Annotated in this window: 153 protein-coding genes, 1 tRNA gene and 3 pseudogenes (1 of these 157 running past the window's edge); 92 read left to right on the top strand and 65 right to left on the bottom strand. The window is 58.8% G+C overall.

Going from position 1 to position 166,276, the window contains the following annotated elements:
* Window positions 1-9 carry the 3' end of a helix-turn-helix domain-containing protein gene (locus tag CPY51_RS20885; protein WP_195909585.1) on the top strand. Its footprint begins 225 nt before the window's first position, so the window shows 9 of its 234 coding nt (coding positions 226-234); its start codon lies beyond the left edge, outside the window; its stop codon occupies window positions 7-9.
* Between the two features lie 8 nt (window positions 10-17).
* On the opposite strand, the gene CPY51_RS20890 is transcribed toward CPY51_RS20885, so the two are convergent.
* Window positions 18-704, bottom strand: a complete 687-nt coding sequence (locus CPY51_RS20890) for an NAD(P)H-binding protein (RefSeq protein WP_111162152.1) — start codon at window positions 702-704, stop codon at window positions 18-20.
* 238 nt (window positions 705-942) lie between these two features.
* Here CPY51_RS20890 and CPY51_RS20895 point away from each other — a divergent pair, with 238 nt between their 5' ends.
* The 4 genes from CPY51_RS20895 to CPY51_RS20910 all read left to right on the top strand — a co-directional run bounded on the left by CPY51_RS20895 (window position 943) and on the right by CPY51_RS20910 (window position 5,577).
* A complete protein-coding gene (locus tag CPY51_RS20895) occupies window positions 943-2,184 on the top strand; it encodes an adenylate/guanylate cyclase domain-containing protein (protein WP_111162299.1) in 1,242 nt (413 codons plus the stop codon).
* A 271-nt stretch (window positions 2,185-2,455) separates the two neighbouring features.
* The gene (locus tag CPY51_RS20900) at window positions 2,456-3,418 is read left to right on the top strand and encodes a S1C family serine protease (RefSeq protein WP_111162153.1); all 963 of its coding nucleotides are present in this window, start codon (window positions 2,456-2,458) and stop codon (window positions 3,416-3,418) included.
* Window positions 3,419-3,436: 18 nt separating this feature from the next.
* Window positions 3,437-4,156 carry a hypothetical protein gene (locus CPY51_RS20905; protein ID WP_146260151.1) on the top strand — a complete coding sequence of 240 codons (720 nt, stop codon included), beginning with the start codon at window positions 3,437-3,439 and terminating at the stop codon, window positions 4,154-4,156.
* A 137-nt stretch (window positions 4,157-4,293) separates the two neighbouring features.
* Window positions 4,294-5,577: a cystathionine gamma-synthase family protein gene (locus CPY51_RS20910; RefSeq protein ID WP_111162155.1), complete on the top strand. Its 1,284-nt coding sequence runs from the start codon at window positions 4,294-4,296 to the stop codon at window positions 5,575-5,577.
* Window positions 5,578-5,604: 27 nt separating this feature from the next.
* On the opposite strand, the gene CPY51_RS32865 is transcribed toward CPY51_RS20910, so the two are convergent.
* Window positions 5,605-5,775, bottom strand: a complete 171-nt coding sequence (locus tag CPY51_RS32865; RefSeq protein WP_195909586.1) for a hypothetical protein — start codon at window positions 5,773-5,775, stop codon at window positions 5,605-5,607.
* 533 nt (window positions 5,776-6,308) lie between these two features.
* On the opposite strand from CPY51_RS32865, the gene CPY51_RS20920 reads away from it, so the two are divergent.
* Window positions 6,309-6,680 carry a VOC family protein gene (locus CPY51_RS20920; RefSeq protein WP_111162156.1) on the top strand — a complete coding sequence of 124 codons (372 nt, stop codon included), beginning with the start codon at window positions 6,309-6,311 and terminating at the stop codon, window positions 6,678-6,680.
* 10 nt (window positions 6,681-6,690) lie between these two features.
* Window positions 6,691-7,044: pseudogene (locus tag CPY51_RS20925) on the top strand (EVE domain-containing protein); the annotation flags it as partial.
* 102 nt (window positions 7,045-7,146) lie between these two features.
* On the opposite strand, the gene CPY51_RS20930 reads toward CPY51_RS20925, so the two are convergent.
* The 8 genes and pseudogenes from CPY51_RS20930 to CPY51_RS20965 form a co-directional block, all read right to left on the bottom strand.
* Complete coding sequence (locus CPY51_RS20930; protein WP_111162301.1) at window positions 7,147-8,058, bottom strand: formylglycine-generating enzyme family protein; 912 nt, start codon at window positions 8,056-8,058, stop codon at window positions 7,147-7,149.
* 217 nt (window positions 8,059-8,275) lie between these two features.
* The gene (locus CPY51_RS20935; RefSeq protein WP_111162157.1) at window positions 8,276-9,610 is read right to left on the bottom strand and encodes a BatD family protein; all 1,335 of its coding nucleotides are present in this window, start codon (window positions 9,608-9,610) and stop codon (window positions 8,276-8,278) included.
* Window positions 9,607-11,173, bottom strand: a pseudogene (locus tag CPY51_RS20940) (vWA domain-containing protein). The gene CPY51_RS20935 and the pseudogene CPY51_RS20940 overlap by 4 nt, the downstream one beginning before the upstream one ends.
* Window positions 11,170-12,159, bottom strand: a complete 990-nt coding sequence (locus tag CPY51_RS20945) for a vWA domain-containing protein (RefSeq protein WP_111162158.1) — start codon at window positions 12,157-12,159, stop codon at window positions 11,170-11,172. Before CPY51_RS20945 ends, CPY51_RS20940 begins: the two are co-directional and overlap by 4 nt.
* On the bottom strand, window positions 12,146-12,661 hold the full coding sequence (locus tag CPY51_RS20950) for a DUF4381 domain-containing protein (RefSeq protein WP_111162159.1): 516 nt from the start codon (window positions 12,659-12,661) through the stop codon (window positions 12,146-12,148). Before CPY51_RS20950 ends, CPY51_RS20945 begins: the two co-directional genes overlap by 14 nt.
* A 9-nt stretch (window positions 12,662-12,670) precedes the next feature.
* Window positions 12,671-13,615 (bottom strand): DUF58 domain-containing protein, encoded by a 945-nt coding sequence (locus tag CPY51_RS20955; protein ID WP_111162160.1) that lies wholly within the window; start codon window positions 13,613-13,615, stop codon window positions 12,671-12,673.
* A 9-nt stretch (window positions 13,616-13,624) separates the two neighbouring features.
* The gene (locus CPY51_RS20960; RefSeq protein ID WP_111162161.1) at window positions 13,625-14,599 is read right to left on the bottom strand and encodes an AAA family ATPase; all 975 of its coding nucleotides are present in this window, start codon (window positions 14,597-14,599) and stop codon (window positions 13,625-13,627) included.
* Window positions 14,600-14,699: 100 nt separating this feature from the next.
* Complete coding sequence (locus CPY51_RS20965; protein WP_111162162.1) at window positions 14,700-16,346, bottom strand: arylsulfatase; 1,647 nt, start codon at window positions 16,344-16,346, stop codon at window positions 14,700-14,702.
* Between the two features lie 41 nt (window positions 16,347-16,387).
* Here CPY51_RS20965 and CPY51_RS20970 point away from each other — a divergent pair, with 41 nt between their 5' ends.
* From CPY51_RS20970 to CPY51_RS20990, 5 genes and pseudogenes are all read left to right on the top strand, one after another.
* Window positions 16,388-16,969, top strand: a complete 582-nt coding sequence (locus CPY51_RS20970; protein ID WP_111162163.1) for a tetratricopeptide repeat protein — start codon at window positions 16,388-16,390, stop codon at window positions 16,967-16,969.
* Window positions 16,970-17,082: 113 nt separating this feature from the next.
* Window positions 17,083-18,474, top strand: coding sequence for a DUF1254 domain-containing protein (locus CPY51_RS20975; RefSeq protein WP_244598739.1), 1,392 nt, complete (start codon window positions 17,083-17,085; stop codon window positions 18,472-18,474).
* A gap of 35 nt (window positions 18,475-18,509) precedes the next feature.
* Window positions 18,510-19,970 (top strand): DUF1254 domain-containing protein, encoded by a 1,461-nt coding sequence (locus CPY51_RS20980; protein ID WP_111162164.1) that lies wholly within the window; start codon window positions 18,510-18,512, stop codon window positions 19,968-19,970.
* Between the two features lie 58 nt (window positions 19,971-20,028).
* On the top strand, window positions 20,029-22,506 hold the full coding sequence (locus CPY51_RS20985; RefSeq protein ID WP_111162165.1) for an SH3 domain-containing protein: 2,478 nt from the start codon (window positions 20,029-20,031) through the stop codon (window positions 22,504-22,506).
* A gap of 50 nt (window positions 22,507-22,556) precedes the next feature.
* Window positions 22,557-23,549: pseudogene (locus CPY51_RS20990) on the top strand (SphA family protein).
* 43 nt (window positions 23,550-23,592) lie between these two features.
* On the opposite strand, the gene CPY51_RS20995 reads toward CPY51_RS20990, so the two are convergent.
* The 6 genes from CPY51_RS20995 to CPY51_RS21020 form a co-directional block, all read right to left on the bottom strand.
* Window positions 23,593-24,774 (bottom strand): hypothetical protein, encoded by a 1,182-nt coding sequence (locus CPY51_RS20995; RefSeq protein WP_146260152.1) that lies wholly within the window; start codon window positions 24,772-24,774, stop codon window positions 23,593-23,595.
* Window positions 24,775-24,784: 10 nt separating this feature from the next.
* Window positions 24,785-26,020 carry an alpha/beta hydrolase gene (locus CPY51_RS21000; RefSeq protein ID WP_111162167.1) on the bottom strand — a complete coding sequence of 412 codons (1,236 nt, stop codon included), beginning with the start codon at window positions 26,018-26,020 and terminating at the stop codon, window positions 24,785-24,787.
* Window positions 26,021-26,283: 263 nt separating this feature from the next.
* The gene (locus CPY51_RS21005) at window positions 26,284-27,057 is read right to left on the bottom strand and encodes an amino acid ABC transporter ATP-binding protein (protein WP_111162168.1); all 774 of its coding nucleotides are present in this window, start codon (window positions 27,055-27,057) and stop codon (window positions 26,284-26,286) included.
* A gap of 18 nt (window positions 27,058-27,075) precedes the next feature.
* A complete protein-coding gene (locus CPY51_RS21010) occupies window positions 27,076-28,230 on the bottom strand; it encodes an amino acid ABC transporter permease (RefSeq protein WP_111162169.1) in 1,155 nt (384 codons plus the stop codon).
* Window position 28,231: 1 nt separating this feature from the next.
* Complete coding sequence (locus CPY51_RS21015; protein WP_111162170.1) at window positions 28,232-29,425, bottom strand: amino acid ABC transporter permease; 1,194 nt, start codon at window positions 29,423-29,425, stop codon at window positions 28,232-28,234.
* A gap of 96 nt (window positions 29,426-29,521) precedes the next feature.
* Window positions 29,522-30,550 carry an amino acid ABC transporter substrate-binding protein gene (locus CPY51_RS21020; protein ID WP_111162171.1) on the bottom strand — a complete coding sequence of 343 codons (1,029 nt, stop codon included), beginning with the start codon at window positions 30,548-30,550 and terminating at the stop codon, window positions 29,522-29,524.
* A 367-nt stretch (window positions 30,551-30,917) separates the two neighbouring features.
* Here CPY51_RS21020 and CPY51_RS21025 point away from each other — a divergent pair, with 367 nt between their 5' ends.
* A complete protein-coding gene (locus tag CPY51_RS21025) occupies window positions 30,918-32,108 on the top strand; it encodes a cystathionine beta-lyase (protein ID WP_111162172.1) in 1,191 nt (396 codons plus the stop codon).
* On the opposite strand, the gene CPY51_RS21030 is transcribed toward CPY51_RS21025, so the two are convergent.
* On the bottom strand, window positions 32,109-33,272 hold the full coding sequence (locus CPY51_RS21030; protein ID WP_111162173.1) for an FAD-dependent monooxygenase: 1,164 nt from the start codon (window positions 33,270-33,272) through the stop codon (window positions 32,109-32,111). It abuts the gene before it with no gap.
* 27 nt (window positions 33,273-33,299) lie between these two features.
* Window positions 33,300-33,545: a zinc-finger domain-containing protein gene (locus CPY51_RS21035; RefSeq protein ID WP_111162174.1), complete on the bottom strand. Its 246-nt coding sequence runs from the start codon at window positions 33,543-33,545 to the stop codon at window positions 33,300-33,302.
* Between the two features lie 160 nt (window positions 33,546-33,705).
* Between CPY51_RS21035 and CPY51_RS21040 the strand changes: the two genes are divergently transcribed.
* The 6 genes from CPY51_RS21040 (at window position 33,706) to clpA (ending at window position 39,679) form a co-directional block, all read left to right on the top strand.
* A complete protein-coding gene (locus CPY51_RS21040; RefSeq protein ID WP_111162175.1) occupies window positions 33,706-34,488 on the top strand; it encodes an alpha/beta fold hydrolase in 783 nt (260 codons plus the stop codon).
* 150 nt (window positions 34,489-34,638) lie between these two features.
* A complete protein-coding gene (gene cysE / locus CPY51_RS21045) occupies window positions 34,639-35,472 on the top strand; it encodes a serine O-acetyltransferase (RefSeq protein ID WP_111162176.1) in 834 nt (277 codons plus the stop codon).
* 135 nt (window positions 35,473-35,607) lie between these two features.
* Window positions 35,608-35,811, top strand: a complete 204-nt coding sequence (locus CPY51_RS21050; protein WP_111162177.1) for a DUF3126 family protein — start codon at window positions 35,608-35,610, stop codon at window positions 35,809-35,811.
* A 345-nt stretch (window positions 35,812-36,156) separates the two neighbouring features.
* Window positions 36,157-36,516: a phasin family protein gene (locus CPY51_RS21055; protein ID WP_111162178.1), complete on the top strand. Its 360-nt coding sequence runs from the start codon at window positions 36,157-36,159 to the stop codon at window positions 36,514-36,516.
* 271 nt (window positions 36,517-36,787) lie between these two features.
* Window positions 36,788-37,141 (top strand): ATP-dependent Clp protease adapter ClpS, encoded by a 354-nt coding sequence (clpS, locus tag CPY51_RS21060; protein ID WP_111162303.1) that lies wholly within the window; start codon window positions 36,788-36,790, stop codon window positions 37,139-37,141.
* Between the two features lie 9 nt (window positions 37,142-37,150).
* A complete protein-coding gene (gene clpA, locus CPY51_RS21065) occupies window positions 37,151-39,679 on the top strand; it encodes an ATP-dependent Clp protease ATP-binding subunit ClpA (protein ID WP_111162179.1) in 2,529 nt (842 codons plus the stop codon).
* 78 nt (window positions 39,680-39,757) lie between these two features.
* On the opposite strand, the gene CPY51_RS21070 is transcribed toward clpA, so the two are convergent.
* The 4 genes from CPY51_RS21070 to CPY51_RS21085 are packed head-to-tail and all read right to left on the bottom strand — an operon-like array spanning window position 39,758 to window position 42,618.
* On the bottom strand, window positions 39,758-40,186 hold the full coding sequence (locus CPY51_RS21070; protein ID WP_111162180.1) for an HIT family protein: 429 nt from the start codon (window positions 40,184-40,186) through the stop codon (window positions 39,758-39,760).
* A 49-nt stretch (window positions 40,187-40,235) separates the two neighbouring features.
* The gene (locus tag CPY51_RS21075) at window positions 40,236-41,423 is read right to left on the bottom strand and encodes a GNAT family N-acetyltransferase (RefSeq protein ID WP_111162181.1); all 1,188 of its coding nucleotides are present in this window, start codon (window positions 41,421-41,423) and stop codon (window positions 40,236-40,238) included.
* Window positions 41,420-42,151: a glycerophosphodiester phosphodiesterase gene (locus CPY51_RS21080; protein WP_111162182.1), complete on the bottom strand. Its 732-nt coding sequence runs from the start codon at window positions 42,149-42,151 to the stop codon at window positions 41,420-41,422. The genes CPY51_RS21075 and CPY51_RS21080 overlap by 4 nt, the downstream gene beginning before the upstream one ends.
* Entirely contained in the window at window positions 42,148-42,618 is a 471-nt protein-coding gene (locus tag CPY51_RS21085; protein ID WP_111162183.1) for a RidA family protein, read from the bottom strand. The genes CPY51_RS21080 and CPY51_RS21085 overlap by 4 nt, the downstream gene beginning before the upstream one ends.
* A 137-nt stretch (window positions 42,619-42,755) precedes the next feature.
* Between CPY51_RS21085 and CPY51_RS21090 the strand changes: the two genes are divergently transcribed.
* From CPY51_RS21090 to lpxB, 14 genes are all read left to right on the top strand, one after another.
* A complete protein-coding gene (locus CPY51_RS21090; protein ID WP_111162184.1) occupies window positions 42,756-43,583 on the top strand; it encodes a cell envelope integrity EipB family protein in 828 nt (275 codons plus the stop codon).
* Between the two features lie 184 nt (window positions 43,584-43,767).
* Window positions 43,768-44,550 carry a 30S ribosomal protein S2 gene (gene rpsB, locus CPY51_RS21095; RefSeq protein ID WP_111162185.1) on the top strand — a complete coding sequence of 261 codons (783 nt, stop codon included), beginning with the start codon at window positions 43,768-43,770 and terminating at the stop codon, window positions 44,548-44,550.
* A gap of 258 nt (window positions 44,551-44,808) precedes the next feature.
* Entirely contained in the window at window positions 44,809-45,735 is a 927-nt protein-coding gene (gene tsf, locus CPY51_RS21100; RefSeq protein WP_111162186.1) for a translation elongation factor Ts, read from the top strand.
* Window positions 45,736-45,830: 95 nt separating this feature from the next.
* The gene (gene pyrH, locus CPY51_RS21105; RefSeq protein WP_111162187.1) at window positions 45,831-46,550 is read left to right on the top strand and encodes a UMP kinase; all 720 of its coding nucleotides are present in this window, start codon (window positions 45,831-45,833) and stop codon (window positions 46,548-46,550) included.
* A gap of 58 nt (window positions 46,551-46,608) precedes the next feature.
* Window positions 46,609-47,169, top strand: coding sequence for a ribosome recycling factor (gene frr / locus CPY51_RS21110; protein WP_111162188.1), 561 nt, complete (start codon window positions 46,609-46,611; stop codon window positions 47,167-47,169).
* 12 nt (window positions 47,170-47,181) lie between these two features.
* Window positions 47,182-47,961 (top strand): isoprenyl transferase, encoded by a 780-nt coding sequence (locus CPY51_RS21115; RefSeq protein ID WP_275540490.1) that lies wholly within the window; start codon window positions 47,182-47,184, stop codon window positions 47,959-47,961.
* Window positions 47,961-48,794 (top strand): phosphatidate cytidylyltransferase, encoded by an 834-nt coding sequence (locus CPY51_RS21120; RefSeq protein ID WP_111162190.1) that lies wholly within the window; start codon window positions 47,961-47,963, stop codon window positions 48,792-48,794. The genes CPY51_RS21115 and CPY51_RS21120 overlap by 1 nt, the downstream gene beginning before the upstream one ends.
* Before the next feature lie 24 nt (window positions 48,795-48,818).
* Window positions 48,819-49,952 carry an RIP metalloprotease RseP gene (rseP, locus tag CPY51_RS21125; RefSeq protein ID WP_111162191.1) on the top strand — a complete coding sequence of 378 codons (1,134 nt, stop codon included), beginning with the start codon at window positions 48,819-48,821 and terminating at the stop codon, window positions 49,950-49,952.
* 198 nt (window positions 49,953-50,150) lie between these two features.
* Window positions 50,151-52,484 carry an outer membrane protein assembly factor BamA gene (gene bamA, locus CPY51_RS21130; protein ID WP_111162192.1) on the top strand — a complete coding sequence of 778 codons (2,334 nt, stop codon included), beginning with the start codon at window positions 50,151-50,153 and terminating at the stop codon, window positions 52,482-52,484.
* 51 nt (window positions 52,485-52,535) lie between these two features.
* Window positions 52,536-53,603 (top strand): UDP-3-O-(3-hydroxymyristoyl)glucosamine N-acyltransferase, encoded by a 1,068-nt coding sequence (lpxD, locus tag CPY51_RS21135; RefSeq protein WP_111162193.1) that lies wholly within the window; start codon window positions 52,536-52,538, stop codon window positions 53,601-53,603.
* On the top strand, window positions 53,596-54,063 hold the full coding sequence (fabZ, locus tag CPY51_RS21140) for a 3-hydroxyacyl-ACP dehydratase FabZ (protein WP_111162194.1): 468 nt from the start codon (window positions 53,596-53,598) through the stop codon (window positions 54,061-54,063). The genes lpxD and fabZ overlap by 8 nt, the downstream gene beginning before the upstream one ends.
* Window positions 54,060-54,878, top strand: coding sequence for an acyl-ACP--UDP-N-acetylglucosamine O-acyltransferase (lpxA, locus tag CPY51_RS21145; protein ID WP_111162195.1), 819 nt, complete (start codon window positions 54,060-54,062; stop codon window positions 54,876-54,878). Before fabZ ends, lpxA begins: the two co-directional genes overlap by 4 nt.
* A 2-nt stretch (window positions 54,879-54,880) precedes the next feature.
* On the top strand, window positions 54,881-55,762 hold the full coding sequence (locus CPY51_RS21150; RefSeq protein WP_111162196.1) for an LpxI family protein: 882 nt from the start codon (window positions 54,881-54,883) through the stop codon (window positions 55,760-55,762).
* Window positions 55,759-56,940 carry a lipid-A-disaccharide synthase gene (gene lpxB, locus CPY51_RS21155; RefSeq protein WP_111162197.1) on the top strand — a complete coding sequence of 394 codons (1,182 nt, stop codon included), beginning with the start codon at window positions 55,759-55,761 and terminating at the stop codon, window positions 56,938-56,940. Before CPY51_RS21150 ends, lpxB begins: the two co-directional genes overlap by 4 nt.
* Window positions 56,941-56,971: 31 nt before the next feature.
* On the opposite strand, the gene gltA is transcribed toward lpxB, so the two are convergent.
* Window positions 56,972-58,261, bottom strand: a complete 1,290-nt coding sequence (gene gltA, locus CPY51_RS21160; RefSeq protein WP_111162198.1) for a citrate synthase — start codon at window positions 58,259-58,261, stop codon at window positions 56,972-56,974.
* Between the two features lie 303 nt (window positions 58,262-58,564).
* Here gltA and CPY51_RS33515 point away from each other — a divergent pair, with 303 nt between their 5' ends.
* Window positions 58,565-58,957, top strand: a complete 393-nt coding sequence (locus tag CPY51_RS33515; RefSeq protein WP_244598740.1) for a hypothetical protein — start codon at window positions 58,565-58,567, stop codon at window positions 58,955-58,957.
* Window positions 58,958-58,968: 11 nt separating this feature from the next.
* The gene (locus CPY51_RS21165) at window positions 58,969-61,047 is read left to right on the top strand and encodes a ComEC/Rec2 family competence protein (RefSeq protein ID WP_244598741.1); all 2,079 of its coding nucleotides are present in this window, start codon (window positions 58,969-58,971) and stop codon (window positions 61,045-61,047) included.
* Here CPY51_RS21165 and lexA read toward each other — a convergent pair.
* The 8 genes from lexA to CPY51_RS21205 all read right to left on the bottom strand — a co-directional run bounded on the left by lexA (window position 61,001) and on the right by CPY51_RS21205 (window position 70,567).
* A complete protein-coding gene (lexA, locus tag CPY51_RS21170) occupies window positions 61,001-61,717 on the bottom strand; it encodes a transcriptional repressor LexA (protein ID WP_111162199.1) in 717 nt (238 codons plus the stop codon). The two genes, CPY51_RS21165 and lexA, sit on opposite strands and share 47 nt — an antisense overlap.
* 207 nt (window positions 61,718-61,924) lie before the next feature.
* Window positions 61,925-64,144: a hypothetical protein gene (locus CPY51_RS21175; RefSeq protein WP_111162200.1), complete on the bottom strand. Its 2,220-nt coding sequence runs from the start codon at window positions 64,142-64,144 to the stop codon at window positions 61,925-61,927.
* Window positions 64,145-64,217: 73 nt separating this feature from the next.
* The gene (locus tag CPY51_RS21180; protein WP_111162201.1) at window positions 64,218-65,288 is read right to left on the bottom strand and encodes an ABC transporter ATP-binding protein; all 1,071 of its coding nucleotides are present in this window, start codon (window positions 65,286-65,288) and stop codon (window positions 64,218-64,220) included.
* Complete coding sequence (locus CPY51_RS21185) at window positions 65,281-67,302, bottom strand: DUF5107 domain-containing protein (RefSeq protein WP_111162202.1); 2,022 nt, start codon at window positions 67,300-67,302, stop codon at window positions 65,281-65,283. Before CPY51_RS21185 ends, CPY51_RS21180 begins: the two co-directional genes overlap by 8 nt.
* A gap of 10 nt (window positions 67,303-67,312) precedes the next feature.
* Window positions 67,313-68,170 (bottom strand): carbohydrate ABC transporter permease, encoded by an 858-nt coding sequence (locus CPY51_RS21190; protein WP_111162203.1) that lies wholly within the window; start codon window positions 68,168-68,170, stop codon window positions 67,313-67,315.
* A 134-nt stretch (window positions 68,171-68,304) separates the two neighbouring features.
* Window positions 68,305-69,174 carry a carbohydrate ABC transporter permease gene (locus CPY51_RS21195; protein ID WP_195909587.1) on the bottom strand — a complete coding sequence of 290 codons (870 nt, stop codon included), beginning with the start codon at window positions 69,172-69,174 and terminating at the stop codon, window positions 68,305-68,307.
* A 113-nt stretch (window positions 69,175-69,287) separates the two neighbouring features.
* Window positions 69,288-69,935, bottom strand: a complete 648-nt coding sequence (locus CPY51_RS21200; protein ID WP_111162205.1) for an extracellular solute-binding protein — start codon at window positions 69,933-69,935, stop codon at window positions 69,288-69,290.
* Between the two features lie 77 nt (window positions 69,936-70,012).
* The gene (locus tag CPY51_RS21205; RefSeq protein ID WP_111162206.1) at window positions 70,013-70,567 is read right to left on the bottom strand and encodes an ABC transporter substrate-binding protein; all 555 of its coding nucleotides are present in this window, start codon (window positions 70,565-70,567) and stop codon (window positions 70,013-70,015) included.
* 165 nt (window positions 70,568-70,732) lie between these two features.
* On the opposite strand from CPY51_RS21205, the gene CPY51_RS21210 reads away from it, so the two are divergent.
* The 15 genes from CPY51_RS21210 to CPY51_RS21280 all read left to right on the top strand — a co-directional run bounded on the left by CPY51_RS21210 (window position 70,733) and on the right by CPY51_RS21280 (window position 84,132).
* Window positions 70,733-71,611, top strand: a complete 879-nt coding sequence (locus CPY51_RS21210; protein ID WP_111162207.1) for a MurR/RpiR family transcriptional regulator — start codon at window positions 70,733-70,735, stop codon at window positions 71,609-71,611.
* Between the two features lie 128 nt (window positions 71,612-71,739).
* Window positions 71,740-72,624 carry a VOC family protein gene (locus tag CPY51_RS21215; RefSeq protein WP_111162208.1) on the top strand — a complete coding sequence of 295 codons (885 nt, stop codon included), beginning with the start codon at window positions 71,740-71,742 and terminating at the stop codon, window positions 72,622-72,624.
* Window positions 72,621-73,466, top strand: a complete 846-nt coding sequence (kdsA, locus tag CPY51_RS21220; RefSeq protein ID WP_111162209.1) for a 3-deoxy-8-phosphooctulonate synthase — start codon at window positions 72,621-72,623, stop codon at window positions 73,464-73,466. Before CPY51_RS21215 ends, kdsA begins: the two co-directional genes overlap by 4 nt.
* A gap of 168 nt (window positions 73,467-73,634) precedes the next feature.
* Entirely contained in the window at window positions 73,635-74,909 is a 1,275-nt protein-coding gene (gene eno / locus CPY51_RS21225) for a phosphopyruvate hydratase (RefSeq protein WP_111162210.1), read from the top strand.
* A 130-nt stretch (window positions 74,910-75,039) separates the two neighbouring features.
* Entirely contained in the window at window positions 75,040-75,351 is a 312-nt protein-coding gene (locus CPY51_RS21230) for an FtsB family cell division protein (protein WP_111162211.1), read from the top strand.
* A 156-nt stretch (window positions 75,352-75,507) separates the two neighbouring features.
* Window positions 75,508-76,554, top strand: a complete 1,047-nt coding sequence (gene pdhA, locus CPY51_RS21235; protein WP_111162212.1) for a pyruvate dehydrogenase (acetyl-transferring) E1 component subunit alpha — start codon at window positions 75,508-75,510, stop codon at window positions 76,552-76,554.
* 18 nt (window positions 76,555-76,572) lie between these two features.
* Complete coding sequence (locus CPY51_RS21240) at window positions 76,573-77,955, top strand: pyruvate dehydrogenase complex E1 component subunit beta (RefSeq protein WP_111162213.1); 1,383 nt, start codon at window positions 76,573-76,575, stop codon at window positions 77,953-77,955.
* A gap of 15 nt (window positions 77,956-77,970) precedes the next feature.
* A complete protein-coding gene (locus CPY51_RS21245; protein ID WP_111162214.1) occupies window positions 77,971-79,311 on the top strand; it encodes a pyruvate dehydrogenase complex dihydrolipoamide acetyltransferase in 1,341 nt (446 codons plus the stop codon).
* A 19-nt stretch (window positions 79,312-79,330) separates the two neighbouring features.
* Window positions 79,331-79,972, top strand: a complete 642-nt coding sequence (locus CPY51_RS21250; RefSeq protein ID WP_111162215.1) for an SGNH/GDSL hydrolase family protein — start codon at window positions 79,331-79,333, stop codon at window positions 79,970-79,972.
* Window positions 79,973-80,029: 57 nt separating this feature from the next.
* Window positions 80,030-81,496, top strand: coding sequence for a dihydrolipoyl dehydrogenase (gene lpdA / locus CPY51_RS21255; RefSeq protein ID WP_111162216.1), 1,467 nt, complete (start codon window positions 80,030-80,032; stop codon window positions 81,494-81,496).
* Between the two features lie 52 nt (window positions 81,497-81,548).
* Complete coding sequence (locus tag CPY51_RS21260; protein WP_111162217.1) at window positions 81,549-81,803, top strand: GlsB/YeaQ/YmgE family stress response membrane protein; 255 nt, start codon at window positions 81,549-81,551, stop codon at window positions 81,801-81,803.
* Between the two features lie 13 nt (window positions 81,804-81,816).
* Window positions 81,817-82,065: a GlsB/YeaQ/YmgE family stress response membrane protein gene (locus CPY51_RS21265; RefSeq protein WP_111162218.1), complete on the top strand. Its 249-nt coding sequence runs from the start codon at window positions 81,817-81,819 to the stop codon at window positions 82,063-82,065.
* A gap of 33 nt (window positions 82,066-82,098) precedes the next feature.
* Complete coding sequence (lipA, locus tag CPY51_RS21270; protein WP_111162219.1) at window positions 82,099-83,070, top strand: lipoyl synthase; 972 nt, start codon at window positions 82,099-82,101, stop codon at window positions 83,068-83,070.
* A gap of 12 nt (window positions 83,071-83,082) precedes the next feature.
* Window positions 83,083-83,676, top strand: a complete 594-nt coding sequence (locus tag CPY51_RS21275; protein WP_195909588.1) for a P-loop NTPase family protein — start codon at window positions 83,083-83,085, stop codon at window positions 83,674-83,676.
* A 9-nt stretch (window positions 83,677-83,685) separates the two neighbouring features.
* On the top strand, window positions 83,686-84,132 hold the full coding sequence (locus tag CPY51_RS21280; protein WP_111162305.1) for a type II toxin-antitoxin system RatA family toxin: 447 nt from the start codon (window positions 83,686-83,688) through the stop codon (window positions 84,130-84,132).
* Here CPY51_RS21280 and CPY51_RS21285 read toward each other — a convergent pair.
* Together CPY51_RS21285 and CPY51_RS21290 are read right to left on the bottom strand one after the other, a co-directional pair.
* Window positions 84,123-84,623 (bottom strand): CinA family protein, encoded by a 501-nt coding sequence (locus tag CPY51_RS21285; protein WP_111162220.1) that lies wholly within the window; start codon window positions 84,621-84,623, stop codon window positions 84,123-84,125. The two genes, CPY51_RS21280 and CPY51_RS21285, sit on opposite strands and share 10 nt — an antisense overlap.
* Window positions 84,620-85,837, bottom strand: coding sequence for a bifunctional 2-C-methyl-D-erythritol 4-phosphate cytidylyltransferase/2-C-methyl-D-erythritol 2,4-cyclodiphosphate synthase (locus tag CPY51_RS21290; protein ID WP_111162221.1), 1,218 nt, complete (start codon window positions 85,835-85,837; stop codon window positions 84,620-84,622). Before CPY51_RS21290 ends, CPY51_RS21285 begins: the two co-directional genes overlap by 4 nt.
* Window positions 85,838-85,980: 143 nt before the next feature.
* Here CPY51_RS21290 and dusB point away from each other — a divergent pair, with 143 nt between their 5' ends.
* The 8 genes from dusB (at window position 85,981) to hflX (ending at window position 96,204) form a co-directional block, all read left to right on the top strand.
* Window positions 85,981-87,006, top strand: coding sequence for a tRNA dihydrouridine synthase DusB (gene dusB, locus CPY51_RS21295; protein ID WP_195909589.1), 1,026 nt, complete (start codon window positions 85,981-85,983; stop codon window positions 87,004-87,006).
* Window positions 87,003-88,160 carry a two-component system sensor histidine kinase NtrB gene (locus CPY51_RS21300; RefSeq protein WP_111162222.1) on the top strand — a complete coding sequence of 386 codons (1,158 nt, stop codon included), beginning with the start codon at window positions 87,003-87,005 and terminating at the stop codon, window positions 88,158-88,160. The genes dusB and CPY51_RS21300 overlap by 4 nt, the downstream gene beginning before the upstream one ends.
* Complete coding sequence (gene ntrC, locus CPY51_RS21305) at window positions 88,157-89,608, top strand: nitrogen regulation protein NR(I) (RefSeq protein ID WP_111162223.1); 1,452 nt, start codon at window positions 88,157-88,159, stop codon at window positions 89,606-89,608. The genes CPY51_RS21300 and ntrC overlap by 4 nt, the downstream gene beginning before the upstream one ends.
* Window positions 89,609-89,905: 297 nt before the next feature.
* Complete coding sequence (locus CPY51_RS21310; protein WP_111162224.1) at window positions 89,906-92,179, top strand: sensor histidine kinase NtrY-like; 2,274 nt, start codon at window positions 89,906-89,908, stop codon at window positions 92,177-92,179.
* Window positions 92,169-93,533, top strand: a complete 1,365-nt coding sequence (gene ntrX, locus CPY51_RS21315; protein ID WP_111162225.1) for a nitrogen assimilation response regulator NtrX — start codon at window positions 92,169-92,171, stop codon at window positions 93,531-93,533. The genes CPY51_RS21310 and ntrX overlap by 11 nt, the downstream gene beginning before the upstream one ends.
* Before the next feature lie 34 nt (window positions 93,534-93,567).
* Window positions 93,568-94,431, top strand: coding sequence for a D-amino-acid transaminase (locus CPY51_RS21320; protein ID WP_111162226.1), 864 nt, complete (start codon window positions 93,568-93,570; stop codon window positions 94,429-94,431).
* 107 nt (window positions 94,432-94,538) lie between these two features.
* Window positions 94,539-94,781, top strand: coding sequence for an RNA chaperone Hfq (gene hfq, locus CPY51_RS21325; protein WP_003539403.1), 243 nt, complete (start codon window positions 94,539-94,541; stop codon window positions 94,779-94,781).
* 88 nt (window positions 94,782-94,869) lie between these two features.
* Window positions 94,870-96,204 (top strand): GTPase HflX, encoded by a 1,335-nt coding sequence (gene hflX / locus CPY51_RS21330; protein ID WP_195909590.1) that lies wholly within the window; start codon window positions 94,870-94,872, stop codon window positions 96,202-96,204.
* A 13-nt stretch (window positions 96,205-96,217) separates the two neighbouring features.
* Here hflX and mazG read toward each other — a convergent pair whose 3' ends face one another.
* On the bottom strand, window positions 96,218-97,051 hold the full coding sequence (gene mazG, locus CPY51_RS21335) for a nucleoside triphosphate pyrophosphohydrolase (RefSeq protein WP_111162227.1): 834 nt from the start codon (window positions 97,049-97,051) through the stop codon (window positions 96,218-96,220).
* Window positions 97,052-97,081: 30 nt separating this feature from the next.
* Window positions 97,082-97,669, bottom strand: coding sequence for a deaminase (locus CPY51_RS21340; RefSeq protein WP_111162228.1), 588 nt, complete (start codon window positions 97,667-97,669; stop codon window positions 97,082-97,084).
* A 248-nt stretch (window positions 97,670-97,917) separates the two neighbouring features.
* Here CPY51_RS21340 and cysG point away from each other — a divergent pair, with 248 nt between their 5' ends.
* From cysG to CPY51_RS21365, 5 genes are all read left to right on the top strand, one after another.
* Window positions 97,918-99,354, top strand: coding sequence for a siroheme synthase CysG (gene cysG, locus CPY51_RS21345; protein ID WP_111162229.1), 1,437 nt, complete (start codon window positions 97,918-97,920; stop codon window positions 99,352-99,354).
* A gap of 1 nt (window position 99,355) precedes the next feature.
* Window positions 99,356-99,670, top strand: a complete 315-nt coding sequence (locus tag CPY51_RS21350) for a DUF2849 domain-containing protein (RefSeq protein WP_111162230.1) — start codon at window positions 99,356-99,358, stop codon at window positions 99,668-99,670.
* Between the two features lie 8 nt (window positions 99,671-99,678).
* Window positions 99,679-101,349: a nitrite/sulfite reductase gene (locus CPY51_RS21355; protein WP_111162231.1), complete on the top strand. Its 1,671-nt coding sequence runs from the start codon at window positions 99,679-99,681 to the stop codon at window positions 101,347-101,349.
* 10 nt (window positions 101,350-101,359) lie between these two features.
* A complete protein-coding gene (locus tag CPY51_RS21360) occupies window positions 101,360-101,872 on the top strand; it encodes a DUF934 domain-containing protein (protein WP_111162308.1) in 513 nt (170 codons plus the stop codon).
* Window positions 101,873-102,087: 215 nt separating this feature from the next.
* Window positions 102,088-102,900: a ferredoxin--NADP reductase gene (locus CPY51_RS21365; protein ID WP_111162232.1), complete on the top strand. Its 813-nt coding sequence runs from the start codon at window positions 102,088-102,090 to the stop codon at window positions 102,898-102,900.
* Between the two features lie 55 nt (window positions 102,901-102,955).
* Here the strand turns inward: CPY51_RS21365 and CPY51_RS21370 are convergent, their stop codons facing one another.
* Window positions 102,956-103,567, bottom strand: coding sequence for a GntR family transcriptional regulator (locus CPY51_RS21370; protein WP_111162233.1), 612 nt, complete (start codon window positions 103,565-103,567; stop codon window positions 102,956-102,958).
* Window positions 103,568-103,664: 97 nt separating this feature from the next.
* Between CPY51_RS21370 and CPY51_RS21375 the strand changes: the two genes are divergently transcribed.
* On the top strand, window positions 103,665-104,558 hold the full coding sequence (locus CPY51_RS21375; protein ID WP_111162234.1) for a dihydrodipicolinate synthase family protein: 894 nt from the start codon (window positions 103,665-103,667) through the stop codon (window positions 104,556-104,558).
* A gap of 81 nt (window positions 104,559-104,639) precedes the next feature.
* Here the strand turns inward: CPY51_RS21375 and CPY51_RS21380 are convergent, their stop codons facing one another.
* The 5 genes from CPY51_RS21380 to CPY51_RS32335 all read right to left on the bottom strand — a co-directional run bounded on the left by CPY51_RS21380 (window position 104,640) and on the right by CPY51_RS32335 (window position 109,581).
* A complete protein-coding gene (locus CPY51_RS21380) occupies window positions 104,640-104,894 on the bottom strand; it encodes a GlsB/YeaQ/YmgE family stress response membrane protein (RefSeq protein WP_111162235.1) in 255 nt (84 codons plus the stop codon).
* Between the two features lie 758 nt (window positions 104,895-105,652).
* Window positions 105,653-106,606: a DMT family transporter gene (locus CPY51_RS21390; RefSeq protein ID WP_111162237.1), complete on the bottom strand. Its 954-nt coding sequence runs from the start codon at window positions 106,604-106,606 to the stop codon at window positions 105,653-105,655.
* Window positions 106,607-106,811: 205 nt separating this feature from the next.
* Window positions 106,812-107,831, bottom strand: a complete 1,020-nt coding sequence (pdxA, locus tag CPY51_RS21395) for a 4-hydroxythreonine-4-phosphate dehydrogenase PdxA (protein ID WP_195909591.1) — start codon at window positions 107,829-107,831, stop codon at window positions 106,812-106,814.
* On the bottom strand, window positions 107,831-108,931 hold the full coding sequence (locus CPY51_RS21400; protein ID WP_111162239.1) for a four-carbon acid sugar kinase family protein: 1,101 nt from the start codon (window positions 108,929-108,931) through the stop codon (window positions 107,831-107,833). Before CPY51_RS21400 ends, pdxA begins: the two co-directional genes overlap by 1 nt.
* 458 nt (window positions 108,932-109,389) lie before the next feature.
* Window positions 109,390-109,581, bottom strand: a complete 192-nt coding sequence (locus tag CPY51_RS32335; RefSeq protein WP_146260153.1) for a hypothetical protein — start codon at window positions 109,579-109,581, stop codon at window positions 109,390-109,392.
* A 119-nt stretch (window positions 109,582-109,700) separates the two neighbouring features.
* Here CPY51_RS32335 and CPY51_RS21405 point away from each other — a divergent pair, with 119 nt between their 5' ends.
* Complete coding sequence (locus tag CPY51_RS21405) at window positions 109,701-110,105, top strand: low affinity iron permease family protein (RefSeq protein WP_111162240.1); 405 nt, start codon at window positions 109,701-109,703, stop codon at window positions 110,103-110,105.
* 172 nt (window positions 110,106-110,277) lie between these two features.
* Complete coding sequence (locus tag CPY51_RS21410) at window positions 110,278-110,481, top strand: hypothetical protein (RefSeq protein WP_111162241.1); 204 nt, start codon at window positions 110,278-110,280, stop codon at window positions 110,479-110,481.
* Window positions 110,482-110,510: 29 nt separating this feature from the next.
* Here CPY51_RS21410 and CPY51_RS32550 read toward each other — a convergent pair whose 3' ends face one another.
* From CPY51_RS32550 to CPY51_RS21425, 4 genes are all read right to left on the bottom strand, one after another.
* Complete coding sequence (locus CPY51_RS32550; RefSeq protein WP_154677738.1) at window positions 110,511-110,651, bottom strand: hypothetical protein; 141 nt, start codon at window positions 110,649-110,651, stop codon at window positions 110,511-110,513.
* Between the two features lie 12 nt (window positions 110,652-110,663).
* Complete coding sequence (locus CPY51_RS21415; RefSeq protein ID WP_111162242.1) at window positions 110,664-110,951, bottom strand: hypothetical protein; 288 nt, start codon at window positions 110,949-110,951, stop codon at window positions 110,664-110,666.
* A gap of 97 nt (window positions 110,952-111,048) precedes the next feature.
* Window positions 111,049-111,915, bottom strand: a complete 867-nt coding sequence (locus CPY51_RS21420; protein WP_244598743.1) for a glycosyltransferase family 25 protein — start codon at window positions 111,913-111,915, stop codon at window positions 111,049-111,051.
* A gap of 233 nt (window positions 111,916-112,148) precedes the next feature.
* Window positions 112,149-112,224: transfer RNA gene (locus CPY51_RS21425), tRNA-Lys, on the bottom strand.
* 193 nt (window positions 112,225-112,417) lie between these two features.
* Here CPY51_RS21425 and CPY51_RS21430 point away from each other — a divergent pair.
* On the top strand, window positions 112,418-113,173 hold the full coding sequence (locus tag CPY51_RS21430; protein ID WP_111162244.1) for a cytochrome c biogenesis CcdA family protein: 756 nt from the start codon (window positions 112,418-112,420) through the stop codon (window positions 113,171-113,173).
* A 14-nt stretch (window positions 113,174-113,187) separates the two neighbouring features.
* On the opposite strand, the gene CPY51_RS21435 is transcribed toward CPY51_RS21430, so the two are convergent.
* On the bottom strand, window positions 113,188-114,390 hold the full coding sequence (locus CPY51_RS21435; protein WP_111162245.1) for a UbiH/UbiF family hydroxylase: 1,203 nt from the start codon (window positions 114,388-114,390) through the stop codon (window positions 113,188-113,190).
* Between the two features lie 214 nt (window positions 114,391-114,604).
* On the opposite strand from CPY51_RS21435, the gene pcsA reads away from it, so the two are divergent.
* From pcsA to CPY51_RS21500, 13 genes are all read left to right on the top strand, one after another.
* Window positions 114,605-115,336: a phosphatidylcholine synthase gene (gene pcsA, locus CPY51_RS21440; protein ID WP_111162246.1), complete on the top strand. Its 732-nt coding sequence runs from the start codon at window positions 114,605-114,607 to the stop codon at window positions 115,334-115,336.
* A gap of 186 nt (window positions 115,337-115,522) precedes the next feature.
* Window positions 115,523-117,097 (top strand): ABC transporter ATP-binding protein, encoded by a 1,575-nt coding sequence (locus tag CPY51_RS21445; protein ID WP_111162247.1) that lies wholly within the window; start codon window positions 115,523-115,525, stop codon window positions 117,095-117,097.
* Window positions 117,087-118,181: an ABC transporter permease gene (locus tag CPY51_RS21450; protein ID WP_111162248.1), complete on the top strand. Its 1,095-nt coding sequence runs from the start codon at window positions 117,087-117,089 to the stop codon at window positions 118,179-118,181. Before CPY51_RS21445 ends, CPY51_RS21450 begins: the two co-directional genes overlap by 11 nt.
* Window positions 118,178-119,098: an ABC transporter permease gene (locus CPY51_RS21455; RefSeq protein ID WP_111162249.1), complete on the top strand. Its 921-nt coding sequence runs from the start codon at window positions 118,178-118,180 to the stop codon at window positions 119,096-119,098. Before CPY51_RS21450 ends, CPY51_RS21455 begins: the two co-directional genes overlap by 4 nt.
* A 51-nt stretch (window positions 119,099-119,149) precedes the next feature.
* Window positions 119,150-120,223 (top strand): BMP family ABC transporter substrate-binding protein, encoded by a 1,074-nt coding sequence (locus CPY51_RS21460; protein WP_111162250.1) that lies wholly within the window; start codon window positions 119,150-119,152, stop codon window positions 120,221-120,223.
* A gap of 148 nt (window positions 120,224-120,371) precedes the next feature.
* Window positions 120,372-121,334, top strand: coding sequence for a galactofuranose ABC transporter, galactofuranose-binding protein YtfQ (gene ytfQ / locus CPY51_RS21465; protein ID WP_111162251.1), 963 nt, complete (start codon window positions 120,372-120,374; stop codon window positions 121,332-121,334).
* 121 nt (window positions 121,335-121,455) lie between these two features.
* On the top strand, window positions 121,456-122,979 hold the full coding sequence (gene ytfR, locus CPY51_RS21470) for a galactofuranose ABC transporter, ATP-binding protein YtfR (protein WP_111162309.1): 1,524 nt from the start codon (window positions 121,456-121,458) through the stop codon (window positions 122,977-122,979).
* Window positions 122,976-124,004: an ABC transporter permease gene (locus CPY51_RS21475; protein ID WP_111162252.1), complete on the top strand. Its 1,029-nt coding sequence runs from the start codon at window positions 122,976-122,978 to the stop codon at window positions 124,002-124,004. The genes ytfR and CPY51_RS21475 overlap by 4 nt, the downstream gene beginning before the upstream one ends.
* Window positions 124,001-124,969 carry a galactofuranose ABC transporter, permease protein YjfF gene (yjfF, locus tag CPY51_RS21480; protein ID WP_111162253.1) on the top strand — a complete coding sequence of 323 codons (969 nt, stop codon included), beginning with the start codon at window positions 124,001-124,003 and terminating at the stop codon, window positions 124,967-124,969. The genes CPY51_RS21475 and yjfF overlap by 4 nt, the downstream gene beginning before the upstream one ends.
* Before the next feature lie 15 nt (window positions 124,970-124,984).
* Window positions 124,985-125,725, top strand: coding sequence for a FadR/GntR family transcriptional regulator (locus tag CPY51_RS21485; RefSeq protein WP_111162254.1), 741 nt, complete (start codon window positions 124,985-124,987; stop codon window positions 125,723-125,725).
* 100 nt (window positions 125,726-125,825) lie between these two features.
* The gene (gene glmU / locus CPY51_RS21490) at window positions 125,826-127,181 is read left to right on the top strand and encodes a bifunctional UDP-N-acetylglucosamine diphosphorylase/glucosamine-1-phosphate N-acetyltransferase GlmU (RefSeq protein ID WP_111162255.1); all 1,356 of its coding nucleotides are present in this window, start codon (window positions 125,826-125,828) and stop codon (window positions 127,179-127,181) included.
* Between the two features lie 123 nt (window positions 127,182-127,304).
* A complete protein-coding gene (gene glmS, locus CPY51_RS21495; protein WP_111162256.1) occupies window positions 127,305-129,131 on the top strand; it encodes a glutamine--fructose-6-phosphate transaminase (isomerizing) in 1,827 nt (608 codons plus the stop codon).
* Window positions 129,132-129,306: 175 nt separating this feature from the next.
* Entirely contained in the window at window positions 129,307-130,056 is a 750-nt protein-coding gene (locus CPY51_RS21500) for a DUF502 domain-containing protein (RefSeq protein ID WP_111162257.1), read from the top strand.
* On the opposite strand, the gene recG is transcribed toward CPY51_RS21500, so the two are convergent.
* On the bottom strand, window positions 130,012-132,114 hold the full coding sequence (gene recG, locus CPY51_RS21505) for an ATP-dependent DNA helicase RecG (protein ID WP_111162258.1): 2,103 nt from the start codon (window positions 132,112-132,114) through the stop codon (window positions 130,012-130,014). The genes CPY51_RS21500 and recG overlap by 45 nt on opposite strands.
* 177 nt (window positions 132,115-132,291) lie before the next feature.
* Here recG and CPY51_RS21510 point away from each other — a divergent pair, with 177 nt between their 5' ends.
* Both CPY51_RS21510 and mfd read left to right on the top strand, forming a co-directional pair.
* Window positions 132,292-132,609 carry an FAD assembly factor SdhE gene (locus tag CPY51_RS21510; protein ID WP_111162259.1) on the top strand — a complete coding sequence of 106 codons (318 nt, stop codon included), beginning with the start codon at window positions 132,292-132,294 and terminating at the stop codon, window positions 132,607-132,609.
* A complete protein-coding gene (mfd, locus tag CPY51_RS21515) occupies window positions 132,606-136,106 on the top strand; it encodes a transcription-repair coupling factor (protein WP_111162260.1) in 3,501 nt (1,166 codons plus the stop codon). The genes CPY51_RS21510 and mfd overlap by 4 nt, the downstream gene beginning before the upstream one ends.
* A 12-nt stretch (window positions 136,107-136,118) precedes the next feature.
* On the opposite strand, the gene CPY51_RS21520 is transcribed toward mfd, so the two are convergent.
* Both CPY51_RS21520 and CPY51_RS21525 read right to left on the bottom strand, forming a co-directional pair.
* On the bottom strand, window positions 136,119-136,790 hold the full coding sequence (locus CPY51_RS21520) for a DsbA family oxidoreductase (RefSeq protein WP_111162261.1): 672 nt from the start codon (window positions 136,788-136,790) through the stop codon (window positions 136,119-136,121).
* An 87-nt stretch (window positions 136,791-136,877) separates the two neighbouring features.
* Window positions 136,878-138,689, bottom strand: a complete 1,812-nt coding sequence (locus CPY51_RS21525) for an extracellular solute-binding protein (protein ID WP_111162262.1) — start codon at window positions 138,687-138,689, stop codon at window positions 136,878-136,880.
* A 266-nt stretch (window positions 138,690-138,955) separates the two neighbouring features.
* Here CPY51_RS21525 and CPY51_RS21530 point away from each other — a divergent pair, with 266 nt between their 5' ends.
* Window positions 138,956-139,624, top strand: coding sequence for an invasion associated locus B family protein (locus tag CPY51_RS21530; protein WP_111162263.1), 669 nt, complete (start codon window positions 138,956-138,958; stop codon window positions 139,622-139,624).
* A 129-nt stretch (window positions 139,625-139,753) separates the two neighbouring features.
* On the opposite strand, the gene hspQ is transcribed toward CPY51_RS21530, so the two are convergent.
* From hspQ to CPY51_RS32340, 4 genes are all read right to left on the bottom strand, one after another.
* The gene (gene hspQ, locus CPY51_RS21535) at window positions 139,754-140,083 is read right to left on the bottom strand and encodes a heat shock protein HspQ (protein WP_111162264.1); all 330 of its coding nucleotides are present in this window, start codon (window positions 140,081-140,083) and stop codon (window positions 139,754-139,756) included.
* A gap of 158 nt (window positions 140,084-140,241) precedes the next feature.
* Window positions 140,242-141,651 (bottom strand): type I glutamate--ammonia ligase, encoded by a 1,410-nt coding sequence (gene glnA, locus CPY51_RS21540; protein ID WP_111162265.1) that lies wholly within the window; start codon window positions 141,649-141,651, stop codon window positions 140,242-140,244.
* Between the two features lie 59 nt (window positions 141,652-141,710).
* Window positions 141,711-142,049 (bottom strand): P-II family nitrogen regulator, encoded by a 339-nt coding sequence (locus CPY51_RS21545; RefSeq protein WP_003579240.1) that lies wholly within the window; start codon window positions 142,047-142,049, stop codon window positions 141,711-141,713.
* 26 nt (window positions 142,050-142,075) lie between these two features.
* Window positions 142,076-142,381 carry a hypothetical protein gene (locus CPY51_RS32340; RefSeq protein ID WP_146260154.1) on the bottom strand — a complete coding sequence of 102 codons (306 nt, stop codon included), beginning with the start codon at window positions 142,379-142,381 and terminating at the stop codon, window positions 142,076-142,078.
* A gap of 15 nt (window positions 142,382-142,396) precedes the next feature.
* Between CPY51_RS32340 and CPY51_RS21550 the strand changes: the two genes are divergently transcribed.
* Window positions 142,397-143,872, top strand: a complete 1,476-nt coding sequence (locus CPY51_RS21550) for an NAD(P)H-hydrate dehydratase (RefSeq protein ID WP_111162310.1) — start codon at window positions 142,397-142,399, stop codon at window positions 143,870-143,872.
* Between the two features lie 14 nt (window positions 143,873-143,886).
* Here the strand turns inward: CPY51_RS21550 and CPY51_RS21555 are convergent, their stop codons facing one another.
* Together CPY51_RS21555 and uvrA are read right to left on the bottom strand one after the other, a co-directional pair.
* On the bottom strand, window positions 143,887-144,693 hold the full coding sequence (locus CPY51_RS21555) for a DUF72 domain-containing protein (RefSeq protein WP_111162266.1): 807 nt from the start codon (window positions 144,691-144,693) through the stop codon (window positions 143,887-143,889).
* 22 nt (window positions 144,694-144,715) lie between these two features.
* Window positions 144,716-147,637, bottom strand: a complete 2,922-nt coding sequence (uvrA, locus tag CPY51_RS21560; protein WP_111162267.1) for an excinuclease ABC subunit UvrA — start codon at window positions 147,635-147,637, stop codon at window positions 144,716-144,718.
* A gap of 244 nt (window positions 147,638-147,881) precedes the next feature.
* Here uvrA and CPY51_RS21565 point away from each other — a divergent pair, with 244 nt between their 5' ends.
* Window positions 147,882-148,430 carry a single-stranded DNA-binding protein gene (locus CPY51_RS21565; RefSeq protein WP_111162268.1) on the top strand — a complete coding sequence of 183 codons (549 nt, stop codon included), beginning with the start codon at window positions 147,882-147,884 and terminating at the stop codon, window positions 148,428-148,430.
* A 60-nt stretch (window positions 148,431-148,490) separates the two neighbouring features.
* On the opposite strand, the gene CPY51_RS21570 is transcribed toward CPY51_RS21565, so the two are convergent.
* Window positions 148,491-149,138 (bottom strand): MarC family protein, encoded by a 648-nt coding sequence (locus tag CPY51_RS21570; RefSeq protein WP_111162269.1) that lies wholly within the window; start codon window positions 149,136-149,138, stop codon window positions 148,491-148,493.
* 225 nt (window positions 149,139-149,363) lie between these two features.
* Between CPY51_RS21570 and gyrA the strand changes: the two genes are divergently transcribed.
* Window positions 149,364-152,171: a DNA gyrase subunit A gene (gene gyrA / locus CPY51_RS21575; protein WP_244598744.1), complete on the top strand. Its 2,808-nt coding sequence runs from the start codon at window positions 149,364-149,366 to the stop codon at window positions 152,169-152,171.
* Window positions 152,172-152,335: 164 nt separating this feature from the next.
* Here the strand turns inward: gyrA and CPY51_RS33840 are convergent, their stop codons facing one another.
* The 3 genes from CPY51_RS33840 to CPY51_RS21580 form a co-directional block, all read right to left on the bottom strand.
* A complete protein-coding gene (locus tag CPY51_RS33840) occupies window positions 152,336-152,470 on the bottom strand; it encodes a hypothetical protein (protein WP_275540488.1) in 135 nt (44 codons plus the stop codon).
* Between the two features lie 37 nt (window positions 152,471-152,507).
* Window positions 152,508-152,663 (bottom strand): hypothetical protein, encoded by a 156-nt coding sequence (locus tag CPY51_RS32870; protein ID WP_195909592.1) that lies wholly within the window; start codon window positions 152,661-152,663, stop codon window positions 152,508-152,510.
* 132 nt (window positions 152,664-152,795) lie between these two features.
* Window positions 152,796-152,978: a hypothetical protein gene (locus tag CPY51_RS21580; protein ID WP_111162270.1), complete on the bottom strand. Its 183-nt coding sequence runs from the start codon at window positions 152,976-152,978 to the stop codon at window positions 152,796-152,798.
* 200 nt (window positions 152,979-153,178) lie between these two features.
* Here CPY51_RS21580 and coaD point away from each other — a divergent pair, with 200 nt between their 5' ends.
* The 5 genes from coaD (at window position 153,179) to tgt (ending at window position 157,173) form a co-directional block, all read left to right on the top strand.
* The gene (gene coaD / locus CPY51_RS21585; protein WP_111162271.1) at window positions 153,179-153,673 is read left to right on the top strand and encodes a pantetheine-phosphate adenylyltransferase; all 495 of its coding nucleotides are present in this window, start codon (window positions 153,179-153,181) and stop codon (window positions 153,671-153,673) included.
* 88 nt (window positions 153,674-153,761) lie between these two features.
* The gene (locus CPY51_RS21590) at window positions 153,762-154,334 is read left to right on the top strand and encodes a peptidylprolyl isomerase (protein WP_111162272.1); all 573 of its coding nucleotides are present in this window, start codon (window positions 153,762-153,764) and stop codon (window positions 154,332-154,334) included.
* 24 nt (window positions 154,335-154,358) lie between these two features.
* A complete protein-coding gene (locus CPY51_RS21595) occupies window positions 154,359-154,868 on the top strand; it encodes a peptidylprolyl isomerase (RefSeq protein WP_111162273.1) in 510 nt (169 codons plus the stop codon).
* A 74-nt stretch (window positions 154,869-154,942) separates the two neighbouring features.
* Window positions 154,943-156,046 (top strand): tRNA preQ1(34) S-adenosylmethionine ribosyltransferase-isomerase QueA, encoded by a 1,104-nt coding sequence (gene queA, locus CPY51_RS21600; protein WP_111162274.1) that lies wholly within the window; start codon window positions 154,943-154,945, stop codon window positions 156,044-156,046.
* Window positions 156,043-157,173, top strand: coding sequence for a tRNA guanosine(34) transglycosylase Tgt (gene tgt / locus CPY51_RS21605; protein ID WP_111162275.1), 1,131 nt, complete (start codon window positions 156,043-156,045; stop codon window positions 157,171-157,173). Before queA ends, tgt begins: the two co-directional genes overlap by 4 nt.
* Before the next feature lie 15 nt (window positions 157,174-157,188).
* On the opposite strand, the gene CPY51_RS21610 is transcribed toward tgt, so the two are convergent.
* From CPY51_RS21610 to CPY51_RS21630, 5 genes are all read right to left on the bottom strand, one after another.
* On the bottom strand, window positions 157,189-157,617 hold the full coding sequence (locus CPY51_RS21610; protein WP_111162276.1) for a DUF4864 domain-containing protein: 429 nt from the start codon (window positions 157,615-157,617) through the stop codon (window positions 157,189-157,191).
* Window positions 157,618-157,684: 67 nt separating this feature from the next.
* Window positions 157,685-158,950, bottom strand: coding sequence for a beta-ketoacyl-ACP synthase II (fabF, locus tag CPY51_RS21615; protein ID WP_111162277.1), 1,266 nt, complete (start codon window positions 158,948-158,950; stop codon window positions 157,685-157,687).
* Window positions 158,951-158,967: 17 nt separating this feature from the next.
* Window positions 158,968-159,474 carry a winged helix-turn-helix transcriptional regulator gene (locus CPY51_RS21620; RefSeq protein ID WP_111162278.1) on the bottom strand — a complete coding sequence of 169 codons (507 nt, stop codon included), beginning with the start codon at window positions 159,472-159,474 and terminating at the stop codon, window positions 158,968-158,970.
* A gap of 165 nt (window positions 159,475-159,639) precedes the next feature.
* Window positions 159,640-161,541: an ABC transporter ATP-binding protein gene (locus CPY51_RS21625; RefSeq protein ID WP_111162279.1), complete on the bottom strand. Its 1,902-nt coding sequence runs from the start codon at window positions 161,539-161,541 to the stop codon at window positions 159,640-159,642.
* Window positions 161,541-163,409, bottom strand: coding sequence for an ABC transporter ATP-binding protein (locus tag CPY51_RS21630; protein WP_111162280.1), 1,869 nt, complete (start codon window positions 163,407-163,409; stop codon window positions 161,541-161,543). Before CPY51_RS21630 ends, CPY51_RS21625 begins: the two co-directional genes overlap by 1 nt.
* A 247-nt stretch (window positions 163,410-163,656) precedes the next feature.
* On the opposite strand from CPY51_RS21630, the gene CPY51_RS21635 reads away from it, so the two are divergent.
* Entirely contained in the window at window positions 163,657-164,355 is a 699-nt protein-coding gene (locus tag CPY51_RS21635) for an acid phosphatase (protein ID WP_111162281.1), read from the top strand.
* Window positions 164,356-164,695: 340 nt separating this feature from the next.
* Here the strand turns inward: CPY51_RS21635 and CPY51_RS21640 are convergent, their stop codons facing one another.
* Window positions 164,696-166,069, bottom strand: a complete 1,374-nt coding sequence (locus CPY51_RS21640; RefSeq protein WP_111162282.1) for an ISNCY family transposase — start codon at window positions 166,067-166,069, stop codon at window positions 164,696-164,698.
* Window positions 166,070-166,276 lie beyond the last annotated feature (207 nt).

Raw genomic sequence — 166,276 nt, forward strand, 5'->3', positions numbered from 1 at the left:
GCGGGATAGTCGGGGCGTTAGTCCCGCGGCTTCCATTGTCCCGAGGCGAGAGCGTTGATATCGGCCGCACCCAGGACATGACGACCCCGCCCGGAACGTGCTGCCGACAGCATCGCTTGCCCGATGACCTCTGTGGTCAGCACGAAATTGGGGAAAAGCCTGCGAAACACCGGCAGCAACGGTTTTGTCAGACCATAAAAAATCCGATAGGCACTGGTTTGCGACTGGATGCCGTGGAGAGGTTGAATCACCCCCGGCCGGAAAACGAAGAGCGCCTTGAATGGCAGCCGCCGAAGCGCGTTCTCGGTCTTGCCCTTCACCCTGGCCCACATCGTTCCGCTTTTCTCGCTGGCATCGGCACCCGCGCCGGAAACGAAGACGAACGTCATGGCGGGATTTAGTCGCGAGAGAGTCTCAGCAGCGGCAAGCGTCAGATCATATGTCACGGGTGTATAGCTGTCTTCAGTCATCCCTGACGAAGACACGCCCAGGCAAAAGAAACAGGCATCAAGACCCGTCAGTTCCATCTCGATGCCTCCGTAGTCAAAGAGATCGGCTTTGACGATTTCCCGCAGTTTCGGATTTCGGACGCTGGTCGCCTTGCGAACGATGCTGACCACGAGGTCGACATCCGTGGCCCTGAAGCATTCCCGCAAGACACCCTGGCCGACCATGCCGGTGGCACCGAATATGATTACATTCACGGCCTGCACTCCCGACGCCTCTGATCGCTCTGCCAGTGTCGGCATCGCGCACCCATGACTACAGCCTGATTATGTGTGTGGAAACAAGCACATGTTTCTGCACATCGTGCGGGAAATTCCGCTCACGCTGCCCAATGCATCAGCGGCGCCTTTAACTCCGCAGCCGCTTCACCATATATCGGTGAAATCGCGCCGCCGTCTGATCGCTTGGCTGGTGCGGCCACGCCGGAGTTACGCAATGTCATCTTTCCTCGCTTCATCCCATCCTCCAGACGTTGCAGGAGATGGCATCTGGCCGACGCGAAGAAGACGGATACTCGACTGGCTTGTAAACGAGACGCGCAATCAGCGATATATCGACAACATACTTGTTGAAATGTGCCAACGCTTGGTAGCCGACGGCTTTCCAGTCGCTCGCTCCAGCTTGCATTTCAGGACCAACCATCCTCAATGGCTGGGCGCTCGGCTTCTGTGGCATGCGGGCATGGAGGAAGCGAAGATCAGCACCTTCGCCTACGGCGTCGAGACCACTCCGCAATTCTTGAATAGCCCGGTGAACGAGATATTCAATGGGGCCAGCGAGGTTCGGCAAAACCTTGAAGGCATCGCGGCCGGTGACGCTAAATACCCCTTCTACGAGGAGCTTTGCCGCGAGGGCCTGACCGACTACGTGGCGTGGCCAGTGGAGTTCACGCTCGACAAGCGGCACATCGTGACTTTCGCGACCGACAAGCCAGGCGGTTTCGAGGATGAGCATATCAGCTTGCTCAAGGACCTGCTCCCAGCTCTGACGCTGGTCACGGAAATCCGGCTGAAGAACATTCTGGCGCGCACGCTCCTCGAAACCTATGTCGGGCCGCATGCCAGCGAACAGATTCTCGCGGGCGCCACGACAAGAGGCAGCGGCGCCACGGTGAGTGCGGCGATCATGATCTGCGATCTTCGCGATTTCACATCGCTTTCGGACTTGTGGCCTCGCGACGACGTCATCGAGCTTCTGAACGGATACTTCGATGCCTTGTCCGAACCGATCGAACGACACGGCGGCGAGATTCTGAAGTTCATGGGTGACGGCCTGCTTGCGATCTTTCCACTCGCCAAGCCCGATGCCTGTGCCAATCTGCTGCTGGCCATCCAGGAAGGGCAGGCGGCCATGGCAAAGCTGAATGCGGATAACATCGAGAAGTCACGCCCGATGCTCGGTTACGGCGTAGGGGTAAACGTTGGCGATGTCATGTACGGAAACATCGGCTCGCGCAAACGGTTGGACTTCACGGTGATCGGCCCCGCGGTCAACGTAGCATCAAGGTTGGAAACGCTGACAAAGGAGGTCAAGCGGCCCGTGCTCCTTTCGAAGGCCTTTGTCGATATGCTCGGAAGCGACGTCGCACTTGACAGTCTCGGCTCCTATCCCCTGCGCGGCCTGGGCGCTCCCGTCGATGTGTTTGCGCTGAGGAATGGCTCTGGAGAAGACCGCTAGGCGGGAGAAGGTCCGGCAAGGGAAATACTGGACGAGTTGGCGACAGCCGTGATGCCGGCACTTGGTGATTAATGAAAATGCGAGGCAGCCATGCGCGCCGGCGGTGGCTGCGAGGCATGAAAGCCGAGGCTGGTGGCTTGAATAGATATCCCGGCATTTCCATTTGATAGTTAAGTTCTGTGGCCGCAACTGAACCTCCGCCTTCGTCCTGACGAAGCTTTTCACGGCTGCATTTTGCGATGGCGCTCTGACGCTGTCGAAGGAGATCAACATGGGATTTATGGACAAGGAGATCCTGCCGGCTACCGACGGGGAACTGCTTGACGCTTACTCGGATTCACTTTCCCGCGCGGTGGACCTCGTTGGACCGGCCGTCAGCCGGATCGAAAGAGTTGGCGGCCAAGGCGGCCATGGCTCGGGCTTTGCCGTTTCCCCCGACGGCTTGATCGTCACCAACAACCACGTTGTGGACGACGCAAAGACCGTTCGCATCAAGACGCCGGATGGCTTCGTAACGGAAGGGCGAGTGCTCGGTCGTGACCCGGATACCGACATCGCCCTTATCAGGGCGAACAATAGCGTCGGCGCCTGGGCTCGCCTTGGCGACTCGAAGCGGCTGAAACGCGGACACATCGCCATCGCCATCGGCAATCCGCTTGGGTTCGAATGGACGGTCACCGCCGGAATAATTTCCGCGCTCGGACGCTCCATGCGTGCCGCGAACGGTCGCTTGATCGACGACGTCATCCAGACGGACGCGGCACTCAACCCTGGCAACTCCGGCGGTCCGTTGGTCTCATCGAACGGCGAGATCGTCGGTGTCAACACGGCCGTCATCCAGGGAGCACAAAGCATAGCGTTCGCGGTGGCCTCCAACACGGCTAACTACGTCATCGCCGAGATATTGCGGTTCGGTCGCGTGCGTCATGCCTATATAGGCGTTGCAGTGGATACCATCGACCTACACCGCCGGGTTGCTCTGCATGCTGGCGTTACGCAGACAACGTCCGTAAGGTTGCGTCGATTGGAACCGGACAGTCCGGCCGATCGCGGCGGGCTGCAGGAAGGCGATGTAATTCTTGCGATCGACGGAAAGCCGGTCGCCGGTGTCGATGATCTGGTCCGTTTGATGGATGGCGACAGGATCGGCCAGGAGACTGCGTTTCTGGTTTTTTCGGTGCAGGGCACGATCGAAACGAAATTCATTACACCAACGAATCGCCCTTCGTTGTAGTGTGGTGACGCGATACGAATGAGGTTTGATTTGTGGCAGTTCTTTGAGACTACGCAGGGCACCATTGTCATCGGCGCATTGATAGGTGCTGTCGGTATAGCGGTTGGACAGCTTCTTCCGAGATTAACAGCCTGGAGCGCGTCTGCACGTTCCAGGGGTTCGGTACGGAAGCAGAATGCGCGGGCCTTGGCGATGCGCGTGGTTCTCGCACTGGACGATCTGGTTGGCGGCTGCCATAGCGCGGCGATCGATGCTCCCGAGTTTAACCCAGGCGATCCGGGCGACTTCGTCCTTCATACCGATAACCCGAAGCTCATTCTGCCCAGGGATGTCGACTGGAGTTGTCTGACGCCCGAACTGATGGAAGACATCCTTTGGATGCCGAACCGCCTTCGCAACATCATCGACGGGCTGGAGTCGCTCGATGTCAGCCCACCCGAGTTCGATGACTTCTTTCTCCACCGGCAGGCGGACTTTTCGCGACTTGGCTTGCGGGCCATGGATCTTATCGACAGAATCTGCCTGGAATACGGGATCGAGCAACCGGAGCGCCCTCCATACTATGAGCCGCGCGACACGTTCGAGGAGGGCGTCGCTTTGGCCGCTGATTTTTCGGATCGCCGCCGCAAGTCTGAACGCAACGCGTCACGCGGTACATCGAATGTTACGCCGTTGTTCGGAATAAGTGCTCGGGAAGAGAGAGGCCCAAAACCTCCGGAGATTGATCCGGGAATCTGAAACCGGGAAGCAACAGCCGTTTACTCCGATGTCGGTGCCGCCTCCGGGCGAACAACCGACGCGAGGTGACCTCGAGAGCTGTTCTTTCTGGGAGCGAAGACGAATTTCTATTCGCTATTGGCATAGGAGGATTGACCATGACCGCTCCCCATCCATCGAAGACGCATATCGGCAATCACAAGCTTCACCCCGAAACGCAGATGCTGAACTACGGCTACGATCCGGAATTGTCGGAAGGGGCCGTGAAGCCGCCGGTGTTCCTGACATCGACCTTTGTCTTCAAATCGGCGGAAGAGGGGCGTGACTTTTTCGATTTTGTTTCCGGCAGGCGAGAACCGCCTGCGGGAACCGGCGCCGGGCTCGTCTATTCGAGGTTCAACCATCCGAACAGCGAGATCGTCGAGGATAGGCTCGCGGTATACGAGGGTACCGAGAGCGGCGTGGTGTTTTCCTCGGGTATGTCGGCAATCGCGACGACCCTGCTCGCTTTCGTCCGTCCCGGTGATGCCATCCTGCATTCGCAGCCTCTCTACGGTGGCACGGAAACGCTGCTGGCGAAGACCTTCCTCAACATGGGTGTCGCCGCAGTTGGCTTTTCCGACGGTGTCAGCGAGGCGTCCGTTAAGGCAGCGGCCGACGAGGCGATGGCGAAGGGTCGCGTTTCGATGATCCTCATCGAAACGCCCGCCAATCCGACCAACAGCCTGGTCGACGTGGCGATGATCCGCCGGATCGCCGACGCGATCGGAAAACAGCAGAACCATGTTCCCATCATTGCATGCGACAACACGCTTCTCGGCCCCGTCTTTCAGCGGCCGATAGAGCACGGCGCCGATATTTCTCTCTATTCGCTGACGAAATATGTCGGGGGACATTCGGACCTCATCGCCGGGGCGGCGCTTGGGTCGAAGGCAGTCATGAAGCAGATAAAGGCGCTACGCGGCGCAATCGGCACCCAGCTCGATCCGTTTTCCTGCTGGATGCTCGGTAGGTCACTCGAAACGCTGAGCATTCGAATGGAGAGGGCAAACAACAACGCCCGGATCGTGGCCGATTTTCTGCGCGATCATCCGAAAGTGCAGGGCATGCACTACCTGCCTTATCACGATCCGGAATCCCCGGTGGGGAGAACCTTCGCCAGGCAATGCACCGGTGCCGGCTCAACCTTTTCGTTCGATATCCGCGGCGGCCAGCCTGCCTCCTTCAAGTTCCTCAACGCGCTCCAGATATTCAAGTTGGCCGTCAGTCTTGGCGGCACGGAATCGCTTGCAAGCCATCCGGCGACCATGACCCATTCCGGCGTCCCCGAGGAATTGCGCCGGCGCATCGGCGTGCTCGACACGACGATTCGGCTGTCGATCGGCATAGAACATCCGGACGATCTCGTCGCCGATTTGACGATCGCACTGGATGCCACCTGAATCGCGGCGAACACCGAGAGTGGCGTGCTAGCCGGGCTTCTTGACGTGGCCAGGAGCGATGGGGTCGCTTCCGGGGAAAGTCTCTTCCAACGCCTCTTCCAGATAGTCGTCCTGCTCTCGCCAGTCCTTTTTCGACTGGTCGGGAACGGCTTGTTTTGGGGCTTCGGAACCTTTTGCAACTTTTCTTTCGGTGGTCATTTGTCCCGCTCCATCGAGGCGTTGCCTTGGCAGATAAATCGTAACGATAGAGCAGTGCCGCCCCTTTGTCGCGTTCTCCGTAGAGGGAATGCTCAAGCGAATTGCCTCTGAGGCCAGGGATCGTACCAAGCATCTAGCATTCCCGCATGTTCATTCCCATCTCTGGCTGATGCGAACACAGAAGACCGCAATAACGGAACAGAACAAGCTGCACGGCGCGCAGGATATCGAGATACTGCCGCCCGTGCGCAGAAATGCGCGCAATGGAGCCGTCAGATGCCTGTGCTGTCAGCAGCCTGTGGATATCGACCAGATGGACACGATGACCTGCGGCATCTGCGATGACTGTATCGCGCGGCCATGAGCGCCGACATTGACCCAAACCGCGAATTCTCTCGCTTTTGACGGCTGACCATTTTGGTGCTTCTCTTCTCCCGAGCTTCGCCCTGCAGTGAAATCGCTTGATCGCTACTGCCATAAATTGACAGCATGTTCGTCTATTGTTGCTTCAGTGTTCAATGGGGAGACAAGTCATGTTCAGCCAGAATTTCATGCTTCTTTATGTCGACAGTCCCAGCGCAAGCGCCACGTTTTACGGCGCACTGCTGGAGCGGGAGCCTGTCGAGACGTCACCGACATTTGCTCTCTTTGCCCTTGATTCTGGCCTGATGCTCGGCCTGTGGTCGCGCCACACCGTGGAGCCGGCCGCCACCGCTGCCGGTGGAGGAGGTGAGGTCGCGTTTACGGTCGAAACCGCGGCTGACGTCGACGACACTCACAGCAGCTGGAAGGCACGTGGCCTTTCGATCCTGCAGGAACCGACGACAATGGATTTTGGCCGGACATTCGTGGCGCTGGATCCCGATGGCCATCGCCTGCGCGTTTTCGCTCCCGAGCAGGAATAGGAGAGTGGCCATGACCGAACATTGGATCGCAGTCGCGTCCGCCGAGCACGTCCGGCGCGGCCGTAAAGAAGGCTTCATGCAGATCTGCCATGGAAAAGTCGGGCCGCTCAAGCGGGTGAAGCCGGGAAGCGGAATAGTCTACTATTCACCGTCGACCACCATGGGTGTCAACGACCGGCTGCAGGCATTCACGGCGCTGGGATATGTGGCTCAGGGCGAGCTCTACATTGTCGAGATGGAGAACGGTTTCCGGGCCTATCGCCGCGACGTCGACTGGCACAACGACAAGGAAGCAGCCATTCGGCCGCTGCTTGATATGCTTGAATTCACCGCGAACAAGTCGAACTGGGGCTACCAGCTTCGCTTCGGTCTTTGTCAGATCAGCGCCCAAGATTTTGGCCTGATCGAAACCGCCATGTCACGCATCTCAGCGCGGAGCGGGGTTGGAAAGCGGCGCTTGCGGACTTCAAGCCCGCTTGACGCAGCGGAAGCCAACATGGCTGGTCGATGTGTCCTCCGGCTCGGCATGGCGTGCGGCGGGCCGATAGCGACGGCAATAATTGGGCGCACAGAGATGCGACCCGCCCTTGAGAACACGCCGGGCAATCCGAATCTGCGGCTGGCGTGGGTCAAAGCTTGCTTCGAGATCGCCGCCGCGCGGATTTTGCGGGATGCAGCATGACTTTGCCGCGGGCTCCGGATGTCGCGTCGACCAGAAGTCGGATGTCCATTCCCAGACATTGCCGATCATGTCGTAGATGCCGTAGCCGTTTGGCGGAAAGCTGCGGATAGGCGTGGTTCTGTCGAGACCCGGCGGCTTGGTGCTGTGCGTGGGAAACGTTCCCTGCCATGTGTTGGCCATCAGCTTGCCATCAGGTGAGAGTTCGTCGCCCCAGGCGAATTCGACGCCCTCAAGGCCGCCGCGCGCAGCCAGTTCCCACTCCGCTTCGGTCGGCAGGTCCTTGCCGACCCACTCCGCATAGGCCTTCGCATCGGCATAGGCGACATGGACAACGGGATGGTCGAGCTTGCCGCGGATATCGCTCCGTCCGCCATACGGATGACGCCAGTTCGCGCCAAACTTGAACGACCACCACTGGCTAATGTCGGGGCTATTGACTGGGCCTTTCGGCGGGCTGAAGACCAGCGATCCGGCTCTCAACATGTTTGGAAGCGCGCCCGGATAATCCTTTGGATCTGGTGCCTTTTCAGCGACTGTGACGTGGCCGGTTGCTTTAACAAAGGCGGCGAACTGGCGATTTGTGACGGGCGCCGCATCGATCCAGAAGCCATCGACTGCGACGGGATGAGCCGGCGCTTCCTCGGGATAGGCTCGGTCCGAGCCCATCTGATACGTGCGACCCGGAATCCATACCATATCGTCGACAACGGATCCGGCCTTCAGCGTTGCCGTCTCTTCGTGACCGGCCTCTTTTCCCGGTTGAAAAGCAACTTCCATCGCGCTTGCACCTTTCTCGTCTTCACTTGCAGAATAGCATCACTGGCGGGACCGGCAATGCCGAACAAAGTGCCGGTCACGTCAGAGACGATCGCCAAGCCTCGAAATGGGCGGAATCGCGCCGCGCCGCTCACGTTCACGGGTTGAGGTCCGGAAGCATTCCGGCTCGGCTGCGGACAACCTGTCGCGACCGTCTCGCCAAGCGTCGGCTGCGTTTGAGGCTGCCTTTCAGCTTTGAGACGTCGACTGCCTCATCCGTAGTTTTCGGTCTGTCGAAGAGCTTGCGCTCCAGCGCGTCCACTTGTGTTTCAAGTTCCGCGTCGACAATCGTAGCGCGCCAATCCGTCAAAATTCTGAAACCGGCCTTTCTCGACCAGGAATCTAGTGCTCGATAGGTCGCGGCAGGATCGTCGTGCTTGAGAGTTGCCAGAAGCGCATTGAAATAGCTGCTCTCGGTTTGGCGTCTGGCATCCAGGATGCGCTCCATTTGATTTCGAAGTCTTGGCAGCAGCAAGCGAAGCACTACGACAGATCCGAGCAACACGGCAGCGAGCAGCCCCGCGATAACCAGATTGCGCTTATTGGCAATCGCCGCTGATTTCGGTGTGCCATCCTCCAGCGTCGGCGCGATCGCGTCCGATGGCGCGGGCGCTGCAGCTACAGTCACGGTCACCGCCGGAGTTGAAGACGTCTGCATGGCATGCGTCTTCGTATCGAACCACTCAAGCGAAACGGCTGGAATCTCCAAAGTGCCGGTCGTGTTGACGACGTAGGTTACGCTCGAGGTTCGGCTGCTTCCGCTCTGGCCGTCTGTGTCCTTGACTCCATCGGCGATAGCGGGCGTCTGCTGGTAAATACTGGCGCCGACAGGTGCAACGAAGGACAGGGCGGGGATCATCATCGCCTGGGTATTCTGCGCGAAAATCGTAACCCTCCGGACGATGGTTTCGCCAACCTTCAACGTTGCAGGGTCACGGTCGAGTGATTGCGAGATCGTGAGGTTCTCCGCGGCGAATGTTGGAGATGTCTGGCGCCCCCCTGGAAGGCCCGAGACTGAAAACGTCGTGGCCGGAAGCGTCACGGAGGCTCTGACGGGTGCTGCATTCTCATCGGCATAGCTGAACGTGATGGCAGCCGGGGGCAGGCTGAAATTTCCCTCCGCCTGCGGAACGATCGCATAGACATGGCGAATGCCGGAATACTGCACGCCGTCAATCGTCTCCACCATGTTCTGCCCCCGCTGCTCGGGCAAGGTCACGACTGCGTTCGGAATGTCGAAGAGTGGAAGTTGCGGTGGCGACGTAAAGAAATTCGGTGCGAAGACATCGACGGCGAGGTTGATCTGCTGGCCTGGAATAATCGGGCCCACCGTCGTCACCGTCGCCCGGGCGAAGGGCTGCGCGGCAGCGTTGCCAGCCGACGTCGCGAACAGAAAGCCGAAAATCGAAAGGACAATCGATAGCAATCTCATTGCTTGCCACCTTTCGCTTCTATGGCAAACTTTCGCGCCATCAGGTCTGCGGGACTAACCTGTATGTTCTTCATCCACATCTCGGAGGTTTGCTCCGCAATGTTCATCTGATCTTCCTTGCCCTTTTTGCCCTTCTCGTCGAACTCGACTTTGTCCGGCGCTTGGTTCGGATCCTGCTGCTTCTCGTCCTCGTTCTGTTTTTTCGCAGCCAGGAGCTTTTCGGCGATGGCCAGGTTGAACTGAGCGTCGGGCCAATCCTTGCGTATTGAGAGCGCTTGCTTGTAGGCGGCAACCGCTTCTTCGAACTTCAGCAGACGCAGAAATGAATTGCCCTGTCCGTAATAGCTTTCAGCGCTGTTCTGAGCCGCGAAGGCATCGATTGCCTCATCAAATTTTCCGGCTCGATAAAGTGCCGTCCCGCGCCAGAGCGGATCGCGGAAATAGGCAGCAGCACTGAGGTAGTCGCCGCGATCGAAGGCAAGCTGTCCTTGCTGGTCGGGGGTTAGCCAGGCATCGGCGAAGTGCCACTCCGCAGCCTGCAGGCGGTCCGCTCCCATCAACAATTGGACGGACAAGAACAGGCAGCCGAGACGGACGACCCAGCCGCGCCGGAAGGACATGGCGAACAGAGCCGCGATCGGTATCGACAGCCACCAGCCCAAATCGCGCCAGCGGTCGCCGCTGTCGGCACGTTTCTGGTCGAAATGGAAGCGTATGTGCTGCGTCACCCAGCGGACGTCCTTGTCATCGGCCGTGATCGTCGCCACATCGGCCCCGGTGTCGGAGTGGAGCTTCTTAAATGCCTCGACGTCGAGGCGGGCGAATGTTCGTGCGCCGTTGGATTGGTTCAGGAAGCCGCCATTCGCCAATTTGACCGGACCGCCTTCCGCAGTGCCGATGCCAAGGACAACGATGCTGTCTTTGGTCTTGCTGCCGAATGCGGGGAATGCGCTTTCCTCGATCCCATCGGTCATGAAGAGGATGGTCCCGGATGTATCTTCGCCTGCCAAGGCGGCCTCCGCGAGCCGCAAGGCAACGGTCGAGTTCTTTCCCGGCACCGGCATGATACGCGTCGACAAGGCATCCACGTAAGTCTGGATAAGGGCGGTGTCGTCGGTGAACGGCAGGACGGAATGGGCGGTTCCGGCATAGGCGATGATCGCCGTTCTGGCACCGTCCCTCGACGCGACAATGTCTTTGATCTTGAGCTTGGCGCGCTCCAGCCGGGACGGCGTGATATCGATGGCGTCCATCGTGGCCGACAGGTCGACGGCGATAGCAAGGGGAGCCGTATTCTCGACAAATGGTGGCAATTCTCGTTGCCACGTCGGGGCCAGCAGCGGCGATCGCCCCAACAAACATGAGCAATCCCATAAGCTGATACGGCCGAAATCGCGTCTTATCAGTGCTCTCCACGATCAGATGAGTGAGCAGATGCGGGGCGATCAAGGTCTTCCAGCGCGAGCGGACGTCGTTGGATCGCGCCGCGAGCCAGATGAAGCCGATAACAGGCAGCAGAGACGCCAGCCACCATGGTCTGAGAAAATGAAAATCTCCGATCATGGCGCGACCTGCTTCCGGGCTGCTCTTCCAAGCCCTCCGAGCAAATGATAGCCAAGCAGGATCGCAACCGCCCCGCCCATCGGATAGTGAAACAATTCAATGCGCGGCTGCCACCTTCGAACATTTTGATCCACAGGCGTAATCCGATCGAGGGTGGCATAGATCGCCTCGAGCTCGCCCTGGTTCTGGCCGAAGAAATACCGGCCACCGGTCTTCTCCGCGATTTTCTGAAGAGTGTCGATGTCAAGTTTATCCTCGCCCGTGGCGTTCGGGTCGCCGATGGCCACGGTGTCGACTACAATGTTGTTCCGGTGGGCGATATCGGCTGCCTTCGCAGGTGGCATTTTGCTTGCGGTGTCGGTGCCATCGGTCAGCACGATCAGCAGTTTTTCGGGAACGCTGCTTTTCTCGAACATCTTGATCGCGAGGCCGATGGCGTCTCCAAGGGATGTTCTGGGGCCGGCGATGCCGGGAAGAGCCTCTTCGATCATCGACTGGACGAGCGCGTGGTCCATGGTGAAGGGCACAAGTGGATAAGGCGCGTCGCCAAAGGCGATGAGGCCTACCCGATCGGTCGTCCGGCGAGCAACGAAGTCGGACGCGACTTTGCGCACGGCGCTGACGCGGCTTGTCAGGTCGCCGTTCGGCGCGTGAAAATCTTTTGTTTCCATCGATTGCGACAGGTCCAGCGCCAGCATCAAATCGCGCTGAGGCTCGACTTTCTGCAGCGGCGGTTCGATGAACTGCGGGCGGGCCAGTGCCGCGACGATCAGCAGCCAGGCGAGGCTTTCGGCCAGGATCTGCAGCCAGGTCCTCCGCGCGATGGCAGAACCCATGCTCGGCGTGATCCCGGCGGCAGCGGCGATCTGGCTGAAAAATGGCAGGCGAACCGACGCCGATGTTTCCCGGTGCGGCGGCAGCAGCCACCAGATCAGCAGCGGCAGAGGCAGAAGAACGAGAAGCCAGGGATATTCAAGTTGATACATGATGGCCCTCGATCCATTTGCGAGCCGCGACAACGACATCGCCTGCCAGGTTCTGGGGCAAGATGTTCGTGTCGGCGTCGCCGTGATATTCGAGATCGTCGAGGATAGTCGCGAGCGCTTCGCCGACGCCGCCGTCCTCGCGGCTGTGCAGGAACTGAACCCAGGCGCCGCCCGAGAGGGAGGCGACATCCGCGCGTGGCCAAGCGGCAAGTGCTACGCGTTTCAAAAGAACGGCCAGGGACTGAAGCGCGTGGCGGCGCGTGGCCAAATCGCGAATCTCACCTTCCAATGCCTCAAGTTCGGCAAGCGCTTCACGGCGGTAACGGTTGGCCCGATAGTCGCGAAACCATCGAAGGAATAGGAAAAGGGCGGCCGCCGCAAGCATCAGTGCCACAACCAACCAGCCCCATGTCTGCGGAAACCAGGATATCGGTGGCGGCGGCACAATGTCCCGGAGCGAGCGAATAGCGGTTTCGGCGAGTTGATCCGATGCGCTTGCCATTTGAGCCAACTAGCGCCTCCTCTGCCGCCAGGCGGACTGATCGAGGAGCCGGCGCAGCTGTGGTGCGGTCTCTTCCGCCGCGGACACTGGCAGCATCGGCAGGCCGAGTTCTTTCTGCCACGCCGCCAGCTCGCGTCCGCGCTGACGCGCAAAATCACCGATGGCCTCGCGCGTGCTGGAATGCCTAAAGGCCAGCTCTGCCTGCAGCGATCCGCCGCTGACGACAAGATTTCCGCTCAATGGTAGATCGAGCAGAAACGGATCGTAGACGAGGATGCATATCACATCGTTTCTGGCTGATAGCCGCAGAAGAATGTCGCGGGTGGTAGCTGTATGACCATCGAAATCGCTGATGACGATAACAAGATGATCGTGGTGAGCGACGTCGGCCACCATAGCCAAGGCCTTGTCGAGTTGCTCCTCTCGGGGCGTGTCCATTGATGCCGCGGTAAGGTTCTGGTTCTGCCGCGCGATCCGGGTTGCGAGCCCGATCACCGCTTCACGGCTACGATGCGGCCGGGCTTCGTCGATGTCGGTGTCGTTGAAGACAACGCCCCCGACGCGGTCGCCGGAGCCGAGCACCCGCCAGCCGCAGAGTGCCGCCGCTTCCGCAGCCGTCACCGATTTCATCTGTCGCCGGCTGCCGAAGAACATGTTGATGCGCTGGTCGACGACAATCAGGGCCGGGCGTTCCTTCTCTTCGTTGTAGACCCTGACCACCGGCTTGTTCGTCCGCGCGGTCACCCGCCAGTCTATCGTGCGGACATCGTCGCCGGGGAGATATTCTCGCAGTTCCTCGAAGCTCAACCCGCGACCGCGCATGCCGGATTGCATTCGGCCTGCAAGCTGCTGCTGGACGGCCCCCTTCTGCAGGAACGACAGGTCGCGCGCCCGCGCTTCGAGAGAGACAAGCTGCTCGACGGACACATAGACGCCTTCGGCCGCCTCGCTCATCTGCCACTCCTATGCGACGGCCACCAGTTCGACGATGCGATCGATGACACGATCCGGGGTGATCCCGGCTGCGTGCGCTTCGTAGGAGAGGATCAGCCGGTGGCGGAAGACGTCGTTGACGATCGCCTTGACATCGTCGGGCGTGACATAGTCTCGGCCCTTGAGCCAGGCGTAGGAACGCGAAACCTTGTCGAGGCCGATGCCGCCGCGGGGGCTGACGCCCACCTGCAGCCACTTCGCCAAATCCTTGTCGAGTTTGGACGGAAAGCGCGTCGCGAACACCAGCGCCACGATGTATTTCTCGATCGGTTCCGAAACATTGACGCTGCCGATCTCTCGGCGCGCATCGAACACGGACTTGGGGCTGAGCTTTTCGTTTGGAGCTGCGCTGGCAGATTTCGCCGCACTCTCCTCGCTTCGCACGAGCCGCATGATCGCCTCTTCCGACGCTTCGTCTGGATAGCCGACATTGACGTGCATCAGGAAACGGTCGAGCTGCGCCTCGGGAAGAGGGTAGGTACCTTCCTGCTCGATCGGGTTTTGCGTCGCCATGACCATGAAAAGCTCGGGAAGGGGATAGCTCTTGCCACCTACGGTGACCTGTCGCTCCTCCATCGCTTCGAGCAGCGCCGATTGCACCTTGGCCGGCGCACGGTTCACTTCGTCCGCAAGGATGAGGCTTGCAAAGATCGGCCCTTGTTGAAACTTGAACGAACCCTTGCCGCCTTCACTGAAATAGATTTCGGACCCGGTGATGTCGGCCGGAAGAAGGTCGGGGGTAAATTGTACACGCGAAAGCTCTGCATCAAGATTCTTGGCCAAGCTCTTGATCGCACGCGTCTTGGCAAGGCCGGGCAGGCCTTCGACAAGCAGATGCCCGTTTGCGAGTAGGCCCAGCAGCAGGCGCTCGACCATCGCATCCTGCCCGATGATCGATTGGCCGATCTTGCTGCCAAGCTTGAGAATGTCGTCGCGTGCGGTCATGCGGAACCCCGGTCGGCGCTTACGAAGGTCGGGACGCACCGACTGGCGGTGCGTCCTTCAATTTTTTCAATGGACGTCCATCACAGAGGGACGCTCACCTCTATTTCTCGATGCCGCGATCCTTGAAGGACTTGTCGATCGCCTTGTCGACTTCCGCACGGACGCCTTCGATGTTGAAGCTGGCGACACGCTGGCTTGGCGGATACTTGACGAAGGTTTCGAGGAACGCCGCTCCCTGCAGCTGGCCCTTGACCAGCAGATAGTCGTTGCGCACGAGCCAGTCGGCATATTGGTCAGAGACCTTGTCTGCCCGCTCGTAAGGGTCCATGCGCAGGTTGAACAGCTTGGGAAGACGCCATGTGATGAAAGGAGTCTGCCAGACTGCGAAGCCGCCCTCTGCCGGTTGTTCTTTGAACACGACTTTCCAGTCGTCGTAGCGGGTGGCGACCAGCCCTCCGTCGTCGTCGAAGTAGTAGAAATCGTGTCTCGCGCTCTTGTTCGACTTGCCTGTCAGGTAGTCGAGCTGGTTGTAGCCGTCGAGGTGATCCTTGAACGTCGTGCTGCTTCCAGTAGGCTGCCATCCGTTGAGAAGACGGTCCTTTACACCGGGGTCACCGGCGGCAGCGAGAAGGGTCGGGAACCAGTCGAGCCCGGAGACGATGCCGTTGACAACCTGTCCCGGCTGTACATGACCCGGCCAGCGGATCATTGCAGGCACGCGGAACGCGCCTTCCCAGTTGGTGTCCTTCTCACTCCGGAACGGAGTCGTTGCCGCATCCGGCCAGGAGAACTGGTTCGGTCCGTTATCCGTGGTGTAGACCACGATCGTGTTTTCCGTCACGCCGAGCTCGTCGAGCGCCTTCAGAAGCTTGCCGACGTCTCCGTCATGCTCGACCATGCCGTCGGCATATTCGTTGCCGGGCATGCCGCTCTGGCCCGCCATCGATGCCCGCACGTGGGTGAACAGATGCATGCGGGTCGTGTTCATCCAGGTGAAGAAGGGCTTCTTCTGCTTGACCTGACGACCCATGAAATCGATGGCGGCCGCCGTCGTCTCGTCGTCGATGGTCTCCATCCGCTTCTTCGTCAGCGGGCCGGTGTCCTCGATCTTTCCGTCAGCCGACGCCTTGATCACGCCACGCGGATTATAGGCCTTGAGGAACTCCGGATCGTCCTTCGGCCAATAGGGAGCTTCAGGCTCTTCCTCGGTATTCAGGTGATAGAGGTTGCCGAAGAATTCATCGAAGCCGTGGTTCGTCGGCAAATATTCATCCTTGTCGCCAAGGTGGTTCTTGCCGAACTGCCCGGTGGCATAGCCGAGAGGCTTCAGCGCCTGGGCGATTGTCATGTCGCCTGCCTGCAGGCCGACTGGCGCGCCCGGCGCGCCGACCTTGCACAAACCTGTGCGCAGGCACACCTGGCCGGTAATGAACGTCGACCGCCCCGCCGTGCAGCTGTTCTCGGCGTAATAGTCGGTGAACATCATTCCCTGCTTGGCGATGCTGTCGATGTTCGGCGTCTTGTAGCCCAACACACCGTTCGAATAGGCGCTGATATTCGTCTGGCCTATGTCGTCGCCGAAGATGACGAGGATGTTTGGCTTGGCTGCTTCCTGAGCCTGGGCCGACTGCGGGGCAGCAAACTGAGAAAACAGTACGGTGGTCGCGACCGCGGCGCTAGCCAAGAGAAAGGCCCGGCCGATGTATTTGCTGACGGTATTTGCCTTTGTGGACGCGCTAGCTGACATCGGTTGCGCCCAACGACGCTGAGATCATCGCGGCTCAGGCGATGCTGCTTTCCAAGGATACGTCGGCACAAGCTCTCGAGTTGGCTAACAAGGCGGTTGCGCTGGCGCCATACTCCGCTTGCGCGAAGATGGTCCAGAGCATGGTGTTGTTCGATAGCGGAAAGATCGATGCCGCAATCACATCGGGTTATCGTGCGATGTCGTTCAATCCGGCAAACAGCGCTATCGTCGCCAAGCTCGGCCTGCTGTTATTCCTCTCGGGACGTTGGGACGATGGCGTCGGACTGGCAATCAAGTCCGGGCTGACAGATACGTTTCCGCAAGCCGACGCGGCGCTGACGCTTGCACTCGATGCTTATCGCACTGGACAATATGATGAATCCGCTATCCGGGCTCGCCAGCTGAACGATAGCGACAACGATATCGCCGGCATCCTGCTCGCGGCCACACTCGGCCAACGCGGCGAAATAGCCGAGGCCGCTGCAGTCCTTGCGACCTTGCGAAAAGATCGACCGGATTTCGATGCCAAATTCCGCGGCGATCTTTCCGAGCAACATTATGCGCCCGAGCTCATCAATTCGCTCCAGGCAGGGCTCGTAAAGGCCGGCGTCGCTCTCAGGTAGCGCGGCATTTCTGTTTCGAATTAACAGTAACGTACTTGCGCCCGTGACCACGATTTTGATGGTGAGGCCATCGTTATCGTTGCGGTTCTTTCCGCATCGGAAAGGAGTGAGCGATGATCGGCCTTCCCTTGTCCCGAATACGGCTTGCCAACGCGACTGCTTATCGGGCCGCGCTGATGATCGCGTTGCTCACGCCATTTGCGGTTCCCGCAGTGCAGTCCGCGACACCCGAGCAGGCGCGTGCGATTGCCAAGGAGGCCTATATCTATTCGTTCGCGCCGATCGCCAGTTATGGAACCTGGAGCAAGCAGGCGACACAGCCGAACGCTCCGGAATATGTTGGAGGCTTCAATGTTTTCCGAAATTACTCCCAGGCGTTCACTCCCGAGAACAAAGATATCGTCACGCCGAACAACGACACGCCCTATTCATGGGCATGGCTTGACCTTCGCGCCGAGCCTATTGTCCTGAGCGTCCCGGCGGTGCCTCGGGACCGCTACTACGTGATGCAGCTCGTCGATCTCTTTACCTACAATTTTGGCTATGTCGGCGTGCGGGCGACGGGGTTCAATGCCGGCAACTATCTGATTGCCGGACCCAACTGGCATGGCAAGAAGCCAAAGGGAGTGACCAAGGTCATTAGCGCCGAGACCGAGATCGTCGGCATTCTGGGACGGACGTCCTTGAATGGGCCGGAGGATGTCAAAAACGTTCAGGCTATCCAGGCCAAATACAAGCTTCAACCACTCAGCGCTTTCCTTGGAGCGCCGGGGCCGCGTCCCCAGCCGCAAATCATCTTTCCTCCCTACGATGCGGCCAAGGCCACCAGCCACGATTTCATCGGCTACATCAATTTTCTGCTGCAGTTCGCCCAGCCAATGGTTCCTTCCGAAAAGAGCCTGATGGCGCGCTTCGCCGAGATAGGCATCGGCCCCGGCAAGCCCTGGAATGCTGAGAAGGTCGACCCGGCGATCCTGAAGGCGATTGACGAGGGAATCGATGACGCGAAGGCCGACATGAAAGCAACGGCAGCAAAAACCTTGAGTTCGAATGGACTGTTCGGCTCGCGCGCATTTATGCACGGCGACTATATGACCCGGGCCATGGGTGCCGAGAAGGGACTGTTCGGCAATTCGATTGAAGAGGCCTGGTACGGCGGGTTCGTCGGCGATGGAGCCAAGCAGATGATGCTTCATTTCCCGGCGGGCCAGTTGCCGCCAGCCAAATTCTTCTGGTCGCTGACGCTCTACACGCTACCCGACCGCCTTCTCTACGCCAACCCGCTCAAGCGCTATTCGATAGGCGATCGAACCAAGGGTCTGGTTTACGGCAAGGACAAGTCCCTGACGATCTATCTCGGCCATGCATCGCCCGGCGTCGAAAAGGAGGCCAATTGGCTGCCGACACCGGAAGGCAAATACAGCCTCGTGGGCCGCGTCTATGGACCCGAGCCGAAAGCGATAAATGGCGAATGGAAGCTGCCGGCGTTGGAGCCATTAAAGTAGTTTTTCCATGCTTTACAAAGGATTGGAACCTTCCGATGAAGCCTTTTCTACGAAAGCTGTGTTTGACGACTGTGATGGTCCTTGCCTCTGTTGGATCAGCGTTTTCACAAGAGAGCACGATAAAGACGCCGATTGGCGATATCTCCACCGCCTTCGGTCTGCCGGCTGACAAGCCGACGATCGCCAAGCTCTATGACGAAATGGACTTTCAGCGTGCGACGCAGGCTTATATCTGGGCACTGCCAATCGTCGGCTTCGCCGAATGGCAGGCCTCGACAAGAGCAGCGCTTGGGGTTGGCGACACCGATCTCGTCATCTATCAGAGCGTCAAGGACAAGCTTGGCATCCTCACTGCCAACGCCACGACGCCTTACATCGGTGGCTTTCCGGATTTGTCGAAGACCGGCCCCCTGGTGATCGACTATCCGAAAGGTGCCACAGCCGGTGGCGTTGGTGACTTCTGGCAGAGGCCGATCACCGACCTGGGCGAGACCGGGCCTGACAAGGGAAAAGGCGGAAAATACCTGATCGTCGGTCCCGGTCAAAAGGCGCCGAAGCCAAGTGGCTTCACCATCATCCAATCGCCTACCAACAACATCTTCTTTGCCTTCCGCGTCCTCGATCCGGATCCAGGCAAGGCAAAGGCGCTGATCGCAAGCGTGAAGATCTATCCATTCACTGAGAGAAAGGATCCGAAGCCCACCAAACTTATCACGCCGAACGGCCGCGCCTGGAGCCAGGTCCCGCCGCGGGGCTGCGCCTATTGGCAGAGGCTTAGCGACATCATCCAGCGCGAACCGGTGATGGAACGCGACCGGGTCATGATGGCATTGCTGCGACCGCTGGGCATTGAAAAAGGCAAGCCCTTTGCGCCTGACGACAGACAGAAGAAGATACTGACCGACGGCGCGGTGGTTGGCGAATTGATGGCGCAGGCCAATTCCTTCGCGACGCGAGAAGAGGGCGCTCGCTACCGTCCGGATTCGAACTGGGACTATGTGATCATGTTCGATCCGTTCCAGGAGGCTGCGAACTACACCCAGATCGACCAACGGGCAAAATATTTCTACGAGGCAGTGACGACCACCAAGGGCATGGTTACCAGGACGCCCGGCCTTGGTCAGGCTTATCTCGGCGCTCACGTGGACGCAGCCGGCAAATGGCTGGATGGCGGCCTCAGCTATGCGCTGCACGTCCCGGCCGAGGTGCCGGCCAAATTGTTCTGGTCGGTAACGGTCTACGACAGCCTGACCCGTGTCCTCATCGACAACCCGCAGCAGGTGGCCGACAAGTCTTCGCGAACGGATATCGTCAAGAACGGCGACGGCTCCTACGATCTGTATTTCGGACCGGAGACGCCGGCGGGTCACGAGAAGAACTGGATTCCGACGATCCCCGGCAAGGCGTGGTTTGCCTATTTCCGCTTTTACGGTCCCCTTCAGCCCTATTTCGACAGGTCCTGGAAATTGCCCGACATCGAAGAGGTGAAGGAGTGAGTTCCACAGCGCGACTACACCAGCGCACGCTAACTATTGGACGATTTGGAGAGTTTCGATGAAAGCAATCATATCGCTCGTGATTTCAATATCGCTTATTGCAAGTGCTGCTTCGGCGGAGCCGGCGGTTACGACTGCCAAGATTAATTTTCGGCAAGGGCCGGGAACACAGTACAAGAGCCTTGGCCAGATAGCTCAGGGCGCCAGCGTCGATCTTGGGCAATGCGATAGCAGCGGCGCCTGGTGCGCAATTTCCTTCAATGGGCAAAAGGGGTTCGCAAACGGCAAGTTCCTGAACGCGTCGGAAGCCGAAAGGCCGAGCTGGCCGCGGGTCTATTCGACCGACGCCGGCGGCCAGATTACGCTCTACCAGCCGCAGGTCACCGACTGGAAGAACTTCACCGAAATTACGGCGCTCATCGCGACGGAATATAAGACGACAAAGGAAGCAAAGCCGGTTTTCGGCATCCTCACCGTCAATGGTCAGACTGTAGCCGATGGCGATACCGACAATGTTATCGTGAGCAATATCAAGGTCACGGACATCAATTTCTCGGCGCTGGACCGGAAGTCGCTTTCCGATCTGTCTCTCGAAGTCGGAAAGGTCATGCCGACCGGCAGCGTCACCTATCCGGAAGAGCGCCTGGCGGCGAGCCTGGCCGACTACAAACGCATGGACGATGTGCAAGGCCTAAAATCGGATCCGCCCGTTATCCTGACCAGCAATGTGGCTTCGATCCTGGTGTTGACGGACGGTGCCGCGGTGTTTGCTCCGGTCAAGGGCGTCGATGGGCTGTCCTTCGTCGCCAATACGAACTGGGATCTCTTCAAGGTCGATGCCGATAACACCTATTATCTCAGGAACGGCAAAAGCTGGCTGACCGCTAGGGATTTGTCCTCCAGCGACTGGAAAGAAGCCACGACACTGCCCGAGCAGTTTTCCAAATTGCCGGACGATGACAACTGGAAAGATGCGCGTGCGGCTCTGCCGCCCACACCTTTACCCGACGGCAAACTTCCAGAGGTATTCTATTCCGACAAACCGGCCGAACTGGTCCAGTTCGATGGCGTGCCTGCACTCGTGAAGGTTCCAGGGACCGCATTGAAATGGGCGTCGAACAGTTCGAGCGACGTCTTCTTCAACGATTCAGACCGGAAGTGGTACATCCTGCTGTCAGGGCGATGGTTTTCAGCGACAGCGCTCGGCGGACCGTGGACGTTCGCGACGCCGAACCTTCCCTCCGACTTCCAGAACATTCCGGACGATGCTCCCTATTACGCCGTTCGGTCTTCTGTCCCCGGAACATCGGAAAATGCCGAGGCCCGCCTGAAGGCCAGCATTCCCCAGACCGCCCGGGTCGCGACTGACGGTTCCGTGGGGGTCGAGGTCGCCTATAGCGGTGATCCGAAGTTCGAACCGATCGACGGCACCTCCCTGACTTATGCAGTGAACACCAACGAGCAGGTTATCAAGGTCGGCGACAAATACTTCGTGCTGAAGGACGGAGTATGGTTTGTCGGGCTCAATCCCACGGGGCCATTCTCGGTCGCGACGGAGGTCCCCGCCGAGATCTACACCATCCCGCCATCGTCGCCCGTCTACAACGCCACCTATGTTCGCATCTACAATACAGAACCCGGCGCGGTCTGGTTTGGCTACACGATGGGGTATCTTGGGGCCTATCTTGCCTGGGACGCCATCGTCTATGGCACGGGTTGGTATTATCACCCGTATTGGGCGGCCGGTTGGGCTGGTGGCGGATATCTTCCCTATTATCCACGCCCGCTGACCTACGGCATTGGCGCATTCTACAACCCGGCGGTCGGGACCTTCGGGCGATATGGCTACGCCTACGGACCCTATCGTGGGATCGCGGGCGGAGCGGCCTATAATCCCCGGACGGGCGCCTATATCCGTGGCGTCGCGATAACGGGTCCGAATGGCGCTGCCGGGTTCATCTCAGCATATAATCCTCGTACAGGAAACGGTGTGGTCGCGCACGGTGGCAGCAACGTGTACGGATCGTGGGGAACCGCGGGCGTCAAGCACGGATCTGAGTTCGCCCGCGTCAATGCGGGAGCGAACGCCAACGGCGCTGCGGCGCAGTGGCGAACGTCTGAGGGCAACCATGGATTCGTGGCGGCTGGCAAGGGCGGAGACGTCTACGCCGGCAGGGATGGCAACGTCTATCGCAAGGACGACGGCCAATGGCAAAAACACACGGACGGCGGCTGGTCCCCCGTCCAGCGTCCAACGACAGACAATCTGAAGAATGCTGGGCAGAACATTGCCAACCGTCCCGGCGCCAACGGCGGCGGTGTCCAGAACCTGGCCAATCGTCCAAGCCGAGCGCAGCCGATCGCGCCGGACAATCTTGGTATCGATCGTGCAGGACGTCAACTTGGCAACCAGCGAGCCCTTCAACACCAGATGTTCCAACGTCCCCCACCCCAGAATTTTGGCGGCTTTCATGGCGGCGGGGGCTTCGGAGGAGGTGGTGGATTTAGAGGCGGTGGCGGATTCCATCGCAGATGAGACGTGATCGCGATACAATCGGTGCGAGTGATTCGGTGGGGAATATCAGTATGCGGACTTCAAGACTGAAACTGGCGGCATTTGCCGCAACCCTCTTCGTCGTAGGGGCCGGTTGCTCCTATGCGGCAGAAGGCGGCGCGGGTTTTTACCTGCTAGGCAGCAAGGGTCCTGCAGCGGGCGTAACGCCTCCGCCCGGCACCTATTTCCAAAACGATCTCTACTTCTACAAGGGCGATCTCGGTGGAAATCGCCAGTTGCCGACGGGCGGCAATGTCATAGCTGGTGTAACGGGCAAGGCGGCGATCGAAATCCCCACTTTCATCTGGGTCACGCCCGCCGAGATCCTTGGTGGTCAGCTGGGCTTCTCCGCTTCGCTTCCGTTCGGATACAAGGATGTGTCTGCTGATCTCGCCATCTCAAGCCCACGCTTTGGAGGCCGCAGCCGTGGAATAGATGACGATGTCTTCACACTCGGCGATCCGCTCGCCTCGAGTTTCATCGGCTGGACCACCGGAGACCTACATATCCAGAGCGGCGTCCTCGTCAACATACCCATCGGTGACTATCAGGACGGGGAACTGGCCAACATTGCCTTCCATCACTGGGGCGCGGATATCTACACGGCCGCATCCTATATCGACCCGACGACCGGCCTGGATTTCTCGGGCACGATCGGGATGACGTTCAACGCCGAAAACCCCGCGACGAACTATCGGACGGGCGACGAATTCCACGCTGAATGGGCGATATCGTAAAGCTTCTCGCCCCAGTTTTCCGCGGGCCTGGTTGGCTACTACTATGACCAGGTAACCGGGGACAGCGGTTCAGGCGCCGTCCTCGGCCCATTCAAGGGCAGGGTAGCCGCAATCGGTGCGACGGTCGGCTATAACTTCGAAGTCGGTGGCACGCCTGTCGCGGCCAGGGTGAAATATTACCACGAATTCGCAGCTGAAAACCGCTCCGAGGGAGACGCGGTCTTCTTGACGGTTTCAGTTCCGCTCGGCTTCAAGAAGCCTGCGAAACAGGTTGCCGACGCTCAATAGAGCAATCGGCCAAGGCTTGCCGGCTAAGTGGCAAGCCTTGGCGTTATAGTACAAGCAGTCGTTTGACGATCGGAAGCAGGTCCTTGAAGGGGAGCTGGGTCAATCCAACGGCAATGAGCGGCAGCAATGCAACGACGGTGACCGGCAGCAGCGTCGATCGGTTCAGGATGAGGGGAGACAGCTTCCCTATGGCCTCGTAAAGTTTTGTCGGATCGGCGATCTCTTGCTCCGGTCGCGAGTGGTCGCCATTCGCGGCAACGTTACTGCCAAGCGTGCTACGCTCTACCGATCGCTGGAATTCGGTTGCCTGACGACTTGCTGCCTGAAGGGTTCTCGTTTTCAACTCCGAAAGCGCGATGGCGAAAGAGGTGAGGGGGACTCCGAAAAATATAAAGACGACGACCAGCCAAAGTCCCATCACCGCCCCGAAGCTCGTGACCGTGAATGTCTCATGCAGAACTTGATGCGCGATCGTCGCTGCCAGCACGCAGCTTGTGGCGACGGTGAATGTTACATAAGCGTTCGGATATCCGCCCACAAAGCCGACGCCCCCATGCTTGTCGGGATGCGTTGCGACCAGCCGCAGGTCCAGCCGGGCAAATCTTGCCAGAAGATTCCCCCAGATGATGTGCCGCCAGACCGCGCGCGTCAGGAGAAACCAGAACATCGTATTGCTGACCAGGATCGACCACCAGCCCGCAGGACTGAGCGACTTGCTTCCTCCGACTATAGTCAACGCCCAGGAAGAATCGGTCTGGCCGTCCATGTTGTGAAGTACCAACGAGGATGTGGCAATGGAGACAAGTAGGCAGACGATCTCCGCACCTGCAGAGTCCCTGCTGCGCTTTGCCTCGGATAGCGCAGTTCTTGCAGACTTCAGCGATCCCGCGGCAAGGACCGGAATATTGAAGAACTGATCGACGCATAGTCTCAGCCGGTCTTCGATCTGGCCTTCAGCTATGATCAACATGCCGATCGCAAGGAATGACCTTGCCCATACGCCGGGATCGAGCAGATATGGGCGAGTATCCAGTTCGCCGAATGCGGTGCCAGCGACAAGTGTCAACAAGAGGGGAATTCCCCAGGTCACGGCGATGAGCACCAAGGCCCTTCGAGCGGGTCTTAATTTGTCGCCGGCCACCAAGCCGATCCGCTTCTGAGCATCGAAAAACGGACCGCCGCGGGCAATCAGAAACGGTTCGCCGTCGTCCTCGTCGTTCCGCATGGCCGTCACCTCAGTTGATCAGCTCCTTCGGCTGGGAACCGCTCTGCAAGATCCCGTCGAGCTGGCCGGCCTTCGCAGGCCGTTTCTGGTTTTCGAGCGCCGCGGCGGGCGCGTTGATCGCAGTGGCTGCGACCTTTCCGACTGTGTTCGCCGTCCCTGCCACGACCGCCGTGACGCCCTGGACAAGTGACACGTCGGAGTCCGTCAATGTTTGCCCCGTCACAAGGCGCTGGCCGATCAGCTGTACGATCTCGGGACTTTCAGCGAACTTGCCGTGGTGCATGCTGTCCTCTGTCTTCAGCTTGGTGAGATCGACCACTGTGATTCCGGCTTTCTCCAGCTTGGACTTATAGGGTTCCACGGCCGGATTGATCGCCCCCAGCCTCAGCACGTCGCCGGAGATGAGGCGGGAAGCCGCCAATGCCCGGTCGTCCTGTGAAACGAAAATCGTGAACTTGGGATGGTCCGGACCCATCTCGGTGAACTGGCGGGCAAAGACGTCGACGTCGATGTCGGGCGAGGCGAGGATCACATTGTTGATCTTCGGGTCAACACGCCCGTCGCGGATCGCCATCTGTCTGAGAGACTCCATCGCCAGCCAAGTCCCCATGGAATGGGCGAGCACGGTAATGTCCTTCTCGTTCGGATCCTGCGCCAGGGTCTTCAGTGTCTGCTCGAATGCTGTTCGGGAATAATTGGTGCTTTCCTTGTCGTATTCGTAGTCGAACAGGTTGGCGCGCGATGGCCAGGTAAAGAGGATCGGGGTGACCTTCGCACCGGAATCATGGACGATCTGGGCAAAACGGAAGACCGAATCCTCATAGGTATTGTTGAAGCCATGGACGAAGACCAGCGCGTGGCCACCGACGATGTGCTGCTGGAACCACGCGCGTCCCTGTTTGATCGTGTCGATCTGCGCGACATGCGTTACCGCAAAATCTGTCGCCGGGTTCGGTGGCAGTTTCTTCGGCCACTCGACGCTCCCCGACTTTCTCATGGAATCCGCAGGGATCGAGATCGTCACGTCTGTCAGGAAGGGCTTGGGGCTACGCTCGCCGGCAAAGAGTGTTGCGGGGTTGCCCGACGGCAGTCGACTTGTCGCGACGAGCATGTCGACCTTGGATGCAGTCGGCGAAAGGGTGGACGCCGCAACAGGCGTCATCACCCCTTTGGGATGCCCGGCGCAGGAGGCCAAAATCAGAGAAACAATCAGCACTATCGGCGCGTGTATCGATATTCTCAGCATCCGGTGCCGCTCCTTTGTAACGCTGCGCACAGTCGATGCCGGCCGCCTGGTTCGTTGGCAGCACCCTTTCCAGAAATTCCCGTTTCATGAAGTACGTTACAGTTACGAACGACGATTTTCATACATCGAAGAGTCTCGGAGGGCCGTCCGACAAGTGACAGAAGATGCTGTCGGATGCCCGGTTCGCGAAAACCAAGCTAAAAAGAAACCCGCCATCTGACAGCAGGTGGCGGGTTCATATTGTTTCGAAGCGGTGGTGCTACTCAGTGCAGGATCTGGCTGAGGAACAGTTTGGTGCGCTCGTGCTGCGGATTGTCGAAGAACTCGGCCGGCGAATTCTGTTCGACGATCTGGCCCTGGTCCATGAAGATCACCCGGTTGGCGACCTGGCGGGCAAAGCCCATTTCGTGGGTGACGCAAAGCATCGTCATGCCTTCTTCGGCAAGGCCCACCATCGTGTCGAGCACTTCCTTGATCATTTCCGGATCGAGAGCCGAGGTCGGCTCATCGAATAGCATGATCTTCGGGTTCATGCAGAGCGAGCGGGCGATCGCCACACGCTGCTGCTGGCCGCCGGAAAGCTGGCCGGGATATTTCAGTGCTTGATCCGGAATCTTGACGCGGGTGAGGAAGTGCATCGCCACCTCCTCGGCCTGCTTCTTGGGCATCTTGCGCACCCAGATCGGCGCGAGCGTGCAGTTTTCAAGTATGGTCAGGTGTGGGAACAGGTTGAAGTGCTGGAACACCATTCCAACTTCGCGACGGACTTCATCGATCTTCTTCAGATCGTTGGTAAGCTCGACTCCGTCGACGACGATACTGCCCTTCTGGTGCTCCTCTAGTCGGTTGATACAGCGGATCATCGTTGACTTGCCGGAGCCAGACGGCCCGGCGATAACGATGCGCTCACCGCGCATGACCTTGAGGTTGATGTCGCGAAGCACGTGGAAGTCGCCGTACCACTTGTTCATGTTGACGATTTCGACCGCGACTTCGGTCTCGGAGACGGTGAGTTTCTTGAGTAGGGGGTCAGCCATGTTTTTTTCCCTCGGGTCTTATCTTTTGTGGCCAGTATCTAGATGGCGTTCCATGAAGCCTGAATAGCGCGACATGCCGAAGCAGAATAGCCAGAAAACGAAGCCTGCGAATATCAGTCCGGTCAGTGGTGTGACCGGGGTCAGCCATCTGGCATCCCCGAAGCTGGCTTTCACGATGCCGAGCAGGTCATACATGTTGATGATCGATACCAGCGAGGTATCCTTGAACATGCCGATAAACGTGTTGACGATGCCAGGAATGACCAGCTTGATTGCCTGCGGCATGATGATGAAGGTCATCTTCTGGAAGTAGTTCAATCCAAGCGAGTCTGCGCCTTCATACTGGCCCTTCGGAATGGCTTGGAGACCGCCGCGAATGACCTCCGCCATGTAAGCCGAAGCGAAGATCGACACGCCGACGAGTGCGCGGAGGAATTTGTCGATGTTGGTCCCGGGCGAGAGAAACAATGGCAGGAGAACACTTGCCATGAAGAGCACCGTGATCAGGGGTACGCCGCGAACCAGTTCGATGAAGCCGATGCAGGCAGCCTTGAGGATCGGCATGTTCGATCGCCGCCCAAGGGCGAGCACGATGCCGAATGGCAACGACACAACAATGCCCACGAAGGATAAGATCAGCGTCACCATCAAGCCACCCCAGCTGGATGTCTCGACATGGGAGAGGCCAAACCAGCCTCCGAGGAGCAGGATGACGGCGAGTATCGGCAACGCCACGAGGAGAAGAAGCGCGTTCAGCCCTTTGCGCGGCGCAGACGGCATCAGGAAGGGAACCAGCAGCCCCACGAACAGTACGGCTATCAGGATCGGCCGCCAGAGCTGGTCACGTGGATAAGAGCCGACCATGAACTGGGTGAACCAGTCCCCGACATAGGCCCAGCAAGCGCCGCTCCAACCATCTGGCTGCGTGCCGCCCTGGTTGATCGTTGCGCATGCGGTCCGATCGTGACCGATCCACACCGCATTGATAAACAGGAAATCAACAACAGACACCAGGAACCAGACGACGACCACCGCCACCACAACGGACAGGATCGAATCCTTGGGGGTGGCGAAAAGATTGTGCCTGGCCCAACCGCGAACGGTCTTGTCACTAAGCGGGGCCTCTTCAGCGGCGATGAGGTTCTGACGAACAAAAGCGATCTGACCGTCCATCTTAGCGCTCCACCAATGCCATACGGGCGTTGAACCAGTTCATGAAAAGCGATGTAACAAGGCTCAGCGACATATAGATCGCCATCCAGATACCAATGATCTCGATCGAGTGGCCCGATTGATTGAGGATCGTTCCGCCGACCGCAACGAGGTCGGCGTATCCGATGGCGACTGCGAGCGAAGAGTTTTTTGTCAGGTTCAGATACTGCGACGTGAGCGGCGGAATAATGATGCGAAGCGCCTGCGGCAGGACAACCAACCGCGTTGCTAAACCAGGGCGGATGCCAAGCGCATGTGCTGCTTCCGATTGTCCCTTCGAAACACCGCGGATGCCGGCGCGGAAGATTTCGGCGATGAACGCGGCGGTGTAGAAGGACAACGCCATATAGAGCGACAGAAATTCCGGGCCGACGACAGTGCCGCCATTCATGTTGAATTTTCCGAGTACCGGAACATCAAACGTAACTGGAAAACCGGCGATGGCAAAGGCAATCAAAGGCAGACCCACGATCAGGCCAAGATTGACCAGGAGCACCGGTGGTCTCTTGCCGGTTGCCAGCTGCTGCTTGTTGGCCCATCGGGTGTAGACAATTGCGCCGACCACGCCTAGCAGGAAGGCGATCGGTACGATCCAGATGCCCGCTCCAAAAACCGGCGCGGGCATGTAAATGCCACGGTTGCTGACATAGACGGATAGGGGCAGGGACAAAGACTTCTTGACGTCCGGCAAAAGCGACAGAACGCCCTTGTACCAGAAGAAGATAACGAGAAGCGGGGGAATGTTACGGAAGACTTCGACGTAAACCGTCGAAAGTTTGGCAATCAGCCAGTTGTGCGAGAGGCGTCCGATGCCGACCAGCATCCCGACGATCGTGGCGGTTATGATCCCGGCAATCGCAACGATCAGGGTATTGATCAAGCCGAGGACGAGGGCGCGGAAATATGTCGAGTCGCTCGAATATTGAATGGGAGTCTGGGCTATATCAAAGCCGGAGCGACCGTTCAGGAAGCTGAGGCTCGTTGTCATGTTGGCCTTGGCCAGGTTTTGCGCCGCATTGGTGCTCGCGTACCAGATGAGCCAGGCGATAAAGATTACAGTCAGCGCCTGATAGACAAACTGGCGCAGTTGTTGATTGTAAAGCAAAGAACGCCACGAACGGCTATCGCCGGTCCCTTCTGCGGCTGCAACGGCCATACATTTTCCCCTGTTTCCACTCGCCCTTTTCGGGCGTTATTTTTTCGACTGCGGGAAAACGCAGAGCGTCTTCCCGCAGTTCAGTCTAGCTGACGATTACCGGATCGGCGGTGAGTATTGCAGGCCGCCCTTGTTCCACAGGGCATTCAAGCCGCGCTTGATCTTGAGCGGGCTGCCTTCGCCGACATTGCGTTCGAAAGCTTCGCCATAGTTGCCTACGAGCTTGACGATGTTATAGGCCCACTTCTCGTCAAGACCGAGATCCTTGCCAATCGTCTCGTCCTTTTCCTGGCCGAGAAAGCGCTTGATATCGGGATTTTCGGACTTGGCCATTTCATCGACGTTCGCCTGGGTGATGCCAAACTCTTCGGCTGTAACCATCGCGTAATGTGCATAAGACACAACGTCGAACCACTTGGAATCATTCTGGCGTACCGCCGGACCGAGCGGCTCCTTGGAAATGATTTCAGGCAGGACGATGTTGTCGTCGGGGTTGGCGAGCGACAGGCGGATCGAATACAGGCCGGATTGGTCGGTTGTGTAGACGTCGCAACGACCCGAGCTATAGGCTGCGTCGACTTCTTCCTGCTTTTCAAAGACGACTGGCTTGTATTCGAGCTTGTTGGCCTTGAAGTAGTCTGCAAGGTTTAGCTCAGTTGTCGTGCCGGACTGGACGCACACAGCTGCTCCGGACAATTCGAGCGCAGACTTCACGCCGATGCTCTTGTGGACCATGAACCCTTGGCCGTCATAATAGTTGATGGCGCGGAAATCGAAGCCGAGCTGGCTGTCGCGGCTTGCGCTCCAGGTCGTATTGCGGGCGAGAACGTCGATTTCGCCCGACTGCAACGCCGGAAACCGGTCCTTTGCCGACAGTGGTGTGTATTTGACTTTGTCAACGTCTCCGAACACAGCCGCCGCAACTGCCTTGCAGAGGTCGACGTCCAGACCCGACCATTTGCCAGCAGAATCCTGCGCACCAAAGCCTGCCAGATTCGAGCCGTTAACACCGCACTGCACGAAGCCCTTCGCTTTGACATCGTCGAGCGTCGAAGCCGAAGCACCTGACACGCCAAATGCCAAGGCTGCTGTGCCAATTATTACGGACAGAAGCGTTTTTGTCATTTTTCCCAACCTTTTTTTACGTGTTTTATAGTTGATTTGTATCGCTGCCCGAAAAGCTCGGAAACGAGCCATCTCCATCACCCTCCCGGCGCGAGTGATCCTATCACAGTCGGAAATCCATTCATGGTCAAGAGAAGGCCTTAATTATTGCGGCTTAATTCGGCATTTTGCCTGAATTTGCTTTGAAAACAGGCGTTTGGGTATCTGTTGGGCAGTCCTTTGCCAAAAATCGATGCTAATTGAGCTATTGCTTTGCGTTTGGTGCAATGCGGTATTCGCTGAGAATGAAAAGTGACCGGGGTTGACCCGGTGCGGCTTGACCCCCACAAATCGCCTTTTAAGTCAGCGCCAAAGGCATGAAACAGAAATGAAAGACAACGACCCCTCGCTCACGAACGCCGGCATCAACACGCGTCTTTCGCATATCGGCAATTCACCCTCCGATTATTACGGCTTCGTCAATCCGCCCGTCGTCCATGCGTCGACGGTATTGTTTCCGAACGCCCGTGCCATGGAAACGCGTGCCCAGAAGTACACCTATGGCACTCGTGGCACACCGACGACGGACGCGCTCTGCGAGGCGACAGACGCGTTGGAGGGTTCGGCTGGCACGGTCCTTGTGCCGTCGGGTCTCGCCGCGATCTCTGTGCCGTTTCTGAGCTTCCTGTCATCTGGCGACCATGCACTTGTCGTTGATTCCGTGTACGGGCCCACCCGGATTTTCTGCGACACGGTCCTGAAGCGTCTCGGTGTCGAAGTCGAATATTACGACCCGATGATCGGCGCCGGCATCGAGCAGCTGATCCGGCCGAATACGACGCTCGTCCACACTGAGGCGCCCGGATCGAACACCTTCGAAATGCAGGATATTCCGGCGATATCGGCCACGGCACACAAACACGGCTGCGTGGTTACAATGGACAATACCTGGGCGACGCCGGTGTTTTTTAAGCCGCTCGACCACGGCGTTGACATCTCCATCCATGCCTCGACGAAGTATCCCGCCGGTCACTCGGACGTATTGATGGGCACGGTGTCCGCGAACGCCGAACATTGGCCCCAGTTGAAGGAAGCCAGCGGCGCCATGGGCATCTGCGGCGCCCCCGACGACGCCTACCAGGTGCTGCGCGGCCTAAGGACCATGGGGGTTCGCCTTGAGCGCCACCAGGAGAGCGCACTGGCAATTGCGCAGTGGCTGGAGGGCCGGGACGATGTTGCGCGTGTATTGCACCCGGCACTACCAAGCTTTCCCGGCCACGACATCTGGAGACGGGACTTCAAAGGGTCGAGCGGCATTTTCTCCTTCGTCCTTGCGGCTGACGGCGTCGACAGGTTCAAACCCAAGGCGCACGCGTTTCTCGATGCGCTGTCGCTTTTCGGCCTCGGATACTCCTGGGGCGGGTTCGAGAGCCTGGCGCTGCACGTCAATCTCAGCGACAGGCGGATTTGCAAGGCACCGTCGGAGGGTCCGGTTCTTCGCCTGCAGATCGGCCTGGAAGATGTTGCCGACGTCAAGGCGGATATCGAGAAGGGTCTGGCGGCAGCGCGTGCCGCCTGATCAGCCTATGGCGTGATAGCCGTAGATCCAGTCGAGGTCCGCCGCGAGGCTTTGGGGCGGACGCAGCGACAGCACCAGATCGCGGCCGAGACGGATGGGCCCGCGGGCGTGATAGGCGAAACGGTTGAACGCTCCGCGCTGACGAAGTCGGGCAATACGCGGCGTGCGACGCTTTTCAAACGAGTCGAGCGCCTCGTCGATCGGCCGCGACGCAACCATCCCTGCAAGTTCGAAACCATCCTCGATCGCCATGGCGGCGCCCTGGGCTGCAAAGGGCATCATCGCATGCGCCGCGTCGCCGATGAGGACCGTATCCCGGTCGTTATGCCAGCGCCCGCTTCCGACTTCGTAGAGCGGCCAGACGGTAGGGTCGTCCTGGCCGTTCAGCATCGTTGAAATCGCCTGGTTCCAGCCGGTGAACTGCTTCCGCAGCTGATTGCGTTGTGTATCGCTGCCCCTGGCACTCCAGTCATGCGACACGCCGCTGCCGGCGCTGATCGCCACGAAGTTGAACATGCGTTTCTCTTTTATCGGATAGCAGACGAGATGGGCGGAGGGGCCCATGAAGGCCGTGACGCTTTCTCCGTCGAGAACGGAGGGCACTGCAACCTCGGGGACGGTAAAGCGCCACGCGATATTGCCTGTAAATTGGGGCAGGGCGCTGCCAGGCACAAGTGCGCGTGTCTTCGACCAGACGCCGTCGGCGCCGATGATCAGTTCCGGGCTTTCGCCTGTGATCGCGCTGAGCGACATGGCGGTCGGTGCGTCGAGTTGCCTGCCGAGGTGCAGGCTGCAAAGCGGATTGGCGGCCACCGCCCCAAGGAGCGCGTTTTGCAGCGTCGCTCGATGCAGGGCACCGTAGGGTGCGCCCCACCGAGCCCTGGCAAATTCACCGCTTGGAATGGAGGCGATCAGGCGGAGCGAAGTTCCGGACACAAGCCGGATTTCCTTTGGCTCCATCCATGCAGACGAAAGCGCGTCCAGCACACCGAGTTCGCCGAGGATTCGGGAAGCATTGGGTGAAATCTGCAGTCCGGCGCCGACCTCAGTCAGCGCTTCGGCCTGCTCGAAGATATCGGCGCGGATGCCGTGACGAGCAAGCGATAGCGCTGCCGTAAGACCTGCGATGCCGGCGCCGATGATGGCCGCATGTTTGATCGGCATCGTGAACGCGGTCCTGATGCTTTCGAACTACGCTGCCCTGACGTGGAATACGCAGCCGGGAGGATTGGTCTGTTCGGCCTTCAGCGCAGGGTTATGGCGAAAGAGGGTCGAGCAATAGGAACAGACCTTCTCGCTCTCGTCGCCCATGTCGATGAAGATATGCGGATGATCGAAAGGAGACGACGCACCGGTGCACATGAATTCCTTCACGCCGATTTCGATAACGCGGTATCCGCCATCGTTCTGGAAGTGGGGAATGTTGTGGCCGGCCATGATGCTCTCCGAATGCTTCTGAATTGTGCGCGGACCTTATAATCCTTCGTTCGGATTGTGTAGTGCGAAAGTCCGGCTAGGCGTACAGATTTTCGCCGAGTGCGGGTTCACCTCGCATATCAGATAAATTATCAAGGGTGACGGCCAGAGGGACGATGCCATGAATTTGAATACGCCTGCCTTTTCCACCTTTGTGCATGATGGTTTGCACCTGGCCTTTTTCGACGAGGGGGATCGGTCCGCTATCCCGGTCCTCCTGATTCACGGCTTCGCCTCGACCGCAAACGTCAACTGGGTCAACCCGGGTTGGCTGAAGACGTTGGGAGAGGCCGGATACCGCGTTATCGCCATCGATAATCGTGGCCATGGAGCGAGCGACAAGCCCCACGATGCGGAAGCCTATAGGCCCTGGATCATGGCTGATGATGCCGTGGCCCTGCTCGACCACCTCGACATATCGGAGGCGAACGTCATGGGCTATTCGATGGGCGCGCGCATCTCAGCCTTCCTGGCGCTGGCGCACCCTGAACGGGTTCGCTCGTTGGTCTTTGGCGGTCTCGGTATCGGCATGACCGACGGTGTCGGTGACTGGGATCCGATAGCTGACGCGCTGTTGGCCCCGTCGCTTGATCAGGTGACGCACCCGCGCGGCCAGATGTTCCGTGCCTTTGCCGAACAGACGAAGAGCGACCGGGTAGCGCTTGCCGCCTGCATCCGCGGCTCCCGCGACCTGATCAGTCGCGAGGACATGGCGACGATTGCAGCGCCGGCATTGATTGGGGTCGGCACAAAGGACGACATCGCCGGTTCTCCGCAGGAACTTGCCGACATCATGCCGAACGCCGTCGCGCTGGATATTCCCAACCGCGATCACATGCTGGCTGTTGGCGACCGTGTCTTCAAGAAAGCGGTGCTCGAATTCTACGAGCGGGTTGCCGGTTAGAGATCTGATTTGGCTTCGGACGGCACCGCACCGGGTTGATCGGTCCACCAGCAAAATCATGCCAAAGACTCATATGGTGGCGACCCATTTATGTTGCGGAACTTTTACTCTATATAACCAATTATCAATCGGGAAATGGAGAAACCGTCAATGGTCGGAGCAACAGACATTCGCCAGCTCGACACGGTGAGCACGTTGAAGACCGTCGATCCCATTTGGGATAGCATGCGCGACGAAGCGCGTGCTGCTGCCGAACGGGATCCGCTTCTTGCCGCCTTTCTGTACTCGACCGTGATCAATCATCGTTCGCTCGAGGAGTGCGTTATCTACCGCATCTGCGAGCGCCTCGACCATCCCGATATGCAGGCGATCCTTCTGCGCCAGACTTTCGATGAGATGCTGAGCGACTGGCCGGAATGGGGCTCGACGCTTCGGGTCGATATCCAGGCCGTCTACGACCGTGATCCGGCATGCCTGCGCTTCATGGAACCTGTGCTCTATTTTAAGGGCTTTCACGCCATCCAGACCCATCGACTGGCCCACTGGCTGTTGAACCGTGGGCGCCGCGATTTTGCGCTTTATTTGCAGAGTCGTGCATCCAGCGTCTTTCAAACCGATATCAATCCTGCCGCTCGTATCGGCAAAGGCATCTTCCTCGATCACGCCACCGGCCTCGTCGTTGGTGAGACCGCGGTGATCGGCGACAATGTCTCCATCCTGCATGGCGTCACCCTCGGCGGCACCGGCAAGGAAGGCAGCGATCGCCACCCGAAGATCGGCAATGGCGTCCTGATCGGCGCCGGCGCGAAGATTCTCGGCAATATTCAGATCGGCCAATGCTCGCGCGTTGCCGCTGGTTCTGTTGTCTTGAAGGAAGTCCCGCCGAAGACCACGGTTGCCGGCGTGCCTGCCAAGGTCGTCGGGACAGCTGGCTGCTCAGAACCATCGCGCATCATGGACCAGGTCATCGGCGCCGACATCTGATGCCCTTGAGCGAATAAATCGGAGGCGGCCGGATGGGCAGGGCTGAAAGCAGTTCGGTGCCACGTTTCCGACTTTACACCCGAGCTTTTCCTATGCAAGAAGCGGCCACCCCGAGAACCGTCACGGAGATGTTTAGTGAAGCCTGATGAAATCAAGAAGCTCGACGCCTACTTCAAACGCACGTTGAACCCGCTTGTGGTGGTCAAGGCGCGTCCGCGCAAGAACGACTCCGCTGAAGTCTATCTGGGCGAGGAGTTTCTGGGTCTCGTCTATGTTGACGACGAAGACGGCGACCGCTCTTACAACTTCTCGATGGCGATCCTCGACGTCGATCTCTAGGAACCGCTTGGTAAGACAAAGGGCCGGATTCGTTGAATTCCGGCCTTTTCCTTGGATATTTGCTCGCATTTCCTGCAAAAGCTCGTCATTTTTCGACAAATTAGCGGAGATTTCTGCCTCGGCAGCGATCTTTCTTCGAAAATCTAAAAATATGCTGTGAAGCCTTGAGTTGTGGCGCCCTGATATATTTTAGTAGAATCAAAACGATGGCCCGGGCCGATCTTTACGGAACGCCATTTTGCGTCCAAGTACAATCTGAGATTGATGATGCGCCGCACAAGACTACTTGACTAATTGTGCGCCGCATTTAGGGTCGTCTCATCATCCACTGGAGGGCGAGGCCACATGTTCAATTTCGATGATGCAAGCAAGAAGAGCAAGGAAGCCATTGATACGGCTTTGAAGGGTTATTCGGACGTTGCCAAGGGTTTCCAGGCAATCGCTACCGAGACCACTGAATACTCGAAGAAGTCGTTTCAGGACGGCGTAACTCACATTGAAGCGCTTGCGGGCGTGAAGAGCATCGAGACGGCAATCGAATTGCAGACCAATTTCGTGAAGTCTTATTATGAGTCATTCGTCTCCGAAGCCACGAAGCTGAGCGAAATGTATGCGGACCTCGCAAAGACTGTGTACAAGCCCTATGAGGCGCCTGTCGCCAAGGCGACCGGTAAGGCTGCTTCGGCTGTCTCTGCAGCCGCATAAGGCCTACCACATAAGTGTTTTCGAACTTGTCAGGTTCGACGGGACCGGCTGCGCTAAGCGCAGCCGGTCTTTTTCGTTGTCTAAGCCGGAGCATCGCGCTGAGGCCGGACTTTTTTGCCGGCGGAGCGCTTTAGCAACGAATTGTGATTGCAGTGTTGAGCAGGGGGCTTAAAATCACAGCAATATGAACTAAGTTAGGGGTTCGGATATTCGGCCGATGATTTGGAAACGATATGTCCCTCTGCCGAATGATTTGAGGAAATGAATGACTATGATCGCCAAGCCGATCCGGATGCAAAACGACGGCGAAAAGAACGGGGACAACGGAAATCGCGGAACCTCGGTAATAACTCGTACCAAGGCCAAGACCAAGAAGCCTAACCTCTATCGCGTACTGCTTTTGAACGACGACTACACGCCCATGGAATTTGTGATCCATATTCTTGAGCGTTTCTTCCAGAAGGATCGTGAGGGTGCTACCCGTATTATGCTATCCGTACACAATCACGGCGTCGGCGAGTGCGGTGTATTTACATATGAAGTAGCCGAAACGAAGGTTAGCCAGGTGATGGATTTTGCCCGGCAACACCAGCATCCGCTGCAATGTGTTATGGAAAAGAAGTGAGGATCGAACGTGCCAACATTTTCGCCTAGTCTCGAGAAGGCGCTGCATCAGGCACTGACCTACGCAAACGAGCGGCATCATGAGTATGCCACGCTCGAGCATCTGCTGTTGGCTCTTGTCGACGACGCTGACGCAGCCGCCGTCATGGGCGCCTGCAATGTCGACCTGGATGCCCTGCGCAAGACGCTGTCTGAATACGTCGACAATGAACTGTCCAACCTGATCACCGGATATGACGAGGATAGCAAGCCGACTTCCGGCTTCCAGCGCGTCATCCAGCGTGCGGTCATCCACGTCCAGTCTTCTGGCCGCGAGGAAGTCACCGGTGCCAATGTTCTCGTCGCGATCTTCGCGGAACGGGAAAGCCATGCTGCCTACTTCCTGCAGGAGCAGGAAATGACCCGCTACGATGCGGTCAACTATATTTCCCACGGTATCGGCAAGCGTCCGGGCGCCTCCCAGGTCCGTTCGCCTCGCGGTGCCGACGAGGGCGAAGCCGAAAGCAAGCCGACCTCCCGCGGCGAGCAGGAAGAAGGCGGCCCGAAGAAGCAGCAGGACGCCCTCAAGGCCTACTGCGTCAACCTCAACGAGAAGGCCAAGACCGGCAAGATCGATCCCTTGATCGGTCGTCACTCGGAAGTGAACCGCACCATCCAGGTCCTGTGCCGCCGCTCGAAGAACAACCCGCTCTATGTCGGTGACCCGGGCGTCGGCAAGACGGCAATTGCCGAAGGTCTGGCCAAGCGCATCGTCGAGGGCAAGGTGCCGGAAGCTTTGGCTGACGCCACGATCTTCTCGCTCGACATGGGCACGCTTCTGGCCGGTACCCGCTACCGCGGTGACTTCGAAGAGCGCCTGAAGCAGGTCGTCAAGGAGCTTGAGGAATATCCCGGCGCTGTCCTGTTCATCGACGAAATCCACACGGTGATCGGCGCAGGCGCTACCTCGGGCGGCGCGATGGACGCGTCGAACCTGCTGAAGCCGGCCCTTTCGTCGGGTGCTATCCGTTGCATCGGCTCGACGACCTATAAGGAATATCGTCAGTTCTTCGAAAAGGATCGGGCACTTGTCCGCCGCTTCCAGAAGATCGACGTCAACGAGCCGAGCATTGAGGATGCCATCGAAATCATGAAGGGCCTGAAGCCTTATTTCGAAGAGTATCATCACCTGCGCTATTCGAACGAAGCCATCAAGTCGGCCGTCGAATTGTCGGCCCGCTACATTTCCGACCGCAAGCTACCGGACAAGGCGATCGACGTCATCGACGAAACCGGTGCGGCACAGATGCTTCTGCCGCCGTCCAAGCGTCGCAAGCTGATCACGGAAAAGGAGATCGAGGCAACGATCGCGACGATGGCCCGTATTCCGCCGAAGACGGTATCCAAGGACGACGAGATGGTTCTCGCCAACCTGGAGATGGAACTGCGCTCGGTCGTCTACGGACAGGATGCAGCGATCGAGGCTCTGTCGACGGCGATCAAGCTTGCTCGTGCAGGCCTGCGCGAACCGAACAAGCCAATCGGCTCCTACGTCTTCTCTGGTCCGACCGGCGTCGGCAAGACGGAAGTCGCCAAGCAGCTTGCGTCGTCGCTCGGCGTCGAACTGTTGCGCTTCGACATGTCGGAATACATGGAACGCCATACGGTCTCGCGACTGCTCGGCGCACCTCCCGGATATGTCGGCTTCGATCAGGGCGGTCTCCTGACCGATGGCGTCGATCAGCATCCGCATTGCGTCGTGCTGCTTGACGAGATCGAGAAGGCGCATCCGGATATCTTTAATATCCTGCTGCAGGTCATGGACCATGGCGCGCTGACGGACCACAACGGCAAGAAGATCGATTTCCGCAACGTCATCCTCATCATGACGACGAATGCGGGCGCATCGGAAATGGCCAAGGCCGCGATCGGCTTCGGTTCTGCCAAGCGCACGGGCGAGGACGAGGAAGCCCTCAACCGGCTCTTCACGCCTGAGTTCCGCAACCGCTTGGATGCGATCATCGCCTTCGCACCGCTGCCGACCAAGGTCATCTACAAGGTCGTTCAGAAGTTCATCATGCAGCTGGAAGCCCAGCTTTCCGAGCGTAACGTTACGTTCGACCTGCATGAGGATGCGATCGCCTGGCTTGCCGAAAATGGCTACGACGAGAAAATGGGCGCACGTCCGCTGTCTCGCGTCATCCAGGAGAATATCAAGAAGCCGCTGGCCAATGAGATTCTCTTTGGCAAGCTGAAGAAGGGCGGCATCGTCAACGTCACCGTTGGTCCGAAGGAGGACGGCAAGCCGGGCATCGTGCTCGAATGCATAGCCGAAACCGCGAAGATCAAGCCTAAGCCCGAAGCCGAGGTCATTGATCCCTCGGTCGAGGAAGAGGATGACGGCGACATCGTGAAGACCAAGGTCCGTCCGACGAAGACCGACGCGCTTGCCGAAGTGAAGCGCTCGGCGAAGAAGGTCGGAGCGAGCGTCGATACCGACGCCGAACCGAAGCTTGCCCGCAAGGGCACGACGGTACCGAAGGTGCCGCGGAAGAAGTAAGCGTCTCAAGACAAGAATGCCGGGTCAAAAGCCCGGCATTTTCTTTTGTCGTCCCTTGCTGTTTCGCCAGCCGGGACCTTATGCCAACGCTGCGATGATCTTCCGGGCATTTTCAGCCAACACGCCACCGTCCTCCATTTTCCCGGCATGCGGCTTCAGCGCTGCGCCTTCGTGGCGAGGGATGACGTGGAAATGCAGGTGGAACACCGTCTGCCCTGCGGATGCCTCGTTGAACTGCGCGATATAGATGCCGTCCGCGTCGAAGGCGTCCTTAACCGCATTGGCCACCTTCTGAACCACAGTGACCAGATGGGATAGCGTCGCCGGGTCGGCGTCGAGCAGATTGCGCGATGGCTGCTTCGGCATGACCAGCGTATGACCGGGGGCCTGCGGCATCACATCCATGAAGGCGACCGCGTGCTCGTCTTCATAGACCCGATAGGACGGAATTTCACCTTTCAGGATTTTGGCGAAGATATTGTTGCCGTCATAGGCCGGGTTGTTCATCTGCGTTTCTCCCCATGCTGAAAACGTGGTGTTGATACCGGTCGAACGTTCAATTGTCCTGCCGCTCGCCCTTGCGGAAGGGGCTGTGCTCGGAAAGGATTTCGCCCATCTGCTCGACCTCCTGCCGCTCGCGCTCGAGATAGTCGCCGACCGCCCGCCGCAGGCCTGGGTGCGCGATGAAGTGCGCCGAGTGCGTCGTGACCGGTAGGTACCCGCGGGCAAGCTTGTGCTCCCCCTGAGCCCCTGCCTCGACGCGGGCGAGACCCTTTGCGAGAGCGAAGTCGATCGCCTGATGGTAGCACACCTCGAAATGCAGAAACGGGTGATCCTCGATGCAGCCCCAATGGCGGCCGTAAAGCGCGTCGCCACCGATGAAGTTAATGGCGCCGGCGACATAGCGGCCTTCGCGCTTGGCCATGACGAGCAGAACGTCGTCGGCCATGCGCTCGCCGATCAGTGAGTAGAACTTGCGGGTAAGGTACGGACGGCCCCATTTGCGGCTGCCGGTGTCCATGTAGAAGGCGAAGAACTGATCCCAGATGTTTTCTGTAAGGTCGCTGCCCGTCAGCCAGTCGATGGTGATGCCGTTATCGAGGGCGGCACGGCGTTCCTTCTTCAGCGTCTTTCGCTTGCGCGAGGCGAGGGTTTCCAGAAACGCATCGTGGTTGGCGTAGCCTTCGTTGATGAAATGGAACTGCTGGTCGGTACGGTGCAGATAACCGTCGGTTTCAAAGACCGAGACCTCGTCCTTCGGCAGGAAGGTGATATGAGCAGACGAGATGCCGAGCTGCCGCGTTACTTCCTTGAGGCTTTCGGCCAACGCCGGCTGTATTGCGGCCCGATTCTGGTCTTCCGCGACCATCAGCCGTGGTCCCGTGGCTGGCGTGAACGGCACGGCACATTGCAGTTTCGGATAGTAGCTGCCGCCGGCCCGCTCGAACGCATCGGCCCAACCGTGGTCGAAGACATATTCGCCCTGGCTATGGTTTTTCAGGTAGCCCGGGATGGCGCCGATCAGGGCGCCGTTTGCCGTCTCGAGCAGCAGATGATTCCCAAGCCATCCGGTCCTGTCCGTGGCGGAACCGGATTCCTCCAGCGCCGACAGATAGGCGTGCGAAACAAAGGGATTGTAAGGCAACAGCTTGCCTGATCTCGAAGCTCCGGCAAGCCCTGACCAGCTTTCCGGAGTTATCGCTTTGAACGAACGTTCGGCTCGGAAGGATAATTCATCTGTCATGAAGCGAGGGCTGGGCTCTCCCTGGGATCGAAACCTTCAAAGGTCATCTGATCGGCATTGGCAAATGATTGCCTCCTGGCCGCCTCGTCACGCACCGTCCAAGTGATCACGGGAATGCCGCGCTTGCGCTGTGCGGTGACGAAGGGGTTCGGCAAATGACCGTAGAAATACGAGACGAAGTCTAGACCAAGTTGCATGGCCTCGTCATGCAGGAAAAATGTGTCGGGATTGTTTCCGTCGGCCGTCAGTCCGATCGGGTAGGGCGGATTGAGCGCCTTCAGCTCCTTCAGTAGCCAGTGATCGAAACTCATCAATGCCACAAGGCCCTTGTAGCCCTCCAGCACTTCGATCACGGTTTCTGCAAAGCCCTCGTCATCGGACTTGCGACCTTTGAGCTCGAGCAACAGCGGCACCTTGCCGTCGCAAAGCTGCAGAAGTTGCTTCAGAGTCGGAATGCGATCCTTCGTGCCACCGACGGAGAGGAGGCCGAGCTCGCCCGAACTCCTGTCGCGCACCTGGCCGGGAAGATTGCAGACCCGCTGCAGATCGTCGTCGTGAAATATTACAGGCACGCCGTTGGCCGCATAGTGCAGATCGCATTCGATTGCGAAGCCTGCTTCGATTGCGCGCGTAAAGGCGGAAAGCGTATTTTCCCAGACGAGCTTGTTCATGTCGTGGTAACCGCGGTGGGCGACCGGCCGTTCGGTAAGCCAGGAAACATCTCTCATTCGGCAATTTCCAGGACGGCGTCGATCTCGACGGCTGCGTTGAGCGGCAGGGCTGCCATGCCGACGGCAGCGCGCGCATGCTTGCCGGCCTCGCCGAGCACGCTTGCGATCAGATTTGAAGCGCCGTTGATGACGAGGTGCTGCTCCGTGAAGTCGGAAGCCGAGGCGACGAAGCCGTTGAGCTTTATCACCCGCTTGATCCGGCCGAGGTCGCCGCCGAGCGCTGCCTTTGCCTGCGCAAGGATATTGATCGCGCAAAGTTCAGCGGCGCGCTGTCCGCCCGCAACATCCACATTGCGGCCGAGATGGCCGGTCACAGCGACCTTGCCGTTCTCGATCGGTAGTTGGCCCGAGAGATAGAGAAGATTTCCGCTGATGACATAAGGCACATAGTTGGCGGCGGGCGAGGCGGCGGGCGGCAGGGTGATGCCGAGTTCCGTCAGGCGGCCCTCGATGGCGTCGGACATTTTCGTCTCCCGTTTTGTTGTAAATTCTTCAAAAATCCGCCATCAAGAAGAAGCTCCCGCGTGGCGAGGACGTTCGGCCTCTATTTGGCCGAAAGCGTTCTTATAACATCATGTGTGAGTCCAACAGGAGATAATGAATGTTCCGCTCGAGTCTTGCTGCTGTTGTTGTATCGGGCGCGAGCTTTGCCTGTCTGCCCGCATCGGTGGTTCTTGCCGCCGGGCCAAGCGGCCTTGTTGCCCACCGCGCCGTCTACGACCTCGAACTCAAGGACGCAACAGACCGCTCCGGGATTGCCGGCATGTACGGTCGCATGGTCTATGAGTTCAATGGCTCCGATTGCACCGGGTTCACCACCAATTTCCGCTTCGTGACGCAGATTGACACCGGCGATTCGACGCGCCTCAGCGATCAGCAGACCACGACGTTCGAGGATTTGACGAAGCGAACCTTCAAGTTCGAGACGAAATCCTTCACCGACGAGCAGTTGGACAAGGACGTCCGAGGGGCCGCGGCAGATGATCAGAAAGGCCTGAAGGTCGAGCTGACGCAGCCGTCTGCCAAGGAAGTCGATATTGCCGAGAGCCGGTTCCCGACCGAACACATGCTCGACATCATAAATAATGCCAAGCTGGGCAAGAACTTCTTCGAAGCTCGTGTCTTCGACGGCTCGGACGACGGCGACAAGTCGCTGGTTGCGACGACCGTGGTCGGCAAGCAGGAAGCTCCGGCCTCCGACGACGCGGATGCCGACAAGGCCGGCCAGTTTGCCAAGGCATCTTTTTGGCCGGTAACGGTCGCCTATTTCAACGAGAAGAGCCGGGGCGATGCGACGCCGGTCTATCGCATGTCCTTCAAGCTTTACGAGAACGGCATTACGCGCGACCTCACCATGGACTACGGCGATTTCGTGCTGACCGGCAAGCTGACGAAGCTTGAACTGCTGGACGCCAAGGCCTGTAAGTAGCCAAAAGGGCACTTTTTCTCGAACTCGGCTTGCTTTCCTTGCGAAGGAAAGGTATGGCCAGCCGCATTCCACACGTAAGGCATGGGATTGTCCGGGAGAAATCCGGACCGTTCCGCCCGGTGGCGTTTTCGAAGAGGACGCTGTTCGCCTTGCGGAGGTTCAACCGGAAAAGGAGTAAACAGGCATGGCATTGCCCGATTTTTCTATGCGTCAGCTTCTGGAAGCTGGCGTTCACTTCGGCCACCAGACGCACCGCTGGAACCCGAAGATGAAGCCATACATCTTTGGCGACCGCAGCAACATCCACATCATCGACCTCGCACAGACGGTTCCTTTGCTGAGCCGCGCCCTGCAGATCGTCAGCGACACGGTTGCCCGTGGCGGCCGCGTTCTGTTCGTCGGCACCAAGCGTCAGGCATCCGAGATCATCGCTGACAGCGCAAAGCGTTCTGCGCAGTACTACGTCAACTCGCGTTGGCTCGGCGGCATGATGACCAACTGGAAGACGATCTCGAATTCTATCCAGCGCCTGCGCAAGCTCGACGAGATCCTCAACGGCGAAGCCCAGGGCTTCACCAAGAAGGAACGCCTCAACCTCGAGCGCGAACGCGAAAAGCTGGACAAGGCTCTCGGCGGTATCCGCGATATGGGCGGCACTCCGGACCTGATGTTCATCATCGACACCAACAAGGAAAAGATCGCGATCGACGAAGCCAAGCGCCTCGGCATCCCGGTCGTCGCCATCATCGACTCGAACTGCGATCCGGATCAGATCGACTATCCGATCCCGGGCAACGACGACGCTTCGCGCGCCATCGCTCTTTACTGCGACCTGATCTCGCGCGCTGCCATCGATGGCATCGCTCGTCAGCAGAGCTCTTCCGGCCGTGACCTCGGCGCTTCCTTCGAAGCTCCCGTCGAGCCGACACTGGAAGAAGAAGTCGTAGCAGAAGCGCCGCAGGCTTGATTGATCGAGCGGCAGGCGGGTCCGTCCCGCCTGACTGCGACTGAAATTCAGGAATAGGCCGTTGGTGACTTGAGCAAGTTTCAGCGGCCTTACCTGTTTTAAAGGAAGGCGCCTTCGAGGCGTTTTCCCGACCGAAAGTTTCCGTGTGGCGCGGGTTTCATACCGCTGTCACGCATATGGGTACATTTCGTCCCTCAAACCGGGTGCCGCGCCGGCCTATGCCGTCAGCGCACCGTATGAACCGACAAGAGGCAAACAATGGCTGAAATTACGGCAGCACTCGTTAAGGAACTGCGCGAAAAGAGCGGCGCAGGCATGATGGACTGCAAGAAGGCGCTGACCGAAACCGCCGGCGACATGGAAGCTGCGATCGACTGGCTGCGCGCCAAGGGCATCTCCAAGGCCGATAAGAAGTCCGGCCGTACGGCTGCCGAAGGCCTGATCGGCATCGCATCCGCTGGCCATAAGGCTGTCATCGTCGAAGTGAACTCCGAGACCGACTTCGTTGCCCGTAACGATGCCTTCCAGGATATCGTTCGCGGCGTTGCTTCCGTTGCCCTGAACACAGACGGCACGGTAGAAGCCATCGGCGCTTCGATCTATCCGGCAACCGGCAAGTCCGTGACAGATACGATCAAGGACGCGATCGGCACGATCGGCGAAAACATGACGCTGCGTCGTTCGGCCTTGCTCCAGGTCGAGCACGGCGTCGTTGCGACCTACGTTCACAACGCTGCCGGCGACGGCATCGGCAAGCTCGGCGTTCTGGTCGCCCTGAAGTCGGTCGGCGACAAGGCCGTCCTGACCTCCATCGGCCGCCAGGTCGCCATGCACATCGCCGCAACCAACCCGCTGGCCATCCGCTCTGAAGAAGTCGATGCCACTGTCGCGGAACGCGAACGCAACGTTTTCATCGAGCAGGCGCGCGAATCCGGCAAGCCAGAAGCCATCATTGAAAAGATGGTCGAGGGCCGCATGCGCAAGTTCTTCGAGGAAGTCGCCCTTCTCTCGCAGGCTTTCGTCATCAACCCCGACCTGACAGTTGCAGCTGCCCTCAAGGAAGCTGAAAAGGAAGCTGGCGCTGCCATCGAAATTACCGGCATGGCGCGCCTGCTGCTCGGCGAAGGCGTCGAAAAGGAAGAGACCGACTTCGCAGCAGAAGTTGCAGCCGTCGCAAAGGGCTGATTGTCGGGAGCTTACCTAGGGAAAACTCAGGGCATCGCGTGACAACGCGGTGCCCTTCGTGTATCCGGCTTTTGACAATTACCCGAGGAGCCACGATGTCCCAGCCTCTCTACAAGCGCGTATTGCTCAAGGCCTCCGGCGAAGCTCTGATGGGCAGCCAGGGCTTCGGCATAGACGTGACCGTCGCTGACAGGATTGCTTCCGATATCGCCGAAGCCCGGGAAATGGGCGTCGAAGTCGGCGTCGTAGTCGGCGGAGGCAACATCTTTCGTGGCGTTGCAGTCGCGTCGAAGGGCGGCGACCGGGTAACCGGCGATCACATGGGCATGCTCGCCACCGTCATCAACGCTCTGGCGCTGGCGACCTCGCTGCGCAAGCTGAACATCGATACCGTGGTGCTGTCGGCAATCGCCATGCCCGAAATCTGCGAGAGCTTCTCCCAGCGCGCGACGCTCTATCATCTTTCCCTCGGCCGCGTGGTCATCTTCGCCGGAGGAACCGGCAATCCCTTCTTCACAACCGATTCTGCTGCCGCCCTGCGAGCCGCCGAGATGGGCGCCGAGGCGATCATGAAGGGTACGCAGGTCGACGGCATCTATTCGGCCGACCCGAAGAAGTTTCCCGATGCGGAGCGTTACGAGCATTTGACCCACAGCCAGGTCCTGGAAAAAGGCCTTGCAGTGATGGACGTGGCAGCGGTCGCGCTTGCACGGGAGAATTCCATTCCGATCATCGTCTTCTCGATCCACGAGAAGGGCGGGTTCGCACAAATCTTGACCGGTGGTGGCCGCAAGACCATCGTGTCTGACAATTGACATATATAAAGGCGACGCAGGGCTTGCCAATTGCCGCCATCGCTACGGGAGTTATGACATGAGTGATGCAACTGACCTGAAGGAACTGAAACGGCGCATGGATGGCGCTATTTCTGCGTTCAAGAGCGATATCTCGTCTTTGCGTACCGGGCGCGCGTCGCCCAATATTCTCGATCCCGTGACCGTGGACGCCTACGGTTCGCGCATGCCGCTCAATCAGGTGGCAAACATAACGGTTCCTGAATCTCGTATGCTTGCTGTCTCGGTCTGGGACAAGTCGATGGTCGGCGCCGTTGAGCGCGCCATCCGTGAATCGAACCTCGGCCTGAACCCGATCATCGATGGCCAGAACCTGCGTATTCCGCTGCCCGAGCTCAACGAAGAGCGCCGCCGCTCGCTGGTGAAGGTCGCCCATGACTATGCCGAGAAGGCAAAGGTTGCCGTCCGCCACGTTCGACGTGACGGCATGGATGGCCTCAAGAAAGCCGAAAAGGACAGCGTGATTGGCCAGGACGAGGGCCGTTCGCTTTCGGAACGCGTGCAGAAGATGACGGACGAGACGATTTCCGACGTCGACCGCTTGCTAGCCGAGAAAGAAAAGGAAATCATGCAGGTTTAATGAAGCTTGCCTATCGTCCCGTCGGCGAACGAAAACCGGACCCATATGTCAGATCTTCTTTTTTCCACCGTGCCTGAGCATGTTGCCATCATCATGGATGGCAACGGCAGATGGGCCAGTGCGCGCGGCCTGCCGCGCACGATGGGGCATCGCAAGGGCGTGGAAGCGGTACGCGAGACTGTGCGCGCCGCTGGTGATGTCGGCATTAAATATCTGACCCTGTTCGCGTTCTCTTCGGAGAATTGGCGCCGTCCGGAAACCGAGGTCACTGACCTGCTCGGGCTTCTGAAAGCGTTCATTCGCCGCGACCTTGCTGAGCTTCACCGTCAGAATGTCCGGATTCGCGTCATTGGCGACCGCAACAATTTGCGCAGCGATATTCTACCTCTCCTGATCGAGGCCGAGGAGACGACGCGGGCAAATACCGCACTGACACTGGTCATTGCTTTCAACTACGGCTCGAGGGACGAGATCGGGCGTGCGGTCATCAGTCTTGCAAAGGACGTGGAGGCAGGTCGCCTCCGCGCTCAGGACATCACCCCCGCGCTTATCGATGCGAGGCTTGATACGGCGGGGATTCCGGATCCGGACCTTATTATCCGGACGAGCGGCGAAGAGCGCCTGTCCAACTTCCTTCTCTGGCAGGCTGCCTATTCCGAATTCATGTTCATGCCGGACTATTGGCCTGACTTTAGCCGCGACCTTTTTCTGTCTGCGCTCGAACGCTATGCCGCGCGCGATCGTCGGTTCGGCGGCCTGTCCGTCAAGCCTGCGGCCGCTGTGGGGTCCTGATGAGCCGAGAACTCAGGCTCCGCATCATTTCCGGCATAGTACTCGCTGCGGTCGTCCTTGCGGCCACCTGGTACGGCGGCGTCGTGTTCGAGCTGCTTGCCTCGGCGATCGCGCTGCTGATCTACTATGAATGGTCTGCTATAACAGGCTTGCATGAACGCGACCCGCAGGGGCACGCGATTGGCTGGCTCGGAATAGTCGTCATTGCTGCGACGACGCTCATGGAGCAGCCCGCCTACTCGGTTGGCGCGTTGCTGCTGTTTGTCGTTATGACGGCGGCACTTGTGGCTATCCGGCGCAAAAGCTGGTGGCTTCCTGCGGGCATCCTCTACGCGGGCCTGATGGGAATAGCACTTGCAGAGATTCGCGATGACGATCTCCTCGGCTTCGTGGTCATGCTCTTCGTTTTCGCGACCGTATGGGCAACAGACATCCTTGCCTATTTCGTTGGGCGTGCCCTGGGCGGCCCGAAACTCGCGCCGCGCATATCGCCCGGCAAGACTTGGTCGGGCGCAATTGGTGGAGCGATAGCTGCAGTCATTGCCGGCACCGCGGTTGTCTGGAGCTTTTTTCCCGGCATCGGCTTGAGGGTTGCCTGCATAGCACTCCTGCTGTCGGTCTGCAGTCAGGCAGGCGACTTGTTCGAGTCGTTCGTCAAGCGTCGTTTTGGCGTCAAGGACTCAAGTCATCTCATTCCCGGCCACGGCGGCGTCATGGACCGGGTCGACGGACTAATTTTTGCTTGTTTTGCGGCGTTCTTGTTGGCTATCGTACTTTCGTTGGCAACTGACGGCGAAACTGTATCACTGGGCGGCGTGCTGCTTGGTGTCTGAAATCAAATCGGACGGGATCGTTCCATGGCTAGCTTGACTGGCATATTCGGCTTCTTGACGGGCTATATCGTGCCATTCGTGCTGGTGCTTTCGCTTCTCGTCTTCGTTCATGAGATGGGGCACTATCTCGTCGGTCGGCTTTCCGGCATCCGCATCCTGGCGTTCTCCATCGGATTTGGACCGGAAATCGCCGGTTTCACCGACGGGCACGGGACCCGCTGGAAACTTTCGTTGATTCCGCTCGGCGGCTATGTCCGTTTCTTTGGCGACGAGGATGCGTCAAGCAAACCCGACGCGGAAAAATTGGCCGAGATGACGGACGAGGAGCGCGAACAATCCTTCGCCGGCGCCAAGTTGTGGAAGCGGGCGGCAACCGTCGCGGCGGGTCCGATCGCGAATTTCATCCTCGCCATCGCCATCTTCGCGGTCCTTTTCTCGATCTACGGCCGCCCGGTCGCCGATCCCGTCGTCGCGGAGGTCAAGCCTGACAGCGTTGCTGCGCAGGCCGGCGTTCTCCCGGGCGACCTGCTGGTGGCAATCGATGGCAGCAAGGTGACGACGTTCGACGACGTGCGCCGCTATGTCAGCATTCGCCCTGGGCATCACATCGTCATCACCGTCGAGCGCGCCGGCGAAAGGCACGACCTCCCGATGGTCCCGCAGTCCACTGTCATGACCGACCAGTTCGGTAACAAGATGGAAATCGGCATCATTGGCATCGTGACCAACCAGGAGGTCGGCCACTTCCGCCAGCAGACCTTCACGCCGTTGCAGGCGCTTGGCGAAGGCGTCAGGCAAACCGGCCATATCGTCACCGGAACCTTTGATTATATCGGCAATCTATTGGGTGGCTACATGAAGGCTGACCAGTTGGGCGGACCGATCCGGGTGGCCCAGGCGTCCGGCCAGATGGCCTCGCTCGGCGTTGCGGCCGTGTTACAGCTCGCCGCCGTTCTGTCCGTTTCCATCGGTTTATTGAATCTTATGCCAGTTCCGGTACTTGATGGCGGCCATCTGATGTTCTATGCGATTGAGGCGGTGAGGGGACGACCGCTCGGTGCGGGCGCTCAGGACATCGCGTTTCGCATCGGACTGGTCATGGTGTTGTCCCTTATGGTTTTTGCAACCTGGAACGATATTAGTGCCCTGATTGGCTGATGACTTGAGAGCAGGGAAATAACGATTTATTTACGATGTTTCAAAGCGGTAGTGGCGAATGGGTCACGTTTCGAAATGAAGTAAACAGAAATTAACTTGCTACCTTGCTTGTATGTCAAAAGCGGGTAAAACGACACACGTAGCCGGAATCGAGTTCTCTCGACCTGGGTGACGACTGAAAAAAGGTAAGAAGTGAAAATGAAGGCTGGTTCAAGGTTTTTGAACGCAGTATCGGCGGTTGCGCTGTCTGCTGGTGTTGTTGCTTCTGGTGCGAGTGTCATGACTCTTGCTTCTGCCTCGGTCGCAGAGGCTGCTGTGATTCAGAAGATCGATGTGCGCGGTGCTTCGCGCACCGGCGCCGACGCAGTCAGGGACAACATCACCATCAAGCCGGGCAAGGCCTTCTCGAGCGGCGATATCGATGCATCCGTGAAGCAGCTTTACGCCACCGGTTACTTTACCGATGTGCATGTGACGGTTTCAGGCGGCACGCTGGTCGTCTCCGTAAAGGAAAATCAGCTGATCAATGCGGTCGTCTTCAACGGCAACCGTAAGATCAAGGACGACAAGCTGCAGGGCATCGTCAAGACCCATGCTGCCGGTCCATATGACGAAGCCCAGGTTCAGGCCGACATCAAGACGATCAAGGACGCCTATGCCGTCATCGGCCGCAACGAAGTCCAGGTGACGACACAGACCGCCGAGGTTGCTCCCGGCCGCATGAATCTTGCATTCGTGATCAACGAAGGCGATCGCACCAAGATCGACAAGATCAACTTCACCGGCAATCAGGCCTATGGTGACGGTCGCCTGTCGGCTGTGATCGCAACCAAGAAGACCAATTTCCTTTCTTTCCTGACCCGCAAGGACGTCTACAGCGCTGAAAAGCAGCATGCGGACGAAGATGCGTTGCGCCAGTTCTACTACAATCACGGTTATGCCGATTTCCGCATCGTGTCCTCGGATGCGACGATGGATGAGCAGACCAACGCATATACGATGAACTTCTCGCTCGAAGAAGGTCCGCGCTACAAGTACGGCGATATCAGCGTCGTTTCGACTGTCGACGGTATCAATGGCGACGAGCTCAAGGGTCTTGTCGTCACGCATCCAGGCGACACCTACAGCGCCAAGGAAATCCAGACTTCGATCGAGAACATTTCCAAGCGTGTCGCGGCGGCAGGTTATCCGTTCGCTCGTGTGACGCCGCGCGGCAATCGCAATTTCTCGAACAACACGATCGGCGTTGAATACCTGGTTGACCAGGGCGAGCGCGCCTATGTCGAGCGTATCGAAATTCGCGGCAACACCCGTACCCGTGACTACGTTATTCGCCGCGAGTTCGACCTGAACGAAGGCGATGCCTTCAACCAGGAAATGATCACGCGCGCCAAGCGTCGTCTCGATGCTCTCGGTTACTTCACGACGGTGAATATCACGACCGCTCCCGGCAGTGCTCCGGACCGCGTCGTCGTCATCGTCAACGTCGAAGACCAGCCAACCGGCTCGTTCGGCATCGGTGCAGGCTATTCGGTCGGCAACAATGGCGGTCTTATTCTTGAAGCTTCGATCGAGGAAAAGAACTTCCTTGGTCGCGGCCAGTACATTCGCCTGGCAGTCGGTGCCGGCACCGAGGGCAACCGCACGTACAACATCTCGTTCACCGAGCCTTACTTCCTCGGCTACCGCCTGGCAGCCGGCTTCGACATCTTCAAGAACCAGACGTCGAGCGACGATTTTTACGACTATAGCGAAGAAGGCATATCGTTGCGCGTGACTGCTCCGATTACGGAGAACCTGGCAACGACGCTTCGCTACAACTACAAGAAGCTTCACTACGACGGTACGAATGATTGGCAGGACAACCTTTCTGCTCCTTACCAGAACCTCGTGGAGAATGGTCCTTGGACGCAGTCGAGCGTTTCGCAGACATTCACATACAACACGCTGGACGATCAGAACCTGCCGCGCGAAGGCTTGATCTGGAAGATCACCCATGAGTTCGCCGGCCTCGGTGGAGACTCTGAATTCTACAAGATCAGCGGCAAGGCTCGGTACTATCAGACGATCAGCGACGAGGCAGATATCATCGGCTCGCTGACGGTCGGCGCCGGCTACGTTATCCCGACAGGCGATCACCTCAACGTATTCGACCAGTTCATGATCGGCGGTCGTGAAATTCGCGGCTTCGAGAATTCCGGTATCGGTCCTCGTTCTTCGAATGGCGATCCGCTCGGTGGCACGACCTATTTCACCGCTTCTGCTGAAGCGACGATGCCAATGCCGGGTGTTCCGCAGGACGTCGGTCTCCGTGCTGCAGTCTTTGCCGATGCCGGCACTTTGTACGGCAACAAGGCTGACTTGTTCGGCGACATCCTTCATAACGACAGCACTATCCGCGCTTCGGTTGGTGCTGGTCTGATCTGGGCATCGCCTTTCGGCGTCATCCGTGTGGACTACGCGGTTCCGGTCATGAAGGAAGACTACGACAAGACTCAGAATTTCCGGTTTGGCATCGCGAACCAGTTCTGATATCGGCAGTCCAGAACTGCGGGATAGAATACCGTTCTGGAGCTGTTGTTGATGGAACCTAATTGTTTTTTCCCGCCCCATGATGGCGTCAGCCTGCGTGCGCTGGCCGATCATCTTGGGGCGGAACTTGCCGACGAGGCGACTGCGGATAGGATTGTCCGGTCGGTTTCACCCGTCTACCGGGCTGTCGACGGCGACGTTTGCTATATCCTTTCCCGTAAGAACAAGGACGAGCTTGAGACCTGTCATGCGTCGGCGATCATTTGCGATCCGACGTTGAAGTCGCTCATTCCTCCTCATATTCCAGTCATCCTTTCGTCGAGCCCGCACGCGGCGTTTGCCATCGCCGGTGCGTTGTTGCATCCGGATGCGATGCGTCCAGCGCAATTGACGTCCGAGGCACAGGCGATTTCACCGTCCGCATTCGTGGATCCCACAGCGAGGCTTGAGCCGAACGTCGTGGTCGAGCCAATGGCGGTCATCGGTGCCAATGCAGAGATCGGCGAGGGCACCCGCATCTGTGCCGGCGCCGTGATTGGTGCTGATGTCAAGATCGGCCGAGACTGCACGATCAGCGCCGGTGCCAGTGTTCTATGCGCACTGGTCGGGAACGGGGTCATAATCCACAACGGCGCACGTATCGGGCAGGATGGCTTTGGCTACGCGCCAGGCCCGCGCGGCATGCTGAAGATCGTCCAGATCGGGCGGGTCATCATCCAGGACAATGTTGAGATCGGCGCCAATACGACGATCGATCGAGGCACGATGGACGACACGGTCATAGGTGAAGGCACCAAGATCGACAATCAGGTTCAGATTGGGCATAACGTCCGCATCGGGCGGCATAGTGCCATCGTCAGCCAGGTGGGCATCGCTGGAAGTGCAAAAATTGGTAACGGTGTCCAGATCGGTGGACAAGCCGGCGTGACTGGTCATATCACCATAGGTGATGGCGTCCAGCTCGCGGCGGGCAGCGGGATCATCACAGATATTCCACCGGGCGGGCGCTATGGCGGTGTGCCTGCGCGTCCGATAAAAGACTTCCTGAGGGAGCTGGCGGAAATCATGGCCAAATCCGGAAACCGCAAGAAAAAAGACGGGGTGAGGCAAGATGACTGAGAACGTTAAGGGCTCGCTCGCAACGGCGGAAATCGTCGAAATCATGAAGCTCCTGCCGCACCGCTATCCCTTTCTCTTGGTCGACAGGATCATCGAGATAGACGGGGACAATTCGGCGATCGGCATCAAGAACGTCACCGTCAACGAGCCGCATTTCACGGGTCACTTTCCGAGCCAGCCGATCATGCCCGGCGTGTTGTTGATTGAAGGCATGGCGCAGACGGCTGGTGCCATTTGCGCCCGCAAGGATGGCGAGACGGGTAACCTCGTCTATTTCATGACGATCGACAATGCGCGTTTCCGCAAGCCCGTGGTGCCGGGAGACCGGGTCGAATTTCATGTCGTGAAGCAGAAGCAGCGCGGCAACATCTGGAAGTTTCATTGCGATGCGAAGGTGGACGGTGCCAAGGTTGCCGAAGCCGATATCGGCGCGATGATCGTACGCAAGGAAGAGGCATGAGCTTGATTGCAAAGGGCGCCCGAATTCACCCGATGGCCGTCGTCGAGGACGGCGCCACGATCGGCGAGGGCGTTACTGTCGGCCCCTTCTGCTACGTCGGTGCGAAAGTCGTACTTCACGATAACGTCGTGCTGTTCACCAATGCCGTCGTCACAGGTCGGACCACGATCGGCCAAGGCACAAAGATTTTTCCGATGGCTGTGGTCGGCGGCGATCCGCAGAGCGTGCATCATGGCGGTGAAGAGACGACCTTGACCGTCGGTGACAACTGCACGATCCGCGAGGGCGTGACGATGAATACCGGGACCGCTGAATTCGGTGGTCAAACGATCGTCGGCAACAACAATCTGTTTCTCGCCAATTCGCATGTCGCCCATGACTGCCGCGTCGGCGACAACGTCATAATGTCGAATAACGTCATGCTTGCCGGCCACGTCGTCATCGAAGACCGGGCCATCCTCGGCGGTGGCTGTGCCGTTCACCAGTTCACGCGCGTCGGTCGCCACGCCTTTATCGGCGGTTTGTCGGCCGTCAGCTACGATGTGATCCCTTATGGAATGCTGAATGGCAATCCTGGTGTTCTGGGCGGCTTGAACGTCGTAGGCATGACGCGTGCAGGGGTCGAACGCGCCGTCATCCACAGGGTGCGCCGTGCCTTCAAAGCCATCTTTGAAGGTGAGGGCTCGATCCGGGACAATGCCGCTTCCATCCGCGGTGAATATGCTGATTGCAAGGAAGCAATGCAGATCCTTGATTTCATCGCCGCCGACAGCGATCGCGCGCTTTCATCTCCAAACCGGGGGCAGAAAGGCTGACGGTGATCGCGGACGGCCAAAACGGCAAGGGCAGGCTGGCGATCATCGCCGGCAGCGGATATCTCCCGACCTATGTTGCCGCGGCTGCTCGCCACGCCGGCGAAAATCCTGTCATCATCGTCTTGAAGAATGAAGCCGATCGCGATTGGACGGCATATGATCACGCCGTGCTCGGCGTTGGCGATTTTGCCGGTTTCCAGACCGTCTTCGACACATATGACGTCCACCGCATCGTCATGTCCGGCAGTGTCCGCCGGAGGCCTGAATGGCGCGAGATCAGGCCGACCTGGCAATCGCTGAGGAAAATGCCGGGCGTCGTTCGTACGCTGTTGTCAGGCGGCGACGATGCTGTTTTGCAGATGGTCATCAAGTTGCTTGAGGGTAAGGGACGCCGGGTGATCGGAGCGCACGAGATTGCTCCCGATCTTCTGGCCGTCACCGGTCCGCTCGGACGGCACTCCCCATCCGATGACGACATGCGGGATATATCGCAAGCCTCGAAGGCGGCCGACGCGCTGGGAACCCTTGATGTGGGGCAGGGCGCGGTAAGCGTTGGTGGCCGCATCGTGGCATTGGAGGGTGTCGAGGGAACCGACCAGATGATCGAGCGCGTGGCAGCGTTGAGAGCCGAAGGCCGGATATCTCCAAGGCGCCGCGGCGTGCTGGTCAAGTTATGCAAGCCGCAGCAGGACGTCCGTGCCGATTTGCCTTCCATAGGCCTCTCGACCATTCTCAATGCCAAGAAGGCAGGCCTTGCCGGCGTTGCCCTCGAAGCTGGCCGCGCGCTTATTCTTGAGCGCGAGGCCGTCATCGCGACTGCGGACGAGGCGGGCATGTTCGTCTATGGCATCGATCGCGGACTGAACGCGGAAGAACTGACGTGACCGGAGCGCCGTTGAAAGTCGCGATCATTGCCGGCGAAGTCTCCGGCGATCTCCTGGGCGCCGATCTGGTCGCGGCGTTGAAGCAGCAGCATGCAGGTCCGCTCGAGCTGATCGGCGTCGGTGGCGATGCACTGGAGGCGCAGGGACTGCGATCGCTCTACGACTTCTCTGAATTATCGCTCATGGGCTTTACGCAGGTGCTCGCCCGCTTGCCAAGGTTGATCGCCCGCATTCGCGAGACGGCTGCCGCCATCGTGGCCGCACAACCCGATGTTCTTGTTATCATCGATAGTCCGGACTTTACCCACCGCGTCGCAAAACGCGTTCGCAAGGCCCTGCCGGACTTGCCGATCATCAACTACGTGTGCCCGAGCGTCTGGGCCTGGAAGGAATATCGGGCGCAGGAGATGCTCTCCTATGTCGATCACGTCCTTGCTATTTTGCCCTTTGAGCCCGACGTGATGCAACGTCTCGGCGGTCCGCCAACCACCTATGTCGGTCACCGGCTGGTGACGGATATTTCGCTGCTCGAGACCCGTCGCCAGCGCGCACTTCGCCCGCTGCCGAACCCCGGGGATGAGAAGACCATCCTGCTTCTGCCGGGGTCGCGCGCTTCGGAAATAACACGCCTTTTGCCGGTGTTTGAAAGCGCAACGACGGAACTTAGCCGGCGAAACAACTCAATCCGTTATCTGTTGCCGACGGTTCCGCGTCGCGAGCAACAGGTGCGCAGTCTGGTTGCGGATTGGCAGAACAAGCCCGAGATCGTCGTTGGCCCAGCCGCAAAATGGCAGGCATTTGCCGAAGCCGATGCGGCGATCGCCGCGTCCGGCACTGTGATCCTGGAATTGGGTCTCGCCGGCGTTCCTGTCGTTTCGACTTATAGCACCGATTGGATCGTCAAGATGCTGCACAAGCGGATCAAGGCCTGGACCGCTGCATTGCCGAACCTGATCGCTGACTACATTCTCGTGCCGGAGCAGATCAACGAGATGTTGCGGCCGGGAGTGCTTGCGCGCTGGCTCGAACGTTTGTCGAGCGACACGCTGCAGCGCAAGGCAATGATAGAAGGCTTCGACCTCGTATGGCAGAGAATGCAGACGGAGCGACCACCGGGCGAAAAGGCCGCATCAGTGGTTCTCGATGTGCTCTCAAGAAAAAAACCCGGCCATTTCTGACCGGGTTTTCGTTTTCTCATGTCTTCGCGCTTCAGCGCTTCGAGACGGGCACGTAGTCGCGCTGCGGCTCGCCGGTGTAGAGCTGGCGTGGACGGCCGATGCGCTGCTCCGGATCCTCGATCATTTCGTTCCACTGCGCGATCCAGCCGACAGTGCGGGCGAGAGCGAACAGCACGGTGAACATGGTCGTGGGGAAGCCGAGGGCCTTGAGCGTGATGCCGGAGTAGAAGTCGATGTTTGGATAAAGCTTCTTCTCGATGAAGTAGCTGTCCGTCAGCGCGATGCGTTCCAGTTCCATTGCAACGTCCAGCAACGGATCGTCCTTGATGCCAAGTTCGGCAAGAACTTCGTGCGTGGTCTTCTGCATGATCTTCGCGCGCGGATCGTAGTTCTTGTAGACGCGGTGGCCAAAGCCCATCAGGCGGAAAGGATCGTTCTTGTCCTTGGCGCGAGCGATATATTCCGGGATACGATCGACCGTGCCGATTTCTGTCAGCATGTTCAGGGCGGCCTCGTTGGCGCCGCCGTGAGCCGGGCCCCAGAGGCAGGCAATGCCGGCCGCGATGCAGGCGAACGGATTGGCACCCGAGGAGCCGGCGAGACGAACCGTCGACGTCGACGCGTTCTGCTCGTGGTCGGCGTGCAGGATGAAGATGCGGTCCATGGCGCGAGCAAGCACCGGGTTGACCACATATTCCTCGCAAGGAACGGCAAAACACATGCGCAGGAAGTTCGACGCGTAATCGAGGTCGTTCTTCGGATAAACGAAGGGCTGGCCGATGTGATACTTGTAAGCCATCGCGGCAAGCGTCGGCATCTTGGCGATCATGCGCAGGCTTGCGACCATACGCTGATGCGGATCGGTAATGTCGGTGGAGTCGTGATAGAAGGCCGACAGCGCGCCAACACAACCGCACATGACGGCCATGGGATGCGCATCGCGGCGGAAGCCGGTGAAGAAGCGCGACATCTGCTCATGCACCATCGTGTGATGCACGACGCGATGGTCGAAGTCTTTCTTCTGTGCTGCCGTCGGTAGTTCGCCGTAAAGCAGCAGGTAGCAGACTTCCAGGAAATCGCCGTTCTCAGCGAGATGTTCGATCGGATAGCCGCGATGAAGCAACACGCCCGCGTCGCCGTCGATATAGGTAATCTTGGACTCGCAGGACGCGGTGGAAGTGAAGCCCGGGTCGTAGGTGAACGATGAGGTGTTCTTATAAAGGGCACCAATATCAAGGACGCTGGGGCCGATGGTGCCGGTCTTGACCGGCAGGTCGACCGTCTTATCACCCCAAGTCAGTTTCGCGCTTTGTTCCGTCATGCTGATCCTCCAAGATTTGGCGGGTTGGCGCCACAAAAAGCGCCAAATGGTTAAGCGTCACACGATTAGCTATATGATCCAGACGCTAATGCCAAGTTACCCTGACGCCTATTTGTGCATTGCGGTATCAACTTTTGAGCATTGGAAAAATCGTGACAATTCGGCATTTGCAGCCCTCGATGGCTCGATAGCGAGGCAGGGTAGCAATTAAGAAAGATTTAATCGATTTTAGTTGAAATTCTCGATTAAAGGTTGCAAATTTCACGGGAAAATGGACTGCTATATGCGGGGCGCAAGACGGAAATGTCGGAATTGGAGGCGCCTGACGTAAAGGTGAGGCAGCGAGATTTCTCGGCCTTTGCAGGGACGCCGCGTGCCTGGCCCGTCGCTCCGATTATCAACGCGACCCAGGCCACCCGGACGCAGGAAAACGTAGCACTTCAGTTCCGACTGAGGCTCGCTGCGCTGTCTTCACGTGCGGCAACCGCTTGCCTTCTTCTTGAGGAAGCCGCCTATGGACGCGCCCTGCTGTTCGCGCCCGTCTATATCGGCAGCGGCGCGATAGCATGGTTTGCCGCAAGCGTCGATCCACCGCTTGCAGCGATTGTCGCCGGTTTTTTGATTTTCTCCGTAAGTCTCCTGATACAACGCCGAGCCGGACCGGCACTGCGTCATCTTCTCTTTGCTGTATGTTAGTTCTTGCCGGAATGCTTCTGGCTCAATGGCAAACCTGGAGCGCCGCGACAATCATGCTGGACTCACCTGTGACGACAACGGTCACGGGCCGCGTCGAGCGACGGGAGATCGATGATCGAGGCCGCTGGCGATATATCATCGACGTCGTCGCAACCGATGCGCCAGCGGTGCACCGTCCGCCCGAGAAGGTCTCCATTCTCGCCCGCGGCCAGGACGTTCCGTTTGATCTGGGTGACCTCGTTCGCGGCAAGGCGCGCCTCACACCGCCGGCGGGACCGGCTTTGCCGGGGATGAACGATTTTGCGTTCAGAGCATATTTTAACGGCATCGGCGCCAACGGCTTCTTTTACGGCCAGCCGGACCTATTGTCCCCGGCCGGTGATGTGAGCGATCGCCCGTTCCTTGCGAAATTCGATCTTTGGCTCGCTGCGTTGCGGGGTAGCATCGGCGACCGCATCCGCGCAATTCTTCCCGGTGACACCGGTGCTTTCGCCGCATCGCTGGTCAATGACGAGCGCCGGGCCATCTCGCAGGAGACGACGGAGGCGTTGCGGGTTTCAGGCCTGGCCCACATCATTGCGATCTCTGGACTGAATATGGCCCTGTCAGCCGGCATCTTCTATGTCGGTATGCGCTATGCGCTCAGCCTGTTTCCGGGCGTCGCTCAGCGATGGCCGACTAAGAAGATCGCAGCTCTCGGCGCGCTGGTAACGGTGACCGCTTATTATTTCATCTCCGGCTTTGGCGTATCGGCCGAGCGCGCATTCGTGATGATGGCGATCATGCTGGTGGCGGTGCTTTTCGATCGGTCGTCTGTCAGCCTTCGCAACGTTGCGCTGTCGGCTATCGCCATTCTCATATTGTCGCCATCGGAGGCGCTCGGGCCAAGCTTTCAGATGTCTTTCGCAGCGACACTGGCGCTTGTTTCAGGCTACTCGCTCTGGACGCGCCGACCGATGCGCGAGCGCCGTTTCCTGGCTCTGCCAGGGTCTAGGCCAATTGCAGTTATTGCCCGCTTCTTCGCTGGCATCGCGTCGACCTCGTTCATCGGCGGGGCATCGACCGCGATCTTCTCCATCGAGCACTTTCATCGATTGGCAACATACGGTCTGGTCGCCAATCTTGCCGCGATGCCGGTCGTTTCCTTTATCGTCATGCCTGTGGGGATGCTGGCTACGCTTCTGATGCCCTTCGGCCTCGACTACTATCCCTGGAAAATAACCGGGTTCGGGCTCGATCTCGTGATCTTTGTCGCCAAGACCGTCGCTGCCTGGGGCGGCAATATCCCTTTTGCGCGGCTGCCAGGGTGGTTTTTCCCGGTCATCATCGCCGGCTTCCTGCTGATGACGATCCTAAGGACTAGGTTGCGCCACGCCGGCGCATTGCTGATTGCACTCTCTATTGCCTCGGTTGCGCTGATGCCCCGGGCGCTGAAGCCGGAATTGCTGATCTCGGAGGATGGCGAACTGGTGGCAATCTTTCATGACGGTCGACTCGAACCCAATCGCGAACGACCGCCGGATTTCACCTTCAAACAATGGCAAAGCGGCCTCGCAGTGTTTGACGAGCAACCACCGAAGATGCTTCCGAAGGACGACACCACGCCCTCAGGCCGACGCAAGCCGGGCTCTCCCCGGCTGACCCTTGACGCCGAACAGCAAAGGACACTGCGACACGCGATCGAAGCAGCCCTCGATCAGGTCCCACCAGGCAGCTTTGCCTGCCACGGCAAGGATTGGTGTGCCGCTATACTGGACAACGGCCAGATACTCGTGACCATCGACGATGCTGGCTATCTTGGCCCGGCCTGCGAGACCGCGGACATCGTCGTCACACCCGCGCGGCTGCGTCTCGACCGATGTCGTTCCGGAGCAAAAATCTTCACCGCTGCCGGCTTAAGAAGAACCGGCTCGGTCGAGATGGACCTATCAGAAGATCCTTCTATTACAGTTGCCTTTCCGAGCGTCGAACGACCTTGGAACCGCCATCGCGCCTATGATTGGCGTACAGGCACGTTTGCTTCATCGACCGGGTCGCCACCAGTCAGTGATAGCGGCGGATCAATCCCACCAGCTTCCCCTGAACCTTGACCCGATCTGGCCCGAAGATTCGTGTTTCATAAGCCGGATTGGCGGCTTCAAGCGCAATCGATGCGCCCTTGCGGCGAAAGCGCTTTAGCGTTGCCTCTTCATCATCGACAAGCGCAACGATGATATCGCCGGGGCTGGCAGTCGTCGTATTGCGGATAATAACCGTGTCGCCGTCGAAGATGCCGGCCTCGATCATAGAATCACCCTTGACCTCAAGTGCATAATGCTCGCCGGCGCCGAGCATATCCGCGGACACGAAGATGTCGTGGGTGTTGTTCTGGATCGCCGAGATTGGAACACCGGCAGCAATCCGGCCCATCATTGGAACCGAAACAGAATTACCATTGTCGTCGTTGGCAGGCTTCGAGGATGCCGGAACAAGCTGAGGCTTTCCGAGGCTGCCTTCGATGACGCTCGGCGAAAAGCCGCGCCGCGGTTGCAGGCTGGAATTATAAGCTTCCGGTAGCTTGATGACCTCGAGCGCACGCGCCCTGTTCGGCAGTCGGCGAATAAAGCCGCGCTCCTCGAGCGCAGTGATCAGCCGATGAATTCCCGATTTGGACGCAAGATCCAATGCATCTTTCATCTCGTCGAAGGAGGGCGGTACGCCGGATTCCTTCATGCGTTCGTGAATGAAAAGAAGCAGTTCCTGCTGTTTGCGCGTCAACATATTGCCGGACCCCAAATATGAAACAAATCCAGAACAGACACTATCTGTTCCATATGTGTTCCGCAAGGGCTTAAATTTTCGTGAAGCTCTTTGGCGCGCGAGAGTTATTTCGAGATATCTGAAGGCCAAGAAACCTTGGCCGTTGAAGGAACGGGGGCCGGTTTTCGCCGCAATAGATGCGAGCTTTACCGCCCCCGTTGCCAAGTCTCAATTGCCAGGAGTAATTCTAAGCAGCTGATTGTTTGCCGGCCAAACGGTTATGGATGCAGGCGAGGTCGCATCCCAGTCTCGGACCGGAGCCATTAAGCCGAAGCCGTAGGAAAAACTGAACGCCAAACCGCTATACCTGTTTATCAGCCGATATAGCGTTTCGTTGCCAACTCCCGACACATGCTCCAAGTACCATTGTTGAGCTAGGCTATTGCGATTGCTATCATCCTGTGAAGCTGTGGCAGTCGCTCCACTGTCGATATTGGTATAGGTGGCACTGTCAGCAAGACTGACCACCGCACCCCATCGGCGTGACGGCCATTTGGAAGCGGCCGTTGCGTTTTCAGGGATGGCGGATGTTTTGGTCGTTGAATCCGCGGCAGGTCCAGGCAGTCCATAGCCGATATCGGAGGCTGATGCCGACGTTAACAATGGCGAGCTACTTGGCAATCCAGTATTGCCAGGTCCGGCCAGCCCGTTGCTAGCATATTTTTCGAATTCCGCCGTTGTCGCGCGATCCGAAATGCTCAGATAACGTTTAGAGTACAAATCCTGGATACGGAAAAAGCCATCATCCGTGGCTTCAAATATCCACTTGTTTCCAGAAAAACCGAGGAGGCCAAAGCCGCCCTGATTTTCCAGTTTGTATGCGGAACCTGAAACTACCGGTTCCTTCCCTGCGCAGGGTATCCCCGCATTGCACGTGATTGTCACGGGAATGTATTCGGCACCGCTATTTTCAGAGCATTCGTGTGAGCAATATGACCGGAAGGTCTTTCCGGTTACCTGGCTTGACGTCTTGCTTTTATCATCCAGCATCCATCGGTACCAGCTCCTTGTCTTATAGTCTGCAAACTCGCCGGCCATGGTCCATCTTTGAGTGGCAAGGTCATCGCTTACATAAAAGGGAAGAGGTTTCTTGCCATCGGGCCCGGCAGCGTCGATCCCGGACCGATCAGGCGTGCCAATATATTTGCCGAGAAAGGCATTCCAGGAAACGTTTATCACCCTGAGATCGGAAGGAACGTAGCCGAGTTGGTTCGGGGTCCCGGCTTTTACAGGATCATATTCCTTGGTGCTGTAACCAAGGGCGTTCTCAGCAGTAATCGGTATCAGATTGCTCTCCTTGCCCCCAACACCGGGCTCCTCCCATTTTCCGTTATACCACTTTTTCCAGGAGTCAGGCCTCATCTTGTCCTTGATCGGCGCGCGGGCAACAAATTCCCATATATGGTCGCTAAATCCGGGCTGTATCCTTGCCGAGTAAAACATGTAGAAATACCCCGATCGGGTGTCGACCACGAGCCGAGGATCACCATCGCCGTAATAGTACGATCCCTTGAGGGATGGGTCGGTCTTGTCTACACCCGTTAGAGTGCTAGTGACACCGTAATAAGGAAAAGGGCTTGTGATGATCGGCGCCAGGATCGTCCACGTCTTCCCATGATCCTGCGACCTTGCATATTCTATCGCGTCCATCCTGGGATATGTTCCAAAATGCTCCTCGTGAACCAGCCCATACCAGTCGGCAGTATCCGGATCCACCCAAAGGCCTGTCAAAGTACAAAAATTGTTATAGTTGTAACCGCTTGCGTATTGTTTGAATTTCACATTCTGGTTCGTCAAATATGTATACAACTGCGCAGAGTTTGTTACCTTTTGATCATTTATTCTGTCGATTAATTTTTTAAAACCCCCGTCAGTTTTTTCGAAGTCGCTGTCGACGGTCGCAATGCCCTTCTTCAAGAGCGCGGCCTTGATTACAGGCGCGTAGGCCTGAAGACTAACATTAAAGGCGCCTATGCCATTCTGCGTAGTAATGTCGAATGTCTTGTCTACTTTTGCGTTGGGATGGCTGATGGAATAGGGGCTAAAATCGCATAGAATTGTCGTATTTTGGACGGTGATATTATCCCGAGCCAAACCTATGTTCGCATTTATACCGTCAAAGTCCTTTCCGGTAAGAAAGCGCCATGTATGATCATGATTATCCTGTTGGTATGGGCTGTATTGAGACAGTGAATCAGTTACATGGAATTTTCCTGTGTCATCAAAGAACACGCTCGCAGGTATGTCGTTAACAATACCGTTAGGAACTGGTTTGCCATGACTGAGCGTGAACGTTGGCGTCAGCTGCGCTTGAGCCGCGGGAGGTGTGGAAGTCTGTCCGGAATACACCATCCATAGTGCCGCTATAAAATTATAAAGAAGCTCCATAGTATTATCCTCTTATAATAGGTTACTGATGAAATAATTCCATTATTTCAGTAATTCCCTCCTCTTTAGTTTGCTAAACTGCCGCTCCTTCGAGATCAAATTGATGGATATGTTTCCCATTGGTTGACAACAATAAGATTTCACCGGATTTGATTGGAGCTTGTCCCTTAAATTTGGCCGTCAACGGCTGACCATCCGAGACGACGCCATAACAAAGTGTCTCGTCCCCGAGATGTTCGACCACTTCCGTTCGAAAGGTGAACCCATCCGTCGAACCGATGACAAAGTCGTCGGGTCTGATTCCCAATGTGATCTTCGAACGAGGAATGGTCGCGGTCATTTGGGGCAAACGGATCGTGCTGCCGTCCTTGAACTCGGCAACGGATCCGTTGACATCGCGTGCTATACTTTCGACCTCGATAAAGTTCATGGGGGGTTGCCCCAGAAAGCTCGCCACGAATTTATTGACGGGTTTGTTGAAGAGATCGAGTGGCCGTCCCTCTTGCTCGATGCGGCCATCGCGCATGACGACGATACGGTCTGCCAGCGTCATGGCTTCAACCTGGTCATGCGTGACATATATCATCGTACTTCCAAGCCGGTGGTGGAGCTTTGCCAGCTCGACCCGCATCTCCGCGCGAAGAGCCGCGTCAAGATTGGACAACGGTTCATCGAACAGAAAGACACGCGGGTTGCGCGCAAGTGCGCGACCGATAGCGACCCGCTGACGCTGCCCGCCCGACAGCGCCTTCGGCTTTCTGTGGAGGAGATGGTCAAGCTTGAGAAGCTTCGAAATGTCGAGCACTTTTTCTGTAATCGCCGGCTTTGGCGTGCCGGCAATTCTCAAGCCAAAGCCTATGTTCTCGGCAACCGTCATATGGGGATAAAGCGCGTAGGATTGGAACACCATGGCCACGCCACGTTCGGAAGGCGTAGCCGCCGTCATGTCCTCTCCATCAATGATCAGCTTGCCGTCGGCTATCTTTTCAAGTCCGGCAATACAACGTAGCAAGGTCGACTTGCCGCAGCCCGAGGGGCCGACCAGAACCACGAACTCACCCTGCGAAATCTCAAGGCTAACATCGCGAATGATCTCCACGGCGCCATAGGATTTTCGAATATTCTGCAGTGTTACATCACCCATGATTGTCGTTTTGATCCTTGTTTGATGATGCTGGTTGTGACGCAGCCAGCATTCGGAAGTCGAGATGCTTTGGTAGTGGGTTTGAGCGGAGTACTGCGGCGGCTTCTTCGCCTGACAATTCGCGTTCGAGCCGCTCCATCGCCAAGCCAATCTGTAAACCCTGCCACAGTTCATCAAGCGTCGTTTCGCCCTCGCGAATGGTTGCGAACTGGCGCTCGAGTATGGTCTGGAGTGTGTCGAAGTCGCTCTGTCGCAACGCCAATATTGCTCGAGCAATTTCAATACGTTCCTGTGTGAGGACGGGTGCCGGCAGGGTTCTGATAAATGCATTGAGCGCATTGAAACGCTCAAGCCGCTGGAGAAATTCAACAATTTCGACGGCAAGCGACGGCGGCGCACCTGGTAGAGCCCACGCTCGTCGATAGTGTTCCTCGGCAATTTGGTCATCTGCCAGCAATGCCAGATTTCGCTCGCCCAACCATGTCGGCTTGATCGCTATCGACTGTGAAAAAAGAGCTCGTGCTTCCTCATATCGATCGTCATCCAATGCGGCGATGCCTAACACCAGGGAATGGAGCCACGTTTGCCCCTGAGATTCTGCACTTTCGCACAGGGCTGCGCACCATCGCGGCGAAACAACGAAATCATCCGGAATAGCCTCAAGAGACTTTTGAGAGGACCCGCTGCCACTTGCGAGTTCGTCCCAGGGCGAGACCGGGGCCTCCACGTCGAAATTCAGCCCCTTTGCGATTGCCTTGCCGGTCAATCGCTCATGTCGCATACCCCAGGCGGATCCGGACTGAAGCCTCTTGCCAGGCGTTGAGGCGACTTTGCGTAGGAATGCATCTACGTCTGCAAAGTCAGCTTCATCAAATCGCCGCTCTACGAGCCTAGCTGTGGCAGCACAGGCGCTTGCATAATCAGCCTGATGCACATCATGGGCGTCCCCAACGAGTGATGCGAAGCATTCCGTAAACTCGACTATCCCCGAAGCGGGAAGCACGAAGCGCTGGTTCTGTGTCGGTGTGATGCCAGACTGAATTTCAAGATAGCGTCCTTCGCCGTCGAGGGAAAGAAAGTCCATCCAGTGCTGGCCCCCGCTTGCTTCCCCGAAATAGAAAAACTTGCGACCGCGCAATTCCCGTGTGGATGTTTGGGCAAGGCCTACGCCGGATGCATCAAGCGCTGCGATCCAGCGCCGGTCAGCTTGCGGCTTACGGAAGAAAACCGACGTCGCATTCTGCCAGTTTTCCGGATACGAGCCATCGAAACCATGGCCATGCGGAAAGTCGAAGCGAGCCAACTCATTGCCCGGCAGGACATGCTCGATCGAGTAGTCGGCTGGACTGAGGACGCGCAGACCAGAGCTCATTGGTACAGCCACGTTGGTCCACCAATAAGCCAGCTTCTCGTGCGAATCCGGGTTTACTATTCGACCGTGGACGTAAACCTGATCCCCGTCGGGTGGTAGAAACAGATCGATCTGCCAAGCCGCTTCTATGACGCGATCGAACTCAAACAAGCGAAGAATCGGCCCGCGTTCAGTTTCAAGTCGCTCAGCAAAAACAGGAGCGCAGCTGAAGGGAGTGTGGCCCGGAATCAGTCCGTTCCATTCGATGCCTCCTGAAAACCAGGCGCCGAGAGCGGCCAGATTCGCTGGTTGAAAAACCGGGTTTCGAAATACAAGATCGCGTTCAAGGCGTTTGTCGTAAAACTCGAACACGCGTCCGCCGTGTTTGGGCAACACGCTCAGCCTCAGGTGATCATTTTCGATCCGGATCGCTTCAAGCGTACCCGGCCGTTGTGAACGGTCATAGTCGTTGAGGACCCTGTAGGGAAGGATTGAGGAATCGCCCCACTGAAAGCCATGCGCGCTCTCTTCGTCGCTTAGCCCACGATTTTCCGGCGTCGAATTGACAGGTATTGGTTGCTGCCAGTGAAATGTGGGAAGTTTGTCCGGCTCACCTAACCTCGAACTTGGTAATTTCAGCGACGCCATCTCAATAACAGTCATGGGATCATCCTCATTTGACGCCGCCTACCGTGAGGCCCCCGATCATGCGCTCTGAAACAACGGCGAATAGAATAATTGTCGGAACCATAACGATGGTCACTCCCGCAAAGAGGGCGGCCCAATCGCCGCCGGAATATTGCATCGACGTGACCAGTGCGTAGATCCCGAGTGAGAGCGTTCGCTTGTCCGGGCTATTCAACAGCACAAGTGAAAGTTGATACTCATTCCACAATCCAACGAAGTTCATGATCGCGACGGTCGCAATTCCCGGCATTGCCAGCGGCAACATAATGTGCCGGAAAGCCTGGAAGTCGGAACATCCATCGATAACGGCAGCGGATTCCAATTCGCTTGGTAGCGATGAAAAAAAACCTGTCAGCACATAGATCGTAAATGGGAGGGAGAGGGCGATATAGACGATGGACAGACCGGTAAGCGTGTCCCCAAGGCGCAAACGCGTCATGATAACGAACAGGGGGACAAAAAGCAGAGGGTAAGGGACACCCATGCCGAAAACAAAGAAGTTCGAGATCGTCTCTCTTCCGCGAAAATGGCCACGGCTGAGGACATAGGCCGCCGGGACGGCAACAAGCAGCAACCCTGCAACGGAGGCGGAAACAACCATTATGCTGTTGAGGAAGTAACTGCCGAAACGGTTCGCAATCCAAACCTTTGCGTAGTTCTCGAATACTGGATCAAGTGGAATACTCCAGGGGCTACGGAATAGGTCACGATTATTCTTGAGGGAGGCAGTGACTATCCAGACCACAAAGAAGGTCGTGAACAACGACCGTCCACCCAGGAAAAAATAAGCAACAAGTCGTTTCCAGCGCTTGATGGAGGCAAATTGCGAAACAATACTAAGCATTTTTCTAAAGCTTTCTCAGACCATATTGGTCGTATTCTTTATCTTGCTTGGTTAGTACAAGGTCGATCGCCCGCGCGTGGAGCTCGATCCTCGTCACTTTACTTGATCTGGTCGTCTCTGTGATTTGAAAGGCGCTAATATTCCAGACGTTCACGGCGAAGCGCGACGCGAAACACGAAGACGGCAAGGATCGTGAATATGAACATCATCACGCCGATCGCCGTTGCGTATCCGAGCGCGTAGACCGGCTGGCGCTGACCAAACCCCATGATCAGAAGATAAATTGAAGGGGTATACAGATTTTGGTCGATGTTCGGACCACCGAATGCATAGGGAAATTCCAGCATTTTGATTGCTTGGATTGCCCAAAGGACCAAAGTTATAACGATCACATCCCAGATCATCGGCACCGTGACGAAGCGGAACATTTGGAAATCCGACGCGCCTTCAAGCCGGGCGGCTTCGTACATTTCAGGCGGAATCTTGTCCGCGCCTGCGAGGATCAATATTGTAAAGAAGCCTGCGGATACCCACACAAGTCCGATCATCATCGACCAGAACATATGTTCCGGCGCGGTCCATGAGATTGAAGCCAGTTGGTTCAATCCGAGCGATTTCAGAAAACTTGTCAGAAGACCGTAACGCGGCATGAAAACAAAGGACCAGAAGGTCGTGATGGCAACCACAGCGATCACGTTGGGCATGAAAATAAGCGCGCGAAAAAACTTCTTTCCCCAAATTCCCGAGTTGATGAGCACGGTGAAGAGAAAGGCAAGACCAAAAACCGAGACGCCGCCGACTATCAGGATTACGAACATATTAAGGTTGGCGGTCCAGAAGACGCTGTCCGTCAACAGTGATTTATAGTTGTTCATTCCAACCCACAGCGGGTCTTGGCCAAAACCCGAAGTGCTGTAAAAGCTGAGGCCAAAGGCACCTGCCGTCGGAAGCACCAGAAACCCGAGAAAAAGAGCTATTGCAGGTGCAAGGAAAGCGATGATCATTCGTCGTCGCATCATGGAAAACATCCTGGCTATGCCGAGTTTGAAATGTCGAACCGAGCTGGCTCTGCGATGCGATCCCGCAATCAAACTAAACTGCGGGATCTTCGACCGAACTAGCCAGGGTTCCTTTCCCAATACTCCTTGGTTTTCGCCGCCAGAATGTCGACGAGCACCTCCGGTGCAATCTGCCCAAGGAACATCTTGTTGTGCTCAGGCTCGGCGACGGTTGCATAGAAAGCCGGATAGGCCACATCCAGGCCACCGCCGACACCTTGCAGGGCAGTTGCTTGAGACGCCGCCTCCTCCGCATCGTGCAGCGCTTCCGGCCACTTCACGCCCTTACGGGTGACACCAACACCACCTATTTCTGCCATGAGCTTTTGCGAATGTTCGCCTAGCGCGAATTTAATAAAATCAATGGCTTCCTTGGGGTGCGGCGAGTTTTTCAACACCATGAACGACAGAAGCGCTACCTCCAGGTCGGTGGCTTTTCCGGACCCGCCTGCTACAGTCGGAAAATTGAACGCACCCCAGCGGAAATCCTTTCCTGCGCTCGACGCCAGTTCCGACGGCAACCATGAGCCGACCAATTCGCCGATCGAATCCCCAAAGGCAATCGTCTGTTGCCCCGCGGGATACTGGAACCCTCGTGCGTCTTCGGCGATGCATTTTGCATCCCAGAGTTTGCGCTCATCTTGAGCAGCTTGGAGAACGGCAGGGTTCTTCCAACCGTCACCGCTTTTGTCCAACATAATATGCATCAGACTTCCCGGACCTAATCGGCGCTCGATCAGGTGTGAGAAGTAGAGCCAATTGTACCCGCCTACGTTGCTTTCGATCACGAGCGCGTTCTTGCCATGCGACGAAACCACGCCGCAGAGCAAAGCAATTCGTCAAAAGTCTGTGGTGCCTCAGACTTTGTCTCTTCCAAAAGCGCCTTGGAGTACCAGAAGTTGACCGTATTATAGATATAGGGCAGTTGAACGTGCCTGCCTGCCTTGGCATAGAGGTCGAAAGTACCAGGAAGAAAGGCTTCGGTGGTTGCCGGATCCAGAATGCCATCGACCTCGTAGCCCAGATCGTCTTTTTGCAAGCCGCCTGCTAGCTCGTTTGCGTCCTGGTCCATAAAATCAATGGGAATTCCTGCCTGAAGGGCTCCGCGAAGCTTTGTCTGGTTTTGCCGGCCGTTCCACGCAACCTCGAAGGTGACATCCGGGTGGCTCTTGGTGTACGCGGCCATGATTTGCGACAGCGCTCGCGCTTGAGGTTCTGGCTCGTTCCACATGGACCAGAAGACAAGCTTGGTATCCGCCAGCGCGTTGTTAGGCACGCTGAGTGACCCGGCGAGAAGCATAGCAATGCCAAATGATTTAGACCGAAGAACGGGCACCATTCAAATCCTCCCTAAAAAACTAATAAACAATCAATAAAACAATGCAGACGAACCTAGCCTAAAAACGTAATTATGCAAACATAATTTTGCGCGCATGACGCTTATAAAGTAGCGCCACTAGCTTTCTCGGCTGCGCCGGGTCTGGAATATTGCTGGAGTGACACCATGGAAATAACGAGCAATCTGATCGAGACAATCAGGGCCGAAATTGAGACATTTAATCGAGCGGAACGACGGGTGGCGGAAGCCATCTTGTCGGATCTCGCAGGTGCGACACGCCTGAGTATTCGGGAACTCGCAAGCCGCGCCGAAGTGAGCGAGCCCACCATAGTTCGTTTCTCGCGCCGCTTGGGTTGCGACGGATTTTCGAGCCTCAAGCTGAAGCTTGCGCAGGATTACGCGTTGGGTAGGCTTTATTTCGATACCTCGCCAGAGGGCAGCGAACCATCGGACGTGGTAGAACAAGTATATCGCTCAGCAAATCGAGCTCTTGCTTCCGCGCGTGATCAGTTTGTGATGGAGACTTACGAACAGGCAGCGCTTTTGATCAACAATGCCAGTCGGGTATTCTGTTTCGGGGTGGGCGGCAGTTCGGCAAATCTTGCAGCTGAAGCGGAGGATCGCCTATTCCGCTTGGATGTTCCCGTCTCTTCCACAGCTGATCCCTATAAGCAGCGCATGATGGCGGCAATTTCCGGGCCCGGCGACGTCTTCCTGATGTTCTCTACCACTGGCAAGCCGCAATCGCTGATCGACAGTGCTGAAGTGGCGCGAAAGCTGAAAGCTGACGTAATCGCTGTCACGAGACCGCAAACACCTCTTGGAACTCTGGCAAATGTCCATTTGAGTTTGTCGATTGCTGACGATGAAGTTTATTACAATTTACCCAACCCGGTTCGCTACGCCCAGCTTCTTGTACTTGATTGCTTGGCCATGATGATTGCTGCGTCACGGTCGGATGTGGCTGCGCGCAAACTGAGGCGTATCCGGATGGCGCTGGTTTCGTTGCATGGCCCAACACAGGCGCAACCAATTGGCGACTAGTTTGAAACGCGCCTATTGCAATTGCTCTGGCCACGTCCCGCCAAGGCCGACTAGCCGCTTCCACGCATTTTCGGCTTGAAACCGACTAAGGAAAGGAGCAAACCGGGCGCCGTTGAGAGGGAACAACGATGCTCGCAATACACCCGGTTGATCACCTCGTGCTGCCGACGGTCAATATCGATTTGGCGCGCGAACGGTTGGGTAAGCTCGGTTTTGCCGTAGCACCGGATGCGCGACATCCGTTCGGCACCGAGAATGCCTGCATCTTCTTTGCGGACGGCACCTATTTGGAGCCGTTGGGTGTTGCGAGCCTCGAAGAATGCGAAAAGACCGCACGCGAGGGAAATGTATTCACCGCCCGCGATCAGGCGTTTCGCTTCCGCGTCGGCGAGGATGGCTTTTCGGCCGTCGTATTTGGGGCGAACGATGCGAAAGCGGATGACGCCCGCTTCCGCCAGAATACGATATCTGCTGGCAAGATGCTGCAATTTGCGCGGCCGATGCGCATGCCCGATGGATCCGAATCGACTGCGGGGTTCAACCTTGCTTTTGCCGCGGATTTGCGGGCGCCGGATTTTTTCGCCTTTTGTTGCGAGCGCACCAATCCTTTGCCTGCTGATCGTGGAGCACTGGAGCATCATGCAAATGGGGTCGTGGGCATGGCTGAAGTAGTCTTGTCGACGTCGCGTCCGGCGGCCTTTCGCAGCTTTTTCGAACTTGTTTCCAATGGCGCCGAGATCGTCGAGGGCTCCTTCGGTATCAACGTCAAGACGCCGAATGTTTGCATCGCGGTCATCAATTCACAGGGCATGCAGGCCTTCTTCGATCTTGATGTATCGAGGGAGGATGCAGGACTGCACGCGAAGGCGATCGTCTTCAAGACAAGCGATCTTTCCGTGACAACGTCACATTTGACTGCTAACGGCGTGACCTACACGCGCAAGAGCAACCGCGTTCTGGTAAAGGCAGCGCCCGGGCAGGGCGCGCTGTTCGCTTTCGAGGAGATATCATGAGCAACCCGACCAATTCCACAGTGACAGCGGGCGAGGGCGCGGCCAAAGTCGCGTTTTCAAATACTGGCCGACTGTCCCTGATTGCTGGCCCCTGCCAGATGGAGAGCCGGGAACACGCCTTCACCATGGCGGGTAAACTCGTCGAGCTTTGCGGCAAGCTAGGGATTGGTCTGGTCTACAAGTCGTCCTTCGACAAGGCTAACAGAACGTCGCTTTCCGCCCAGCGCGGCATCGGCCTGGAAAGTGCCATGGAGATATTCGCCGACCTGAAGAAGGAATTCGGCTTTCCCGTTCTCACCGACATTCATAACGAAGAGCAGTGCGCCATCGTCGCAAAGACCGTCGATATTCTCCAGATTCCGGCCTTCCTGTCTCGCCAGACCGACCTTCTGGTCGCGGCTGCCAAAACAGGTCGAGTGATCAACGTCAAGAAGGGCCAGTTCCTGGCGCCCTGGGACATGAAGAACGTGCTCGCCAAGCTGAATGACAGCGGCAATCCGAATATCCTGCTTTGCGAGCGCGGCGCTTCCTTCGGGTACAATACCCTGGTCTCCGATATGCGTTCGCTGCCAATCATGTCGGCGATGGGCGCGCCTGTCATTTTCGACGCCACCCATTCCGTGCAGCAGCCGGGCGGGCAGGGCTGCTCCTCTGGCGGCCAACGCGAATTCGTGGAAACCCTGGCGCGTGCCGCCGTTGCCGTCGGCGTTGCCGGCGTCTTCGTGGAGACCCATGAGGATCCCGATCACGCGCCCTCCGACGGGCCTAACATGGTTCATCTGAAGGATATGCCGCGGTTGCTGGAAAAGCTGCTGGCCTTCGATGCCATCGCCAAAGCATGAATTCGCCTAAAGCCCGAATTCCGGGGAACATTCAAAAGCCTGACATGATCTTGCTTTACCCGGCTATAGGATGTTCCCTTTGATCGACGCGCGGATCGGCATTGTAATTTCCGCGCCTTCGATTAAGAGATTTCAATCGATTTATAACCTAGCGAGCAGGAAGCTATCATGACCGCAATCACCGACATTATCGCCCGCGAGATCCTCGACAGCCGTGGCAATCCCACCGTTGAAGTCGATGTCTATCTCGAAGATGGCAGCTTGGGCCGCGCTGCGGTCCCATCGGGCGCCTCGACCGGCGCGCATGAGGCCGTCGAATTGCGCGACGGCGGCAAGCGCTATCACGGCAAGGGCGTCGAAAAGGCGGTCGAGGCGGTCGACACCGAAATCTTCGACGCACTCGGCGGTATCGATGCCGAGAACCAGATCCAGATCGACAACATCATGATCGAGCTGGACGGCACGCCGAACAAGTCGCGCCTTGGCGCCAACGCAATTCTGGGCGTGTCGCTCGCCGTTGCCAAGGCAGCAGCGCAGAGCGCCAACCTGCCGCTCTATCGCTACGTTGGCGGCGCGCATGCCCGCCTGCTGCCGGTCCCGATGATGAACATCATCAACGGCGGCGCCCACGCTGACAATCCGATCGACTTCCAGGAGTTCATGATTCTTCCGGTCGGCGCCGAGACGTTCCGCGACGCCGTGCGTATGGGATCTGAAGTCTTCCACGTCTTGAAGAAGGAGCTGTCGGCTCAGGGACATAACACCAATGTCGGCGACGAGGGTGGCTTTGCGCCAGGCCTGTCGAGCGCACCGGCGGCACTCGACTTCATCATGAAGTCGATCGAGAAGGCTGGATACAAGCCGGGCGAAGACATCTACCTCGGCCTTGACTGCGCCTCGACTGAATTCTTCAAGGACGGCAAGTACGTCCTTGAAGGCGAAGGCCGCACGCTCGAGCCGGGCGCCATGGCCGAATACCTCGCCGAACTGGCTGGCAAGTATCCGATCCTTTCGATCGAAGACGGCATGGCTGAAGATGACTGGGACGGCTGGAAGACGCTGACCGACCTTATCGGCAAGAAGACCCAGCTCGTCGGCGACGATCTTTTCGTCACCAACTCCGCGCGCCTTCGCGATGGCATCCGGATGGGCGTCGCTAATTCGATCCTCGTCAAGGTCAATCAGATCGGCACGCTGACCGAAACGCTCGATGCCGTTGAAACGGCGCACAAGGCTGCCTATACCGCTGTCATGTCGCATCGCTCAGGCGAAACGGAGGACTATACGATCGCCGATCTTGCGGTTGCCACCAACTGCGGCCAGATCAAGACCGGCTCCCTGTCGCGCTCCGATCGTCTTGCCAAGTACAATCAGTTGATCCGTATCGAAGAGCAGCTGGGACCTCAGGCGGAATATGCCGGCCGGTCTATGATCCGCGCTTGATATAGAAGCCATTTCCACATCTTAAGCCGCGCCTTCGGGCGCGGTTTTTTGTTTGCCTGCGCATAGTCAACGGTCGGTTAATGAATGGCCCTTAGTGTCTGAGTCCAGGATTTGACGTCGAGTGGCGAGCATGTGGACAAAATATCATAAGAAGAGAAGACTGGGTCGCTTCGTGCTGCCGGCCATGACCGTCGCCTTTCTCTCCTATTTCGGTTATCATTGCGTCCATGGCGATTATGGGCTGCGCGCGACAGAGGTTTTCGAGCAGCAGCGTATCGCGCGCCAGCAGGAACTCGCAGTTCTTGTCGCCAAGCGCGAACACTTCGAAAAAGAGGTGGCGTTGCTGAGCGATGGCTCACTCGACAAGGACATGCTCGACGAAAAAGCCCGCTATCAGCTCAACTATTCCCGCCCGGATGAAATCGTTGTTTTCAACAAGTGAACGCTAATTAACCTATTTCCGGTTAATCGGATATTTTTATTATTTTTCATGGCCTTATGCCGAATACGAGCCATGCATTTATGGCATTGCTGCAGCGGACAATCTTCCCTATGTTACGCGCACCATTGAGCGATGCAATCACATAGGGAGGGTTGAATGGCGCCGCGAAAAAACGCGACCGTTTCCAGCCGCAAGGTCACTGCCAAGCCTGCACGGAAAGAATCGAACGGCGGCGCAATTGCCGAATTCGACCAGAATACTGAGCTCAAGGCTTATCGTGAGATGCTGCTCATCCGCCGCTTCGAAGAGAAGGCCGGACAGCTTTATGGCATGGGCTTCATCGGCGGCTTCTGTCACCTCTATATCGGCCAGGAAGCTGTGGTCGTCGGCATGCAGCTGGCGCTGAAGGATGGCGACCAGGTCATCACCGGTTACCGCGACCACGGCCATATGCTGGCAGCAGGTATGGAAGCCCGCGGTGTCATGGCGGAGCTGACCGGGCGCCGCAGCGGCTATTCCCACGGGAAGGGCGGCTCCATGCACATGTTCTCCAAGGAAAAGAATTTCTATGGCGGCCACGGCATCGTCGGCGGCCAGGTGTCGCTCGGCACGGGCCTTGCGTTTGCCAACCGCTACCGCGGCAATGACAATGTCAGCGTTGCCTATTTCGGCGATGGCGCGGCCAACCAGGGCCAGGTCTACGAAAGCTTCAACATGGCGCAGCTCTGGAAGCTGCCCGTTGTCTACGTGATCGAGAACAATCGCTACGCCATGGGTACTTCAACTGCCCGCTCGACGGCGCAGGCCGATTTCTCCAAGCGTGGCGCTTCCTTTGGCATTCCCGGCATCCAGGTCGATGGCATGGACGTCCGCGCCGTCAAGGCCGCCGCCGACGAGGCGATCGAGCATTGCCGCGCCGGCAAGGGTCCGATGATCCTCGAGATGCTGACCTACCGCTATCGCGGTCACTCGATGTCGGATCCGGCAAAGTACCGTTCAAAGGACGAAGTGCAGAAGATGCGCTCCGAATCGGACCCGATCGAGCAGGTTCGCCAGCGTTTGTTGGAGAAGGGCTGGGCAACCGAAGAGGACCTGAAGGCGTTCGACAAGGACGTTCGCGACATAGTCGCCGACAGCGCCGATTTCGCCCAGGCCGAGCCGGAGCCGGATGCATCCGAACTCTACACCGATATTTTGCTCTGAACGGGGAGGGATAATCCAATGCCTATCGATATTCTTATGCCCGCCCTCTCCCCGACGATGGAAGAAGGCACACTTTCGAAATGGCTGAAGAAGGAAGGTGACAAGGTCACCTCCGGCGACGTCATTGCTGAAATCGAAACCGACAAGGCGACCATGGAAGTGGAAGCCGTTGACGAAGGCACGATCGGCAAGCTGCTGGTCGAGGCCGGGACCGAAGGCGTCAAGGTGAATGCGCGCATCGCGGTGCTTCTCCAGGAGGGCGAGACGGCCTCCGATATGTCGACTGAGAAAGCGCCACCTGCCGCCGAGCCGGTAAAAAGCGAGGCCCCTGCCGCTGCACCTGCGCCCGCACAGGCGCCGGTCGCTGCCGAACCAAAAGCATTCGTGCCGAACGATCCGGAAATTCCCGCCGGCACGAAAATGGTTTCGACAACCGTGCGTGATGCACTGCGCGATGCCATGGCCGAAGAAATGCGCCGCGACGAAAACGTCTTCGTCATGGGCGAGGAAGTGGCGGAGTACCAGGGCGCCTACAAGGTCACCCAGGGGCTGCTGCAAGAATTCGGCGCACGTCGCGTTGTCGATACGCCGATCACCGAACACGGCTTTGCCGGCGTCGGCGTCGGCGCTGCGATGGCCGGTCTGAAGCCGATCGTTGAGTTCATGACCTTCAATTTCGCCATGCAGGCGATCGACCAGATCATCAACTCCGCCGCCAAGACGCTTTATATGTCCGGCGGCCAGATGGGTGCGCCTATCGTATTCCGCGGCCCGAACGGTGCCGCCGCGCGCGTCGGTGCGCAGCACAGCCAGGACTATGCTGCATGGTACAGCCAGATCCCCGGCCTCAAGGTCGTCATGCCTTACACCGCATCCGACGCCAAGGGCCTGCTGAAGGCCGCGATCCGCGATCCGAATCCGGTCATCTTCCTTGAAAACGAAATTCTCTACGGTCAGCATTTCGAGGTGCCCGACGTGGATGATTTCGTTCTGCCGATCGGCAAGGCGCGCATTCATCGGCCAGGCAAGGACGTGACGGTCGTCTCCTTCGGCATCGGCATGAGCTATGCCGTCAAGGCGGTGGCCGAACTCGAGCAGCTCGGCATAGACGTCGAACTGATCGACCTGCGCACCATCCGCCCGATGGACCTGCTGACGGTGATCGAATCGGTCAAAAAGACCGGCCGTCTGGTAACTGTCGAGGAAGGCTATCCGCAGTCCTCAGTCGGTACCGAAATCGCCACTCGCGTGATGCAGCAGGCTTTCGACTACCTCGATGCGCCGATCCTGACGATCGCTGGCAAGGACGTTCCGATGCCGTACGCTGCCAATCTCGAGAAGCTGGCACTTCCGAACGTCGGTGAAGTCGTCGCTGCGGTGAAAGCCGTCTGCTACAAATAAGGGGAGGGTCTTTAGATGCCTATCAACATCACAATGCCTGCCCTTTCTCCGACGATGGAAGAAGGCAACCTTTCCAAATGGCTCGTCAAAGAGGGCGACACCGTAAAATCCGGTGACGTGCTCGCAGAGATCGAGACCGACAAGGCGACGATGGAAGTTGAAGCGATCGACGAGGGCACGGTTGCCAAGATCGTCGTTCCCGCCGGGACCGAAGGCGTCAAGGTCAACGCACTGATTGCGATCCTTGCAGCCGACGGCGAGGACGTAAAGGCCGCGGCAAGCGGTGGAGGGGCCGCAGCTGCCCCAGCAACCGCCTCCAAGATTGCCGAGCCCTCGACTGTCAAGGCCGAGACTGCACAGCCGGCGCAAACCTCCACACCGGTTTCAGCCCCCGCAGCTACATCCGCGCCGAACAGCGGCAACCGCGTGTTCTCGTCACCGCTTGCCCGTCGTCTGGCCAAGGAAGCCGGCGTGGATATCTCGGCAGTGTCCGGCTCCGGGCCGCACGGCCGCGTCGTCAAGAGCGATATCGAAGCAGCGGTCTCCGGCGGTACAGCCAAGGCTGCGCCAAGCGTGGCACCTGCCGCCGCCCCAGCTCCAGTCAGCGCTCCGAAGGGCGCTTCGGAAGAAGCGGTTCTCAAGCTGTTCGAGCCCGGCTCCTACGAACTCGTGCCGCATGACGGCATGCGCAAGACCATTGCCAAGCGCCTGGTCGAATCCAAGCAGACCATCCCGCATTTCTACGTGACCGTCGATTGCGAGCTTGATGCGCTCCTGGCGCTTCGCGCCCAGCTCAACGATGCCGCTCCGCGCAAGGACAGCGCTCCGGCCTACAAGCTCTCGGTCAACGACATGATCATCAAGGCCATGGCGCTGGCGCTGCGCGATGTCCCGGATGCGAACGTCTCCTGGACCGAAAACAACATGGTCAAGCACAAGCATGCCGATGTCGGCGTTGCCGTTTCCATTCCGGGCGGCCTGATCACGCCGATCATCCGCAATGCTGAACTGAAGACCCTGTCGGCCATCTCCAACGAGATGAAGGACCTCGGCAAGCGCGCCAAGGATCGCAAGCTGAAGCCGGAGGAATACCAGGGCGGCACGACCTCGGTCTCCAACATGGGCATGATGGGCGTCAAGGATTTCGCCGCGGTCATCAACCCGCCGCACGCAACGATCCTCGCGGTCGGTGCCGGCGAACAGCGGGTCATCGTCAAAAAGGGCGAGATGGCGATCGCAACCGTCATGAGCGTTACTCTCTCGACGGATCATCGCTGCGTTGACGGCGCGCTCGGAGCAACGCTCCTGGCAGCTTTCAAGGGCTATATCGAAAACCCGATGGGGATGCTCGTCTGAGCATTGAGCGGAGGCCGAAATGGTGAAGACCGTTCTTTGCTATGGCGATTCCCTGACCTGGGGCTATGACGCCGATACGATCGGGCGTCATGCCTTTGAAGATCGGTGGCCGAGCGTGCTGCAGGAGGCGCTCGGCGATCAGGCGCGCGTCATCGCCGAAGGGTTGAACGGACGCACCACGGCTTTTGACGACCACCTTGCCGATTGCGACCGCAATGGCGCCCGTGTGCTGCCGACCATCCTGCAGACCCATGCGCCGCTCGACCTCGTTGTAATCCTGCTCGGCACCAACGATATGAAGCCTATCGTGGCGGGTTCGGCCTTTGCCGCCTGCCAGGGTATCGCCCGGTTGGTGCGCCTTGTTCGCGGCCACGCCTGGCCTTTCGACTATGAGGTGCCGGAAATCCTGATCGTCGCGCCTCCGGTAATCTGTGAAACTGCGAATGCGCCTTTTGCAGCATCATTCCCGGGAGGGGTCGAGGAGTCTTCCAAGCTCGGGACGCTCTATCGCGATCTGGCCGATGAGCTGGCTTGTGGATTTTTCGATGGGGCTTCTGTTGCCGTTACGACACCGCTCGACGGCATCCATCTCGACGCAGAAAACACGCGGGCGCTCGGTCGTGGCCTTGAGCCGATCGTGCGGATGATGCTCGGACTTTGAACGATATGAGGCTGGCCCTGGGCTTTGTCGGGCCGCCAATGAAAAGGCAGGAAACATATGGCTGAGAACTACGACGTCATCATCATTGGGTCCGGCCCCGGCGGCTATGTCGCAGCGGTGCGCGCCGGCCAACTGGGTCTGAAGACGGCGATCGTCGAGCGCGAGCATCTGGGCGGCATCTGCCTGAACTGGGGCTGCATTCCGACCAAGGCGCTGCTGCGCTCGGCCGAAGTGCTGGATCACGCCAATCATTTCAAGGACTACGGACTTGTTCTTGAAGGAACGGTAAAGCCTGACGTCAATGCCGTGGTGGCGCGCTCGCGTGGCGTTTCGGAGCGTCTCAGCGGCGGCGTTGGCTTCCTGATGAAGAAGAACAAGGTCGACGTAATCTGGGGTGAAGCCAAGATCACCAAGGCTGCGAGCGGTAGCCAGCCGAATGAGATCGTCGTCGTCAAATCGGCAAAGCCGATCGTTCAGCCGCAAAATCCGCTGCCGAAGAATATCAAGAGCGCTGAAGGCACCTACACTGCCAAGCATGTCATCATCGCCACGGGCGCTCGTCCGCGCGCGCTGCCCGGGATCGAGCCGGACGGCAAGCTGATCTGGACCTATTTCGAGGCGATGAAGCCTGACTTCCTGCCGAAGACATTGCTTGTCATGGGATCCGGCGCGATCGGCATCGAGTTTGCAAGCTTCTACCGCTCGATGGGCGTCGACGTGACGGTGGCTGAAGTCATGCCAACGGTCATGCCGGTCGAGGACGCCGAGATTTCCGGCATAGCGCGCAAGCAGCTCGAGAAGCGCGGCCTGAAGATCATCACCGACGCGAAGGTCACCAAGGTCGAGAAGGCTGCCAACAGCATCACCGCCCATGTCGAGACCAAGGACGGCAAGGTCCAGCAGATCACCGCCGATCGCATGATCTCCGCTGTCGGCGTTCAGGCCAACATCGAGAATCTCGGCCTGGAAGCGCTCGGCGTGAAGACGGATCGCGGCTGCGTTGTCATCGATGGTTACGGCAACACCAACGTGCCCGGCGTCTACGCCATTGGCGACGTTGCCGGCCCGCCGATGCTCGCACATAAAGCGGAGCACGAAGGTGTCGTTTGCGTCGAGAAGATCGCCGGCTTGCCGAATGTTCACCCGACCGACAAGAGCAAGGTCCCGGGCTGCACCTACTGCCAGCCACAGGTCGCCTCGGTCGGTCTGACGGAAGCCAAGGCAAAGGAACTGGGACGCGATATCCGGGTCGGCCGCTTCCCGTTTTCGGCCAACGGCAAGGCGATTGCACTCGGCGAAGACCAGGGGCTCTGCAAGGTCATCTTCGACAAGAAGACCGGCGAACTGTTGGGCGCGCACATGGTTGGCGCTGAAGTCACCGAGCTGATCCAGGGCTTTGTCATCGCGATGAACCTGGAGACGACGGAAGAGGAGCTGATGCACACGATCTTCCCGCATCCGACGGTCTCGGAAACGATGAAGGAAGCCTCGCTGGATGCATACGGCCGGGCGCTGAACGCTTGATAATTTCCTGATCCGCTCTCTATTCGGGTGGAAGACAGGAAAGGAAATCAACATGTCTATCATATCGCAGCCTTGGGTCATTTTTCTGCTGATCGGCCTGGTGGCGGGCTTTCTCGCCAGCTTGGTCGTCGGAGGCGGCGGTCTGATCAGTTGCCTGTTGAGTGGCATCATCGGAGCTTTCGTTGGCGGGTTCCTCTTTCACGCATTGGGGATTTCGCTCGGCATCGAGAACGTCCTGGTGGTCGAGATCATTCATGCGACGGTCGGGGCGATCGTTGTGGTCATTCTGGCGAGAGCCATAGCTTGAGGGCGAGGGACTGATGGAAGGCGTGGGCTGGATCGGGGCAATCATCATCGGCGGACTTGCCGGCTGGCTGGCCGGCAAGCTGATGGAAGCAAGGTACGGGGTTCTCCTGAACATCGTACTCGGCATTGTCGGTTCGGTGGTCGCGACAGCGATCCTCGGGCAGTTTCATGTCGAAGTGGCCGGCGGGCGCCTCGGCTACTTCGTCACAGGTTTCCTCGGCGCATGCCTTCTGATATTTTTCGCCAGGCTCGTCCGGCGTTAGGTTTGCCGCAAGGCTGCGGCAGAAAGAAAGTTCATGGTCACGATTCTCGACACGATCAATCCCGAAGCCAGGCGGGTTAGGCATCCGGAGAAGGCGCATAAGCCGGACACGGAAGTTCTGCGCAAGCCGGACTGGATTCGCGTGAGAGCGCCGACCTCGAAGGGCTATGCCGAGACCCGCTCCATCGTCAAGGAGCACAAGCTCGTCACTGTCTGCGAGGAGGCCGGCTGCCCCAATATCGGCGAGTGCTGGGACAAGAAGCACGCGACCTTCATGATCATGGGCGAGATCTGTACCCGCGCCTGCGCCTTCTGCAACGTCTCCACCGGCCGCCCGAATGCGCTCGACATGGAAGAGCCTGAAAATGTCGCCAAGGCGGTCAAGCAGATGGGTCTCAGCCACGTTGTCATCACATCAGTCGACCGCGATGATCTCGCTGACGGCGGCGCCGAGCACTTCGAGAAGGTGATCTGGGCGATCCGGGCGGCTTCGCCGCTGACCACGATCGAAATCCTGACGCCTGACTTCCTGAAGAAGCCGGGCGCGCTGGAGCGCGTCGTTGCCGCGAAACCCGACGTTTTCAACCACAACATGGAAACCGTTGCCGGCAACTACCTGACGGTTCGCCCAGGGGCGCGCTACTTCCATTCCATTCGTCTGTTGCAGCGCGTCAAGGAACTCGACCCGACGATGTTCACCAAGTCGGGCATCATGGTCGGCCTCGGCGAGGAGCGCAACGAAGTGCTGCAGCTGATGGATGACCTGCGCACCGCCGACGTCGATTTCCTGACCATCGGCCAGTACCTACAGCCGACCCGCAAACACCACGCCGTCATGAGCTTCGTAACTCCCGATGAGTTCAAGTCCTACGAGACCGTCGCCTACACCAAGGGCTTCCTGATGGTCGCGTCCAGCCCGCTCACCCGCTCATCCCACCACGCCGGCGACGACTTCGCCCGGTTGCGCGCCGCTCGCGAGAAAAAGGTGCTGCTGGCTGCGGAATGAGCGGAGCACGACATGCGGCGGGCGACAGCACATTCGGGATTGAATTCCGAAATCGACGTCGGCGATGCCGCTAGTCTCATAAGGAGCGCCAACCGAATTCTGGTCATCGGGTGCTCAGGTGGCGGCAAGACCACGATGTCGCTGCAAATCTGCAAACGTCTCGCCCTGCCGTTCGTGTCGATGGACCGCGATTTTTTCTGGCTGCCCGGTTGGGTCAATCGACCGAAGACGGAAGAACGCGCCTTGATCGCCGCGAAGGTCGCCGAAGAGCGATGGCTGATGGACGGGACCGGACCATCGACTTTCGATCTCCGTCTACCGCGCGCCGATGTTGTGATCTGGGTCCGAATGCCGCGAATGGTTTGTATGTGGGGCGTCATCAGCCGCGTGGTCAAATGGTATGGACATGAGCGACTGGCGATGGCTCCTGGCTGCCCCGAACGGCTGGATTGGCAATTCCTGCGTTACGTCTGGAACTTCGAGCAGAAAGAAGCGCCGAAGGTTGTGGCCGGCCTCGAGCAACATGGCCCCGATGTCCCGGTTTTCCAGCTGAAAACACGTCGCGACATACGTGCCCTTCTTGATCTTCTCGACGCGTCCGCTTAATTGCCGATCATGCCTCAGTTCGAAACGCATCGCTCCGTCCCCCATTCTCCCGAACAGATGTTCGACCTCGTCGCCGATGTCGAACGATATCCGGAGTTTTTGCCGCTCTGCACCGGGCTCGTCGTGCGCAACCGCAAGGAGCGCGACGGCAAGGTCCTGCTGGTTGCCGACATGACGGTCGGTTACAAGGCGATCCGCGAGACTTTCACGACACAGGTGCTGCTGAACAAGGCCGCGCTTGCAATCGACGTCAAATACATCGATGGACCGTTCAAGTATCTCGACAATCGCTGGCGCTTCATCCCCAACGGCAGCGGTGGCTGCACGATCGATTTCTTTATCGACTACGAGTTCAAGAGCCGTATCCTCGGCGCTCTGATGGGTTCCATGTTCGACCGAGCCTTCAGGATGTTCACCGAGGCGTTCGAGACGCGTGCCGGCAAGATCTACGCTTGAGATAGTTCGAGCAGCATTTCCAACGCCGTCAGAACCGTCGCCAGCCGCACCTGGTCGCGGCCGACATCGCCGTAGCGCATTTCGCGATGGAGATAATTGCCGCTGCGTGATCTGGCGGCGAGGTGGACAAGTCCTACCGGCTTGCCGGCTGACCCACCGCCCGGACCCGCGATCCCTGTGACCGCGACGGCGAGATCAGCATGTGAGCGGAAGAGGGCGCCATGCACCATCTGCAGCGCCGTCTCCCTCGACACCGCGCCGAAGGTCGCAAGGGTCTCTTCCTGGACGCCGAGCATCTCCATTTTCGCCACGTTCGTATAGGTGACGAAGCCGCGGTCGACGACGGCCGAGGACCCTGGAATTTCAGTCACCGCGCCGGCAATCAGTCCACCGGTGCACGATTCGGCAGTGGCGACCATCAGGCCTTTTGCAGCGAATTCGGAAACGATCTGCTGCGCGAGGTCGATAACGCCTCGTGGAAGATTACTCACGACTTGGTCCCCCGGTAGACGACCGTTGCCGTCGCGATAGCCGCTATTCCCTCGCGGCGGCCAACGAAGCCGATCTGTTCATTCGTCGTCGCCTTCACCGAGCACCGTTCCATGTCGATGCCAACAAATTCCGACAGCTTCATGCGCATGGCATTGCGGTGAGGGCCGATCTTCGGCGCTTCGGCAATGAGCGTCACGTCGGCATTCATGATCGTGCCGCCGTTTTCGCGGACGATCTTCGCCGCATGTTCGATGAAAATGCGGGAAGGGGCGCCTCGCCATTGAGGATCGGAAGGGGGGAAGTGATCGCCGATGTCGCCGGCACCGCAGGTGGCAAGCAGCGCATCGGTCAGCGCATGTAGCGCCACATCCGCATCTGAGTGGCCTTTAAGCGTCTGGTCGTGGGGAATGAACACGCCGCACAGCGTCACGCCGTCGCCGGGTTCGAGCTGGTGCACATCATAGCCGTTGCCCGTCCTGACGTCTGGCAGCAAACCCGCGGAAAGTCGCTCATCCGCCATGGCGATGTCCCTCTTCAATGTCAGTTTCACATTATCAGGCGTACCCGCAACCAGCGTCACGGGAATCCCGGCCCATTCGGCGATGGCAGCATCGTCGGTAAAGCTCGTTGCGCCTTCCAGCTCGGCCCTCTCGTGAGCGGAGAGGATAATGTCGAGGTCAAAGGACTGCGGCGTCTGCGCAGCATAGAGATCAGCGCGCGGTACGGTTTCAGTTACGCGCCCGTCGATATCGCCCCGTTTCAGGGTGTCCGAAACTGGTGTCGCCGGCAGGACGGCAGGTGCTCCGTCGGCGAGCGCGGCGGTGACCCGGTCGAGCAGGTCGTGATCGAAGAATGGGCGCACCGCGTCATGGATGAGAACATGGGTGATCTCGGTCCCCCGAAGTGCCCGAAGCCCCGCCAGCACGGATTGCTGTCGCGTCGCCCCGCCGATGACTGTCGTCACCCTGCTATCGTCGACTTGCCCGATGGCCTCCCGCAAGAGCGCCTCGTCGTCACCGTGGATGACGATGACGATGCGCGATGCCTGCGGCCATGTCACGAATCTTTCAAGGGTATGAGCGATAACGGCCCTGCCGCCGATCAGGCGGTACTGTTTCGGTCCGCTCTCGGGCGATCCGGCGCGTTCTCCTCGGCCAGCCGCCACGATAACTATTCCGACCGACATCGGTTGCTTTGGATGCATTAGCGTCATAAACCCCAGGAGGCAGGCATTGCGATTGCAGGGGTCTATCCCCTAGAATGGGTATTTTCCAGCATTTGCCCAAAAAATATCGGCTTTCGCCGAAACCCCTTGGCAAGCTCAGAAATTATGGCTAAAAATAGTGCAAGCGTAAAGTGTGCCTGAAAGATAATCATTTGTCCTTGGTCGACCTAGCAGCACCGTTTTCCATCGGCACGATCCCGATCCGAAATCGCGTCATCCTCGCGCCGATGTCCGGTGTTACCGATTTGCCATTCCGCCAATTGGCCCTGCGCTACGGCGCTGGCCTTGTTGTGACCGAAATGGTGGCCAGTCGCGAACTCGTGCTCGATGCCGGTGAGTCCTGGTCGCGCCTGAAGAGCGCTGGTCTGAAACCCCATATGGTTCAGCTTGCCGGGCGTGAAGCGCACTGGATGGCGGATGCCGCAAAGATTGCAGTCGACAACGGCGCCGATATTATCGACATCAACATGGGCTGCCCGGCGAAGAAGGTCATCGGCGGCTATTCCGGTTCGGCGCTGATGCGCGATCCCGACCATGCGCTCAGCCTGATCGAGGCAACGGTCAAGGCCGTCAATGTTCCCGTGACGCTGAAGATGCGGCTCGGCTGGGACGAGAACTCGATCAACGCGCCCGATATTGCCAGCCGTGCCGAATCTGCCGGTATTCAGATGGTGACGATCCACGGCCGCACCCGCATGCAATTCTACGAGGGCAAGGCCGATTGGGATGCTATCCGTGCGGTGCGCGACGTAGTCTCCATCCCGCTGGTTGCCAATGGCGATGTCGACACCGTCGAGGACGCTCAGGAAATTCTCCGCCGCTCCGGTGCCGACGCAGTGATGCTGGGCCGGGGGTGCCAAGGCCGACCCTGGCATGCGGGCTTCATCGCTGGTCACCTCATGCCCGACAACAATGAGATTGCCGACATCGTCGTAGAGCACTACGCCGCGATGCTCGATTTCTACGGCGAGCACGTTGGCGTCCGCCATGCTCGCAAGCACCTGGGCTGGTATCTCAATCGTTACGCCCCAGCGATACCAGCCGCTGAAAAGTCCCGTGTCATGACATCAAGAAGTCCCGACGAGGTAGCCTCGCTGCTGAGCGACGCGCTGCGCTCCGATATCGATCTTGCGCCACGCGCACAGGAGGCAGCATGAGTTCCGATACCGACTCCGTGCCGTCCGCAAACACGCGAAACGCCCTGGCGATGGCGGTTCTGAATGCCATTCAGAACCCGGTCGTCATGGTCAACGAGGCAGGCTTGATGACCTTCGCCAATTGGGAGGGGGAAGCCTTCTTCGGGGCGAGCGCATCGCATCTCGCGCGGTACAATATCTCGACCTTCATCCCGTTCGGAAGCCCGCTTCTGGCCCTGATAGACCAGGTTCGGGAGCGTCGGGCACCGGTCAACGAATATCGCGTCGACCTGAGTTCGCCGCGGCTCGGCCAGGACAAATTGGTCGACCTGTACGTCGCACCTGTGATCAGCGAGCCGGGATCGGTCGTGATCGTGTTCCAGGAACGCTCCATGGCGGACAAGATCGACCGGCAGTTGACCCACCGCGCCGCCGCGCGCTCGGTCACCGGCCTTGCATCGATGCTTGCCCACGAGATCAAGAATCCGCTATCCGGCATCCGCGGCGCAGCCCAGCTTCTTGAGCAGTCAGTGGAGGACGAAGACAGGGCGCTGACGCGGCTCATCTGCGACGAAACCGATCGCATCGTCTCGTTGGTCGACCGCATGGAAGTTTTTTCGGACGAGCGGCCGGTCGACCGAGTGCCAGTCAATATCCATTCTGTCCTGGATCATGTGAAGGCGGTCGCCAAAGCCGGTTTCGCCCGCAATATCAGGATAACCGAACTCTACGACCCGTCGCTGCCGGCCGTCTACGCCAATCGCGATCAGCTCGTGCAGATATTCCTGAACCTCGTGAAGAATGCCGCCGAAGCGGTTGGCGACAAGCCGGAAGGCGAGATCATGCTGACGACGGCGTACCGCCCCGGCATCCGTTTGTCAGTCGCCGGTTCGCGCGAGAAAATCTCGCTGCCCCTGGAATTCTGCGTAATCGACAACGGCCCTGGCGTGCCTGCCGATCTCGTGCCGCACCTGTTCGATCCGTTTGTCACCACCAAGATGAACGGCACCGGCCTCGGTCTCGCCCTGGTCGCCAAGATCATCGGCGATCATGGCGGTATTGTCGAATGCGACAGCCAGAACCACAAGACGACGTTCCGCGTCCTAATGCCAGCCTCCAAAGACATCACCCTCGAAGACGCCAATCCCGCGAACTTTACAGGACTTAATCGATGACTGCCACGATCCTTGTCGCCGACGACGATGCTGCCATTCGCACCGTGCTCAATCAGGCCTTGAGCCGGGCCGGTTACGATGTCCGCATCACTTCCAATGCAGCGACGCTGTGGCGCTGGATATCGGCCGGTGAAGGCGATCTCGTGGTCACCGATGTCGTGATGCCGGACGAGAATGCTTTCGATCTGCTCCCCCGCATCAAGAAGGCGCGGCCGGATTTGCCCGTGTTGGTCATGAGCGCGCAGAATACCTTCATGACGGCGATCAAGGCCTCGGAGAAGGGGGCCTATGACTACCTGCCGAAGCCCTTCGATCTGACGGAACTGATCGCGATCATCGGCCGTGCGCTTTCCGAGCCGAAGCGCAAGCCGGTGAAGATCGAGGATGACATGCAGGACGGCATGCCGCTTGTAGGCAGGTCCGCCGCAATGCAGGAAATCTACCGCGTGCTCGCCCGACTGATGCAGACCGACCTCACGCTGATGATCACCGGCGAATCCGGCACCGGCAAGGAGTTGGTGGCGCGCGCGCTGCATGATTACGGCAAGCGCCGCAACGGACCGTTCGTCGCCATCAACATGGCGGCCATCCCGCGTGACCTGATCGAATCGGAATTGTTCGGTCACGAGAAGGGGGCTTTCACCGGTGCTCAGACGCGCTCCACCGGTCGCTTCGAGCAGGCCGAAGGTGGCACGCTGTTTCTCGACGAAATCGGCGATATGCCGATGGATGCGCAGACGCGGCTGTTGCGCGTACTGCAGCAGGGCGAATACACCACCGTCGGCGGACGGACTCCGATCCGCACCGACGTGCGCATCGTCGCCGCGACGAACAAGGACCTGAAGCAGGCGATCAATCAGGGCCTGTTCCGCGAGGATCTTTATTATCGCCTGAACGTCGTCCCGCTGCGTCTGCCGCCGCTGCGGGATCGCGCCGAGGATATTCCGGATCTTGTTCGCCACTTCATCCAGCAGGCGGAAAAAGAGGGACTCGGCTCGAAGCGGTTCGATCAGGAAGCGCTCGAATTGATGAAGGCCTATCCTTGGCCGGGCAATGTGCGCGAGCTTGAGAACCTTATTCGCCGCCTGATGGCACTTTATCCACAGGATGTAATCAGTCGCGAGATCATCGACGCGGAGTTGCGTGCCGACGTCCCCGATAGCCCGATCGACAAAGGCCCCGCGCGTAACGGCAGCATGACGATCGCGCAGGCGGTTGAGGAAAACATGCGCGCCTATTTCGCAAGCTTTGGTGACGCCTTACCTCCGGCGGGGCTCTACGATCGTGTTTTGACCGAGCTTGAATACCCGCTTATCCTGGCGGCGCTGACTGCTACGCGTGGAAACCAGATCAAAGCAGCGGATTTGCTCGGGCTAAACCGCAATACGCTACGCAAGAAGATCCGAGAACTCGGTGTTTCCGTCTATCGAAGCTCCCGCACCGCTTGACAACGTGACCCCAAGCGTTGCATTTTCGCCACAATGCGTTGCTTAAAGGTCACGCAGCCGGTTCGCGATTTCGCGTGAGCGATTGCTGGGGAAAGCTCCCTTTGTTGGAGCGGACGATCAGGGTTTTCAGCTTTCTGCAGTAGGCTGCACGATGGCGGAATTCGGTTTACAGGCGGCGGCGAGTGTCGCGGTCGACCACGATCATCCAGGCCTCTACGATTGCCGACGCTACAGCTAGATCGGACTGATCAAATCAGGCTAGGCGCTCTCGGGCGCCCATGCCAGGAGACGAGTGGAATGCAGCAGGAAGCAGCCTCGCCGGCGGCGAGCAACGAGGCGATCGTCAAAGTGACGGACCGCCGCGCCTCCTTCGCCCTTCCGGGCCTGGCATTGGCCGGTGTTGCACTTCTTTGCGCCACGGCGACCCTGTTCATTCTGCTTGGCCTGACGCCGATCCCACCCAATTCAAATGTCGTCCTCGCATCTGCGGTGGTCAACTCGATCTTCGTTCTGGCCATGATCGCCTTGATCGCCCGCGAGGTCGTTCGCCTGCAAAAGGCGCGCAGTCGTGGGCGCGCAGCGGCCCGTCTTCATATCCGCATTGTCGTGCTGTTCTCGATTGTGGCAATCACGCCGGCGATTCTGGTTGCCATATTCGCCAGCCTGACGTTGAACGTCGGTCTCGACCGCTGGTTTGCGCTGCGCACGCAGCAGATCATCAGTTCGTCCCAGAACGTGGCGCAAGCCTATCTGATGGAAAATGCCAGCTATCTTCAGGGTCAGACGGTTTCCATGGGCAACGACCTGGAGCGGAATCGCGCGCTCTATAGCCTCGATCAAACCGGCTTTGCCGATCTGATGACGCGGCAGGCCCGCGGGCGCGGCTTGCTTGGCGCGTTCCTCGTCCGGCGTGATGGCACTGCGATCCTGCAGGCGAATATCAAGACCGAGAAGCCGTTGCCCGCTATCCCCAAGGACGCGCTGGAAGCCTCTGCCGGTGGCCAGCCGACGCTCATTCCACCAGGCGTTACCAACCTTGTCGGTGCAATCATCAAGCTTGACGATATTCCTGGAGCCTTTCTCTACACCGTAAGGGCGGTCGACCCGCGGGTTATGAGCGCCATGCGGATGGTCGAGGAGAACACGGCGGAATACAAGGCGATGGAAGGGGGACGCATGTCCCTGCAGATCGCTTTCGCGGTACTCTACATCGGCTTTGCTCTCATCGTGCTTCTTGCCGCGATCTGGACCGCGATCGCGGTCGCCGATCGGATCGTTCGTCCGATCCGCCTGCTGATCAGCGCCGCCGACAACGTCGCCACTGGCAACATGAACGTTCTCGTGCCGGTACGTGCCGCCGATGGCGATGTCGGCAGCCTGTCGCGCACGTTCAACAAGATGATCTCGGAGATACGAACCCAGCGCGATGAAATCCTCGAAGCCAAGGACGAAGTGGACGATCGCCGCCGCTTCATCGAGGCCGTGCTGTCGGGCGTGACCGCAGCTGTCATCGGCGTCGAGCACGACCGGCGCATTACCATCGTCAACACGTCGGCCGAAGTCTTGCTCAGTCTGGCAAGCAGCGAGCTCCTTGGTCGCAACCTCGTCGACATCGCGCCGGAAGTCGATCAGGTCGTCACCGAAGCGGCCGCTCGTCATCGCAACGATTTCCGCAAGCAGATCAGCCTGGTGCGCGGCGGCACCGTACGTACGCTCAGCGTTCAGGTCACCCGGGAAGAAGCCCGCGACATGAAGGAATCCTATGTCATCACGCTTGATGACATTACCGATCTTGTAATAGCCCAGCGCTCCACCGCATGGGCCGATGTCGCCCGGCGCATCGCTCACGAGATCAAGAACCCGCTGACGCCGATCCAGCTATCTGCGGAGCGAATCCGCCGTCGTTACGGCAAGCAGATCGACGAGAACGATCGTGCCGTCTTCGACCAGTGCACGGATACCATCATCCGCCAGGTGGGCGACATCGGCCGCATGGTCGACGAATTCTCCTCCTTCGCCCGGATGCCGAAACCAACGATGGAACCGACCGACCTGCGCAATATCCTGCGGGATGCCTTGTTCCTGCGCGAAATGGGCAACAATCACGTCAAGTTCCAGCGCGAACTCGGTGGTGATGCGCTTGTCGGAATGTTCGACCAGCGCATGCTGGGGCAGGCCTTTGGCAACCTGATCAAGAATGCGGTCGAGGCGATCGAGGCTGTTCCGACCAGCGAGAGCCGCGAAGAGCCGAAAATTCTTATTCGGGCTTCGCTCGACACTGAGCGAGATCGGTTCACCGTCGACGTTATCGACAACGGTCGCGGCCTGCCGGTCGAGAACCGCCACAGCATCCTCGAGCCCTATATGACCATGCGTGAAAAGGGCACCGGGCTCGGGCTGGCGATTGTCAAGAAGATCATCGAAGACCATGGCGGGCAACTCGAGTTGCATGATGCTCCCGCCGATTTTGACCAGGGCAGGGGAGCCATGATCCGCGTGCATTTGCCGCGCCGTGAACTGGCCGCCACCCTCCAGACAGCAAGCGATAAGGAAACAGTTTATGGCCTCTGATATTCTCGTGGTGGACGACGAGGAGGACATTCGCGAGATCGTCTCGGGAATTCTGTCCGACGAGGGGCACGAAACCCGAACCGCTTATGACAGCGACAGTGCGCTGGCCGCGATCTCGGATCGCGCCCCGAGGCTGGTCTTTCTCGACATCTGGATGCAGGGCAGCAAACTTGACGGCCTGGCACTGCTGGATGAGATCAAGGCCCGCCATCCGGATCTGCCCGTCGTCATGATCTCCGGCCACGGCAATGTTGAGACGGCAGTTTCCGCTATCAAGCGCGGTGCCTTTGACTTCATCGAGAAGCCCTTCAAGGCCGACCGCCTGATCCTCATCGCCGAGCGGGCCCTTGAGAATTCAAAGCTCAAGAAAGAACTCGTCGATCTGAAGCGCCGGACGGGCGATACCATCGAGCTGATCGGTACGTCGATCGCCGTATCGCAGCTGCGGCAAACCATCGACAAGGTTTCCCCGACCAACAGCCGCGTCATGATCTTCGGACCGTCCGGTTCCGGCAAGGAACTCGTTGCGCGCATGATGCACAAGAAATCGAGCCGCGCCAACGGCCCCTTCGTCGCATTGAATGCGGCAAACATCACGCCGGACCGCATGGAAGTCGCCCTCTTCGGAACGGAAGGCTCCCCAGGCCAATCCCGCAAGGTCGGCGCGCTGGAAGAAGCCCATCGCGGCATGCTTTATCTCGACGAGGTCGGCGAGATGCCACGGGAGACCCAGAACAAGATCCTGCGTGTCCTCGTCGATCAGCAGTTCGAACGGGTAGGCGGCTCCAAACGGGTGAAGGTCGACGTCCGCATCATCTCGTCCACGGCCTATAATCTCGAAAGCCGTATCGCCGAGAATCTATTCCGCGAGGATCTATACCATCGTCTCGCAGTCGTACCCGTTCGTGTACCGGCGCTTGCCGAGCGTCGCGAGGATATTCCGTTCCTGGTCGACCAGCTGATGCGTCAGATTTCGGAGCAGGCCGGCATTCGTCCGCGTCGTATCGGCGATGACGCGATGGCTGTGCTGCAGGCGCATGATTGGCCCGGCAACATCCGCCAGCTCCGCAACAACATCGAGCGGCTTATGATTCTCGCGCGCACCGACGGGCCGGATACGCCGATCACCGCGGAAATGCTGCCGACCGATCTCGGCGACATGCTGCCCAAGGTCTCGGCGCAGAACGATTATCACATCATGACGCTGCCCTTGCGCGAAGCCCGCGAAATGTTCGAGCGCGACTATCTGATCGCGCAGATCAATCGTTTCGGCGGCAATATCTCGCGCACCGCGGAGTTTGTCGGCATGGAACGCTCGGCACTGCATCGCAAGCTGAAGTCGCTGGGCGTATGATATCGTTCATCGATTCTCTCCAGCAAGGTCCGATATGCCTCGAATAGCCTATGTGAATGGACGCTACCTGCCGCACGCCTATGCGATGGTTCATGTCGAAGACCGCGGCTACCAGTTTGCCGACGGCGTCTACGAAGTCTGCGAGGTTCGCCACGGGCTGATCGTCGATCTGACTCGCCACCTGAACCGCCTCGATCGTTCGCTCGGGGAACTCAGGATCGCCTGGCCGATGGCCCGTGCTTCACTGATCCACGTCATCCGCGAGACCCTACGTCGCAATCATGTTCGCAACGGCATGTTCTACCTGCAGGTCACCCGCGGTGTCGCGCGCCGCGACCACGTCTTCCCGACCGACGGTACGCCGTCGTCGATCGTCGTCACCGCCAAGAGTACGGATCAAGCTGCTATCGCCAGGAAGAATGCTGATGGCATCAAGGCGATCACCGTCCGCGACAATCGCTGGGATCGTGTCGATATCAAATCGGTCGGCCTTTTGCCCAATGCGATGGCGCGCCAGCAGGCCAAGGAGGCAGGCGCCCAGGAAGCGATATACATCGACCACAACGGCATGGTGAAGGAAGGCGCTGCGACCAACGTCTGGATCGTCGATGCCGACGGCAAGCTGGTCACAAGACCCGCCGAGCACGGCATCCTGCGCGGCATCACCCGCACCACTTTGATCGATGTTGCGGCCAAGCTCGGGCTCCCGGTTGAAGAACGTTTTTTCTCCATCGAGGAAATGATGGCTTCCCGCGAAGTTTTCATCACCGCCGCCACAAGCATTTGTTTTCCCATCGTTTCCATCGATGGGCAGGCGATTGCCAATGGTCATCCGGGAAGCCTGTCGCAGAAAATTCGGGAAGCCTTTTTCGACATTGCGGAAAAGACTGCGATTTGATACCAAGATTTGCTGGAGGAGAGTTGAGGGCCTCTCCTATCCGGACACGAGGTCTATGTTTGTATTCCACCGGTCTATGGGCCGGCAATTAAGAAAGAAGCGGCGCGATGGCGGAACGTTCTCAGAATTTGCAGGACTTATTTCTAAATACTGTTCGCAAACAAAAGATTTCACTCACTATATTCCTGATTAACGGTGTAAAACTCACGGGCGTCGTTACGTCCTTCGACAACTTCTGCGTCCTGCTGCGTCGCGACGGTCATTCGCAACTTGTTTACAAGCATGCGATTTCAACCATCATGCCAGGCCAGCCGATGCAGATGTTCGAGAGTGAGGAAGCCGCATCCTGAACTTATCCTAGATAGGATTGCCGTCATCACGACACGCGATACGAAAAGTGAATCCCTCGTCCCGGAAGCTGTAAGGCACCGGGATGACATGAAGGCTGTTGTCATCGTTCCTGTGCTCAAGCAGGTCCGCGCCAACAAGGCTGCCAAGTCTGACACCGCGATCACGACGACGCGCTCGTCGGAGAGCCGTCTCGAAGAGGCGAAGGGGCTGGCGCACGCCATCGATCTCGAAGTTGTCCACGGCGCGATCGTCCCTATCAACGATCCGCGCCCGGGCACGCTGCTCGGCAGCGGCAAGATCGAGGAGATCGGTGCGCTTCTCGACGAGTTCAACGCCGGCCTCGTCATCGTCGACCATCCTTTGACGCCGGTCCAGCAGCGCAATCTCGAGAAGGAATGGAACGCCAAGGTTATCGACCGGACCGGTCTCATCCTCGAGATCTTCGGCCGCCGCGCCTCCACCAAGGAAGGCACGCTGCAGGTCGATCTGGCGCATCTCAATTACCAGAAGGGCCGTCTGGTTCGCAGCTGGACCCACCTTGAACGCCAGCGCGGCGGTGCGGGCTTTATGGGTGGTCCGGGCGAAACTCAGATCGAAGCCGACCGTCGGCAATTGCAGGACCGTATCATCAAGCTGGAGCGCGAACTCGAGCAGGTGGTTCGCACCCGCCAGCTACATCGTGCCAAGCGCCGCAAGGTGCCGCATCCGATCGTCGCGCTCGTCGGTTATACGAATGCCGGCAAATCTACGCTCTTCAACCGTATTACCGGCGCCGGCGTGCTGGCCGAAGACATGCTTTTCGCGACTCTGGACCCGACGCTTCGCCGCATGAAACTGCCCCAGGGCCGGACCGTCATCCTGTCTGACACTGTCGGCTTCATTTCGGATCTGCCGACGCATCTTGTCGCCGCGTTCCGCGCGACGCTGGAAGAGGTGTTGGAAGCAGATCTCATTCTGCATGTCCGCGACATGTCTGACGACGACAATGCTGCGCAGAGTTCCGATGTCATGCGCATCCTGAGCGATCTCGGCATTGGCGATGCCGAAGGTGCCGACCGCATAATCGAAGTCTGGAACAAGATCGACAGGCTGGAGCCTGAGGCACATGATGCCATGATCCAGAAAGTGGCCACCGCGAAGAACATCATCGCGGTTTCGGCTGTGAACGGAGAGGGCGTCGACCGGCTGATGGATGAGATCAGCGGACGGCTTTCGGGCGTGATGACCGAGGCGACGATCACGCTTCCCCTCGACAAGCTGGCGCTGCTGCCATGGCTATACGGCCACGCCATCGTCGATGCCCGCGAAGACAACGAGGACGGAACGGTGTCGCTGGATGTGCGCCTGTCCGAGACCGAAGCGGCTGAGCTGGAGCGGCGTATGGGCAACGGCCCCAAGCCTCAAGGCGAGGAATGGGAGTAAGCGTCACGACAGCTTAAACCAGCTGTCGTTCGATCGCTTTTGCCGCCTGCCAGATTTCCTCCATCCGCTCGAGCGCAGCATCTTCCAGCGTTTCACCTTCCGACTCAAGTGTACGCTCTATGTGCCTGAATCGGCGTCGAAATTTCGTATTGGTTCCGCGCAGCGCCTGCTCCGGATCGGCGTTGACATGCCGGCCGATGTTGACGACCGCGAAGATGAGGTCCCCAAGCTCGTCGCTGACTTTGGCTTGGTCGCCTTCGTTCAGCGCCACCCGGAGTTCGTCAATCTCCTCCTCGATCTTGTCAAGGATCGGTTCTGGCGCCGACCAGTCGAAGCCGACCTTCGCGGCGCGCTCCTGCAATTTGAGCGCCTCGGTAAGTGCGGGGAAGCTCCGCTGGACCGAATCGAGGAAACCGGCATTGGATTCCTTGGTGATGCCGCGACGGGCACGTCGCTCGGCACGCTCCCGTTTTTCTTCGCCCTTGATCACATCCCATTGCTTCTTGACGGCACCAGGCGTCGAGGCGTCGGAGACGGCAAAGACGTGCGGATGCCGACGGATCATTTTTCGCGTAATCGCCTCGACCACGTCGCCAAAAGCAAATTCGCCGGCCTCCTCGGCCATCCGCGCGTGGAAAACCACCTGCAGTAAAAGATCGCCGAGTTCCTCGCAGAGATCGTCCATGTCCTTTCGTTCGATCGCGTCGGAGACCTCGTAGGCTTCCTCGATCGTGTAGGGCTTTATGCTCTCGAACGTCTGGACAATGTCCCAGGGGCAGCCGCTTTCAGGGTCTCGAAGAGCAGCCATGATCTCGATCAGGCCGCAAATATCCCTCGATGCTTTCATCAGAGCCTCTTTCGGTCATCTATCTCTGGGTCAATTAAGCGGAATGGCATTCTCGCCCTTCGACGCCTGGTAACTGTCGGAAAGTGTGTCGTAGATCGCCTTGATACGGGCCGTCTGTACCTTGAGATCTGCTTTGACTGGATCCGCCTCTATTTCTACCAGATCGGCAATGGCAAAGCTGTTCCAGAACGCGTTCTGCTTGCGGTAGCCGCCCGGTTCCAACCCAAATACTTCCTTCAGAATTTTAAGGTCGTGCGGAATGGCGAAGCTGTCCCGTGAATCTTCGTGGCTGAAAAAGTAATAGAAATTGTCGAACCCGGCCCAGGTTATCGCCGACATGCACATCGTGCAGGGCTCGTGGGTGGACAGGAAGATCAGGTCCTTCGTCGCCGGCTTCTCGCCCATCTCGTAGAACCGCTTCAGCGTGTGGACTTCGCCATGCCACAGCGGATTTTCGAGTTCGTTGTTTGTCTCTGCGACCACAAGCGACAAATCCGACTTCCGCAGGATCGCCGCGCCGAAGATTTTGTTTCCCGCCGAAACGCCTTTTGCCGTCAGCGGCAGAATGCTGTGCTCGATAACATCGAGAAGACGGGTTGCGATGGTGCTGGAAGACAAGCGGCTTACTCCTGAAATTTCCGCGACTTTACCCGCATCTACGCTCATGCGGAAAGCGGAAATGACGCATGGACTTTGTTTGCCACAATGAATACGAGTCGGCATGTTCGGCGACAACGGGTGGCTTTTGCTCAATTCCGTGGTCTGTCGAGTAAAAGAATACGTGGGGGTCCTGTCGCAGGAATTTCTGTTTCTTCAATCTCTTGCCGCTAACAGCCATATTCGGGCAATCTCGAAGTGGATCGATAATGCCTTCCAGGACTGAACAGCTCTCGGTGTTTCCTGCTTTCATGCGCGTGCAAGGCAGGATTGCGGCTGTCTTCGGAAATGGCGACGAAGCATTCGCCAAGACCAGACTGTTGATGAACACCCAGGCCCGCATTGTCGCCTATGCCGACGCTCCCGAACCCGACTACGCCAGATTTCTCGCGGACAACGATATCACGACCGTTCGCCTGGCGTTCGCGCCGGAACAAGTGAAGGGCGCCGTCTTGGTCTTTGCCGCGACGGGCGACCCGGCGGCGGATCGCGAGATCGCAGCCGCTGCGCGCGCCGAAAAGATACCTGCCAATGCAGTCGATCAGCCCGATCACTGCGATTTCTTCACGCCGGCGTTGGTCAACCGCGCCCCGGTTGCAGTGGCCATCGGCACGGAAGGGGCAGGCCCTGTGCTTGCCCAGGTAATTCGTGCCCAGATCGACCAGATGCTTGCGCCGTCGCTCGGCAAGCTGGCTGCTCTCGCGACGAGCTATCGCAATGCTGTCGAGCATGTCGTTCCGCGCGGCGTTGCGCGTCGCCTGTTCTGGCGGCGATTTTTCACCGGCGCCGTTGCCAACGCGGTCGGTGCAGGCGATCTGTCGCAAGCGCGGCTTAGCGCCGACGCGTTGCTACATTCTCCGGAGAAGGTCGACGGCCATGTTTGGCTGGTCGGCGCTGGTCCCGGTGCAGAAGACCTACTTACATTGCGCGCACAGCGCGTGATGATGGAAGCCGACGCGCTCGTCTACGACGCTCTCGTTCCGCAAGAGATCGTCGATATGGGTCGCCGCGATGCCGAGCGTTTTTCTGTCGGCAAGCGCAAGGGCTGCCACTCCAAATCTCAGGAGGAAATCAACGACCTCCTCGTCGAACTCGGTCGCGCCGGAAAGCGCGTTGTCCGCTTGAAATCAGGCGATCCGCTTGTCTACGGCCGGGCAGGCGAGGAGATGGCGGCGCTCAGAAACGCGGGTGTTTCATATGAGATCGTACCCGGAATAACCTCTGCTTTCGCGGCCGCTGCCGACTTCCAGTTGCCATTGACGTTGCGCGGCGTCGCCTCGTCGCTAATCTTCACCACCGGCCATGATCTCACGGGAGATGTGCTGCCTGACTGGGCGAGCCTTGCGATCTCCGGTGCAACCATCGCGGTCTACATGGGCCGCACGGTCGCCGCTTCTGTTGCCGCGCGTCTGATGGAGGCCGGACTGCCGGCGGAGACGACAGTTGCCGTCATCGAGAATGCCAGCCGTCGCGAACGCCGCTTGCTGCACGGTACGCTGAAGGATTTGCCCGATCTCGAATTCCGGGATGAACTGACAGGTCCCGTCATGGTGATCATCGGCGAAGCGGTTGCCGGCGCTAATTTCGACCATTCCGAGCCGCTGGTCCGCAAGGTGACCGTGGCCCAAGAACTTGCAAGGAGCTGACATGGCAGACAAGGTTCTGACCGCCAACCGCCTGACCGACGGCATTTCCGTCTGGCTGAACGCCAACGGGGAGTGGGCCACGTCGCTTCAGGAAGCGCTGGTTGCCCGTCACGAGGAGGCCGTCGCCGCGCTCGAAGCGATTGGCAAGAAATCCTATGCCGACAACAAGGTCGTTGACGTCAACGTCATCGAAGTACATGAAACCAACGGAATTCTATGGCCGTTGCGACTTCGCGAACGCATCCGCGCCGAAGGGCCGACCATGGAATACGCGCCGGGCTACCCGGTTGCCGACCCAAAATTTATTGATGCCTGAGGAAGACGATGTATCGTTACGACGAATTTGACCACGCCTTTGTTGCCGAGCGCGTCGCACAGTTCCGCGACCAGGTCGAGCGTCGCCTATCGGGCGAGCTTTCGGAGGATGCCTTCAAGCCTCTCCGCCTGATGAACGGCGTCTATCTGCAGCTGCACGCCTATATGCTCCGCATCGCCATCCCCTATGGTACGCTGAGTTCGCGGCAGCTGCGCAAGCTCGCGCATATCGCCCGCACATACGACCGTGGCTATGGCCACTTTACCACGCGCCAGAACCTGCAGTTCAACTGGCCGAAGCTCTCGGACATGCCGGCGGTACTTGATGAGCTCTCCTCCGTCGAAATGCATGCGATCCAGACGTCGGGCAACTGCATTCGCAATGTCACCGCCGATCACTTCGCCGGCGCTGCAGCCGACGAGGTCGCCGATCCACGTCCCTATGCCGAGATCCTGCGCCAATGGTCCTCTGTCCACCCGGAATTCTCCTTCCTGCCGCGCAAGTTCAAGATCGCCGTCACCGGTGCCGAGCGTGACCGTGCGGCGATCCAGGTACACGACATCGGCCTGCATCTGAAAAAGAACGACAAGGGCGAGATAGGCTTTGCCGTCTATGTCGGCGGCGGGCAGGGCCGTACGCCGATGATCGCCAAGCTGATCCGCGACTTCCTGCCGGAAGAGGATTTGCTCTCCTATACGACTGCGATCATGCGCGTGTACAATCTGCATGGCCGCCGCGACAACAAATACAAGGCGCGCATCAAGATCCTCGTGCACGAAACCGGTGCCGAAGAACTCGCACGCCAGGTCGAGGTCGAGTTCAATCAGCTCAGGGACACCGAACTGAGGTTGCCGGATGCCGACGTCCAGGCGATATCAGCCTATTTCGCGTTGCCTGATATGCCGGAGCGTCCGGAAGGCTGGGCAAATCTGGCGCGCTGGAAAAAGGCCGATCCGCAGTTTGCGCTTTGGGTCCAGCAGAATGTCCAGCCGCACAAAAACCCTGACTACGGCATGGTGACGATCTCGCTGAAGCCGATCGGCGGCATACCGGGAGACGCGTCCGACGTACAGATGGATGTTGTGGCCGACATTGCCGAGGAATATGCCTTCGATGAAATCCGCGTCAGCCATGAGCAGAATCTGATCCTGCCGCATGTGGCGCTGGCCGATCTCGAGGCGGTTTATCGCGGTCTTGTGTCCGCTGGCCTCCAGACCGCCAATGCGGGCCTTATCACTGATATCATTGCCTGTCCCGGGCTCGACTATTGCGCGCTCGCAAACGCCCGCTCCATCCCGTTGGCACAGGAAATCTCGAACCGGTTCGGCAACGCCGAACGTCAGGCCGAGATCGGTGAGCTGAAGATCAAGATCTCCGGCTGCATCAACGCCTGCGGCCATCATCACGTGGGGCATATCGGCCTGCTCGGCGTCGAGAAGAAGGGCGCGGAACTCTACCAGATCACGCTCGGCGGCTCTGGCGATGAGCACACGTCGATCGGAGAGATCATCGGCCGCGGCTTCGAGCCGGAAAGGGTGACGGATGCGATCGAGACCATCGTCAACACCTATCTCGACCTGCGCCTGAACCCATCGGAAATCTTCCTCGCAGCCTATCGCCGCGTCGGTCCGCAGCCTTTCAAGGATGCGCTCTACGGCTCGGCAGCGGAAGCGGCATAAGGGGATGACAATGACGAAGATCTGGAGAGAAGCCGGTTTTGTCGAAAACGATCCGTGGATTGTCGAGACCGACGAGGTAAAGGCTGCAGGCGAGCAGAAGCCGCTGCTCGACCTCGACGCCATGATTGCAAGGGCTGAAGAAAGCAACGATGTCGGCCTCGGCGTGCTGATCAAGCCCGCCGACGATGTCACCAGGCTGGAGCCCTATCTCTATCGCCTCGAGATCGTCGCGGTGGCCTTTCCGGCATTCAACGACGGCCGCGCTTTCAGCCATGCTTCGCTGCTGCGCCAGCGCCTCGGCTACGCCAACGAGTTGCGCGCGGTCGGCGACGTTTTGATCGACCAGATACCCCTGATGCTGCGCTGTGGGATCGATAGCTTTTCGGTGACCAATGCGACGGCGCTGAAGCGGCTGGAGGAAAATCGGCTGCCTGGGATTCCCCACCACTACCAGCCGACCGCCCGTCACGCCGAAGCTGGTCCGCGCTATAGCTGGCGCCGTCAATCGACCAAGACGGCCTGAACGGCACGCCTGCGGTGCAAGGCTGACGGTCTCTCGCCGCAGCGGCGAACCGGCCTACATATAGGGCAGAAGGACAACGTTGAAACTTGAGCAGGAAATGCATATTTCCTGTGAGGGCTGTGGCGTGGAACGGAATGCCTTTAAATTCCCATGGAAGTATAATATCTGCCTCTCAGCAAGACAGGCCCCAGACGAATGACGGGATCAAACACCGCATGAACGCCCCCGCAAAGACCGAAGAATTTGCCTCCATCGTACCCGCCGGCGTCTTCGCCGAGACGGTGTTGAACGTGACCCACTATACCGACCGCCTGTTCCGCTTCACGATGACGCGGCCGCAGGGCTTCCGTTTTCGCTCGGGCGAATTCGCGATGATCGGGCTCATGGTCGACGGGAAACCGGTCTACCGGGCCTATTCGATAGCCAGCCCTGCCTGGGCCGACGAGCTCGAATTCTTCTCGATCAAGGTGCCGGACGGCCCGCTGACCTCACATCTGCAGGCTATCAAGCCGGGCGATCAGGTTTTGATGCGCAAGAAGCCGACCGGCACGCTGGTGCTCGATGCGCTCACGCCCGGAAAGCGGCTCTACATGTTCTCGACCGGCACCGGCGTGGCCCCGTTCGCCAGCCTGATCCGCGATCCGGAAACCTACGAGAAGTTTGACGAAGTCATTCTTACCCATACCTGCCGTGAAGTCGCCGAACTCAAATACGGTTTCGATCTCATCCACGAAATCCAGCATGACGAGTTGCTGCAAGAAGTAGTCGGTAGCAAGCTCAGGCACTACCCGACCGTCACCCGCGAGCACTACGAATATCGCGGCCGCATTACCGACCTGATGTCCTCGGGCAAGCTCTATACCGATCTCGGCGTTCCAGTACTCGACCCTGCCATCGACCGCGGCATGATCTGCGGTTCGTCAGCGATGCTCAAGGAAACCAAGGAACTGCTCGAAAAGGCCGGCCTCAACGAAGGCGCCAACAACAAGCCGGGCGAATTCGTTATCGAGCGCGCCTTCGTCGGCTGATCCAGCAGACAGGATAGATCAAAAAGGGCGGTTCCGTTGGCGGAGCCGCCCTTTTTCATGCGCTGAGATAGTCGATAAGCGCCCGCATGGATGTGGCAGCCTCTTCGGGTCTTGCCTGCTGTATTGCGCGGATGACGCTGACATGCAGCGATATCGACCGATCCATGCGGCTCGGCGACGCCGTCGAGTACCAGAGCCGGCGTGAATGCGTCTGGACTGGAGCAAGTGCCGCCGTGATGAACACGTTCGGGCAGGCGTCCTCGAGGATTTCGTCGAAAGCCTTGTCTGCAGCGAAAAAGCCGGAGAGGTCTCCGGTGATCGCGCAATCGGACATCATGCGCGCGCAGTCGATCAGTGAGGCGCGTTGCTCCGCATCTGCATACTCTGAGGCAAGAGCAGCGGCGAGGGGCTCCAGCTCGCGCCGCACCTGCATGACATGGGCATGGTCGTCGGGCCTGATCTCGGCTACCTGAAGGCCGACGCGCGGGCGAACAACGATCAACCCCTGCCAGGCAAGCTTCTGGATCGCCTCACGAACCGGCGTGCGTCCGTGGCCTGCCAGCTCGATCAGCTGCTTTTCTGTCACCGGCGCGCCGGGTTTCAAAGCCAGCGTGACAATCAGGTGTTCCAGGGCAAGATAGGCGAGGTGGCTTTGAGAATTCTGCATTTGATCGTTTCTATGCGTGCTCTGATATATCACATATTGACATGTCGCATTTGCGATGGCAAGGTGCTGTGATATATCAGATCAAAGGAGCAGCGATATGTGGCGTGGTGTTTTCCCGGCAGTTACGACGAAGTTCACTGAACACGGCGACCTCGACTTCGCTGAAATGGAGCGCTGCTTCGGCCTTCAGGTCGACGCGGGCGTCGACGGCATCATCGTATGCGGTTCGCTCGGCGAGAACATGACACTCGAGGCCGATGAGAAGATCGAGATCCTGAAACTGGCGCGCACGGTCGCCGGCGTCTGCCCCGTGCTGATGACCATTTGCGAAAGCTCGACGCGGCGCGGCGCGACCGCTGCCAAGGCTGCTGCGAAGGCCGGAGCCGATGGCTTCATGATCCTGCCCGGCGTACCTTACAAATCCAACCCGGAAGAGACCCTGACGCATGTCCAGGCCGTCGCCTCCGCCGGCGGACTGCCGGTCATGGTGTACAACAATCCGATTGCCTACGGCGTGGACGTCACCATCCCGATGTTCGAAGCGCTGGCAAGGAACGATCTCGTTGTCGCGATGAAGGAATCGACAGATGATGTCCGCCGCATCACAGACGTCTTCAACGCCTTTGGCGATCGCTTCGACGTCTTTACCGGTGTCGATAACCTCGCCTTCGAAAGCCTCGTGATGGGCGCGCATGGTTGGGTAGCCGGCCTCGTAGTCGCCTTCCCTAAGGAGACGGTCGCGATCTACAAGTTGATCCAGGCGGGCCGATTGGACGAGGCTCGCGCAATCTATCGCTGGTTCCGTCCTCTGCTCGATCTCGATGTCTCGACGTTTCTGGTGCAGAACATCAAACTCGCGGAAGTTTATGCGATCCAATCGAACGACCGCGTTCGCGGTCCGCGTCTGCCGCTCTCGGGCGAAGCCCGCAGCAAGGTTGTAGCCGTCATCGAAAAGGCACTCGCGAGCCGCCCGGAACTGCCGAAGTTCTGACTAGCTCCTGAATAAATCAAAGGCCGGACAAGTCGTGAGACTTGCCCGGCCTTTGATTATGTTGATTTTTTGATAAACGAACTACCTGCGGATCAGCCGCCCGAGCGCGATCAGAATGCAGGCTCCGATAAAGCCGGCAATCAGATAGGCCACCCAACCACCGCCTAGGCTGATGTGTAGCGCCCCGAGGATGAAGTTGGCGACAATTGCGCCAACGATACCGAGAATAATGTTCATGATTATGCCGGTATTACTGCGCATAAACATTTCTGCGAGCCAGCCGGCGAGACCGCCGATGATGATAGCCGCGATCCAACCTACTTGAGCGTCCTGCATTAAAATACTCCCCATTCGTCCCGAAGACGGTGTAACAATGCAAATATACGCCTAAAAGTTCCATTGTACGGAAAAGAATTGCGCGCGCCACGTTTTCGCGGCCTTCGAAGTCGTATGCGCTCCATCTAACCTATTTTCGATCGCGAAAGCAGGCCCTCAGGTCGGCAAGCTGCTTCTTGAAGTTGGCGGTGACATCGTCCGTCGTATCGATGAACCTGTTGTTTTCGACAGCGTGGACGCGAATGCGACCTTGGCGAAGACATTCTATATGCTGAATTAGGAAGCGCTCCTGCGATCTGCACCATTCCTCGAGTTCCGGATTCCGCATCTCATCAAGCCCTTCGTCCGCATATTTCCGAAGATATTAGCGTGGAAGCTGAAATATCAGCGACAAATGCGCGGACAGTATTCCTCTGTCTAGACTTGGAAAAGTTGTCTAAAAATTCGCAAAAGGCAAGATCAGTCGCCCGCGTTACGTTAGGTGAAGATGCCAATTCACGCAATCTCGCTGGGTATAACTCCACTGGCGGAATGTTTGCGGGCCGATGTCATGCGAATGTCGCTTGCATTGCCGCCGATCTGGAGGAGAATCATGCGGTAGGGAATTGGTGAGACCGTCGACGATAGGCCGACGGGAGCAAACTATGTGTCGACGGTCTCTGCGCTGCGCATCCCCTATCTTCAGCAAAGCCCGTTCGCGGTCAATTGTCCGAGCGTCATCTCTTAGACTTAGTCTGTTCGCCCTGATCGGTTTCAGTCTATGCTTTTTGATCGACGGCAGAAGGTTCAGCGGCGGTCGCAAGCGCCGCCTGGTTGTCGGCGGAGGTGACGGCCGCTGGCAGGGGCGTGCCACGCTTGCGCTCCCGCGCCAGCGTCAGCAGGCCGGAAAAGATGATGAGGACGATCCCGACCGCCATGGGGAAATCGATGGAGTCGTTGAAGATGAGGTAGCCAAAGGCGATCGCCCAGATCATCTGGCTATACTGCGGCGGAGCAACCAGATTGGCCGGCGCAAGCCTTGCAGCATTCATCAACAGCACATTTCCGAAGGCGCCGAGAATTCCATAGCTTGCGAGAAATAGCCATTGGCGAGGCGTGGGCATTGAAAATTCGGAGACCATTAGCAGTCCGCTGATGATGAAGGAGCCGAACAGGGCCGCACCATAGAGTGAGATGCGCTTTTCCGTCGGTCCCATAGCCCTCAACACGACGATCGAGATTGCGCCGCTCAGCCCGCCGATCGCAGCAGCGAGATGGCCGATCGAAAGCTCGCGAAACCCTGGGCGGAGTACGATGAGAACGCCGATAAATCCAATAATCACGGCCGTCCAGCGTTGCCAGCGCACATCCTCCTTGAGGAATATGACGGATAGGATCGTCACAAAGGACGGCAGCAGGAACAGCAGTGCGAACGCCTCTGCCATCGGCAGTTCAGTAAAGGCGACGACCGAGCAAATAGCGCCGATCGCGCCGCAGACAAAGCGCAAAATCCATAGGGCGCGATTGGAGGTCCTTACGACGTCCAGCCAGCCATCGTTCGCGGTCTTCAGGAAAGGGATCGCGGTAAGCGCGAACACGGACCCGATGAAGGCAACCTGATAGGCGGGCAGGGCGCCATGCAAGATCTTGATCGATGCATCGCTGAAGGCGAAGACCGCATAGGACGCGAATGCAATGAGGACACCGCGAAACGGAGAGAGGCCAACGGTCATGATTCTACATCTTGTGATTGATCTGCATTTTCGTGTATGCGCCAGGGCGGCAAGAGGAAAGCGCAATCTTGCATGGTCGGTGAGCAAGATTGTCGCGCTGTCCGAAGTTGTCGGCGACGTAGCTCGGCAGCGACACTGCCTTCGATGACTATCTGAAAAGCCTTCGCCACATTCGCGCACTACGGGCGATCACGAGAAGCGACCGCTATGAGGCAGCTTCTGACAAGCGCTCGGCAAATTCGATTGCTTCAACCAGGCTTTGTTCGTTGGCAATACCCCTGCCTGCAATGTCGAAGGCAGTGCCGTGATCGACTGAGGTGCGGATAATCGGCAGCCCGAGAGTGATATTGACGCCCGAAAGCTCTGTCCATGTGCCGGTGGCAGGATCGACCTCGAAACCGAGCAGCTTGACGGGAATGTGCCCCTGGTCGTGATACATGGCGATGACGGCATCGAATTGTCGGGCTCGAAGCTTCACGAAAACCGTATCCCCGGGAACAGGCCCGATGATGTCGAGCCCGTCCGCGACTGCCGCGGCAATTGCCGGTGCCGAGATATCGATGTCCTGACGGCCGAACAGTCCCCCTTCGCCGGCATGCGGATTGAGGGCCGCGACCGCGATCTTCGGCCGCTCTATGCCGAGCCTGCGTAGCGCCTGATCGGTCAGGTCGATCACCAGCCGGAGCCGCTGCGGCGTCAGGCGTTTCGGGACTTCCTCCAGTGCGATATGGGTCGTGACGTGGCTGACGCGCATATTTCCATGGGCGAGCATCATGACGGAGCCCTTGGCGCCCGTCAGCTCTGCAAGCAATTCGGTATGGCCGGCATAGTGGAATCCCGCCTTGTTCAAGGCTTCCTTATTCAGCGGCGCGGTGACGATGCCGCCGATCTTGCCATCGAGCGCAAGCCGCACGCCTTTCTCTATGGCCTTGAAGGCAAGGCGCCCGGCGTCGGCTGATATAATACCCGGCACGATCGGCTCGCCTTCGCGGTCGGCCTGGATCAAGCAGAGGCTCGGCCAGGCCCCGTCCATTTCAACAGCAGGGATTGGCTGGTCAAATCCGAGCTGCTGTTCGGCAAGGCGCAGGGATGGGCCGCTGCCGATGATGACGAGCCTCAGATCCCCGGACTTAATCCTGTCCTTCAGTCGCAAGGCAGCCTTCAGGATGATCTCAGGTCCGATGCCGGCCGGATCACCCATTGTTATCGCCAAGTGCCGCTTCATCAGTCGGGTTCCTCATTCATTAGGCCGTTTTCTATCAGCAGATCGCGCCAGAGGTTCTTTTCCCCGAAGGCGCCTGACTTCGAGATGACCTCGATACCGTCCCATCGCCCGCCGCGCATGACGGAGCGCGGCACCCCCGGCTCGACCTGACCGACGACATCGAGCGATGTCGCCCCCAGGGACAGGCACACCGCGCGGAGCGTCTCTCCGCCTGCGACGATCAGTGTCCGAGGTTTCTGCAAGCCGCTCGCCACCTCGCCGAATGCGGACATGATGCGCGCCGCCGCTTCCGGTCTCGTCATGTTCGACAGCAGCCCGATATTGAGGAAGGCGACGCCGGAGCTCGCAAGTCGACGGTTAATTTCCTCAACGTCGCTCTCACCGTTGATCGTCATCCGATGCGGCCTGCAGGCCTCGATCTGCACCCGTGTCACACCCTGGTCCGATCCGAAGAACCCGAGGACGGGTTTCTGAAGGGTGTGCGAGGGTTTGATGTGATGGCCGCTTGCGAGAGCCCTTGCCAGGCCACCTGTGCCGCACCACAGGATAGGACCCTGTGCCTGTGCGGCGAGGGATGCGATCTCCAGCAGGTCGGCATCTGTCGCCGCGTCGAAAATTGTAATGCCGTCTCGCAAACCCTCCGCAATTCTGCCGGCACTTGCAGGCGCCCCTTCAGCGCGCAGGCTGGCCGCCAGATCGCCGCCGACATCACGCCACGGGCCGCCATCGGAGCGCGCCCACTGACGTCCATCGAGGGTCCGTCGGCCTTGATGCGGAAAAGCAGGAGCCACAATACAATGGCGCCAAAGGCCGAGCGAAAAGCAGGCGGCAAGTTCCGCGGCCCAAGGTCCCCGCAAGAGACTGTCGACCTTCTTGAAGGCAATGTCGGCTCCCTTGAGAAAGGGCGCAAGCTTGACGATAGTGGCGACGGCATCGGAGGCGGGGAGTTCGCGGGTCCCGGTATCGATGGCCAGACAGGAGGGAGCGTCGGCCGGCTCGTTATTCCACATAACCGCGATCTGGCCGCATAGGCCTGCAAGCTCGGCGGCCGTATCAAGTGCGCCGGTCAGATCGTCAGCAATAAGTCTGAGAAAGGGCATTCCGGATTGTCGTTTTCTGCAAGGCAGCGAACGCCTGAACTGTGCGGGTGTAAATGGCGGCGCATATCGCGCCGCCAAATCACACTCTTCAAACTTCAGCCAGGTTTGTCAATCAGAGCCTTTTGCACAATAGGCCGCAAACAGTTTCCGTGGTGCGCGTGCACCACGTCTCGGCCAACGAGCGCGACCACCGATTTGAAACTTGGCGCAATCATCGCGCGCATTAGCCTGCAGGCACGGACGTTTCAGAATGAGAGTCCGACCGCGTCTGCGCTCTGCACGGTGGTTCGTCCCACCTTCAGGACTCCGTCAAAATTGATCAAAATTCGGTGCCGCTCTACCCGTAGACGAGCAATCATCGGCCCACGCAGGCAGTTCTGCAGGCCATGATTGGAAGTGTCGCTTTGAAAAGTGGACGGAAATTAACTATTTGTTTTAAGGTTAAACGTTTATGACTACTAGGATAGGTTGACTACCCCATAGGTTGTTTGTATACGAATGATGACTGGTTCGTCATTCCTGTTGCCCCATCCATGCCCGGTTGCCAAGCGGTGGGATTGCGAGCCGGTCGCCACCGTTTTTGCTATAAATTCCTGCACAGCGTTTTGTCCGATTTGGGCAAGGCGGCGTTCTTCTGTTGCCAGCGGCATGGGACTTTCCTGACCTTCGTTCATCGGTTGGAACTTGCGTGGCGCGACGGCGTTCTAAAGCGGCCGACATCAATGCTTCGCTGCGTTGAAGAGGGTCGCCGGAACAGGAACGAAACGCCATGTCTCAAAAGCCAAGCTTCTTCTCTTCCTTTGCCAATACCATTGCGAATTGGTCCGGCAAGCCAGCGACATTTGCGATTGCCCTTACGGTCGTCGTTGTCTGGGCTGTCTCGGGGCCGTTTTTCGACTACTCCGAAACCTGGCAGCTGGTCATCAACACCGGCACGACCATCGTGACGTTCCTCATGGTATTTGTTCTCCAGAACTCACAGAACCGGGACGGCAAGGCTCTCCAGGCCAAGCTTGACGAACTGATACTGACAAGCCAGGCATCCAACAAATTTGTCGGCGTCGAAAAGCTTGAGGAAAAGGAACTGCACGAAATGAGCCGCAGCCTGGAAGAGCAGGCCGGCGCAATGGAACGCAGGGCCAAGAAAAAGGCAGCAGCAAAACCAGCGTCATAGGACCGGCGCTGTCTTTCCCAGGTCAGATGGATTGCCTCCTTGCTGGGCTCCACTTCTCGTACGGTGGTGGAAGGTGAACCAGGGCTTGGTCCAACACGCGATCCGCATTATTTTTCAGCCACTTGCCGTTCTGCGTTGCAGCCCTATTTCCTTGTTTAGTAGGAGTGCAAATATGAGCGAAAAAGCGAAACACGGCGTGAGAAATTCGCTGGACGAACGGCGTGAACGGGAGGCAGCGGTCTCAGCCGCCGCATTGAAAATGATCGAGGACGAGGCGCTGGCTCGCGAAATAAAGACCAATCGGTTGCGGGAACTGAGACTTCAAAAAGAGGCAGAGGACAGCAAGCCGCTCAAGAAGGCGAAGTCGCGGGAATAACCTGCGCATCGCGCCTTGAATATTTGTAGCTAATGGGGCCCCATCGTCGTCAACGATGCTTGCAGGGTTCCGCCTTTGCCGATCTGCGAGTGTGCCGATCCTCTCACGAGGGCCAGGCTGAGTACGGCGCCGATCATGCAGACGACAATGGCGAACATGATGATCTTCATCAGGATGTTCCTTCAGAGCGGTCTCGCGTCGTCCGCCTTCCACCGATTTATATCGGCGGACCTTATCCAGATGGTTCCGTCGTCTCCGGTGTGATGGCGGGCAAGCTTGGCGTTTGCGATCGCCTCAAACGCGTACATGAACTTCGTCAATTGCTCCACCGGAACATCCGATGACGACGCCATCTTGTCGATGGCTTCTTCGGTGACGATGACGACCCACGGAGTCTGGTCGTCCAGCATGGCGATATGCGCATTGCCATCCGTCAAAAAAGGGGCTGTTCCTTGTCTGGTAAGCGCCATCCGAAATCTCCCGATTGGACATTATCGTTAGCATGGGACGCGTCATTTGACAGCACCGAGATTTTCTTATTGGCGAAATCTGATTGCCGATCTGACATCATACCGAAGTTCGAGAGATCCTTAGGTCGCTTCCGGAAGCCTCGATCAGAGAGCTCCTGGATGGTTGCGATCGACCGAGCACGTAGATCAATCTTCGAAAGAAATCGATTGTTCGAAACAGATGCGCCGGTACCCGGCGCCAGGCGGGTAATTTGGCAGCAAGATACGACTTTCGGGTGCCGATCATCGTCTTCTGTCGCAGCCGTGTAAAACCAACCAAATCGGTCCGGGTACTGTAGACTGATGTATCGCTGTCCCAGCCACGTTCAATGGCCACGTCCCAGGGCAACGACATGACCCGCAACTTTGCCATTATCTTCTCCGCGCCGCTGCGCGTCACCAGATAGCATGCCGTGGAGCCCTGCGGTCCAAAGAGGCAGCGGCCCAAAATATCGCCTTCAGCACTTTGGGTGAAGGTTCTGAAACCTTTCCAGCGATGGTTCACGAATTTGATCAAGTCGGCATTTGGAGCTGCTTCCCTGGCAGCAATCGCTCGAGCCAGAAACGTATCGTCCAACAGGATATCGTCTTCAATGATGATCGCCGCGTCCCGCCCACCGGCAAGGACCTGTTCAAGCGCCAGCAAATGACTTCGATAGCAACCATATTCACCCGGCAGGATGTGCCTCCCATGCCGCTTTAGGAAAAGGCTCTCATCGACATCGATCCATTGTTCCCGAGGATAAAGCGCTCCATCGACACCTTCGACGCGATTGATTTCAATTGAAAGCTGGGCACTCTGCCGCGTCATCTCAGCCAGCCTCTCGGCGGCACGATCAATGTTGATGAGGTAGATGGGTAAAATCTGGGGGGACATAATCGCTCGTAAAATATTGACATTGGCACCGGCCCGCCTGCTCTTCAAGAGGCAAAGGCGTCAAACAATATGAGTACGCCGGGATGCGGATACCAGTCCCGACAGGCGCACGAGCCACATTTATGCGTGAGAGCAATCTGTAGAGCGGCGCTGCTTAGGGCAATGTAGGGTCTAGCGCGGGTTTCGAAAAGAAGACGCAGACCTGAAGCCACATGACGACCGGCGGTTTTGACCACCACCAAAGTTGCAGCACAGGAGCTTGCTGGGTGTTTATCAATTCATGGTGAGCGCGTCGGGGTTCGAACCCGAGACCTACTGATTAAAAGTCAGTTGCTCTACCGGCTGAGCTACGCGCTCCCTCGTCCGCGGGTGAAACACACCCCGGCTGGAAGTGCGCGGAACATATGCAGACACCCCATTCGGGTCAACCCAGAAAATAGTCGAATTTTCGTTGGTGACCGGTTTTCTTGGCCGTCGCGCAAAAAGGTGATTGGCATTCAACTCGGCCGGAAGATAGGAAGGCGGATTATTGCTTTAGCCGGAGTTCTTCGTGTCCATTGCCGATATCTCGCTGCTGAGCGCCTTGCTGGCTGGGGCGCTCTCCTTTCTGTCGCCTTGCGTGCTGCCGCTCGTGCCGCCGTATCTGTGCTATATGGCGGGCATTTCCGTTGAACAGTTCCGTGGCGGCGGTGCCGCCGTTTCGACGTCAGGACCTGTAGTGCGTGGTGGCGTGCTGTTTTCGGCGCTGTTCTTTACCCTTGGCTTTGCCACGGTCTTTGTTGCACTCGGGGCCGGCGCGTCCTCGATCGGCCTGCTTCTTCGCCAGCATCTCGAAATTCTGGCCAAGGTCGGCGGACTGATCATCATCGTCATGGGTTTGAATTTTCTCGGCGTATTTCGCCTGGGCATCCTTTCCCGCGAGGCGCGCTTTCAGGGCGGCGGAAAGCCGGCGACGCTGACCGGCGCTTATGTCATGGGCCTTGCCTTCGCTTTCGGATGGACACCTTGCATCGGCCCGGTTCTGGGCGCGATCCTTGGAGTCGCGGCTTCGCGCGATACGGTCGGGGCAGGCGCCGGGCTGCTCGCCGTCTATTCGCTGGGCCTGGCCGTTCCGTTCTGGATCGCCGCAGGCTTTTCCGGTGCTTTCATGAAATTCCTCGGCCGCTTCCGCCGCCATCTGGGAATGGTGGAAAAAGTAATGGGCGGCTTTCTCGTCGTGACCGGTCTCGCCTTCATATTCGGCTTCGTCAGCGACATGGCGATCTGGTTCCAACAAACCTTTCCGATCCTATCGCAGATCGGTTGAGGCCTGCGCCGCCGCTATCGCCGCAGCTTATCCGGCAGCATTGACGGCATTATCTTGAAGCCGCGACCTGGCTCGATGCCCTCGCGCATGACGATGTTGCGCAGTGGCGGCAGGGCGGAAAGCACATGCAGCCCCGCCGCGCGCAGCACCTGCACCGGCAGGAAGTCTGACAGCAGCGAGCGATTGAGCATGTCGACGCTGGCCGTGCGGCTGATGATATCGACGCGACGCTTGCGGTCAAAGCTATCGCCGACCGAAGCCCGTATCGGCTCTTGCGGGTGATCGGACAGGATTTCCGTCAGCACCATGACGTCACGAAGGCTGAGGTTCAGCCCTTGGGCACCGATCGGCGGAAACACATGGGCTGCCTCGCCGATCAGCGCTGCGCGGCCCTTGCCAAAGCGCTGCGCCGTCATGCCGGAGAGCGGCCAGACCTGCACGCCTGGTTCGACGGTCACTTTTCCTAGTAGCGATTGCATGCGATCTTCGACGAGGCGGCCAAGCTCTTCCATCGATTTTGTAGCGTTTACCGCAGCTTCTTCGGGCCTCTGCACCCAAACGAGGCTCGAGCGGTTGCCGGGCAGGGGAACCTGCGTGAATGGCCCGCTTTCCGTATGGAATTCCGTTGAAACATTCTGGTGTGGCGACGAATGTGCAAAGTTCAACACCATGGCCGATTGAGGATAGGACCAAGTCTTCAAGCCGATGCCTGCACTCTCCCGCACCATGGAATGTCGTCCGTCCGAGCCGACGATGAAAGACGATTCTATCGTCTCGCTATTGTCGAGCGTCACCGTCACTCCACGGTCCCGGATGTCGACGGAGGTGGCTGCCGCATCGATCCGGGCGATGTTTCCCTCTGATCGCACCGCATCGTCAAGCGCCCCGATCAGCGCGGTGTTCGGCATGTTGTAGCCGAACGCTTCGAGGCCGATCTCCGCGGCGCGAAAGGCCACCGTCGGTGCGCGCAAAAGACGCTTGGTGCCGTCGACGATTTGCATGGTCGATAGCGCCGCTGCGTTGGGCAGGATCTTGTCCCATATCGCCAGGCGCTCGAGAAAGCGAATAGACTGATCCATAAGTGCAGTGGTCCGACCATCCGGCTTCGACGACGAAGGCGCCGCAAGCGTGACTTGCCGACCGCCGCGCGCAATCGCGATCGCTGCGATCATACCTGCCAGACCACCGCCGACGACGGTCACATCCACATGTTTCATGTCACTGTCCTGTTTTGCCCATTGTCGAAACTAATCGCTCAGCCTGTTGAAATCCATGGGATGAAACATCGCAGAGGATGAAAATGACGGAAACAGGGTTTACCCTCGGAGATAATATGTGCTTTTGCGCTGGCAGCGCCTGACAAAGGATGCATATTGAAGAAAATAATTGCCTGCCGGGGTGGGCGCATAAAGGGTGGCGACACGGGGACGCATGAAAATCTTCAAGTACAGGCGGGTGCCATATGCGGAGATCCGCGCCTTTTCCGTGCACATATTGACCGCTTCCGGTTCGTTTCTCGCGTTTTTGGGCGTGGTCGCCGCAGCAGAGCACCGTTTTGTCGACATGTTCTGGTGGCTCGGTCTCGCACTTCTGGTCGACGGGATCGACGGACCGATCGCTCGCAAGGTCCGCGTCAAGGAGGTGCTGCCGAACTGGTCTGGCGATACGCTCGATAATATTATCGACTACGTGACCTACGTTTTGCTTCCTGCATTTGCACTCTATCAGAGCGGCATGATCGGCGAGCCCTGGTCTTTCGTCGCTGCCGGGATGATCGTCGTCTCCAGCGCGATCTACTATGCCGATACCGGCATGAAGACGGAGGAGTATTTTTTTTCCGGCTTTCCCGTTGTCTGGAATATGATCGTCTTCACGCTTTTCGTCATCGAGGCGAGCGCGATGACGGCTTTGATCGTCGTGGGCATCTCCGTGGTCCTCACTTTTCTACCGATCAATTTTCTGCATCCGGTTCGCGTCAAGCGGCTGCGACGGCTCAATCTCGGCATATTCCTGCTGTGGTCGGCGCTCGGCGTCTATTCGCTGCTTATGAATTTCGTGACACCCCAGTGGGCGTTGCTTCTTTTCATTGCAAGCGGGCTTTATCTCTATTGCATCGGCGCCGTACTGCAGTTTTTCCCTTCGTTGGGTCGACGCGCCAGCTAGGTCCAAAACCGGCCGCTGGAGCGGCCATGTAATTTGCTGTTGTGCGCAGCAGCAAAGTGGGTATCAATATCCTATAACCAATCCGCCGTTTATGGGATTGAGAAGAAACAAGAAATGAGTGGAACGAGACTGCCGAATCCGGAAAGATCCCAAATGGACAGGGCGGCAGGGAGAAATGAGGGGAACGTGTCGCCATCCAATGTGCCGGCAACCGGCGCGTTATTGTCGGTCCGCAAGCTGACGAAGCTCTTTGGCAGCTTTGCAGCCTGTAATGAAATCGATCTTGATATAAGGCCTGGCGAAATTCATGCCCTGCTCGGGGAAAACGGCGCAGGCAAGTCGACGCTAGTGAAGATGCTGTTTGGTGTCCTCGAGCCGAACGCAGGCGAAATCATCTGGCAGGGCAATCCGGTTACGGTCGGCTCGCCCGGCGGAGCGCGGAAGCTTGGCATCGGCATGGTGTTCCAGCATTTCTCCCTGTTCGAAGCCCTCACAGTTGCAGAGAACATTGCGCTTTCACTGGATGACAGCGTTTCAATCAGCAAGATTTCGGAGGAGGCCGCGGCGCTGTCGCATGCCTATGGCCTTCCGCTCGACCCAAACGCCCATGTAGCCGATCTGTCGGTCGGCGAGCGCCAGCGCATCGAGATCGTCCGCGCGCTGCTGCAGAATCCGAAACTGATCATCCTAGACGAACCCACCTCGGTCCTGACGCCGCAGGAAGCCGACCGCCTGTTCGAGACCTTGTTCAAGCTCAGGGCCGAGGGCCGTTCGGTCCTTTATATCAGCCATCGCCTCGAAGAAGTGCAGCGCATCTGCGACCGCGCGACGGTGCTTAGGCACGGCCGCGTCACCGGTGCCTGCGATCCCAAGCAGGAGACCACTGGTTCCCTTGCGCGAATGATGGTCGGCAGCGACGTTGCGAGCGTTGTCCACGAGGGCCTCGGTGCAAAGGGCGACATCCAGCTGGAAGTTGCGGGCCTTTCGGTCGCCGCGCGAACACCTTTCGCTATGCCGCTGAAGAACATATCGCTCCGGGTTCGCGCCGGTGAGATTCTGGCGATTGCCGGGGTGGCCGGCAACGGACAGGGTGAGTTGTTCGACGCCGTATCTGGAGAATATCCAGTCGGCTCCGACGATCTGATTTCGATCCGTAGCAATCCGGTCGGCACGGAGGGTATCGACGCTCGTCGGCTGCTCGGCGCCGGTTTCGTGCCGGAGGAGCGCCATGGCCATGCCGCCGTCACCGGCTTGAAGCTCTCGGAAAACCTCATGCTTGCCCGCAGCCAGTCGGACAGCAAGGCGTTTCTCGGCGGCGGCTTTCTCAGCATCATTCGTCGAGGTGCTGTCAAGCAGGCAACCAAACGGATTTGCGAAGCGATGGATGTTCGCAAGAGCGGCGAGGACCCTTCCGCGGGATCGCTGTCAGGCGGCAACCTGCAGAAATTCATCGTCGGCCGCGAACTTGACCGGCAGCCGGCGGTGCTGGTGGTCAATCAGCCGACTTGGGGCGTCGACGCCGGCGCTGCGAGCCGCATTCGCCAGGCTCTCGTCGACCTTGCACGCAGCGGCTCCGCGGTTCTCGTCATCAGCCAGGACCTCGACGAAATCTTCGAGGTTGCGACCGATATCGCCGTGATTTCCGAAGGCCGATTGTCCGCATCCTATCCCGCGGATGAGATGACGCGCGAAAAGATCGGTCTGCTCATGGGCGGAACGCACGGCGCCAAGGCCGAGCCGGAGCTTGCTCATGCGCATTGAACTCGAAAAACGCCCTCAGGTCTCGAAGCTGTTCGGCCTTCTTTCGCCGATGCTGGCACTGCTGCTGACGCTGATTGCCGGCGGGGTCATGTTCGTTCTGCTCGGCAAGGACCCGCTGGATTCGCTTTATGCACTGCTGGTCGAGCCGCTGCTAGATCCCTGGTCCCTGAATGAGCTGGCGAAGAAGGCGGCGCCGCTGATCCTAATCGCCGTCGGCCTGGCCGTTTGCTACCGGTCCAACAATTGGAACATCGGCGCTGAGGGCCAATACAGTATCGGCGCGATCTTTGGCTCGGCGATACCCGTCTATTTCTACGATTGGCAATCGCCGTTGGTCCTGCCGCTGATGTTGATCCTCGGCGCCCTCGGCGGGGCTCTGTTCGCAAGTATTCCGGCGCTCTTGAAGACGCATTTCAATACCAACGAAATCCTGACCAGCCTGATGCTGACCTATATCGCCCAGCTCTTTCTCGATTGGCTGACGCGCGGCCCATGGCGCAATCCCGACGGCCACGGCTTTTACGGCACGCGCGACTTTTCGCCCGATGAGGTGCTACCGGCCATATGGGATGATGTCATATCAGCGCATTGGGGCTTCGTCTTCGCGATCGTCGTGGCGATCCTGATGTGGTTCATGATGCGCTATACGCTGAAGGGCTTTGAAGTCGTCGTATTGGGACAGTCGGATCGGGCAGGGCGGTTCGCCGGCTTCTCGTCAAAGAAGATGGTCTGGTTCGGCTTCCTGCTTTCGGGTGCTCTGGCAGGCCTTGCAGGCATCTCGGAAGTTGCAGGCTCCATCGGCCATCTCCAGCCCGATATTTCGCCGAGCTACGGGTTTACGGCCATCATCGTCGCCTTCCTCGGCCGGCTGAACCCGCTTGGCATCATCGCGTCGGGCCTCGTGCTGGCGCTCACCTATATCGGCGGCGAAGCGGCACAGCTGTCGATCGGTATATCGGACAAGGTGACGCGCGTTTTCCAGGGGCTGCTCCTCTTCTTCGTGCTCTCCTGCGATACGCTCATCTACTACAAGATCCGCATTGTCTGGGCCCGGGTTCGCACCATTGTCGAGGCGGCAACATGACCTTCTTCGAAGCCGTCCTTTTGACCATCATCACCGCGTCGACGCCACTGGTCATCGCTGCCATAGGCGAACTGGTCACCGAACGATCAGGCGTATTGAATCTCGGCGTCGAAGGCATGATGATCATCGGCTCGGTCGGCGCATTCGTTGCGGCGCAGGTCAGTGGCTCTGCCTATGTCGGCCTTGTCGCGGGCATAGCGGGAGGGGCGGTGTTCTCGCTGCTCTTCGCATTCCTGACGCTGACGCTCGTCGCCAACCAGGTTGCTACCGGCCTGGCGCTGACCATTATCGGTCTCGGCGCTTCCGGCATGATCGGCGAAGCCTATGTCGGCGTGCCCGGCATCCGCCTTCTACCGATCGAAATCCCGCTCTTGTCGCAGCTGCCCTACGTCGGAGCAGCCTTGTTCAAGCAGGATATCGTCTTCTACATGTCGATCATCCTGGTTGTCGCCGTCAACTGGTTCCTCTTCCGCAGCCGCGCGGGGCTGAAAATCCGCGCGATCGGCGACAATCACGGCTCGGCCCATGCGCTCGGCATCGGCGTCATCCGCACGCGCTACCTGGCAGTGATGTTCGGTGGTGCCTGTGCAGGTCTTGCCGGCGCGCAGCTGTCATTGATCTATACCCCGCAATGGACCGAGAGCATGTCCGGCGGTCGCGGCTGGATCGCGTTGGCGCTGGTCGTCTTCTCCTCCTGGAGGCCGTGGAGAATTCTGGCGGGCGGTTACCTCTTCGGCGCGGTGACAATCTTGCAGTTGCACGCGCAGGCCTTCGGGGTCGGCATTCCGTCGCAGTTCCTGTCGATGCTTCCCTATGCGGCGACGGTCGTCGTGCTTATCATCATCTCTCATAATCGGCGTATGACACTGATCAATACGCCGGCATCGCTCGGCAAGCCATTTGTGCCGGATCGGTGACAGAACGCCAAAAGACGGGTTATCAGAAACTTTCAACCAAAAGGGATCACCATGAAAAAACTAGCCATTTCACTCGCTGCCACAGCAGCCCTGATCGTCGGCTTCGGCTCGGCCGCGGAAGCTGCCTCCAAGACGAAGGTCTGCTTCGTCTATGTCGGTTCCCGCACGGACGGCGGCTGGACGGAAGCTCATGAAAAGGGTCGCCTGCAGCTCCAGAAGGAATTTGGCGACAAGATCGAAACGCCGTTCCTCGAAAACGTTGCCGAAGGCCCCGACTCCGAGCGAGCAATCGAGCGTATGGCGCGTTCGGGCTGCGCGCTGGTCTTCACCACTTCGTTCGGCTACATGGACGCGACCGTCGAGGCCGCCAAGAAGTTCCCGAAGGTGAAGTTCGAGCATGCAACGGGCTTCAAGTCCGCCGACAATCTTGGAACCTACAATTCGCGCTTCTATGAAGGTCGCTACATCAGCGGCGTGATCGCCGGCAAGCTGTCAAAGACCGGAACCGCCGGCTACATCGCAACCTTCCCGATTCCGGAAGTCGTAATGGGGATCAATGCCTTCGAACTGGGCGCGAAGTCGGTTAACCCGAACTTCAAGATGAAGGTCATCTGGGTCAACACCTGGTTCGACCCAGGCAAGGAAGCCGATGCCGCCAAGGCCCTGATCGACCAGGGCGTCGACATGCTGGCGCAGCACACCGACACGACAGCGCCGATGCAGGTCGCCGAACAGCGCAAGATCAAGGCATTCGGCCAGTCTTCGGACATGATCAAGGCTGGTCCGACTGCCCAGCTGACTTCGATCGAGGACACCTGGGGTGCCTACTACATCAAGCGCGTCCATGCGCTTCTCGACGGCACCTGGAAGGCCGAGCAGAGCTTCGACGGCCTGAAGGACGGCATCCTGACGATGGCGCCCTATACCAACATGCCTGACGACGTGAAGAAGCTGGCTCAGGATACCGAAGCCAAGATCAAGTCCGGCGAACTGGCCCCGTTCACGGGTCCGGTCAACAAGCAGGATGGCACGCCATGGCTCAAGGCCGGCGAGAAGGCTGACGACGGCGCCATCCTCGGCATGAACTTCTACGTCGAAGGCGTCGACGACAAGCTGCCGAAGTGAACCATCGCCTTCTTCCGTGATTCGCAAAGGGCGCCCCGGTGGGCGCCCTTTTTTTGCTGCAGTGCGTCACAAGTTCCTTATTTACAAAAGTATTACTATATGATTTTTTGAACATGGCCGCGTGGAGGCGGCCCAATGGGAGGATATCATGAAATTGAAGACAGCACTCTTGAGTGCAACGATTCTGGCTGCCTGCATGTTCACCTCGGCATCGGCCGCGCAGCTCGTCGTCGGCTTCTCGCAAATCGGTTCTGAATCCGGTTGGCGCGCCGCTGAAACGACATTGACAAAGCAGCAGGCCGAAAAGCGCGGCATCGATCTGAAGTTCGCCGATGCGCAGCAGAAGCAGGAAAACCAGATCAAGGCGATCCGCTCCTTCATCGCCCAGGGCGTCAATGCCATCCTGCTTGCCCCGGTCGTCGAAACCGGCTGGGATGACGTGCTGAAGGAAGCCAAGGAAGCCAATATCCCGGTTATCCTTCTCGACCGCACAATCAAGGCTCCTGATGACCTCTACCTGACTGCTGTTACCTCCGATCAGGTTCACGAGGGCAAAGTCGCCGGCGACTGGCTGGTAAAGACTGTTGGAACCAAGAAGTGCAACATCGTCGAGCTCCAGGGCACCACTGGTTCCTCGCCGGCAATCGCACGCAAGCAGGGCTTCGAGGAAGCGATCAAGGGCCACGACAACCTGAAGATCATTCGTAGCCAGACCGGTGACTTCACCCGCACCAAGGGTAAGGAAGTCATGGAAAGCTTCCTGAAGGCCGAGAAGGGCGGCAAGGATATCTGCGCTCTTTATGCTCACAACGACGACATGGCCGTCGGCGCCATCCAGGCGATCAAGGAAGCTGGCCTCAAGCCCGGCAAGGATATCCTGACCATCTCGATCGACTCGGTTCCTGACCTGTTCAAGGCAATGGCGGCAGGCGAAGCGAACGCTACCGTCGAGCTGACACCGAACATGGCAGGCCCGGCCTTCGACGTGCTGGATGCCTACCTCAAGGACAAGAAGCTGCCACCGAAGTGGATCCAGACCGAATCCAAGCTCTACACTCAGGCTGACGATCCGGAAAAGGTTTACGAAGCCAAGAAGGGCCTCGGCTACTGATATTGAACCTCGAACCGCACCGGTCCATCATGGACCGGTGCGGAACGGCCGACGCGGCAGGTCGGACTTCATGTCCAGCGCTTCGGCATGCCTCGGCCAATATCAGGAAAATCATCGCTTCATGGCTCACGATTTCGCGAACATTCTCGCAGCCACAGGTTTCTGCAAATATTTCCCCGGTTCCACCGCGCTGGATCATGTCGACTTCACGCTGCGGCGCGGCGAGGTGCATGCGCTTCTCGGCGAGAACGGAGCTGGCAAATCGACGCTGATTAAATGCATGACCGGTGCATACCACCGCGACGCGGGCAGCCTCGTCCTCGACGGAACTGAAATTGATCCGCATGACACGCTGGCGGCACAGAAGCTCGGTATCGGCACTGTGTATCAGGAGGTCAATCTTCTCCCAAATCTGAGCGTGGCAGAAAACCTCTATCTCGGTCGACAGCCCCGCCGCCTCGGCTTGGTAAGCAATCGCGATATGAACCGTCAGGCCCGTCATTTGCTCGAGCCCTATGGCATCGATATCGACGTGACTGCTCAGCTCGACCGCTTTTCAGTTGCTATCCAGCAGGTGATCGCGATCGCGCGCGCCGTCGATCTCTCGGGCAAGGTTCTCATTCTCGACGAACCGACCGCCAGTCTCGATACGCAGGAAGTGGCGATGCTCTTCAGCATCATACGTAACTTGAAGAACAGGGGTTTGGGAATTGTTTTCATTACGCACTTCCTCGAGCAGGTCTACGAGATCAGTGACCGCATCACCGTCCTGCGCAACGGACGGTTGGTCGGCACGAGGGAGACGGCGGGTCTGGATCGCCAAACCTTGATCGGCATGATGCTTGGTCGCGAACTCGCCCATGCGGAAGCCGCCGCAAAGCAGACGACCACCACCAGAGGCCCCGTCAAATATCGCTTTGCCAATTTCGGAAAGCGCGGAAAGATCAAGCCATTCGATCTCGAGGTTCGTGTCGGGGAAGTTGTCGGCATTGCCGGTCTGCTTGGTTCGGGAAGAACGGAAACCGCCGAAGTGATGTTCGGCGTCGAGCGGGCGGATAGCGGCGAGGCAACGATAGACGACAGGCCCATCGCCTTGCCCGGACCCCGCGCCGCCATCAAGAACGGCTTCGGTTTCTGCCCGGAAGATAGAAAGACCGACGGCATCATCGGCGATCTGTCGATCAGGGAGAATATCGTCATGGCGCTCCAGGCTCGCCGCGGCTGGGCGCGTCGCCTTTCCAGGGGTGAGCAGAATTCGCTTGCGGACCATTACATCAAGGCACTCGATATACGCACCACGGACCGCGAAAAACCGATCCGGCTGTTATCGGGGGGCAACCAGCAGAAAGTCATCCTCGCGCGTTGGCTGGCGACTAACCCAAGTTTCCTCATCCTCGACGAACCGACCCGCGGCATCGACGTTGGAGCCCACGCCGAGATCATCCACCTCATCGAGAATTTGTGCCGGCAGGGAATGTCACTGGTCGTGATTTCTTCGGAGCTTGAGGAACTTGTCGCCTACAGCTCGCGCGTCATCGTATTGCGGGACCGGGAACACATTGCCGAGCTTGCAGGAGAGAATATCTCTGCAAGCCATATCATCGATGCGATTGCGGCATCCCACACCGAAAGGGAGGATGCATGAGCCCCTCGCTGAAAGCCTTGCTTGTCCGCCTCACGCCTCAGTTGATCGCACTCGCTGCCATTCTTCTGTTGAATTTCATAATGTTCCCGCGGTTTTTTCATTTGGAAATTCAGAATGAGAGGCTGTATGGGAGCCTGATCGACGTGCTCAATCGTGGTGCTCCCGTCGCACTCCTGGCGATCGGCATGACGCTGGTCATAGCCACGAAGGGCATCGACCTCTCGGTTGGAGCGGTCATTGCCATCTGCGGGGCGGTTGCCGCGTCCTCGATCGTCTCTGGCAATTCGCTGGCCTACACGCTTGTCCTAGCTCTCGGCACTGGGTTGCTCTGCGGGCTGTGGAACGGTTTCCTCGTTGCCATCCTCGACATCCAGCCGATCATCGCAACACTCGTCCTGATGGTCGCCGGTCGCGGCATCGCCCAGCTGATCACCGAGGGCGTCATCCTGACGTTCAACAATGACGGGCTGACTTTCTTCGGTAGCGGCTCCTTCGCCTGGCTCCCCATGCCGGTCGTCATCTGGCTGCTGGCGGGGCTCGCGGTCATCCTGCTCGTCCGGCGCACGGCGCTCGGCATGCTCGTCGAGGCGATCGGCATCAACCGGCGCGCCAGCACGCTGGCGGGGATCCAGACGCCCGTCCTGCTGATCGCGGTCTATGTCCTGAGCGGCCTGTGCGCCTCCGTCGCCGGTATCATCGTTGCAGCCGACATCAAGGGGGCGGACGCCAACAATGCGGGCCTCTGGCTTGAGCTGGATGCGATCCTCGCAGTCGTTGTCGGTGGCAACTCGTTGCTCGGCGGTCGCTTCAGCATCCTTGGCTCACTGATCGGAGCGATGATCATCCAGTCCGTCAACACCGGCATCCTGCTCTCCGGTTTCCCGCCGGAATTCAATCTGGTGATCAAGGCGGTGATCGTCATCATTATCCTGGTCATTCAGTCGCCGGCCCTCCAGTCCGCTGCTGTCTTCTTCAGCCGCAAGCCGGAAGGCCGACCGAGCATTCAAGAGGAGCGCGCGAAATGAACTCGAAATACCTGCCGCTGCTTGCGACCATCGTCATCTTCATTGTCGCCTATGCCGCCTGCGCGCTGCAATATCCGACCATCCTGTCGACCCGGGTTGTCGGCAACCTCCTGACGGACAATGCCTTTCTCGGCATCGCAGCAGTCGGGATGACCTTCGTGATCATATCGGGTGGCATCGACCTGTCGATCGGCTCGGTGATCGCATTCACCGGTGTCTTCCTTGCGGTGATCCTGCAAAAGACCTCGATCCACCCGCTCGCGGCCTTCGTCCTCGTTCTGGCCATTACCACGGCGTTCGGGGCCGCCATGGGCGCGATCATCCACTATCTGAAAATGCCGCCCTTCATAGTGACGCTGGCCGGCATGTTCCTGGCGCGGGGCATGGCCTTCGTCATGTCCATCGACAGCATCCCCATCGACCATGCGTTCTACGCCCAGCTGACGGGCCTCTACTACAAGATGCCCGGAGGAGGGCGCTTGACGTTGATCGGCGGCGTGATGCTTCTGGTCTTTGCGGTCGGCATCGTCCTTGCCCAGCGCACGCGCTTCGGCGCCAACGTCTACGCGCTCGGCGGCGGAGTGCAGACGGCGGAGTTGATGGGGGTGCCGGTGGCACGCACGACCATCCAGATATACGCACTTTCGGGCTTCCTGGCCGGTCTATCCGGAATCGTTTTTTCGCTTTATACCTCCGCAGGATACTCACTGGCGGCGGTCGGCGTCGAGCTCGACGCTATCGCTGCAGTGGTTATCGGGGGGACGTTGCTGACCGGCGGCGCGGGGTTCGTAGGAGGAACCCTCATCGGCATTCTCATTCAGGGCTTGATTCAGACCTACATCACTTTCGACGGCTCGCTTTCCAGCTGGTGGACGAAAATCTTGATTGGACTTCTGCTCTTCGCGTTCATCCTGATGCAGAAAGGCCTGCTTCTTCTCTCCCGTGTCGACCGGAAATATGCCTGAGGGAGGACGAGGCGCTTGCGCAATAGATTGCTTGAGGCACAACGAGCGGGAGGCAAGACCCGGACCAGTCACGCGCAGGTCGTGGATGATCTCGGTAAAGGGATCATTTCGGGTGCTTTCCCGATCGGCAGCGTTCTGCCAGGCGATGCCGAGCTGGTGCAGCGTTTCAAGGTATCGCGGACCGTCCTGCGTGAAAGCATGAAAACGCTGGCCGCCAAGGGTCTCGTCGTTCCGAGAGCCCGCGTCGGCACCAAGGTCACGGAGCGAACCCGCTGGAACATGTTCGACAGCGATGTTCTGACATGGCACTTCGAAAGCGGTGTCGATCAGGAATTCCTGCTGCATCTCTATGATGTTCGGTTGGCTTTCGAGCCTTTCGCAGCCGGCCTCGTCGCCGAGCGGGCCGGCGCGGACGAGATCGAGGCTTTGCGGCTGCTCGCGGAAGACATGGCGTCATCGGACCACACGACCGACAGCCTGGCCGTGGCCGATCTCCGATTTCACCTTGCTATCGCCGAAGCCTCTCACAATCCTTTCATGCGCACCCTTGGCAGCCTCATCGAGGCGGCGCTGGTAGGCATGTTCCGTATGAGCGCGCCGCCGTCCGGATTCAGCGATATCTCCACTACGCATATGCGGATCGTCGACGCTATCGTCGCAGGCGATGGCGCGGCGGCCCGCAAGGCTATGGAAGCTGTCATTCTCGACGGCAGGGATCGTATTCTGGGAGGTTTTCGCGCCTCTCCGCGCAAATAGCCCGACCGATTTTCACCTTGGTTCCAGCTCCGACAAGCTGCTATGAGACGGCAGATCGGAACGCCTGGCTTTAAACCACCTGATTCATCGGAGCTTCGACATGACCCGCACCTGCCTTGCCATCATCCTTGCCGCCGGCGACAGCACACGCATGAAATCGTCGATGTCGAAAGTCCTGCACCCCATCGCCGGTCGGCCAATGATTGCTCACGTCGTCGAAGCGATATCCAGGACGGATATTTCGACCGCGGCTTTGGTTGTCGGCCGCAATGCCGGAGAGGTGACTTCGGCGGCAAGTGTTGCCGGTATCAAGGTGGAATCTTTTTTGCAGAAAGAACGGCTCGGCACCGGCCATGCGGTGCTCGCCGCCCGGGATGCCATTGCCGTTGGTTATGACGACATCCTGGTTGCCTACGGAGACGTCCCGCTCATCACCGACGGCCCCTTGCGCGCTGCTCGCCAGGGCCTGGCCGACGGCGCCGATGTTGTCGTCATCGGCTTTCACACCGATCGGCCGACCGGCTACGGCCGGTTGCTGGTCAAGGACGACGAACTTATCGCGATCCGCGAAGAAAAGGATGCCACGGACGCCGAGCGGACTGTCACCTGGTGCAACAGCGGTCTGATGGCAATCAACGGCCGCAAGGCACTCGAGCTTCTCGACCACATCCGCAACGATAATGCCAAGAGCGAATTCTACCTGACGGATCTCGTCGAGATCGCCCGTTCGCTCGGCGGACGTGCCGTTGCGGTCGACGCGCCGGAACAGGAACTGACCGGCTGCAACAATCGTGCCGAACTCGCCGTAATCGAGCGTCTTTGGCAGGAACGCCGCCGACACGAACTGATGCTGTCGGGCGTCAGCATGATCGCGCCTGAAACCGTCTTCCTCGCCTACGACACGGTCATAGGTCTGGATGTGCTGATCGAGCCGAATGTGGTCTTCGGCCCCGGCGCCGTTATCGATAGCGGCGCCGTTATCCATGCCTTCTCCCATATCGAAGGCGCTCATGTCAGTGCCGGCGCGACGGTGGGGCCGTTCGCGCGCCTGCGTCCCGGAGCCGATCTGGCCGACGGTTCGAAGGTCGGCAATTTCTGCGAGGTCAAGAACGCCAGGATCGGAGAGGGCGCCAAGGTGAGCCACCTCACCTATATCGGCGACGCCACCATCGGCGCAGGCAGCAATATCGGCGCAGGCACGATCACCTGCAACTACGATGGCGTCAACAAATACGAGACGCATATCGGCAAGAGCGCATTCGTCGGTTCCAACTCCTCGCTCGTAGCGCCCGTGACGATCGGCGACGGAGCTTACATCGCGTCGGGGAGCGTCATCACGGAAGACGTCCCGCCTGACGCTCTGGCACTTGGCCGAGCACGGCAGGAGATGAAGCCGGGTAGGGCGAAGGTCATTCGCGAACGTGCTTTGGCCCTCAAGGCTGCCAGGAAGCGGTGACCTAAGTCTAAAGGTTATGATCGCGTAACGATCAGAAACCGAAAGTGACCATCGTCCCAATTGTGAAAACTGATAGAATCATTAGGACTTGCCTCAGCGTCAGGGCCGGATGGAGAGTGCTTTATGTGTGGTATCGTAGGGATTGTCGGGACGAGCCCGGTGGCGGGGCGTCTGGTCGATGCGTTGAAACGCCTCGAATACAGAGGTTATGATTCGGCGGGCGTCGCAACGATCCATGACGGCGTTCTCGAGCGTCGACGCGCCGAGGGCAAGCTCTTCAATCTCGAAAAGCGCCTCGACAGCGAGCCTTTGGCCGGGCTTACCGGTATCGCCCACACGCGTTGGGCGACCCATGGCATCCCGAACGAGACCAATGCCCATCCGCATTTCGTCGACGGCGTTGCAGTCGTCCATAACGGCATCATTGAGAATTTCTCGGAGTTGCGCGAGGAACTGAAGGCAGCCGGCGCCGTCTTCACAACGCAAACCGACACCGAAGTCGTGGCGCACCTGCTCGCAAGATACATCCGCGATGGCCTCGATGCCCGCGCCGCGATGTTGAAGATGCTCAATCGCGTCACTGGAGCCTACGCGCTTGTCGTCATGTTCAAGGAAGACCCGAACACCCTGATGGCCGCCCGCTCCGGGCCGCCGCTTGCCATCGGCCACGGCCGTGACGAGATGTTCCTCGGCTCCGATGCCATCGCTCTATCCCCCTTCACCAATGAGATCACCTACCTGGTCGACGGCGACTGCGCGATCGTCACCCGCGACAGCGCGACGATTGTCGATTTCTCCGGAGAGCCGGTTCAAAGGGCGAGCCAGATCTCGCTTGCGACCGCTTTCGTTGTCGACAAGGGCAACCACCGGCACTTCATGGAAAAGGAGATCTACGAGCAGCCGGAGGTCATCTCCCACGCGCTGAGCCATTACGTGGATTTCGCGAGCAACCGCGTCAGTCCCAACGCCTCGGCGATCGACTTCTCAGCCATCTCTGGCCTTGCGATATCCGCCTGCGGTACCGCCTATCTGGCGGGCCTTATCGGCAAATACTGGTTCGAGCGCTACGCCCGCCTGCCGGTCGAAATCGATGTCGCGTCCGAGTTCCGCTATCGCGAGATGCCGCTCTCGCCGACGCAAGCCGCGTTGTTCATCTCACAGTCCGGCGAGACGGCCGATACGCTGGCATCGTTGCGCTATTGCAAGGACAGTGGCCTCAAGATCGGCGCCGTCGTCAACGTCAGGGAATCGACCATCGCGCGTGAATCCGATGCTGTCTTCCCGATCATGGCCGGCCCCGAGATCGGCGTCGCCTCGACGAAGGCCTTTACCTGCCAACTAGCAGTGCTTGCCTCGCTTGCAATCGGTGCTGGCCGTGCGCGCGGCACCGTGAGCGCGGAGCAGGAAAAGACGCTGGTGCGGCATCTGGCCGAGATGCCGCGCATCATGAGCCGGGTCCTGAACCTGATCCAGCCGCAGATGGAAAGCCTCGCACGCGAAATCTCCAAGTTTACCGACGTGCTCTATCTTGGTCGCGGAACAAGCTATCCGCTTGCAATGGAAGGCGCGCTCAAGCTCAAGGAAATTTCCTACATCCATGCCGAGGGCTATGCCGCCGGCGAGCTGAAGCATGGCCCGATCGCGCTGATCGACGAAAACATGCCGGTTATTGTCATCGCACCCCATGACCGCTTTTTCGACAAGACCATTTCGAACATGCAGGAAGTTGCCGCGCGCGGCGGACGCATTATATTTATCACCGATGAAGCAGGCGCCGCAGCCTCAACGCTGCCGACAATGGCAACGATCACACTGCCGAATGTCGACGAAATCATCTCGCCGATGATCTTTTCGCTGCCGATCCAATTGCTGGCCTACCACACGGCGGTCTTCATGGGTACGGACGTCGACCAACCGCGAAATCTGGCAAAGTCAGTCACGGTGGAGTGAGCGGAACAGCTCAGCTCCGACAAGCAGTAAAGTCGTCGTGAATTGTATGTCTGACACGCCCGCCGTACCCTCGGGCGGGTTGTGCGGTGCAACGATTTCTGGCAATTTCGAACAGTCTGGCTACGGGGGATTTGCCGGAAGCGACGGAAGGCTGAACGGAGTTCACGAACGGCGAATGACCCATATTCCCAAGAGACTTTCTCTGCGACTGTCAGTAGCGGCCCGGATCAGAAACAACTTTTTGACCGGTCTGATAATCTGCGCGCCAATCGCGATAACCCTATGGCTGACATGGTCGGTGGTTCATTGGGCGGACAGCTGGGTCGAGCCTTACATTCCGGCACGCTACGATCCGGAAAGCTACCTGAACTTCGCCGTGCCCGGTACCGGCCTGATCATCGCGATGATCTTCATCACGATCATCGGCTTCCTCGGCAAGAACCTCATCGGGCAAAGCATCGTGCAATTCGGCGAGGCGCTGGTGCGCCGGGTACCGCTGGTACGCACGATCTACAAGAGCCTGAAGCAGATTTTCGAGACGGTGTTGAACGAGCAGAGCACGTCGTTCAAGCAGGTCGGGCTGATCGAATATCCTAGTCCCGGCCTCTGGTCGCTGGTCTTCGTCGCGACAGATGCCAAGGGCGAAATCGCCTCGAAATTCAATGCGATGGGGAAGGATATGGTCAGCGTCTTCCTGCCGCCGACACCGGTTCCGACCGCAGGCTTTCTCATCTTCGTTCCGCGTGAAAAGATCGTCATCCTCGACATGAGCCCCGAGGACGGCGCCAAGTTGCTGATTTCAGGTGGCCTTGTAACACCGGAATACAAGGACAAGCTCGTGACCGCGGCACTGGCGGCTCCGACGCCTAAGAGAACACCGCTACCCAGCGCGAAGAAAGCGGATCGCCTCATCACGCCGGAATAGGTAAAGCAGGGTGCGAACGGCCATGCCGCGCTCGCCGGTCAGATCCGGATCTCGCTCGATCAGGTAGGCCGCATCCTTCCGGGCGATTTCCAGCAGGTCGGCATGGGCTTCGAGGCTTGCTATGCGGAAGCCCGGCGTTCCGGACTGGCGCGTGCCAAGCAGTTCGCCTTCGCCGCGCAGCTTCAGATCCTCCTCTGCGATCCGGAAACCGTCCTCCGTGTCGCGCATGATCGACAGGCGTGCATGGCCGGTTTCGCCGAGCGGACCCTTGTAGAGCAGGATACAGGTCGATGCCTCGTCGCCGCGCCCGACGCGGCCGCGAAGCTGGTGCAGCTGCGCCAGCCCGAAACGCTCGGCGTGCTCGATCACCATGATCGTGGCATCCGGTACGTCGACCCCGACCTCGACTACGGTCGTCGCCACCAGCAGGCGCAACTCCCCGTTCTTGAACGCCATCATCGCAGCGTCCTTCTCCGGCCCGCTCATCCGCCCGTGGATCAGCCCGATGCCGGGTCCGAGAGCCTTGCTGAGGGACTGGTGCCGCTCCTCTACCGACATCAGGTCCGACTCGTCGGACTCCTCGACCAGCGGGCATATCCAATATGCCTTCCGCCCCTCGGCAAGCGCACTGCGAAGCCTGCCGACCACATCGCCCGTTCGCTCCGTCGGAATCGTGATGGTTTGGATCGGCTTGCGTCCGGCTGGCTTCTCGGTGAGCTTCGACACGTCCATGTCGCCGAAGGCCGCAAGCACGAGGGTCCGGGGGATCGGCGTCGCAGTCATCACCAGCATGTGCGGCGAGATGCCCTTGGCGGTCAGGCGCAGGCGTTGATGGACGCCGAAGCGATGCTGCTCGTCGACGACAGCAAGCATGAGGTTGGCATAGGAAACGCTGTCCTGGAACAGCGCGTGCGTGCCGATGACGATCTGCGCCTCGCCCGAAGCGATGCGCTCAAGGATGGCGTCGCGCTCGCGTCCCTTCGTGCGACCGGTCAGGACCTCGATCGAAAGGCCCGCGGCGGTGGCAAATTTCGAGATTGTCGCGTGATGCTGTCGCGCCAATATTTCCGTCGGCGCCATCAGGACCGCCTGGCCGCCACTTTCGATAACCGCCGCGATCGCCATCAGCGCCACCAGCGTCTTGCCGGCCCCAACGTCACCCTGCAATAGGCGCAGCATTCTCTCCGTGCCCGCCATATCCTTCAAAACATCCGCGATCGCCTCCGTCTGGCTTCCTGTCAGGGAAAATGGAAGCGATTTCAGAATTTTGCTGCTGATTGCTCCAGTGGCGTGCACCGGCTGGCCCGCCACCTTACGCAGGCGCTGGCGGACGAGGGAAAGAGAGAGCTGTCCGGCGAGGAACTCGTCATAGGCAAGCCGTCTGCGAGCAGGCGCCTGGGGGTCGATATCGGTCGCATCGCGTGGATCGTGCAGCGCCCGGAAGCATTCCGCTATCGTCGAGAAACCCTGTTTCGGCACAAGTGGAGGGTCGATCCACTCCGGAAGCTCAGGCATGCGCGCAAGGGCCGCCAGGATAGCCTTCCTCACCACACGCAAGGTTAGCCCCGCCGTCAACGGATAAACGGGCTCGACCAGCGGCAGCGTCTCGCCCTCGCTCTCACGAACGATATAGTCCGGATGCACCATCGAGGGGCGGCCGTTGAACCAATCGACCTTGCCGCTGACAGTCACGATCTCGTCGAGAGGAAGCTGCTTCTCCAGCCATTGCGCCTTGCCGCGGAAAAACACCAATCCGAGCTCGCCGGTCTCGTCATGAAGGAAAACGCGGTAGGGAGCATTGCTGCGGGGAGGCGGCGCCTGATGTCGATCGACCCGCCCGGTGATCGTAACGATAACGCCCTGGGGCGCCTGCGCGATTTGCGGCTGCTCGCGCCGGTCGATCAGCGACGACGGCGCATGGAACAGGAGATCGATGACCCGACAATCGTCCACGGTCTCGCGATCAAGCAGCCTCACCAGCAAGTCGGCAACTTTCGGCCCGACGCCTGGCAGGGATGAAATGGATGCAAAGAGCGGATCGAGAATGGCGGGGCGCATGATGAGGGCAAAATGCGATGGCTGAGGCCGACTTGGCAAGGCCGAATGGCACGATCCACCGGTTCATATCCCAGCGCGCCCCGGAAAAATCCACCGCTGCGGCTTTTTTCCCAAAAACCGGTTCCCACTTTTCAGGCCGATGCTCTATAGAGACGCTTCAACAGGAAGGTTTATCTGATGACCGGAGTGACACTGAGCAGTGCCGATCTCGATCCGCGCCGCAGGCGAATTCTGTTCCGTTGCTGGCACCGCGGCATTCGCGAGATGGATCTGGTGTTCGGCCAGTTCGCCGATGCCCATCTGCCGACGCTCTCGGAGGCGGAGCTGGACGAGTTCGAAGTCATCATGGACGAGGAAGACAACGATCTGGCCCGGTGGATATTGGGAACGCTGCCAGTACCGGAACGGCTGATGACGCCGCTTTTTTCACGCATCGCGTCCTACAAGCCGGACTTTGAAGAGATGACTGCTGCAACGCTCGGGAAAGCGGTATGATTCCTGGTCTGGACGTAAGGAAGCTCGCAGCGGCCGCTGAGCCGCTGACGATCGGCAATGTGCCGGCCGGGCTCGATCCCTTCATTATCGCCGAATTGGCCCGCAGTGGCGAACCGGTGGCCTATGTGCTGTCCGATGGCCAGCGCATGGCCGATATCGAACAGATGCTTGGTTTCATTGCGCCCGATATCCCGGTGCTGACGCTGCCGGCGTGGGATTGCCTTCCTTACGATCGTGTCTCGCCGAGTTCCGATACGTCGGCCCGTCGTCTTGCTGCACTCGGCGGGTTGATCGCCCATCGCAGGAAGCCGCATGCGGCGATTGTCCTGGTCACGGTCAACGCGATGCTGCAGAAGGTAGCCCCGCAAGACATCATCGAGAGCCTGGCATTCTCGGCAAAGCCCGGCAACCAGGTCCGGATGGACGACATCGCCGGCCGCCTGGAGCGCAATGGCTTTGATCGCGTCGCAACCGTGCGCGAGGTCGGCGAATATGCCGTTCGCGGCGGCATACTCGACGTCTTCGTTCCAGGAAGCGAAGAGCCGGTACGCCTCGACTTTTTTGGCGACACGCTTGAGACCATCCGCAGTTTCGATCCAGCCAGCCAGCGAACGACCGGTCAGGTGCGTTCCCTCGATCTCAACCCCATGAGCGAAGTCACGCTGACGCCGGATACCATCAGCCGCTTCCGCAAGAACTATCTGACGTTGTTCGGCGCAGCGACGCGCGACGACGCGCTTTACCTCGCTGTGTCGGAAGGCCGGCGCTATCCCGGAATGGAGCATTGGCTGCCGCTTTTCTACGAAAAGCTCGAGACTGTCTTCGATTATCTCCACGGCTTCCGCTTCATCACCGATCATACCGTCCGGGAAGCGGCCGAGGAGCGATCGAAGCTCGTCAGCGACTACTACGATGCCCGACTGAATACCGGCGAGCCGCGCAAGGGTGCGATGGCACAAGGCACACCCTACAAGCCGATTGCGCCGGGGCAACTCTATCTCACCGGCAAGGTCTTCGGCCAGACGCTGGACGCATTCAACGCGATCCGATTGTCGCCGTTCAACGAGATCGAGGGTGAGGCGAGGCGGGTTGTCAACGTCGAGGCCCGCCAGGGCCCGCGCTGGGCTCGTTCGGCGCAGGAAAGCGTCGACGCCGAGCGGATCAATGTGTTTGACGCGGTGGTCAAACACATCGCCGACCGTCGCGCCAGCGGCGGCAAGGTGCTCATCACCGCCTGGACCGAGGGTTCGCTCGACCGGCTGCTCCAGGTGCTTGCGGAACATGGCCTCGCGCGCATCAAGACGATCGAGGCAATGAAGGACCTGGACGGGCTGGCAAAGGGCGAGGCGGCTGCGGCCGTCCTCAGCCTGGAGGCTGGTTTCGAGACAGGAAACCTGGCCGTCATCGGCGAGCAGGACATCCTCGGCGATCGGATGGTCCGCCGCTCGAAGCGCCGCAAGCGCGCCGCCGACTTCATCTCCGAGGTTGCCGGTCTCGACGAAGGCTCCATCGTCGTTCACGCAGAGCACGGTATCGGTCGTTTTGTCGGTCTTCGCACGATCGAGGCGGCCGGCGCGCCGCATGCCTGCCTTGAGCTGCAATATGCCGACGATGCCAAGCTCTTCCTGCCGGTGGAGAATATCGATCTTCTGTCGCGCTTCGGCGGCGAGGGCACCGAGGTGCAACTCGACAAGCTGGGCGGCGGCGCCTGGCAGATGCGCAAGGCCAAGCTCAAGAAGCGGTTGCTGGATATGGCCGAAGGTCTCATCCGCGTCGCCGCCGAGCGCTTGATCAGACAGGCGCCGGCGCTGATAGCACCCGACGGCATATACGACGAATTCGCAGCCCGGTTTCCCTATGACGAGACCGAGGATCAGGCCAACGCCATCGACGCCGTGCGCGACGATCTGGCTGCAGGTCGCCCGATGGATCGTCTCGTTTGCGGTGACGTCGGCTTCGGCAAGACCGAGGTGGCGCTTCGCGCCGCTTTCGTCGCCGCGATGAATGGTGCCCAGGTCGCTATCGTCGTGCCGACAACACTGCTCGCGCGCCAGCATTTCAAGACATTCACGGAGCGGTTCCGCGGTCTGCCGATCCGGGTCCAGCAGGCATCGCGGCTTGTCGGCTCCAAGGAATTGGCGCTGACCAAGAAGGAAGTGGCGGAGGGCAAGACCGATATCGTCGTCGGAACGCATGCGCTGCTCGGCGCCGGCATCAAATTCGCCAATCTCGGCCTGCTCGTCATCGACGAGGAGCAGCATTTCGGGGTCAAGCACAAGGAGCGGCTGAAGGAACTGAAGAGCGACGTGCATGTGCTGACCTTGTCGGCAACGCCGATCCCGAGAACCTTGCAGCTGGCCATGACGGGCGTCCGCGAACTGTCGCTGATTACCACGCCGCCGGTCGACCGCATGGCGGTTCGCACCTTCATCTCGCCGTTCGATTCTCTCGTCATCCGCGAAACGCTGATGCGCGAACATTACCGCGGCGGCCAGAGCTTTTACGTTTGTCCGCGGCTGGCCGACATCGCAGATATCCAGGCCTTCCTGCAGTCCGACCTCCCGGAACTCAAGGTGGCCGTCGCCCATGGCCAGATGCCGGCTGGCGAACTCGAAGACATCATGAATGCCTTCTACGAAGGCCGCTATGACGTTCTGCTGTCTACTACGATTGTCGAATCCGGCCTGGATGTACCCACCGCCAATACGCTGATCGTGCATCGCGCGGATATGTTCGGTCTTGCCCAGCTCTATCAGCTTCGCGGTCGGGTCGGACGTTCCAAGGTCCGCGCCTTTGCACTCTTCACGCTACCGGTGAACAAGGTGCTGACGACGACGGCGGAACGCCGGCTGAAGGTGCTGCAGTCGCTCGATACGCTCGGCGCCGGCTTTCAGCTCGCCAGTCATGATCTCGATATTCGCGGAGCGGGCAACCTGCTCGGCGACGAGCAGTCCGGCCACATCAAGGAAGTCGGCTTCGAACTATACCAGCAGATGCTTGAGGAGGCCGTGGCCGAGGTCAAGGGCGTCGACGAGATCCGCGACACTGGCTGGTCGCCGCAGATATCGGTCGGAACGCCCGTCATGATCCCGGATGATTACGTGCCGGATCTGCATCTGCGCATGGCGCTCTATCGCCGCCTCGGCGAGATTACCGAGCTCAAGGACATCGATGGCTTCGGCGCCGAGATGATCGACCGCTTCGGCCCTATGCCGATCGAGGTGCAGCATCTGTTGAAGATCGTCTACATCAAGTCGCTTTGCCGCGTTAGCAATGTGGAGAAGCTGGATGCCGGGCCGAAGGGTGTGGTCGTGCAGTTCCGTAACAAGGAATTCCCCAATCCCGCCGCCCTCGTCGGCTATATCGCCAAGCAGGGCTCGATGGCGAAGATCAGGCCGGACCACAGCGTCTTTCTGACACGCGATCTGCCGACGCCGGAGAAAAGGCTCTCCGGCGCAGCCATTGTCATCACTCAATTGGCGGAACTGGCGAAATAGCGCGGACGGCGATCAGTTCATCGCCGACCGCGCTTCCGCTTTCATCTTGGCGATATCACGCAACGCGCTGGCGAGGACGTCGGGCGTCTGGGCGCCGCTCACGCCATATTGCTGGTCGAAAATGAAGAACGGCACGCCGCTGACACCCATCTGCTGGGCCGACTCAATTTCGGCAACGATCAAGTCGCTATCCGCATCGGACGCCAGAAGCGCCGCGATAACCGAGCGATCGAGCCCGGCTTTCTCTGCGATATCAAGCAGCACGGCGTGATCGCCGACGTTCTTGCCCTCTTCGAAATTCGCCTTGAACAATGCATCGACGACGCGATCCTGCTTTTCCCGGTCCTCGGTCACCGCCCAGTGAATGAGCCGGTGGGCGTCGAGCGTATTCGGGCCGATCTCGATCGCGTCGAAATTGAAGGCTATACCAACTTCGCGGCCAAGGCCGGTCAGCATCGCATGAGCGCTTGCAACGCGCTCTTCGCCACCAAGCTTGGCGGCAAGCGACTTCTTCTGATCCACGCCTTCCCGGGGATAGTCGGGATTGAGCCGATAGGGCCGCCAATTGACGTCGACACCAACCTCGTCCTGTACCTCGGCGATCGCGAGTTCCAGCCGCGCCTTTCCGAGATAGCACCAGGGACATACGACATCCGAGACGACGTCGATCGTTATACGTTCCATGGCTACATCCTTCCGTTTTGGCGCCTTTGAAATTCATCTAGGCGCTTTGGGAAGAAGCTTCAACCGGTTACCAAAAGGGAACCATGCCTATTGGACGGAAGCGTCCCACCATGTGGGCAACTGGTACCCGTAGAGGGGCAGCGCATCGGGACGGCCGACGCGCTTGCGCCGCGCCACCCATTGCTGGTCGATATGGTAGAGCGGCACGACGTAATGTCCGGAGATCAGCATCCGATCGAACGAGCGTACAGCATCCTGGAAATCTTCCGCGGTCTGGGCAGACAGCATATGGGCAATGAGGGTATCGACGTCGGGATCGGCGACGCCGGCAAAGTTCTCGCTGCCTTCGCGATCGCGAGCGACCGAGCCCCAGCGGCCGACTTGCTCTATGCCCGGGGAGAGCGACGACGTGAACGACTTGATAATCATGTCATAGTCGAAGTTGATGGTTCGCCGCTGGTATTGAGAATCGTCGACCGTGCGGATCGCCACCGCTACGCCGAGCAACTCCAGCGTCCGCCGATAGGCGATCGCCAGCCGCTCCTGGTCGGTGCTTTGCGTCATGATCTCGAACGAAAGTTGACGCCCAGAAGCGTCGACCATCTTGCCGTCCTTGATCGTGTACCCGCCCTGCTTCAGCAGATCGACCGCCTTGCGGAGGACCGTCCGATCGCGCCCTGTGCCGTCTGTTACCGGCAGCTTGTAGGTCCCGTCGAGAACGGTAGGATCGATGCGGTCCTTAATGGGGCCGAGCATTTCCAGCTCGCGCGCATCGGCCGGCACGCCAAAGGAAGAAAGGTCGGAATTCTGCCAGTAGCTCTCGGTTCTGGTATAGGCGCTGGACGACAGGTTCTTGTTGACCCATTCGAAGTCGAAGGCCAGCGAAAGGCCTTCACGCACCTTGGGATTGGCAAAGATGGCGCGCCTCGTGTTGAAGACGAAGCCGAGCATTCCGCTTGGCAATTTCGGCTGGAATACGTCCTTGACGACGGCGCCTGACGTTACGGCTGGGAAGTTATAGGCCTGTGCCCAATGGCCGGGACTACCATCGGCATAAATGTCGATATCGCCCTTCTTGAAGGATTCGAACAGCGTCGTTTCCTGAAGGAAATAATCGACGGTAATCAGGTCGTAGTTGTCTGTACCGACCTTGGAGGGGACATCTTTGCCCCAGTAATTTGGGTCGCGCTCGAACACGATGCTTTCGCCGGGATTGACGGACTTCACCTTGTAAGGGCCGGAGCCGACCGGAGGCGTGAGCGATGTCTGGTCGAACGTATCGGGGTTGATCGCGTGCTGTGGGAGGATAGGCGTCGAAAGCGCGATGATCATTGGCGTCTCGCGATCCGCCTTGTCGTTGAGCGTGAACCGAACGCTATGGTCTCCGACTTTTTCCAACTTGGCGACTGCGTTGAGGCGGTTTGCAAAAGGCACGCGACCCTTGTCGCGCAGCAGGTTGAAACTGAAAATGACGTCGTCGGGCGTCACCGGCTGCCCATCTGACCATCTCGCATCGGGATCGAGATTGAACTGGATGAATGTGCGCTTGTCGTCCCATTCCACGGTCTTCGCCAATAGCCCGTACATCGTGAATGGCTCGTCGCGCGAGCGCTGCATCAGCGATTCGTAGACGAGATTACCGAATTCCGGGTCCCACATGCCGCGCGCGGTTGTGCGCATGCTTTTGAGGATGAATGGGTTGAGACTGTCGAAGGTTCCGACCACGCCATAGGTTATATGCCCACCTTTTTTGACGGTCGGATTGACGTAAGGAAAGGCCTTGTAGTCAGCGGGCAGGGCAGGGTCGCCATGCATCGCAATTCCATAGAGCGGCTCCGCTGTGGCCTGGCTGCAAAGCATTGCGAAGTTGAGGAAAAGGGCGACCCGGAGCGCTTGCATGGCATCCTTTCCGGCAAGGGATATGATTCGCCGGAACATTATCATGGCAGTATCGAATTCAACACGATGGAGGCGAATTTCTTGTTGCGGTTCATCAAAAGGCCAAAGAAACGCTGGATATCCTGATCAGTGCAATGTAACAGGTGGTCCGGAGTTTCGGGTCATGCATTCGCCTTAATTTTTAGACAGGTGGACGGCGGTTTGACCCGACTGGCATGGGGCGGCAGGAAGCTGCTCCGCATCGGAATTCAGGAGGCGGATACGCTATGATGTTCAAGACTGAAAACAAAATGAGGGCAGCCCTTTCTGCTCTGGCTCTCATCATCGGCGCAGCAGCCCCTGCAGCTTCGTTCGCGCAGCAAGCCGACCCCGCGGCAGCAGCACCCGCCGCAGGCGCCGACGCTGCCGGCGGCACGCCGCGCCTCGGCTGGTACAAGACCTGCAGCAAGCAGGAAGACAACGACGTCTGCATCGTCCAGAACGTGATCATGGCAAACAACGGCCAGATCGTCACGGCGATCGGCCTCATCTCGATCGACGGCAAGCAGGCCCGCAAGGCCATGCAGGTCTCCGTTCCGACCGCACGCCTGATCGGACCCGGCATCACCATGCAGATCGACGGCGGCAAGGGCCAGAAGCTCGACTACGCCGTCTGCCTGCCTGATCGCTGCATGGCCGAAGTTCCCTTGACCGACGCGATGATCGCAGCGCTCAAGAAGGGCACCGACGTCACCTTCACCTCGATCAACTTCCGTCGCACGCCAAGCCCGATCAAGATTTCGCTCGACGGTTTCGGCGCTTCCTATGACGGCGATCCGATCTCGCAGTCCAAGCTTGCCGAGAGCCAGAAGAGCCTGCAGGACAGCATGCAGAAGAAGGCCGAGGAAGCCCGCAAGAAGCTTGAAGACGCCCAGAAGGCCGCCAAGCAGCAGTAGTTTCACTGCGCAATAGTCTTTCAATGAAAGAGCCCGGCGAAAGTCGGGCTTTTCTTATGCGATATGCAGGCAATAAAAAAGGGAAGCTGCAGAGCAACTTCCCGGGGATTCCGATTTCATATCGTGGCTTTAGTGGGCGAAGCTCATCTTGGGTCTGAACTGCCCGGTCGGCTCACGGTCGAATATCTGGTAGACTTGCGGATTGCGAAGTGGAAGCCCACTTTCATCACTGACAAGATTTTGCTCCGAGACATAGGCGACGTATTCGGTGTCTTCGTTCTCGGCGAGCAGGTGATAGAACGGTTGTTCCTTGCTCGGGCGCACCTCGGTGGGAATAGAATTCCACCATTCGTCCGTATTCGCGAATTCGGGGTCAACGTCAAAGATCACCCCGCGGAACGGGAATACACGGTGCCGAACCACTTCGCCGATATTGAATTTTGCTTTGCTTTGTTTCATGGCGCGACTTCCTTTCAAGCAATGATGTGGTGGTTTTGTTTGCAAAAATCAAGGTTTTTGCCTTGTTTCCTTCAAACAGCTGTCACACTTGCTGTTCTCGCCGGCCGCCACGCCGGCAGAAAAAAGCCCCGGCAAACCGGGGCTTTCACTTTCAGCGATCAAGACGAGTAGTACATGTCGTATTCGACGGGATGAGGGGTCATCTCGTAGCGCATGACCTCGACCATCTTCAATTCGATGAATGCATCGATCTGGTCGTCGTCGAACACGCCACCGGCGGTCAGGAACTTGCGATCCTTGTCGAGGCTTTCCAGCGCTTCGCGCAACGAGCCGCAAACGGTCGGAATCTTCTTCAATTCCTTCGGCGGCAGGTCGTACAGATCCTTGTCCATCGGCTTGCCGGGATGAATCTTGTTCTTGATGCCGTCGAGGCCGGCCATCAGCATGGCAGCAAAACCGAGATAGGGATTAGCAGTCGGATCCGGGAATCGGACTTCGACACGCTTTGCCTTCGGATTGGAGCCGAAAGGAATGCGGCATGAGGCGGAACGGTTGCGAGCCGAATAGGCCAGCAGAACCGGCGCTTCGTAGCCAGGCACAAGACGCTTGTAGGAGTTTGTCGACGGGTTGGTGAAGGCGTTGATCGCCTTGGCGTGCTTGATGATGCCGCCGATATAGAAAAGGCAGCTCTCGGACAGGCCCGCATATTCGTCGCCGGCGAAGGTCGGCTTGCCGCCCTTCCAGATCGACTGGTGAACGTGCATGCCCGAACCGTTGTCGCCGAAGATCGGCTTCGGCATGAAGGTTGCCGTCTTGCCATAGGCGTTGGCCACCTGGTGCACGACGTACTTGTAGATCTGAATCTTGTCGGCGTTACGCACCAGCGTGTCGAACTTGACGCCGAGCTCGTGCTGGGCAGCGGCGACTTCGTGATGGTGCTTTTCAACGACAACGCCCATTTCGCCGAGCACTGTCAGCATCTCGGAGCGCATGTCCTGGCAGCTGTCGACGGGAGGGACGGGGAAGTAGCCGCCCTTGACGCGCGGACGGTGACCGAGATTACCAGTCTCGTAGTCGGTGTCGTCGTTGGACGGCAACTCGCTGGAATCCAGCTTGAAGCCGGTATTGTAGGGGTCGGCCTTGTACTTGACGTCGTCGAAAACGAAAAATTCCGGTTCGGGGCCGACGAAGATCTGGTCGCCGATGCCGGATGCCTTCAGATAGGCTTCGGCCTTCTTGGCGGTGCCGCGCGGATCGCGGTTATAGGATTCGCCGGAGATCGGATCCAGGATGTCGCAGATGATGACCATCGTCGACTGTGCAAAGAAAGGGTCCATGTGGACCGTATCCGTGTCCGGCATCAGCACCATGTCGGACTCGTTGATGGCCTTCCAACCGCCGATCGACGAACCGTCGAACATGACGCCGTCGGCGAACATGTCTTCGTCGACACAGGAGACGTCCATTGTGACATGCTGCAGCTTGCCTTTTGGGTCTGTAAATCGCAGGTCGACGAACTTGACGTCGTTATCCTTGATTTGTTTGAGAATTTCGTTTGCGGTCGTCATTAAAATGCTTCCCTTGACTGTGATGACGATATGAAGCTTCGCCGGATCGGCGAGGCAAATTAGATAGCGTCTATGCCCGTTTCACCGGTCCGGATACGGATAACCTCTTCGATATTGGACACGAAGATCTTTCCGTCGCCGATACGGCCGGTCTGGGCAGCCTTGCGGATAGCGTCGATGACGGCTTCCGCATTCTCGTCCGCCAGCACCACCTCGACCTTCACCTTCGGCAGGAAGTCGACGACATATTCGGCCCCACGGTACAATTCCGTATGGCCTTTTTGACGACCGAAGCCCTTTGCTTCCGTGACAGTGATACCCTGCAGCCCAACTTCTTGAAGGGCTTCCTTCACTTCGTCAAGCTTGAATGGCTTAATGATCGCTTCGATCTTTTTCATGAGAAAATGTCTCTCCGCTTCTCCCGTTAAAGCAGGAAATAACCCGCTTGGCCTTCTCGATGCACGTATCGTGCCAGTTGATTTCGATCATTCGCCGATTTTCCGAAGAATCTGACGATATCCCCCGTATTCATGAGCTTTTCCGAGGAAATTGATAGCCGTTTTATCTGGAAATGAGCTGAAACAACTGAAAAATGAAAAGAAATTGCGATATTCGGAGCCATCGCCTCGCGGAGATCAACTTGGGCAAATGGACAAATATTATGCAAATGATTATTGTTTAACCAAATGAAGGCGCCGAAAACAGGTTGTTTTTCGCCCGTATTTCGCATTGAATGATGTTCATCATGACGCGTCCCCTTTGCGAGCTCCTCCTTACACCTGAAGACATGGCGGCGGTCGATCAGGCTGCTGCTGAATCGGGGATATCATCGTTCGGGCTGATGGAGAAAGCTGGCCACGCCGTCGCTGCCGCCGCCCTGCGACACTTTCCCGAAGCTCTGCGTTTTGTTGTTCTGTGCGGCCCCGGCAACAACGGCGGCGACGGATATGTGGCTGCGAGGGCACTGTGGGAAAGCGGGGCTGCGGTCTCAGTCTTTTCTCTTGGCAAGCCGCAAGCACTGAAGGGCGATGCGGCGCGTGCGTTCGCATCCTGTCCAATCCCCGGCCAGGATATCGCGGCATACGCGCCCCTGTCAGGCGATGTCGTGGTCGACGCCATCTTTGGCGCCGGTCTCGCCCGCCCGGTCCCCGAAGAGGTGGCCCGGCTCATCGGGCGCGTGTACAAGGCCAATGTCCCGGTAGTGGCGGTCGATCTGCCTTCCGGGCTGGACGGGCTCAGCGGCAGAATTCTTGGAGCGGCATTCACCGCGGCCTATACCGTGACCTTCATGACCCGTAAGCCGGGTCATCTGCTGATGCCGGGCCGTGAGCTCTGTGGCACGCTGGAAGTTTTCGACATCGGCATCCCCGCACGGATCGTTCAAGCGCATGCAAAGGGTCAAGTTGCTGAAAACACGCCGGCGCAGTGGCAGGCCAGCGTGCCGGCTTCCCTGATCGAGACGCACAAGTACAAGCGCGGGCATCTCGTCGTCTTCTCAGGCAGCGCGACGGCAACCGGCGCCGCGCGGATGTCGGCCATGGCCGGCCTCAGGGCCGGCGCCGGGCTTGTCACCATTGCATCCTCGCAAGAGGCGATGGGCGTCAACGCAAATTTGCTGACGGCAGTCATGTTGCGACAGATTGAAACCGAGAAGGACTTGAACGCCTGGCTCGAGGACAAGCGCCTGACGACGTTCGTCCTCGGCCCCGGCTTCGGTATCGGCAAGAAGGCGCGCAAGTTCGCGCTTGCACTCACCAATCGCCATTTGGTGCTGGATGCTGACGGCATAACCTCGTTTCGCGAAGATCCGGCGCAATTGTTCGACGCCTTTGCCGAAGGCGCCACGCGACTTGTGCTGACACCACATGAAGGCGAATTCGCCCGTCTTTTTCCCGACATTGCTGTGAACTATAGCCTCAGTAAGGTGCAGAAGGCGCAGGCCGCGGCCAAACGTGCCCATGCAGCTATCGTGTATAAGGGGGCCGATAGTGTCATCGCAGCACCTGATGGCCGCGCGCTGATCAACACCAACGCGCCGTCCTGGCTGGCAACCGCCGGATCGGGCGACGTGCTCGCCGGCATTATCGGCGGGCTGTTGGCGCAAGGCATGCCGACATTCGAGGCCGCCGCTGCCGGGGTCTGGCTGCACGGCAAGGCTGGCCAAAGTGCCGGCAAGGGCCTGACGGCGGAGGACCTAGTGGCTCACGTAAGGCCGCTGTAGCCAGCGCTCGCCTGCTATTTCGCCAGTTGCCCCTGCAGAGCGATCGCACCGTGTGGCGCATTGACCTTGCCCTCGTGGATCATGAACGCGAAGACATCGCGGGGCTCGGTCGCGACCTTGCGCTTCTCGTCGATTAGCGGCAGATCGTCGGGGACGCCGCCTTTTGACCAGGTCTCGAGCCGCAAGGCCCAATCCTTCAGCTCCTTCGGCGGGTAACAAGTCTTGATCTCGTCCGAACCCTTCTGCAGGCGCGCATAGACGAAGTCGGCAGTCACGTCGGCGATCATCGGATAATCGTGATGCTCGGCACAGACCGGGGCGACCTTATACTTCGCCAGCAGGGTCACGAATTCCGGTACCTTGAACGAATCATGCCGGACCTCGACCACATGTCGCAACGGCAATCCATCCTGCTTCGCCGGCAGAAGCTTCAGGAAAGCCTCGAAATCGTCGGCATCGAACTTCTTGGTCGGGGCAAACTGCCAGAGCAGCGGACCAAGATGCTCGCCGAGCTCGCTGATGCCGGAATTCAGAAAACGCTCCATCGACTCGCCCGCTTCGGCGAGAACCCGACGATTTGTCACGAAACGCGTTGCCTTCAGCGAGAAGATGAACCCCTCCGGCACATCAGCGCCCCATTTGGCAAAGGTCGCCGGCTTCTGGGTGCTGTAATAGGTGCCATTGACCTCGATGACCTTCAGTTGCCGGCTGGCATAGTGAAGCTCGTCCTTCTGCTTGAGATCGTCAGGGAAGAACGTCCCCCGCCAGGGCTCGAACGTCCAGCCGCCGATGCCCGTGCGGATTGTACCAGTCTTGGTCATGCAAGCCTCCCTCGAACCCTAATCACTCCGCCGCCGCCACTCTTTTCACCGGCCGGCGCTCCAGCAGGTCCTTCAGGAATTGCCCGGTATAGGACCGTCGCTCCTTGACGATCGCCTCTGGTGTGCCGACAGCGACAATCTCGCCCCCGCCGTCGCCGCCTTCAGGGCCGAAATCAAGCACCCAGTCGGCGGTCTTGATGACCTCCAGATTGTGCTCGATAACCACGACGGAATTTCCCTGATTGACCAGTTCGTGCAGCATTTCCAGCAGTTTGGCGACATCGTGGAAATGTAGGCCGGTGGTCGGCTCGTCAAGGATGTAGAGCGTGCGTCCGGTCGAGCGCTTTGACAGTTCCTTGGCTAGCTTGACGCGCTGGGCTTCGCCACCCGAAAGCGTGTTGGCCTGTTGTCCGACCTTGATATAGCCGAGGCCGACATCCTTCAGCGACTGCAGCTTGTCACGCACAGCTGGAACGGCTGCGAAAAAGTCGACACCTTCTTCCACCGTCATGTCGAGCACGTCGGCAATCGATTTGGTCTTGAAGGTGACGTCGAGCGTTTCCCTGTTGTAGCGCTTGCCGTGGCAGACATCGCAGGTCACGTAGACATCGGGCAGAAAGTGCATCTCGATCTTGATGACGCCGTCGCCCTGGCAGGCCTCGCAGCGCCCGCCCTTGACGTTGAAGGAGAACCGGCCCGGCTGATAACCGCGCGCCTTTGCCTCTGGCAGTCCGGAAAACCAGTCGCGGATCGGTGTAAATGCGCCGGTATAGGTTGCCGGATTGGAGCGCGGCGTACGGCCGATCGGCGACTGGTCGATGTCGATCACCTTGTCGATATGCTCGAAGCCATCGATACGATCGTGATCCGCCGGATTTTCGCGCGCGCCCATGACGCGGCGTGCAGCGGATTTATAAAGCGTCTCGACGAGGAACGTTGACTTTCCGCCGCCGGAAACGCCCGTCACGGCGGTAAAGACGCCGAGCGGGATCGAGGCGGTGATGTTCTTAAGGTTGTTGCCACGGGCGCCGACGATACGGATTTCCTTGCCCTTCTTCGGCTTGCGCCGCTCCGAAGGCACGGGAACGCCGAGCTCGCCCGAGAGATATTTGCCCGTCAGCGACTTCGGGTTCGCCATGATTTCCTGCGGCGTGCCATGGGCGACGACATGTCCGCCATGGACGCCGGCGGCAGGTCCGATATCGACGACGTCGTCGGCGCTCATAATCGCATCTTCGTCATGCTCGACGACGATGACCGTATTGCCGATATCTCGCAGATGCTTCAGCGTCTCGAGCAGTCGCGCGTTGTCGCGCTGGTGCAGGCCGATCGACGGCTCGTCCAGCACGTAGAGAACGCCGGTCAGGCCGGAGCCGATCTGCGACGCGAGGCGAATACGCTGGCTTTCGCCGCCGGACAAGGTGCCCGAGTTGCGTGACAGGCTGAGATATTCGAGGCCGACATCATTGAGGAAACGCAGACGATCGCGAATTTCCTTGAGGATGCGGACGGCAATCTCGTTTTGCTTCGACGTGAAGGACGCCGGCAATGTCTCAAACCAGTCGCGCGCGACACGGATCGACATTTCGGAGACCTGGCCGATATGCAACGTGTCGATCTTGACGGCAAGCGCCTCTGGCTTCAGGCGATATCCGTTGCAGACCGGGCAGGGCGCGGCCGACATATACCGATCTATCTCCTCGCGCGCCCAGGCGGAATCCGTTTCCTTCCAGCGGCGCTCGAGGTTCGGAATGATGCCCTCGAAATTCTTGTGGGTGGTGTAGGATCGCGCGCCGTCGGCGTAGTGGAACTCGATCTTGTCCTCGGTGCCATGCAGGATGACGTTCTTGGCCTCATCCGGCAAGTCGTTCCATCGGCTGCCAAGCTTGAAACCGTAATGCTTTCCGAGCGCTTCAAGCGTCTGATTATAGTAGGGCGACGTCGACTTGGCCCACGGCGCAATGGCACCATCGCGCAATGTCCGCTCGTGCTCGGGGACGATCAGGTCGGGATCTATCTTCTGCAGCGAGCCGAGCCCATCACAGGACGGGCAGGCGCCGGAAGGATTGTTGAACGAGAACAGCCGCGGCTCGATCTCCGGAATGGTAAAGCCGGAGACGGGGCAGGCGAACTTCTCGGAGAAGAGCACCCGCTCGTGCGTTTCGTTCAACGATTTGTTGGCCGAACCACCTGCCGACGTATCTTCCGGCGGCAGCGGCTTGTCGGCAAATTCGGCGACCGCAAGACCGTCCGCAAGGCGAAGGCTGGTCTCGAAGCTGTCTGCAAGGCGCGCAGCGACATCTGCGCGTACCACGATGCGGTCGACGACGACGTCGATATCATGCTTGTATTTCTTGTCGAGAACCGGAGCCTCGGCAATCTCGTAGAACTGGCCGTCGACCTTGACGCGCTGGAAGCCCTTTTTCATCAGCTCCGCCAGTTCCTTTTTATATTCGCCCTTTCGACCGCGCACGAGCGGCGCAAGGATATAAAGCCTCGTGCCTTCCTCATAATCGAGGACGCGATCGACCATCTGGCTCACGGTCTGGCTCTCGATCGGCAAGCCCGTCGCCGGCGAATAAGGAACACCGACGCGCGCAAAGAGCAGGCGCATGTAGTCGTGGATCTCGGTGACCGTGCCGACCGTCGAGCGCGGATTGCGCGAGGTGGTCTTCTGCTCGATCGAGATCGCCGGCGAAAGCCCGTCGATCTGGTCGACATCAGGCTTTTGCATCATCTCCAGGAACTGCCGCGCATAGGCCGACAGGCTTTCGACATAGCGTCGCTGGCCCTCGGCATAGATTGTGTCGAAGGCGAGCGAGGATTTCCCGGAGCCGGAAAGGCCGGTCATCACGATCAGCTTGTTGCGCGGAAGATCAAGGTCGATGCCCTTGAGATTGTGCTCGCGCGCGCCGCGGATGGAGATGGTCTTGAGTTCACTCATCGTTCAGCTGGTCCCTTGTGTCAGCCCTTATTTAGTGATGCGCGCTGGCGAGTCGAGGCTGAAACGCATTGACATGTGAGGTTTTCGATTCGGTTGACAGGATCATAGTGATAAACTAGAACAAATAAAGAACAAAAATCCTTGTGGATGAACCGCGCTTAAAGCCCACTGGCTGGTGTTCATGCGCTAAGGTGAGAAATTAAATTGGAACGCCGCTCGATGGGGCGGACATAGGGTGGTTGGTATGGCTGGTAGTGTGAACAAGGTAATTCTGATCGGAAATCTCGGTGCAGACCCGGAAATCCGCCGCACCCAGGACGGTCGTCCGATCGCCAACCTCAATATCGCAACGTCTGAGACCTGGCGCGACCGCACCTCCGGCGAGCGCAAGGAAAAGACTGAGTGGCACCGTGTCGTGATCTTCAACGAAGGCCTCTGCAAGGTTGCCGAGCAGTATCTGAAGAAGGGCGCAAAGGTCTATATCGAAGGCCAGCTGCAGACCCGCAAATGGCAGGACCAGAACGGCGTCGAAAAATACTCGACCGAAATCGTGCTCCAGGGCTTCAACTCAACTTTGACGATGCTCGATGGCCGCGGTGATGGCGGTGGCGCCAGCGAAGGCGGTCGGGGCGGTGCGCGTGGCGGCAATGACTTCGGTGGTGGCGGCGGCGGATATGGCGACGACTACGGCCAGCCTTCGTCATCTTCATCGGCTCCTAGTCGCGGCGGCGGCAGTGGCGCCAGCGCTGGCGGAAACTTCTCCCGCGATCTCGACGACGATATTCCGTTCTGATCGATCCCGAAATCCAAGTCAGATCGATCAATATAGCGGCCCGCCTTTCGGCGGGCCTTTCTACGTTGCGGCTTGAGTTATCAAATTCATCGCTGATTTGACGCCATCGACAACGAACTGCGCAGCAAGGGCTGCCAGAATGACGCCGAGCAGCCTCGTGAGGATCGCCCGCCCGGTCACACCCAGCAGGCGGTCGAGCCTTTCGGCAATCACCAATGCGGCGAAGACCAGGCCCAGATTGACAGCGATGACGCCGATCAACTGCATCCGGTCGACCGTTCCCTGCAGGGAACCTGCCAGCAGGATCGTCGCCGATATGGCCCCAGGGCCGGCGATCAGCGGCAGGGCGAGGGGAAAGACTGCTATGTTGTGAATATGGTCCTGGGTGATCGCAACCGTTGTGGTCTTTTCCTTGCGGTCCTGACGCTTCTCGAACACCATCTCGAAGGCAATCCAGAAGAGAAGCAATCCGCCGGCGATGCGGAAGGCGCCGATCGATATCCCGAGGACGTTGAGCACGCTTGCGCCGAACAGAGCGAAGGCCGCCAGGATGAAGAAAGCAATCAACGAGCCCCGCAGCGCCACCTGGCCGCGCTCGGCGCGGTTCATGCCTGTCGTCAGTCCGAGAAAAAGCGGAGCGAGGCCCGGCGGATCGACGGTGACCAGCAATGTCGTGAAGGCATTGATTAGCGTGTCTACACTCGCCATATTTGCTCCGGCTTCCAGATTTTCATGCGGTCGGCGCCATTGTTATGTGATGATTTCGGTTTCGCAAAGTGCGAGACTGGCAAGGTTGTGTCGCTCGCCATCGAAATGTGCGATTTAAAGGCTTTAGAAGGCAAAAGCCTGTTCAAAACATGCGCTGAAATTGGCGCAGGAGCATGGTTTCCGCTATAAATTCTGCAGTGATTCTAAGAGAGATCGTGATCTGTTTTGACTGAACAATCCCCACCCGGCGGCGGGAAATTCCCGCCAGGTATCGAGCCCATCTCCATCGTGGAGGAAATGCAGCGGTCGTATCTCGATTACGCGATGAGCGTGATCGTGAGCCGAGCTCTTCCTGACGTTCGCGACGGCCTCAAGCCCGTTCACCGGCGCATCCTGTTCGGCATGTCCGAGCTAGGTATCGACTGGAACAAGAAGTACGTGAAGTGCGCCCGCGTCACGGGTGACGTGATGGGTAAATTCCATCCGCACGGCAACTCGGCGATTTACGACGCCCTGGCGCGCATGGCGCAGCCTTGGTCGTTGCGCCTGCCGCTGATCGACGGCCAGGGCAATTTCGGTTCGGTGGACGGCGACCCTCCGGCGGCCGAACGTTACACCGAGTGCCGTCTGGAGAAGGCCGCGCATGCGCTGCTGGACGATCTCGACAAGGATACGGTCGACTTCCGCGAGAACTATGACGGCACGCTGAGCGAGCCTGTTGTCGTACCCGCCAAGTTCCCCAATCTCCTGGTCAACGGCGCCGGCGGCATCGCGGTCGGGATGGCGACCAACATCCCGCCGCACAACCTCGTCGAAGTGATCGATGGCTGCATCGCTCTGATCAACGATCCGACGCTCGAATTGGCCAACCTCATCCAGATTATTCCCGGTCCGGACTTCCCGACTGGCGCCAAGATCCTCGGACGCGCCGGCATCCGCCTGGCCTATGAGACGGGCCGCGGCTCGGTCATCATGCGCGGCGTCGCGACCATCGAGCCGATGCGCGGCGACCGCGAACAGATCATCATCACCGAAATTCCCTATCAGGTGAACAAGTCGACGATGATCGAGAAGATGGCAGAACTCGTGCGAGAAAAGCGCATCGAGGGCATTTCCGATCTTCGCGACGAATCCGACCGCCAGGGCTACCGCGTCGTCGTCGAATTGAAGCGCGACGCCAATGCCGACGTCATCCTGAACCAGCTTTATCGCTACACGCCGCTTCAGACCTCGTTCGGCTGCAACATGGTGGCGCTCAACGGCGGCAAGCCGGAACAGATGACGTTGCTCGATATGCTCCGCGCTTTCGTCTCGTTCCGCGAAGAGGTCATAAGCCGGCGAACGAAATATCTCCTCCGCAAGGCACGCGACCGCGCCCACGTCTTGGTCGGTCTCGCAATCGCCGTCGCCAACATCGATGAAGTGATCCGCGTCATCCGCCAGGCGCCCGATCCGGCGTCGGCCCGCGAACAGTTGATGACGCGCCGCTGGCCCGCGTCGGACGTTGAAAGCCTCATCCGGCTGATCGATGATCCACGTCACCGCATCAACGAAGACCTGACCTACAATCTGTCGGAAGAGCAGGCACGCGCCATTCTCGAATTGCGCCTGGCCCGCCTGACGGCGCTCGGCCGCGACGAAATCGGCGATGAGCTCAACAAGATCGGCGAAGAGATCAAGGATTACCTCGACATCCTGTCGTCGCGCGTCCGTATCCAGACGATCGTCAAGGACGAACTGATCGCGGTCCGTGACGAATTCGGAACGCCGCGCCGCACCGAGATCGTCGATGGCGGTCTCGAGATGGACGACGAGGACCTGATCGCTCGCGAGGACATGGTCGTTACCGTCTCGCATCTCGGCTACATCAAGCGCGTACCGTTGACAGCGTATCGTGCCCAGCGTCGTGGCGGCAAGGGCCGCTCCGGCATGACGACGCGAGACGAAGATTTCGTTACCCGGCTATTCGTCGCCAACACGCATACGCCTGTTCTGTTCTTCTCGTCGCGCGGGATTGTCTACAAGGAGAAGGTCTGGCGCCTGCCGATCGGTACTCCAACGGCACGCGGCAAGGCTCTGATCAACATGCTGCCGCTTGAAAAGGGCGAGCGGATCACCACGATCATGCCGATGCCGGAGGATGAGGAAAGCTGGAACAACCTCGATGTGATGTTCTCGACAACACGCGGCACCGTTCGCCGCAACAAGCTGTCGGATTTCGTCCAGGTCAACCGTAATGGCAAGATCGCCATGAAGCTCGAGGAGGAGGGCGATCAGATCCTCTCCGTCGAGACCTGCATGGAAGAAGATGACGTTCTGCTGACGACTGCGCTCGGCCAGTGCATACGCTTCTCGGTTTCCGACGTGCGTGTCTTTGCTGGCCGAAATTCGATCGGTGTGCGCGGCATCAACATGGCCGAGGGCGACCGGATCATCTCCATGACGATTGTGAGCCATGTCGATGCCGAACCCTGGGAGCGCGCGGCTTATCTGAGGCGCGCTGCAAACGATAGGCGTCTGACGACAGGCGAAGCTGAGGAAATCGCGCTGGTCGGCGAGGAAGTCACCGAAGAGGGACAACTGACCGATGAGCGCTACGAAGAGCTGAAGGCACGCGAGCAGTTCGTACTGACGGTTTCCGAAAAAGGCTACGGCAAGCGGTCGTCTTCGTACGACTTCCGCATTTCCGGACGTGGCGGCAAGGGCATTCGCGCCACCGATACGTCCAAGACTGCAGAAATCGGCGAACTCGTCGCGGCATTCCCGGTCGACGACGGAGACCAGATCATGCTGGTTTCAGATGGCGGGCAGCTCATTCGTGTTCCGGTCGGCGGCATTCGCATTGCCAGCCGAGCAACCAAGGGCGTCACGATCTTCTCGACGGCCAAGGACGAAAAGGTCGTCTCGGTCGAGCGGATCAACGAGCCCGAAGATGAAGAGGATGTCATCGAAGCCGACGAAATGACGCCCGAAGGCGGCGTGGTCGACGGCGATACACCTGAAGCCGACGGCGGCGGGGAAACCGAAGCTTAAATCACAGCGAACAAGCAGCTGAGGGACCGGGCGGCGTTGCTGCCCGGTTTTCGTTTGGAAGGGCGTCAAACGCGCAAGCACAAAAAAACGGACGCGTGGGGGACGCGTCCGCTTCGAAAGTGCCCGAGCGTCGGATGGTCCGAACGCTTCGGGCCGGGGAAAACCTAGAAAGCCTTGTGGTGCTTGTTCACCTGCTTCATCTCTTCGCTCTCGCGTCGCAGCGCCGAAATGGTGGAAGCCACGGACACGATGAACATGATGCTGATGATGGCCGTAAGCACTGTCAAAATCGTGAACATGGTCGTTCCTCTCTTTTACAGAATTGCGTTCAGACCCTCAGTATTGGCTGGCAACAAAAGGCCGAGCCGAAGCAAATGGACCGTAAACCTTTGCCGGATCCATCTTCTGATCATAGAGTGCGATTGTGGCTGCCAGCATGCCCGAGATCATCATCATCCAAATTATGTTAATCATGGTGACCTTGTTGGACATATGTTTTTTCCTCTTCAGCACAATCTGCATTGCTATGGTTCGATCTGATAACGCATCCGCAAAAAATTGGTTCCGCCGGATGTTCAATGTCTGTTTACCAACGCCACTCTGAAGCGACCTTGAATGGCTTGTTCATCTGGCGTTCAGGTTTCTCTGAGCCTCACGAAGCCGTGCAACGACGTCCTTTGCCAGGTCCGGTTCGGCTGCTTGCGGAAGTGAAACCCACTCGATCTCGTAGTATTTCGAGACCTCGTGCAAGATCAATTCAGCAATGACGGACGCGATGACAGCGGTGGCGAGAAAAAGAACTAGCATTGCCGCTTTTCCTGTGGGTGGGTCTCCAACAACCGAATGGCCGTGGTGGACGTTGACTCCAATAAAGCATGCCCAAGCTGAAACGGCCTTGAATGAAGCGTTCATCTACGGTTCAGCGCGCCGCGGCGGATGGCAGTAAATCACTTGCGAGGCGGCCATATCCGTGACAAAAGGCCTCCAAACAACCCGGCCGGTAGCGCATGACGACAGCCTTTTATCCCGGATCCTTCGATCCGATGACAAACGGACATCTTGACGTTCTCGTCCAGGCGTTGAACGTCGCGTCGTCGGTCATCGTGGCAATCGGCATTCATCCCGGCAAGACGCCGCTGTTTTCCTTTGAGGAGAGGGCGGAACTGATCCGTCGCTCGCTGGCGTCCACCTTGCCGCACAAGGTCGGTGATATCTCCATCGTCGCTTTTGACAATCTCGTTGTCGACGCTGCCCGCGCCCATAATGCGACGCTGCTCGTTCGAGGGCTGCGAGACGGAACGGACCTTGATTACGAAATGCAGATGGCCGGGATGAACCGCCAGATGGCGCCTGATATCCAGACCTTGTTTCTACCCGCCGGCACCGCATCGCGGCCCATAACCGCCACATTGGTCCGGCAGATCGCATCTATGGGCGGCGATATCAGCGCCTTCGTGCCTGCCGCAGTTCTTGAAGCCCTGAAGGCCAAGTCGAAGGCCTGAGCATGATCCCGAAAAGTGCGAAGCGGTTTTTGGGACCGGATCATGCCAGATCAAAAGCCGAAACCTATCTTTCCAAACGGAGCATCCCATGAAATTCATTCATATCGCGTTTGCCGGGCTTCTCTGCCTTGCCGCGTTTGCCGGCAGCGCTTTTGCCGCAGCCGACGACAATTTCATCACCATCCAGCTTAAGGAAGGCCCGGTCGTTATCCAGCTGATGCCTGAAGTTGCGCCGAAGCATGTCGCGCAGATCAAGGCGCTGGTCGCCAAGGGCGAATACGACAACGTTGCCTTCCACCGCGTCATCGAAGGCTTCATGGCCCAGACAGGCGACGTCAAGTTCGGCAACCTCAACAAGGGCTACGACGCAAGCCAGGCCGGCATGGGCGGTTCCGATATGCCTGATCTTCCGGCGGAATTCTCCAAGGTTCCCTTCACTCGCGGTACCGTCGGCATGGCCCGCTCGCAGGATCCGAACTCGGCAAATTCGCAGTTCTTCATCATGTTCGGTGACGGCCCCTTCCTGAACGGCCAGTACACCGTTGTCGGCAAGGTCGTCTCCGGCATGGAACTTGTCGACAAGATCAAGCGTGGCGCAGGCGAGAGCGGCGCGGTCACCGGCCCGGATCGGATGATCAAGGTCACCCTGGGCAAGAAGTAAATTTCAAGAAAGAGGAAAAGAGCAATGGCTGAGATCAAGGATCCAGAAAACACCATCATCCTGGAAACCACCAAGGGCAAGATCGTCATCCAGATGTTGCCGCAGGTAGCACCTGAACACGTCGCTCGCATCAAGGAGCTCGCCCGCGAGAAGGCCTATGACGGCGTGGTCTTCCACCGCGTCATCAACGATTTCATGGCGCAGACCGGCGACGTGCAGTACGGCAAGCAGGGCGGCGAACATTTCAACCCGGCCCGCGCCGGCATGGGCGGCTCATCCAAGCCTGACCTGAAGGCTGAATTCTCCGCCACGACGCACAGCCGTGGCACCTGCTCCATGGCGCGTTCGCAGAACCCGAACTCGGCCAATTCGCAGTTCTTCATCTGCTTTGCCGATTCACCCTGGCTGAACAAGCAATACACCGTCTGGGGCCAGGTCATCGAGGGCATGGACAATGTCGATAAGATCAAGCGCGGCGAACCCGTGAAGGATCCGGATTCGATCGTCTCCATGCGGGTTGCTGCTGACGTCTGATTGTGACTAATCCTTGAACCCGCCCTATGCGCTTCGGCGCCGGGGCGGGTTTCGTTTTTGCTTGAGATTGCCAGATGCGCGTTGACCTTTTTGACTTCGACCTGCCCGACGAGCGCATTGCGCTGCGTCCCGCCGAGCCGCGCGATAGCGCACGGCTGCTGGTCGTCGATCCCAATTCGCCATCGCAACTCTCAGACCATCGAGTGCAGGACCTGCCGTCCTTCCTCCGGCCTGGTGACGCGATCGTCTTCAATGACACCCGCGTGATTCCAGCCCAGCTTGAGGGTACAAGGCATAGGGAAGGCGCGCCGGGGCAGCAGGTTTCAGCAACGCTGCATATGCGCGTCGCCCCCGACCGCTGGAAAGCCTTCGCCAAGCCCGGCAAGCGCATCAAGGTTGGCGATCGCATCCAATTCGGCCACGACGGCAACTCCTGCATGCTCGGCTCGCTGGAAGCGACCGTTGAGGAAAAGGGTGACAGCGGCGAGATCACGTTGCACTTCGATCTTTCCGGCCCGTCGCTGGACGAAGCAATCGCTACGGTCGGACATATCCCGCTGCCGCCCTATATCGCCGCCAAGCGACCGGAAGACGAGCGCGATCGTACCGACTATCAGACCATCTATGCCCGCGAAGAAGGTGCGGTGGCCGCCCCGACCGCAGGCCTGCATTTCACTCCCGCTTTGTTCGATACGCTTGATCGGCTGGGCGTCGAGCGGCACTTCGTCACGCTGCACGTCGGCGCCGGAACGTTTCTGCCTGTCAAGGCCGACGATACCGACGACCACAAGATGCATCTCGAAATCGGCTACGTCAGCGCTGAGACGGCTGCCAGGCTCAATGCCGTCAAGGCGAGGGGCGGGCGTATCGTCTGCGTCGGCACGACGTCGCTTCGCCTGATCGAGAGTGCTGCCGACAACGACGGAACCATTAAGGCTTGGTCCGGCCCCACGGGAATCTTCATCACACCGGGCTATCGATTCAAGGCGGTGGACATCCTGATGACCAATTTTCACTTGCCGCGATCGACCCTGTTCATGCTGGTATCGGCTTTTGCAGGCTTCGAGACCATGCATGGAGCCTACCAGCATGCGATAGGATCCGGCTACCGGTTCTATTCCTACGGCGATGCCAGCCTGTTGTTTCGGCCAGCCCTTGTTCCAGGACAGACTAGATGAGCGATACCTTCCAGTTCAATTTAAAGAAGACGAATGGCGGGGCGCGTCTCGGCGAAGTCTCGATGCCGCGCGGGACGATCCGCACGCCGGCCTTCATGCCGGTCGGCACTGTCGGCACCGTCAAGGCCATGTATCTCGACCAGGTCAGGGATTCCGGCGCCGATATCATTCTCGGCAATACCTATCACCTCATGCTGCGCCCAGGTCCCGAGCGCGTCGCCCGTCTCGGCGGCCTGCATGAACTGATCCGCTGGCCCTGGCCTATCCTTACGGATTCAGGCGGTTTCCAGGTCATGTCTCTCTCCGGACTGCGCAAGCTTGACGAGAGGGGTGTGACCTTCAAGTCGCATGTCGACGGCAGCCTGCATCACATGTCGCCGGAGCGCTCCATCGAAATCCAGGGGATGCTCGATTCCGATATCCAGATGCAGCTCGATGAGTGCATAGCGCTTCCGGCAGAGCCGAAGGAAATCGAACGCGCCATGGAAATGTCATTGCGCTGGGCAGAGCGTTGCAAGGTTGCCTTCGGCACACAGCCCGGCAAGGCCATGTTCGGCATCGTCCAGGGCGGCGATATTCCGGAGCTTCGCATTCGCTCCGCAGAGGCTTTGACGCAGCTCGATCTCAAAGGATATGCCGTTGGCGGCCTGGCTGTCGGCGAGCCGCAGGGCGTCATGCTGGAAATGCTCGAAATCACGCTTCCAGCCCTGCCGACGGAGCGCCCGCGCTACCTGATGGGCGTCGGCACGCCGGACGATATATTGAAGTCTGTCGCGCGCGGCATCGATATGTTCGATTGCGTCATGCCGACCCGTTCAGGCCGCCATGGTCTGGCCTTTACCCGCCGTGGCAAGGTGAATATCCGCAATGCCCGTCATGCGGAGGACATGCGGCCGTTGGACGAGCAATCAAACTGCCCGGCCTCGCGCGATTACTCCCGCGCCTATCTGCATCACCTCGTCCGCTCCAACGAAGCGCTCGGTGGCATGCTGCTGTCCTGGCACAATCTGGCCTACTACCAGGAATTGATGCTGGGCATCCGCAAATCAATCGACGAAGGTCGCTTTGCGGATTTCATGGCGGAAACGCAGGAGACATGGGCGAGGGGCGACATCGAAGCGGTCTGATACCGGCGAGAGGCGTCAGATGCCCTGGCTCGCCGTATTCGGCACGATCTGCACGCCGTTGATCTTGTAGCTGCCGTCGGGCTGGCGGGTAACCTGGTAGATCGCCGACCAATCCTTGCCGTCGCTGCCGGTGATCAGCACCTCCTGGTAGATCGTCGCGCCATCATCGACGGATTTGCTGCGCCCGAAGGCGTAGTTGCCCGGATGATAGACCGGCTCGTAGCTCTTCTTCACCATCGCGAAGAAGGCGTCCTTGTCGGGAAACATCGCCTTGATGCCGGGTGCCGCAAAGGAATATGCAGCGGCGGCGTCATCATGCAGAAACGCCTGGATTTGCTGCTGGATCATCGCCTGCGTAGTCCGCAAGGCATCCGCCGCCCGAGCCGGCAGTACCGGCGCGAGCGAGGCAAGACAGAAGATGATGGCAGCAGAAAAAGCGCGCATGAAACGACCTCCTGAGATATGCGGAAAGGATAGCGCGCTTTTTGCCTTTGGGAAGATTAGTGCTTGCTTATTGCCAACGTCGGAACAGGGCACTGGCGTTTACGCCACCGAAGCCGAAGCCATTTGAAATGGCATATTCCATAGCCATCGGCCGCGCCTCGGGCCCAACCAGATCGATACCTTCCGCAGCCGGATCGGGCTCCGCCAAATTGCGGCTCGGCGGTGCGATCTGATCGCGGAGAGCCATGATGGTGAACACCGCTTCCAGTCCGCCGGCGGCACCGAGCAGATGACCAGTTGCAGACTTCGTGGCGCTGACGGCAATAGCACGCTCGCGCCCGAACACTGTCTTGATCGCCTCCATCTCACCCCGATCGCCGACCGGCGTCGATGTGGCATGGGCGTTGAGATGCTGCACCTGGCTTGGTGAAATCCCCGCCTGCGCAAGCGCCGCCTGCATCGCCCGGCGAGCGCCGTCTCCATCTTCGGGACCGGCCGTCATATGGTAGGCGTCGGCGGCCGTGCCGTAGCCGACCAGTTCGGCAAGCGGCGTCGCGCCACGGGCTAGCGCATGCTCCAGGGTTTCGATGACAAGCATGCCGGCGCCTTCGCCCATGACGAAGCCGTCGCGCGCCGCGTCGAACGGGCGGGAGGCTTCTTCAGGGTGATTGCTGAAGCCTGTCGAAAGCGCGCGCGCAGCGGCAAAGCCGCCGAGGCTGACTTTGTCGATGCACGCCTCGGCCCCACCGCAGATCGCGACATCCGCCTCGCCGGAACGGATCAGCCGTGCCGCGTCGCCGATGGCCTGGATGCTCGCCGCGCAAGCCGTCACCGGCGCCCCAAGCGGACCTTTGTAGCCATAACGTATGCTGACCTGCCCGGCGGCGAGATTAACAAGGAAGGACGGCACGATAAACGGCGAGAGCCTGCGCGCACCGCGCGTCTCGACGGTTCGCACCGCATCGGCAATTGCAGGGAAGCCGCCTATGCCGGACGCAATAACGGTCGCCGTTCTTTCCAGGTCGCGAACATCGGTCGGCGCCCATCCCGATTGATTGATCGCTTCCTCGGCGGCTGCCATCGCAAAGAGGATAAAGCGGTCCATCTTCTTCTGGTCCTTCAACGGAACGTACCGGTCGACATCAAAACCGGCTTCCGCGTCTTCTGCGATATCCGGCACGAGGCCGCCGACTTTTGCCGCAAGTTCACCGACGACCTCTTCTGGCAGCAACCGCAAACCGGATCGTCCTTCGATCAACCTCTTCCAGGCCGCGTCAACGCCGACGCCGAGAGGCGATACCACGCCCATACCGGTAACCACTATGCGTTCCATCTCATGCTCCTTTGCGATCAGGCATCGATGCCCAGATACCAGGCCCGCATGCGCGCGATCCGTTCGCGCACAGCTTCGTCAGCGGCGGGGCCGGCCAATATCGTTGTGTTGTCAGGTGTCAGCTGTTCACCGGTCACGGCGTCCGTTACGGCGACCTTGCGCTCGGCGCCGGAACTGGCGTCACCCAACAGCATGGCAACTTCGTCCGTCGGGATATGCCTCAGTCCCCAATAGAACAGCGACATGAGAACGGGAAAGAAATCGCGACCCTTGGCGGTCAACACATATTCGTAGCGCGGAGGGCGCTCCTGATAGCATCGGCGCTCGAAAAGCCCCTCGCTCGTCAGGTGTTTCAGCCGCCGCGTCAGGATATTGGGCGCAACACCAAGGCTCTTCTGAAATTCATCGAACCGCGACAGCCCTTGGAAGGCGTCCCGAAGTATCAGGATGCTCCACCAGTCGCCGACGCTTTCAAGAGCGCGAGCAGCGGGGCAGTCGTAAGTTCTGAAGCTGGTTCGTTGCATGATCCACGAGTAGCACTAGTTACTAGCATTATGCAAGTAACTAGCCGAAAGTCGAGACACCGCCGGCTTCACGGTCCTGCGTCACTTAAATAAATTTTGATAATCAATATATTACGACATGTAGCGGATGTATCGCATTAGGAAATGCGACGCAGCGCGATGCGCCTATGTCCTGGATTCGGAGGGCGAGGTGACGTCCAGCTCAACATCAGGAATATCGTCGAAAGACGAGTAGTTGAGATTATAGAGCTTTGAATAGAGCTTGCCGTTTGCCATTAGCGCCGCATGGTTGCCGCTCTCGACCACCTGGCCGTTCTGCAGCACGATGATGCGATCGGCCTCGCGAATGGTGGCGAGCCGATGGGCGATGACGAGGCCGGTGCGATTTTCCAGCAGTTTCACCAGCGCCTTCTGGATGAGCATTTCGGTATAGCTGTCGATATTGGCCGTAGCTTCGTCGAGCACCAGGATTTTCGCATCGGCGACAAGCGCTCGGGCAAAACTGACCAGCTGGCGCTGGCCGATCGACAGTCCGCCTCCGCGCTCCCCGAGAACGGTCTCGTAACCCTCGGAAAGCCGCATGATGAATTCGTGCGCACCGACCGCCTTGGCAGCGTCGATGACGTCTTCTCGTGTCGCGCTCGCCTTGTTGTAGCGGATATTTTCGATGACGGTTCCGGTGAAGAGAAACGGCTCCTGAAGCACCATGGCGATCTGTCGGCCAAGCGAGTCCTGCGTCAGGCTACGCACGTCATGGCCGCCGACGAGCACCTGGCCGTGCTGGACGTCATAGAACCGGTGGATGAGGGCCATCGAACTCGACTTGCCCGAGCCGGTCGGACCGATGAGCGCAACCGTCTCGCCGGGATTGACCCGGAAGCTGACATTCTTCAGCACCGGATGCTCAGGATTGTAGCCGAAGATCACGTCACGAAACTCGACCGAACCGTCCATCTCCGATGTCAGGACCTTGGCATCAGGTGCATCCTGGACATCGATCGGGACGTCCAGCACGTCGGTCAGTCGCTGGCCGGACGCCATGGCGCGCTGCATCACCGAATATTGCATTGTCAGGGAGCGGATAGGGTCGAAGAAGCGCTGGATATAGAACAGGAATGCCACCATCACGCCGACGTCGAGCCTCTGGTCGAGAACCCGGGATCCGCCAACGACGATGACAACCGCCATTGCGAGGCCCGTAAGAGTATCGACGATCGGCACCATCACCTGCGCATATTTCGCGGCCGTCAGATGGGCTTTCAGATTAGCGTGCGCCTTGTCGTCAAACAGCGTGAAGTTGACGCCTTGCCGATCCATGCCCTGCACGGCCCGCACCCCATGAATTGCCTCGGCGAGCGCACCGCTGGTGATGGAATTGGTTTCGTGCGCTGCCATGAACGCCGTGCGCGCCCGCGGCAACCAAAACAGGCGGACGACAAACAGGATCGGCATGACCGAGAGCGTCAGCAGGCCGAGCCGGACGTCAAGCCAAAGCATGACGACGATGATGCCGAACAACAGCGCGATGTCGCCGACTGACAGTACCGACGTTTCGAGGAACTCCTGCATCGAATTGACGTCACCCTGAAGCCGCGACATCAATCGGCCGACCTCTGTTCTGTCCATGAACGACAGGGAGACACGCTGCAGATGGGTAAACATCGCCTTGCGGATGTCGAATAGCACTTCCTCGGCGACATTGCCGACGACCGTCTCCTGAACGTAGCTGGCACCGTAATTGACAAGGATGGCTATGCCGAAGCCGACGATTGCAAAGGTGAGGGCAGAGTGGTCAATCCCGCCAGGCGCCATGCCGTGGTCGATGGCATAGCGGATCAGCAGCGGAATGACGATTTGCGAGGCGGTAAATAACAGCACGGCGACGACGGCGATATACATCTTCCGCCGATATGGACGCACGAACTGCCATATGCGCCTGACGACGTTGGTGTCGAACACCTTGCCGAATATTTCCTCCTCGACCCGATGCGACCCCACGACAGCGCGGGGAGGGCGGCGCCCATCCTCACGCACGTCGTTGCGCTCGGTCTCGATCTCCTCAGCCATCACCGAGCCTCCCGCCTTGTCACCGGAACTTCATCGCCCGGCCTCACCTGCAGATCGTAGAGCGCCTTGTATCGCCCGCCGGCGGCGAGCAGCGCCTCATGCGTTCCGCGCTCGACGATCTCACCATTCTCGACGAACAATATCTGGTCCGCATGCATCAACGAACTCAGGCGATGAGCGACGACGATAGTCACGCGATCCCTGGCATAGCGCCGCATGGCACTGCGGATACGCTGCTCGGTAGCGGCATCGATGGCGGCGGTGGAATCGTCGAAGATCATCACCGCCGGCTTCAACATCAGCGTACGGGCAATCGAAAGCCGCTGTCGCTGGCCGCCGGATAGCGAGACGCCGCGCTCGCCGACAACAGTGGTGTAGCCCATCGGCAGACCGAGGACGTAGTTGTGAAGTTGGGCCGATTCAGCCGCCCGCTCGATCCTGGGTTCCTTGGCCCATGGGTCGCCGTAGGCGATATTGTTCTCGATGGTGGTGGTGAACAGGAACGAGTCCTGCTGCACAACCGCCACCGCGTGGCGCAGCGACTTTACCGTCGCCTCGCTGATATCCTGTCCATCGATGGTAATCCGGCCTGACGTTACGTCGTAGAAGCGCGGAATGAGGTGAGCGATGGTGGATTTGCCGCTACCGGGCGGACCGACGATGCCTATCGTCTCGCCACGCCGGGCCTCGAAGCTTATACGTTTCAGCACCAAGCGATCTTCAGCGCTTGGGTAGGCAAAATTCACGTTCTCGAAGCGCAATGTTCCTTCGGATACTTTAAGGGGCTTCGCGCCCGGCGCGTCCTTGATTGCGATGTCGAGATCGAGCAGCCCAAACAGTCGCGACCCACAGGTAGAGGCCCGCGCGAAGGCATTGACCATCAGACCAAGCTGCCGCACCGGCATCTGCAGGATTGTCATGAAGGTGAGGAAGGAGGCGAGGGTGCCCACGGTAATCTGGCCGGCGATCACCTTGTTGCCGCCGACCCAGAGAACAAGACCCATGGCCGCGAAAAAGGAGAGGTTCATCGCACTGGTATTGATGACGCGGATACCCACACGCCGGTGCGAAAGCTCAAGCGCGCTGTGCGATGCCTTCTCGAATTTCAGGATCTCATAGGCCTGGGCAGCAAAAGCCCGCACGACGCGGATGCCGCCAAGATTCTCCTCCATGACGCGGGTCAGCACGGAAAGCCGTTCCTGAAGTTCGAGCCAGGTCGCGCGCAGCCGCAACTGCGTCACGGAGGACCGCCATGCGACGAATGGCACGAAACTAAGCGCCAGCAAGCCGAGCACGACGTCGGTCGACAGGAGCATGTAGGCGCCAATGCCGATCAGTATCGTCAGCAGTATCATCCGCACCAGGGCCGTCGAGAAATACATCCGCACACCTTCAAGATCGAGAAGGCCGATGGTGATGAGATCGCCCGAATGGATACCGTCATGGAAGCTGAAACTGAGCTGTTGGATCTTTTCATAGCAGGCGAGGCGCAGTTCGTAGCCCATGTGGTGGCCGACGGACTCGCTGAAATAGTTCTGCACCATCGTGAAGAGACCGCGCAGGACACTGACGACGAGAAGCAGAAGCGCCGTCATCCAAAGCGCATTCTCTGCCGCCAGACCTGCCACTCCGCCGCCAAATGCAGTCTGCGTCTGGTCGACGGCGCGGCCCAGCATGCGCGGGATCATCAACTGCAACGTTGCAGCTACCAGAGTTGACCCTATCGCCAGACTGGTCTGCCAGGGATGCCGCCATGTCATGTGGGTAATGCGCACAATGGTGGAAAGGCCTCGGCCCCAGCCTGCCGCCGTCACATGCGCCAACGAAGCGGATTGCCTCGCTGCGTTTCTGGATGAATCGCTGCTCACGGTAATTTTCCAAGCGATATTTGAACGAGGCAGGCCCGGAGACCGGGTCGGATCGCGAGAGAATAGGGTGTTCGATGAAGTTCGCCGATTCCGTCCCGGCATTCAAGAGTCCAATTTGTCTAAAGTTCGTGAGCGAACACGGATAAGCCCAAGGAGTTGCGATTGCCGTCCTCAAATATCAGGCCTGTCACAAAGCTAAGATGATCGCTTGGTAGCTAGAGCTATCGCTTTACCAAAAGGAGCTCACATGCGTCATCTCTCCCCATTATTGGCCCTCGTTCTGGTCGTCGGTCTGGCCTCACCGACTTTTGCCGACGGTGCAAAGCCGTTCGCCGATGCCAAGGAGATCGATCTTACGACACTGCTGCCGCCACCGCCGGCAAACGACTCGGCTCAAATGAAAAGCGAGTTGGCCGAAATCCTGACGCTCCAGGTAACTCGCACGCCCGAAATGGCTGCTCGCGCCGTCGCCGATGCCGAAGAAGATGTCTGGCGCTTCTCGGACGTCATCGACAGTCCGAAATTCACCAAGGAAAACCTTCCAAAATTTTCCGCATTTTTCGATCGGATCGTTGAAACCGAAGGTGCCGTCGTCGATCCCGCCAAGGATGTATGGAAACGGCCGCGGCCGCACCTTTATAGTGATCTGGTAAAGCCGATCGTCCCGCTGTCGAAATCCGGCTCCTATCCTTCAGGGCACACGACCCTCGGAACGCTGATGGGTATCGTTCTTTCGAACATGCTGCCGGAAAAGAAAGCGCCCATCATGACGCGCGCCTGGGAATACGGTCACAATCGCATCGTCGGTGGAATACATTACGCCACCGATATCGAGGCAGGGCGCATCTCAGGCACCGTCATCGCACAAACCATCATGACCCACGATGACTACAAGGCCGAGTACGAAGCGGCCAAGACAGAACTGCGGAGCGCGCTCGGTCTCTAGGTCAATCTTGGGATAGCATCGGGAGAATTCGAAGACCGCGGGGCATCCTGCGGTCTTCAGGTTTCAGCTGGGGTATTGCCATTGGGAGGGAGTGTTGTATCTGAAAATCGAACCCACCCAACGCCAAATAATGTGGCGGGGAAGTTGGAATGTCCGCCGTTGTGCAAAGTAGAAATGTCACTTTGGGCGCGTCTTCGGCCATTTAGAAATGCGACACTCGAGATGTCCACTTGCACTGAGGCAAGCCCCCGACCGGACCGGCTAGGCCGGGTTGCAAGGGAAGGGAGGGGGCGGGTGAGACGCACCAACCGGCTTTAGCTTTGACAGTTGGAGCAGCCAGTCATTCCGCCGCATCGAGGTCAGAGAGCACGGGTCGCCGTCGGGCAATGACGGCGGGGCCGTTCATGAAATCCGTCTGCCGACCCGGCTTGCGGCCACGGGGTTTGTAGCCAATCTTCTCGCTGTTGGTCTTCACCTTCGGCGTTGGTCGCTGATCCTGACGCTCCTTGATATAGGCAAGAACGTCGCCGAGCCGCTTGTTCTCGGTGATCGCCGCATGCGTCACCCGCTGGTCCTTGTCGAACACCGTGTAGGGCAAGGAATGCCCCTTCCAGCGCACGTCCAGCCGACCATCCGCATAGGCATAGGTCTCGACATATCGACCAACCAACCCGCGCGTCACATCGCTCTCCTCCAGCATGATCCGCTGACGCTCGAACGAAAACGTCAGCTGCGCTCCGACATAGCGTTGCTCGCGTTTACACAGGATCTCGGCCAACCGATCCGGCGCCAGATTCATTGGTCGGTGCAGGTCATCGGACCGGGCAGGGACAATCGCAAACCGTACATTGTAGTGCTTCATGAAGCCCGGCAGAAACGCATTGCCCGCCTCCATATCGCAGATGCCCGCCAGCCTTAATTCCTTGACCAGGCGATCCTGCAATGTCCGGTTCATCCGCTCGACGCGCCCTTTGGCCTGGCTGGAATTTGCGCAAAGAATCTCGACGTTTAGCTCACAAAGTGCCCGACCGAACTGGGTCATGCCCTGGCCGCCCTTGGCCTCCTTCTTCGCCACCCGGAATACCGAATGCTTGTCGGAATAAAAGGCAATCGGCGCACCGTGATCGTGCAGATAAAGCTCCAGTGCCTCAAAATAGCTGAAAGCGCTTTCCGAGCGTACAAAGCGCAACTGCATCAATTTGCCGGTGGCATCGTCAACGAAAACTAGCAGCGAGCAGGGATCGCCACGATCCTCGAACCAGCGATGCTCCGACCCGTCGATCTGCACCAGCTCGCCATAAGCTTCGCGTCGCAGCCGCGGCTGATGAAACGTTCGGCGCTGCTTGCGCGACAGCCAAAGTCCGGCGTCCACCATCCAACTGCGCAACGTCTCGCGCGACACCCGCAATCCATCGCGCTCACCAAGCTTCTCGGCTGCCAAGGTTGGACCGAAATCCGCATAGCGTTCTCGGACGATCGCAACAGCATAATCACGAACCCCATCGCTCATCCTGTTGTTCGATGGTCGGCCGATCGCCTTGTGCCGGATCGATGCCGCACCATTCGTCCTGATCCGCGCCAGCAGACGACGAACTTGGCGCTCACTTAGATCGAGCACATGCGCCGCCGACACTATGGTCATGCGGCCGGCGATTACTTCCGACAAGATCTCGATCCGCTGCAGGTCGCGCTCGCTCATCGCAATCAGTCCCATCCGCAATCTCCCTGGCGTCAGTCAGACCCGGGGAGTGTGACATTCCAACTTTGCAGAAACAGGACACTTTAACTTTGCGGTGTGAGTTCATGGCGAACCGCGACCTGCGGGCTCTGGGAGGCTAACCGGTACGCCTGATCTGCGCGAGGAGTTTCTGGCGGAAGACTTCGGCGGGTGTCTTGTAGCCGAGGCATTTGCGCGGTGTTG

The sequence above is a fragment of the Arminella tubonensis genome, assembly GCF_003240585.1.
In the GTDB taxonomy this organism is placed as follows: Bacteria; Pseudomonadota; Alphaproteobacteria; order Rhizobiales; family Rhizobiaceae; genus Rhizobium; species Rhizobium tubonense.

Coding starts and splice junctions, on each gene's coding strand:
- CPY51_RS20895 (WP_111162299.1), top strand. CDS start 943: ATGTCATCTTTCCTCGCTTCATCCCATCCTCCAGACGTTGCAGGAGAT.
- CPY51_RS20900 (WP_111162153.1), top strand. CDS start 2,456: ATGGGATTTATGGACAAGGAGATCCTGCCGGCTACCGACGGGGAACTG.
- CPY51_RS20905 (WP_146260151.1), top strand. CDS start 3,437: ATGAGGTTTGATTTGTGGCAGTTCTTTGAGACTACGCAGGGCACCATT.
- CPY51_RS20910 (WP_111162155.1), top strand. CDS start 4,294: ATGACCGCTCCCCATCCATCGAAGACGCATATCGGCAATCACAAGCTT.
- CPY51_RS32865 (WP_195909586.1), bottom strand. CDS start 5,775: ATGACCACCGAAAGAAAAGTTGCAAAAGGTTCCGAAGCCCCAAAACAA.
- CPY51_RS20920 (WP_111162156.1), top strand. CDS start 6,309: ATGTTCAGCCAGAATTTCATGCTTCTTTATGTCGACAGTCCCAGCGCA.
- CPY51_RS20930 (WP_111162301.1), bottom strand. CDS start 8,058: ATGGTATGGATTCCGGGTCGCACGTATCAGATGGGCTCGGACCGAGCC.
- CPY51_RS20935 (WP_111162157.1), bottom strand. CDS start 9,610: ATGAGATTGCTATCGATTGTCCTTTCGATTTTCGGCTTTCTGTTCGCG.
- CPY51_RS20945 (WP_111162158.1), bottom strand. CDS start 12,159: ATGTATCAACTTGAATATCCCTGGCTTCTCGTTCTTCTGCCTCTGCCG.
- CPY51_RS20950 (WP_111162159.1), bottom strand. CDS start 12,661: ATGGCAAGCGCATCGGATCAACTCGCCGAAACCGCTATTCGCTCGCTC.
- CPY51_RS20955 (WP_111162160.1), bottom strand. CDS start 13,615: ATGAGCGAGGCGGCCGAAGGCGTCTATGTGTCCGTCGAGCAGCTTGTC.
- CPY51_RS20960 (WP_111162161.1), bottom strand. CDS start 14,599: ATGACCGCACGCGACGACATTCTCAAGCTTGGCAGCAAGATCGGCCAA.
- CPY51_RS20965 (WP_111162162.1), bottom strand. CDS start 16,346: ATGTCAGCTAGCGCGTCCACAAAGGCAAATACCGTCAGCAAATACATC.
- CPY51_RS20970 (WP_111162163.1), top strand. CDS start 16,388: ATGCTGCTTTCCAAGGATACGTCGGCACAAGCTCTCGAGTTGGCTAAC.
- CPY51_RS20975 (WP_244598739.1), top strand. CDS start 17,083: ATGATCGGCCTTCCCTTGTCCCGAATACGGCTTGCCAACGCGACTGCT.
- CPY51_RS20980 (WP_111162164.1), top strand. CDS start 18,510: ATGAAGCCTTTTCTACGAAAGCTGTGTTTGACGACTGTGATGGTCCTT.
- CPY51_RS20985 (WP_111162165.1), top strand. CDS start 20,029: ATGAAAGCAATCATATCGCTCGTGATTTCAATATCGCTTATTGCAAGT.
- CPY51_RS20995 (WP_146260152.1), bottom strand. CDS start 24,774: ATGCGGAACGACGAGGACGACGGCGAACCGTTTCTGATTGCCCGCGGC.
- CPY51_RS21000 (WP_111162167.1), bottom strand. CDS start 26,020: ATGCTGAGAATATCGATACACGCGCCGATAGTGCTGATTGTTTCTCTG.
- CPY51_RS21005 (WP_111162168.1), bottom strand. CDS start 27,057: ATGGCTGACCCCCTACTCAAGAAACTCACCGTCTCCGAGACCGAAGTC.
- CPY51_RS21010 (WP_111162169.1), bottom strand. CDS start 28,230: ATGGACGGTCAGATCGCTTTTGTTCGTCAGAACCTCATCGCCGCTGAA.
- CPY51_RS21015 (WP_111162170.1), bottom strand. CDS start 29,425: ATGGCCGTTGCAGCCGCAGAAGGGACCGGCGATAGCCGTTCGTGGCGT.
- CPY51_RS21020 (WP_111162171.1), bottom strand. CDS start 30,550: ATGACAAAAACGCTTCTGTCCGTAATAATTGGCACAGCAGCCTTGGCA.
- CPY51_RS21025 (WP_111162172.1), top strand. CDS start 30,918: ATGAAAGACAACGACCCCTCGCTCACGAACGCCGGCATCAACACGCGT.
- CPY51_RS21030 (WP_111162173.1), bottom strand. CDS start 33,272: ATGCCGATCAAACATGCGGCCATCATCGGCGCCGGCATCGCAGGTCTT.
- CPY51_RS21035 (WP_111162174.1), bottom strand. CDS start 33,545: ATGGCCGGCCACAACATTCCCCACTTCCAGAACGATGGCGGATACCGC.
- CPY51_RS21040 (WP_111162175.1), top strand. CDS start 33,706: ATGAATTTGAATACGCCTGCCTTTTCCACCTTTGTGCATGATGGTTTG.
- cysE (WP_111162176.1), top strand. CDS start 34,639: ATGGTCGGAGCAACAGACATTCGCCAGCTCGACACGGTGAGCACGTTG.
- CPY51_RS21055 (WP_111162178.1), top strand. CDS start 36,157: ATGTTCAATTTCGATGATGCAAGCAAGAAGAGCAAGGAAGCCATTGAT.
- clpS (WP_111162303.1), top strand. CDS start 36,788: ATGATCGCCAAGCCGATCCGGATGCAAAACGACGGCGAAAAGAACGGG.
- CPY51_RS21070 (WP_111162180.1), bottom strand. CDS start 40,186: ATGAACAACCCGGCCTATGACGGCAACAATATCTTCGCCAAAATCCTG.
- CPY51_RS21075 (WP_111162181.1), bottom strand. CDS start 41,423: ATGACAGATGAATTATCCTTCCGAGCCGAACGTTCGTTCAAAGCGATA.
- CPY51_RS21080 (WP_111162182.1), bottom strand. CDS start 42,151: ATGAGAGATGTTTCCTGGCTTACCGAACGGCCGGTCGCCCACCGCGGT.
- CPY51_RS21085 (WP_111162183.1), bottom strand. CDS start 42,618: ATGTCCGACGCCATCGAGGGCCGCCTGACGGAACTCGGCATCACCCTG.
- CPY51_RS21090 (WP_111162184.1), top strand. CDS start 42,756: ATGTTCCGCTCGAGTCTTGCTGCTGTTGTTGTATCGGGCGCGAGCTTT.
- rpsB (WP_111162185.1), top strand. CDS start 43,768: ATGGCATTGCCCGATTTTTCTATGCGTCAGCTTCTGGAAGCTGGCGTT.
- tsf (WP_111162186.1), top strand. CDS start 44,809: ATGGCTGAAATTACGGCAGCACTCGTTAAGGAACTGCGCGAAAAGAGC.
- pyrH (WP_111162187.1), top strand. CDS start 45,831: ATGTCCCAGCCTCTCTACAAGCGCGTATTGCTCAAGGCCTCCGGCGAA.
- frr (WP_111162188.1), top strand. CDS start 46,609: ATGAGTGATGCAACTGACCTGAAGGAACTGAAACGGCGCATGGATGGC.
- CPY51_RS21120 (WP_111162190.1), top strand. CDS start 47,961: ATGAGCCGAGAACTCAGGCTCCGCATCATTTCCGGCATAGTACTCGCT.
- rseP (WP_111162191.1), top strand. CDS start 48,819: ATGGCTAGCTTGACTGGCATATTCGGCTTCTTGACGGGCTATATCGTG.
- bamA (WP_111162192.1), top strand. CDS start 50,151: ATGAAGGCTGGTTCAAGGTTTTTGAACGCAGTATCGGCGGTTGCGCTG.
- lpxD (WP_111162193.1), top strand. CDS start 52,536: ATGGAACCTAATTGTTTTTTCCCGCCCCATGATGGCGTCAGCCTGCGT.
- fabZ (WP_111162194.1), top strand. CDS start 53,596: ATGACTGAGAACGTTAAGGGCTCGCTCGCAACGGCGGAAATCGTCGAA.
- lpxA (WP_111162195.1), top strand. CDS start 54,060: ATGAGCTTGATTGCAAAGGGCGCCCGAATTCACCCGATGGCCGTCGTC.
- gltA (WP_111162198.1), bottom strand. CDS start 58,261: ATGACGGAACAAAGCGCGAAACTGACTTGGGGTGATAAGACGGTCGAC.
- CPY51_RS33515 (WP_244598740.1), top strand. CDS start 58,565: ATGTCGGAATTGGAGGCGCCTGACGTAAAGGTGAGGCAGCGAGATTTC.
- CPY51_RS21165 (WP_244598741.1), top strand. CDS start 58,969: ATGCTTCTGGCTCAATGGCAAACCTGGAGCGCCGCGACAATCATGCTG.
- lexA (WP_111162199.1), bottom strand. CDS start 61,717: ATGTTGACGCGCAAACAGCAGGAACTGCTTCTTTTCATTCACGAACGC.
- CPY51_RS21175 (WP_111162200.1), bottom strand. CDS start 64,144: ATGGAGCTTCTTTATAATTTTATAGCGGCACTATGGATGGTGTATTCC.
- CPY51_RS21180 (WP_111162201.1), bottom strand. CDS start 65,288: ATGGGTGATGTAACACTGCAGAATATTCGAAAATCCTATGGCGCCGTG.
- CPY51_RS21185 (WP_111162202.1), bottom strand. CDS start 67,302: ATGACTGTTATTGAGATGGCGTCGCTGAAATTACCAAGTTCGAGGTTA.
- CPY51_RS21190 (WP_111162203.1), bottom strand. CDS start 68,170: ATGCTTAGTATTGTTTCGCAATTTGCCTCCATCAAGCGCTGGAAACGA.
- CPY51_RS21195 (WP_195909587.1), bottom strand. CDS start 69,174: ATGATCATCGCTTTCCTTGCACCTGCAATAGCTCTTTTTCTCGGGTTT.
- CPY51_RS21200 (WP_111162205.1), bottom strand. CDS start 69,935: ATGCATATTATGTTGGACAAAAGCGGTGACGGTTGGAAGAACCCTGCC.
- CPY51_RS21205 (WP_111162206.1), bottom strand. CDS start 70,567: ATGGTGCCCGTTCTTCGGTCTAAATCATTTGGCATTGCTATGCTTCTC.
- CPY51_RS21210 (WP_111162207.1), top strand. CDS start 70,733: ATGGAAATAACGAGCAATCTGATCGAGACAATCAGGGCCGAAATTGAG.
- CPY51_RS21215 (WP_111162208.1), top strand. CDS start 71,740: ATGCTCGCAATACACCCGGTTGATCACCTCGTGCTGCCGACGGTCAAT.
- kdsA (WP_111162209.1), top strand. CDS start 72,621: ATGAGCAACCCGACCAATTCCACAGTGACAGCGGGCGAGGGCGCGGCC.
- eno (WP_111162210.1), top strand. CDS start 73,635: ATGACCGCAATCACCGACATTATCGCCCGCGAGATCCTCGACAGCCGT.
- CPY51_RS21230 (WP_111162211.1), top strand. CDS start 75,040: ATGTGGACAAAATATCATAAGAAGAGAAGACTGGGTCGCTTCGTGCTG.
- pdhA (WP_111162212.1), top strand. CDS start 75,508: ATGGCGCCGCGAAAAAACGCGACCGTTTCCAGCCGCAAGGTCACTGCC.
- CPY51_RS21240 (WP_111162213.1), top strand. CDS start 76,573: ATGCCTATCGATATTCTTATGCCCGCCCTCTCCCCGACGATGGAAGAA.
- CPY51_RS21245 (WP_111162214.1), top strand. CDS start 77,971: ATGCCTATCAACATCACAATGCCTGCCCTTTCTCCGACGATGGAAGAA.
- CPY51_RS21250 (WP_111162215.1), top strand. CDS start 79,331: ATGGTGAAGACCGTTCTTTGCTATGGCGATTCCCTGACCTGGGGCTAT.
- lpdA (WP_111162216.1), top strand. CDS start 80,030: ATGGCTGAGAACTACGACGTCATCATCATTGGGTCCGGCCCCGGCGGC.
- CPY51_RS21260 (WP_111162217.1), top strand. CDS start 81,549: ATGTCTATCATATCGCAGCCTTGGGTCATTTTTCTGCTGATCGGCCTG.
- CPY51_RS21265 (WP_111162218.1), top strand. CDS start 81,817: ATGGAAGGCGTGGGCTGGATCGGGGCAATCATCATCGGCGGACTTGCC.
- lipA (WP_111162219.1), top strand. CDS start 82,099: ATGGTCACGATTCTCGACACGATCAATCCCGAAGCCAGGCGGGTTAGG.
- CPY51_RS21275 (WP_195909588.1), top strand. CDS start 83,083: ATGCGGCGGGCGACAGCACATTCGGGATTGAATTCCGAAATCGACGTC.
- CPY51_RS21280 (WP_111162305.1), top strand. CDS start 83,686: ATGCCTCAGTTCGAAACGCATCGCTCCGTCCCCCATTCTCCCGAACAG.
- CPY51_RS21290 (WP_111162221.1), bottom strand. CDS start 85,837: ATGACGCTAATGCATCCAAAGCAACCGATGTCGGTCGGAATAGTTATC.
- CPY51_RS21300 (WP_111162222.1), top strand. CDS start 87,003: ATGAGTTCCGATACCGACTCCGTGCCGTCCGCAAACACGCGAAACGCC.
- ntrC (WP_111162223.1), top strand. CDS start 88,157: ATGACTGCCACGATCCTTGTCGCCGACGACGATGCTGCCATTCGCACC.
- CPY51_RS21310 (WP_111162224.1), top strand. CDS start 89,906: ATGCAGCAGGAAGCAGCCTCGCCGGCGGCGAGCAACGAGGCGATCGTC.
- ntrX (WP_111162225.1), top strand. CDS start 92,169: ATGGCCTCTGATATTCTCGTGGTGGACGACGAGGAGGACATTCGCGAG.
- CPY51_RS21320 (WP_111162226.1), top strand. CDS start 93,568: ATGCCTCGAATAGCCTATGTGAATGGACGCTACCTGCCGCACGCCTAT.
- hfq (WP_003539403.1), top strand. CDS start 94,539: ATGGCGGAACGTTCTCAGAATTTGCAGGACTTATTTCTAAATACTGTT.
- hflX (WP_195909590.1), top strand. CDS start 94,870: ATGAAGGCTGTTGTCATCGTTCCTGTGCTCAAGCAGGTCCGCGCCAAC.
- mazG (WP_111162227.1), bottom strand. CDS start 97,051: ATGAAAGCATCGAGGGATATTTGCGGCCTGATCGAGATCATGGCTGCT.
- cysG (WP_111162229.1), top strand. CDS start 97,918: ATGCCTTCCAGGACTGAACAGCTCTCGGTGTTTCCTGCTTTCATGCGC.
- CPY51_RS21350 (WP_111162230.1), top strand. CDS start 99,356: ATGGCAGACAAGGTTCTGACCGCCAACCGCCTGACCGACGGCATTTCC.
- CPY51_RS21355 (WP_111162231.1), top strand. CDS start 99,679: ATGTATCGTTACGACGAATTTGACCACGCCTTTGTTGCCGAGCGCGTC.
- CPY51_RS21360 (WP_111162308.1), top strand. CDS start 101,360: ATGACGAAGATCTGGAGAGAAGCCGGTTTTGTCGAAAACGATCCGTGG.
- CPY51_RS21365 (WP_111162232.1), top strand. CDS start 102,088: ATGAACGCCCCCGCAAAGACCGAAGAATTTGCCTCCATCGTACCCGCC.
- CPY51_RS21370 (WP_111162233.1), bottom strand. CDS start 103,567: ATGCAGAATTCTCAAAGCCACCTCGCCTATCTTGCCCTGGAACACCTG.
- CPY51_RS21375 (WP_111162234.1), top strand. CDS start 103,665: ATGTGGCGTGGTGTTTTCCCGGCAGTTACGACGAAGTTCACTGAACAC.
- CPY51_RS21380 (WP_111162235.1), bottom strand. CDS start 104,894: ATGCAGGACGCTCAAGTAGGTTGGATCGCGGCTATCATCATCGGCGGT.
- CPY51_RS21390 (WP_111162237.1), bottom strand. CDS start 106,606: ATGACCGTTGGCCTCTCTCCGTTTCGCGGTGTCCTCATTGCATTCGCG.
- pdxA (WP_195909591.1), bottom strand. CDS start 107,831: ATGAAGCGGCACTTGGCGATAACAATGGGTGATCCGGCCGGCATCGGA.
- CPY51_RS21400 (WP_111162239.1), bottom strand. CDS start 108,931: ATGCCCTTTCTCAGACTTATTGCTGACGATCTGACCGGCGCACTTGAT.
- CPY51_RS32335 (WP_146260153.1), bottom strand. CDS start 109,581: ATGCCGCTGGCAACAGAAGAACGCCGCCTTGCCCAAATCGGACAAAAC.
- CPY51_RS21405 (WP_111162240.1), top strand. CDS start 109,701: ATGTCTCAAAAGCCAAGCTTCTTCTCTTCCTTTGCCAATACCATTGCG.
- CPY51_RS21410 (WP_111162241.1), top strand. CDS start 110,278: ATGAGCGAAAAAGCGAAACACGGCGTGAGAAATTCGCTGGACGAACGG.
- CPY51_RS32550 (WP_154677738.1), bottom strand. CDS start 110,651: ATGAAGATCATCATGTTCGCCATTGTCGTCTGCATGATCGGCGCCGTA.
- CPY51_RS21415 (WP_111162242.1), bottom strand. CDS start 110,951: ATGGCGCTTACCAGACAAGGAACAGCCCCTTTTTTGACGGATGGCAAT.
- CPY51_RS21435 (WP_111162245.1), bottom strand. CDS start 114,390: ATGAAACATGTGGATGTGACCGTCGTCGGCGGTGGTCTGGCAGGTATG.
- pcsA (WP_111162246.1), top strand. CDS start 114,605: ATGAAAATCTTCAAGTACAGGCGGGTGCCATATGCGGAGATCCGCGCC.
- CPY51_RS21450 (WP_111162248.1), top strand. CDS start 117,087: ATGCGCATTGAACTCGAAAAACGCCCTCAGGTCTCGAAGCTGTTCGGC.
- CPY51_RS21455 (WP_111162249.1), top strand. CDS start 118,178: ATGACCTTCTTCGAAGCCGTCCTTTTGACCATCATCACCGCGTCGACG.
- CPY51_RS21460 (WP_111162250.1), top strand. CDS start 119,150: ATGAAAAAACTAGCCATTTCACTCGCTGCCACAGCAGCCCTGATCGTC.
- ytfQ (WP_111162251.1), top strand. CDS start 120,372: ATGAAATTGAAGACAGCACTCTTGAGTGCAACGATTCTGGCTGCCTGC.
- ytfR (WP_111162309.1), top strand. CDS start 121,456: ATGGCTCACGATTTCGCGAACATTCTCGCAGCCACAGGTTTCTGCAAA.
- CPY51_RS21475 (WP_111162252.1), top strand. CDS start 122,976: ATGAGCCCCTCGCTGAAAGCCTTGCTTGTCCGCCTCACGCCTCAGTTG.
- yjfF (WP_111162253.1), top strand. CDS start 124,001: ATGAACTCGAAATACCTGCCGCTGCTTGCGACCATCGTCATCTTCATT.
- glmU (WP_111162255.1), top strand. CDS start 125,826: ATGACCCGCACCTGCCTTGCCATCATCCTTGCCGCCGGCGACAGCACA.
- glmS (WP_111162256.1), top strand. CDS start 127,305: ATGTGTGGTATCGTAGGGATTGTCGGGACGAGCCCGGTGGCGGGGCGT.
- CPY51_RS21500 (WP_111162257.1), top strand. CDS start 129,307: ATGACCCATATTCCCAAGAGACTTTCTCTGCGACTGTCAGTAGCGGCC.
- recG (WP_111162258.1), bottom strand. CDS start 132,114: ATGCGCCCCGCCATTCTCGATCCGCTCTTTGCATCCATTTCATCCCTG.
- CPY51_RS21510 (WP_111162259.1), top strand. CDS start 132,292: ATGACCGGAGTGACACTGAGCAGTGCCGATCTCGATCCGCGCCGCAGG.
- mfd (WP_111162260.1), top strand. CDS start 132,606: ATGATTCCTGGTCTGGACGTAAGGAAGCTCGCAGCGGCCGCTGAGCCG.
- CPY51_RS21520 (WP_111162261.1), bottom strand. CDS start 136,790: ATGGAACGTATAACGATCGACGTCGTCTCGGATGTCGTATGTCCCTGG.
- CPY51_RS21525 (WP_111162262.1), bottom strand. CDS start 138,689: ATGCAAGCGCTCCGGGTCGCCCTTTTCCTCAACTTCGCAATGCTTTGC.
- CPY51_RS21530 (WP_111162263.1), top strand. CDS start 138,956: ATGATGTTCAAGACTGAAAACAAAATGAGGGCAGCCCTTTCTGCTCTG.
- hspQ (WP_111162264.1), bottom strand. CDS start 140,083: ATGAAACAAAGCAAAGCAAAATTCAATATCGGCGAAGTGGTTCGGCAC.
- glnA (WP_111162265.1), bottom strand. CDS start 141,651: ATGACGACCGCAAACGAAATTCTCAAACAAATCAAGGATAACGACGTC.
- CPY51_RS21545 (WP_003579240.1), bottom strand. CDS start 142,049: ATGAAAAAGATCGAAGCGATCATTAAGCCATTCAAGCTTGACGAAGTG.
- CPY51_RS32340 (WP_146260154.1), bottom strand. CDS start 142,381: ATGCGAAATACGGGCGAAAAACAACCTGTTTTCGGCGCCTTCATTTGG.
- CPY51_RS21550 (WP_111162310.1), top strand. CDS start 142,397: ATGACGCGTCCCCTTTGCGAGCTCCTCCTTACACCTGAAGACATGGCG.
- CPY51_RS21555 (WP_111162266.1), bottom strand. CDS start 144,693: ATGACCAAGACTGGTACAATCCGCACGGGCATCGGCGGCTGGACGTTC.
- uvrA (WP_111162267.1), bottom strand. CDS start 147,637: ATGAGTGAACTCAAGACCATCTCCATCCGCGGCGCGCGCGAGCACAAT.
- CPY51_RS21565 (WP_111162268.1), top strand. CDS start 147,882: ATGGCTGGTAGTGTGAACAAGGTAATTCTGATCGGAAATCTCGGTGCA.
- CPY51_RS21570 (WP_111162269.1), bottom strand. CDS start 149,138: ATGGCGAGTGTAGACACGCTAATCAATGCCTTCACGACATTGCTGGTC.
- CPY51_RS33840 (WP_275540488.1), bottom strand. CDS start 152,470: ATGTTCACGATTTTGACAGTGCTTACGGCCATCATCAGCATCATGTTC.
- CPY51_RS32870 (WP_195909592.1), bottom strand. CDS start 152,663: ATGTCCAACAAGGTCACCATGATTAACATAATTTGGATGATGATGATC.
- CPY51_RS21580 (WP_111162270.1), bottom strand. CDS start 152,978: ATGCTAGTTCTTTTTCTCGCCACCGCTGTCATCGCGTCCGTCATTGCT.
- coaD (WP_111162271.1), top strand. CDS start 153,179: ATGACGACAGCCTTTTATCCCGGATCCTTCGATCCGATGACAAACGGA.
- CPY51_RS21590 (WP_111162272.1), top strand. CDS start 153,762: ATGAAATTCATTCATATCGCGTTTGCCGGGCTTCTCTGCCTTGCCGCG.
- CPY51_RS21595 (WP_111162273.1), top strand. CDS start 154,359: ATGGCTGAGATCAAGGATCCAGAAAACACCATCATCCTGGAAACCACC.
- queA (WP_111162274.1), top strand. CDS start 154,943: ATGCGCGTTGACCTTTTTGACTTCGACCTGCCCGACGAGCGCATTGCG.
- tgt (WP_111162275.1), top strand. CDS start 156,043: ATGAGCGATACCTTCCAGTTCAATTTAAAGAAGACGAATGGCGGGGCG.
- CPY51_RS21610 (WP_111162276.1), bottom strand. CDS start 157,617: ATGCGCGCTTTTTCTGCTGCCATCATCTTCTGTCTTGCCTCGCTCGCG.
- fabF (WP_111162277.1), bottom strand. CDS start 158,950: ATGGAACGCATAGTGGTTACCGGTATGGGCGTGGTATCGCCTCTCGGC.
- CPY51_RS21620 (WP_111162278.1), bottom strand. CDS start 159,474: ATGCAACGAACCAGCTTCAGAACTTACGACTGCCCCGCTGCTCGCGCT.
- CPY51_RS21625 (WP_111162279.1), bottom strand. CDS start 161,541: ATGGCTGAGGAGATCGAGACCGAGCGCAACGACGTGCGTGAGGATGGG.
- CPY51_RS21635 (WP_111162281.1), top strand. CDS start 163,657: ATGCGTCATCTCTCCCCATTATTGGCCCTCGTTCTGGTCGTCGGTCTG.
- CPY51_RS21640 (WP_111162282.1), bottom strand. CDS start 166,069: ATGGGACTGATTGCGATGAGCGAGCGCGACCTGCAGCGGATCGAGATC.